This window comes from Citrobacter sp. Cpo040 (assembly GCF_030332915.1).
Taxonomy (GTDB): domain Bacteria; phylum Pseudomonadota; class Gammaproteobacteria; order Enterobacterales; family Enterobacteriaceae; genus Citrobacter; species Citrobacter portucalensis.
In genome coordinates, this window is the sequence record NZ_JAOWGX010000034.1 from 56,604 (window position 1) to 284,089 (window position 227,486).

General features: G+C 51.5%; 233 protein-coding genes, 3 tRNA genes, 6 pseudogenes and 1 other annotated feature (1 of these 243 only partly in view). Of the genes and pseudogenes, 155 read left to right on the forward strand and 87 right to left on the reverse strand.

What is annotated here, in order from left to right; all coding sequences use genetic code 11:
- The 10 genes from fabD to ptsG all read left to right on the forward strand — a co-directional run.
- A protein-coding gene (gene fabD / locus OGX86_RS04955) for an ACP S-malonyltransferase (RefSeq protein ID WP_286639448.1) crosses the window boundary here: on the forward strand, positions 1–199 show its 3' portion. 731 nt of this gene lie to the left of the window's left edge; the window shows 199 of its 930 coding nt (coding positions 732–930); its start codon lies off the left edge, out of view; its stop codon occupies positions 197–199.
- 12 nt (positions 200–211) lie between these two features.
- Entirely contained in the window at positions 212–946 is a 735-nt protein-coding gene (gene fabG / locus OGX86_RS04960; protein WP_003036255.1) for a 3-oxoacyl-ACP reductase FabG, read from the forward strand.
- Between the two features lie 154 nt (positions 947–1,100).
- A complete protein-coding gene (gene acpP / locus OGX86_RS04965; RefSeq protein ID WP_000103754.1) occupies positions 1,101–1,337 on the forward strand; it encodes an acyl carrier protein in 237 nt (78 codons plus the stop codon).
- A gap of 85 nt (positions 1,338–1,422) precedes the next feature.
- Positions 1,423–2,664 carry a beta-ketoacyl-ACP synthase II gene (gene fabF / locus OGX86_RS04970; protein ID WP_003036260.1) on the forward strand — a complete coding sequence of 414 codons (1,242 nt, stop codon included), beginning with the start codon at positions 1,423–1,425 and terminating at the stop codon, positions 2,662–2,664.
- A 135-nt stretch (positions 2,665–2,799) separates the two neighbouring features.
- The gene (gene pabC / locus OGX86_RS04975) at positions 2,800–3,609 is read left to right on the forward strand and encodes an aminodeoxychorismate lyase (protein WP_286639450.1); all 810 of its coding nucleotides are present in this window, start codon (positions 2,800–2,802) and stop codon (positions 3,607–3,609) included.
- A gap of 2 nt (positions 3,610–3,611) precedes the next feature.
- Positions 3,612–4,634 carry a cell division protein YceG gene (gene yceG, locus OGX86_RS04980; protein ID WP_008784373.1) on the forward strand — a complete coding sequence of 341 codons (1,023 nt, stop codon included), beginning with the start codon at positions 3,612–3,614 and terminating at the stop codon, positions 4,632–4,634.
- Entirely contained in the window at positions 4,624–5,265 is a 642-nt protein-coding gene (tmk, locus tag OGX86_RS04985) for a dTMP kinase (RefSeq protein WP_048214457.1), read from the forward strand. The genes yceG and tmk overlap by 11 nt, the downstream gene beginning before the upstream one ends.
- Positions 5,262–6,266, forward strand: a complete 1,005-nt coding sequence (gene holB, locus OGX86_RS04990; protein WP_286639453.1) for a DNA polymerase III subunit delta' — start codon at positions 5,262–5,264, stop codon at positions 6,264–6,266. Before tmk ends, holB begins: the two co-directional genes overlap by 4 nt.
- Before the next feature lie 10 nt (positions 6,267–6,276).
- Complete coding sequence (locus tag OGX86_RS04995) at positions 6,277–7,074, forward strand: metal-dependent hydrolase (protein WP_048214455.1); 798 nt, start codon at positions 6,277–6,279, stop codon at positions 7,072–7,074.
- 416 nt (positions 7,075–7,490) lie between these two features.
- Complete coding sequence (gene ptsG / locus OGX86_RS05000) at positions 7,491–8,924, forward strand: PTS glucose transporter subunit IIBC (protein ID WP_003836725.1); 1,434 nt, start codon at positions 7,491–7,493, stop codon at positions 8,922–8,924.
- Between the two features lie 55 nt (positions 8,925–8,979).
- Here the strand turns inward: ptsG and OGX86_RS05005 are convergent, their stop codons facing one another.
- From OGX86_RS05005 to OGX86_RS05020, 4 genes are all read right to left on the reverse strand, one after another.
- Positions 8,980–10,758, reverse strand: coding sequence for an aminopeptidase P family protein (locus OGX86_RS05005; protein WP_286639455.1), 1,779 nt, complete (start codon positions 10,756–10,758; stop codon positions 8,980–8,982).
- A 15-nt stretch (positions 10,759–10,773) separates the two neighbouring features.
- Positions 10,774–12,228 (reverse strand): AMP nucleosidase, encoded by a 1,455-nt coding sequence (locus tag OGX86_RS05010; RefSeq protein WP_032942969.1) that lies wholly within the window; start codon positions 12,226–12,228, stop codon positions 10,774–10,776.
- Between the two features lie 118 nt (positions 12,229–12,346).
- The gene (gene shiA / locus OGX86_RS05015; RefSeq protein WP_048226947.1) at positions 12,347–13,663 is read right to left on the reverse strand and encodes a shikimate transporter; all 1,317 of its coding nucleotides are present in this window, start codon (positions 13,661–13,663) and stop codon (positions 12,347–12,349) included.
- Positions 13,664–13,907: 244 nt separating this feature from the next.
- Positions 13,908–14,360, reverse strand: coding sequence for a GNAT family N-acetyltransferase (locus tag OGX86_RS05020; protein ID WP_286639457.1), 453 nt, complete (start codon positions 14,358–14,360; stop codon positions 13,908–13,910).
- Between the two features lie 313 nt (positions 14,361–14,673).
- Between OGX86_RS05020 and OGX86_RS05025 the strand changes: the two genes are divergently transcribed.
- A complete protein-coding gene (locus OGX86_RS05025; RefSeq protein ID WP_284105818.1) occupies positions 14,674–14,748 on the forward strand; it encodes a hypothetical protein in 75 nt (24 codons plus the stop codon).
- A gap of 90 nt (positions 14,749–14,838) precedes the next feature.
- Here OGX86_RS05025 and fecE read toward each other — a convergent pair whose 3' ends face one another.
- From fecE to OGX86_RS05070, 9 genes are all read right to left on the reverse strand, one after another.
- On the reverse strand, positions 14,839–15,606 hold the full coding sequence (gene fecE, locus OGX86_RS05030; protein ID WP_048226942.1) for a Fe(3+) dicitrate ABC transporter ATP-binding protein FecE: 768 nt from the start codon (positions 15,604–15,606) through the stop codon (positions 14,839–14,841).
- Complete coding sequence (fecD, locus tag OGX86_RS05035; RefSeq protein WP_275260554.1) at positions 15,607–16,563, reverse strand: Fe(3+) dicitrate ABC transporter permease subunit FecD; 957 nt, start codon at positions 16,561–16,563, stop codon at positions 15,607–15,609.
- The gene (gene fecC / locus OGX86_RS05040) at positions 16,560–17,558 is read right to left on the reverse strand and encodes an iron-dicitrate ABC transporter permease FecC (RefSeq protein ID WP_048226938.1); all 999 of its coding nucleotides are present in this window, start codon (positions 17,556–17,558) and stop codon (positions 16,560–16,562) included. The genes fecD and fecC overlap by 4 nt, the downstream gene beginning before the upstream one ends.
- Positions 17,555–18,454 (reverse strand): Fe(3+) dicitrate ABC transporter substrate-binding protein FecB, encoded by a 900-nt coding sequence (locus tag OGX86_RS05045; RefSeq protein WP_286639461.1) that lies wholly within the window; start codon positions 18,452–18,454, stop codon positions 17,555–17,557. Before OGX86_RS05045 ends, fecC begins: the two co-directional genes overlap by 4 nt.
- Positions 18,455–18,528: 74 nt before the next feature.
- Positions 18,529–20,853, reverse strand: coding sequence for a TonB-dependent Fe(3+) dicitrate receptor FecA (fecA, locus tag OGX86_RS05050; protein WP_286639464.1), 2,325 nt, complete (start codon positions 20,851–20,853; stop codon positions 18,529–18,531).
- 86 nt (positions 20,854–20,939) lie between these two features.
- On the reverse strand, positions 20,940–21,893 hold the full coding sequence (gene fecR, locus OGX86_RS05055) for a ferric citrate uptake sigma factor regulator FecR (protein ID WP_136391725.1): 954 nt from the start codon (positions 21,891–21,893) through the stop codon (positions 20,940–20,942).
- Positions 21,890–22,411: a ferric citrate uptake sigma factor FecI gene (gene fecI / locus OGX86_RS05060; RefSeq protein WP_008784388.1), complete on the reverse strand. Its 522-nt coding sequence runs from the start codon at positions 22,409–22,411 to the stop codon at positions 21,890–21,892. The genes fecR and fecI overlap by 4 nt, the downstream gene beginning before the upstream one ends.
- Before the next feature lie 289 nt (positions 22,412–22,700).
- Complete coding sequence (locus OGX86_RS05065) at positions 22,701–23,684, reverse strand: alpha/beta hydrolase (RefSeq protein WP_286639467.1); 984 nt, start codon at positions 23,682–23,684, stop codon at positions 22,701–22,703.
- Between the two features lie 345 nt (positions 23,685–24,029).
- Positions 24,030–24,105: transfer RNA gene (locus OGX86_RS05070), tRNA-Asn, on the reverse strand.
- Between the two features lie 326 nt (positions 24,106–24,431).
- Between OGX86_RS05070 and nac the strand changes: the two genes are divergently transcribed.
- The gene (gene nac / locus OGX86_RS05075; RefSeq protein WP_048226927.1) at positions 24,432–25,349 is read left to right on the forward strand and encodes a nitrogen assimilation transcriptional regulator NAC; all 918 of its coding nucleotides are present in this window, start codon (positions 24,432–24,434) and stop codon (positions 25,347–25,349) included.
- Positions 25,350–25,450: 101 nt separating this feature from the next.
- A complete protein-coding gene (cbl, locus tag OGX86_RS05080) occupies positions 25,451–26,401 on the forward strand; it encodes an HTH-type transcriptional regulator Cbl (protein WP_048226925.1) in 951 nt (316 codons plus the stop codon).
- Between the two features lie 617 nt (positions 26,402–27,018).
- Here cbl and OGX86_RS05085 read toward each other — a convergent pair.
- Together OGX86_RS05085 and OGX86_RS05090 are read right to left on the reverse strand one after the other, a co-directional pair.
- Positions 27,019–27,094 (reverse strand) — tRNA-Asn (locus OGX86_RS05085).
- Positions 27,095–27,193: 99 nt separating this feature from the next.
- Positions 27,194–28,681 (reverse strand): EmmdR/YeeO family multidrug/toxin efflux MATE transporter, encoded by a 1,488-nt coding sequence (locus tag OGX86_RS05090; RefSeq protein WP_286639470.1) that lies wholly within the window; start codon positions 28,679–28,681, stop codon positions 27,194–27,196.
- Positions 28,682–28,841: 160 nt separating this feature from the next.
- Between OGX86_RS05090 and OGX86_RS05095 the strand changes: the two genes are divergently transcribed.
- Positions 28,842–28,917: transfer RNA gene (locus OGX86_RS05095), tRNA-Asn, on the forward strand.
- An 82-nt stretch (positions 28,918–28,999) separates the two neighbouring features.
- Here OGX86_RS05095 and paaZ read toward each other — a convergent pair.
- A complete protein-coding gene (gene paaZ, locus OGX86_RS05100; RefSeq protein ID WP_258885641.1) occupies positions 29,000–31,045 on the reverse strand; it encodes a phenylacetic acid degradation bifunctional protein PaaZ in 2,046 nt (681 codons plus the stop codon).
- A gap of 285 nt (positions 31,046–31,330) precedes the next feature.
- Here paaZ and paaA point away from each other — a divergent pair, with 285 nt between their 5' ends.
- The 13 genes from paaA (at position 31,331) to paaY (ending at position 42,546) form a co-directional block, all read left to right on the forward strand.
- Entirely contained in the window at positions 31,331–32,260 is a 930-nt protein-coding gene (gene paaA, locus OGX86_RS05105; RefSeq protein WP_032942998.1) for a 1,2-phenylacetyl-CoA epoxidase subunit PaaA, read from the forward strand.
- Between the two features lie 10 nt (positions 32,261–32,270).
- Entirely contained in the window at positions 32,271–32,558 is a 288-nt protein-coding gene (paaB, locus tag OGX86_RS05110) for a 1,2-phenylacetyl-CoA epoxidase subunit PaaB (protein WP_032943000.1), read from the forward strand.
- A 7-nt stretch (positions 32,559–32,565) separates the two neighbouring features.
- Positions 32,566–33,321, forward strand: coding sequence for a 1,2-phenylacetyl-CoA epoxidase subunit PaaC (gene paaC / locus OGX86_RS05115; protein WP_071692449.1), 756 nt, complete (start codon positions 32,566–32,568; stop codon positions 33,319–33,321).
- Positions 33,322–33,333: 12 nt separating this feature from the next.
- A complete protein-coding gene (gene paaD, locus OGX86_RS05120; RefSeq protein ID WP_048226912.1) occupies positions 33,334–33,831 on the forward strand; it encodes a 1,2-phenylacetyl-CoA epoxidase subunit PaaD in 498 nt (165 codons plus the stop codon).
- Between the two features lie 7 nt (positions 33,832–33,838).
- Positions 33,839–34,909 carry a 1,2-phenylacetyl-CoA epoxidase subunit PaaE gene (gene paaE, locus OGX86_RS05125; protein ID WP_128317058.1) on the forward strand — a complete coding sequence of 357 codons (1,071 nt, stop codon included), beginning with the start codon at positions 33,839–33,841 and terminating at the stop codon, positions 34,907–34,909.
- Positions 34,906–35,673 (forward strand): 2,3-dehydroadipyl-CoA hydratase PaaF, encoded by a 768-nt coding sequence (gene paaF, locus OGX86_RS05130; RefSeq protein WP_286639476.1) that lies wholly within the window; start codon positions 34,906–34,908, stop codon positions 35,671–35,673. The genes paaE and paaF overlap by 4 nt, the downstream gene beginning before the upstream one ends.
- Positions 35,674–35,675: 2 nt before the next feature.
- Positions 35,676–36,464: a 2-(1,2-epoxy-1,2-dihydrophenyl)acetyl-CoA isomerase PaaG gene (gene paaG, locus OGX86_RS05135; RefSeq protein WP_071444749.1), complete on the forward strand. Its 789-nt coding sequence runs from the start codon at positions 35,676–35,678 to the stop codon at positions 36,462–36,464.
- A gap of 3 nt (positions 36,465–36,467) precedes the next feature.
- A complete protein-coding gene (locus OGX86_RS05140) occupies positions 36,468–37,886 on the forward strand; it encodes a 3-hydroxyacyl-CoA dehydrogenase (RefSeq protein WP_286639478.1) in 1,419 nt (472 codons plus the stop codon).
- Complete coding sequence (gene paaI / locus OGX86_RS05145; protein ID WP_003832239.1) at positions 37,879–38,301, forward strand: hydroxyphenylacetyl-CoA thioesterase PaaI; 423 nt, start codon at positions 37,879–37,881, stop codon at positions 38,299–38,301. Before OGX86_RS05140 ends, paaI begins: the two co-directional genes overlap by 8 nt.
- A complete protein-coding gene (gene pcaF / locus OGX86_RS05150; protein ID WP_048214430.1) occupies positions 38,301–39,506 on the forward strand; it encodes a 3-oxoadipyl-CoA thiolase in 1,206 nt (401 codons plus the stop codon). The genes paaI and pcaF overlap by 1 nt, the downstream gene beginning before the upstream one ends.
- A gap of 28 nt (positions 39,507–39,534) precedes the next feature.
- Positions 39,535–40,854: a phenylacetate--CoA ligase PaaK gene (paaK, locus tag OGX86_RS05155; protein WP_003832244.1), complete on the forward strand. Its 1,320-nt coding sequence runs from the start codon at positions 39,535–39,537 to the stop codon at positions 40,852–40,854.
- Positions 40,855–41,011: 157 nt separating this feature from the next.
- Entirely contained in the window at positions 41,012–41,938 is a 927-nt protein-coding gene (gene paaX / locus OGX86_RS05160; RefSeq protein ID WP_286640170.1) for a phenylacetic acid degradation operon negative regulatory protein PaaX, read from the forward strand.
- 11 nt (positions 41,939–41,949) lie between these two features.
- The gene (paaY, locus tag OGX86_RS05165) at positions 41,950–42,546 is read left to right on the forward strand and encodes a phenylacetic acid degradation protein PaaY (RefSeq protein ID WP_286639480.1); all 597 of its coding nucleotides are present in this window, start codon (positions 41,950–41,952) and stop codon (positions 42,544–42,546) included.
- 22 nt (positions 42,547–42,568) lie between these two features.
- Here paaY and fhuE read toward each other — a convergent pair whose 3' ends face one another.
- Complete coding sequence (gene fhuE / locus OGX86_RS05170; protein WP_286639482.1) at positions 42,569–44,755, reverse strand: ferric-rhodotorulic acid/ferric-coprogen receptor FhuE; 2,187 nt, start codon at positions 44,753–44,755, stop codon at positions 42,569–42,571.
- A gap of 349 nt (positions 44,756–45,104) precedes the next feature.
- On the opposite strand from fhuE, the gene hinT reads away from it, so the two are divergent.
- The 8 genes from hinT (at position 45,105) to OGX86_RS05210 (ending at position 51,149) form a co-directional block, all read left to right on the forward strand.
- Positions 45,105–45,464, forward strand: coding sequence for a purine nucleoside phosphoramidase (hinT, locus tag OGX86_RS05175; RefSeq protein WP_003030826.1), 360 nt, complete (start codon positions 45,105–45,107; stop codon positions 45,462–45,464).
- A gap of 2 nt (positions 45,465–45,466) precedes the next feature.
- On the forward strand, positions 45,467–45,841 hold the full coding sequence (locus OGX86_RS05180; RefSeq protein WP_048214425.1) for a YcfL family putative periplasmic lipoprotein: 375 nt from the start codon (positions 45,467–45,469) through the stop codon (positions 45,839–45,841).
- 13 nt (positions 45,842–45,854) lie between these two features.
- Positions 45,855–46,496, forward strand: coding sequence for a penicillin-binding protein activator LpoB (gene lpoB / locus OGX86_RS05185; protein WP_008784426.1), 642 nt, complete (start codon positions 45,855–45,857; stop codon positions 46,494–46,496).
- A complete protein-coding gene (thiK, locus tag OGX86_RS05190) occupies positions 46,477–47,301 on the forward strand; it encodes a thiamine kinase (RefSeq protein WP_048226900.1) in 825 nt (274 codons plus the stop codon). Before lpoB ends, thiK begins: the two co-directional genes overlap by 20 nt.
- Before the next feature lie 10 nt (positions 47,302–47,311).
- Entirely contained in the window at positions 47,312–48,337 is a 1,026-nt protein-coding gene (nagZ, locus tag OGX86_RS05195; protein ID WP_286639484.1) for a beta-N-acetylhexosaminidase, read from the forward strand.
- A gap of 21 nt (positions 48,338–48,358) precedes the next feature.
- Positions 48,359–48,901: an alpha/beta hydrolase YcfP gene (ycfP, locus tag OGX86_RS05200; protein WP_003030817.1), complete on the forward strand. Its 543-nt coding sequence runs from the start codon at positions 48,359–48,361 to the stop codon at positions 48,899–48,901.
- 235 nt (positions 48,902–49,136) lie between these two features.
- Positions 49,137–50,441 carry an NADH-quinone dehydrogenase gene (gene ndh, locus OGX86_RS05205; RefSeq protein WP_003832263.1) on the forward strand — a complete coding sequence of 435 codons (1,305 nt, stop codon included), beginning with the start codon at positions 49,137–49,139 and terminating at the stop codon, positions 50,439–50,441.
- A gap of 168 nt (positions 50,442–50,609) precedes the next feature.
- Entirely contained in the window at positions 50,610–51,149 is a 540-nt protein-coding gene (locus OGX86_RS05210; RefSeq protein WP_003030814.1) for a glycine zipper 2TM domain-containing protein, read from the forward strand.
- A 57-nt stretch (positions 51,150–51,206) separates the two neighbouring features.
- On the opposite strand, the gene OGX86_RS05215 is transcribed toward OGX86_RS05210, so the two are convergent.
- Positions 51,207–53,387 carry a TonB-dependent siderophore receptor gene (locus OGX86_RS05215; protein WP_286639486.1) on the reverse strand — a complete coding sequence of 727 codons (2,181 nt, stop codon included), beginning with the start codon at positions 53,385–53,387 and terminating at the stop codon, positions 51,207–51,209.
- A 254-nt stretch (positions 53,388–53,641) separates the two neighbouring features.
- Positions 53,642–54,277, reverse strand: coding sequence for a TetR family copper-responsive transcriptional repressor ComR (comR, locus tag OGX86_RS05220; protein WP_008784432.1), 636 nt, complete (start codon positions 54,275–54,277; stop codon positions 53,642–53,644).
- 243 nt (positions 54,278–54,520) lie between these two features.
- Here comR and bhsA point away from each other — a divergent pair, with 243 nt between their 5' ends.
- The gene (bhsA, locus tag OGX86_RS05225; protein ID WP_003030810.1) at positions 54,521–54,778 is read left to right on the forward strand and encodes a multiple stress resistance protein BhsA; all 258 of its coding nucleotides are present in this window, start codon (positions 54,521–54,523) and stop codon (positions 54,776–54,778) included.
- An 86-nt stretch (positions 54,779–54,864) separates the two neighbouring features.
- Here bhsA and ldtC read toward each other — a convergent pair whose 3' ends face one another.
- From ldtC to OGX86_RS05240, 3 genes are all read right to left on the reverse strand, one after another.
- Positions 54,865–55,830, reverse strand: coding sequence for a L,D-transpeptidase LdtC (ldtC, locus tag OGX86_RS05230; RefSeq protein ID WP_032944376.1), 966 nt, complete (start codon positions 55,828–55,830; stop codon positions 54,865–54,867).
- Positions 55,831–55,985: 155 nt separating this feature from the next.
- The gene (gene mfd, locus OGX86_RS05235; protein ID WP_286639488.1) at positions 55,986–59,432 is read right to left on the reverse strand and encodes a transcription-repair coupling factor; all 3,447 of its coding nucleotides are present in this window, start codon (positions 59,430–59,432) and stop codon (positions 55,986–55,988) included.
- A 118-nt stretch (positions 59,433–59,550) separates the two neighbouring features.
- A complete protein-coding gene (locus OGX86_RS05240; RefSeq protein ID WP_286639490.1) occupies positions 59,551–60,615 on the reverse strand; it encodes an acyltransferase family protein in 1,065 nt (354 codons plus the stop codon).
- A 261-nt stretch (positions 60,616–60,876) separates the two neighbouring features.
- On the opposite strand from OGX86_RS05240, the gene lolC reads away from it, so the two are divergent.
- The 5 genes and pseudogenes from lolC to cobB all read left to right on the forward strand — a co-directional run bounded on the left by lolC (position 60,877) and on the right by cobB (position 65,869).
- Entirely contained in the window at positions 60,877–62,076 is a 1,200-nt protein-coding gene (gene lolC, locus OGX86_RS05245; protein WP_032934420.1) for a lipoprotein-releasing ABC transporter permease subunit LolC, read from the forward strand.
- The gene (lolD, locus tag OGX86_RS05250; protein WP_003832278.1) at positions 62,069–62,770 is read left to right on the forward strand and encodes a lipoprotein-releasing ABC transporter ATP-binding protein LolD; all 702 of its coding nucleotides are present in this window, start codon (positions 62,069–62,071) and stop codon (positions 62,768–62,770) included. Before lolC ends, lolD begins: the two co-directional genes overlap by 8 nt.
- Entirely contained in the window at positions 62,770–64,014 is a 1,245-nt protein-coding gene (lolE, locus tag OGX86_RS05255) for a lipoprotein-releasing ABC transporter permease subunit LolE (protein WP_286639493.1), read from the forward strand. The genes lolD and lolE overlap by 1 nt, the downstream gene beginning before the upstream one ends.
- Before the next feature lie 89 nt (positions 64,015–64,103).
- Entirely contained in the window at positions 64,104–65,015 is a 912-nt protein-coding gene (gene nagK / locus OGX86_RS05260; protein ID WP_020996481.1) for an N-acetylglucosamine kinase, read from the forward strand.
- A gap of 15 nt (positions 65,016–65,030) precedes the next feature.
- Positions 65,031–65,869 (forward strand): annotated as a pseudogene (cobB, locus tag OGX86_RS05265) (Sir2 family NAD+-dependent deacetylase).
- A gap of 21 nt (positions 65,870–65,890) precedes the next feature.
- Here the strand turns inward: cobB and OGX86_RS05270 are convergent.
- The 5 genes from OGX86_RS05270 to potA form a co-directional block, all read right to left on the reverse strand.
- Positions 65,891–66,397 (reverse strand): methyltransferase family protein, encoded by a 507-nt coding sequence (locus OGX86_RS05270; protein ID WP_286639495.1) that lies wholly within the window; start codon positions 66,395–66,397, stop codon positions 65,891–65,893.
- Positions 66,398–66,534: 137 nt separating this feature from the next.
- Positions 66,535–67,581, reverse strand: coding sequence for a spermidine/putrescine ABC transporter substrate-binding protein PotD (potD, locus tag OGX86_RS05275; protein WP_003030797.1), 1,047 nt, complete (start codon positions 67,579–67,581; stop codon positions 66,535–66,537).
- 27 nt (positions 67,582–67,608) lie between these two features.
- The gene (gene potC / locus OGX86_RS05280) at positions 67,609–68,388 is read right to left on the reverse strand and encodes a spermidine/putrescine ABC transporter permease PotC (RefSeq protein WP_006684943.1); all 780 of its coding nucleotides are present in this window, start codon (positions 68,386–68,388) and stop codon (positions 67,609–67,611) included.
- The gene (potB, locus tag OGX86_RS05285; RefSeq protein WP_008784439.1) at positions 68,385–69,242 is read right to left on the reverse strand and encodes a spermidine/putrescine ABC transporter permease PotB; all 858 of its coding nucleotides are present in this window, start codon (positions 69,240–69,242) and stop codon (positions 68,385–68,387) included. Before potB ends, potC begins: the two co-directional genes overlap by 4 nt.
- Positions 69,226–70,362 carry a spermidine/putrescine ABC transporter ATP-binding protein PotA gene (potA, locus tag OGX86_RS05290; RefSeq protein ID WP_003832287.1) on the reverse strand — a complete coding sequence of 379 codons (1,137 nt, stop codon included), beginning with the start codon at positions 70,360–70,362 and terminating at the stop codon, positions 69,226–69,228. The genes potB and potA overlap by 17 nt, the downstream gene beginning before the upstream one ends.
- A 250-nt stretch (positions 70,363–70,612) precedes the next feature.
- Here potA and pepT point away from each other — a divergent pair, with 250 nt between their 5' ends.
- Positions 70,613–71,839 (forward strand): peptidase T, encoded by a 1,227-nt coding sequence (pepT, locus tag OGX86_RS05295; RefSeq protein WP_128317071.1) that lies wholly within the window; start codon positions 70,613–70,615, stop codon positions 71,837–71,839.
- A 102-nt stretch (positions 71,840–71,941) separates the two neighbouring features.
- Here the strand turns inward: pepT and roxA are convergent, their stop codons facing one another.
- The 8 genes and pseudogenes from roxA to OGX86_RS05335 form a co-directional block, all read right to left on the reverse strand.
- Positions 71,942–73,063, reverse strand: a complete 1,122-nt coding sequence (roxA, locus tag OGX86_RS05300) for a [50S ribosomal protein L16]-arginine 3-hydroxylase (protein WP_003030786.1) — start codon at positions 73,061–73,063, stop codon at positions 71,942–71,944.
- A 92-nt stretch (positions 73,064–73,155) separates the two neighbouring features.
- Positions 73,156–74,619, reverse strand: coding sequence for a two-component system sensor histidine kinase PhoQ (gene phoQ, locus OGX86_RS05305; RefSeq protein ID WP_048226883.1), 1,464 nt, complete (start codon positions 74,617–74,619; stop codon positions 73,156–73,158).
- Positions 74,619–75,290 carry a two-component system response regulator PhoP gene (gene phoP / locus OGX86_RS05310; protein ID WP_003846709.1) on the reverse strand — a complete coding sequence of 224 codons (672 nt, stop codon included), beginning with the start codon at positions 75,288–75,290 and terminating at the stop codon, positions 74,619–74,621. The genes phoQ and phoP overlap by 1 nt, the downstream gene beginning before the upstream one ends.
- Positions 75,291–75,363: 73 nt before the next feature.
- Positions 75,364–76,650, reverse strand: coding sequence for a site-specific integrase (locus tag OGX86_RS05315; protein WP_044700610.1), 1,287 nt, complete (start codon positions 76,648–76,650; stop codon positions 75,364–75,366).
- Positions 76,650–76,865: an excisionase family protein gene (gene xisR, locus OGX86_RS05320; protein WP_032943036.1), complete on the reverse strand. Its 216-nt coding sequence runs from the start codon at positions 76,863–76,865 to the stop codon at positions 76,650–76,652. Before xisR ends, OGX86_RS05315 begins: the two co-directional genes overlap by 1 nt.
- A gap of 66 nt (positions 76,866–76,931) precedes the next feature.
- Positions 76,932–79,403: a 3'-5' exonuclease gene (locus tag OGX86_RS05325; protein WP_052946585.1), complete on the reverse strand. Its 2,472-nt coding sequence runs from the start codon at positions 79,401–79,403 to the stop codon at positions 76,932–76,934.
- Between the two features lie 141 nt (positions 79,404–79,544).
- Positions 79,545–79,883: an RrF2 family transcriptional regulator gene (locus OGX86_RS05330; RefSeq protein ID WP_224776500.1), complete on the reverse strand. Its 339-nt coding sequence runs from the start codon at positions 79,881–79,883 to the stop codon at positions 79,545–79,547.
- Between the two features lie 45 nt (positions 79,884–79,928).
- Positions 79,929–80,072 (reverse strand): annotated as a pseudogene (locus OGX86_RS05335) (hypothetical protein); the annotation flags it as partial.
- A 334-nt stretch (positions 80,073–80,406) separates the two neighbouring features.
- Between OGX86_RS05335 and OGX86_RS05340 the strand changes: the two are divergent.
- The 8 genes from OGX86_RS05340 (at position 80,407) to arsC (ending at position 87,012) form a co-directional block, all read left to right on the forward strand.
- Positions 80,407–80,961, forward strand: a complete 555-nt coding sequence (locus OGX86_RS05340; protein ID WP_044700607.1) for a toxin YdaT family protein — start codon at positions 80,407–80,409, stop codon at positions 80,959–80,961.
- 48 nt (positions 80,962–81,009) lie between these two features.
- The gene (locus OGX86_RS05345; RefSeq protein WP_286639500.1) at positions 81,010–82,125 is read left to right on the forward strand and encodes a DnaT-like ssDNA-binding domain-containing protein; all 1,116 of its coding nucleotides are present in this window, start codon (positions 81,010–81,012) and stop codon (positions 82,123–82,125) included.
- Entirely contained in the window at positions 82,037–82,582 is a 546-nt protein-coding gene (locus tag OGX86_RS05350) for a replication protein P (RefSeq protein WP_122984015.1), read from the forward strand. The genes OGX86_RS05345 and OGX86_RS05350 overlap by 89 nt, the downstream gene beginning before the upstream one ends.
- A 123-nt stretch (positions 82,583–82,705) precedes the next feature.
- Positions 82,706–83,059, forward strand: coding sequence for an As(III)-sensing metalloregulatory transcriptional repressor ArsR (gene arsR / locus OGX86_RS05355; RefSeq protein ID WP_044700602.1), 354 nt, complete (start codon positions 82,706–82,708; stop codon positions 83,057–83,059).
- Positions 83,060–83,106: 47 nt separating this feature from the next.
- Positions 83,107–83,469: an arsenite efflux transporter metallochaperone ArsD gene (gene arsD / locus OGX86_RS05360; protein ID WP_038641374.1), complete on the forward strand. Its 363-nt coding sequence runs from the start codon at positions 83,107–83,109 to the stop codon at positions 83,467–83,469.
- Positions 83,470–83,486: 17 nt separating this feature from the next.
- Positions 83,487–85,238, forward strand: coding sequence for an arsenite efflux transporter ATPase subunit ArsA (gene arsA / locus OGX86_RS05365; protein WP_044700601.1), 1,752 nt, complete (start codon positions 83,487–83,489; stop codon positions 85,236–85,238).
- Between the two features lie 46 nt (positions 85,239–85,284).
- Positions 85,285–86,574 carry an arsenite efflux transporter membrane subunit ArsB gene (gene arsB / locus OGX86_RS05370; protein ID WP_038641369.1) on the forward strand — a complete coding sequence of 430 codons (1,290 nt, stop codon included), beginning with the start codon at positions 85,285–85,287 and terminating at the stop codon, positions 86,572–86,574.
- Between the two features lie 12 nt (positions 86,575–86,586).
- A complete protein-coding gene (gene arsC / locus OGX86_RS05375) occupies positions 86,587–87,012 on the forward strand; it encodes a glutaredoxin-dependent arsenate reductase (RefSeq protein ID WP_038641366.1) in 426 nt (141 codons plus the stop codon).
- Positions 87,013–87,079: 67 nt separating this feature from the next.
- Here arsC and OGX86_RS05380 read toward each other — a convergent pair whose 3' ends face one another.
- Positions 87,080–87,376 (reverse strand): ArsR/SmtB family transcription factor, encoded by a 297-nt coding sequence (locus OGX86_RS05380; RefSeq protein ID WP_038641364.1) that lies wholly within the window; start codon positions 87,374–87,376, stop codon positions 87,080–87,082.
- Positions 87,377–87,476: 100 nt separating this feature from the next.
- On the opposite strand from OGX86_RS05380, the gene OGX86_RS05385 reads away from it, so the two are divergent.
- From OGX86_RS05385 to OGX86_RS05415, 7 genes are all read left to right on the forward strand, one after another.
- Positions 87,477–88,568 (forward strand): permease, encoded by a 1,092-nt coding sequence (locus tag OGX86_RS05385; protein ID WP_044700597.1) that lies wholly within the window; start codon positions 87,477–87,479, stop codon positions 88,566–88,568.
- A 286-nt stretch (positions 88,569–88,854) separates the two neighbouring features.
- Complete coding sequence (locus OGX86_RS05390; RefSeq protein ID WP_044700595.1) at positions 88,855–89,088, forward strand: DinI family protein; 234 nt, start codon at positions 88,855–88,857, stop codon at positions 89,086–89,088.
- 45 nt (positions 89,089–89,133) lie between these two features.
- Positions 89,134–89,379, forward strand: coding sequence for a hypothetical protein (locus OGX86_RS05395; RefSeq protein WP_071681812.1), 246 nt, complete (start codon positions 89,134–89,136; stop codon positions 89,377–89,379).
- Between the two features lie 129 nt (positions 89,380–89,508).
- Positions 89,509–89,709, forward strand: a complete 201-nt coding sequence (locus tag OGX86_RS05400; RefSeq protein ID WP_044700593.1) for a hypothetical protein — start codon at positions 89,509–89,511, stop codon at positions 89,707–89,709.
- Positions 89,710–89,711: 2 nt separating this feature from the next.
- Positions 89,712–90,071, forward strand: a complete 360-nt coding sequence (locus OGX86_RS05405; RefSeq protein ID WP_044700591.1) for a RusA family crossover junction endodeoxyribonuclease — start codon at positions 89,712–89,714, stop codon at positions 90,069–90,071.
- Complete coding sequence (locus OGX86_RS05410; RefSeq protein ID WP_286639501.1) at positions 90,068–91,108, forward strand: DUF968 domain-containing protein; 1,041 nt, start codon at positions 90,068–90,070, stop codon at positions 91,106–91,108. Before OGX86_RS05405 ends, OGX86_RS05410 begins: the two co-directional genes overlap by 4 nt.
- A 13-nt stretch (positions 91,109–91,121) precedes the next feature.
- Positions 91,122–91,736, forward strand: a complete 615-nt coding sequence (locus tag OGX86_RS05415; protein WP_044700635.1) for a hypothetical protein — start codon at positions 91,122–91,124, stop codon at positions 91,734–91,736.
- Between the two features lie 752 nt (positions 91,737–92,488).
- Here OGX86_RS05415 and OGX86_RS05420 read toward each other — a convergent pair.
- Positions 92,489–92,863, reverse strand: a complete 375-nt coding sequence (locus tag OGX86_RS05420) for a FlxA-like family protein (RefSeq protein ID WP_044700589.1) — start codon at positions 92,861–92,863, stop codon at positions 92,489–92,491.
- Positions 92,864–93,007: 144 nt separating this feature from the next.
- On the opposite strand from OGX86_RS05420, the gene OGX86_RS05425 reads away from it, so the two are divergent.
- The 5 genes from OGX86_RS05425 to OGX86_RS05445 all read left to right on the forward strand — a co-directional run bounded on the left by OGX86_RS05425 (position 93,008) and on the right by OGX86_RS05445 (position 94,887).
- Positions 93,008–93,196 carry a hypothetical protein gene (locus OGX86_RS05425; RefSeq protein ID WP_044700587.1) on the forward strand — a complete coding sequence of 63 codons (189 nt, stop codon included), beginning with the start codon at positions 93,008–93,010 and terminating at the stop codon, positions 93,194–93,196.
- Positions 93,197–93,349: 153 nt separating this feature from the next.
- Positions 93,350–93,628, forward strand: a complete 279-nt coding sequence (locus OGX86_RS05430; RefSeq protein ID WP_003832349.1) for a phage holin — start codon at positions 93,350–93,352, stop codon at positions 93,626–93,628.
- The gene (locus OGX86_RS05435) at positions 93,600–94,148 is read left to right on the forward strand and encodes a lysozyme (protein ID WP_046670524.1); all 549 of its coding nucleotides are present in this window, start codon (positions 93,600–93,602) and stop codon (positions 94,146–94,148) included. The genes OGX86_RS05430 and OGX86_RS05435 overlap by 29 nt, the downstream gene beginning before the upstream one ends.
- Positions 94,145–94,660, forward strand: coding sequence for a DUF2514 domain-containing protein (locus tag OGX86_RS05440; protein ID WP_286639503.1), 516 nt, complete (start codon positions 94,145–94,147; stop codon positions 94,658–94,660). The genes OGX86_RS05435 and OGX86_RS05440 overlap by 4 nt, the downstream gene beginning before the upstream one ends.
- The gene (locus OGX86_RS05445; protein WP_000990801.1) at positions 94,657–94,887 is read left to right on the forward strand and encodes a hypothetical protein; all 231 of its coding nucleotides are present in this window, start codon (positions 94,657–94,659) and stop codon (positions 94,885–94,887) included. The genes OGX86_RS05440 and OGX86_RS05445 overlap by 4 nt, the downstream gene beginning before the upstream one ends.
- Positions 94,888–94,962: 75 nt before the next feature.
- Here the strand turns inward: OGX86_RS05445 and OGX86_RS05450 are convergent, their stop codons facing one another.
- On the reverse strand, positions 94,963–95,136 hold the full coding sequence (locus OGX86_RS05450; RefSeq protein ID WP_213083834.1) for a YnfU family zinc-binding protein: 174 nt from the start codon (positions 95,134–95,136) through the stop codon (positions 94,963–94,965).
- A 141-nt stretch (positions 95,137–95,277) separates the two neighbouring features.
- On the opposite strand from OGX86_RS05450, the gene OGX86_RS05455 reads away from it, so the two are divergent.
- The 6 genes and pseudogenes from OGX86_RS05455 to OGX86_RS05480 all read left to right on the forward strand — a co-directional run bounded on the left by OGX86_RS05455 (position 95,278) and on the right by OGX86_RS05480 (position 97,140).
- Positions 95,278–95,475, forward strand: coding sequence for a hypothetical protein (locus tag OGX86_RS05455; RefSeq protein WP_044700634.1), 198 nt, complete (start codon positions 95,278–95,280; stop codon positions 95,473–95,475).
- 28 nt (positions 95,476–95,503) lie between these two features.
- Positions 95,504–95,668 (forward strand): annotated as a pseudogene (locus OGX86_RS05460) (DUF2514 family protein); the annotation flags it as partial.
- Between the two features lie 378 nt (positions 95,669–96,046).
- Positions 96,047–96,259: a cold shock protein CspG gene (cspG, locus tag OGX86_RS05465; RefSeq protein WP_000066494.1), complete on the forward strand. Its 213-nt coding sequence runs from the start codon at positions 96,047–96,049 to the stop codon at positions 96,257–96,259.
- A 10-nt stretch (positions 96,260–96,269) separates the two neighbouring features.
- Positions 96,270–96,458, forward strand: a complete 189-nt coding sequence (gene ymcF / locus OGX86_RS05470; RefSeq protein ID WP_057069020.1) for a cold shock small protein YmcF — start codon at positions 96,270–96,272, stop codon at positions 96,456–96,458.
- A 73-nt stretch (positions 96,459–96,531) separates the two neighbouring features.
- The gene (locus OGX86_RS05475) at positions 96,532–96,762 is read left to right on the forward strand and encodes a hypothetical protein (protein WP_000756041.1); all 231 of its coding nucleotides are present in this window, start codon (positions 96,532–96,534) and stop codon (positions 96,760–96,762) included.
- 204 nt (positions 96,763–96,966) lie between these two features.
- Positions 96,967–97,140 (forward strand): GnsA/GnsB family addiction module toxin, encoded by a 174-nt coding sequence (locus OGX86_RS05480; protein WP_044700578.1) that lies wholly within the window; start codon positions 96,967–96,969, stop codon positions 97,138–97,140.
- Between the two features lie 372 nt (positions 97,141–97,512).
- On the opposite strand, the gene OGX86_RS05485 is transcribed toward OGX86_RS05480, so the two are convergent.
- Positions 97,513–98,052: a cytochrome b gene (locus OGX86_RS05485; RefSeq protein ID WP_044700576.1), complete on the reverse strand. Its 540-nt coding sequence runs from the start codon at positions 98,050–98,052 to the stop codon at positions 97,513–97,515.
- A gap of 1,056 nt (positions 98,053–99,108) precedes the next feature.
- On the opposite strand from OGX86_RS05485, the pseudogene OGX86_RS05490 reads away from it, so the two are divergent.
- The 14 genes and pseudogenes from OGX86_RS05490 to OGX86_RS05555 form a co-directional block, all read left to right on the forward strand.
- Positions 99,109–100,662 (forward strand): annotated as a pseudogene (locus OGX86_RS05490) (phage tail tip domain-containing protein); the annotation flags it as partial.
- A gap of 41 nt (positions 100,663–100,703) precedes the next feature.
- Positions 100,704–102,647, forward strand: a complete 1,944-nt coding sequence (locus tag OGX86_RS05495) for a prophage tail fiber N-terminal domain-containing protein (RefSeq protein WP_048214397.1) — start codon at positions 100,704–100,706, stop codon at positions 102,645–102,647.
- An 11-nt stretch (positions 102,648–102,658) separates the two neighbouring features.
- Entirely contained in the window at positions 102,659–103,243 is a 585-nt protein-coding gene (locus OGX86_RS05500) for a DUF4376 domain-containing protein (protein WP_044700540.1), read from the forward strand.
- 235 nt (positions 103,244–103,478) lie between these two features.
- Entirely contained in the window at positions 103,479–104,207 is a 729-nt protein-coding gene (locus tag OGX86_RS05505) for a MerR family transcriptional regulator (RefSeq protein ID WP_044700539.1), read from the forward strand.
- A gap of 203 nt (positions 104,208–104,410) precedes the next feature.
- On the forward strand, positions 104,411–104,845 hold the full coding sequence (locus OGX86_RS05510) for a nuclear transport factor 2 family protein (RefSeq protein WP_044700535.1): 435 nt from the start codon (positions 104,411–104,413) through the stop codon (positions 104,843–104,845).
- Positions 104,842–105,561 (forward strand): SDR family NAD(P)-dependent oxidoreductase, encoded by a 720-nt coding sequence (locus tag OGX86_RS05515; protein ID WP_044700533.1) that lies wholly within the window; start codon positions 104,842–104,844, stop codon positions 105,559–105,561. Before OGX86_RS05510 ends, OGX86_RS05515 begins: the two co-directional genes overlap by 4 nt.
- The gene (locus OGX86_RS22795) at positions 105,558–106,814 is read left to right on the forward strand and encodes an NAD(P)/FAD-dependent oxidoreductase (protein WP_044700531.1); all 1,257 of its coding nucleotides are present in this window, start codon (positions 105,558–105,560) and stop codon (positions 106,812–106,814) included. Before OGX86_RS05515 ends, OGX86_RS22795 begins: the two co-directional genes overlap by 4 nt.
- Position 106,815: 1 nt before the next feature.
- Positions 106,816–107,538 (forward strand): DUF1365 domain-containing protein, encoded by a 723-nt coding sequence (locus OGX86_RS05525; protein WP_044700528.1) that lies wholly within the window; start codon positions 106,816–106,818, stop codon positions 107,536–107,538.
- Positions 107,535–108,755, forward strand: a complete 1,221-nt coding sequence (locus tag OGX86_RS05530; RefSeq protein WP_044700526.1) for an SAM-dependent methyltransferase — start codon at positions 107,535–107,537, stop codon at positions 108,753–108,755. Before OGX86_RS05525 ends, OGX86_RS05530 begins: the two co-directional genes overlap by 4 nt.
- A complete protein-coding gene (locus tag OGX86_RS05535; protein WP_044700524.1) occupies positions 108,752–109,237 on the forward strand; it encodes a DUF2878 domain-containing protein in 486 nt (161 codons plus the stop codon). Before OGX86_RS05530 ends, OGX86_RS05535 begins: the two co-directional genes overlap by 4 nt.
- Positions 109,234–109,761 (forward strand): chalcone isomerase family protein, encoded by a 528-nt coding sequence (locus OGX86_RS05540; RefSeq protein ID WP_044700522.1) that lies wholly within the window; start codon positions 109,234–109,236, stop codon positions 109,759–109,761. Before OGX86_RS05535 ends, OGX86_RS05540 begins: the two co-directional genes overlap by 4 nt.
- Complete coding sequence (locus OGX86_RS05545; RefSeq protein WP_044700520.1) at positions 109,758–110,288, forward strand: DUF3833 domain-containing protein; 531 nt, start codon at positions 109,758–109,760, stop codon at positions 110,286–110,288. The genes OGX86_RS05540 and OGX86_RS05545 overlap by 4 nt, the downstream gene beginning before the upstream one ends.
- Before the next feature lie 13 nt (positions 110,289–110,301).
- Positions 110,302–111,261 carry a YbgA family protein gene (locus OGX86_RS05550; protein ID WP_046670535.1) on the forward strand — a complete coding sequence of 320 codons (960 nt, stop codon included), beginning with the start codon at positions 110,302–110,304 and terminating at the stop codon, positions 111,259–111,261.
- 182 nt (positions 111,262–111,443) lie between these two features.
- Positions 111,444–111,680 (forward strand): hypothetical protein, encoded by a 237-nt coding sequence (locus OGX86_RS05555; protein WP_044702835.1) that lies wholly within the window; start codon positions 111,444–111,446, stop codon positions 111,678–111,680.
- 304 nt (positions 111,681–111,984) lie between these two features.
- Here the strand turns inward: OGX86_RS05555 and OGX86_RS05560 are convergent, their stop codons facing one another.
- From OGX86_RS05560 to rluE, 7 genes are all read right to left on the reverse strand, one after another.
- Entirely contained in the window at positions 111,985–112,653 is a 669-nt protein-coding gene (locus tag OGX86_RS05560) for an SOS response-associated peptidase (RefSeq protein ID WP_044702837.1), read from the reverse strand.
- A gap of 467 nt (positions 112,654–113,120) precedes the next feature.
- Positions 113,121–114,491 (reverse strand): adenylosuccinate lyase, encoded by a 1,371-nt coding sequence (gene purB, locus OGX86_RS05565; RefSeq protein WP_003832400.1) that lies wholly within the window; start codon positions 114,489–114,491, stop codon positions 113,121–113,123.
- Between the two features lie 3 nt (positions 114,492–114,494).
- A complete protein-coding gene (hflD, locus tag OGX86_RS05570) occupies positions 114,495–115,136 on the reverse strand; it encodes a high frequency lysogenization protein HflD (RefSeq protein WP_003832401.1) in 642 nt (213 codons plus the stop codon).
- 34 nt (positions 115,137–115,170) lie between these two features.
- Positions 115,171–116,277 (reverse strand): tRNA 2-thiouridine(34) synthase MnmA, encoded by a 1,107-nt coding sequence (mnmA, locus tag OGX86_RS05575; RefSeq protein WP_003832402.1) that lies wholly within the window; start codon positions 116,275–116,277, stop codon positions 115,171–115,173.
- A 53-nt stretch (positions 116,278–116,330) separates the two neighbouring features.
- Positions 116,331–116,792 (reverse strand): NUDIX hydrolase, encoded by a 462-nt coding sequence (locus tag OGX86_RS05580; RefSeq protein WP_220395277.1) that lies wholly within the window; start codon positions 116,790–116,792, stop codon positions 116,331–116,333.
- A gap of 9 nt (positions 116,793–116,801) precedes the next feature.
- Positions 116,802–117,731 (reverse strand): hypothetical protein, encoded by a 930-nt coding sequence (locus tag OGX86_RS05585; RefSeq protein WP_286639508.1) that lies wholly within the window; start codon positions 117,729–117,731, stop codon positions 116,802–116,804.
- Between the two features lie 44 nt (positions 117,732–117,775).
- Positions 117,776–118,399, reverse strand: a complete 624-nt coding sequence (gene rluE, locus OGX86_RS05590) for a 23S rRNA pseudouridine(2457) synthase RluE (RefSeq protein WP_286639510.1) — start codon at positions 118,397–118,399, stop codon at positions 117,776–117,778.
- Between the two features lie 202 nt (positions 118,400–118,601).
- Between rluE and icd the strand changes: the two genes are divergently transcribed.
- The 3 genes from icd (at position 118,602) to OGX86_RS05605 (ending at position 121,126) form a co-directional block, all read left to right on the forward strand.
- Entirely contained in the window at positions 118,602–119,852 is a 1,251-nt protein-coding gene (icd, locus tag OGX86_RS05595) for an NADP-dependent isocitrate dehydrogenase (protein WP_003841892.1), read from the forward strand.
- Positions 119,853–120,387: 535 nt separating this feature from the next.
- A complete protein-coding gene (locus tag OGX86_RS05600; protein ID WP_244298689.1) occupies positions 120,388–120,861 on the forward strand; it encodes an Ail/Lom family outer membrane beta-barrel protein in 474 nt (157 codons plus the stop codon).
- Between the two features lie 10 nt (positions 120,862–120,871).
- Positions 120,872–121,126: a hypothetical protein gene (locus OGX86_RS05605; RefSeq protein WP_286639514.1), complete on the forward strand. Its 255-nt coding sequence runs from the start codon at positions 120,872–120,874 to the stop codon at positions 121,124–121,126.
- 60 nt (positions 121,127–121,186) lie between these two features.
- On the opposite strand, the pseudogene OGX86_RS05610 reads toward OGX86_RS05605, so the two are convergent.
- Both OGX86_RS05610 and OGX86_RS05615 read right to left on the reverse strand, forming a co-directional pair.
- A pseudogene (locus OGX86_RS05610) lies at positions 121,187–121,309 on the reverse strand (hypothetical protein); the annotation flags it as partial.
- A gap of 85 nt (positions 121,310–121,394) precedes the next feature.
- Positions 121,395–121,667 (reverse strand): hypothetical protein, encoded by a 273-nt coding sequence (locus tag OGX86_RS05615; RefSeq protein ID WP_048214392.1) that lies wholly within the window; start codon positions 121,665–121,667, stop codon positions 121,395–121,397.
- A 241-nt stretch (positions 121,668–121,908) separates the two neighbouring features.
- Between OGX86_RS05615 and pdeG the strand changes: the two genes are divergently transcribed.
- Together pdeG and OGX86_RS05625 are read left to right on the forward strand one after the other, a co-directional pair.
- Positions 121,909–123,432 carry a cyclic di-3',5'-guanosine monophosphate phosphodiesterase PdeG gene (gene pdeG / locus OGX86_RS05620; RefSeq protein ID WP_286639516.1) on the forward strand — a complete coding sequence of 508 codons (1,524 nt, stop codon included), beginning with the start codon at positions 121,909–121,911 and terminating at the stop codon, positions 123,430–123,432.
- 169 nt (positions 123,433–123,601) lie between these two features.
- Positions 123,602–123,799, forward strand: coding sequence for a hypothetical protein (locus OGX86_RS05625; protein WP_048214390.1), 198 nt, complete (start codon positions 123,602–123,604; stop codon positions 123,797–123,799).
- Positions 123,800–123,830: 31 nt separating this feature from the next.
- Here the strand turns inward: OGX86_RS05625 and waaZ are convergent, their stop codons facing one another.
- Positions 123,831–124,607, reverse strand: a complete 777-nt coding sequence (waaZ, locus tag OGX86_RS05630; protein ID WP_286639518.1) for a 3-deoxy-D-manno-oct-2-ulosonate III transferase WaaZ — start codon at positions 124,605–124,607, stop codon at positions 123,831–123,833.
- A gap of 359 nt (positions 124,608–124,966) precedes the next feature.
- On the reverse strand, positions 124,967–127,054 hold the full coding sequence (locus OGX86_RS05635) for a TonB-dependent receptor (protein ID WP_286639520.1): 2,088 nt from the start codon (positions 127,052–127,054) through the stop codon (positions 124,967–124,969).
- Between the two features lie 396 nt (positions 127,055–127,450).
- Here OGX86_RS05635 and OGX86_RS05640 point away from each other — a divergent pair, with 396 nt between their 5' ends.
- The 11 genes from OGX86_RS05640 to OGX86_RS05690 all read left to right on the forward strand — a co-directional run bounded on the left by OGX86_RS05640 (position 127,451) and on the right by OGX86_RS05690 (position 135,846).
- A complete protein-coding gene (locus OGX86_RS05640) occupies positions 127,451–129,073 on the forward strand; it encodes an ABC transporter substrate-binding protein (protein WP_167819834.1) in 1,623 nt (540 codons plus the stop codon).
- Positions 129,073–130,047, forward strand: a complete 975-nt coding sequence (locus OGX86_RS05645) for an ABC transporter permease (RefSeq protein ID WP_286639522.1) — start codon at positions 129,073–129,075, stop codon at positions 130,045–130,047. Before OGX86_RS05640 ends, OGX86_RS05645 begins: the two co-directional genes overlap by 1 nt.
- Positions 130,037–130,849, forward strand: a complete 813-nt coding sequence (locus tag OGX86_RS05650) for an ABC transporter permease (RefSeq protein ID WP_048214386.1) — start codon at positions 130,037–130,039, stop codon at positions 130,847–130,849. Before OGX86_RS05645 ends, OGX86_RS05650 begins: the two co-directional genes overlap by 11 nt.
- Positions 130,843–131,637: an ATP-binding cassette domain-containing protein gene (locus OGX86_RS05655; protein WP_048226838.1), complete on the forward strand. Its 795-nt coding sequence runs from the start codon at positions 130,843–130,845 to the stop codon at positions 131,635–131,637. The genes OGX86_RS05650 and OGX86_RS05655 overlap by 7 nt, the downstream gene beginning before the upstream one ends.
- Positions 131,621–132,208, forward strand: a complete 588-nt coding sequence (locus tag OGX86_RS05660; RefSeq protein WP_048226836.1) for an ATP-binding cassette domain-containing protein — start codon at positions 131,621–131,623, stop codon at positions 132,206–132,208. Before OGX86_RS05655 ends, OGX86_RS05660 begins: the two co-directional genes overlap by 17 nt.
- Positions 132,209–132,239: 31 nt before the next feature.
- Complete coding sequence (locus tag OGX86_RS05665; RefSeq protein WP_286639524.1) at positions 132,240–132,755, forward strand: phospholipase D family nuclease; 516 nt, start codon at positions 132,240–132,242, stop codon at positions 132,753–132,755.
- Between the two features lie 77 nt (positions 132,756–132,832).
- The gene (gene zinT, locus OGX86_RS05670; RefSeq protein WP_286639526.1) at positions 132,833–133,483 is read left to right on the forward strand and encodes a metal-binding protein ZinT; all 651 of its coding nucleotides are present in this window, start codon (positions 132,833–132,835) and stop codon (positions 133,481–133,483) included.
- A 139-nt stretch (positions 133,484–133,622) separates the two neighbouring features.
- Entirely contained in the window at positions 133,623–134,261 is a 639-nt protein-coding gene (gene leuE / locus OGX86_RS05675; protein ID WP_003832429.1) for a leucine efflux protein LeuE, read from the forward strand.
- A 173-nt stretch (positions 134,262–134,434) separates the two neighbouring features.
- Entirely contained in the window at positions 134,435–134,797 is a 363-nt protein-coding gene (gene yeaR, locus OGX86_RS05680; protein WP_003030735.1) for a DUF1971 domain-containing protein YeaR, read from the forward strand.
- 3 nt (positions 134,798–134,800) lie between these two features.
- A complete protein-coding gene (locus OGX86_RS05685) occupies positions 134,801–134,983 on the forward strand; it encodes a DUF1869 domain-containing protein (protein WP_003832433.1) in 183 nt (60 codons plus the stop codon).
- A 218-nt stretch (positions 134,984–135,201) separates the two neighbouring features.
- Positions 135,202–135,846: a hypothetical protein gene (locus OGX86_RS05690; protein ID WP_286639528.1), complete on the forward strand. Its 645-nt coding sequence runs from the start codon at positions 135,202–135,204 to the stop codon at positions 135,844–135,846.
- Between the two features lie 52 nt (positions 135,847–135,898).
- Here the strand turns inward: OGX86_RS05690 and fdhF are convergent, their stop codons facing one another.
- The gene (fdhF, locus tag OGX86_RS05695; protein ID WP_286639530.1) at positions 135,899–138,046 is read right to left on the reverse strand and encodes a formate dehydrogenase subunit alpha; all 2,148 of its coding nucleotides are present in this window, start codon (positions 138,044–138,046) and stop codon (positions 135,899–135,901) included.
- Positions 138,047–138,407: 361 nt separating this feature from the next.
- Between fdhF and OGX86_RS05700 the strand changes: the two genes are divergently transcribed.
- Positions 138,408–138,656, forward strand: coding sequence for a GlsB/YeaQ/YmgE family stress response membrane protein (locus tag OGX86_RS05700; RefSeq protein WP_003832440.1), 249 nt, complete (start codon positions 138,408–138,410; stop codon positions 138,654–138,656).
- Between the two features lie 48 nt (positions 138,657–138,704).
- On the opposite strand, the gene yoaJ is transcribed toward OGX86_RS05700, so the two are convergent.
- The 3 genes from yoaJ to OGX86_RS05715 are packed head-to-tail and all read right to left on the reverse strand — an operon-like array spanning position 138,705 to position 139,953.
- On the reverse strand, positions 138,705–138,779 hold the full coding sequence (gene yoaJ / locus OGX86_RS05705; RefSeq protein WP_095533175.1) for a protein YoaJ: 75 nt from the start codon (positions 138,777–138,779) through the stop codon (positions 138,705–138,707).
- Between the two features lie 2 nt (positions 138,780–138,781).
- Positions 138,782–138,880 carry a YoaK family small membrane protein gene (locus OGX86_RS05710; protein ID WP_032941789.1) on the reverse strand — a complete coding sequence of 33 codons (99 nt, stop codon included), beginning with the start codon at positions 138,878–138,880 and terminating at the stop codon, positions 138,782–138,784.
- Positions 138,881–138,927: 47 nt separating this feature from the next.
- Positions 138,928–139,953 (reverse strand): sensor domain-containing diguanylate cyclase, encoded by a 1,026-nt coding sequence (locus OGX86_RS05715; RefSeq protein WP_136391771.1) that lies wholly within the window; start codon positions 139,951–139,953, stop codon positions 138,928–138,930.
- A gap of 186 nt (positions 139,954–140,139) precedes the next feature.
- Between OGX86_RS05715 and OGX86_RS05720 the strand changes: the two genes are divergently transcribed.
- Positions 140,140–140,388 (forward strand): putative hemolysin, encoded by a 249-nt coding sequence (locus OGX86_RS05720; RefSeq protein ID WP_048214378.1) that lies wholly within the window; start codon positions 140,140–140,142, stop codon positions 140,386–140,388.
- Positions 140,389–140,395: 7 nt separating this feature from the next.
- Here OGX86_RS05720 and OGX86_RS05725 read toward each other — a convergent pair whose 3' ends face one another.
- Positions 140,396–140,743 (reverse strand): DUF488 domain-containing protein, encoded by a 348-nt coding sequence (locus tag OGX86_RS05725; protein WP_008784512.1) that lies wholly within the window; start codon positions 140,741–140,743, stop codon positions 140,396–140,398.
- A 198-nt stretch (positions 140,744–140,941) separates the two neighbouring features.
- Between OGX86_RS05725 and OGX86_RS05730 the strand changes: the two genes are divergently transcribed.
- Positions 140,942–141,649, forward strand: a complete 708-nt coding sequence (locus tag OGX86_RS05730) for a CTP synthase C-terminal region-related (seleno)protein (protein ID WP_128316707.1) — start codon at positions 140,942–140,944, stop codon at positions 141,647–141,649.
- Between the two features lie 37 nt (positions 141,650–141,686).
- Here OGX86_RS05730 and OGX86_RS05735 read toward each other — a convergent pair whose 3' ends face one another.
- Positions 141,687–142,874 (reverse strand): CynX/NimT family MFS transporter, encoded by a 1,188-nt coding sequence (locus OGX86_RS05735; protein WP_286639534.1) that lies wholly within the window; start codon positions 142,872–142,874, stop codon positions 141,687–141,689.
- 99 nt (positions 142,875–142,973) lie between these two features.
- Here OGX86_RS05735 and OGX86_RS05740 point away from each other — a divergent pair.
- Positions 142,974–143,766: pseudogene (locus OGX86_RS05740) on the forward strand (AraC family transcriptional regulator); the annotation flags it as partial.
- On the opposite strand, the gene OGX86_RS05745 reads toward OGX86_RS05740, so the two are convergent.
- The 3 genes from OGX86_RS05745 to dgcJ form a co-directional block, all read right to left on the reverse strand.
- Positions 143,749–144,195: a DUF441 domain-containing protein gene (locus tag OGX86_RS05745; RefSeq protein WP_016152803.1), complete on the reverse strand. Its 447-nt coding sequence runs from the start codon at positions 144,193–144,195 to the stop codon at positions 143,749–143,751. The pseudogene OGX86_RS05740 and the gene OGX86_RS05745 overlap by 18 nt on opposite strands.
- Before the next feature lie 138 nt (positions 144,196–144,333).
- Complete coding sequence (locus OGX86_RS05750; protein WP_286639536.1) at positions 144,334–144,837, reverse strand: YbaK/prolyl-tRNA synthetase associated domain-containing protein; 504 nt, start codon at positions 144,835–144,837, stop codon at positions 144,334–144,336.
- A gap of 44 nt (positions 144,838–144,881) precedes the next feature.
- Complete coding sequence (gene dgcJ, locus OGX86_RS05755; protein ID WP_286639538.1) at positions 144,882–146,372, reverse strand: diguanylate cyclase DgcJ; 1,491 nt, start codon at positions 146,370–146,372, stop codon at positions 144,882–144,884.
- A gap of 164 nt (positions 146,373–146,536) precedes the next feature.
- Here dgcJ and OGX86_RS05760 point away from each other — a divergent pair, with 164 nt between their 5' ends.
- Both OGX86_RS05760 and OGX86_RS05765 read left to right on the forward strand, forming a co-directional pair.
- Positions 146,537–147,307: a class I SAM-dependent methyltransferase gene (locus OGX86_RS05760; RefSeq protein WP_128316703.1), complete on the forward strand. Its 771-nt coding sequence runs from the start codon at positions 146,537–146,539 to the stop codon at positions 147,305–147,307.
- A 13-nt stretch (positions 147,308–147,320) separates the two neighbouring features.
- The gene (locus tag OGX86_RS05765; protein WP_128316702.1) at positions 147,321–147,731 is read left to right on the forward strand and encodes a hemerythrin domain-containing protein; all 411 of its coding nucleotides are present in this window, start codon (positions 147,321–147,323) and stop codon (positions 147,729–147,731) included.
- Positions 147,732–147,816: 85 nt separating this feature from the next.
- On the opposite strand, the gene OGX86_RS05770 is transcribed toward OGX86_RS05765, so the two are convergent.
- Together OGX86_RS05770 and yeaG are read right to left on the reverse strand one after the other, a co-directional pair.
- Positions 147,817–149,100, reverse strand: coding sequence for a YeaH/YhbH family protein (locus OGX86_RS05770; protein WP_008784519.1), 1,284 nt, complete (start codon positions 149,098–149,100; stop codon positions 147,817–147,819).
- Between the two features lie 121 nt (positions 149,101–149,221).
- Entirely contained in the window at positions 149,222–151,156 is a 1,935-nt protein-coding gene (yeaG, locus tag OGX86_RS05775; RefSeq protein ID WP_003030707.1) for a protein kinase YeaG, read from the reverse strand.
- Between the two features lie 433 nt (positions 151,157–151,589).
- On the opposite strand from yeaG, the gene OGX86_RS05780 reads away from it, so the two are divergent.
- From OGX86_RS05780 to OGX86_RS05795, 4 genes are all read left to right on the forward strand, one after another.
- On the forward strand, positions 151,590–152,336 hold the full coding sequence (locus OGX86_RS05780; protein WP_286639541.1) for a MipA/OmpV family protein: 747 nt from the start codon (positions 151,590–151,592) through the stop codon (positions 152,334–152,336).
- 572 nt (positions 152,337–152,908) lie between these two features.
- The gene (locus tag OGX86_RS05785) at positions 152,909–153,151 is read left to right on the forward strand and encodes a hypothetical protein (RefSeq protein ID WP_048214371.1); all 243 of its coding nucleotides are present in this window, start codon (positions 152,909–152,911) and stop codon (positions 153,149–153,151) included.
- Positions 153,152–153,161: 10 nt separating this feature from the next.
- The gene (locus OGX86_RS05790; RefSeq protein WP_048226808.1) at positions 153,162–153,512 is read left to right on the forward strand and encodes a hypothetical protein; all 351 of its coding nucleotides are present in this window, start codon (positions 153,162–153,164) and stop codon (positions 153,510–153,512) included.
- 179 nt (positions 153,513–153,691) lie between these two features.
- A complete protein-coding gene (locus OGX86_RS05795) occupies positions 153,692–154,546 on the forward strand; it encodes an aldo/keto reductase (RefSeq protein WP_128316700.1) in 855 nt (284 codons plus the stop codon).
- 931 nt (positions 154,547–155,477) lie between these two features.
- Here the strand turns inward: OGX86_RS05795 and OGX86_RS05800 are convergent.
- Together OGX86_RS05800 and gapA are read right to left on the reverse strand one after the other, a co-directional pair.
- The gene (locus tag OGX86_RS05800; RefSeq protein WP_048226806.1) at positions 155,478–156,362 is read right to left on the reverse strand and encodes a D-hexose-6-phosphate mutarotase; all 885 of its coding nucleotides are present in this window, start codon (positions 156,360–156,362) and stop codon (positions 155,478–155,480) included.
- 72 nt (positions 156,363–156,434) lie between these two features.
- Positions 156,435–157,430 carry a glyceraldehyde-3-phosphate dehydrogenase gene (gapA, locus tag OGX86_RS05805; protein WP_003030697.1) on the reverse strand — a complete coding sequence of 332 codons (996 nt, stop codon included), beginning with the start codon at positions 157,428–157,430 and terminating at the stop codon, positions 156,435–156,437.
- 341 nt (positions 157,431–157,771) lie between these two features.
- On the opposite strand from gapA, the gene msrB reads away from it, so the two are divergent.
- Both msrB and OGX86_RS05815 read left to right on the forward strand, forming a co-directional pair.
- On the forward strand, positions 157,772–158,185 hold the full coding sequence (gene msrB / locus OGX86_RS05810; RefSeq protein ID WP_003832475.1) for a peptide-methionine (R)-S-oxide reductase MsrB: 414 nt from the start codon (positions 157,772–157,774) through the stop codon (positions 158,183–158,185).
- 42 nt (positions 158,186–158,227) lie between these two features.
- Positions 158,228–158,503, forward strand: a complete 276-nt coding sequence (locus tag OGX86_RS05815; RefSeq protein WP_286639544.1) for a YeaC family protein — start codon at positions 158,228–158,230, stop codon at positions 158,501–158,503.
- Between the two features lie 44 nt (positions 158,504–158,547).
- Here the strand turns inward: OGX86_RS05815 and yajD are convergent, their stop codons facing one another.
- Both yajD and chiD read right to left on the reverse strand, forming a co-directional pair.
- The gene (gene yajD / locus OGX86_RS05820; RefSeq protein WP_003832478.1) at positions 158,548–158,892 is read right to left on the reverse strand and encodes an HNH nuclease YajD; all 345 of its coding nucleotides are present in this window, start codon (positions 158,890–158,892) and stop codon (positions 158,548–158,550) included.
- Between the two features lie 92 nt (positions 158,893–158,984).
- Positions 158,985–160,238, reverse strand: coding sequence for a chitinase ChiD (chiD, locus tag OGX86_RS05825; protein WP_136391776.1), 1,254 nt, complete (start codon positions 160,236–160,238; stop codon positions 158,985–158,987).
- 296 nt (positions 160,239–160,534) lie between these two features.
- On the opposite strand from chiD, the gene OGX86_RS05830 reads away from it, so the two are divergent.
- The 8 genes from OGX86_RS05830 to OGX86_RS05865 all read left to right on the forward strand — a co-directional run bounded on the left by OGX86_RS05830 (position 160,535) and on the right by OGX86_RS05865 (position 169,280).
- Entirely contained in the window at positions 160,535–161,611 is a 1,077-nt protein-coding gene (locus OGX86_RS05830; protein ID WP_286639547.1) for a zinc-binding dehydrogenase, read from the forward strand.
- A gap of 27 nt (positions 161,612–161,638) precedes the next feature.
- Positions 161,639–163,018: an MFS transporter gene (locus OGX86_RS05835; RefSeq protein ID WP_286639550.1), complete on the forward strand. Its 1,380-nt coding sequence runs from the start codon at positions 161,639–161,641 to the stop codon at positions 163,016–163,018.
- Positions 163,019–163,036: 18 nt separating this feature from the next.
- Positions 163,037–164,080 (forward strand): NAD(P)-dependent alcohol dehydrogenase, encoded by a 1,044-nt coding sequence (locus OGX86_RS05840; RefSeq protein WP_149608243.1) that lies wholly within the window; start codon positions 163,037–163,039, stop codon positions 164,078–164,080.
- A 24-nt stretch (positions 164,081–164,104) separates the two neighbouring features.
- Positions 164,105–164,941 (forward strand): ketose-bisphosphate aldolase, encoded by an 837-nt coding sequence (locus tag OGX86_RS05845; protein WP_003832486.1) that lies wholly within the window; start codon positions 164,105–164,107, stop codon positions 164,939–164,941.
- Positions 164,942–164,945: 4 nt separating this feature from the next.
- Positions 164,946–165,893 carry a carbohydrate kinase family protein gene (locus OGX86_RS05850; protein WP_008784533.1) on the forward strand — a complete coding sequence of 316 codons (948 nt, stop codon included), beginning with the start codon at positions 164,946–164,948 and terminating at the stop codon, positions 165,891–165,893.
- A gap of 9 nt (positions 165,894–165,902) precedes the next feature.
- Positions 165,903–166,886, forward strand: coding sequence for an NADH-dependent methylglyoxal reductase (gene ydjG, locus OGX86_RS05855; protein ID WP_195994587.1), 984 nt, complete (start codon positions 165,903–165,905; stop codon positions 166,884–166,886).
- Between the two features lie 136 nt (positions 166,887–167,022).
- Entirely contained in the window at positions 167,023–167,781 is a 759-nt protein-coding gene (locus OGX86_RS05860; protein WP_032943120.1) for a DeoR/GlpR family DNA-binding transcription regulator, read from the forward strand.
- A gap of 140 nt (positions 167,782–167,921) precedes the next feature.
- Positions 167,922–169,280, forward strand: coding sequence for an MFS transporter (locus tag OGX86_RS05865; protein ID WP_048226795.1), 1,359 nt, complete (start codon positions 167,922–167,924; stop codon positions 169,278–169,280).
- A gap of 37 nt (positions 169,281–169,317) precedes the next feature.
- Here the strand turns inward: OGX86_RS05865 and pncA are convergent, their stop codons facing one another.
- Entirely contained in the window at positions 169,318–169,956 is a 639-nt protein-coding gene (gene pncA / locus OGX86_RS05870; protein ID WP_048214360.1) for a bifunctional nicotinamidase/pyrazinamidase, read from the reverse strand.
- A gap of 14 nt (positions 169,957–169,970) precedes the next feature.
- Positions 169,971–170,987, reverse strand: coding sequence for an asparaginase (ansA, locus tag OGX86_RS05875; protein WP_003832492.1), 1,017 nt, complete (start codon positions 170,985–170,987; stop codon positions 169,971–169,973).
- A 201-nt stretch (positions 170,988–171,188) separates the two neighbouring features.
- Between ansA and OGX86_RS05880 the strand changes: the two genes are divergently transcribed.
- Both OGX86_RS05880 and OGX86_RS05885 read left to right on the forward strand, forming a co-directional pair.
- Complete coding sequence (locus OGX86_RS05880; protein ID WP_286639553.1) at positions 171,189–172,109, forward strand: DMT family transporter; 921 nt, start codon at positions 171,189–171,191, stop codon at positions 172,107–172,109.
- Positions 172,110–172,121: 12 nt separating this feature from the next.
- Positions 172,122–173,189, forward strand: coding sequence for a GlxA family transcriptional regulator (locus tag OGX86_RS05885; protein ID WP_008784538.1), 1,068 nt, complete (start codon positions 172,122–172,124; stop codon positions 173,187–173,189).
- Between the two features lie 36 nt (positions 173,190–173,225).
- On the opposite strand, the gene sppA is transcribed toward OGX86_RS05885, so the two are convergent.
- Entirely contained in the window at positions 173,226–175,082 is a 1,857-nt protein-coding gene (gene sppA / locus OGX86_RS05890) for a signal peptide peptidase SppA (protein WP_008784539.1), read from the reverse strand.
- Positions 175,083–175,257: 175 nt separating this feature from the next.
- Here sppA and OGX86_RS05895 point away from each other — a divergent pair, with 175 nt between their 5' ends.
- The 3 genes from OGX86_RS05895 to topB all read left to right on the forward strand — a co-directional run bounded on the left by OGX86_RS05895 (position 175,258) and on the right by topB (position 178,920).
- Positions 175,258–175,809, forward strand: coding sequence for an NAD(P)H nitroreductase (locus OGX86_RS05895; RefSeq protein WP_048226791.1), 552 nt, complete (start codon positions 175,258–175,260; stop codon positions 175,807–175,809).
- 116 nt (positions 175,810–175,925) lie between these two features.
- Complete coding sequence (selD, locus tag OGX86_RS05900) at positions 175,926–176,969, forward strand: selenide, water dikinase SelD (RefSeq protein WP_003832497.1); 1,044 nt, start codon at positions 175,926–175,928, stop codon at positions 176,967–176,969.
- Between the two features lie 4 nt (positions 176,970–176,973).
- Positions 176,974–178,920, forward strand: coding sequence for a DNA topoisomerase III (topB, locus tag OGX86_RS05905; RefSeq protein WP_032934436.1), 1,947 nt, complete (start codon positions 176,974–176,976; stop codon positions 178,918–178,920).
- Between the two features lie 80 nt (positions 178,921–179,000).
- Here topB and gdhA read toward each other — a convergent pair whose 3' ends face one another.
- Entirely contained in the window at positions 179,001–180,344 is a 1,344-nt protein-coding gene (gdhA, locus tag OGX86_RS05910; protein ID WP_003832501.1) for an NADP-specific glutamate dehydrogenase, read from the reverse strand.
- A gap of 252 nt (positions 180,345–180,596) precedes the next feature.
- Here gdhA and OGX86_RS05915 point away from each other — a divergent pair, with 252 nt between their 5' ends.
- Positions 180,597–180,857, forward strand: a complete 261-nt coding sequence (locus OGX86_RS05915) for a YnjH family protein (RefSeq protein ID WP_171846094.1) — start codon at positions 180,597–180,599, stop codon at positions 180,855–180,857.
- Here OGX86_RS05915 and OGX86_RS05920 read toward each other — a convergent pair.
- On the reverse strand, positions 180,817–181,230 hold the full coding sequence (locus tag OGX86_RS05920; RefSeq protein WP_103285981.1) for a pyrimidine (deoxy)nucleoside triphosphate diphosphatase: 414 nt from the start codon (positions 181,228–181,230) through the stop codon (positions 180,817–180,819). The genes OGX86_RS05915 and OGX86_RS05920 overlap by 41 nt on opposite strands.
- A gap of 79 nt (positions 181,231–181,309) precedes the next feature.
- On the opposite strand from OGX86_RS05920, the gene OGX86_RS05925 reads away from it, so the two are divergent.
- Both OGX86_RS05925 and OGX86_RS05930 read left to right on the forward strand, forming a co-directional pair.
- Positions 181,310–181,879, forward strand: a complete 570-nt coding sequence (locus tag OGX86_RS05925) for a carboxymuconolactone decarboxylase family protein (protein ID WP_020996450.1) — start codon at positions 181,310–181,312, stop codon at positions 181,877–181,879.
- Positions 181,872–182,495, forward strand: coding sequence for a CDP-alcohol phosphatidyltransferase family protein (locus OGX86_RS05930; protein WP_008784544.1), 624 nt, complete (start codon positions 181,872–181,874; stop codon positions 182,493–182,495). The genes OGX86_RS05925 and OGX86_RS05930 overlap by 8 nt, the downstream gene beginning before the upstream one ends.
- A gap of 100 nt (positions 182,496–182,595) precedes the next feature.
- Here OGX86_RS05930 and OGX86_RS05935 read toward each other — a convergent pair whose 3' ends face one another.
- The 7 genes from OGX86_RS05935 to xthA all read right to left on the reverse strand — a co-directional run bounded on the left by OGX86_RS05935 (position 182,596) and on the right by xthA (position 189,727).
- Positions 182,596–183,903 (reverse strand): sulfurtransferase, encoded by a 1,308-nt coding sequence (locus OGX86_RS05935; protein ID WP_048226783.1) that lies wholly within the window; start codon positions 183,901–183,903, stop codon positions 182,596–182,598.
- Between the two features lie 88 nt (positions 183,904–183,991).
- Complete coding sequence (locus tag OGX86_RS05940; protein WP_191238590.1) at positions 183,992–184,624, reverse strand: ATP-binding cassette domain-containing protein; 633 nt, start codon at positions 184,622–184,624, stop codon at positions 183,992–183,994.
- Complete coding sequence (locus OGX86_RS05945) at positions 184,624–186,159, reverse strand: ABC transporter permease family protein (RefSeq protein ID WP_286639556.1); 1,536 nt, start codon at positions 186,157–186,159, stop codon at positions 184,624–184,626. The genes OGX86_RS05940 and OGX86_RS05945 overlap by 1 nt, the downstream gene beginning before the upstream one ends.
- Positions 186,132–187,301 carry an ABC transporter substrate-binding protein gene (locus OGX86_RS05950; RefSeq protein ID WP_008784548.1) on the reverse strand — a complete coding sequence of 390 codons (1,170 nt, stop codon included), beginning with the start codon at positions 187,299–187,301 and terminating at the stop codon, positions 186,132–186,134. Before OGX86_RS05950 ends, OGX86_RS05945 begins: the two co-directional genes overlap by 28 nt.
- 32 nt (positions 187,302–187,333) lie before the next feature.
- Entirely contained in the window at positions 187,334–188,044 is a 711-nt protein-coding gene (locus tag OGX86_RS05955; RefSeq protein ID WP_136391781.1) for a TVP38/TMEM64 family protein, read from the reverse strand.
- Positions 188,041–188,697: a TVP38/TMEM64 family protein gene (locus OGX86_RS05960; RefSeq protein ID WP_167493796.1), complete on the reverse strand. Its 657-nt coding sequence runs from the start codon at positions 188,695–188,697 to the stop codon at positions 188,041–188,043. Before OGX86_RS05960 ends, OGX86_RS05955 begins: the two co-directional genes overlap by 4 nt.
- A gap of 223 nt (positions 188,698–188,920) precedes the next feature.
- The gene (xthA, locus tag OGX86_RS05965; protein ID WP_003030642.1) at positions 188,921–189,727 is read right to left on the reverse strand and encodes an exodeoxyribonuclease III; all 807 of its coding nucleotides are present in this window, start codon (positions 189,725–189,727) and stop codon (positions 188,921–188,923) included.
- Between the two features lie 444 nt (positions 189,728–190,171).
- Here xthA and astC point away from each other — a divergent pair, with 444 nt between their 5' ends.
- The 7 genes from astC (at position 190,172) to ves (ending at position 197,960) form a co-directional block, all read left to right on the forward strand.
- Positions 190,172–191,392 (forward strand): succinylornithine/acetylornithine transaminase, encoded by a 1,221-nt coding sequence (gene astC / locus OGX86_RS05970; protein ID WP_286639558.1) that lies wholly within the window; start codon positions 190,172–190,174, stop codon positions 191,390–191,392.
- The gene (gene astA, locus OGX86_RS05975; protein WP_048214344.1) at positions 191,389–192,423 is read left to right on the forward strand and encodes an arginine N-succinyltransferase; all 1,035 of its coding nucleotides are present in this window, start codon (positions 191,389–191,391) and stop codon (positions 192,421–192,423) included. The genes astC and astA overlap by 4 nt, the downstream gene beginning before the upstream one ends.
- Complete coding sequence (astD, locus tag OGX86_RS05980) at positions 192,420–193,898, forward strand: succinylglutamate-semialdehyde dehydrogenase (RefSeq protein WP_136391782.1); 1,479 nt, start codon at positions 192,420–192,422, stop codon at positions 193,896–193,898. Before astA ends, astD begins: the two co-directional genes overlap by 4 nt.
- Entirely contained in the window at positions 193,895–195,238 is a 1,344-nt protein-coding gene (astB, locus tag OGX86_RS05985) for an N-succinylarginine dihydrolase (protein WP_168978340.1), read from the forward strand. Before astD ends, astB begins: the two co-directional genes overlap by 4 nt.
- Complete coding sequence (gene astE, locus OGX86_RS05990; RefSeq protein ID WP_286639560.1) at positions 195,231–196,196, forward strand: succinylglutamate desuccinylase; 966 nt, start codon at positions 195,231–195,233, stop codon at positions 196,194–196,196. The genes astB and astE overlap by 8 nt, the downstream gene beginning before the upstream one ends.
- Positions 196,197–196,545: 349 nt before the next feature.
- On the forward strand, positions 196,546–197,031 hold the full coding sequence (gene spy / locus OGX86_RS05995; RefSeq protein WP_286639561.1) for an ATP-independent periplasmic protein-refolding chaperone Spy: 486 nt from the start codon (positions 196,546–196,548) through the stop codon (positions 197,029–197,031).
- A gap of 353 nt (positions 197,032–197,384) precedes the next feature.
- On the forward strand, positions 197,385–197,960 hold the full coding sequence (gene ves, locus OGX86_RS06000; RefSeq protein WP_032943147.1) for an environmental stress-induced protein Ves: 576 nt from the start codon (positions 197,385–197,387) through the stop codon (positions 197,958–197,960).
- Here ves and cho read toward each other — a convergent pair.
- The gene (gene cho, locus OGX86_RS06005; protein ID WP_048226765.1) at positions 197,920–198,807 is read right to left on the reverse strand and encodes an excinuclease Cho; all 888 of its coding nucleotides are present in this window, start codon (positions 198,805–198,807) and stop codon (positions 197,920–197,922) included. The two genes, ves and cho, sit on opposite strands and share 41 nt — an antisense overlap.
- Before the next feature lie 131 nt (positions 198,808–198,938).
- Positions 198,939–199,769 (reverse strand): NAD(+) synthase, encoded by an 831-nt coding sequence (gene nadE / locus OGX86_RS06010; RefSeq protein ID WP_032943150.1) that lies wholly within the window; start codon positions 199,767–199,769, stop codon positions 198,939–198,941.
- A gap of 211 nt (positions 199,770–199,980) precedes the next feature.
- Here nadE and osmE point away from each other — a divergent pair, with 211 nt between their 5' ends.
- The 7 genes from osmE (at position 199,981) to chbG (ending at position 205,893) form a co-directional block, all read left to right on the forward strand.
- Positions 199,981–200,322 (forward strand): osmotically-inducible lipoprotein OsmE, encoded by a 342-nt coding sequence (gene osmE / locus OGX86_RS06015; RefSeq protein ID WP_003030621.1) that lies wholly within the window; start codon positions 199,981–199,983, stop codon positions 200,320–200,322.
- A gap of 298 nt (positions 200,323–200,620) precedes the next feature.
- A complete protein-coding gene (gene chbB / locus OGX86_RS06020) occupies positions 200,621–200,941 on the forward strand; it encodes a PTS N,N'-diacetylchitobiose transporter subunit IIB (RefSeq protein ID WP_003832547.1) in 321 nt (106 codons plus the stop codon).
- A gap of 87 nt (positions 200,942–201,028) precedes the next feature.
- The gene (gene chbC, locus OGX86_RS06025) at positions 201,029–202,387 is read left to right on the forward strand and encodes a PTS N,N'-diacetylchitobiose transporter subunit IIC (protein WP_003030619.1); all 1,359 of its coding nucleotides are present in this window, start codon (positions 201,029–201,031) and stop codon (positions 202,385–202,387) included.
- Between the two features lie 54 nt (positions 202,388–202,441).
- Positions 202,442–202,789 carry a PTS N,N'-diacetylchitobiose transporter subunit IIA gene (chbA, locus tag OGX86_RS06030; protein WP_048214339.1) on the forward strand — a complete coding sequence of 116 codons (348 nt, stop codon included), beginning with the start codon at positions 202,442–202,444 and terminating at the stop codon, positions 202,787–202,789.
- A gap of 10 nt (positions 202,790–202,799) precedes the next feature.
- Positions 202,800–203,642: a transcriptional regulator ChbR gene (gene chbR, locus OGX86_RS06035; protein ID WP_085951046.1), complete on the forward strand. Its 843-nt coding sequence runs from the start codon at positions 202,800–202,802 to the stop codon at positions 203,640–203,642.
- Positions 203,643–203,766: 124 nt separating this feature from the next.
- Positions 203,767–205,122 (forward strand): 6-phospho-beta-glucosidase, encoded by a 1,356-nt coding sequence (locus tag OGX86_RS06040; protein WP_032943151.1) that lies wholly within the window; start codon positions 203,767–203,769, stop codon positions 205,120–205,122.
- A 12-nt stretch (positions 205,123–205,134) separates the two neighbouring features.
- The gene (chbG, locus tag OGX86_RS06045; RefSeq protein ID WP_168978337.1) at positions 205,135–205,893 is read left to right on the forward strand and encodes a chitin disaccharide deacetylase; all 759 of its coding nucleotides are present in this window, start codon (positions 205,135–205,137) and stop codon (positions 205,891–205,893) included.
- Positions 205,894–205,930: 37 nt separating this feature from the next.
- On the opposite strand, the gene katE is transcribed toward chbG, so the two are convergent.
- Positions 205,931–208,189: a catalase HPII gene (gene katE, locus OGX86_RS06050; protein ID WP_168978336.1), complete on the reverse strand. Its 2,259-nt coding sequence runs from the start codon at positions 208,187–208,189 to the stop codon at positions 205,931–205,933.
- A gap of 192 nt (positions 208,190–208,381) precedes the next feature.
- Here katE and cedA point away from each other — a divergent pair, with 192 nt between their 5' ends.
- Positions 208,382–208,645, forward strand: coding sequence for a cell division activator CedA (gene cedA, locus OGX86_RS06055; protein ID WP_071692181.1), 264 nt, complete (start codon positions 208,382–208,384; stop codon positions 208,643–208,645).
- Between the two features lie 63 nt (positions 208,646–208,708).
- On the opposite strand, the gene tcyP is transcribed toward cedA, so the two are convergent.
- The 4 genes from tcyP to hxpB form a co-directional block, all read right to left on the reverse strand.
- Entirely contained in the window at positions 208,709–210,100 is a 1,392-nt protein-coding gene (tcyP, locus tag OGX86_RS06060) for a cystine/sulfocysteine:cation symporter (protein WP_006684833.1), read from the reverse strand.
- 135 nt (positions 210,101–210,235) lie between these two features.
- Positions 210,236–210,835 carry a metal-dependent hydrolase gene (locus OGX86_RS06065; protein ID WP_128316686.1) on the reverse strand — a complete coding sequence of 200 codons (600 nt, stop codon included), beginning with the start codon at positions 210,833–210,835 and terminating at the stop codon, positions 210,236–210,238.
- An 83-nt stretch (positions 210,836–210,918) separates the two neighbouring features.
- The gene (gene kduD, locus OGX86_RS06070; RefSeq protein WP_048226754.1) at positions 210,919–211,680 is read right to left on the reverse strand and encodes a 2-dehydro-3-deoxy-D-gluconate 5-dehydrogenase KduD; all 762 of its coding nucleotides are present in this window, start codon (positions 211,678–211,680) and stop codon (positions 210,919–210,921) included.
- 146 nt (positions 211,681–211,826) lie between these two features.
- On the reverse strand, positions 211,827–212,495 hold the full coding sequence (hxpB, locus tag OGX86_RS06075; protein ID WP_197385035.1) for a hexitol phosphatase HxpB: 669 nt from the start codon (positions 212,493–212,495) through the stop codon (positions 211,827–211,829).
- 166 nt (positions 212,496–212,661) lie between these two features.
- Here hxpB and OGX86_RS06080 point away from each other — a divergent pair, with 166 nt between their 5' ends.
- Positions 212,662–213,198 (forward strand): YniB family protein, encoded by a 537-nt coding sequence (locus OGX86_RS06080; protein ID WP_008784573.1) that lies wholly within the window; start codon positions 212,662–212,664, stop codon positions 213,196–213,198.
- A 64-nt stretch (positions 213,199–213,262) separates the two neighbouring features.
- On the opposite strand, the gene OGX86_RS06085 is transcribed toward OGX86_RS06080, so the two are convergent.
- Positions 213,263–214,123, reverse strand: a complete 861-nt coding sequence (locus OGX86_RS06085) for a fructosamine kinase family protein (RefSeq protein ID WP_003030598.1) — start codon at positions 214,121–214,123, stop codon at positions 213,263–213,265.
- Positions 214,124–214,391: 268 nt separating this feature from the next.
- The gene (pfkB, locus tag OGX86_RS06090; protein ID WP_048226753.1) at positions 214,392–215,321 is read right to left on the reverse strand and encodes a 6-phosphofructokinase II; all 930 of its coding nucleotides are present in this window, start codon (positions 215,319–215,321) and stop codon (positions 214,392–214,394) included.
- A gap of 287 nt (positions 215,322–215,608) precedes the next feature.
- On the opposite strand from pfkB, the gene OGX86_RS06095 reads away from it, so the two are divergent.
- Entirely contained in the window at positions 215,609–216,367 is a 759-nt protein-coding gene (locus OGX86_RS06095; RefSeq protein WP_003832568.1) for a DUF481 domain-containing protein, read from the forward strand.
- Positions 216,368–216,531: 164 nt separating this feature from the next.
- Here the strand turns inward: OGX86_RS06095 and yniD are convergent, their stop codons facing one another.
- A complete protein-coding gene (gene yniD / locus OGX86_RS06100; protein WP_003030590.1) occupies positions 216,532–216,639 on the reverse strand; it encodes a small membrane protein YniD in 108 nt (35 codons plus the stop codon).
- Positions 216,640–216,943: 304 nt separating this feature from the next.
- On the opposite strand from yniD, the gene thrS reads away from it, so the two are divergent.
- The 12 genes from thrS (at position 216,944) to OGX86_RS06160 (ending at position 227,189) form a co-directional block, all read left to right on the forward strand.
- Complete coding sequence (gene thrS / locus OGX86_RS06105) at positions 216,944–218,872, forward strand: threonine--tRNA ligase (protein ID WP_003832572.1); 1,929 nt, start codon at positions 216,944–216,946, stop codon at positions 218,870–218,872.
- A gap of 3 nt (positions 218,873–218,875) precedes the next feature.
- On the forward strand, positions 218,876–219,418 hold the full coding sequence (infC, locus tag OGX86_RS06110; RefSeq protein WP_048997935.1) for a translation initiation factor IF-3: 543 nt from the start codon (positions 218,876–218,878) through the stop codon (positions 219,416–219,418).
- A gap of 96 nt (positions 219,419–219,514) precedes the next feature.
- Positions 219,515–219,712 (forward strand): 50S ribosomal protein L35, encoded by a 198-nt coding sequence (gene rpmI, locus OGX86_RS06115; protein ID WP_003030583.1) that lies wholly within the window; start codon positions 219,515–219,517, stop codon positions 219,710–219,712.
- A gap of 55 nt (positions 219,713–219,767) precedes the next feature.
- Positions 219,768–220,124 (forward strand): 50S ribosomal protein L20, encoded by a 357-nt coding sequence (rplT, locus tag OGX86_RS06120; protein WP_003030578.1) that lies wholly within the window; start codon positions 219,768–219,770, stop codon positions 220,122–220,124.
- Between the two features lie 120 nt (positions 220,125–220,244).
- Positions 220,245–220,369 (forward strand) — a sequence feature (Phe leader region).
- On the forward strand, positions 220,250–220,294 hold the full coding sequence (pheM, locus tag OGX86_RS06125) for a pheST operon leader peptide PheM (RefSeq protein WP_001386830.1): 45 nt from the start codon (positions 220,250–220,252) through the stop codon (positions 220,292–220,294). It overlaps the preceding feature by 45 nt.
- Before the next feature lie 124 nt (positions 220,370–220,493).
- On the forward strand, positions 220,494–221,477 hold the full coding sequence (gene pheS, locus OGX86_RS06130) for a phenylalanine--tRNA ligase subunit alpha (RefSeq protein WP_003832580.1): 984 nt from the start codon (positions 220,494–220,496) through the stop codon (positions 221,475–221,477).
- Positions 221,478–221,492: 15 nt separating this feature from the next.
- Positions 221,493–223,880: a phenylalanine--tRNA ligase subunit beta gene (gene pheT, locus OGX86_RS06135; RefSeq protein ID WP_032943162.1), complete on the forward strand. Its 2,388-nt coding sequence runs from the start codon at positions 221,493–221,495 to the stop codon at positions 223,878–223,880.
- A gap of 4 nt (positions 223,881–223,884) precedes the next feature.
- The gene (gene ihfA / locus OGX86_RS06140) at positions 223,885–224,184 is read left to right on the forward strand and encodes an integration host factor subunit alpha (RefSeq protein ID WP_003030571.1); all 300 of its coding nucleotides are present in this window, start codon (positions 223,885–223,887) and stop codon (positions 224,182–224,184) included.
- A gap of 121 nt (positions 224,185–224,305) precedes the next feature.
- Positions 224,306–225,286, forward strand: a complete 981-nt coding sequence (gene btuC, locus OGX86_RS06145) for a vitamin B12 ABC transporter permease BtuC (RefSeq protein ID WP_048214330.1) — start codon at positions 224,306–224,308, stop codon at positions 225,284–225,286.
- Positions 225,287–225,346: 60 nt separating this feature from the next.
- On the forward strand, positions 225,347–225,898 hold the full coding sequence (locus OGX86_RS06150; RefSeq protein WP_048226751.1) for a glutathione peroxidase: 552 nt from the start codon (positions 225,347–225,349) through the stop codon (positions 225,896–225,898).
- Complete coding sequence (gene btuD, locus OGX86_RS06155) at positions 225,898–226,647, forward strand: vitamin B12 ABC transporter ATP-binding protein BtuD (protein WP_128316683.1); 750 nt, start codon at positions 225,898–225,900, stop codon at positions 226,645–226,647. The genes OGX86_RS06150 and btuD overlap by 1 nt, the downstream gene beginning before the upstream one ends.
- 77 nt (positions 226,648–226,724) lie before the next feature.
- Positions 226,725–227,189 (forward strand): NlpC/P60 family protein, encoded by a 465-nt coding sequence (locus OGX86_RS06160; RefSeq protein WP_003836644.1) that lies wholly within the window; start codon positions 226,725–226,727, stop codon positions 227,187–227,189.
- Positions 227,190–227,486: the final 297 nt, after the last annotated feature.

Genomic DNA, 227,486 nt, shown 5'->3' on the forward strand with positions numbered 1-227,486 from the left:
CGATGCGCTGGTTCGTCAGCTGTATAGCCCGGTTCAGTGGACTAAAACCGTTGAATTTATGGCATCCCAGGGCGTAGAGCACCTGTATGAAGTTGGTCCGGGTAAAGTTCTGACCGGTCTGACGAAACGTATTGTTGACACCCTGACTGCTTCGGCACTGAATGAGCCGGCGGCACTGTCTGCGGCGCTAGAGCAATAAAAGAGGAAGACCATGAGTTTTGAAGGAAAAATCGCGCTGGTTACCGGTGCAAGCCGTGGCATTGGCCGCGCAATTGCTGAGACACTTGTTGCCCGTGGCGCGAAAGTTATCGGTACTGCTACCAGCGAAAGCGGCGCGCAGGCCATTAGCGATTACTTAGGTGCAAATGGTAAAGGTCTGATGTTGAATGTGACCGATCCGGCATCTATCGAATCTGTTCTGGAAAATATTCGCGCAGAATTTGGTGAAGTCGATATCCTGGTCAATAATGCCGGGATTACTCGTGATAACCTGTTAATGCGCATGAAAGATGACGAGTGGAACGATATCATCGAAACCAACCTGTCATCTGTTTTCCGTCTGTCAAAAGCGGTAATGCGAGCTATGATGAAAAAGCGTCATGGGCGTATTATCACTATCGGTTCTGTGGTTGGTACCATGGGAAATGCGGGTCAGGCTAACTACGCTGCGGCGAAAGCGGGTCTGATCGGCTTCAGTAAATCACTGGCGCGCGAAGTTGCGTCTCGTGGCATTACTGTAAACGTTGTTGCTCCGGGCTTTATTGAAACGGACATGACGCGTGCGCTGTCTGATGATCAGCGTGCGGGTATTCTGGCGCAGGTTCCTGCGGGTCGCCTTGGCGGCGCTCAGGAAATCGCCAGTGCGGTTGCATTTTTAGCTTCTGACGAAGCAAGTTACATCACAGGTGAGACTTTGCACGTCAACGGCGGGATGTACATGGTTTAACCACGATGAAAAATATTTGCGTTATTGTAGGTCTTGGCCTCAAAATAACGTAAAATCGTGGTAAGACCTGCCGGGATTTAGTTGCAAATTTTTCAACATTTTATACACTACGAAAACCATCGCGAAAGCGAGTTTTGATAGGAAATTTAAGAGTATGAGCACTATCGAAGAACGCGTTAAGAAAATTATCGGCGAACAGCTGGGCGTTAAGCAGGAAGAAGTAACCAACAATGCTTCCTTCGTTGAAGACCTGGGCGCAGATTCTCTTGACACCGTTGAGCTGGTAATGGCTCTGGAAGAAGAGTTTGATACTGAGATTCCGGACGAAGAAGCTGAGAAAATCACTACCGTTCAGGCTGCCATTGATTACATCAACGGCCACCAGGCGTAAGTGAACATCTCCAGGCGGTCATTCGACCGCCTGAGTTTTATCTTTTTATCCCACTTGAATTATTTTCCCTCCCTGGAGGACAACCGTGTCTAAGCGTCGTGTAGTTGTGACCGGACTGGGCATGTTGTCTCCTGTCGGCAATACCGTAGAGTCTACCTGGAAAGCTCTCCTTGCCGGTCAGAGTGGCATCAGCCTGATCGACCATTTCGATACTAGCGCCTATGCAACGAAATTTGCTGGCTTAGTAAAGGATTTTAACTGTGAAGACATTATCTCGCGCAAAGAACAGCGCAAGATGGATGCCTTCATTCAATATGGAATTGTCGCTGGCGTTCAGGCCATGCAGGATTCTGGCCTCGAAATTACGGAAGAGAACGCTCATCGTATTGGCGCCGCTATCGGCTCTGGTATTGGCGGTCTCGGTCTTATCGAAGAAAACCATACCTCACTGGTAAACGGTGGACCGCGTAAGATCAGCCCGTTCTTCGTTCCGTCGACGATTGTTAACATGGTGGCTGGTCACCTGACCATCATGTACGGCCTGCAAGGGCCAAGCATCTCCATCGCGACAGCCTGTACTTCAGGCGTGCATAACATCGGTCATGCCGCACGTATCATTGCATACGGCGACGCAGACGCGATGGTTGCGGGTGGTGCTGAAAAAGCCAGTACGCCGTTGGGAGTGGGTGGCTTTGGCGCGGCACGTGCACTGTCTACGCGTAATGATAATCCGCAAGCGGCAAGCCGCCCATGGGACAAAGAGCGTGACGGTTTTGTGCTGGGCGACGGCGCTGGCATGGTGGTACTGGAAGAGTACGAGCATGCGAAAGCGCGCGGTGCAAAAATCTATGCTGAAGTCGTTGGCTTCGGTATGAGCAGCGATGCTTACCACATGACGTCGCCACCGGAAAACGGTGCAGGCGCTGCGCTGGCAATGGTCAACGCACTGCGCGATGCGGCTATCGAAGCGGGTCAGATTGGCTATGTCAACGCACATGGTACGTCCACCCCAGCGGGCGATAAAGCGGAAACCCAGGCAGTGAAATCTGTCTTTGGCGATGCGGCAAGCCGTGTAATGGTAAGCTCCACTAAATCCATGACCGGACACCTGTTGGGTGCGGCGGGCGCGGTAGAGTCAATTTTCTCTATCCTGGCGTTGCGCGATCAGGCTATTCCGCCAACCATCAACCTGGATAACCCGGATGAAGGTTGTGACCTGGACTTCGTACCTCACGAAGCGCGTCAGGTTAGTGGTCTGGAGTATGCGCTGTGTAACTCCTTTGGCTTCGGTGGTACCAACGGCTCTTTGATCTTTAAAAAGATTTAAGTCCGTCAGGTGATGCGCTAGCATCGATAGCAAATTGAAAAGGTCCGCTTGTCGGGCCTTTTTTTATTCGGTTTTCCGCCCTTGTCCTGTGTTACTCATCCTGCCAAACTAGCGGACCAGATATAAGGAGCCACCATGTTCTTAATTAATGGCTGCGAGCAAGATATGCTGGCCGCAAGCGATCGAGCGACCCAGTTTGGTGATGGCTGTTTTACCACTGCCTGTATTATCGACGGTGAAATCCCTCTCTTTGCAGCGCATCTTGAGCGTTTACAAGACGCTTGCCAAAAACTGCTGATCTCTTTTGAAGAATGGTCCGAGCTGCAAAATGAAATGAAAATGCTGGCGAAAGGGCACGTACGCGGTGTGTTGAAGGTGATTATCAGCCGTGGCAGTGGAGGCCGGGGTTACAGTGGCAAAAATTGTCATAGTGCCACACGCATCCTCTCCGTTTCAGCCTGGCCCGATCATTACGATCGTTGGCGGCAAGAAGGCATTACGCTGGCGCTAAGCCCTGTTCGGCTGGGACGTAATCCACTGCTTGCCGGGCTTAAACACCTGAATCGACTGGAGCAGGTGTTGATTCGCTCTCATCTTGAACAGACGGACGCCGATGAAGCGCTGGTTCTTGACAGCGAGGGATGGGTTACGGAATGCTGTGCGGCTAATTTGTTCTGGCGTAAAGGCGATGTGGTTTACACGCCCCGGCTGGACCAGGCCGGAGTGAACGGTATTATGCGACAATTCTGTATCCGGATGCTGGCACAATCGCCATTCAGTATTGTCGAAGTGTATGCCGGGTTGGAGGAGATAATGCAGGCTGATGAAATCGTCGTCTGTAACGCGTTAATGCCCATTATTCCCGTGCGTGCCTGTGGCGACACATTGTTGTCTTCACGTTTGTTATTCGATTATTTAGCCCCACTTTGTGAGCACCCGAATTAGTCATGAAAAAACTGTTACTTGTTGTCCTGTTATTGCTGGTTGTGCTGGGCATTGCCGCTGGAGTGGGAATGTGGAAAGTTCGCCATCTGGCGGACAGCAAATTATTGATTAAAGAAGAAACGATTTTTACGCTGAAAGCGGGGACGGGCCGTCTGGCTCTCGGCGAACAGCTGTATGCAGACAAAGTTATCAATCGTCCGCGCGTGTTCCAGTGGCTGCTGCGTGTGGAGCCCGAGCTGTCGCATTTTAAGGCCGGAACATATCGCTTCACGCCTGACATGACGGTGCGGGACATGCTGCAACTGCTGGAAAGCGGCAAAGAGGCGCAGTTCCCGTTACGTCTGGTTGAAGGGATGCGCCTGAGCGATTACCTCAAACAGCTGCGTGATGCCCCGTATATCAAACATACGTTAAGCGACGATAGCTATGAGACCGTGGCCGAGGCACTTAAGCTGGAAAACCCGCAATGGGTAGAAGGCTGGTTCTGGCCAGATACCTGGATGTATACCGCCAATACTACTGACGTAGCGTTGCTAAAACGCGCGCATCAGAAAATGGTTAAAGCGGTGGATACTGTCTGGGAGGGGCGCGCTGATGGTCTGCCTTATCAGGACAAAAATCAGCTGGTAACCATGGCTTCTATTATTGAAAAAGAAACTGCGGTTGCCAGCGAGCGCGACCAGGTGGCTTCGGTCTTTATTAACCGCTTACGTATCGGTATGCGTTTACAAACCGATCCGACCGTGATTTACGGGATGGGTACACGGTATAATGGCAAATTGTCGCGTGTGGATTTAGACACCCCGACCGCCTATAACACCTATACCATTACGGGACTGCCACCTGGCCCGATTGCCATGCCGGGAGAGGCTTCATTGCAGGCCGCGGCGCATCCGGCAAAAACGCCGTATCTCTATTTTGTGGCTGACGGTAAAGGCGGCCACACGTTTAACACCAATCTTGCCAGCCATAACCGGTCCGTGCAGGATTACCTGAAAGTGCTTAAGGAAAAAAATGGGCAGTAACTATATCGTCATTGAAGGCCTGGAAGGCGCCGGAAAAACCACCGCGCGTAACGTGGTGGTGGAGACACTTGAGCAACTCGGTATTCGTGACATGGTTTTCACCCGCGAACCTGGTGGAACGCAGCTGGCTGAGAAACTAAGAAGTCTGGTGCTGGATATTAAATCGGTCGGTGACGAGGTCATTACCGATAAAGCCGAAGTTCTGATGTTTTACGCGGCGCGTGTACAGTTGGTCGAAACCGTTATTAAACCTGCACTGGCGAAAGGCGCGTGGGTAATTGGCGATCGTCACGATCTGTCGACCCAGGCGTATCAGGGCGGCGGACGCGGTATCGATCAAAATATGCTGGCAACCTTGCGCGATGCGGTGCTTGGTGATTTTCGCCCGGACCTGACGATTTATCTGGATGTGACACCAGAAGTCGGGTTGAAGCGTGCCCGTGCCCGCGGCGAGCTGGATCGTATTGAGCAGGAATCTTTCGACTTCTTTAATCGTACCCGCGCGCGCTATCTTGAGCTGGCTGCCAAAGACGCCAGTATTCGTACTATAGATGCTACGCAGCCGTTGGAGGCTGTGATGGCTGATATCCGTCATACCATCACCCAATGGGTGAAGGAGCAGGGCGCATGAAATGGTACCCATGGTTACGACCGGATTTTGAAAAACTGGTAGCCAGCTACCAGACGGGTCGTGGTCACCATGCGTTACTGATTCAGGCGTTACCCGGAATGGGCGACGACGCGCTGATTTACGCCCTCAGCCGCTATTTAATGTGCCAGCAGCCGGAAGGGCATAAAAGCTGCGGACAGTGCCGCGGCTGTCAGCTAATGCAGGCGGGGACGCACCCTGACTACTATTCGTTGCTGCCGGAAAAAGGCAAAAGCACGCTGGGGGTTGATGCGGTACGCGAAGTCAGTGAAAAGCTGTACGAGCATTCGCGTCTCGGCGGTGCGAAGGTCGTGTGGATCCCGGATGCCGCCCAGTTAACCGATGCCGCCGCCAACGCCTTGCTGAAAACGTTGGAAGAACCCCCGGCACAAACCTGGTTTTTCCTCGCCAGCACAGAGCCAGCTCGCTTGCTGGCGACATTACGCAGTCGTTGCCGGTTACATCATCTTGCGCCACCTCCGGAGTCGTATGCGATCTCCTGGCTTGCTCGTGAGGTGACTGCGTCGTCAGAAGCGCTGCTTAGCGCGTTGCGCCTGAGCGCAGGTTCGCCTGGCGCGGCACTTACGTTGTTACAGGCTGAAAGCTGGGCGCACCGCACAGATTTTTGTGCGGCACTGGGGAACACATTAAACGAAGGCGACTGGTATATCTTGCTCGCGGCGTTAAACCACGATCAGGCTGCCACCCGTTTACACTGGCTGGCAACGTTGTTGACCGATGCGTTGAAACGTCCGTATGGCGTTTCCCATTTAACGAATCCTGATGCGCTGGACCTGATATCTTCTATCGCAGAACGGTTATCCGTTGCCCAGATACAGGCGATACTCGGTGACGTTTGTCATTGTCGTCAGCAACTGCTGAACGTAACAGGCGTAAACCGTGAGCTGGTGTTAACCGATCTTATTCTTCGTATTGAGCATTACCTGCAACCAGGCACCGTACTGCCTGTTCCCCATCTTTGAGAGAGACATTATGTTTTTAGTCGACTCACACTGCCATCTTGATGGCCTGGATTATCAATCTCTGCATAAGGACGTGGATGACGTGCTGGCAAAAGCGGCCGCACGTGATGTGAAATTCTGTCTTGCCGTTGCGACCACTCTGCCAGGATATCGCAGTATGCGCGAACTGGTCGGTGAGCGTGATAATGTGGTTTTCTCCTGCGGCGTGCATCCGTTAAATCAGGATGAAACCTATGATGTTGAGGACCTGCGTCGTTTTGCCGCCGAAGAGGGGGTTGTGGCGATGGGAGAAACCGGGCTGGACTATTTTTACACGCCGGAAACAAAGGTGCGCCAGCAGGAATCTTTTATCCACCATATTCAGATCGGCCGTGAGTTACAGAAGCCGGTTATCGTGCATACCCGCGATGCGCGAGCCGATACGCTGTCTATTCTGCGCGAAGAAAAAGTGACGGATTGTGGCGGCGTACTACACTGTTTTACAGAGGACAGAGAAACGGCGGGCAAATTGCTGGACCTTGGATTCTATATCTCGTTTTCCGGCATCGTCACGTTCCGAAATGCAGAGCAGCTCCGTGATGCCGCCCGCTATGTTCCTCTGGACCGGTTATTGGTCGAGACGGATTCTCCCTACCTTGCGCCTGTACCGCATCGTGGAAAAGAGAACCAGCCCGCCATGACTCGTGACGTTGCAGAGTACTTGGCCGTAGTGAAAGGTGTTGCCGTTGAAGAACTGGCGCAGGCAACCACTGATAACTTTGCCCGCCTGTTTCACATCGACGCTTCTCGCCTGCAATCTGTTCGTTAACTGACTTTTTTTAAAGCTCGTAATTAATCACTAATGCGAGTAAAGTTCACCGCCACAAAATGGGCGGTGAATAACCAGTTTGACACATTCAGAAACTCATTTTATCGGAATGTGCGGATTTTGCGGCCATTCACGACTGAACTGTGATAGCCGTCAAACAAAAACAAACTGAATTATTTTACTCTGTGTAATAAATAAAGGGTACTTAGATGCCCTGTATACGGCGAGGTTCTCCCCCCTCGCCAATGCGTGAGAACGTAGAATACACAAAGTCATTCAAGCTGCATCAAGGCGGCAAGTGAGTGAATTGCAGGAGCTTACCAGAGTAAGTGACTGGGATGAACGAGCGCAGCCCACGCTGAGGCGGTTTGAAGGATGAAGTGTATAAGCACAAATACTCAGGAGCACTCCTAATTATGTTTAAGAATGCATTTGCTAACCTGCAAAAGGTCGGTAAATCGCTGATGCTGCCGGTATCCGTACTCCCGATTGCAGGTATCCTGCTGGGTGTCGGTTCCGCTAACTTCAGCTGGCTGCCAGCCGTTGTATCGCACGTAATGGCAGAAGCAGGCGGTTCTGTTTTTGCGAACATGCCGCTGATTTTTGCTATCGGTGTTGCGTTAGGCTTCACTAATAATGACGGTGTATCTGCACTGGCATCCGTTGTTGCTTACGGCATCATGGTTAAGACCATGGCTGTTGTTGCGCCGCTGGTTCTGCATTTACCTGCTGAAGAGATCGCCGCTAAACACCTTGCTGATACGGGTGTTCTCGGGGGGATTATCTCCGGTGCGATTGCAGCGTATATGTTCAACCGTTTCTACCGTATCAAATTGCCTGAGTATCTTGGCTTCTTTGCGGGTAAGCGTTTCGTTCCTATCATTTCTGGTCTGGCTGCCATCTTCACAGGTGTGGTTCTGTCCTTCATTTGGCCGCCGATTGGTACTGCTATTCAGACGTTCTCTCAGTGGGCTGCATACCAGAACCCGGTCGTGGCGTTCGGTATCTATGGCTTCATTGAACGCTGCCTGGTACCGTTTGGTCTGCACCATATCTGGAACGTTCCATTCCAGATGCAGATCGGTGAGTACACCAACGCTGCGGGCCAGGTGTTCCACGGTGATATTCCTCGCTATATGGCGGGTGACCCGACTGCGGGCAAACTGTCCGGTGGCTTCCTGTTCAAAATGTACGGTCTGCCGGCTGCTGCTATCGCTATCTGGCACTCTGCTAAACCAGAAAACCGCGCGAAAGTGGGCGGTATCATGATCTCCGCGGCGCTGACCTCGTTCCTGACCGGTATTACCGAGCCGATCGAGTTCTCCTTCATGTTCGTGGCACCGATCCTGTACATCATCCACGCGATTCTGGCTGGTCTGGCATTCCCGATCTGTATCCTGCTGGGTATGCGCGACGGTACGTCGTTCTCCCACGGTCTGATCGACTTTATCGTTCTGTCCGGTAACAGCAGCAAGCTGTGGCTGTTCCCGATTGTCGGTATCGGTTATGCGATTGTTTACTACACCATCTTCCGTGTGCTGATCAAAGCGCTGGACCTGAAAACGCCAGGTCGTGAAGATGCTACCGAAGACAGCAAAGCAGGTGCGACCGGTGAAATGGCTCCGGCTCTGGTTGCTGCATTCGGCGGTAAAGAAAACATCACTAACCTCGATGCGTGCATCACTCGTCTGCGTGTCAGCGTGGCTGACGTTGCTAAAGTGGATCAGGCTGGCCTGAAGAAACTGGGTGCGGCAGGCGTTGTGGTAGCTGGTTCCGGTGTTCAGGCTATCTTCGGGACTAAGTCCGATAACCTGAAAACTGAAATGGATGAGTACATCCGTAACAGCTAAGCAGTAAGAAGTTGGGGAGAACTAAGGCAGCCTGCGGGCTGCCTTTTTTATTGCATTAATTAGCCTGAACGCGAATCGGTGCGGTGGCAGCGAACAGCCAGGGACGAGCCTCTGCGTTCACGCGCGGGGATAGCGTCTCTCTGACCTGCTGGTGGTAATCATCAATCCACTGTTTCTCAGCATCACTCAGCAGATGCAGTTCGACCAGATTCAAATCAATCGGTACCAGCGTCAGCGTTGAGAAACGACAGAAACCAGGACGACTGTTGATAATCTCCACTTGATTCTCAATACGGATCCCATATTGTCCGGCCAGATAATAACCCGGCTCGATGGTGATGATGTTGCCTGCGACCAGTGGCCACGGGTTTACTTTTTTGGCGATGCGATGGGGTTGCTCATGAATAAGCAACTGGTGACCCACGCCGTGTCCCGTGCCATGATCAAAATCCAGTCCCAGCTCCCACAACGCCCGGCGGCTAAAAGCATCCAGTTGATGGCCCTGAGTCCCGCTGGGAAACTGCAGCGAAATAAGCGACAAAAAGCCTTTCAACACGGCGGTGTAATGCAGGCGACGTTGCGGATCCTGTGGGCCAAATGCGAGGGTACGCGTCGTATCCGTCGTACCATTGTGGTACTGGCCACCGGAATCATTCAGATACATGGCCTGCGAGGTAATTGGCGTATTGGTCTTTTCACTGGAGTGGTAATGACACATTGCGGCATTGCTGGCAGAGGCCGAAATCGTGCTGAAACTTTGCTCGATAAATCCCGGCTGCTGCTGGCGAAATTCCAGTTGCTTGGCCTGCGCTTCCAGCTCGGTGACCGGATTGCCTGCGGCTTCGCGCAAAGGAACTTCATGGGCCAGCCAGGCAAGGAAGTTTACCCAGGCTGTGCCATCTTGTTCATGGCATTCACGATAGCCTGCCAGTTCAACGTCATTTTTGTGGGATTTCATCAGAGTGATGGGATCGGGCGCCCAAAGAACGTTGCCACCGTGTTCTTCAATGGCAAAACGCAATGCGACCGGGGCGTAGTCTTTATCGACCAGGAAACGCTTCCCATTAGCTAATTGCTGGCAGCGAGTCAGAAAATTCTCTTGCGGGGCCAGAGTAAGCGTATCCAGCAGTGATGAGGGGAGCTGTTGCGTTTTATTGCTATCCACAAACCATTCCAGCTCACCGCTGCGATGGAGCAGGGCAAACGAAAACGGCACTGGTACCATGGCCAGATCCGAACCACGCACATTCAATAACCAGGCAATGTTATCCGGCAGGGTAATTGCCAGCACGTCAGCCTGGTGTTGAGCGAGTTGTTCCACGACGCGGGCACGCTTTTGCGTGCTGCTTTCCCCGCTGATTTCAATGGGCATTTCACGAATGATGCCGCAGGGTGCTGCCGGACGGTCTAGCCATACCTGGTCAAAAGGATCTTGCTCAAGAGGCACCAGCTCGCAGTGGGTTGCCGACAGTGCTTCAAACTGACTATTGACCATCAGCATTGGTTCAAAGCCGATACGTTTACCTGCTGCAACATGAGACTGCAAATAGTCGGCCAGCGGCTCATCGTGTAAATGATGAATTTCAAAATCATCCAGCGAGACTTCATTGCGTACCTGGACCTGATAGCGTCCATCGACAAACATTAACGCGCGATCCCGAAGGACCAACGCGAGGCCAGCAGAGCCGCTAAAACCGGTCAGCCAGGCTAGTTTATTGTCATGCGGCGTACAATCTTCACTTTGATGAGCATCGGCGCGCGGAACAATCATGCCATCCAGCCCCTGCGCTATCAGCAGGTTGCGCAGGGCGGAAAGAGGAGTTGAGTTGTGCATAGTTACCTTCAGGTCTTAACGGAACGGCGGTTCGTTGAATGTACGTAATTTACGGGAGTGCAGTCGGTCGCCTTCAGCACGCAAACGATCGATAGCCCGGATACCTATTTGCAGATGCTCAGAAATGGCACCTTCATAAAAACGGTTGGCCTGCCCAGGCAGTTTGATCTCACCGTGCAGCGGCTTGTCGGAAACGCACAGCAGCGTGCCGTACGGAACGCGGAAACGGTATCCCTGGGCGGCGATGGTGGCGCTTTCCATATCGATAGCCACCGCGCGGCTGAGGTTAAAGCGTAGCGCAGAAGCGGAATAGCGTAGCTCCCAGTTGCGATCGTCAGTGGTGACGACGGTACCGGTACGCAGGCGCTGTTTAACCTCTTCGCCGGGCATACCGCTGACTTCTTTGGTGGCGTCATACAGTGCGCGCTGCACTTCCGCGATGCTCGGAATCGGGATATCCGGTGGGAGAACGGCATCCAGTACGTGGTCATCACGCAGATAAGCGTGGGCCAGAACATAGTCGCCAATCGCCTGGCTTTCACGCAGCCCGCCACAGTGACCAATCATCAACCAGACGTCAGGACGCAGTACGGCCAAATGATCGCAAATGGTTTTGGCGTTAGACGGGCCAACGCCGATATTAACCAGCGTGATCCCCTGACCGTCGGCGGTGATTAAATGCCAGGCGGGCATCTGGTGTTTCTTCCAGGCGAGATCGGAGATGGCTTCTTCAGGCGCTTCAGTTTCAGCGGTGATCCAGATCCCGCCCGCGCAAGAAAGCGCGATATACGGGCTGTCCGGGTCGAGGATCTGGCTGCAACCCCAACGCACAAACTCATCGACGTAGCGGGTGTAGTTGGTGAACAGCACAAACGGCTGAAAATGTTCAACCGGTGTTCCCGTGTAGTGGCGCAGTCGCGCCAGCGAAAAATCTACTCGTCGGGCGTCGAAGTGCGACAACGGGGAGAATTCCGCCGGATGATAGGTACCGTCGGCTGTTTCATCGCCAATCTGTGACAGCTCGGTTGTGGGGAAATGGCGCGTTAGGCCGGCACTCATCGAGCGGTCGAGCGTCAGTTCAGAACCGTCAATGACATACGGATAGGGGATTTCATGCTGCGACGGCTCAACGGAGATATGCGCATCATAATCCTGATACAGCAGCGTGAGTTGTTCTTCAAGATACGGACGAAAAAGCGACGGACGGGTAATCGTAGTGGTGTAGCAGCCCGCATGGGTAAAACGACCATAGGCGCGGGTTTTCGGGGGATTGGTGGCGCTGCCATCCCAGGTGACACACAGTGATGGGTAAACAAAAAGACCGTTATGGCGGGCGATTACGTCAGGGAGCGTCCCTGTTTCAATATACTTACCAATGGCGCTACGCAGTGCTTTAACCGACTGCTCGTACAGCGCGTCCAGTTTATCCAGTGCCTGAGCCGGGGTCAGGCTGGAGCCCTTATTGTTCATGTCTGTCTCCTTGTTCCACAGATGTACTGCTCTCCCGATAGTATGTCACAGGAATGTGAAACAAAAGTCAGACGTTGAGGAAGATTGTGCGAAGACCGGACGGCCTCCGCACCCGGGCTTAACCGTGCTGCTTATCCCGCATCAGCAATGCTGTAGTGGCGGAAATAAGACAACCCGCCATCAGATAAATGGCCACACTGTGCCAGTCTCCGCCGGAGAATGTTACCAGCGCAGCAGCAATGAAGGGGGTAAAACCGCCGCCAACCACACTTGCTACCTGATAACCAACGCCAGCGCCGCTGTAGCGGTAGCTTGCGCCAAACAAACCGGTAAACATAGGTTGCTGCACGCAGACCACCATATCGTGTGCAATGTTGGCCAACATAATCGCGAAGAACACGATCCAGAAAATGGATTGCGCTTCTAACGCCATAAAGAACGGGAATGCGCTGAGCGTCCCGACCAGTGCGCCGGTAATGTAAACGCGCCGGCGACCAAAGCGGTCGGCGAGCCAGGCAAAGCAGGGAATGGTCAGACAGCTCAGTCCACCTACCAATAAGCCGATATTCAGAAACAGTTCGCGAGGTAAGCCCAGATTCTGCGTGGAGTAATTTAGGGCAAACGCGGTGACGATATACATCGTCAGCAGTTCACACAGGCGCAGAGCGATAATTTTCAAAAAGGCACCTGGATGACGGATTAACGCCTCGACTACCGGTAGTCTCTTTTTCTCTGGTTGCGCTGCCTGCTGCTGCTGTTCGAATTCGGCTGATTCATCCATTCGGTTACGCATCCACAACGCGCCCAATACCAGCACGATGCTGAACAGGAATGGAATACGCCAGCCCCAACTCAGGAACTGCTCATCGGTGGTTTGCGAGCTAATCAGCGAGACCAGACCGGTAGAAAGCAGTAGCCCGACGCCATAACCGACTTGAACACCGCTGCTGTAGAAGGCTTTTTTATTTTTCGGCGCGCTTTCGACCGAGAGCAACGCCGCGCCGCCCCATTCACCGCCAACGGCGAATCCCTGAATAGCACGCAGCGTCACCAGCAGAACGGGAGCCCACCAGCCAATGGTGTCAAAGGAAGGAATAATCCCTATCAGTGCAGTGGCGATCCCCATCATCCAGACGGTGAGCATCAGCATACGTTTACGCCCCAGGCGATCGCCGAAGTGGCCGAAGATCACCCCGCCTAACGGGCGGAACAAAAATCCGACGCCAAAGGTAGCAAATGCGGCAAGTGTCCCCATTGCCGGGCTGACTTGCGGGAAGAACTCGCGGTTAAAGACCAGTGCGGCAGTGATGCCGTAAAGCAGAAAATCATACCAGTCGACCACGGCACCCGCGAAGCTACCAAGCGCAGCGCGTCGGGCGCGGTTAAGTGAAGAGGCGTCCTGTTGGGGACCCGTGGAGGTGAGGGAGGAATCCATAGTTATCCTGTCTGTACTGTTTTTTAGTTATTAGTATTTGAGTTGGGTTACACACATTGCAGTCGCAATATTAACGACCGTTATGAGATTACCGCGACAGACGGGAAGTGAAAACGATTATCTCCCTCATCTGAGGGCAACATGAAAAATAAGATGAATGAGAAATCTGAACCTGGTGGAATCGTGGCCTGTCAGGAGTGTTCTGATTTCAGGTGGAGCATTAGGAGCGCTGTATTTGGGGAAGTTATAAACCCACTTTCATAATGGTATACGGAGATTCGGTGAAACCACATCGCTCATAAGCACGAATCGCACGCCCGTTATCTCCGTGGACATATAAGCGAAGCTCCAGTGCCTTTTCTGATTTAGCTTCTTTTGTAAGATGTTTGATGAGCTTATCAGCTAATCCCATCCCACGATGCTCCGGGGCGATATAAAAGCTTTGGATCCACCAGTAGTCATTTCCATGAAAATCACTCCATTCTTTTACGACAGAGGTATTGGCGATCACTGTTGCTGAAGAATCTTCCATGACCCAATATTTTGAACGTGGGTTTTCACAAAACGCCGACGAAACGCCACGCTCCACAGCAACAAGGTCAATCACTGACCCCTCAGATTCTTGTGCTTCCTGAGTGGTGAATTCAATGATTTTATTGATATCGTCAGGCGTAGCTGGTCGAATAAAGTAGTTCATAAGTCTGGCTCTCATTAGCGTTGCGGCTATACGAATCGCGCAATACCCTACATCAAATCTTGTTCAATGTCCGCTCCTGGCACACTGCGGACGTTGGTATGAAGCAACCCAGCGCCCGTTAATATTAAGCGGAAAGATGAATTAACGTGTCTCCCCCGTTTCGTCATCCTCTTCGCATTTTACTTAATCTTGCCTCTGTTGCTGTGCATACAGCGACGTGTTATCACTCGGTAAACTGCATTTCACGGGTTGCTATGGTGCAGAGAGTAATCCCTGAACACCGTTGTCTGCGGTTTATGAACCGATGATTAATATGGTTTTGACTGGTCCTAAACGCATGATGGTTGATGACAGAACGCTGCAATATGATCCAGCTCAGAACCGTTGAAATGTTACCTGGGCAGAGTGAAGTCATCGCAGCGTGAGTGATATGACAGGCGACCTGTTGAGGCCATGGTACCATTACAGACTGTATCATCTACCTCACTACACACATTGGCCTGCCAGATACTGGTTCGGGGTGTATCTCCGTATCCACGCTGAATATGGTTCTCAGCAATCCAGGGTTCATCACCTCTTCTGGTGTGCCTTGCGCCATAACATGTCCGTTCGCCATTACCACCAGATGGTCGCAGTACCGGCTGGCTTGATTAAGGTCGTGCAGCACGGCGACCACCGTTTTCCCCTGAGCCCGGAGTTCGCCCATCAGCCGCATCAGTTCCACCTGGTGATTGATATCGAGATAGGTGGTTGGCTCATCGAGTAGTACAACGGGCGTATCCTGCGCCAGGACCATCGCCAGAAATGCGCGCTGTCGCTGACCGCCAGAAAGATCGGTTAACCGTCGGTCGGCAAGATGTTGGATCTGCGTCTGGCTCATAGCATCATGGACTCGCGTATTGTCTTCAACGGAGAGACGTCCCCAGAGTGACAACCACGGGTTGCGACCGTACGAAACAAGCTCCTGGACGGTGATCCCCTCGGGAGTTAAATGGTGCTGGGGCAGCAGCGCCAGCCTGCGGGCTAGCTGGCGTGATGAGAGCGTATTGATGGCTCTATCGCCGAGAAATACGCCGCCGGACTGCGGTGTTAACAGTCGTGAAAAACAGTTTAACAACGTTGACTTCCCGCAGCCGTTAGGGCCGAGCAGGGCGGTTGTCTTCCCCGCTGGTAGGGCGAGTGAAACGCCATCAAGCACCTTGTTTGTACCGTAACAGACCGTCAGATTTTCAGTTCGTAATGTCATTTATCGCATTCTCACAAGCAGCCAGACAAACCATGGTGCACCGATAATGGCGGTCAGCACGCCAGCCGGAAGTTCCAGAGGAGGATGAATAATTCGCGCCAGCAGGTCGGCAACCACCAGCAGCAACGCACCTGTCATGGCTGAAACGGGCAGCAGCCAGCGATGACGTCCACCGGTAATGCTGCGCACCATATGCGGCACCACAAGACCAATAAAGCTAATTGGGCCGCAGACGGCCACGCCGGTCGATGTCATGGCGACGGCCAGTAGTAAAGCCTGGAGCCGAATACGCGGCACCGACACACCGAGCGTGGTGGCGCGCGCATCGCCCAATGCCAGGAGGTCGAGATCGCGGCAAAAACGCAGACTCAGCGGCAGAAACAAAATCAGCAGTGGGGCGGCTATTTTCACAAAGCTCCAGTCACGGCCCCATAAGCTGCCGGTCAGCCACAGCAGGGCGCTGTTCACATCCTGCGGGTGCGAAAGCATCAGATAATCCGTCAGGCTGGCCCAGCAGGCAGAGAGCGCAACACCCGTGAGCGCAAGCTTCATCGGCTGGCTGGTGTTCGCCAGTATTCTCAGCAGGATCAGGCCCGCCATGCCACCGGCAAAGGCCAGCAGCGGCAGAGTAATCACCGGTAGTGACGGTAAAAGAAGCAGTGCGCCTACAGAGGCAAGACTGGCGGCATGGTTTACGCCGAGGATATCCGGTGATGCCAGAGGGTTACGCACGATCCCTTGCACCAGCGCGCCTGCCACCGCGAGGGCTGCACCGACAAGCAGCGCCAGCAGCAGTCGCGGCAGGCGGTACGCCGTTAATACGTAATGATATTCACGCCCGGTCTGCCAGTCGCTCAGCAGAGCACGCCAGGGAACGGCGATCACCCCCATTTGTAGTGACAAAGCCGAAAGTCCTGCCAGCGCGAGGGCGATGAAAATGACGAACGCAATTTTCATCCACGCCTCCTGACCAGCCAGACAAAACAGGGTGCACCAATCAGCGCCACTACTGCCCCCGCGGGCAATTCGCCAGGGAAGGCCAGCGCTCGGGCCAGAACATCAGCCAGCAGCAGCAGCGTGGCGCCCATAAGCATGCTCATCGGCAGGACCTTGCGCTGATCGAATCCCACCCAGAAGCGAGCCAGATGCGGCATCAGCAGGCCGATAAAGGCTACCGGGCCCGCCACGCTAACGCAGGCGCCCACCAAAATGAGCACCAGAAGATTGAGCGCCAGGCGCAGCCGGGTCAAATTCACCCCCAGCGTTTGCGCAGTGCTGTCGCTCACGTTAAGCAAGTTCAGTTGATTAGCCAGCAGCAATACCACCGGTACAGCAACCACTACCATTGGGAAAAGCTGCCAGAACTCCTGCCAACGTGCGTGGGATACGCCTCCCGCAAGCCAGTAAAAAATGCCGTAGGCGTGATCTTCCGTCAGCAGCAGAGTGATGCGGGTAAGGGCCATGCAGAAAGCCGAGAACGCGATGCCCGCGAGGATCAATTTGTTTCTGTCCTGGGTGTGGCGAAATCCACCACCTGCGGTCATCACCATCAGCCAGCTTACGCCGCCACCGCAGGCGGCGATAAAGGCGATGGAGTAACCCGTAACGGGCGCAGGGCTGATAGCGCTGGTAAGCGCCATCGCCAGCGCTGCGCCACTGTTAATACCGAGTAGTGAAGGGGAGGCCATTGCATTATGCGTCAGGGTCTGCAGCAGCGTTCCTGCCAGAGCCAGGCTTGCGCCGATCAAAATGGCGACCAGGCTTCTCGGCAAACGAAGGTTTTGCACCAGCGCTTGTGGAAGCGTCGGCGTATGGCCTGGCAGCAGGGCGTGAATGGCATCAACGCCAGAAACAGGAATGGCCGAGTAGCAAAACAGACTCAGCCAGAAGATAGCGATAAGCGCGACAAGGGGAAGCCCCCACTGTAGCGCTGGATGTTTGAAAATTGTCATTTCACATCGGATAAAGGCTGGCGGTGAAAGATTTTTACCGTGTCGCTGGCAATGCGTTCGGCTGCGAAAATGCCGCGCATCCGCGCCCAGGCGTTACTGTCGACCGACGCCGTCTGCTGTTTTTGCGCCGCAGTTAACATCTGCCACAGCGGGTCTTGTTGCCAGCGTTTCACGATGCTCTCTTCACGATAGTGCGCGACCAGCAGCCATGCCGGATTGAGCGCCAGTAGCTGTTCCAGACCGATGGACGGCATAGACGAACCCGCCATAGCCGCAGGCACCGTCAGCCCCAGAGAGGTCAGGACGCCCCCGGTCCAGGTCTCCTGAGTATGCAGGTTGAACTGCTGCTCCCGGGACGTACCAAACACCACCATCGTGTCTTTTGGCAGTTGGCTGGCCCACGCAGACATCTGTTGTTGGTGCTGCGCCAGACGTGACTGCATCTGTGCCTTTTTACCCACGATTGCACCGATGATGGCCGCAGATTGCAGATTTTCAGCGTAAGTTTCATTGCGGGACTTGAGCAGCAGCACAGGTGCGATTTGCTGTAAGGCGCTGTAAATACCCGCATGGCGGCTGCTGTCGGCAATGATCAGATCCGGTTTCAGCGCGCTGATGGCTTCTAAACTCGGCTGCGCGCGCGTGCCAACGGACTGCCACGGCTTCAGATGCGCACGAACCTCTGGAAGAATGCGCGTGGCATCGTTATCGTCGGCAATGCCGACCGGACTGACATCGACGGCGGCCAGTGCGTCCGCAAACGACAGTTCCAGCACCACTATCCGTTGTGGCGTTTTATCAAGCGTAAAGGTGCCATGTTCGTCATGAACCGTGGCGGCAAAAGCATGGCCGGTGAACAGCAGAGCGGCGAATAGCGTACGTAATAGTGTGAACATGTAAATTGCCTGCGTCGGGTGGCGTTTCGTTTGCCCGACCTACAAAAGCATCATGCAGGCCGGTCAACCGGGATTTAGAACTTCAACGAACCCTGCATATACAGCGTGCGCGGCTGGCCTGCGTAGATGCCTTTGTTGTTGTCGTCGTAAGAGCGGGTGAAATACTCTTGGTCGAAGATATTTTTCACGCCAAACGCCAGGTTCAGGTCTGCCATCTGCGGACCAAAGTCATAGGCCATGCGTGCGCCCCAGAGCATAAAGCCAGGGATGCGACCGGTACTGCCGTCAGCGCTCTCTTTAACGGTGTTGGTGTTGTCCGCAAACTGGCTGGACTGGAAATCGCTGTTCAGGTTGAAGGTCCAGCTACCCGGCTTATAGTCCACGCCCAACGTGCCTTTGTGTTTTGGTGAGAAGGGCACCTGATTGCCGTAGGTATCGCCTTTCTCGCGGATCTCAGCGTTCACATACGCATAGCTTGCGTAGACTGAAACGTTGTCGAGCGTTGGCGTCAATGTGCCGAGATCATAGCGAGTCTGAGTTTCCAGTCCGGTATGGCGCGTTTTACCGCGTGCGGTAACGGTGTCGTTGGTTTGGTTGGAGTCGTACTGATTATTAAAGTTAATCAGGAATAGCCCCATTTCCGCCGTCAGCGCGCCATCGTCGTACCGGGTTCCGAGCTCCCAGGTTCGCGCTTTTTCCGGTTCCACATTGCCGCTTTGCACAGCCTTGCCAATTTGGCTGTACTGTACGGTGCCGAATGAGCCTTCAGTGTTTGCATAAAGATTCCAGCTATCAGTCAGGTGATAAAGTACGTTTAGCGCCGGAAGTGGGGCGTTGTAGCTTACTTCCTCATGTGTGCCTTTGATGGCGTTGTTCTGGTATGACTCGATATGTTCAAAGCGCATACCCGGTGTGATAGTCCAGTTGCCAATGTCTATTTTGTCATCCAGATACCAGGCGTGCGCTTCGGTGCCGGAACGAGTGTCGCGATCGTAAGGGCTGGCGCTGGACGGCAGTTGTCCACTGCTGGTGGCCGTGTAGTAACGCATTTCATGCGTCGACTCGCTCACATAGCGGTATCCCACGCCCACTTCGTGCGCGGAAGGACCCACCATAAAGCTCTGACTGTAGCGTGGTTCAATGCCGCGTACCCAGTAGTTACGCGGTGAAAGGGTGAGGCGTTTTCCCTGTTCCAGGTAGCCGCTGCGCAGGGTTTCCGTGTAGAAGCCCTGAATATTGAATTTATGCTGGCTGTCCGGCTGGAACTGATAGCCGAGGCTTGCCAGCTTGCGGCGCCCCCAGAAGCGATCGTAAGGGCGCGTGGATTGCCAGCGGTCGGCGTCGTAATCCGCGCGAGACAGGCCGCCGGGCATGTCGGCTTCACCGTCGTAGTATTGCAACAGACTGTTGAAGGTATGCACTTCGTTTGGCGCATATTTGCTTTTCAGCATCAGGTCGTCGATGCGGGTCGCGCTGTGTTCGCGCCAGTCGCTTCCACGTGTACCGGAGTAAAGCAGGGCGGTACCAAAACCGTTATCCGCCGTGCCGCCCACCATCAGGTTGTGCGTTTCTTTTGGGTTATTTTGTGAAGATGTTGGGCTGAGCTGGCCTTCCACGCCGGCTTCGATGCCGAAGTCTTGCGGAATAGCGCGGGTAACAAAGTTCACCACACCGCCCACGCTCTGTGGCCCGTAACGCACCGCGCCACCGCCGCGAACCACGTCGATGGCGTCCATATTTCCGAGTGAGACGGGCGCCAGTGAAAGCTGCGGCTGGCCGTAAGGGGCAAACGGCACGGGAATACCGTCCATCAGCACCGTTGAACGGCTGGCCAGGCGCGGATTCAGGCCGCGAATACCAAAGTTCATTGCCAGATCGTGGCTACCGGTGCCGTTGTTTTCTGGGGCGGTAACGCCAGGAATGCGGTTCAGTACCTCGCGCATGGATGTTGCGCCGGTTTTGGCGAAATCCTCGCGGCGGATAACGTCACGTGCGCCAGCATGTTCGAAAACGTCGTTTTCGCGCGCATCCCCCAGCCAGTCGCCCACCACGGTCAGGGCATCTTCTTGCGGTGTTGGTGCGGGCTCCAGCGTCCAGCTATTATTACCCAGCGATTTCACCTGCAGGCCGCTACCGTTCAGCAGGTGTTGCAGGTCGGTTTCGACGTCGTAGTCACCGTGAAGACCGTTACTCTGTTTGCCGCGCGTCAGGCTGGCGTCAACCGACAGGGTAATTCCGCTGAGCGCGGCATACTGATTAAGGGCTTTGTCGAGCGAACCCGGTGCAATATCAACCTGCGCTGCGAAGGCGGATAACGACAGCCCGGCCAGCGGCAGCAGGCTCAGGCGAACGGCGTTAACCAAAGGTGTTGTTTTGCGAAAAACGCATAAAGGCGTCATACCTTCTCCATCATCATTTTTGTTGTGTTCATCTATGAGTCGAATGAGAAGGGGAAAAAGGACAATCGAAATGAGAATTATTTTTCTTACAATGCAGAAATATTTACCCAGTATCGCGTAACTGACTGAATTTTCACTGGAAGAGTCTTGGCAATAACATCCAGGATTGCATCAGTATTTTTCAGCGGGAAAGTGCCACTCAGGCGTAATCCGGCCACAGCCGGATCGCAGCGCAGCACGCCGTTGCGATAACGGCTCAGCGTGGCAATCACTTCACCCAAAGGTTTATCGCTGAAGCTCAGAATGCCCTGCGTCCAAGTGGCGCTTTCATCATCCGCTGAGGCTATTGCACCAAATTCAGACGCGCTAAACTGCAGGCTCTCGCCAGCGCTGACGATGCGTTTTTCCTGCGGACGATTTGCCAGTAAGACTTCTACAGCATGTTGTTGAACGACAACGCGTGTGACGTTGTCCTGCTGGTAGACGGTAAATTCTGTGCCTAATGCGGTGAGCTGGCCCTGGCGGGTCACAACGCGGAAAGGTCTCTGCTGCGCGTCTTTTGCGGTGGTAATAGCAATTTCGCCGTACCAGAGATGGACAGCGCGTTGACGCGTATCAAAACGAACATCCGCGGCGCTTTGTGTGTTGAGCGTCAGCAGAGAACCATCTTCCAGCCGCTGATGGCTCACCGCGCCTTTGGCGGTGCGGTAATCCGCGCGCAGACCTTCACCGGCTTCAGACTGCCAGAGCTGCCAGCCGCCGCCCACGCCGAGCAGCAGCAGTAGCCCTTTCATGACATGACGACGGGTAAGGCGCGTATCGTGCAGCGCCCGGCTGGCAACATCGCCCGGTACGCGGCTGAGCTGGCTGCGCAGGTTTTCAACCTGTTGCCAGGCCCACTGATGATCTTTGTCCTCATCGTACCATTGTTGCCAGCGCGCTTCTTGCCGTGGGCTGACACGCTCGCCGCTCAATACAGCATACCAGTGCGATGCCGAGCGCAATGCCTGGCGGCGAGAATCGGTGATAGAAGCATTCACAGGCCGTGCTCCAGACGAAACAGCAGACAATGTTCGATAGCCTTTGCCATATACTTTTTCACCGAGCTGACGGAGATACCGAGCTTCAGCGCGATCTCGCTGTATGTCAGACCATCCAGTTGCGAAAGCAGAAACGCTTCTCGTGTTTTCCCGTTCAGCCCGTCAAGCATGCTGTCGATGAGTTGCAGGGTTTCGAGCTGGCTCTCGCGTTCCTCGGGGGAAGGCGCGAGCGCCTCCGGCATAAGCGCCAGCATCTCCAGATAGGCTTTTTCCAGCGCGTTTCGGCGAAACAGGTCGACCATCACCCGTTTGGCGAGAGTGCACAGAAAGGAGCGCGGATCGCGGATCGTCGAGAGCGAGTCGCTGCCCATTACCCGTAGAAAAGTGTCCTGGGCAATGTCATCTGCATCAAAGGCGGACTGGAGTTTGCGCGTCAGCCAACTTTTCAGCCAGCCGTGATGTGCGCCATAAAGCGACTCGAGCGTAAAGGAAGCAGTGGTAGTGGCGTGGTCAGACATGCGGAATGTATCAAAAGTTAATTATCACGCGATTATAGTAATATGAGAATGGTTATCATTACAATTGGAAATATAATTGTATTACGTTGAACTTCTTAATGCGTTGTTATTTATAAAAATGTAATGAGGTGGATATCGGATGGGGAAGGGGAGTCTGCTCCCGGCATGTGACAGTTGGAATGACATCTGGCCATGTCTGCTGTGAGCATGGAGCAGACGAATGCTTTAAAGCATACTGAATTCTTTAAAAGTAAACCGTTTTGGGAGGACACTGAGAGCAGAGCAGCTGTTACTTTTCGGGAAAAGGTGAGTTGCGGATCAGGAAATGCTCAATCGAGTCGATTAAACCGGGAGCTAAGGGGAGCGCGGGTTCAGCGTATGTCGCGATATTCGCTTTGCGATCGTCCGAAGTCACCTCTTTCATAACATGGTTCATATTGGGCAGTATAATCAGGGACGCTTGAGGATTCGCGGCCTTAAGCAGTCTTGCATCCGTTTCTTCCACCTGGAGATCGCGTTGCCCTTGTAGCACTAACACGGGTTTGGAAATACTCGAAATGAGTTGACCCGGATTATATGAAAACGCATTGATCAAAAACCCCTGAACAGCAGGATTAAAGATACTTTGCAGTGCTGGGTGAATATTCGTAATATCGACTCGCTGCTGATGCTCCAGAGCATCAATTATCGGCAGCGCCTGCTTTAATAGAATTTCATTTTCCGGATTAGCGTTAAGTTGCCCCCTCAACACCTCGCCCATCGGCCTCCCAGGCGTTGCGATAAGAACCACACCGCACACATTCTCTTCTTGAGCCGAGGCAAGTGCGACTACGCCCCCTTCGCTGTGTCCTAAAACCCAAACACAGGGAGTGTGCATGTGACGTCTAAGCACGTCTACCCAGGATCGAATGTCGTCAACATAGTCAGCAATCGTCACCGTATTGGCATCGTCTACGGCCATTGCGCTAGCGAACATTCCACGTTTGTCGATACGAAGCGTCGCAAAACCTTTGGCAGCCAGGCCTTCAGCAAGAAGTCGGTAAGGCGATGCATTCACACCAAGCGGGTTGTTTCCATCCCGATCGGTTGGCCCGGAGCCAGGAACGATAAGAACAACGGCTGTTGGTTTTGAATTCGGGGTGAGTAACGTGCCTTTCAAAGGGCCTTTTGGCCCTGCGGCATCCAGGACAGTTTCGGAAAAGGTCACCGGTACTGCCGCCAGACTCACAAATGGGCAAGCGCCCAAAAGGGCAATTGAGGCGGCAATATTCATTGGAGATGTTCCTGTAAAATTCAGCGTATCCGTCAATTTATATTATAAATATGGCCTGCTCTCCATTGATTACTATATCAGCGGCGATAGAAAACGCCGCTGCTGGCACAGAACGGAGGTACTGGGTGAGTTTAAAGTCTGCAGTGAGCGAAGAGCGGACATCTCAACTCATTGTCGGTCCTGTCTATTGATATGGAAGCCCGGAACGGCAAGCGTCTGGAACAAATACCTGCGGCTATTATGAATGAAGTGTTGGCCAAACTAAGTTGAGGTTTTGATATGCGCAATGAGCAATGGCATAAAAGCAAAAAGCCTGCTTAGTTTCCTAAGCAGGCTTCTTAAATATGGCTCCTCTGACTGGACTCGAACCAGTGACATACGGATTAACAGTCCGCCGTTCTACCGACTGAACTACAGAGGAATCGTTTGAACGAGGCGCATATTAGCGAGGGTGGTGAGGCTTGTCAAAGGGGTAAATACATTTGTGTGTTCGTTTGCTGACAAAATCAGCAAAGAGGCGATCTTTCCGTCTTTTTATGCTTTTGCCCCATTCTGGTGCGTGTCTACCTCTTCCAGGGCAGACTGAATGAGATACTTAGGTGTGCAGAATGATCTTCCTTCGCTTTTACTCCTGAATTTATGCGGCTTTAACCGTAAAACACCGTTTTAGAAGAAAGTGGCAAGCATCTTGCAATCCTGAATTCAATGACTGCCAGCACGGGTTCTGGTATTCCGACAGGAGGCAAAATGAACTTCAGACGACTGAAATATTTCGTGAAAATCGTCGATATTGGTAGCCTGACCCAGGCAGCGGAAGTGTTGCACATTGCGCAACCCGCGCTGAGCCAGCAGGTCGCTACGCTGGAAGGTGAGCTGGATCAGCAATTGCTGATTCGTACCAAGCGTGGCGTCACGCCGACGGAAGCAGGAAAAGTGCTATATACCCACGCCCGGACGATTTTACGTCAGTGCGAACAGGCGCAACTTGCGGTTAATAACGTGGGCCAGACCTTGAGTGGACAGGTCTCTATCGGCCTTGCGCCGGGGACAGTCGCGTCATCCATTACCATGCCGTTATTACAGACGCTACGTGCCGAATTGCCTGATGTGCTGGTCTATTTGCATGAAAACAGTGGGGCAGTGCTGAATGACAAGCTGCTCAGCGGGCAATTAGATATGGCTGTGCTCTATGAGCGTTCTCCTGTGGCGGGCATCAGCAGTCAACCGTTGCTTAAAGAGGATCTGTACCTGGTCGGCACGCGTGAGTGTCCTGGCCAAAGCGTCGATTTAGCCGCAGTGGCGCAGATGAATTTGTTCTTGCCACGGGATTACAGCGCGGTTCGCCTGCGCGTGGATGAAGCTTTTTCGCTACGTCGCTTAACGGCTAAAGTGATTGGCGAAATTGAGTCTATCTCCACCCTAACGGCCGCCATTGCCAGTGGTATGGGTGTCACAGTGTTGCCTGAGTCGGCCGCCCGTTCATTATGCAATACGGCTAACGGCTGGATGGCGCGTATTACAACACCGTCGATGAATCTGCCATTATCGTTGAACGTATCCGCCAGAGGGAGCTTATCGCCCCAGGCGCAGGCCGTGAAGGAGATCCTGTTGTCGCTGGTCAGCCGTCCGGCGCTGGAAAATCGCGAGCTGCAGCTGGTCAGCTAAACCTTATTCCCGCAAGGAATAAGATGCAGGTTTTTATTATTTGTTATGCCGGGCATCAGACTTTAACAATAGCGTAATGTCTGATGTGCCCGGAGCGAAACGTGAATTTCCAGCAACTTAAAATAATCCGCGAGGCGGCCCGTCAGGATTACAACCTGACAGAGGTCGCGAATATACTGTACACCTCGCAGTCGGGCGTCAGCCGACACATTCGTGAACTTGAAGATGAACTTGGCATCGAGATTTTTATCCGTCGCGGTAAACGCCTGTTGGGCATGACCGAACCGGGTAAAGCCTTGCTGGTTATTGCCGAGCGTATTCTGAATGAGGCCAGTAATGTTCGTCGACTGGCGGATCTGTTTACCAATGACACGACCGGCGTTCTGACGATTGCCACCACGCATACCCAGGCACGCTATAGCTTGCCTGCGGTGATAAAAGCCTTTCGTGAGCTGTTCCCTGAGGTGCGTCTGGAACTTATTCAGGGCACGCCACAGGAGATTGATGTCCTGCTACAAAATGGCGGGGCAGATATCGGAATTGCCAGTGAGCGGCTGAGCAGCGATCCATTGTTGGTGGCTTTTCCCTGGTTTCGTTGGCACCACAGCCTGCTTGTTCCTCACGACCATCCATTAGTGAAAGCCTCTCCGCTCACGCTGGAGTCTATTGCTCACTGGCCGTTAATTACCTATCGTCAGGGGATTACAGGGCGTTCCCGCATCGATGAAGCATTTGCTCGCAAAGGGCTGATACCGGATATTATTCTCAGCGCCCAGGACTCGGATGTGATTAAAACTTACGTGTCGCTGGGGTTGGGGATTGGGCTGGTGGCAGAGCAATCCAGCGGCGAGCAGGAAGAGGGGACCTTAACCCGTCTGGATACCCGGCATTTGTTTGATGCAAATACCGTTTGGCTGGGGCTTAAACGCGGACAGCTGCAGCGCAACTACGTCTGGCGATTCATCGAGCTATGCAATGCAGGGTTATCCGTCGATGAAATTAAGCGTCAGGCGATGGAGCCAGATGAGGCGGTGATTGATTATCAGATTTAACTACAAAAGCCCGTGAGTAAACGGGCTTCCCTGACGTCGCTGAATAGCGGGTAGAAAGCTGCGTTACCTCAAGGTCTCCAGCCTCAGATCCTGCGTCGGCACCCGCGACAATATCGAACAAGACACCGCCCGTCCCGAATCCGCATAAATAAACTGAAATCCATTCTTCACCGAAAGAACATCTCGATTGGTAAACGTATAGAATTTATTACTCTGACTACGCCGGGCATCGGAAACATAAAAACTATTGTTTTCCCACAGCACGCTAACGTGCTGGAACAAATGAAATGTCACCTCCGCCCAGCCTCTGTCCGGGCAACGTAGCGTGACTTTCTCACCGGCTATTGTACTCAGTGGAATTACTAATAAAGCGGTTAGCGCTGCTTTCAGCAGTATCGGCATGGGCAAGTATGGGTCTCATTCTGATGTCGTTGCACGATAAGATACTTAACCATGACGTTAACGAATTGGATCACAGAGACATTTTGCATAAGCAGACGGACATTCTCCCGTCGGTAGTATGGAAAACCTGGTGTGGAATGAAGCGGTCTACCTGGCAAATGGGATCGCAGAAAAGCAAAAAGCCTGCTTAGTTTCCTAAGCAGGCTTCTTAAATATGGCTCCTCTGACTGGACTCGAACCAGTGACATACGGATTAACAGTCCGCCGTTCTACCGACTGAACTACAGAGGAATCGTTTGAACGAGGCGAATATTAGCGATGCCGCTCAGCGTTGTCAAAGCCTGAATGGATAAATGCGATCGTTTGCTGAAATATTCCCCATTTCGCCGCTTATTCAGACGCAACCGGTTGTTTTATGCACTTTTCGCGTTCGGGGCGCGGGTATTTCCACAGCCAGCGGCCGGTGACCATACGCCAGTAAAATAACGCGGCGCGTACGGCCCAGTCGAAGAACATGCCTAACCAAACGCCGACAACTCCCCATCCTAATACGATACCCAGGGTGTAACCCGCGACTACGCGGCAGCCCCACATGCCCAGCATCGATACCCACATAGCAAAACGTGCATCTCGCGCACCTTTAAAGCCTGCTGGTAACACCCAGGAGGCTGCCCATATCGGCATAAATGCTGCGTTGAGCCAAATCAGGATGACTATGACCTCTTTTACATCCTGAGCGTGGGTATAAAATGAGGCCATCACCCCGGCGAAAGGAGCGGTCAACCAGGCAATTGCCGTCAGGCCGATCGTCGACAGCCAGAATACATGCCGTAGCTGGATTTCAGCCTGGGCAATCTGGCCATTTCCCAGACGCCTGCCGGTAATGATCGTCGACGCGGAACCTAAAGCATTCCCCGGTAAGTTGATAAGCGCGGCGATAGAAAATGCAATAAAGTTCCCGGCGATAACGCTGGTTCCCATGCCTGAAACAAACATCTGCGTCAAAAGTTTACCGCCATTGAACAGCACTGACTCGATACTTGCCGGAATGCCGATCCCCATCACCTCCCAGATAATGGCGAGATTGAGTGGCTTAAAATAGCTTTTGAAGGGAATTCGCAGCGCGGGGTTAAAACCAATCATCAGTACCCAGATGATGGCAATCGCCCCGATGTAGCGCGAAATGGTCAGTCCCAGGCCTGCTCCCACAAATCCCAGACCTTGCCAGGAAAAGATCCCGTAAATCAGGATGCTACTGATGATGATATTCAGGATGTTCATGCCGCCGTTAATCAACAACGGTATTTTTGTATTTCCGGCTCCACGTAGTGCGCCACTGCCGATCAGCGCAATGGCTGCCGCCGGGTAGCTGAGCACCGTCAGCTCCAGATAGGTGAGTGCCAAAGCTTTAACGTCTGGCGTTGCTTCACCTGCGACAACGTCAATAATCTGTTGACCAAAATAGTGAATGACCGCTGCCAGCACGGTAGCAAAAATTGTCATGATCACCAGTGATTGTCTGGCCGCGGCTCTGGCCCGTCGACGATCTCGTTTACCGAGGCTAAATGCTACAACCACGGTGGTACCCAGATCGATGGCGGCGAAAAATGCCATGATGACCATATTAAAGCTGTCGGCGAGTCCAACCCCGGCCATCGCTTCTTTTCCCAACCAGCTGACCAGGAAGGTACTGAGAACACCCATCAATAGCACACAGGTGTTTTCCAGAAAAATGGGGACAGCCAGCGGAGTGATTTCGCGCCAAAAGAGAACCTTATAACACTTGCGTTTGGCATACCAGGGCGTGCGGGAAGCGACCTGGCGTAAGGCAGCGGAGACGTTCAAAGTGGACCTTAACGAAGAAAGTTGAAACCTCATTTCAAATGATGAGGGAGAATCAAAAAAGCTGCAAAGTTTTTTCTATTTAAAATGTCTGTAAATGCAACAAACTGTTGAGAGAAGCATCAATTGATTCGCATTCGAGGAAATGGGGTTTGACAAAATTTTTTTCGCCGCTAAGATAAGCCTCCACAACAATTCCTCTGTAGTTCAGTCGGTAGAACGGCGGACTGTTAATCCGTATGTCACTGGTTCGAGTCCAGTCAGAGGAGCCATATTTAAGAAGCCTGCTTAGGAAACTAAGCAGGCTTTTTGCTTTTTGTTTCAAGCCTAATCGAGCGAAGCTACACCGAAATCTTACGCCGGGAAATCCCCATGCTGACGCGCAACCAACGTCAGAATGGAATACAGCGCCACCGCCTGCTGGTGCTGATTAAAGATCTCCACCGACCACTCCACCACGCCGGTCGCTTTTTCTTCGGCATTGCGCTGACGTTTCACCGTTTTGCGTTTGCAGGTTAAACGCACCTGGATAGTGTCGCCCGGCTTAACCGGCTCGATAAAGCGCAGGTTTTCCATGCCATAGTTGGCAATCACCGGACCGACGCCCGCGTCAACAAACAGACCGGCTGCGGCGGAAATCAGGAAGTAACCGTGCACCACGCGCTCGCCGAAAATGGAATCGGCTGCTGCAATCTTGTCCATATGGGCGTAGAAGTGGTCACCGCTGAGGCAGGCAAAGTTAACGATATCCGCTTCGGTCAGTGTACGACGTGGCGTCAGCAGGCTGTCGCCCGGCTGGATCTCTTCGAAGTATTTACGGAACGGGTGAATACGATCTTCCTCCACCCGAGCGCCACGCACCCACTGTTGGCTTACCGCCGCGAGCATGGTTGGGCTGCCCTGAATGGCGGTGCGTTGCATGTAGTGTTTCACCGCGCGCAGACCGCCCAGCTCTTCACCGCCGCCTGCACGTCCAGGCCCGCCGTGGACCAACTGTGGCAGCGGAGAGCCGTGACCGGTCGATTCCGCCGAGGACTCTTCGTTCAGCACCTGAATACGCCCGTGGGCGCGGGCCGCACCGAGGACAAACTCTCGCGCCAGTTCGCCGCTCGCCGTCACCAGCGTTCCTGCCAGACTGCCTTCACCGGCGCGCGCCAGCGTCATGGCATGCCCGGTATTTTGATACGGCATCAGCGTGGCGACCGGACCAAAGGCTTCAATTGCATGTACCGCGGCAATTTCATCCGGCTGCGGACAAAACAGCAGCGTTGGCGGGAAGAAAGCCCCAGCCGTGCTCAGATCTGCTTTTCCGCCCAGCAGCACCTCACACCCGGCTTCAACCAGACGATTCACATTATCCTGTACGTCCTGACGCTGATCGTTATTCACCAGCGACCCCATCTTCACGCCTTCCTGCGCCGGATCGCCCACTACCACTTTTTGCAGACGGGTAATCAGCGCCTCGCTGACTGCTTTCACCTGCGACTGTGGCACGATAATGCGGCGGATAGCGGTACATTTCTGCCCGGCTTTGGTCGTCATCTCGCGCACTACTTCACGTACAAACAATGCAAACTCAGGCTGTTCTGGGGTGACGTCATCACCCAGCACGCAGCAGTTGAGTGAATCCGCTTCCATGGTGAATGGAACCGATTTAGCCACCAGGTTGGGGTGCACGCGCAACTGCTGCCCGGTATGAGCAGAACCGGTAAAGGTCACCACATCCTGGCTGTCGAGGTGATCGAGCAGGTCGCCCGCGCCGCCACAGATAAGGCTAATTGCGCCGTTCGGTACCAGGCCACTGTCGATAATCGCTTTCACCATTGCCTGAGTGAGCTGCGCGGTGGCGGTTGCAGGTTTGATAATGGCTGGCATCCCGGCAAGCCAGGTTGGCGCCAGCTTCTCTAGCATACCCCAGCAGGGGAAGTTAAAGGCGTTGATATGCACCGCAACACCGGATTTGGAGGTCAGCACGTGGCGTGCGGCAAAACCGCCCTGTTTGGACAGCGGGATCAGTTCGTCTTCCGGCCACAGCGTATCGTCCGGCAGCTCGCGGCCACCGAGACTGGCATAAGTGAAAAGCGTGCCAATGCCGCCTTCGATATCGACCCAGCTGTCACCGCGCGTTGCTCCGGTTTGCGCGGATATGGCATAGAAATCGGCTTTCAGTTCCATTAAATGCTTCGCCACCGCTTTTAGCATCGCGCTGCGCTCAATAAAACTCATTGCCTGTAACGCTTTGCCGCCGTGCTCAATAGCAAAGCGGCGCGCCTGCGCCATATCCAGTCCAACGCTTGTCACTTCCCAAAGCGCTTCACCGGTAAGGGCGTGGTGGATGGTGCGGGTGCGGCCCCGGCCTGTCTGCCAGGCACCGGATAAATAACTGGCTAACTGCTGCATCGTTAATCTCCAGATGTGTTCCGTAATGTCTCTTTAAATAGTTCTTTTATGAATCACAAAATGCAAGCGAGATTTTAATAATTTATTAACAATGAGATCGCGAACACTTTACCTTAATTGGTTATCTATCTGTTATTAATGGATAAACAAAAACCATTTGCGACAAGTATCGCAAAACCAGCAAACAAAATTTGTGGTTTTATTTAACCAAGATGTAACTTTTATAAAACAAAATGATTCACAAATATTGATTTGTTGAAATTATCGGAATCATAAGGTGATGACGTGACAGAAGAACAACGCTTTGACCAGCGCATCGCGCAGGAAACGGCCATCGAGCCGCAGGACTGGATGCCGGACGCATACCGTAAGACGCTGATCCGCCAGATTGGCCAGCATGCGCACTCGGAAATTGTCGGCATGTTACCGGAAGGCAACTGGATAACCCGCGCACCCACGCTGCGGCGTAAGGCCATTCTGCTCGCAAAAGTACAGGACGAGGCCGGACACGGCCTGTACCTCTACAGCGCGGCGGAAACACTGGGCTGCGCGCGTGAAGATCTGTACCAGAAGATGCTCGACGGCCAGATGAAATACTCCTCCATCTTCAACTACCCAACCCTCAGCTGGGCGGATATCGGTGTGATCGGCTGGCTGGTCGATGGCGCGGCGATTGTTAACCAGGTGGCGCTGTGTCGTACCTCCTACGGCCCGTATGCCAGGGCGATGGTCAAAATCTGCAAAGAAGAGAGCTTCCATCAGCGTCAGGGCTTCGAAGCGTGTATGGCGCTGGCTACTGGTAGCGAGGAACAGCGTCAGATGCTGCAGGACGCCATCAACCGTTTCTGGTGGCCTGCGTTGATGATGTTTGGCCCGAACGACGACAACTCACCGAACAGTGCCCGCAGTATGGCGTGGAAAATCAAACTGCACTCCAACGACGAACTGCGTCAGCGCTTTGTTGATAACACGGTCCCGCAGGTAGAAATTCTCGGTATGACCGTGCCGGACGCCGACCTACAGCTTGATGAAGCGACGGGGAAATATCGATTCGGTGAGATCGACTGGCAGGAATTTAATGAGGTCATCAACGGTCGTGGTGTCTGCAACCACGAACGTCTGGGCGCAAAGCGTAAGGCCTGGGAAGAAGGGGCATGGGTGCGCGAGGCCGCACTGGCGCACGCCGAAAAGCAACAGGCCCGCGACGCGGCGTAAGGAGAGAGTCATGAGCAAAACATACTGGCCGTTATACGAAGTTTTTGTCCGCAGCAAACAAGGGTTATCGCACCGTCACGTTGGCAGTCTGCATGCCGCCGATGACCAGATGGCGCTGGAAAATGCCCGCGATGCCTATACACGCCGCAGCGAAGGCTGCTCCATCTGGGTGGTGAAAGCCAGCGAAATTGTTGCGTCACAGCCGGAAGAACGCGGTGAGTTTTTTGACCCGGCGGAGAGCAAAGTCTATCGCCATCCCACGTTCTACACCGTGCCGGACGGCATGGAACATATGTGAGGCAACGATGAATAACCTGAATCCCGTTGCAACCTATGCCCTGCGTCTGGGCGATAACGGCCTGGTGCTGGCTCAGCGTCTGGGTGCCTGGTGCGGTCATGCGCCGGAGCTGGAGATTGATCTGGCGCTGGCTAACATCGGCCTCGACCTGCTGGGGCAGGCGCGCAACTTCCTCAGCTACGCCGCCGAACTGGCGGGTAGCGGCGACGAAGACACACTGGCTTTTGGTCGTGACGAGCGTCAGTTCCGCAATCTGTTGCTGGTGGAACAGCCTAACGGCAACTTTGCCGACACGATCGCTCGCCAGTTCTTTATCGACGTCTGGCATGTGGCGCTATTCACTCGTTTGGTTAACAGCCGCGATAAGCAGATTGCCGCTATCGCTGCCAAAGGACTGAAAGAAGTTCGTTATCACCTGCGCTTCAGCCGCGGCTGGCTGGAGCGGCTGGGGAATGGTACTGACTACTCCGCGCAACTGATGCAGCAGGCGGTCAACAACCTGTGGCGCTTCACCGGTGAACTGTTTATGGCCGACGAGCTGGACATCAGCCTGAGCGAGCAGGGCATCGCCGTTGACCCGCGCGAATTAGAAGCTGAATGGCAGACCACGGTGCACACCGCGCTGCTCGATGCGGGTCTGCAAATCCCTGAAGAAGCGGCGTTCCGTCGCGGCGGCAAGCAGGGGCTGCACAGCGAACATCTCGGCCCGATGCTGGCAGAGATGCAGTATTTACCGCGGTCGTATCCCGGCCAGCAGTGGTAACAGGAGGTGGCTATGCAACGTCTCGCCGCAATCGCACCCCCGGAGGTGCGTACCGTCTGGGGATTGCTAAGCGCCATTCCAGACCCGGAAGTCCCGGTGTTGACCATTACCGACCTCGGCATGGTGCGCCGCGTTGAGCGTCACGGCGACGGCTGGGTGATTGGCTTTACGCCAACCTACTCGGGTTGCCCGGCCACCGAGCATCTGCTGGGGGACATTCGGGCGGTGATGGCGGAGCACGGCTATACGCCAGTACATATCGTCCTGCAGCTTGACCCACCGTGGACCACTGACTGGATGAGCCCGGACGCCCGCGAACGCCTGCGCCAGTATGGTATCAGCCCGCCGCAGGCCCACGCCTGCCATGCCGAAATGCCAACTGACGTACAGTGCCCGCGCTGCGCCAGCACCCATACCTCGCTGATTAGCGAATTCGGATCCACGGCCTGTAAAGCGTTGTATCGCTGCGACAGCTGCCGTGAACCCTTTGATTACTTTAAATGTATTTGAGGTTGCGATGACAACATTTCATTCGCTTACCGTGGTCAACGTCGAAGCGGAAACGCACGATGCGGTGACCATCACTTTCACCATTCCCGACGAGCTGCGTAATGATTACGCCTTCCGACCGGGCCAGCATTTGACGCTGAAAGCTCACCTCGGTGGAGAAGAGCTGCGTCGTTGTTACTCCATTTGTCGCAGCCGCTCGCCGTCGGAAATTAGCGTCGCGGTTAAAGCTATCGACGGTGGGCGTTTCTCCCGCTATGCCCAGCAGGATATCCAGCAGGGTATGGCGCTGGAGGTGATGGTGCCGCAAGGGCACTTCGGCTACCAGCCGCAGGCCGAGCGCGAAGCCCAATATCTGGCGATTGCCGCCGGGTCCGGCATTACGCCGATGATGGCGATTATTGAAGCGACGCTGACGATCGAACCGGCCAGCCAGTTCACGCTGATCTACGGCAACCGCAGCAGCCACAGCATGATGTTCCGTCAGGCGCTGGCCGATCTGAAAGACCGCTATCCGCAGCGTTTACAGGTGGTGCACTTGTTCAGTCAGGAGGCGATGGACAGCGATCTGCTACAGGGTCGTATTGACGGCGACAAACTGCGTGCGCTGGGCAAAAACCTGCTCGATTTCAGCCGCTTTGACGACGCCTTTATCTGTGGCCCATCGGCAATGATGGATGAAGCTGAAGTGGCACTGCGCGAACTGGGCATAGCGGAAAAATCTATTCACCTTGAGCGTTTCAATACGCCGGGGACCAGCGTGAAACGCGCCACCGGCGTGCAGGCGGAAGGCCGCACGGTCACCCTTCGTCAGGATGGGCGCGATCGCCTGATTTCACTGAATGCGGAAGATGACAGCATTCTCGACGCTGCGCTGCGCCAGGGCGCTGACCTGCCGTTCGCCTGTAAAGGCGGCGTGTGCGCCACCTGCAAATGCAAGGTGGTCAGCGGCGAGGTGGCGATGGCCGCCAACTACAGCCTTGAAGCCGATGAACTGGCGGCGGGCTATGTGCTGAGCTGCCAGGCGCTGCCAACCAGCGGTGACGTAGTGGTCGACTTCGATGCGCGGGGGATGGCATGAGCGAACTGCTGATTTCCCGTCACGACCGTGTACTGCAACTGACCCTGAACCGTCCGCAGGCGCGTAACGCCCTGAACAATGCGCTGCTAACGCAGATTGCTGACGCGCTGGAAAGCGCGGCGGCGGACGCCAGCATCAGCGTTTGCGTGATTGGCGGCAACCCGCGCTATTTCGCCGCCGGGGCCGATCTTAATGAAATGGCGGAAAAAGATCTGCCCGCCACTTTCGACGATATTCGCCCACGCCTGTGGGCACGTATTGATGCCTTCAACAAGCCGCTGATCGCGGTGGTTAACGGTTACGCGCTGGGCGCGGGCTGCGAGCTGGCGCTGCTGTGCGACCTGGTGATTGCCGGGGATAACGCGCGTTTTGGTCTGCCGGAGATTACTCTCGGCACCATGCCGGGTGCGGGCGGTACGCAGCGGCTTATCCGTTGTGTTGGCAAAGCGCTGGCCAGCCGAATGGTGCTGAGCGGTGAAAGCATTGATGCAGAACGAGCGCAACAGGCCGGGCTGGTGAGTGACATTCACCCGGCGAACCTCTCCGATGAATACGCGCTCAAGCTGGCGGCGACCATCGCCCGTCACTCACCGCTGGCGCTGCGGGCGGCAAAACAGTCTCTACGCGCTTCGCAAGAAGTGGGTCTCCAGGCCGGTCTGGTGCAGGAACGTCAGCTGTTTACGCTGCTGAGCGGCACCGAAGATCGTTGTGAAGGCGTCAGAGCCTTTTTAGAAAAACGCACACCGGAATTTAAAGGACGCTAATCGTGGACGCATTTATTCTCAGCGAAGTGGAGCAGGGCGTGATGACTATCACCCTGAACCGCCCGGACCGACTCAACAGCTTTAACGACGTGATGCACCAGCAGCTTGCCGACTGCCTGAAACAGGCCGAGCGCGACGACACCATTCGTTGCCTGCTGATCACCGGCGCCGGACGCGGATTTTGCGCCGGACAGGATCTGAACGACCGTAACGTTGACCCGAGCGGCCCCGCGCCGGATCTGGGCATGTCGGTGGAACGCTTCTACAACCCGCTGGTGCGCCGCTTAGCCGCGCTGCCGAAGCCGGTTATCTGCGCCGTCAACGGCGTTGCCGCTGGTGCCGGTGCCACACTGGCCTTGGGCTGCGACATCGTCCTCGCCGCGCGCTCGGCGAAGTTTGTCATGGCCTTCAGCAAGCTCGGTCTGGTGCCGGACTGCGGCGGAAGCTGGGTGCTGCCGCGCGTAGCCGGTCGCGCTCGTGCTGTGGGTTTGCTGATGCTTGGCGATAACCTCAGCGCCGAACAGGCCGCGCAGTGGGGCATGATCTGGCAAGTGGTCGACGATGCCGAGTTGAAAGATACCGCGTTGACCATGGCGCGCCATTTCGCGACGCAGCCGACCTATGGCCTGGGGCTGATTAAGAAAGCCTTGCAGCTTTCCGAAACCAACACGCTGGATCAGCAGCTTGAGCTTGAGCGCGACTACCAGCGCATGGCCGGTCGCAGCGACGACTATCGCGAAGGGGTCAGCGCCTTTCTCGGCAAACGCCCACCACAGTTCAGCGGGAAATAAGCCATGACGCAAACTCTTCATCGCGTTGCCGTGATCGGTGGCGGAACAATGGGTGCAGGCATTGCCGAAGTGGCTGCCAGCGCCGGACATTCGGTCCTGCTGTATGACATTTCCACTGAGGCGATTACTCGCGCCATTGAGGGTATTCGCCAGCGACTCGACGTTCGTGTTGGTCGTGGAAAAATCAGCGCGGAACAGGCCAGTGAATTACTGGCACGGATCGCCCCCGCGACTGAACTGAATCAGCTTGCCGATGCACAACTGGTGATTGAAGCCGCTTCCGAGCAGCTGGAAATTAAAAAAGCGCTGTTCAGTCAGTTGGCGGAGATCTGTTTGCCGTCAACGCTGCTGACCAGTAATACCTCGTCGATCTCAATTACCGCAATTGCGGCGGGAGTGAAGCATCCGGAACGTGTGGCGGGGCTGCATTTCTTTAACCCTGCACCGGTGATGAAACTGGTGGAAGTGGTGAGCGGCCTTGCCACCTCAACTGAGGTAGTCGAGCTGCTTTGCCAGTGCGTAATCGCCTGGAGCAAGCAGCCGGTGCGCTGCCGCTCAACGCCGGGTTTTATCGTCAACCGCGTGGCGCGTCCGTACTACGCTGAAGCCTGGCGCGCGCTGGAAGAACAGGTTGCGCCAGCGGAAGTGATTGATGCGGCGCTGCGTGATGGCGGCGGCTTCCCGATGGGACCGCTGGCGCTGACCGACTTGATTGGTCAGGACGTCAACTTTGCCGTGACCTGTTCGGTGTTTAACGCCTTCTGGCAGGACCGCCGTTTTCTACCGTCTTTGCTGCAACAGGAGCTCGCTCTGGCGGGGCGTCTGGGAAAGAAGAGCGGCCACGGCGTCTATCGCTGGCCTGCTGAAGTATCGCCTGAACTGGCTGTTGCAGCGGTAGCGCCTGAAAATGCAGCAAAAAATATCAAGAGTGACGTTGTCACTGAACTGGATGATGTGCTGCTCCTTGAAACTACCGGTGAAACCGCGCTGGCCTTAAGCGTGCAGCACCAGCGCCCGGTGGTGGTGTATGACCATGCTGCGGGCGACACCGTCGTGCTGGCAAGCGCACCAACCAACCCGGCTTTAGCCACCGACAAAGCGGTGTACTACTTCCAGCAGCAGGGCAAAAAAGTGCTGCGTATTGCCGACTACCCAGGGCTGCTGGTATGGCGCACGGTAGCGATGCTGGCGAACGAAGCGCTGGATACGCTACAAAAAGGAGTCGCCAGCGCCGAGGATATCGATGCCGCCATGCGCTTGGGGGTCAACTACCCGCACGGGCCGCTGGCCTGGGGCGAATCGCTCGGCTGGGGACGTGTGCTTCGTCTGCTGGAAAATCTACAACAGCACTACGGCGAAGAACGCTATCGCCCGAGTGCGCTGCTGCGCCAGAAAGCGCTGATGGAGATGCGTCATGAGTAACGAAGCCTGGCGCAACGCCCGCGCCATGTATGTGAAAGACACCTGCGCGCAGGCGCTGGGGATTGAAATTATTGAGATGGACGACGGTTATTCGCAGATGACTATGACCGTGTCGCCGTCGCAACTGAATGGCCATCAGACCTGTCACGGCGGGCAACTGTTTTCACTGGCGGATACTGCCTTTGCTTACGCCTGCAACAGTCAGGGACTGGCGGCAGTAGCCTCAGCGGCCAGTATCGACTTTCTGCGTCCGGCCTTTGCAGGTGACAAACTGACCGCCACCGCGCGGGTCAAGCAGCAAGGCAAACTCACTGGCGTTTACGACATTGAAATTGTCAATCAGCAACACAAAACCGTGGCTCTGTTTCGCGGCAAATCCCACCGCATCGGTGGCACGATTACAGGAGAAGTCTAATGCGTGACGCATTTATTTGTGACGGTATTCGTACCCCGATTGGTCGCTACGGCGGGGCGCTGGCAGGCGTGCGTGCCGACGATCTGGCGGCCATCCCGTTGCGTGAATTACTCAACCGCAACCCACGCCTGGATCCTAGCGCTATTGACGATGTGATCTTCGGTTGCGCCAACCAGGCGGGCGAGGATAACCGCAACGTGGCGCATATGGCGACCCTGCTGGCGGGTTATCCGCACAGCGTTGCCGGCACGACCATCAACCGTCTGTGCGGCTCAGGGCTTGATGCAATCGGCTTCGCTGCTCGCACGATCAAAGCCGGTGATGCCGACCTGCTGATCGCTGGTGGTGTTGAGTCAATGTCACGCGCGCCGTTTGTAATGGGCAAAGCCACCGCGCCGTTTCAGCGTCAGGCCGAGATGTTTGATACCACCATTGGCTGGCGTTTTGTGAACCCGCTCATGCAGCAACAATTCGGAACTGACAGCATGCCGGAAACGGCGGAGAATGTAGCTGAATTGTTAAATATAAGCCGAGAGGACCAGGACGCCTTTGCGTATCGCAGCCAGCAGCGCACGGCGAAAGCCCAGCGTGACGGCATTCTGGCGCAGGAAATTGTGCCGGTACAAATCATTGGCAAGAAAGGGGCAGTTAGCGCAGTACGTGAAGATGAACATCCGCGTGCAGAAACCACGCTGGAGCAACTCGCACAACTGAAAACACCGTTTCGTAAGAACGGCGTGGTTACCGCAGGCAATGCCTCTGGGGTGAACGACGGCGCGGCAGCAATGATCGTAGCCAGCGAGCAACACATAAAGGCCCAGGGACTAACGCCGCGTGCACGCATTGTCGCGATGGCGACGGCGGGCGTGGAGCCGAAGTTTATGGGGCTTGGGCCAGTTCCTGCGGTACGAAAAGTGCTGGAGCGCGCCGGGCTGAATATCAACGATATGGATGTGATTGAGCTGAATGAAGCCTTTGCCGCCCAGGCGTTGGGGGTGATGAGACAGCTTGGACTGGCAGATGACGCAGAACACGTGAATCCCAATGGGGGGGCTATCGCTTTAGGTCACCCGCTGGGGATGAGCGGTGTGCGGTTAGCGCTGGCCGCAACGCTGGAGCTGGAACGACGCAATGGACGTTATGCGCTGTGTACGATGTGTATTGGCGTGGGTCAGGGCATTGCCATGATCCTTGAGCGAGTGTGAGCTAATTGACCTGCGAGTGCCCTACAAAATGACAACGACAACAACAAAATTAGATCCGATTGAAACCGCATCGCGTGACGAATTACAGGCTTTGCAAACCGAGCGCCTGAAATGGACGTTAAAACACGCCTATGAAAATGTCCCGATGTACCGCCGTAAGTTCGACGCGGCGGGGGTTCACCCGGATGATTTCCGTGAGCTGAGCGATCTGAGCAAGTTTCCCTGCACCACCAAGCAGGACCTGCGTGACAACTATCCCTTCGACACCTTCGCGGTACCGATGGAGCAGGTGGTGCGTATCCATGCATCATCCGGCACCACGGGTAAACCGACGGTGGTGGGCTATACGCAAAATGATATCGATACCTGGGCTAACATCGTCGCCCGCTCGCTGCGTGCCGCAGGCGGTACCGCGAAAGATAAAATCCACGTCGCTTATGGCTATGGCCTTTTCACCGGCGGACTGGGCGCGCACTACGGCGCGGAACGCCTGGGGGCAACGGTTATCCCGATGTCCGGCGGTCAAACCGAGAAACAGGCGCAGCTGATTCGCGATTTCAAACCTGACATGATTATGGTCACGCCATCCTACTGTCTGAACCTGATTGAAGAGCTGGAGCGCCAGATGGGCGGTGACGCGCGGGGTTGTTCGCTGCGTACCGGTGTCTTTGGCGCAGAGCCGTGGACAACGGGGATGCGCGCGGAGATCGAACGTCGCCTGGGTATTACGGCGCTGGATATTTATGGCCTCTCGGAAGTGATGGGGCCGGGCGTGGCGATGGAGTGCATCGAAACGGGTGATGGTCCGACAATATGGGAGGATCATTTCTTCCCGGAAGTGGTCAATCCGGATGACGGTACGCCACTGGCCGACGGCGAGCACGGCGAACTGCTGTTCACCACGCTGACGAAAGAAGCGCTACCGGTCATTCGTTATCGTACCCGCGACCTGACGCGCCTGCTGCCGGGTACCGCGCGCACGATGCGTCGTATGGATCGCATTAGCGGGCGCAGCGACGATATGCTGATTATTCGCGGCGTCAACGTCTTCCCATCGCAGGTGGAAGAAGAGATCCTCAAGATTGAACATCTGGCTCCGCATTACCAGTTGGAAGTGGATCGCCGAGGACATCTTGATTCGCTTTCGGTACGCGTGGAGCTTAAAGAGAGTAGCCTGGTGCTAAGCCATGAGCAGCGCTGCCAGATTTGCCATCATTTGCGTCATCGTATTAAGTCGATGGTCGGTATTTCAACGGACGTAAGCATTGTTAACTGCGGCAGCATCCCGCGCTCAGAAGGAAAGGCGTGTCGGGTGTTCGACCTGCGCAAAGTTGCCGCCAACGGCTAAGCCTCGTAGGCCTGATAAGCGCAGCGCCATCAGGCGAGAGCGCACAAGTTGCCGGATGGCGGCGTTGCCTTATCCGGCCTACAAATTCCTGCCATACCGCGGAAATTTTCCTGTGCTATGATTCAAAAAGGACAAAAAAGACAACAGTATGAATCATATGGAAAAACTCGGTAGTTTTATTCAGCAGGCGGTAACCGCAATGCCGGTCAGCGGCACCTCGCTTATCGCCTCGCTTTACGGGGACTGTTTATCGCAACGCGGTGGAGAAGTCTGGCTCGGTAGCGTTGCCGCGCTGCTGGAAGGGCTTGGCTTCGGTGAACGTTTTGTACGTACCGCGCTGTTTCGCCTTAATAAAGAAGAATGGCTGGACGTAGTACGTATCGGCCGTCGCAGTTTCTACCGCCTGAGTGATAAAGGGCTACGCTTGACGCGCCGCGCCGAGAGCAAAATCTACCGTGCCAACGCCCCTGAGTGGGACGGTACCTGGCTGCTGCTGCTGTCGGAGGGGCTGGAGAAAAATACCCTGGCCGAAGTTAAAAAGCAGCTGTTATGGCAAGGTTTTGGCGTACTGGCGCCGAGTCTGCTGGCGTCGCCATCGCAAAAGCTGGCGGACGTACAGTCGCTGCTCCATGAAGCTGGGGTGGCGGAAAACGTCATCGTTTTTGAGGCGCATTCGCCGTTGGCACTCTCCCGCGCTGCGCTGCGTGAGCGGGTAGAAGGGTGCTGGCACTTAACCGAACAAAATGCCATGTACGAGGCGTTTATCACGCTGTTCCGTCCGTTGTTACCGCTACTGCGTGACGCCGGGCCGGACGAACTTACGCCAGAGCGCTGCTTCCAGATCCGCCTGTTGCTCATTCACTTCTATCGTCGGGTTGTGCTCAAAGATCCGCTGCTGCCGGAAGAATTGTTGCCTGCTCACTGGCTGGGTCAGACGGCGCGTCAGCTGTGCATTAATATTTATCAACGTGTTGCGCCCGGCGCCCAGGTTTTCGTCAGTGAAAAAGGCGAAAGCTCGGTAGGCGAACTCCCTGCGCCGGGGCCGCTCTATTATCAGCGTTTTGGGGGATTGCCCGAAGCGTAACAGGAGAAGCCATGCCGATTTACCAGATAGACGGGATGACCCCGGTTGTTCCGACGGAAAGCTACGTTCACCCCACCGCCGTGCTGATTGGCGATGTGATCCTCGGTAAAGGGGTTTACGTCGGGCCGAACGCCAGCCTGCGCGGCGATTTTGGCCGTATCGTGGTGAAAGATGGGGCCAACATTCAGGATAACTGCGTGATGCACGGTTTTCCCGGTCAGGACACCGTCGTGGAAGAAGACGGGCATATCGGCCACGGGGCGATCCTGCACGGCTGCGTGATTGGCCGTAATGCGCTGGTTGGCATGAGCGCGGTGATTATCGACGGCGCGACCATTGGTGAAAACAGTATTGTTGGCGCATGCGCGTTCGTGAAGGCGCGTGCCGAAATGCCTGCCAATCATTTGATTATCGGCAGCCCGGCAAAGGCGATTCGTACCTTAACCGAGCAGGAGCTTGAGTGGAAAAAGCAGGGCACTCGCGAGTATCAGGTGCTGGTGGGGCGCTGTCAGCAGACGCTTGCAGAAGTGGAGCCGCTGACTGCGGTAGAACCCGACAGAAAGCGGCTGGAGTTTGATGAGAATTTGCAACCTAAGTCAGCGAGTTAGCGATTCTACGCAATACCCGGTGTCAGAACTGGTAGCTGGCGGTAACGCTGACGTTGCGCGGCTCACCATAAACGATAGAACCGTCGATATTCGTGTCGTAGGTTTTATCGAATAGGTTATTAAGGTTACCCTGCACTGAGAAGTTTTTTGTTACCTGGTAGCGGGTAAACAAATCTACCAGGGCGTAGCTTCCCTGTTCCGCGCGGAATGTGCCATAAGGCGTGACCGTATCGCTGTAAACACGATTCTGCCAGTTAACTCCACCGCCAACGGTCAGTTCCGGCATGGCTGTCAGGCGATAACGGGTAAACAGTTTGACCGTGGTCCGCGGCAGGTTTGGGTTTACTGCATTGCCTTCGTTGTCTTCTGCAACATAGCGTGTCGCACCAAACGTCATCTGCCAGTTATCGGTGATCGCACCGTTAATCTCGAATTCGACCCCTTTACTGACCGTACCATCCATCGCTTTAAAGGCCGTGTCGCCATTGCTACCGGCGATTGGCACGCCGGTTGATTGCGCTACGTTATCCTGTTCGATGCGGAACACCGCGAGCGTGGTGGTTAAACGGCTGTTCATCCAGTCGGACTTCAGACCAAGCTCATAGTTGTTGCCGGTGATCGGAGAGAGATATTTACCGGAACTGTCGTGCTTGTTCTGCGGCTGGAAGATTGAGGTATAGCTGGCGTAGGTAGACCAGTTATCGTCAATGTCATAGACCAGACCCGCATACGGCGTGGTGTGGTTTTGCTCCATGCTGTAGGTCAGGGTGTCGATACGCCAGTTGGTGTAACGTGCGCCAACAATCAAATGCAGTGGGTCGGCCAGCGAAATACGCGTTGCGGCGTACAGCGATTTCATGTGCGTGGTATCGTCCTGAGCCAATGACTGCGGGTTCCAGTTGGTTTCAGGGAAGTTACCATCATAGGTATAGAAGCTGCCGATTTCGTTGGGGAAAACGTTCGCCCACGAGCTTTCATAACGGTTATTCTGTTTACTGTAGCTGCCGCCCAGCATCAGATTATGCTGACGACCAAACAGATCGTAACCGCCGTCGGCAAATAGATCGACAGCATCCACTTTACGTTTGCCGCTGTTCCAGCCAGTTCCTCCGACGTAGTCATATCCCGGACCATAGTTGCCATATGGGCCAATCAGCGTGCCGTCGGCCTTATTAACATAGGCATCGACGTACATCATTTTACTGTCGAACTTGACCTCGGAGTGGGTGGCGTTCATGGTCGCCTGCCAGGTATCGGCAAAACGCTGTTTGATGGTGACAAACACTTTGTTGAAGTCTTTATCGTTGTAAGCCCAGTCCGGCGCAGTGCTGCGCGAACGGTCGTAGCTGTTTTTACTGCCATCGGTATTCCAGCGCGGCAATCCACCCCAGGTTGGGCTGTTGATATCAATGCGCTGATATTCATAGCCCGCAGACAGGCTGGTGGTGTCACCCAAATCGGCATCGACAATCCCGGAGAAGAACATTTTTTCGCTATTGTAGCGATCAAGCCAGGAGTCGTTATTCTGGTAACCCGCCACGATGCGACCGCGCACGTTGCCGTCTGCCGTAAGCGGGCTTTGCAGATCGGTCACATAGCGTTGTTTGTTCCAACTGCCATATTCCGCTGAAACATTACCGGTGAACTCGCGGCTGGTGGCATGCTTACGGATCATGTTAATGGAGGCTGAAGGGTTACCCGTCCCGGTCATTAGCCCGTTTGCGCCACGGACCACTTCGACACGCTCAAAAAGGGCGGTGTCAGAAAGGGCGTCACCGAGATTCCAGCGGGATTCAAAATAGGTCGGGATCCCATCGACCATATAGTTATCAATCTGAAATCCGCGCGAGTAATAGCTGCTGCGATCTGAATCCGCCTGGCTTTTGCTTATCCCCAACGTGTTGTCCATCACATCACCCAGCGTTTGCAATTGCTGATCTTCCATGCGTTGCTGGCTGACAATGCTGACCGATTGCGGAATATCGCGCTGTGTCATTTGCATTTTTGTGCCAGCGGTCGTTGATTTAACGCTGTAATCTTGCTCCTCACTGGATGCCGAAGGAGCAGAACCTTCCACGATCACTGTCTCTTCTGCAGGGGCTGCGAGGCTGGTGGAAGGTAAAATGGCTAGCGTGATGCATGCTGCCAGCAAAGAAGGGGCAAGCCCCGGTTGGCGTTGAACATTCCCGTTGAGTGTTGTGAAAGACATCGAAAAGTCCTTGATAATTATTAATATTAAGTTCGAATCACCGGTAGTTGTTATGAACCCTTTGGTTGTAAACTATTAAATGCGTATGTAAATACAAATGCGAAATATACGCATTAGCAATTAATGTGTAAACAGATGCTACGACATAAATGAAATATTGTTTCAGTACTATGCTTGAGCAATAGCGCAGGAAAATGGTTATAAGAGCAGCACTGACTGAGGTTTTCGCTTAAAAAATCGAGGGTTAAAGTTGAAAGAGCGTGAGGAACTCGCTCATACTCTATACTCGCAGAGTTACCCGGCGTAGCATGGCAAAACGCTTGGGCTGTTAATGAAAAAGGAAAACGTCGTGGCAGAAGAAACTATATTCAGCAAAATTATTCGTCGTGAGATTCCGTCGGATATCGTATACCAGGATGAACTGGTCACTGCGTTTCGTGATATTTCCCCTCAGGCACCAACGCATATCCTGATCATTCCTAACATTCTGATCCCAACTGTCAACGATGTGACGGCGGAACATGAACAGGCATTGGGCCGCATGATCACCGTTGCGGCGAAAATTGCTGAGCAGGAAGGCATTGCTGCAGATGGGTACCGCTTAATCATGAACACCAACCGCCACGGGGGGCAGGAGGTGTATCACATTCATATGCACCTGCTGGGTGGACGTGCGCTTGGCCCAATGCTTGCGCATAAAGGTCTGTAAGCATGACCAGAGGATGCATTGCGCTTTCACTGGGCTTGTTGTTGCTGGCGGGTTGTCGTTCACACCCTGAAATCCCAGTAAGTGATGAACAGTCGCTGGTGATGGAATCAACAATTCTGGCGGCGGGTATTACAGCAGAGCAGCCCACGTTAACAACGTCTGATATTCAGGCTTCGGCATCCTCGCGACTCTATAACGAAAGACAAGAACCCGTTACCGTTCATTATCGGTTTTACTGGTATGACGCCAGAGGGCTGGAAATGCACCCTCTGGAAGCGCCACGCAGTGTGACTATTCCGGCTCATTCGTCGGTGACGCTGTACGGCAGCGCCAATTTTCTGGGGGCGCACAAGGTTAGACTTTATCTTTATTTGTAAGGGGTGAATCTTGATGAACAAAATGAATCGCTACGCACTGATTGCCGCGCTGGCGATGTTTCTCTCTGGCTGTGTGGCGCAACGTGAGCCCGCGCCGGTAGAGGAAGTGAAGCCGGTACCGGAACAGCCTGCGCAGCCGCAACAGCCGGTTCCGGTTGTGCCAACGGTGCCAAGCATACCGCAGCAGCCGGGCCCAATTGAGCATGAGGACCAAACGGCGCAGCCGACGCCACGTCAACGTCACTATGACTGGAACGGGGCTATGCAGCCGATGGTCGGCAAAATGCTGCAGGCCGACGGCGTCAAAGCGGGCGGCGTTCTGCTGGTTGATAGCGTGAATAACCGCACCAATGGCTCGTTGAACGCGGGTGAAGCCACCGAAACCTTACGTAACGCGCTGGCGAATAATGGTAAGTTTACGCTGATTTCTGCCCAACAGCTGGCTGTCGCCAAACAGCAGTTAGGTCTGTCTCCGAATGACAGTCTGGGAACGCGCAGTAAAGCGATTGGTATCGCCCGTAACGTTGGCGCGCAGTATGTGCTTTATTCCAGCGCATCCGGCAACGTCAATTCGCCTGCGCTGCAAATGCAATTAATGCTGGTACAAACTGGCGAGATAATCTGGTCAGGTAAAGGTGCCGTTCAGCAACAATAGCAGACTCACGCGCGGCGAAGTGTTGTCGCGCTATTTCCCGCAGTATCATCCCGTCGCAACCAGCCAAACCGGCCTGAGCGGCGGGAGCTGCATCATTGAACACCGTTCCCACCGGCTGGTACTGCGCTGCCATCACGATCCTGACGCGCCGGAATCTCATTTCTTACGCCAATATCATGCGTTAAAACACCTGCCAGAAAGCCTTGCGCCACGTCCTCATTTTTATACGCGTGGGTGGATGGCAGTCGAGTTTTTTCACGGTAAGGTAGAATCCAGATTACCGGACGCCGACGAACTCGCAGGCTTACTGTATCATCTGCACCAGCAACCCCGGTTGGGCTGGCGAATCAGCCTGCTTCCGCTACTTGAACAGTACTGGCAGTGTGGCGATCCGGCGCGTCGTACACCATGCTGGCTGCGCGCGCTGAAGCGGCTAAGGAAACGAGGTGAGCCTCGACCTTTGCGCCTGGGGCCGCTGCATATGGATGTTCACGGTGACAACATCGTACGTACGGCATCAGGGCTGCGGCTGATTGACTGGGAATACGCCGGAGACGGTGATATTGCCCTGGAGCTGGCGGCAGTATGGGTTAGCGATGAATCCCAGCACCAACAGTTGGTTAGCACCTACGCCCAACGAGCGCACATTGAGCCAGACGTTTTGTGGCGACAGGTCAGACAATGGCAACCCTGGATAATGATGCTGAAGGCGGGGTGGTTTGAGTATCGCTGGCGGCAAACCGGCGATCGACAATTTATCAGGCTGGCCGATGAAACCTGGCGGCAGCTAACAATTAAAGGATAAGGAGAGCAGTGTGGGCCCAGTAATGTTGGATGTCGAAGGGTATGAGCTGGACGCTGAAGAGCGTGAGATTCTGGCACATCCGCTGGTAGGTGGGTTGATCCTCTTTACCCGAAATTATCATGACCCGGAACAGCTGCGTGAATTAGTGCGTCAGATCCGGGCTGCGTCACGTAACCATCTGGTGGTGGCGGTAGATCAGGAAGGCGGACGCGTACAGCGTTTTCGTGAGGGCTTTACCCGCCTGCCTGCAGCTCAATCCTTTGCTGCGTTGCACGGTCTGGAAGAAGGCGGCAAACTGGCTCAGGACGCAGGGTGGTTGATGGCAAGCGAAATGATCGCGATGGACATTGATATCAGCTTTGCACCCGTGCTGGATGTGGGCCATATCAGCGCGGCAATCGGCGAGCGTTCTTACCATGCCGATCCGCTAAAAGCGCTGGCGATGGCGACCCGCTTCATTGACGGGATGCATGCTGCTGGCATGAAAACGACCGGTAAACATTTCCCAGGACATGGGGCGGTGACGGCGGATTCACACAAAGAAACCCCAACCGATCCACGCCCAGAAGCCGAGATTCGTGCGAAAGATATGTCCGTGTTCCAGACGTTGATTACGGAAAACAAACTGGATGCCATTATGCCTGCGCATGTCATCTACAGTGATGTCGATCCGCGTCCGGCGAGTGGCTCACCTCACTGGTTGAAAACGGTGCTACGCCGGGAGCTTGGCTTCGATGGTGTCATTTTCTCCGACGATTTGTCGATGGAAGGGGCGGCGATTATGGGAAGCTATGCGGAGCGTGGACAGGCATCGCTGGATGCAGGTTGCGATATGATCCTGGTCTGCAATAATCGTAAGGGAGCGGTCAGTGTGTTAGATAATCTGTCGCCGATCAATGCAGAACGTGTTACACGTTTGTATCATAAAGGTTCATTTTCACGTCAGGAACTGATGGACTCGGCACGCTGGAAGACGGTAAGCACTCAGCTTAACCAACTTCATGAACGCTGGCAGGAAGAGAAAGCAGGTCATTAACGCAAGTTTGGCGAGGATGCGATGATTATCTATTTACACGGTTTTGACTCTAACAGCCCGGGCAACCATGAGAAGGTGTTGCAGCTGCAATTCATCGACCCGGATGTCAGGCTGATTAGCTACAGTACGCGGCATCCTAAACATGATATGCAGCATCTGCTGAAAGAAGTGGACAAAATGCTGCAGCTGAATGTGGATGACCGTCCGCTGATTTGTGGTGTGGGGCTCGGGGGATATTGGGCTGAACGGATTGGTTTCCTGTGTGATATTCGTCAGGTAGTGTTTAATCCCAACCTGTTCCCGTATGAGAACATGGAAGGCAAAATCGACAGACCTGAGGAGTATGCAGACATCGCAACAAAATGCGTGACCAATTTCCGTGAGAAGAATCGCGATCGCTGCCTGGTGATCCTGTCACGTCATGATGAAGCGCTTAACAGTCAGCGTTCGTCGGAAGAGCTGCATCATTTTTACGAGATAGTCTGGGACGAAGAGCAGACGCATAAGTTTAAAAATATCTCTCCGCATTTGCAGCGCATTAAGGCGTTCAAGACGTTAGGTTAAGCCTGATGAGTGTCTAAAAAACCAGCTTTCGGGCTGGTTTTTTTGTCTTTAACCTTCGGGTTGTCTATCTTTTCAGCATCAAAACTTGATGCACATCAATTTTGGTATGACCAATGCACCGTTCGTGTTATTCTCACTCTCGAAGGACATTTTCATTATCGTAACTTGTTGTTAATTAAAGGCTATGTTAATAACTTTTAATTAACAATTGGTTAATAAATTTGAGGGGGTCACGTTGACTACACCATTGAAAAGGATCGTGATTGTCGGCGGCGGTGCTGGCGGACTGGAAATGGCGACGCAGCTGGGTAAAAAACTCGGGCGTAAGAAAAAGGCCAAAATCACACTGGTAGACAGAAACCACAGTCACTTGTGGAAACCGTTACTGCATGAAGTGGCGACGGGTTCACTGGACGAAGGTGTGGATGCGCTGAGTTATTTGGCTCATGCCCGTAACCATGGCTTCCAGTTCCAGTTAGGCTCGGTGGTGGATATCGATCGTGAAGCGAAGACCATTACTCTCGCTGAGCTGCGCGATGAGAAGGGTGAGCTACTGGTTCCTGAGCGTAAAGTGCCGTATGACACGCTGGTGATGGCGTTGGGCAGTACGTCCAACGATTTCAACACCCCTGGCGTGAAAGAAAACTGCATTTTCCTCGATAACCCGCATCAGGCGCGTCGTTTCCACCAGGAGATGCTGAATCTGTTCCTGAAGTATTCCGCGAATCTGGGCGCTAACGGAAAAGTGAATATCGCCATTGTGGGCGGCGGTGCGACGGGTGTTGAACTCTCCGCTGAGCTGCACAATGCGGTAAAACAACTGCACAGCTATGGTTACAAAGGGCTGACCAATGACGCGCTGAACGTTACGCTGGTCGAAGCCGGTGAGCGTATTCTGCCTGCGTTGCCGCCGCGTATTTCCGGTGCTGCGCATAATGAGTTAACCAAACTGGGCGTACGCGTACTGACCCAGACGATGGTAACCAGCGCTGATGAAGGCGGACTGCACACCAAAGATGGCGAATACATTAAAGCCGATCTGATGGTGTGGGCGGCGGGTATCAAAGCGCCAGACTTTATGAAAGACATTGGCGGTCTGGAAACGAACCGTATTAACCAACTGGTGGTTGAGCCAACTCTGCAGAGCACGCGCGATCCTGACGTGTACGCGATTGGCGACTGCGCTTCCTGCGCTCGCCCGGAAGGCGGTTTTGTGCCTCCGCGCGCTCAGGCAGCACACCAGATGGCGACCTGCGCGATGAACAATATTCTGGCACAGATGAACGGTAAGCCGCTGAAAGCGTATCAGTACAAAGATCACGGCTCTCTGGTCTCGCTCTCTAACTTCTCTACCGTGGGTAGCCTGATGGGCAACCTGACCCGTGGTTCGATGATGGTGGAAGGACGAATTGCGCGCTTTGTGTACATCTCACTGTACCGCATGCACCAGATTGCTTTGCACGGCTACTTCAAAACCGGCCTGATGATGCTGGTCGGCAGTATCAACCGGGTGATTCGCCCGCGTCTGAAACTGCATTAATATCGACCTGTGGCGTCGGATGATTTTACGCATCCGACGCCTTCCTTCAGAGTTGTCTGAATCATTCCGCTTTCGCTCCACCTCCCGCTATTTTCATCCGTAATCTGATTGGCATTCCTCACCTTCTGTTGCAAAGTTGTTGCTAATAGCAAAAAAGGAGGAAGTCCCGTGAATAAATCAATGTTGGCGGGTATAGGGATTGGCGTAGCTGCTGCGCTGGGTGTTGCAGCGGTGGCCAGTCTGAACGTTTTCGAGCGTGGCCCACAGTATGCGCAAGTTGTCTCTGCAACACCGATTAAAGAGTCGGTAAAAACACCGCGTCAGGAGTGCCGGAACGTAACGGTCACCCACCGCAAGCCGGTACAAGATGAAAACCGTATCGCGGGTTCCGTACTGGGCGCGGTTGCGGGTGGTGTTATTGGGCATCAGTTTGGCGGTGGACGTGGTAAAGATATTGCCACCGTGGCCGGTGCTTTAGGCGGCGGCTATGCAGGTAACCAGATTCAGGGTTCGATGCAGGAAAACGATACTTACACCACCACGCAGCAGCGTTGTAAAACGGTGTATGACAAATCTGAAAAGATGCTGGGCTACGACGTGACGTACAAAATTGGCGATCAGCAGGGGAAAATCCGTATGGATAAGGACCCCGGCGCGCAAATTCCGTTGGATAACAACGGACAGTTGGTACTGAATAACAAAGCGTAAAATAGCATTATCCTGAACATTAGCCCCCCATTCGCTCAGGCTGGGGGGCTTTTTTTATCAGAAGGTTAAGGCGTAGTTCAGACCAAAAGTACGACCCCGGCCCTTGTATTCATACAGTGACGGGCTGCCGTAGGTTGGGCTATACAGCAGTGGCGCACGTTGTCCCCACAGTGTGGTGTACTCTTCATTCAGCAGGTTTTCCACGCTGAAGGTCAGCTTACCCAACGGGAGCTGATAGCTGCCGATAAAGTCCATCGTGTTATAGCCATCTAGCTTGTTACCGCTGGCGTCGGTCAGATCAAATGTTTGCTGGCTCTGTACGCGCAAGGTCCACGGTTCTGGTGCCCAGCCGACCCACGCGGTTGCTTTGGACGGTGAGGCCAGCGTGACATCCCATTTTTGCCATTTACCGTTCTGTTTCACTTCCGATTTAATGACGTTGAAGTTGCCACCCAGGCTCCAGTCCGTGTCCGCAATGAAATAATCCACCGCACCTTCAAGGCCATAAATGCGGCGATCGTCGGGCTGAACGTTAATGGTCATATCGCTGCGGTTGATAACGATCGATTTATCTGAAGTCGAGTAGTAAGCGGCCAGTTGCGTGCGCAGACTATCGCCGGTATAGCGCCACCCCAGTTCGTACGAGTTAACTTTAATCCCTTCCAGACGTGAATCCGCCACGTTGACGCTGCGCTGGAGCTGGTAATGATCGCCAACCAGCGAATAGGTACCGTTACCGTAATATTTCCCTGGGTCCGGAAGCTCCACGCCCTGAGAAAAGTTAAACCACGTTTGCTGACGGTCGGTCAGGTGGGCAAGGATACCGGCGTTGAACAGGAAATTATCGTAATCGGTTTTGCCGCCTGGAATGGTATCGGCAGAGTTCGCAAGCCCGGTCGCGATTCCCTGCTGTTGAGCATAGCCAACGAAATCATCAACCCTGTTTTCGGTCCACTGATAGCGCACGCCGGCGCTGAGGGTAAAGATATCGTTAATGTCATAGCTGTTTTGCAGGAAAGGCGCGAAGTTGGTGATGCTGTAACCGGGGTAACGCCCGGTGGTATAAGCGGTACGGTTATCCATACCGCCGGAGGGCAGGGACCAGGCCAGATCGAAGAATTTCTGATTGGAGTCGAAGGTTTCGTGATCGGCATCGACACCCCACGTCAGCTCCCAGTTATCCATCAACTGGCTGTTGAGGGTAATTTTGGCACCAAACTGGTCGGTGTCCTGTTGTGATGCGGAGAAACTGGTGACTTTGCCTTTGCTGAGCGTAGGGAAGGGGTAGAATTTCAGCGATTCGTCACGGTAATAGATTTGGCTGACCAGGTTCTGGCCAAAAAAATCCGCATCTGAATATTGCAGACTAATAAGATGACGTTCGGTGCCGGGAATACGATCGGAATTCAGTCCGCTGCTGGTATATGCTTTGCCGTTTCCGGTCACGGAGGACATGTTCTCGCCGAGATCCAGCCCATAATCGTCATCCCCCTGACTTTTATAGTACTGCGTAACCAGTTGCAACTGACGGTTGTCGTCAAGTTCAATCGTCCCTGTGCCCATGACGTCCAGACGATCGGAGTGCTGTAACCCGGTTTGGGTGTTATCGAGCAGCAGGGCATCGTGATTACCGTCATACCAGCCGCCAAATCGTTGATACGCGACGGACATACGCCCGGAAGCGCGATCGGTTCCGCCACTTACCGCCACGGCAACGCGTTCATCATGATCGTTGCTATTGTTGAAGCCGCTTTTGCTCCCCAGTTCGAGTTCTACTTCACGCTCCGGCTGGCCTTTTTTGGTGACAATGTTGATTAATCCGCCGGTACTGCCACCGCCATAAAGTGAGGTTGCGCCTGAAATGACTTCAATGTGCGCAATGTTAAATGGGTCAATGGAGTCAAGCTGACGGCTGTCGGTTCGCGAGGAATTCAGACGGACGCCGTCAATTAGCACGACAATGGCGCGACCACGCATGTTCATGCCGTAGTTGGTTCGTCCCTGACTGCTGACATCAATTCCGGGGATTAACTGAGCAAGAACATCCTTGAACTCTTTACCACCCTGAACTTGCTGTTCAATTTCGCTTCCTTCAATAACCCAGGTCGTTTGCGCCATTTCTGCCACTGTGCGCTGGCTACGGTTGGCGCTGACGATGAGGTTCTCTTCCTCAGCCGCAACGGCGGGTAGAGTTAAAGATAACAGAAGAGGATTGAGCACCCAGAGACGCTTATGCATTTGTATTCCTTTTAAAAAAGTCGGTCTGTTTTTGTTATAGCGGTAGAGAAACCGATGGTTACATTGTGAAACAGGCATTAAAACAAATGCGAATATTGCTGATAATAATTGTCGTTATCAATACCTTTTACAAAAAATGATCGGGTAACACGATGAAAACAATGAGAAATGTAGGGTCAATAGAACGGGAATCTAACCGGGGGCTTTATCAGCTCCCGGTGGTGTGAGTACAGCGGGGGAATTGCGGGAAAGGGTTAAGCTTTGACGAGTTCGGGCCACAGTCGCAGGGTTGTGTGTGCGATCTGCATCAGTTTTTCAAACGTTGCGCCTTCACGGGCGCTGATCGACATACCTTGTAAAATACAGTTCAGATATTCGGCCAGTTTTTGCACGTCGCAATGGGCCGGAATTTCGCCTCGTTGCTGGCGCTGGTGAAGGAACTGGGTAAGCGTCTGTTCCTGCATTGCATGGCGGGATTTCACCGTGTGTGCAATATCGCGGGAAGAGGCTGCCAGCGTCGCAGAAGTATTAATCATGAAACATCCCGCCGGGGTGTCCTTGCTGGTAAAGCAGGTCGCTATAGCAGTGAAATAGTCTTCCAGTGCGGACTCAAGGCTTTTTTCTTCACAAAACAGCTGGGCTTCGTGTTTCGCCGCAAAGCGGGTGATGTAGCGGTCCAGTACGGCACGGAACAACCCTTCTTTATTGGTGAACTCCGCATACAGCGTAGGCGCTTTTGCGCCGGTGGCTTCCACGAGATCGGCGAGTGAGGTCGCTTCATATCCGTGCTGCCAGAAGAGTGTCATGGCCTTATCAAGCGCGGCTTCCCTGTCGAACACTTTTGGTCGGCCACGGCTTTTTTTTGCACAACCTGTCGTTTCAGTTGTCATGGTGCCGATGTACCTTTGTTGGGTTTATTGAATAACCATTATAAAAATATTCGACTGCACACTCCAGCGGATTCACGATAAAAATAATTTATAGCTATTAGCATGAAAAATAAGACCTTTATATTTTATATAACGATCATTATAAAAAAATGTTGACGTGTGACCTGGATCGCATCTATGATTTACCTATCGATCGTTAAGTTAATCTTTTCGACACCCATTCATCTGCTAAAGGTCACTATCATGAAAAACGTAAAAACACTGTTTGTCGCTGCTGTTCTTAGCTCACTGTCATTTGCAAGCTTTGCCGCTGTTGAAGTTCAGTCCACCCCTGCGGGTCAAGAGAAAGTCGGTACTATTTCTGCGAATGCGGGGACTAACTTAGGTTCTCTGGAAGATCAACTGGCGCAGAAAGCCGATGAGATGGGTGCGAAGTCTTTCCGTATTACTTCCGTTACCGGTCCTAACACTCTTCACGGAACTGCTGTTATCTACAAATAAGATTTAACCCATCGCAATGCCACTGCGAGTTAAATAAAAAACCCCCGCGGAATAAAATCCAGCGGGGGTTTTTTTATACGCTACGTTTACAGCGGTTGTTGAGCAACGTCATGATGACGGGTCACATCGACCGGCATGCCTGAGCGAATCTCCATCGCATGATCCATGACGGCGGTATCTGTTTGCGCCGCATTTTTAAATGTCTGCATGGACGCGTTCAGCACGATCGGCAGCAGTTGCGGGTCGTCATTGATTTTTTCGGACAGCGGTTGGTGTACTTCCACCAGGCGCACGCCGTTAGGCTCAACGGATGCTTTGATCGGCGTATTGATAATATTGACCTTAGTTCCGGGCGTTACCTGACGGAACAGGGTTTCGATATCACCGTCGCGCAGACGAATACAGCCGGAACTGACGCGCATTCCGATGCCAAAATCAGCATTTGTACCGTGCAACAGGTACACGCCGCCGTATGCCGCTAAGCGAATCGCATGATGGCCCATCGGGTTATCCGGACCGGCAGGCACAACGGCAGGCAGGTCAATCCCGTTTGCTTTGTATCGCGCGCGGATATTTGCCGTCGGCGTCCAGGTGGGGTTGGCGCGTTTATCAGAGATGGTGGTTACCATCGTAGGCGTCAGCGTGTCACCACCTAACTGGCCAATACCAATAGGATACACGGTCACCGAATTGGTCCCCGGCTGGTAATAATAAAGACGCAGTTCGGCGAGGTTGATAACAATACCTTCGCGCGGGGCGTCAGGTAGCAGAGTTTGTAACGGGATCGTCAAAACGCTGCCCGGACGTGGTACGTAAGGGTCAACGCCAGGGTTGGCCTGCAGTAGCGCGAGAAAGCCGACATTGTACTTTTTCGCAATCGCTTCCAGAGAACCGCCATTGTCTTCAACAACGTGAACGGCATTCTGACCCACCAGACGGCTTCCCGGTGGCGGCAGCGGCCAGGTGTTTGCCTGAGCCGGAAGTGCTAACGCGAATGTCGCTGCAAGCGTAAAAAACGCGAGCCAGCGAGAGAGTCGTTTATTGTTTAACATCACCATAAATCCATTGTTTTTACGTGGTTTTTATTATGTAAAAGTAAACGAGAATTATGGCTGTTTGCTGTGTCGGGAAGTGCAGGGAAGTGCAAAGAGTTTGTAAATTCATCAGGCCGGGTGAGTGGTGTGCTCACCCGGCCTGTTCACTATGCTTATGCTACGGCGTTTTCTTCAAGCTGACGCATAAACTGGCGGACCCAGTCGATCCGCGTTTTACGCTCGCTCAACTCCTGCATGAATTTCAGCCGGGTTGGACCGTCCAGACGGAAGTGCTGCGGCTGCTTTTGAAGTAAACCAATCAGCCAGACCGGGTTGACGTGGTTTTTCTCGGCAAATTCAATGGTACCGCCTTTTTCATTGCCTTCGAGCTTTCTGATCCCCAGTTTCTGCGCCTGCTGGCGTAAACGGGCGATATCCAGCAGCGTACGAGCCGGGTCGGGCAGCAAGCCAAAACGGTCTATCAGCTCAACCTTAATTTCTTCCAGCTCGTTTTCGCCTTTCGCACTGGCAATACGCTTGTAGAACGACAGTCGCGTGTTGACATCGGGAATATAGTCATCCGGCAGCAGTGATGGCATGCGCAGTTCAACTTCGGTTTGCTGGCTGGTGAGATCTTCCAGCGACGGTTCGCGTCCCTCTTTGAGCGCATCGACCGCGTTTTCCAGCAGTTCCATATACAGTGAGAAGCCGATGCTTTCCATGGAACCACTCTGATCTTCACCCAGTAATTCCCCGGCGCCGCGAATTTCGAGGTCGTGGGTCGCCAGCGCAAAACCTGCGCCCAAATCTTCCAGCGAGGCGATGGCTTCCAGACGTTTTTGCGCGTCGGTGGTCATTGCTTTCGGATGCGGCGTCAGCAGCCAGGCGTAAGCCTGGTGGTGAGAACGTCCCACACGACCGCGCAGCTGGTGTAATTGCGCTAAACCGAAGTGATCCGCTCGTTCGATGATGATGGTGTTAGCGGTGGGGATGTCGATCCCGGTTTCGATTATGGTGGTACACACCAGCACGTTAAAACGCTGATGGTGGAAATCGTTCATCACGCGTTCCAGTTCGCGCTCGCGCATTTGTCCGTGACCGATACCAATACGCGCTTCCGGCACCAGTTCTGCTAATCTGTCAGCGGTTTTCTGGATGTTTTCGACGTCGTTAAACAGATAATAAACTTGTCCCCCGCGCAGAACTTCACGCAGGATCGCCTCGCGTACCACCAGGTTGTCGTATTCGCGCACGAAGGTTTTGACCGCCAGACGACGAGCGGGCGGCGTGGCGATAATCGACAGATCGCGCATGCCGCTCATTGCCATATTGAGCGTACGCGGAATAGGCGTTGCCGTCAGCGTCAGGATATCGACATCTGCGCGCATCGCTTTGATGCGCTCTTTATGGCGAACGCCAAAACGGTGCTCTTCATCGACAATCAACAGACCCAGATCTTTTAGCTTCACATCCGCTTGCAGCAGCTTGTGGGTGCCGATAAGAATATCGATTTTACCCTCGGCAACCTGCTCCAGAATTTGCGCTTGCTCTTTGGCGCTACGAAAACGGGACAGCATCTCAATGCGTACCGGCCAGTTGGCAAAGCGGTCGCGGAAGTTGTCGAAGTGCTGCTGTGCGAGCAGGGTGGTCGGCACCAGTACGGCAACCTGCTTGTGGTTCTCTACGGCGAGAAAGGCCGCGCGCATTGCGACTTCGGTTTTACCAAAGCCGACGTCACCGCACACCAGGCGGTCCATGGCCAGCGGTTGACACATATCGCTGAGTACCGCGTTAATCGCCTGCGCCTGGTCAGGCGTGGTTTCAAACGGGAAGCTGTCGCAAAACAGCTGGTACTGTTCACGGTCATGCTTAAAGGCAAAGCCTTCTTTCGCCGCGCGCTGGGCATAAATATCCAGCAGCTCTGCCGCAACATCGCGCACCTTCTCAGCGGCTTTCTGTCGGGCACGTGACCAGGCATCGCCGCCAAGTTTATGCAGCGGCGCATTCTCTTCCGCGCCGCCGGCATAGCGGCTGATCAGATGCAGTGACGACACCGGCACGTACAGTTTGGCGTCGTTGGCATAGGTGAGCATCAGATATTCACCGGTGATGCCGCCCGCTTCCAGCGTGGTCATACCGGCATAACGACCCACGCCATGCTCCAGATGCACCACCGGCTGACCGGGATGCAGCTCTGCGAGGTTACGAATTAACGTATCCGGGTTGATGGTGCGACGAGAATCCTGGCGGCGGCGCGCCACGCGTTCCCCAAGCAGATCGCTTTCACAAATCAGCGCCAGATTGCGTTTGCTATCGATGAAGCCGTGCTCAGCTGCGCCAATCATCAGATAACGACCGTTATCTACGGCTTCATCGAGTCGCAATATCCGCTTCGGTGCCACTTTGATACGGGCGAGCAGTTCGCCAAGTGCTTCACGGCGGCCTTCACTTTCCACCGAGAAAATCACCGGACCGGTGAAGCCTTCAAGGAATTTACGTAACGCATCTAACGGCGCTTGTTGCTGCGCCTGAACGGCGATATCCGGCAGCTTCTGGAACCCGAGGTTAGTATTCGCTGCTTTGTTCGCCAGACTCTCGGTTTTCAGTTGAACGCGCGGCCAGCGTTTAAGTTCAGAAAACAGCTCATCAACCCGTAGCCACAGCGATTCCGGCGGCAGAAGCGGGCGCATCGGATCAACACCGCGATTCTCAAAGCGTGACAGGGTATCGGCCTGGAAGCGTTCTGCGCTGGTCTCGATATCACCGGTATTGACCAATAACGTATTGGCGGGGAAGTAGCTGAACAGCGGCGGCAGCGGCTCGCTGAAAAACAGCGGTTGCCAGTATTCAATACCCGCAGGTAACGTGCCTTTGCTGACCTGCTGGTAAATATGTTCGGCGTCGCGTTTCACCTCAAAGGTATCTCGCCACTGGCTACGGAACAGCTCAATGGCCGTTTTGTCAGTCGGGAATTCGTGTGCGGGTAGCAAATTAATGGCATCGACTTCTTCCAGCGTGCGCTGGGTGTCGGTATCAAACAGACGCAGACTGTCGATTTCGTCATCAAAGAACTCCAGGCGATAAGGCAACTCGCTGCCCATCGGGAACAGATCCAGCAGTGCGCCGCGGGTGGCGTATTCGCCGTGTTCCATGACCTGATCAACATGGCGATAGCCAGCGCTATCCAGCTGTTCGCGCAGGGCGTCGCGAGAAAGCCTCTGACCTTTTTTCATTACCAGCGCATGGCCGTGCAGATAGCTGTGCGGACAGACACGCTGCATCAGGGTATTTACCGGAACGATCAGCACGCCGCGCTGCATGGCAGGCAGCTGATACAGCGTGGAGAGACGCGAGGAGATAATCTCCTGATGAGGAGAAAAGCTGTCGTAGGGAAGCGTTTCCCAGTCGGCCAGGTTCATTACCATCTGGTCGGTAAACTGACGAATTTCATCATGCAAACGCAGCGCATTTTGCATGTCCGGCGCGATCAGGACCACTGGACCGGCATGATGTTCGGCGATTTCGGCAACCAGCGTTGCGCAGGCCGCGCCGGTAAGCTCACCCAACTGGCGCTGATCGCCTGCTTTCGCTGGGAGCGTGTAACGATGTTGTTCAGGCATTCGGTTGTCAGGATCTCGTTTAGATATACATCTGATAAGCAATGTTCTTTATTATCCGTGATCGTTTCTCATAAGCAAATTGATTCGCCCCCGAATGGGGGCAAAAAGCGCGTAGGGGTTAGCGCGAGGCAGCCGATAAAGAAGGCGGGGAAAAGAGCAGGTCGGCCACTGTTTTTTGTGAAATTTTACGTACCAACAGGCCAAACAAGGTGCACAGTAGCAGGCAGGCAAACGGATACACCAGCAGCAGGGCCAGCTCCGCATATGCAGGCCAGGCGGTATGATTGATTTTAGGGATTAGCGTTAAGCTGAACAGCTCAACCAAAATACGGTGGGTGGTGTAGATGGCGATGGTATTGGATCCAATCACGCTTAACGGGCCGGACTCACGCATACCAAAGCGCAACTCAAATTGATAAAACAGCTTCATGATCAGCACAATGGAAAGCAGAGAAAGTAATAGTGAGACATTTGCCAGCCACGCGACGACGGCGGCAATTGCGCTAACCAGAACAATGACCGCATGGCGGCGCAGGGGCACCTCCTTGATCCATACCATCAGCGTTGCGCCAAACCATGCACCGAGGCTGTACCAGGGCAGATTGCGAATCACGCTGTTCATTCCCCACCACGGCGTCGGGACAAAATTGATCGCCACGCTCAGCACCACAAATAACGCCAACAGCGGCACCGCCCAGCGGCTAAAAATCTTACACAGAACAAAATAGACAATCAGCGCGTACAGATACCACAAGCTGGTGCTGGCGGTCAGCATTCCGTGGGTAAAACCTGTGATCGAATCGGCATAAGCGGCGTTGGCGGCATGGCTCAGATCGCGCTGTGGGGCCAGCCAGTTATTGAGCGCGACTAACGCCAGCCATTGCACCACTCCCCAAAGCACCAGCACCCAGGCAATGCTCCAGATCCGCTTATCCACGCAGGTGGTCCACGGGACGCTATCAATGTAGCGACGGATCAGATACCCCGAAATAAAGAAAAAGACCGGCATGCGAAACGGCGCCAGGTACAAATTGAGGTAAATCCAGCATTTGCTCAGCAGCTCTGAAAGCGGATGCTGAAAAGTAGTGAGGTGCGGGTAAAACGTGATTACCGAGTGGTAAATGACCACCAGACAAATACATAACCCTTTGATTTGATTAATCCATGGTTCTTTTTTCTTCATCGAGACGGCGTGTCCATATTGTTGGCTATAGCCTGCCATCCTGCGCAACCCGCTGTGCGCTGTAATGCGTAACTGTCTGCATTTTGTTTTTTTAAGATAAAGATCAGGGACCCGGGCTGAAGGAAAGAGGGACAACTTTAGCGAATTGATTTATTTATACTTTTAGGAATAGTGCTGACGAACACTTACGGTTCAGTCATTTACCCATTCCGCTTTCGCTTATATACTCGTGACTTTGCTAACAGCAACCAGACGGATTTCATGTACCAACCTGTCGCTCTATTCATCGGCCTGCGTTATATGCGTGGGCGTGCAGCAGATCGCTTCGGTCGCTTCGTTTCCTGGCTCTCCACCATAGGCATTACTCTCGGGGTAATGGCGCTGGTCACGGTGTTGTCGGTGATGAACGGTTTCGAGCGCGAGCTGCAAAACAATATTCTTGGCCTGATGCCTCAGGCCGTACTCTCGTCTGAACAGGGTTCCCTCAACCCGCAACAACTACCGGAAAAAGCGGTGGTGTTGAACGGCGTCAACCGCGTTGCGCCTATAACTACGGGAGATGTGGTGCTGCAAAGTGCGCGTAGCGTGGCGGTCGGCGTGATGCTCGGTATCGATCCGGCGCAAAAAGATCCGTTAACGCCGTATCTGGTCAATGTGAAGCAAACAGATCTGCAACCGGGTAAGTATAATGTCATCCTCGGCGAGCAGCTTGCCGGGCAGTTGGGCGTGAACCGTGGCGATCAAATCCGTGTGATGGTGCCCTCGGCCAGCCAGTTTACGCCGATGGGGCGTTTGCCGAGCCAGCGTTTGTTTACAGTGATTGGCACTTTCGCCGCCAACAGCGAAGTCGATGGCTACCAGATGCTGACCAACATTCAGGATGCCTCGCGTCTGATGCGTTATCCGGTGGGTAATATCACTGGCTGGCGTCTGTGGCTTAACGAACCGTTAAAAGTTGACACGCTGAGCCAGCAAACGCTGCCGCAAGGCACCAAATGGCAGGACTGGCGCGAGCGCAAAGGGGAACTGTTCCAGGCCGTGCGCATGGAAAAGAACATGATGGGGCTGCTGCTTAGCCTGATCGTGGCGGTGGCGGCTTTTAATATTATTACCTCGCTGGGTCTGATGGTAATGGAGAAGCAAGGGGAAGTGGCGATTTTACAAACGCAGGGGCTAACGCCGCGGCAGATAATGATGGTGTTTATGGTTCAGGGGGCCAGTGCCGGGGTGATTGGCGCGCTGCTGGGCGCTGTGCTGGGGGCATTGCTCGCCAGCCAACTGAACAATCTGATGCCAATTATTGGTGTGCTGCTGGATGGCGCTGCGCTGCCGGTCGCCATTGAGCCGCTGCAGGTTATCGTCATTGCTCTGGTGGCGATGGCCATCGCGCTGCTGTCTACGCTTTATCCTTCCTGGCGCGCTGCCGCCACTCAACCCGCTGAGGCTTTACGTTATGAATAAGATCCTGTTGCAATGCGACAACCTGTGCAAACGCTATCAGGAAGGCACTGTGCAGACCGATGTACTGCACGATGTCAGTTTTTGCGTCGGCGAAGGTGAGATGATGGCGATTGTCGGCAGCTCCGGCTCCGGCAAGAGTACGCTGCTGCATCTGTTAGGCGGGCTGGATACCCCGACTTCCGGCGACGTCATTTTTAGCGGTCAGCCAATGAGCAAGCTCTCGTCGGCGGCGAAAGCGGAACTGCGTAATCAGAAGCTGGGCTTTATTTACCAGTTCCACCATTTGCTGCCGGATTTTACCGCACTGGAAAACGTAGCGATGCCGCTGTTGATCGGCAAGAAAAAACCGGCTGAAATCACCGAGCGCGCACGGGATATGCTGAAAGCGGTAGGGCTGGATCATCGTGCCAGTCATCGCCCGTCTGAACTGTCTGGCGGCGAACGTCAGCGTGTGGCCATCGCGCGTGCGCTGGTGAATAACCCGCGCCTGGTCCTGGCAGATGAGCCAACGGGTAACCTGGATGCGCGTAACGCGGACAGCATTTTCGAGCTTCTGGGCGAGCTGAACCGCTCTCAGGGCACGGCATTTCTGGTGGTGACGCACGATCTGCAACTGGCGAAGCGGATGAGTCGCCAGCTTGAAATGCGCGATGGTCGCCTGACGGCTGAACTGAGCCTGATGGGAGCTGAGTAATGGCTTCGCCTTTATCGTTATTGATTGGTCTGCGCTTTAGCCGTGGTCGGCGGCGCGGCGGTATGGTTTCGTTGATTTCGGTGATATCTACCGTTGGCATCGCGTTGGGTGTGGCGGTGTTGATCGTCGGTTTAAGTGCCATGAACGGATTTGAGCGTGAGCTGAACAACCGTATTCTGGCCGTAGTCCCACACGGAGAGATTGAAGCCGTAAATCAGCCGTGGAATAACTGGCAGGAAGCGCTCGACAAGGTACAAAAAGTGCCGGGTATTGTCGCCGCGGCGCCTTATATCAACTTTACCGGACTGGTGGAGAGCGGGGCGAACTTACGCGCGGTGCAGGTGAAGGGCGTTGACCCGAAACAGGAACAGCGTTTAAGCGCGCTGCCATCCTTCGTGCAAAACCACGCCTGGGATAATTTTAAAGCCGGTGAACAACAAATCATCATTGGTAAGGGTATTGCCGATGCGCTGAAGGTGAAGCAGGGCGACTGGGTGTCGATTATGATCCCTAACGCCAGCGCGGATCATAAGCTACAGCAGCCTAAACGCGTGCGTTTGCACGTGACGGGAATCCTGCAACTGAGCGGTCAGCTCGATCACAGCTTTGCCATGATCCCAATGGAAGATGCCCAGCAATATCTGGATATGGGAACCAGCGTTTCCGGGATCGCGCTTAAGGTTAACGACGTGTTTAACGCCAATAAGCTGGTGCGAGACGCGGGTGAAGTCACCAATAACTATGTTTACATAAAGAGCTGGATTGGCACCTACGGCTATATGTACCGCGATATTCAGATGATCCGCGCCATTATGTATCTGGCTATGGTGCTGGTGATTGGCGTGGCCTGTTTTAATATCGTTTCCACGTTAGTGATGGCGGTAAAAGACAAAAGCGGCGATATTGCGGTATTAAGAACACTCGGGGCGAAAGATGGGTTGATCCGTGCCATTTTTGTCTGGTACGGCCTGCTGGCGGGTCTGTTCGGTAGCCTGATAGGCGTCGTCATCGGGATGGTTGTGTCGTTGCAACTGACGCCGATCATAAACGGGATTGAGGCGCTTATCGGCCATCAGTTCCTGTCCGGCGATATCTATTTCATTGACTTCCTGCCATCGGAATTACACTGGCTGGATGTGATTTACGTGCTGGTGACAGCACTCGTGCTGAGTCTTTTGGCAAGTTGGTATCCGGCGCGTCGCGCCAGCAATATTGATCCTGCGAGAGTACTTAGCGGCCAATAACAACAATAATACACGACAGCATTCATGCTGCATCAAGGCGTAGCCAACGCAGAGGCATCTTGAAGGATGACGTGTATCAAGGAGCGGTGATGTATTACGGATTTGACATCGGCGGGACCAAAATTGCGCTGGGCGTGTTTGATAAGCAACGTCGTCTGCAATGGGAAACTCGCGTTCCTACGCCTCGCGACAGCTACGACGCTTTCCTTGATGCGGTCTGCAATCTGGTGACGGAAGCGGATCAGCGGTTCGGCATCAAAGGTTCGGTAGGCATCGGCATTCCGGGCATGCCGGAAACCGAAGACGGCACGCTGTACGCGGCCAATGTTCCTGCCGCCAGTGGCAAACCGCTCCGCGCCGATCTCAGCGCTCGTCTTGACCGCGATGTGCGTCTGGATAACGATGCGAACTGTTTTGCTCTCTCCGAAGCCTGGGATGACGAGTTCACCCAATATCCGCTGGTAATGGGGTTGATCCTCGGTACGGGCGTCGGCGGCGGCCTGGTGCTTAACGGGAAATCCATCACCGGACGCAGCTATATCACCGGTGAGTTTGGTCATATTCGTTTGCCGGTCGATGCGCTGACGCTGATGGGCTTTGATTTCCCGCTGCGCCGCTGCGGATGCGGTCAACTGGGATGCATCGAAAGCTATCTTTCCGGCGGTGGATTTGCGTGGTTGTATCAGCATTACTACCATCAACCGCTGGATGCCCGCGAAATTATTGCGCTGTGGGAGCAGGGTGATGAACACGCGCGTGCCCACGTTGAACGCTATCTGGATTTGCTGGCGGTGTGTCTTGGGAATATCCTGACTATCGTCGATCCTGATTTGGTAGTGATTGGCGGAGGCTTGTCGAATTTTACCGCTATTACGACGCAACTGGCGGATCGACTGCCACGTCATCTGCTGCCGGTTGCTCGGGTGCCGCGTATTGAGCAGGCACGGCACGGTGATGCCGGCGGGATGCGCGGGGCCGCTTTCCTACATCTTACCGATTAATACAAAGAGGTTGTTATGCTGTCGCGTCGGGGTCATCGGTTAAGCCGCTTTCGTAAAAATAAACGCCATTTGCGCGATCGCCTGCGTCAACGAATCTTTTTCAGAGACAGAGTGGTGCCTGAATTGATGGAAAAACCAAGAGTGCTGGTACTGACTGGAGCGGGAATCTCCGCTGAGTCAGGAATTCGAACATTCCGCGCGGCGGATGGTCTCTGGGAAGAACATCGGGTAGAGGACGTTGCGACTCCGGAAGGATTTAGTCGAAATCCGGAACTGGTTCAGTCGTTTTATAACGCCCGTCGCCATCAGTTGCAACAGCCGGAAATCCAACCCAACGCGGCGCATATCGCACTGGCAAAACTCGAAGCCGAGCTGGGCGATCGTTTTTTACTGGTGACACAGAACATTGATAACTTGCATGAGCGTGCGGGCAGCCAGAACGTTATCCATATGCACGGCGAGTTGCTCAAAGTTCGCTGTTCGCAAAGCGGGCAGATTCTGGAATGGACGGGCGATGTGACCCCGGAAGATAAATGTCATTGCTGCCAGTTTCCGGCACCGCTGCGGCCACACGTAGTGTGCGGCCACACGTAGTGTGGTTTGGTGAAATGCCGCTGGGTATGGATGAAATTTATATGGCACTGGCAATGGCGGATGTGTTCATTGCGATTGGCACATCGGGACATGTTTATCCGGCAGCGGGTTTTGTGCATGAGGCGCGGCTGCATGGGGCACATACGGTAGAACTAAATCTCGAACCGAGCCAGGTAGGCAGCGAGTTTGAAGAGAAGTATTACGGTCCGGCAAGCCAGGTGGTGCCTGAGTTCGTTGAGAAGTTATTGAAAGGGCTGTAACGGCTATCCGGATAATACTGTTTAAGCCTGTACAAGCTGGCGGTCCTCACGCAGGGCCGCCATAATCAAAAACCCTACGATGTAAAAACAACAGATCAGCCCCAGTGCGCTTAGCCATATGGGTAGTCGGGTAATGTAAACCAGGCTGCACGAGATAATCACCAGAATAATTCCGGTATACATGGGGTGCGCAATCCAGGCAAAAATGCCGCGCGTGACCCTTTTTGCACGGGGTAAATAGTAGCCTGTCCATGTATGGCTCTCCCCCAAATCCCATTTTCCTTTGATGACCAGCGCGTTACCTACGATCGCCAAAATCAGACATCCCCACTCCACCGGGCCAATCTGATGACTGAAAAACAGGCTATAACCAAAAACCAGGATCGGTATTAAAAAGGTGAGCCGTAGCAGGTGGGTTGCGGTGATCGGCAGCAAAGGACGAACGTTTACCGGCTGCTTACGAGGGAGAATCACCAGCGTAAATACGATCAGATTAGCCAACTCAAGTAGCAGCCAGAGCGTTGTCATTGGAAGCCTCAGAAGCCGGCCTGGAATACTGTAAGCATAGCCAGAAACTGGGGAGAGGGAATCAGTCGAAAGGCGTAAAAAGTAGGGATTGGCAGGTAGCAACCCGGCGCAGCGACGCCTGCCGGGTTGCACGAGTATTAACGTCCTGCTTTCAGCTTCTGATAATACTCTTCATAGATAGCGCTGGCGGAACCGACATCGTTCTGCCATTCCCCTTTGTTGATGGTTTCCGCGTCAGGGTAGAGCGTTTTGTCGTTCGCGACCTCAGGACTTAACAGCTTGCGTGCTGCCAGGTTTGGCGTCGGGTAACCGATAGTTTCTGCGACTTCTTTCGCGACGTCCGGGCGCAGCAGGAAGTTAATCAGCTTCAGCGCACCTTCTTTGTTTTTCGCGTTAGCCGGAATAGACAGGCTGTCCATCCAGAAAATGCCACCTTCTTTCGGCCATACCACTTCCAACGGTGTGCCCGCCTGACGCGCAACATACGCGGAGCCGTTCCACACCATTCCCAGATTGACTTCGCCTTCCATATACGGATTGGCCGGGTTGTCAGAGTTAAATGCCGCAACGTTAGGCATCAGCTTCTTCAACTCGTTATAGGCGGCTTCAATCTCTTTGGGATCGGTGGTATTGCCGGAATATCCCAGCTTGCGCAGCGCCATCTGGAACACTTCTCGCGCATCATCCGTTAACAGCAGACTGCCTTTGTACTCCGGCTTCCACAGATCGGCCCAACTGGTGACGGTTTTCGGATCGATAGCATCGCTGTTGACGCCAATGGCCGTCGCACCCCAGATATACGGGATGGAGTAGTCATTGTTCGGGTCAAACGGCTTGTTGAGCATTTCCGGATCGAGGTTGTGGAAGTTGGTCAACGTCGACTTGTCGATCTTCTGGATCATGCCTTCTTTACGCATTTTATCGACGTAATAGGTGGACGGAACCACCAAATCGTATGCGCCGTCTTTATAGGTTTTGAGCTTGGCGTACATGGTTTCATTCGACTCGTAGGTCGAATAGATAACTTTAATGCCGGTTTCTTTGGTGAACTGTTCCAGCAGCCCTGGCGGGACATACTCGGTCCAGTTATAGAAATAGAGCGTGTTGTTGTCATTCGCGTGAGCGGCGCTCATGCCCAGTGCCAGAGCACCCGCCGCGAGCAGGTGGCGTGACCATTTTTTCATCATTTAACGTCCCCTGAATAAAGGGCCTTAGCGGCCCTTGGTTTTATCACGTGCAATAAGCTGGCTGGCAATCACCATAACCAGCGACAGAACCAACAAAATGGTCGCCAGCGCGTTCACCTCAGGTGATACGCCGACTTTAACCATTGAGTAGATTTTTAATGGCAAAATTTCATAACCCGGTCCGGTGACGAAAGATGAAACAACAACATCATCCATCGACAGCGTAAAACTCAGCAACCAACCCGCAGCCACCGCAGGCATAGCCAGTGGCAGTATTATCTTGCGCAGAATAGTTACTTCGCTGGCACCCAAATCTTTAGCCGCCTCAAGCATGCGGACATCAAAACCTTTCAGGCGAGAGTAAACCGTCACCACCACAAAAGGCAGACAAAAAGTGATATGCGAGAACAGCAGCGACCAGAAGCCCAGTTGAATGCCGATCAGCATAAACAGCACCAGCAGAGATATTGCCATTACAATATCCGGCGACATCATCACCACGAACAGCATGCCACTGACGAACGGCTTACCGCGAAAACGGTAACGATAAAGCGCGACCGCAGTGAGTGAGCCGATCAAGGTGGCAAACGTGGCGGATAGCACCGCCATCGTCAGCGAGTGCTGCGCCGCCTGCAGCAGGCTGTCGTTGTTCACCAGCAGACCGTACCACTTGGTCGTAAAACCTTGCCAGTTGATGCCAAAGCGCGAGCTGTTAAAGGAGTTCACAATCAAAATAATGATTGGAATGTACAGATACGCGTAGATAGCGGTCATAAAACCGCCGCGAAGCAGTCGACCGATCATTCGAGTTCTACCCTCTTATTCAGCAGGCGGGAGGCGCGCCAGTAGACCAGCAGCATCAGCCCCATCACGATAGTCAGCGTAATGCTGGTGGCTGCACCAAACGGCCAGTCGCGGATGTTCAGGAACTGAACTTTAATTACGTTACCAATCAGCAGGTTTTTCGCGCCGCCCATTAAGTCGGAAACGTAAAACAGCCCCATTGCGGGCAGCATGACCAGCAGGCATCCGGCGATAATCCCCGGCATCGTCAACGGAATAATGATGCGGGTGAAGGTCTGAAGCTTACTGGCGCCTAAATCGCGTGCGGCTTCCAGCAGCGGTTTATCGAGCTTTTCAATGCTGGAATAGAGCGGCATCACCATAAACGGCAGCAGGATGTATACCAGCCCGATAATCACCGCGCTGGGGGTAAACATAATGCGAATGGGTGTATCGATAACGCCGAGCCATAACAGAAACTCGTTGAGATAGCCTTTGGTACTGAGGAAAATTTTGAGTCCGTAGATGCGAATCAGAGAATTGGTCCAGAACGGAACAATCAGCAGGAACAGCAGCAGCGGGCGTACTTTTTCCGGCAGTTTCACCAAAAACCAGGCAAACGGGTAGCCGAGTACCAGACAGGCGAGCGTGGCAATCAGCGCCATATTGAGGGAGTGAACTAGTACCTCAAAATAGAGCGGATCGAGCAGGCGCGTATAGTTCTCCAGCGTAAAGACCATTTTGACGAAATTGGCGTCGTCACGGGTCAAAAAGCTGGTGCCGATGATCATCAGGTTGGGCAGAAAGACAAATAACACAAGCCAACCGACAATGGTGAAGATCACCACACTCTGGAATTTACTTGTGCTCTTCATCAGCCAGTACGACCTCCCAGCTTTCTACCCAGTTAATTGCCATTTTCTGGTCGAGCGAGTGGTCAAAGTCAGGATCGTCTTCGTTGAAGAATTCGCTGACCATCACCATTTTGCCATTTTCCAGTTCCACAACCGATTCCAGCGTCATGCCTTTGTAGTTGCGTTCACGCACGTAGCCGATCAGGCCTTCGATATGATTATCATCATTGATTTCATCAACGCGCAAATCTTCAGGGCGTAACAGGACGTGCAGCTTTTGTCCGGGAACTACCGCGAAGTTGACATAAATATTGCACTCGCGGCCTTCAACGTTAGCACGAACACGCTGTTCATCCAGACGTTCAATCACCGTGGCGTTAAACATATTGATCTCGCCGATAAACCCGGCGACAAACAGATTCTTTGGCTCTTCGTAGATTTCGCGCGGCGTACCGTCCTGCTCAATCTTACCATCGCGCATCACCACGATGCGGTCGGACATGGTTAGCGCTTCTTCCTGATCGTGTGTGACAAAGACAAAAGTGATACCAAGCTTACGCTGCAGTGCTTTCAGTTCATTCTGCATCTGCTTACGCAGTTTGTAGTCCAGCGCAGAGAGGGATTCATCTAACAAGAGTAAGCGGGGTTTGTTGACCACTGCTCGGGCAATCGCTACGCGCTGCTGCTGTCCGCCGGAAAGTTGATGCGGTTTTCTCTGGGCGAACTCTTCCAGTTGCACCATGCGCAGGGCTTCGGTAACGCGGGGAGAAATGTCGGCTGCGGGCGTTTTTTGCATGCGCAAACCAAAGGCCACATTTTCAAACACAGTCATGTGGGGGAATAGCGCATAGCTTTGGAAGACGGTATTCACGTAGCGATTTTCCGCTGGAACGTGAGTGATGTCCTCGTTGTCCAACAAAATATGACCGGAATCAACCGTTTCCAGACCGGCAATCAGGCGAAGAACGGTTGTTTTACCGCAGCCAGAGGGGCCAAGCAGCGTAAGAAACTCGCCATTATTGATGGTCAAATCCAGGCTGGAAATCACCTCTTTGCCATCGAAACTTTTGCGAATTCCCGCTAATTGCACCAGTGGAGAAAGCGAACGCGGTTGTTTATTCAATTTTTTACTCTGTCCCATGTAAACGCAACGGATGGCTGACCGATGCGGGGTTTGTGGTTAACCACCTTGATGACTCTTAATGAGGGCCGTTATTCTACGGCAAACCATTGTAATCGCCAATCCTTGTTGCGAATTACTGACTTAGCCCTATAGTCAGAGGGGATGTCAGGGCGAAATATTCTCACTTGCGGGGATAAAAGTGACCTGACGCAATATTTGTCTTTTGTTGCTTATTGATAATGTTGTCACAAAAAGTGAGGGTGACTGCATGGATAAACTACTTGAGCGTTTTTTACACTACGTGTCGCTGGACACCCAATCAAAATCGGGCGTGCGGCAGGTACCCAGCACCGAAGGACAGTGGAAATTATTACAACTGCTCAAACAACAGCTCGAAGAGATGGGGCTGGTTAATATTTCACTGAGCGAAAAAGGCACGCTGATGGCAACGTTACCCGCGAACGTTGCTGGCAATATTCCTGCGATCGGCTTTATTTCCCATGTGGATACCTCACCGGATTTCAGCGGTAAAAATGTCAATCCGCAAATCGTTGAAAACTATCGCGGTGGCGATATTGCGTTAGGCATTGGTGATGAAGTTTTATCGCCGGTGATGTTCCCGGTGCTGCATCAACTTCTGGGTCAGACGCTGATCACCACAGACGGTAAAACGTTGCTGGGCGCGGATGATAAAGCAGGCGTGGCGGAAATCATGACCGCACTGGCTGTGCTTATCCAAAAAAATATTCCGCACGGTGATATCCGCGTGGCCTTTACGCCGGACGAAGAAGTGGGTAAAGGGGCGAAGCATTTTGATGTTCCGGCATTTGATGCGCAGTGGGCCTATACCGTTGACGGTGGTGGCGTAGGTGAGTTGGAGTTTGAGAACTTCAACGCCGCGTCGGTTAATATCAAAATTGTTGGCAACAATGTGCATCCCGGCACCGCAAAAGGGGTGATGGTGAATGCGCTGTCGCTGGCAGCGCGTATTCATGCAGAGGTTCCGGCAGATGAAAGCCCGGAAAAGACGGAAGGCTACGAAGGCTTTTATCATCTGGCGAGCATGAAAGGGACGGTCGATCGGGCGGATATGCACTACATTATTCGTGATTTTGATCGTAAGCAGTTTGAAGCGCGTAAACGTAAGATCATGGATATCGCCAAGAAGGTCGGCAAAGGGTTACACCCGGACTGTTATATCGAATTGGTGATTGAAGACAGTTACTACAATATGCGCGAAAAAGTGATTGAGCATCCGCACGTGCTGGATATCGCCCAGCAGGCGATGCGCGATTGTGATATTGAGCCTGTGCTGAAACCGATCCGTGGCGGCACTGACGGCGCACAGCTGTCATTTATGGGATTACCGTGTCCGAATCTGTTCACCGGCGGCTACAACTATCATGGCAAGCATGAGTTTGTAACCCTGGAAGGAATGGAAAAAGCGGTGCAGGTGATTGTGCGTATTGCTGAATTGGCCACGAAACAAAAGTAAAGCATGTGTAGTTGCCGGATGGCGCTTTGCTTATCCGGCCTACAATATTTCACTCCAGTAGGCCTGATAAGACGCATAGCGTCGTATCAGGCACAGTCCGCATTACCCTTCGAAGAACCAGTACCCGCTGTTGACCAGCGCGGCAAGCATGGCAAGGAAAGAAGGATCTTCCAGCGCATCCTCAAAGTTCTCAGCCGTCAGCACAATATGACTGGCCAGCGCTTCCAGCGCAGGACGATGCGGCGAATCAATTTTCTCACCGTTAGCGTAGACGTCATCGCCAATGCGCAATACGCGCAACCCGCCCAGACGCACTAACACATCACCTTGTTTCAGGGCATCATAAATTTCGTCTGGCTGATACGGTGGCTCCGGCGGGGCAATATCCAGCTCATGACGAGACTGAGAGATAAATTCGCCAAACCACTGCTGGAAATGTTCTGGCTGATTAATCAGGCCCAGCATCATTTCGCGCAGCTTATCCATCTCCTGCGGCAGAACATCTGCCGGATGATCGCGCGGTGGCAGGTCCGGATCGCTGTAATAGGTGCTGCCCAGTTCGCGTTGTAAAACGTAATCGGCGAACCCGCTGATCAGCTCGCGAGTGTTTGGCGCGCGGAAACCAACCGAATAGTTCATCGCGTTTTCTAACGCATAGCCTTCGTGCGGGAATCCCGGTGGAATGTACAGGATATCGCCGGGTTCCAGCTCTTCATCAATGATGGCTTCGAACGGGTCGACCTGAAGAAGATCCGGGTGAGGGCAGTGCTGCTTCAACTGCAGCTTTTCGCCTACGCGCCAGCGACGACGACCGGTTCCCTGAATGATAAATACATCGTACTGATCCAGGTGCGGGCCAACGCCGCCGCCGGGTACAGAGAAAGAAATCATTAGATCGTCGATACGCCAGTCCGGTAATTCACGGAACGGGCGCATCAGCGCGGCGGTAGGTTCGTGCCAGTGGTTGACCGCCTGCACCAGCAGAGACCAGTTGTTCTCGCCAAGATGGTCGTAGCTTTCGAAGGGACCGTGGCTAACCTGCCATTTACCATCCTGATGGCTGACGAGTCGGCTGTCGACTTCGCTTTCCATTGCCAGTCCAGCCAGTTCGTCAGGAGAAAGAGGATCAATAAAGTTATTAAACCCGCGTTTTAAGACCACTGGGCGTTTCTGCCAGTGGCGTTCAAGAAAATCGGGCCAATTAAGTGTGAGTTGGTATTCCATAGTGAGCATCCCGCAGGCTGGTATCTGCAACCGATTATAACGGATACTTAACCTCAAGCGTGAAGTCAGTACATATTTATTACATGCGACGATTACTCGTCTTTCTGGCCCGGCTGCTGGCGACCAAAAATAACTTCCATGCGCGCACCACCCAGCAGGCTATCACCAGCAATAATCTGCCCGTCATACTGTTCGGTGATTTCTCGCGCCACCGCCAGACCGACGCCTTGTCCGGGACGTAGTGTATCTACGCGCTGTCCGCGGTCAAACACCACTTCCCGTTTGCTTTGCGGAATACCAGGACCATCGTCTTCAACCAGAATATGCAGCTGATCCTCAGACAGTTGCGCCGAAATCTCGACAAACTCCAGACAATATTTACAGGCGTTATCCAAGACGTTGCCCAACACCTCGACAAAGTCATTCTGTTCGCCCACAAAGCTGATCTCAGGTGAGATATCGAGATTAATGTTGACCCCTTTACGCTGATACACCTTATTCAGCGCCGAGATGAGCTTATCCAGCAACGGCGCGACCGGGTGCAGCTCGCGGCTGAGTAGGGCACTGCTGCCACGCATACTGGCGCGATGCAGGTAATAGCCTATCTGTTGGGAAATACGGCTGATTTGTTCCAGCATGATAGGCTCTGCGTCGCTGACGTTCATCTTTTCGTTACGCATTGAGCGCAACGTACTTTGCAGTACCGCCAGTGGCGTTTTCAGGCTATGGGTGAGATCGGTTAACGTGGTGCGGTATTTATCGTAGCGCTCACGTTCGCTTTTTAAAAGTCGATTGAGATTACGAACCAGGCTGGTCAATTCGCGTGTGGTGGCGGGATTTAGCATCTCACGATGATGTTCCTCAAGCTCACGGACTTCACGCGCCAGCGACTCAATCGGCCGCAAGCTCCACCAGGCGGCCGCCCATAACAGCGGAATGACCAGCAACAGATTGGCGACCAGGACATAAATAAACCAGCTCCAGACCATATACGAGCGCTTTAGCTCTATAGGAATGGTGTCGACAACCACAATGGTCAGTTGCGGCATTCTGGCTGTGGCGGGGTAGACGTTCACCGCCACGGAGTGGGTCATTTCGGCGTCGTCATCATCTTCTCTGACTTCTTTTAACTGCTGCTGAGCGGAGTGATCTTCGCCCAGTAAAGTGCTGGTGGCGTCTACATTGGCTTCAATTTCATGAAAACCGTTCGTTTTTAGCCAGTCCGGTTGGATACTTTTCGTCAGCCAGGGAACATTGCGCTGAGCCCACAACAACTCACCGCTTTCGTTATAGATCAGCGACATTGTTGGGCTTTGCATATCGAGATTTTCAGGCAACTCGACGTTTATCTTGCCGTTTTCCCACTTTGCCAGGGTATAAAACAGATTACTTTCACCCCGCAGCAGGCGAAACGTTGTCTTATCAAAGCTGACGCTGTAGCCCACCAGAGCAACCATGCCGTAGGCCAGCGAGAGCACCAACACCACGCCCGCAGTTGCCAGTAAAAAGCGCAACCGCAGCGATAGCGGGAAAAAATGACGCAATAGTTTATTCATTAGCGCAGTTCAAAAAGATATCCCTGACCACGCACGGTGGTGATGACGTCGTCCGGATATTGCGCCTGAATTTTCTTACGCAGACGTCCCATTAGAACATCAATGGTGTGACTTTCGCGCAGCTCGGCATCCGGGTAAAGCTGCAGCATGAGCGAATCTTTACTGACCACTTTGCCATTATTACGGATGAGCGTTTCCATAATGGTGTATTCAAACGCAGTGAGCTTGATAACTTCATCATTGACGGATAACTCGCGTCGAGAGAGGTCCACCTGAAAAGGCGGAAGGGAGATAATTTGCGATGCCAGACCGCTGTTGCGGCGCATCAGTGCCTGCATGCGCGCAGCCACTTCTTCGATGTGAAACGGTTTGGTGACGTAATCGTCAGCACCGGCGCTGAGGACTTCCACTTTATCCTGCCAGCCTTCGCGTGCGGTTAATACCAGAATCGGCAGCGAAACCTCATTACTGCGCCAGCGGCGGATCAGCGACAAACCATCTTCATCGGGGAGTCCTAAATCAACGATCGCGATATCCGGCAGATGTTCATTCAGATAATAGTCCGCTTCCTTCGCATCTTCTGCATCATCCACCTGATGCCCTAGATCCTGCAACTGAACCTTGAGGTGGTGGCGTAATAAAGCATTATCCTCGACAACCAGTACGCGCATCATCGTTTCTCCCTAAAATAATGGTATGAATAGTTTAACGCTGATTATGTGGATTGAAAGCAGCGCTATGAAATTAAATAACTTTTCTCATGCTCCCCTGCCCGTGGGGGCGCCCTGGGGGCAGTGCCGTTGGCATCTGATTGTTCAGCATGTTGACCTGATCCTGGTTCATGTCGCCAATCCACTTGGAGTAAACCTCGTACACCATGCGCGCATCTTCATGTCCCATCTGACTCGCTATGAATGACGGGTTCGCTCCGGCCATCAACGTCCAGCATGCGTAGGTATGCCGTGACTGATAAGGATTCCTTTCGCGGATATTTGCAAGTTTAGTGCCTCGCTTCCAGCCATAGGCAATCGAGTTCTTGGAGAAGTAACTGCCTTTTTTTGACGAATATGCTGTTGGTGAAAAAACGAAGCGAAGAGATTGCTGCTCAGTTTTTCCGATCTCCCGATGGTGAAATCGAATTTCTTGCTTCGGATTAGCGCCGGTGACTTCGTATTGTTCCTTCAGTGCATCCAGAGCAGGTTTAAGCAACGTTATCGTCCTTATTCCGGCATCTGTCTTAGGGGGTACAAATACTCGCTTATTCGTCAAACTTCTGGATACGTGGATTTCACCTTTTACCAAATCAATGTCTTCCCATGCCAGGGCGCATATCTCGCCCGGCCTCATCCCCGTATGTACGGCAACAATAATGATTAATGCCTGGCTACGGGGAAGGGCGGCTATCAGTGCCTGGTACTCATGAAGTAAAAGTGGGTCGGGATCATTTTTAGATAACTTGAGTCGCGACACTCCTTCATAAGGAGCATGCAATATAAACTGGCTTCGGTTTGCGAGCTTAAGCATTTCTGATAAAACTGCCATCTGTTTATTGACTGTTGAGGGCGCGCGGCCCTGCCTGGTCAGATTCGGCATTGCCGGGTTAATAATTGTCCCGGTCAATAACTCCTTTCGGTAATGCAAAATATCGGCATGCTCAATATCTACCAGACGGGTATTTTCTCCGACTACACGCAGTAACGTATTTACGACCGAAGTAAGCGATAGCAGTGTTGCACCAGATACCTCTAAGGCTTTGGTGTCTGTAAAAAAATCACTTAGTTCTTTAAACGTGGTAATTTTTTTGGTTGTGATGAACTTCTTAAGCGCTTTGGATTCCGGGAAACGTTCCGCATAGTCGAACTTACCGAGCTGTATTTCACTTGTTATGAGCGCACGAAGATTTCCAGCTTTTTTGATGTTGCTGCTGTTCACCGTCCAGCCGCGAAGGACTTCGCGGCAACGTTTGCCGCGATAGGTAAATGTGATCCGTATTTTTCCATTATGCAGCTCAACGCCGGTTGGAAAGTCCATCATGCATCCTGTACTAATTGGTTAATCTTTGGATAGTTGTACCAAAGCAGACCTTTAGAATTGTCAGTTTCCCCGAGAGCTGTCAGATGTTTGAAATGCACGCCTTCGATCCACAAATTCAACCGATAACTTTTAATTTGTCTTTCCGACAAGCCGGTCTTTTCTGTTAGTCGCGCTTCAACCATCCACTCTTCGCTGAAAATGAGTTGCGACATACATAACTCCGATGCCGCCAGCTACAACAGTACATGCTGTAGCTGGCTGTAAGTGAAAACCTAAAATCAGTTTTTTGTCAGGCGCTGCCAGATTGCAGATACGTATTTGACCTGATGCCGGGCGTCAGAAAGCGCATTGTGCATGCCGCCTTCAAATGGGATGTCGAAGCGCGGGTTGATACCGACAGATTTACCCAGTTCAACCATGGTCCTTACGTCCCTGTCATTCCAGAACGGAACAGCGAAGGGAGTCTCTGTTAATGCATATGCGCGGCGGAGAATGACGTTATCAAACGAGCATCCATTACCCCACAGCTGAACAGTGTGACTACCGTTAGCAGCATTTTCAGCAATGAAGTCAGCCAGTAGTTCAAGGGTTTCACGCAGCCCCATGGCCTCATCAACCAGAATTGCAGAGCGGGCTTCAGATGATTGTTTCAACCACCACTGAATTGTTGACGCATCCGGTTTCATGCCAAACGACATCGATGATTCAAGACTGACAACCTGGTAAAATTCGGCACCAGTGTTACCAGTTGAAGGATCAAAATATACGGCGCCGATAGAGACTATTGGTGCATCAGGACCGCTGCCCATAGTTTCCAAATCAACCATCAGGTGAGTATAAAAAGCGTTCAGGTGATCCGTATCTATATGGTGAACGGGTTCATTATTCAGGGACGCTTGAGGCTCACCAGTTGCATCAGTGCTTTCAACTGGCAAAGCTGCTGCTTCGCCCTGAGGCACATCAGGATTGGCTTTGATTTCGCTGTTGTCAGTTTTTTCCATCTGCACATCGTTGGTGGTTTCCTCGGTATTGGCTTGATGTAATTTTTCTTCGACGGCGCGCTGGCGTACCTGGTCTACGACAGAAAGCGCTGGCGCCGGCTGGTTACCCATCAGGCCATCAATGGAGAAAACACCGTTGCCCATGTTGGCGATTTCTGGTTGCTCGGCTATTGCCTTCTGTTCAGCTGTGGACTTCTCTTTAATCTCGTTTTCCCAGCTTTTTTCTGGTACGTGACCGGCTGCCGCCAGGGTTTCTTCAGTTGGGTGCTGGTGGTCGGTTTCAGTCAGGTTTTTGTTGATGTAACGGCTCAGCAGTTCCGGGAAATGGTGAGTGTTTTCTTCTGCACTACGAATAAGCGCGAAAATAGCTGCGCGGGAATAATCCAGGATGCCAGCGCGTTTGCGCAGGGCGGCGGACCACTCTTTGAACGGACTTTCGTTTTTAGAAATGATCTCTTTTGCACGACGGAAAACGCCACCAGGAATATCGTAGATGTTGAAATCCATTGGAAGTGTGGCCAGCGCAATATCAATGTCCAGAGTATCCAGCGTGTGGACAAGTTGCGGGTTGCGATCGGTCTTATTGCCTCCACCAGCGTTGGTTCCGGAGTCAGTGCGCTGAATCTGCGACACACGATTGCCCTTACACCACTCTTTAACCAGCAGCCCACGGTCAATGTGTTCAGTGTTGAACCAGGCCTTAAAGAACTGAATGACGGTGACCAGTTCAACTCGTTTTCCATCAACCGGAAAAACGGTTTTCAGCGCGCTGACAATCTTCCAGATATCGATCTCTGGCGCTTTCCTGAATGGTTCTACATTCTCGGCGGCAAGCAGCAGGTTCTGCACATAGCTGTTATCCACATCCAGTTCGAGTTCCTGAATAGTTTTCTTCTGCTCAGTATCAATATGGTAAGCATATTCTTCAGAAATAAACTGAGCTAAGAGGCGCTGGCGTAGCGGCAGAGTCGCAACGGTAATAAGCTCTGGCGTTACAGGTGGAGTGTCATGTTCATCACCCGCAACTCGTGCTTTCTTATTATTAACCCACTCCTGAACGATAAGATCCCGCTTTTCTGGTTCTTCAATCCATTCGGTAATAAATTGCTCAAATGAAGCAACGGTATAGACCTGCTCACGGTCAAAAACTTCTTTTATTGCATTTGCCAGCTTCCACTCAACATGAGCAGAAAGCTCTTTCACCGCCGGCACATTCGCAACGGCCAGTAACAGGTTTTGTACATAGAGATCATTTTCGTCCAGTACCATTTGTCCGATCTGGATGTGCTGCGCTTCACTGATTTCCTTCTCTTCAGTGTCATTGACCAGGTGCGCAATCAGTCGCTGAGACAGGCGCAGGCGAGATATGGGGCGGAGCAACGTTGGTGCATCGCTGGTGGGTACATTGGCACTGGTAGTTTCAGGTTTTTGCTGGCAGGAAGTCTCCTGATTCTCATGATCAGGCTTCTGTTTCAGTTGCCACGTTTGCTGATCTTCTGCCAGTTCGTAACGATCGCACCATGTGTCATCAAGTGTGCTTTCCTCAGGAAGATCGTCAACAACAAACCAGTTGGTGCGGACAGGTAATTGATAGTCGGCGCCACGACCGACGGCAATATCGTTGTCTTCGAGAATATTGAGGATTTCGCGTTCTGCACGGGAATCTGATTTCGCAGAGAACCAGCAAAACAGGTTTTTTGCCTCAGTTGCTTTCGCTTTGGCTTTAATAAGATACGCATACGTTAACATTGCGTTCGGGCTCCATTGGATTGTAAGATACCCGGCAACTGATGATCGCCGCCTAAGGTAGTGGTTATTGGTCAAAACTCGTTCCGGAAAGCTTTGGTCGGCTGACCGGGTACTTAACCCGCCTTGCGCGGGTTTTGTGCTTTATGGGGTAGGGGATTTTCCCTGCACCAACTGTGCGACGGGGACCCACTCCAGAGCATTCAGCACGGGCTCAAATGAATCAGGCGTGTGAGTAACGGCGCGAACGACGTCAGCCACGCTGGGGTTTGCTTTGCTAAGGTGGTACCCGCCACCAGCGCCACGCTGGCTGGTGACGATTTCACTTCTGCGCAGCTTCGAGAAAATCTGCTCGAGGTAAGACACAGACAGCTTTGATTCTTTACTGATAGATGCGACGGAAACAGGGCTGCCGTTGTAAATCCTGTTGAGGATGGCAACCACCTGAACAGATGCCACCACACGTTTCATTCCAAATTCCATAGTCACTTCCTTACTGATGCTGGCAACAGCCATTGGTCAAACTCGTTATGAACGAACTGCAGTCTGTTGGTCGGCAGACGGGTCGCCCTTCTGGGCGAGCATGTAGCAAATCAGTCGAATGATTACTTCAATGCGATTTAGATGTACGGCCTGACACCGCACTGGTTTACGCGCAAAATCAATCATTTTGGTTTCCTTGTTTTACCGGTCATTTCTCCATTTCAGGCTCGGTGATAAGCTGGTATTTCCCATCTAGCCAGCAAGGACATAAAACTGGCCGCTCGACCAATAAGTGTTTTTTGGTTCAAGAACCGCGCACAGTATGATTCCTGTAAAGAAGTTCTGACCGATTCGTGGGTATTACCTGATGACTATCGGGACTGGCTCATCCGTTTCAATCAAATGATTGAGCGTTACGAACGTAGCGGTACCGGAATGCAGATTGATTGTGGAGAAGCTTAACGAGTTAGGGCGCACCTGCTCTCTTGATAGTGTATTTCCGCCACAAAGCGAGGTCTGAAAGATGCAATCAGTAGCTTATTCCCATAATAAACCACGAGTAGCCGCTGCGGTGAAATCGCAAAATCAATTTAAACCCCAGCGACGTGACAGTATCCAGCACCGTGCCATATTGGCCGCCGTTCGTGAATGGGAATCGACATTACCAGGACAGGCACAGGAACGGATCGCTCAGCTGGTGGCTGAAGAGTGGGCCAAAGCAGATGGCCGCGGAATCGCTGTTAATAAACAGAATTTATTCCGATATCTGAAAAATGAAGGGGGGTCAGAAAAGTACACGGCTTACGTTATGCAGCTGTCAGACTCAATCATTGCTGCTATGCCAGTTCAGATTGCCAGGAAGCACGGGTTAAGTAATGCGAGCACAGAAGCGGAGCTGGTGGCGAACGCTATCAAAGAGTGCAGTGAGGCACACCATGCGAAATTAATTGGCGCTCCATTACAAAAGCTCGAGAAGGAAATTCGTGAGGCGGCAATCGCATTGTTCAACATGCTACCTGCTGACGCGGCGGGACCACTACTGGCGAGTATAAGCGCCGTAGCGCCGCAATTGTTTTAATCGAGTTTTGACCTATGACCATTATTACTGCAACTCGCGGGGTGAAGTATGCCTAATCCTTTGGCTAAGGCCATGCCTAAGAGTAAGGCTAGTAACGAGCCTTACCGTAAGGTGAAGATCACCATGTGGGATGATCCTAAGTTTCGAGCCTTATCACCACTCCCGCCAAGTGGGCAGAGTCTGTTTATTTACCTGCTTACAGGTCCATTCACAGGGATTATTCCCGGGCTTTATAAGGCGGGAAGGGCGGCTATGGCCGAAGAATTAAACTGGGATGTCGAAGCCTTCGACTTAGCCTTAGGTGAAGCCATAGCGTTAGGTATGGTGGAAGCCGATCTTAAAGCCAGAGTTTTTTGGTTGCCTAATGCGGTGAAACATAATCCGCCAGCATCAGTAAACGTGATCAAATCCTGGGCAAGATCGTTTGAATTACTGCCCGAATGTTCACTGAAAGATAAAGCTTATGAAGCTCTCAAAGTCGCCTGCTACGGGGTTTCTGACGCTATGGGGATGGCTTTTGATAAGGCTTTCGCCTTGCCTAAGGATAAGGCTAAGTCTTTGGCTAAACCTTTGCCATCAGGTATCCAGAAAGCAGTTAGCAGTAAACAGATCTTAACCCCCTCTCTTAACGCGGGCGCGATGAAAAATCCGAATGGGGAGGAACTGCCATCCCCGTCCATGCCCCGGTACCTGGACGGTGTTGATGAACCGATCGGGAAATTCAGCATGGCAGATAGCTGGCTTCCCTCCAGAGACTTCCGACAGCGCGCCGCATCGTGGGGTATCTCCCTGCCTGAACCAGATTACCTTCTGACTGAACTCGCAGAATTCACCGCGTATTGGGAGTCGGAAGGGAAAGTTTTTACTCAAATCCAGTGGGAACAAAAATTTGCCCGACATGTAGCCCGGGTGAGAACGCAGGTAAAACCAGAAACCGGAGGTAACAGTCATGTGGGAGCAGGATCAGAACCAACAGCATCCCGGGCAGTTCAGCAAATTCAGTCAGCACACGCAGAGTGGCGCCGCAGGAATGGACTTGATGGCGACGGAAACAGCCTGGCGACTGTGGCAGGTCATGGGGGAGGTGTATTCGAACCGATGGACCCAGAAGAACGGGGCGGAGCCTTCGCCTATCTGGATAGCCCAGATAGGTTCGATGACTGAACAGCAAATTCGGCTGGTCTGTCAGCAATGCATGGAGCGCTGCGCGATGGGAAATACATGGCCGCCTGACCTGGCTGAGTTTGTTTCTCTGGTTTCAGAGAGTGGTGCGAATCCATTCGGACTGAAATCGGAGCAGGTTATGACGGAATACCGGCGCTGGCGCAATGAGTCATATCGGTATTCAGGAAGCGATAAATATCCATGGCCTCAGCCCGTGCTGTATCACATCTGCATTGAAATGCGGAGAACGGGCGTAGAACGACAAATGACAGAGGGGGAGCTGAAACGACTGGCAGAAAAGTTACTCACGAAGTGGTCGAAGCATGTTGGTAATGGACTAAGTGTCCCACCAATTCGACGTCAACTGGAAGCGCCGCGCCATCCGGCAGGACCAACGCCAGCACAATTACTGATAGATGAATACAGGCGTCGAAAAGCGGCAGGATTAACAAATTGAATAATGAACAATCAGTAAATCTGATATTAAAACCACATAGCCATCATATTCGAATTTTCGAATGTGATGGTTGACGACACTCAACTATTGCAGGAAACTACGGAGAGAATTCAGGAGACTAAAATGGCTGAACTAACTTCTCTACAACTCTTCAAAAACCTTTCCGATGAAACTCGGCTGGGCATCGTATTGCTGCTTAGAGAAATGGGAGAGCTATGCGTGTGCGATCTCTGTACGGCGCTGGATCAGTCGCAGCCCAAGATCTCCCGTCATCTGGCAATGCTCCGGGAAAGTGGATTATTACTGGATCGCAAGCAGGGCAAGTGGGTTCACTACCGCTTATCTCCGCATATTCCGTCATGGGCTGCTCAGGTAATTGAGCAGGCTTGGTTAAGCCAACAGGACGACGTACAGGCCATCGCCCGTAAGCTGGCATCGGCAAACTGCTCTGGTAGCGGTAAGGCTGTTTGCATCTAAAAAATTTGCCTGAACATATATGATTTTTCGAATGTGAGGTATTCAGAATGAAGACGTTAACGGTGTTTGACCCGGCAATGTGCTGCAGTACCGGCGTATGTGGCTCAGATGTCGATCAGGTTCTGGTTGATTTCTCTGCTGATGTGCAGTGGCTGAAAGGACGTGGCGTACAGGTTGAACGTTATAACCTGGCGCAGCAGCCCATGAGCTTTGTTCATAATGAGAAAGCGAAAGTATTCCTCGAAGCATCTGGAGCAGAAGGGCTTCCGCTACTGCTGTTGGACGGTGAAACGGTGATGGCTGGGCGATACCCAAAACGCGCTGAGCTGGCTCGCTGGTTCGGTATTCCGCTGGAGAAGGTAGGGTTAGCTCCCACCAGCTGCTGTGGTGGTAATACTTCCTGTTGCTGAATATGTCAGGAGGACATATGAAATTCTTAGAGAATATCCCGCCTTACCTGTTTTTTACTGGCAAGGGTGGCGTAGGAAAAACGTCCATTTCCTGCGCGACGGCTATCCGCCTTGCCGAACAAGGTAAGCGGGTTTTGCTGGTCAGTACAGATCCAGCCTCCAATGTCGGTCAGGTATTCGACCAGGCTATCGGTAACACCATTCGCTCTGTGACAGCAGTTACTGAACTTTCCGCTCTGGAGATTGACCCTCAGGAAGCCGCCCAACAATACCGCTCCAGAATCGTTGATCCTATCAAAGGTCTTCTGCCTGAAGACGTTGTTAACAGTATCAGCGAGCAGCTTTCAGGAGCCTGTACGACTGAGATTGCGGCGTTTGATGAGTTCACCGGCTTATTGACAGACGCTTCCCTGCTGACCCGCTTCGATCACATCATTTTTGATACAGCGCCGACGGGCCACACGATTCGCCTTCTCCAGCTTCCCGGTGCCTGGAGTAGTTTCATTGAAAGTAATCCGGATGGTGCTTCCTGTCTTGGCCCAATGGCCGGGCTGGAAAAGCAGCGTGAGCAGTATGCTCATGCGGTAGAGGCGTTGTCCGATCCTGAACGTACCCGCCTGGTTCTGGTTGCACGACTGCAAAAATCTACGCTGCAGGAAGTAGCCCGCACCCATGAAGAACTGGCCGCAATTGGCCTGAAAAACCAGTACCTGGTTATTAATGGTGTGCTGCCTAAAGCCGAAGCTGAACATGACGCGCTGGCTGCTGCGATATGGCAACGGGAGCAGGAAGCACTGGCAAATCTTCCTGCTGGTTTATCTGAGCTACCGAGAGATACCTTATTACTCCAGCCAGTAAATATGGTTGGTGTGTCTGCGTTGAAGGGGCTGCTGGATACCCGTTTTGATGCATTACCGCTCCCGGTACCGAACGTCCTGTACACGCCTGAAAACTTATCGCTCTCTGACCTGGTCGATGATATCGCCCGCAGTGAACATGGCCTGATTATGTTGATGGGCAAAGGTGGTGTAGGGAAAACCACGATGGCTGCTGCTATCGCCGTAAGGCTGGCAGACATGGGATATGACGTGCATCTCACCACCTCTGATCCCGCTGCGCACCTGAGTACAACGCTGAACGGCAGCCTCAAAAACCTGCAGGTCAGCCGCATCAACCCTCACGATGAAACCGAACGCTATCGCCAGCATGTTCTTGAGACGAAGGGAAAAGATCTGGACGAAGCAGGGAAACGGCTATTGGAAGAAGATTTACGTTCTCCCTGTACTGAAGAAATTGCCGTGTTCCAGGCTTTTTCCCGAGTGATTCGTGAAGCAGGTAAGCGGTTTGTTGTCATGGATACAGCTCCCACTGGGCACACGCTGTTGTTGCTGGATGCTACCGGGGCTTACCACCGAGAGATTGCCAAAAAAATGGGGGAGAAAGGTCATTTTACTACCCCAATGATGCAGCTTCAGGACCCGGAACGAACCAAAGTTCTGCTGGTCACTCTGCCTGAAACCACACCGGTACTGGAAGCGGCAAGCCTACAGGCTGACCTTGAAAGAGCGGGGATTCATCCATGGGGCTGGATTATCAATAACAGCCTTTCCATCGCGGATACGCGTTCTCCGTTGCTTTGCCAGCGCGCTCAGCAGGAACAGCCTCAGATTGAGGCTGTTAAGAATCAGCACGCTGACCATATAGCGCTCGTTCCGGTACTGGCTTCTGAGCCAACAGGTATTGAAAAACTCAGAGAGTTGGCGAGTTAATTTTTTGTTTATACAGGGCGGCAGATCCGCCCTGTCAGGAGGGTGTATGTTACTGGCAGGCGCTATTTTTGTCCTGACCATTGTCTTGGTTATCTGTCAACCGAAAGGATTAGGGATCGGCTGGAGTGCAACGCTGGGCGCGGGCCTGGCTTTGATTTCTGGCGTTGTGCATATAGGCGATATTCCGGTGGTGTGGAATATCGTCTGGAACGCGACAGCGACCTTTATTGCGGTGATTATCATCAGCCTGCTGCTCGATGAATCAGGCTTTTTCGAATGGGCGGCATTGCATGTTTCACGCTGGGGTAACGGTCGTGGCCGTTTGCTCTTTACCTATATCGTCCTGCTCGGCGCAGCGGTGGCGGCACTGTTTGCCAACGATGGTGCGGCACTTATTTTGACACCAATCGTTATTGCTATGCTGCTGGCATTAGGATTCAGCAAAGGTACCACGCTGGCATTCGTCATGGCAGCCGGGTTTATTGCCGATACTGCCAGCCTGCCGCTTATCGTGTCGAACCTGGTGAATATTGTTTCGGCGGACTTCTTTGGTCTGGGATTCACCGAATATGCATCGGTGATGGTACCGGTCGATATCGCCGCCATTATTGCCACACTAATTATGCTGCATCTGTTTTTCCGCAAGGACATCCCGCCAACTTACGATCTGGCCCTCCTAAAGAAACCAACAGAGGCAATAAAAGATACGGCTACATTCCGCACTGGCTGGATAGTTCTGATTCTCCTGCTTGTTGGTTTCTTCGTCCTCGAGCCGCTCGGTATTCCCGTTAGTGCGATTGCAGCGGTTGGGGCGATAATTCTGTTTGCAGTGGCGAAACGAGGCCATGCCATTAACACTGGTAAAGTGCTACATGGTGCACCCTGGCAGATCGTCATCTTCTCATTGGGGATGTACCTGGTAGTTTACGGTCTGCGCAACGCAGGGCTAACCGAATATCTTTCAGGTGTTCTGAACGTGCTGGCTGATAAAGGACTCTGGGCCGCGACGCTGGGTACTGGCTTCCTGACGGCTTTCCTGTCTTCCATCATGAACAACATGCCTACCGTGCTGGTTGGCGCTCTTTCTATTGATGGCAGTACCGCAACCGGCGTCATCAAAGAGGCGATGATTTATGCCAACGTGATTGGCTGCGATCTGGGGCCGAAAATCACACCTATTGGTAGCCTGGCAACGCTGCTCTGGCTACATGTACTTTCACAGAAGAATATGACCATCACGTGGGGATACTATTTCCGCACCGGGATTATCATGACTCTGCCTGTGCTGTTTGTAACGCTGGCAGCGCTGGCGCTACGTCTCTCTTTCACTTTGTAATGAGATACTGATATGAGCAACATCACCATTTATCACAATCCTGCCTGCGGCACGTCGCGTAACACGCTTGAGATGATCCGCAACAGCGGTAATGAGCCGACCGTTATTCTTTACCTTGAGACTCCACCTTCACGCGATGAGCTGGTCAAACTCATTGCTGATATGGGCATTTCCGTCCGGGCGTTACTACGTAAGAACGTCGAGCCATATGAGGAACTGGGTCTTGCCGAAGATAAATTTACTGACGACCAGTTAATTAACTTTATGTTGCAGCATCCGATCCTGATTAATCGCCCCATCGTTGTAACACCGCTGGGAACCAAACTGTGCCGTCCTTCTGAAGTTGTTCTGGATATCCTTCCTGATGCTCAGAAAGGGGCTTTCGCCAAGGAAGATGGCGAGAAAGTCGTTGATGATGCAGGCAAAAAATTGAAATAAGCGACAGGAGAGCCGCCTGTTATTTAGGCGGCTCCTTTATCAAATAAAAACAATGGATTGCCTCGATTTAAATCTTTGGACTGTTGATGCAACATTCTTCGCGTAGAAAATCAATAATCGACTCTAACTTGTCATATTGAGAAACGCAGATTAAGGAGCGGCTTTCGCGATTTTGTTTGACCAGACCTACGGAAACAAGAGCGGATATATGATGACTCAGTGTTGAAGATGGAATCGCAAGTTGTTTTTGTAGATCACCTACAGGTAAACCTTGTTCACCGGCTTTAACAAGGTGTTTGAAAATAAACAAACGTGTTGGATGTCCTAATTCTTTCATAGCTTTAGCTACTTCTTCTAGTTGCATGGTACCTTCCTCATCTATTGATATTTCGATAATACCAGAAATATGTTGATCTAACCTCAATAATTCGATTATTCTAGAAATATGGTTTATAGGGGGGTTCATGAATAGCTGGATTTCTATGTTTACTAACGCGGCAGAGATGTTCTTGTTTCTTGCTGTCGAGTTGTCTGCGCTTTTTTTTCTGATTAGTGCGGGTGTTAGCCTTATCAGGCAAAAAATTCCGGACCAAAAGATTCAAAGAATGTTAGGGGCGAGAAAGGGGAGAGGTTACATACTTGCATCGCTGTTAGGAGCTGTAACACCGTTTTGCAGCTGCTCTACAATTCCCATGTTACGCGGACTGTTATCAGCAAAAGCAGGCTTCGGTCCAACACTTACATTCTTGTTTGTTTCACCTCTGCTTAACCCGATAATCATTGGTCTGATGTGGGTTACTTTTGGTTGGAAAGTTACCCTGCTATACGCTGTTATAGCTGCAACAGTTTCCGTACTGGCAAGTATTTTGTTAGATGTGCTTGGTTTTGACCGACATATTGTCGAAACATCAAAACCGCTGGCTAGCTGTTGTGGTGTTAGCAGTGGAAAAACTCCTGAAACTAAACTACAGAGTGTTTCAGCTTGCTGTTCTGTATCAAATCAACAGGACATAGGGGCTAATAGTTGTTCTAAACCACAAGAAACGTTTAAGAGTTTCTCAGCATTTCGGGGCACAAATTGTGAATTGAGCTGCGAGACGGGCCAAACAAATAAACAATTCTTCCCGAAAAGTGTAGTAAGAGAGCCTGGTGCGATACGACTGGCATTTCAGGATGCCTGGACTCAATTTAAAGATGTATTACCTTATCTGATGTTAGGTATTGTTATAGGGTCGTTTATCTACGGTTTTATACCTGCAGAGTGGATTGCTGCTCATGCTGGGAATGATAATCCGTTTGCGATTCCACTAAGTGCAATTATTGGAATACCGTTGTATATACGTGCTGAGGCAGTAATTCCGTTGGCATCAGTCTTGATGGATAAAGGCATGGGAACGGGAGCAGTAATGGCTCTGATTATTGGTAGCGCAGGAGCTAGTCTGACGGAAGTAATACTGCTTAAATCAATGTTCAAAACACCCTTGATTGCTGCATTTCTGACCGTTATTTTGGGCATGGCGATTATTATGGGATACCTGACACAGTTGTTATTTTGATTGGGTATGTTAGACAGAACCTGAAAAAGTTGCAGGGGGAGACGAGCATATGAAAGTTGCGCAATCAATCCCAATCAAAGCAGTTATCCAAATTTAAGGACGTTGATATCTCAATACTTACAATGGTGTCAAAACAACAAGTCCTCATTGGATTGAACCCGCTTCGGCGGGTTTTTTTTGCATCTCATTTATAGGCTAAGGTTAACAATTTGTGCTCTTAAGTCATTGATCATTTCAATGTATCGGTGTACTGTACAAATATACAGTATATGCAGTGGAGGCTAATATGAAAGTTGAACTCACCATTGATCGTACTAAAGAACTTCCAAAGGGAGCAGTGCCGGCGCTGGAGAAAGAGTTACTTAAAAGGTTGGGTAATCAGTATGAGAACTGCAGCCTGAGCATACGTCGTACAGGCTCTGATGGCTTAAGTGTTCTTGGTGGTGACAAGGAAGATAAAAAGAAAATAGAGACTATCCTCCAGGAAACCTGGGAAAGTGCTGACGACTGGTTTTATTAATTATTTTGGGTGTTACTTTTATCCCGTTTGCATGGGGGAGTTTAAGTGAAAGAAAAATTAGGATTGCCCAAAAAAGGCTACGCAGTCATCAGATGTCACGATGGAGTCATCGTTGCCAGGCTGCAATCATTTCCTGAGTGTGAGCGCGCCCTGATGTACCGTCGCGGTAGCATGGTGTCTTTCATGCCTCTTCAGGATAATGAAATTATTGGTACACCTACGTTGTTTACCCAGATGCTGGAAAGGGCTGGTTATCGCGTTACCCAAAAATCTGTTACACTCCCGTCATAGGCCTGAACAACCTATACCTGCTGCGCCACAGGAGAAAAGCCCCATGGCGCAAGATCAATTCAAGCAATCCCTCATACTGACGTTAACCAACGCCAGCGATTTTCTTTTTGCCGCATCCAGAGGTGCGTTATGAAGAAAAGCTGGTTTCAACATACACAACTCACCACTGAGCAGGCTGACGAACTGGAAGCCAGCTATAAAGCAAAGCAGATTAAGACCGAGCGTAGTCTGGATAATGACTTTATTCACTGGACGATCAGCGCGTTCTTGCCGGAAGCATCTAAGCCTCCTCGCCAGGACAGAACCTGGCAACAGCGGATCTGGAGGTGAATGTGAAAGTCTACGATATCACCCCAATGGGCAAGCCCCGAATGACGCGCGCTGACAAATGGAAAAAGCGTCCTGAGGTTCTGCGTTACCGGGCTTTCTGTGATGAAGTTCGTCTGCAGGGTGTTGAGCTGCCGGAAAGCGGTTCGCATGTCACCTTCATGCTTCCGATGCCAGCGAGCTGGAGCAAAAAGAAACGGGCTGAGTTAAACGGTAAACCACACCAGGCTAAACCCGATTTCGACAACATGATGAAAGCGCTGATGGATGCCATTTACGAAGATGACGCTCACATCTGGGATTCACGCGTCACTAAATTATGGGGAGAGAAGGGACAAATAATTATCGGGGAGATAGCAGAATGAGGGCGCTGCTGAAGCCGGTGGTTGCGCGTGAGCTTGGAATTGTGCTGCTCAAACCGGGCAGTGAGCTGATGTCATTATTCAGTTGTGAACGTGTGCTGGTGGAAAGCCAGCCGGCAAGCATGGAAAGGTTGCCTGCTGGCCGTGTTCCTGACGTTCGCCAGCCACTTGCCAGTGACGACTCCCTGAAGCCGTTCTTCCTGGATGAAAAAGTTATTAAGGCTGCTGGTGATTTGAGTGGCCTTGATTACTGGCTTCTGCGTTATGGCGGTAGCTGCTGCCAGTGGCCACACAGCGATTACCATTATCACGAGCTAACCACTCTGCGTCATGAACCTGGATCGGTTCTCCTGTGTGGACATTGTGATAACCATTTGCGTGACCACTACAGCGAACAACTTTCAGAGCTGGCGAGACGTAATGTTGTTAACTGGATTATTAACAGCATCATGGTGGCGCTGAATATGGATTCTTCCAGAGAGTTGTCGCTAGCGGAGCTTTGCTGGTGGGCTGTTCGTATGGGGATTACCGACGTAATTCCCGAATCAGTAGCCAGCCGGGCGCTCCGTATTCCTTCGGAAGAACATCAGTCAGTCATGCGTGAATGCGATATCAAACCGGGTGTAACCGCCACCAGCATCATTACAGCTAAAGCCAGCACAATACCCGTGAACTTGCCACCAGCGCAGGTACCTGCGGTTAAGCCCATAGTTGGTGTTCTGGTCGATCCTGAGTCCCCGCAAACCTATATGAAACGTCCAAAGCGGGTCCGCTGGACGGCCCCCAGGTATCTGGAATGGATTAAAACACAACCCTGCGAATGCTGCGGTAAACCATCAGATGACCCACTCCATTTAATTGGCTGGGGGCAGGGAGGAATGGCAACAAAGGCGCATGATATTTTTGCGATCCCCCTGTGCCGCCAGTGCCATACAGAACTACATAACGACCCGGTGAAGTTTGAGCAAAAAAATGTTCCTCAGCCGGTAATGATAATCAGAGTGCTGGATCGGGCTTATGGGCTCGGCGTTCTGGCGTAAGGAGATGAACAGGATGACACCACGTCAACGCCGCAATCATTTTGAAGCACTTGGTAAAGCCGCATCAGCGCCGCGTAAAAGCTGGCTGGGTAAATGTATCCTTCTTACGGGGATCCAGTCCGGATGGATTAAATCCTTGCTCACTACCTGGGGGGAAGGGGTGGGAGGAAAAACAGCACCACGTATGCCGCGAGGACACGCGTGCTGGAATGTGCTTAAGGGACGGAACTGGTCAGATAAGGCGTTAGAACGCTTCACCGCAGCGTTGAACCAGGCTCGTGAAGAGGGATTCCGTGGACAGCAGGCGATGAACAGGGCACATAGCATTCTCTGGCCACAGTCAACTGCCAGTGTGATTGATGAAGCTCTGCATAATGATGATGTCGATTTTGTTGAACAATGCGTATTGCAGGCGCTGGATATAAACGATCCGGTTTATGTTGTTGGTCTTCAGTATTACACCACCCGAAAAAAAATATCAGACATAACCCGGGAGCTGCAGGCGATTGCGCCATGGTTAACCGACGGGGAGGCGAGAAAGCGTGTGCGATGGTGCCTGGAAATATTCAGAGCAAAAACATTCCTTGCGGTTCGTAACCAGATGAGAGCTGGGTTAGAGGATGGTTAGTCATACCAAAAGAGGAGCTGACCGGGAGACTAATGAGTCTGTAATTCGAAACAAAAACCCCGGTCAGTAGCCGGGGGAACTGGCTATTACTGACGATTCTGTTTAAACCGCTCATAAATCTTAATACAGATAATAGCAACGGCGTAGAAGGGCCACAGAATGGAGGTTATCACCGTATCAGCCAGGTCAAATTCGAGGCCGTGTACTCTATCCCCACGAACTAACAAAGCAAACATTGCGATGAAACCCGCGATATATATGGCCAAGTAGTGATAAAGGCTCATGATAATTCCATTTATTAGGTTTTGCCCTGAGTCTACGTGCGATAACCACACAATTAAAATTGGTATTACAGATCAATTTTCATTTATCGATCGTTCAAAACGATCGTTTTGCAACAAGTAGCTCATTGATTGAACGATATTTGTACAAAATGGCAGCGGGAATTAGCTATAAGTGCTTTATGACGTAAAAACGTTTGAAAACGGGCCAACAAAGTGAATAATTAATTCATGCTTGGCAGAGCTGCGCCACGATGGCAGCGACGAAAAGCGAACAATTTGAATATAACGAGAACCCCGCCAGCGCGGGGTTTTTGCTTTCCGGCGATACGACAGGGGTATTCGCGAGGTGTATTACACCAGTACCCCTGTCATATCGCCGAGCTGAAATCGTTAACTTGAAAACAAGTTCTCACAATGCTCAATGCTTTGTCGTTTCTAGCTCAGAGGAAAAATGAGAGGGGGCAACTGCTAAACGTAGACATCAATATTTTTAGTATTATTCCCTGCAACGTTCGAACTTGATTTGTCACTTACCGTAGGTAATGCTTCCGATACCATTTGGTTTTTTTCTGCTTCTTGTTTTTGTAATTGAGCAATTTTTGCGTATATAGACTCGATTTGCCTTTGAATCATCTCCATCTGCTGTTTAAGCAGTTTTGCCTCATCTTCGGAGGTTACTTCATTTATTTTTGAACCCATGGCGCTGAGTTCTTTTGTCAACTCTCCAATTTGTTTTTTCAGGTTTTGAATTTGTTGTGAAACAGAGTTGCCAGTACTTGAAGATGTTTGTTTTACTGTGCTTTGCAGTATGTCCTGACCCAAAGTGCTAACGGTCATGCTCATGGTGGTTCCTCCGGCCTTACATTTATTACCCATTATCGTCATCTTTCGAAATTACTTTATTAGCAAAGGTTAAGTTGTGGTTTCCTGCACCACAGCATTATTTGTGCCGCTCTATACTATCTGCTGAGTATCGCGGAGGAGCTTATGAAAGAGGGCTATTACTGGATTCAGCATGTTGGCATTGTACAGGTGGCGTACTACACGAATGACACTGTTGATGATCTGGAGACGGGTAAAACAATCACAGGTGTCTGGCATCTGACCAGAGGCGATGACATTTGCCATAACGGTGAAGCAGAGGTGTTAGAAGGTCCTCTCTCTCCACCATTGTAAACAACTGTACTTACTTCGAGGCTGCCGCATGGCGGCCTTTTTCATTTCAGGCTCACGGGAATCATCCGCTACGTGCTTTGTTGATAAATCCAGCCCGTGAAGCCTGACCCTTTAATCACACACAGCGCCATCCGAAGAATCGGAGGTGAGGCTATGACCAGAATGAGCACCATTTACAGCAGACTTTCATATGGAACAGGAACCACGCTGACCGGTTGCGGTGTATCAGCGAAGGCATATGCCGAAACAGCTAAAACAGCAAAAGAGGTGTCCTGGATGTTGGCCGACAGAATTGCAGGGTTAAGCCTGAGTGACTGGGCAATTATTGTCGGTATTGCATGCACCGTTATCACCTGTGCTGTGAACTGGTATTACAGGAAAAAGGAAAGGGAGGACCGGCTTAATGGCAATGTCACCAAAGCTGAAGAATAAACTGAGCGCAGCGGTCGTTGGTCTGATTCTTGCGGGAGCCTCCGCGCCAGTTATTCTCGATCAGTTTCTGGATGAGAAAGAGGGTAATAGTCTGACGGCGTATCGCGACGGCGGAGGGCTCTGGACGATTTGCCGTGGCGCCACGATGGTTGATGGTAAGCCAGTAGTTCAGGACATGAGGCTTTCTGCTGAGAAATGTGCCCAGGTAAACGCCATAGAACGCGACAAGGCGCTGGCATGGGTTGAACGAAATATAAAAGTTCCGTTGAGTGAGCAGCAGAAGGCAGGTATCGCTTCTTTCTGTCCTTACAACATTGGTCCAGGCAAATGCTTCCCGTCAACGTTCTACCAGCGTATCAACGCCGGAGATACAAAAGGGGCATGTGAGGCGATCCGCTGGTGGATTAAAGACGGTGGCCGCGATTGTCGTCTGACCAAAGGCCAGAAGAATGGTTGCTATGGACAGGTTGAACGACGAGACCAGGAAAGTGCACTGGCGTGCTGGGGGATAGACCAGTGAGCCTGCGCTATCAGTTTATTGCCATTTCTCTGCTGGTGGCCATCGCATTCATCGCGGGTAGTGTATGGAGCAGCCGCGGCTGGGAAAAAAAGTGGGCGGAACGTGACAGCGCGGAATCATCGCGAACAGCGAACGCGCAGACCGCCGCCCGCATGATTGAGCAAGGGCGCATAATTGCCCTTGATGAGGCTGTAAAAGATGCACAAGCACAAGCCGCTAAATCTGCTGCCACTGCTGCTGGCCTGTCTGCCACTGTTAACCAGCTGCGTACCGAAGCAACAAAGCTTGCCACCCGCCTGGACGCCGCAAAGCACACCGCAGATCTTGCCACTGCCGTCAGAAGCAAAACAGCCGGAGCCGACGCCGCAGTGCTCGCCGACATGCTCGGACGCCTTGCAGAAGAAGCTCGATATTATGCTGAGCGATCTGACGAAAGCTACCGGGCAGGAATGACGTGTGAGCGCATTTACGACTCAGTGAGGCAGTCAAACAACAACAGGGTTAGAAGATGAACGCAGAAAACCTAAGTGAAGCGTATTACCTCAATAACGATATAAAAGAACTACAACTTCAGAAAAGCATACTGGAAAGTGGTGCCGGACTTGGTGTGACAATCCAGTCTACCTATCAGGATAACGCCTTTCTTGATGCCATACGCCCGCATGCAGTGGCTGAACTTGATCGCCGTATTGTGGAGAAGAAAAAAAACCTCTCCACTCTGGGTGTTACATTCTCTTAAATGAGAACAACAATAAAAGGTTATGTCTGCTTTGCCACATTCTGAGAGTATGAGTTTTATTTGGTAGTCAATCAGTTACTTTATTGGTTTGCTTTCCGATGGAAGATAGATGTTTCCACAGAAGGGGCAAATTAACGTTATATTGTTTTTTATTCTCGACAGACTGTGCTTTGACTGGCGGGAGCAATGAGGACAAGTACTTTTCACATGGCGTAAAGTACGCATCTTGATATCTTTGAGTATCGACATGTTTATTGTCCTGGTGGGCGGTTAACAACCATACACCACATGTTGGCTAATAGCTTCTTTTATAACCGTTACGATGTAGTCGTTAGCCATAATCAATCAAGCCTCGCAATAGCGGGGCTTTTTAACAACTGAGGAATGAGCATTACAGTAGTTCTTACAGCTAAGCAGATTGAAGACCTGGCTGCCTTCGCAAAAGAAGATGGCCAGCCACAATACACCATCACTACCGGAACAATCCCTGAGTTCGAAGCGGATGATGGCGAGGTTATCCCTGAGTACACCGGGCTGATTGCCTATTCCAAGTCGCTAGAGCATAGCGTTCTACAGCTCGATAACTAACGAATCAACAAAACTTTCCATCCGCCATGACACCACAATGCTCGTAGACATGCCAGGAAGCCTGACAGAAGAAGCTCGATACCATGCTGAACGCGCTGATGAAAACTACCGGGCAGGAATGACATGTGAGCGGATTTATGAGTCCGTAAAAATACTAACAATGAACCGTAGAGGAAAAATAATAGCTCTATAAATTAAGATGTTGACGGTTTTCGTGGATAAAATTGTGAATTTTTACTATGAAGGAAATACGACTCTTCCTTGAGTCAAAATCCCTGACAACTTAGGGTGATAGATAAAGGTCTTACGCAGCATGACATAATTTTCGATTTAAGCTATTTAAATTAATTTTTATGATCAAAACCCACTGAGATTTACTTACAAAACTAAACCTTGCTATGTTTGGTTAATCATGCGTTAATGAATGTCTGGTTTGTAACGAATTTATCTGAAGCAGTCTCTGTAATAATTTTATTCCTTGTTCCTGTTGAGATTTCCTTGTTAGCTTTTCTCTCTGATAATTTTTTTCGGACCATTCTGCCCAAGGGCTTACTCAATAAAGGTAATGTTTATGTCTAATAAAATGACTGGTTTAGTTAAATGGTTTAATCCTGAAAAAGGTTTTGGTTTTATCACTCCAAAAGATGGTAGTAAAGATGTGTTTGTTCACTTCTCTGCTATCCAGAGTAATGATTTCAAGACGCTGAATGAGAATCAGGAAGTTGAATTTAGTGTTGAACAGGGACCTAAAGGCCCCACGGCAGTTAATGTCGTGGCTGTATAAGGTAACTGTTATTACTAATAATATTCACTTCAGATGTCCGTGTTGCCACGGATCTCAGTACCGAACGTCAAACTTTGATGTTACTGAAAAAAATCCTTTCGGAGCAAAATGTATTTTTTGCAAATCAACAATGATTACATTTGATAATATTGCACTGTACATTCGTTCTGGTCAGTCTTCGTTAGAATTCAGAAAATAAATTTCAGGCTCCTTATGGAGCCTTTTTTGTATGCTGAACCGACAATCTCTGTAAGAGACATCACGGTAAAATTATGAAAAAAGTCATCGTTTTTTTTAATGCAGAACCTGCAGTTGTTGTAACCGTAATGAAAGGTATTACTACGATAATGCGTGAGTTTCCCAATGGGGAAAAAGCACACCTACCCGTGATGTCAGCGGGATTTCCATCTCTGACAGGAGACCATAAAATAGTTTATGTAGCCTCTGATCGTGATGTCAGTTCAGAAGAGATCCTCGAGGCAGCATCGAAGCTTTTGAAATGAGATCTGGTTGTTTCGTGACCGACCCGGATTTTAGTACAGTGGTTTGTGTGGTCGCGAGCTCTTTTGTATGAAGATTGTACTGCAAACTATTGATAATTGAGTCTTTCTATTCTATCTTTTAAACATATCAGCGCTTATACAAGTGCTCTACGGGGAATGTAACATGCTTGGCGTTGATACGTTAGAGATCAAGAGAGGTGAACAATGAACGTCGAAGATTTAAAAAGAAAAATTGAAGCGGATATTTCTGAATTCATCACAAAAAAAATTATTGAACTCAAAAAAAAGACAGGAAAAGAAGTTTCCGATATCCAGTTTAATGCTCGTGAAAAAATGACTGGGCTTGAAAGCTATGATATTAAAATCACATTAATCTAATTGTTATAAGATTCAGTTCGAGTGAAAAAGCATTATCTTGAAAGGTAATGCTTTTTTATTTCTGTCATAAAATTTAGAACGTTGTCAAAGCCTTCACTTCTAACCACAGATTTTCTGCTTACCTTTTAACGGGTCCTCCTTGACGATTCTGACCATCGAGGGGCAGCAGCGGCGCGGGATTTGGAGCATTTTTGATTCTTCACGCAACCATTTCAGCATTTGATGCTGATGACGGAACACTATCCCCGAATACACTGGGTTTGTTGCATTCTCTGATTCAAAAGAACACGGTGTGCTTCAACTTGGCTGAGCAGGCATTACAGCAGACATTCACTGAGTGCCTGCTGTAATGTTAAACATTAAAATTTGTATTTATTTCTTATCGTTACAATCAGGGATCATCCTCAAAAGAGTGTTATCTTTCTGGACGTAGTGATGGAATAACGCTGCACCAGCATGCGCTGCGATTAAAAAATATCCGATGTTTGCCAGTGTTTCGTGAGTATCTTTGATAAGTGATTTTGTTTCCCCGTCAGGAGTAACGAACGATGCAACGTTAAAACCTAATAAACTCCAGTCCTTTCCACCGTAAGCCATAATTGCAATACCTAATAATGGTAGAGCCAAAAAAGAAATGTACAGCAGGATATGCATTATTTTAGCAGCCATCATCTGCCAGGCTGGTGGGGGGGGAGTGATAGCTGGATCATGATACTTATGTTTAATAATTAATCGTATTATCATTAAAAACCAGACAAACACCCCAACATTGTAATGTGTTTCTTTCATGAGAAGGTAGGTGTTACTGCCTTTGGGAAACCAGCCACGAAGCTCCATAGCTGCATAGGTTATCGCTATTAATATCAGGGTTAGCCAGTGTAAGCGAATCTGAAGTTTTGAGAATTTGACCATTATTCTTGCCTCAAACGGTGTATTACATCGACCATAAATCATGAAGCTTAACAAATCCTTATTTTTGTTGAGAGATTAAGAGTTTGTTATTCCAGCGATCTCACTTGAATGTTTTGATAATAATTCTCATTTTTATTTCTTTCTGATAATCCTTGATGTTACGGGGCAAGAACCACGCTGATTCTCGCTATTTATGAGAACTTTCAATCAACTACTGGTTCATTTTTACTTTCCGCCTATTACACAATTTGTATCCAACAAACAGGACTATGCCGATGCCAGCACGTGCTAAACGCCCATGCCGACATAAAGGGTGAACCAGGGAATGAAACAGGGAGTGATAAACCTGATACCCCCTGGACCGGGGAAGGCGGGGATACTGGTAAGGGGCAAAAGTCGAAGGTTAACCAGTATGAGCAACTGCGGCGTGAAATCGAAGCGGCGCATGCCTCCAGTCTCGGACGTATCAACCTGCAGGAGCAGGAAAGCGCCAGAAAACTTCTTGAAGCCGCCCGCGCTGACGGAGCCAGCGAGGCTGATATTCAGAAGACTTTGCTGCTGAATGCTGAAAACTATCAGAAACAGCGCCTCGAACTGGCAGAACAGTATGCGCCAGCCAGAGCAACTCTTACGAAAGAGCGTGAAGCGAGCCAGGAGCTGAAGTCGCTCCTGAATGCCCGTATTCTGGATGAAAAGGAATACCAGACGGCCAGAATCACGCTGGCACAAAGTACGGCCCGCGAACTGTTACAGGCACAGGCAGCGGCAATGTCTGCCCCTCTGATTGATATCGCCGGGACGGTTGATCCGCTGGCAGAACTGCGCAATCAACTGGCCGAGCGTCAGTCACTGCTGCAGGCGTTTTACCAGAACGATGCGATCAACAAAGAGCAGTACGAACTGTTGAAGCAAAAGGCGGATAAAGATTCCGCTGATGCGCAGTACCAGACGGCGGTGGAGCTTTATAAGTCGCAGGGAAACCTGAACAGCCTCGCCATTGGCCTGATGGAAACCACCCAGGAGCGAACCTCCAACATGCTGACCGGCATGCTGAATGGTACTGCCGTGCAGCACCTGACCACAGAGATTCTGGCAGAGGAGGGGCAGTATCAGGCGCGGGCGCGATGGGATACCCCGCGTGTGGTTAAGGGGGTTAACTTCTCCCTGCGCCTGACGGTGAAAGCGGAAGATAACAGCGACCGGCTGGCCAGCAGCCTGATCCTGACAAAAACGGAGCATACTTTCCGTAACCTGACGCCGGGACGTTACACCCTGACGGTGCGGGCGGTGAACAGCCAGGGCCAGCAGGGCGATCCGGCCAGCACGGATTTCAGCATCGCCGCGCCGGCAGTACCGTCTTATGTTGAGCTGACTCCCGGCTATTTTCAGATAACCGCCACCCCGCGCCAGGCGGTATATGACCCCACGGTGCAGTATGAATTCTGGTTTACAGATACGCAGATTGCCGATACCCGCCAGGTGGAAACCGATGCGCGTTATCTCGGCACCGCGCTGTACTGGATTGCGGCCAGCAGCAGTATCAAACCCGGCAAGGATTATTACTTCTATATCCGGGCCGTGAACCAGGTCGGGAAATCGGCGTTCGTGGAGGCTAAAGGGCAGGCCAGCAACGATGCGGCGGGCTACCTGGATTTCTTCAAAGGGAAAATCACCGAAAGCCACCTGGGGAAAGAGCTGCTGGAGAAGGTGGAGCTGACGGAAGACAACGCCAGCAGGCTGGATCAGTTTTCGGAAGAATGGCAGGACGCGAACGGCAAATGGAATGCCATGTGGGGTGTGAAGATAGAGCAGACCAAAGACGGGAAGCACTATGTGGCTGGTCTGGGCCTGAGCATGGAAGACACGGAAGAAGGGAAGGTAAGCCAGTTCCTGGTGGCAGCAAACCGTATCGCGTTTATCGACCCGGCAAACGGCAATGAGACCCCGATGTTTGTGGCTCAGGGTAATCAGATATTTATGAACGAGGTGTTCCTCAAATATCTGACGGCTCCCACTATCACCAGTGGCGGGAACCCGCCGACCTTTATGCTGACACCTGACGGAAAACTGACTGCCCGTAATGCGGATATCAGCGGCCATATTAGTGCGAATTCTGGTGCTCTCAACAATGTGACGATTGAGGAAAACTGCACCATAAAGGGGACGCTCCGGGCCGAGCGTATTCTTGGGGATATTGTTAAGGCAGCGGGCAGGGAGTTCCCTTACTTCATAACCAGTAACGGTGAAAAACGGTACGCCAACGGGACACTGACAGTCGTGATTGAAGATGACCAGTCTTTTGACCGACAGGTTTCCATTCCTGGGATTACCTTTCAGGGTGCAGCGTATGACAGCCAGACCAGTAATGACGTATGGGATGACTGTACGCTGACTGTCAGGAAAAACGGGGTGGAGATATACAACCAGACAAGCAGAGGTGTACCGGCCGTTTTTACGCGGACACTGGATATGCCTGCCGGGAGCGGACGGATGACGCTGAGTTTCAGTGTCAATACACATGGTAACAGCAGCGGCTGGCCATATTCCCGAATCAGTGACCTGCTGGTTATTGTGACGAAAAAGTCATCAGCCGGGATAACAATCAGTTAATGACAGAAACCGCCTTCGGGCGGTTTTTTTATGGAGGAATTATGGCAGTACTTATCTCTGGAGTGCTCAGAGACGGGGCCGGCAAACCGGTTCAGAGCTGCACTATTCAGCTGAGTGCCAGGAAAACCAGCCCGACCGTTGTGGTTGAGGTGACTTCATACTCTATTACAGGAGCGGACGGTCACTACAGCATTGAGGCTGAGCCGGGTTATTACAGTGTGTCACTGTTGCGGGAAGGTTTTCCTCCCTCAGTGGCCGGCGATATTTATGTGGCCCCGACCGATGCGCCGGATACCCTGAATGCGTTTCTCGATGCGCCAAAGGATGCAGACCTGCGTCCGGAGGTGATGAAACGTTTTGAGGAAATGGTAAACCGCGTTGTGGATTTGAGCGGTGCAACAGAGAAGGATCGGAAACTCGCTGAACAGGCCGCACAGTCAGCAGCGCAGAGCAATGATGCGGCAGCATTGTCTGCAATGGCTGCAACAGAGTCACAGCGCCAGGCGGCACTCTCTGCGGATGCTGCTGATGATTCTGCCCGGTCTGCTGCAGATAATGCCCGACAGACAGCGCAGAACGTTCTGGCCAGCAGTGTAGATGCTGACAGTGCGGCAAAGTCGGCACAGACAGCGACGGAACAGACCGGAAAGGCAAAGATCGCCGCTGATGCGGCACAGAAAGCGCAGCAGGAGGCAGGCGCTTCGGCACAGTCTGCAGCGGGGAGTGCCGGAAGTGCATCTGCGTCAGCACAAACAGCGGGTGAGCATGCCGGTAATGCAGCCGCATCTGAAACCTCAGTGCGTGAAAACGTCCTCACGGCTATACAGGCTGCAGAACAGGGGGATAACAGCGCTGCAGCTGCAGCGCTAAGTGAACAGCATGCCAGGGAGTTCTGTGAAAAGGCTGCTAAATCAGAGACTGAGGCAGCAGGCAGTGCACAATCGGCTTCCTTAAGTGAAGCATCAGCATTGCAGGCTGCGAAAACTGCTGAGAATCAACAAAATGCAGCCACTGAGAGTGCCACTCGCGCAGAGCAGGCCAGAGATGAGGCCCTGACGCTGCGCGATGAAGCTCAGGAAGACGCCCTGAATGCCCGGAACAGCGCACAGGCTGCTGCTGCCAGTGAGAAAGAAAGTGGACAGGCAAGGGATGAAGCACAGCTCCTTGCTGAACAGGCAAGGAGTGCAGCCTCAAAAGCCGCCGCTGAGACCATTAAAGAGATACAGGAAAGTGAAGACCTCAGTGGTCCGCCAGGCCCGCAGGGGCCAGAAGGTGCAAAAGGTGAAAAGGGTGATACCGGATTAACGGGGGCAACAGGACCAACTGGCCCTGTGGGTCCGCAGGGACCGGCAGGCGCAAAAGGCGAAAAAGGGGACAAGGGTGATTCCGGGTTAACGGGGGCAACAGGACCAACTGGCCCTGTAGGTCCGCAGGGGCCGGCAGGGGCAAAAGGTGACAAGGGTGATACCGGATTAACGGGACCCACAGGACCAACTGGCCCTGTGGGTCCGCAGGGACTGGCAGGCGCAAAAGGCGAAAAAGGGGACAAGGGAGATATCGGATTAACGGGGGCAACAGGACCAACTGGACCTGTAGGTCCACAGGGGCCGGCGGGTGCAAAAGGTGACAAGGGTGATATCGGGTTAACGGGAGCAACAGGACCAACTGGCCCTGTAGGGCCTCAGGGACCAGCAGGCGTACCAGCAGGTGCTCTTCATGCTGTAGGTACGTTTGCGCTGGCATATATGCCAGCGCCTGGAGGGAGAGGTACTAATCCAGGTACAAGTTATTCGGGGGGAAGTTTAATAGCGTGTGGAATTATCAGCAACAGCGACGCTAAAGCGTCGTTTTGTATTACGGGTAGTAGTGGCAAATATACTTTGCCGGGTACATGGCGTTCGTGTGGAATTGCATCGAGTTCTTCTGAAGGTCTGGCTGGGACTAATTTGGGTTACTATGCAGGCATTTTTCAGCGAATCTCATAAAAGGAGATTGTATGAACATTGAGGTCATTCAGGCTCCTGAGTGGGCGAATAAAGAACATACAGCGATTAATTGTAGTGTTAAATTTGCAGAGTTTGATGAGTTTCTGCCGTTCACTGCATGCCCGAATGATTTTGAGGAGCATGGGCGCCGTATCTACAGCGAGCTTGAATCAGGAAAGTATGGACCTGTCGCCCCTTTTATTGTGACTGACAAGATGGTGGAGGATTTACGAAATCAGAAACTGGCTGAAATCAGCAACTGGCGGGACGTTCAGGAAAACGCCAACATTATTTTTGAACTGGACAATCGCCGGTGGGATGGAGGCAAAGTATCGCAGGAGCGTCTTGCACCCGTGGTTATGGCTGGTAGAACAGGAAAGTTACCTGAGGGATTTTTCTGGACCGATGCGGATAACCACGACGTTCCCGTAAATTTTGCGTTCCTGCAACAACTGGAGGCAGCGATGATGCAGGCAATGGTAGTGCACGGCTTCAGTATTCACGAACGGCAGAGGCAGATGAAATCGGAGGTAGCGTTACTTACAGATGTTAATGCCATTGCTGAATATCCAGTTGGCTGGAGTGAGAGGAAGTAATGTGCTGGTTCACCTTTCTAAATGTCTAAATTGTATTAACTTAGATCTGACATGACACAGCTATGGCACAGACCTGAACCTAGTCTGATAGGCAGGTCTGTGCCAGAAGCGGACCTGTCGTGGTTTGAAAAGCCTCCTCGTGAAGTGGCCAGCTTTTATCGACCATTTCAGTTAGAGTTTATTCCGGCGTAGTTCGTAGTATATTGAGAGTATTCTTTGTTATCAGGTGTTCTGTATGTCCTATTCCATCGGTGAATTTGCGCGGGTTTGCGGAATAACCCCCACGACGCTGCGTGCCTGGCAACGTCGTTATGGACTTCTCAAACCACAGCGTACAGATGGTGGGCACCGGCTGTATAGCGATGACGATATCCAGCTGGCGCTTAAAATTCTCGACTGGGTGAAAAAAGGTGTACCGATAAGCCAGGTAAAACCGCTGCTGGCCCGCCCTGATGCGCGGCGAACGAATAACTGGCTATCTCTGCAAGAGAGTATGCTGCAGCGCCTGAACGAAGGGAAAATTGAATCTCTGCGCCAGCTTATTTATGACGCTGGCCGCGAGTATCCTCGCCCTGAACTGGTGAGTGAGGTATTGCGCCCTCTGCGAAGCCAGGTCTCGGCCAACGTGCCGGCTATCATGACGCTGCGTGAAATCCTCGATGGTATTATCATCTCTTACACCTCGTTTTGCCTGGAAAGGGATAAGCGTGCGCCGGGTGATAACTACCTGATTACAGGCTGGCATCTTACCGACCCCTGCGAGATCTGGCTTGAAGCGCTTGGTCGCACTGGACAAGGACATCGCATTGATGTGCTTCCTGTAGCGCCCGCGATGCTCGCGCCTGAAATTTTCCCCGAGCGAAAATGGCTGTTGGTTACGTCCGGCAAACTCACCGCAGCACGTAAAAAACAGATAGACCTCTGGCAACAACAGGTCAACTTCCTCGAAGTGATCCCGCTTTAATCTTCAGTCATTACCGTTCCTGTGAGTCGATTAGCCACTGCCTTAGTGGATCCCAGATAATCTCGCTCAAAAAAATAAAACTTAATTCATTGAATTAAATGTGTTTATAAAAATTACCCAGCCAAAACTTGGACAAAACAAAGTGTTTGTGTAAGTTTTAATTATGCCACATACGTGTTGTGGTCCACATAAGGGTAAGAGCTATGCGCGCGCAGCCATCCGTTATTAACAGGTTTGTGGATTACTACGCCAGTCTGGATCGCCAGCCCGCCGCCGCACTTGCCGGGTTGTACGACGAGCACGCGGTACTTGTCGATCCCTTCGGGGAACATAACGGGCTGTTTGCCATCCAGCGCTATTTCTCGCATCTGCTGGGGAATGTGAACACCTGCCGTTTTGCCATTGGTCCTCCGCTGTGTGAGAGCGGACGGTTTGCCGTGACGTGGACCATGTACTGGTCGCATCCGCGTATTGCTGGCGGAGAATTACGATCCTTGCCGGGATGTTCAATGGTCGGGACGCATAACGAGAAGATTGTTCGCCAGCGTGATTATTACGATGCCGGAGAGATGCTTTATGAGCATCTGCCGCTGTTGGGCTGGGCCGTCCGCGGCGTTAAAAGGAGGGTGCGCGCATGATGACAGTCCTCATTACTGGCGCAAGTTCCGGGATTGGTGCCGGGCTCGCAAAGTCATGGGCCGATGACGGCTGTCACGTGATTGCCTGTGGCCGCAATCCAGAAAGGCTGGAACAGCTGCGCCAATCCCACGCCAATGTCACAGTACGCCTGTTCGATATGACAGACAAAGACGCCTGTCGCCAGGAGCTGGCGGACTGCAAACCCGAACTGGTTATTCTCTGCGCCGGAACCTGCGAATATCTCGACCACGGCTGGATAGATGCCGAGAAGGTTGAACGGGTGATGGCGACGAATTATCTGGGCCCCATCAACTGCCTGGAAGCGCTTCAGACGCAGCTAACCTCCGGTAGCCGCGTGGTGCTGGTCAGTTCGATGGCCCACTGGATGCCGTTTCCTCGGGCTGAAGCCTATGGCGCGTCTAAAGCGGCGCTAACCTGGTTTGCTAACAGTTTGCGTCTGGACTGGGAGCCGAAAGGTGTCGCCGTGACTGTCGTTTCGCCAGGATTTGTCGATACCCCGCTTACCCGTAAAAACGATTTTCCTATGCCCGGTCAGGTAAGTGTAGAGCAGGCGGTGAAGGCGATTCGTCATGGCCTGGCGAAAGGGAAAAACCATATTGCCTTTCCGTCGGGTTTTGGCGTGTTGCTGCGTGTGTTGGGCGGGCTACCTGAGCGTCTCCAGCGCGCGTTACTGCGCAGGATGGTGCGTTCATGAAAATAGCTATCATTGGCAGTGGGATTGCCGGATTAACCTGCGCCTGGCGTCTGGCCGGACACCATCAGGTGACGCTTTTTGAAGCGGCGTCGACCCCTGGCGGCCATACTGCGACAGTGGATGTGGCGACTCCGCACGGGAGTTTCGCGATTGATAGCGGCTTTATCGTCTATAACGACCGAACCTATCCGCGTTTTATGGGCTTGCTGAGCGAACTCGGCATTCAGGGGCAAAAAACGCAGATGAGCTTCTCGGTGCATAATCCGCAAAGCGGTATGGAGTATAGCGGTCATACGCTGACTTCATTGTTTGCCCAACGTCGAAACCTGGTCAACCCCGCATATTGGGGAATGCTGAAAGAGATTGTCCGTTTTAATCGTCTGGCGAAACAGGCATTAAATGAGACCGATGTGAACGCGACGCTTCAGACTTTCCTCGACCAGCACCACTTCAGTGTGTTCTTTGCGCGGCATTATATTTTGCCGATGGGCGCGGCCATATGGTCATCTTCACTTCAGGAGATGCGCCGTTTTCCACTGGCGCTGTTCTTACGGTTCTTTGAGCACCATGGCTTGTTGGATATCTGGCATCGACCGCAATGGTATGTGGTGCCGGGCGGATCGCGCGAATACATTCGTGTCATGCTGGCGAAGCTGGGCGATCGTCTGAAATTGCACCTCAATTCACCTGTTCAGCAGGTTATTCGCTACGACAGCGGCGTCAAAATACAATTGGCAGGATCAATACAGACATTTGATCAGGTGATCTTCGCCTGCCATTCCTCGCAGGCTCTGGCTGTACTTGAGGATGCGACCCCTGCAGAACGCGACGTGCTGGGCGCAATTGACTGGCAACGTAACGAGGTTGTGTTGCACTGCGATCGCCGCTGGTTACCGGTATGCGAACGCGCTTGGGCAAGCTGGAATTACCGCCTGAGTGAGCAAGATAGGGCCCGCGCTTGCGTCACCTATAACATGAATATTCTCCAGGGATTACCTGAAGGAAGCCCGCTATTTTGCGTGACCCTCAATCCGGACATCCCCATCGACGACCGCTTCGTCTGGCGACGCTTTGTTTACGAGCATCCGTTGTTTAACCCTGAAAGCTGGCGGGCGCAGGCGCGTCGCGCTGAGATCAACGGTCAGCATCGGAGCTGGTTCTGCGGTGCTTACTGGTACAACGGTTTTCACGAAGATGGCGTACGCAGTGCGCTGGATGTGGTACACGGCATTGCTGCAGGAGAGGGGAGCTAAGATGAACAGCTGCCTGTACCACGGCGTATTACGCCACCGACGCCTTCAGCCGACCACGCACCAGTTTACTTATCAGGTGTTTATGGCTTGGCTCGATCTGGACGAGCTCGCTCAGCTTCCGGGCGTGGGCGTGAAACGTAATCGCTTCGCTGCAACTACTTTTCATGATGCCGATTACCCGCTGGGAACCCCGTTAAAAGAGAACGTACTGAATCAGCTTGCCAGCCTGACAGGCGAGCGTCCTGAAGGTCGCGTGATGCTCCTGACGCAGTTGCGCTATTTCGGTTTTCATTTTAATCCGGTCAATTTTTACTACTGCTATGACCGCGCGCAGATCCTGCGCTGGGTGCTGGCGGAGGTCCGCAATACGCCGTGGAATGAGCGTCATTACTACGCCGTAGATGCGCAGGAAAAGCGACCACTGGAAAAAGCGTTCCATGTATCGCCGTTTAATCCGATGGATATGGTCTATCACTGGCGATTTAACTCGCCGGGTAAAACGCTGCATATGCATATCGAAAACCATCAGGCAGAGAAAATTTCTGATGCCACCCTGATGCTCAAACGCGAGCCGTTGACGCCGGCAAGTTTACGCACGTTGCTGCGACGACTGCCGATGATGACGCTGAAAACGGTGTCAGCGATTTATTGGCAGGCGCTACGACTGTGGCTCAAGCGAGTCCCTCTCTACAATCATCCCGTGAGCAGGAGTGAACGATCATGATCGATCCCACCTTTGCGCTTGAACCCGATATTCCGCGCAACCTGCGTGTTGCGCGTTGGTTCCTTTTTCGTATGCTGAGCGGCCTTCGTCAGGGTTCAGTCACGGTGCGGGAAGGGGCCCAGGTCTTTCATTTTGGTGATGTTTCGGCTGAATTACGCGCCGACGTACATATTGTTTCGCCCACGGTGTATTGGCGGGTGTTGACGGGGGGAAGTCTTGCAGCGGCAGAGTCCTGGATGGATGGAGAGTGGGAAACGCAGCAGCTCACTACGTTATTGCAAATATTTGCGCTCAACAGCACCCTGCTGGGGCGGCTGGAAAGTGGATTTCGCCTGCTTGGCCGACCCGTTGAGCGTTTACGTCATTGGACGCGCCGCAACCATCGGCAACAGGCAAAAGAAAACATTGCCGCGCATTACGATCTCGGCAATGCCTTTTACGCGCACTTTCTGGATGAGGATTTACTCTATTCCAGCGCCTTGTTCACCTGCCCCGAGCAGTCGTTAGCGCAGGCTCAGCAGGCCAAAATGGCGCGACTTTGCGAACAGCTGGCGCTGACCGCGAATGATCATCTGTTGGAAATTGGGACCGGCTGGGGAGCGATGGCGGAATACGCCGCGCGTCATTACGGATGTCGGGTGACCACCACGACCCTGTCGCAGGAGCAGTTTGCCTGGGCGAAAGCGCGCATTGCCCGCGCTGGTTTACAGGAGAGAGTCACCGTATTGCTCTGCGACTACCGCGACCTGACCGGGGAATTCGACAAACTGGTATCAGTTGAAATGATCGAAGCGGTGGGGCAGCGCTATCTGCCGACGTTTTTCCGTACGTGTCAGGCGCGCCTGCGCCCTGGGGGCAAAATGGCGCTTCAGGCGATTACCATTCAGGATCAGCGCTTTCGCGATTACAGCAAAAGCGTCGATTTTATTCAGCGCTATATCTTTCCGGGAGGTTTTTTACCCAGCATCACCGCGATGAGTGGGCTGATGACAAAGCACACTGACTTTGTGGTTCGCAACCTGTTCGATATGGGGCCCGACTACGCCCGGACCCTTGCGCACTGGCGGCAAGGATTTGTTCACTGTTGGCATGAAATTGAAAAGCTGGGCTTTGATGAGCGTTTTCGCCGTATGTGGTTGTACTACTTCGGTTACTGCGAAGCAGGTTTTAACGCCCGTACAATCAGTGTGGTGCAACTGACGGCGGAGCGTCCATGAACCGCCATTTACAGGTCTTTCTCCTGGCTGTCGGGTTCGATTTGTACTGGTTCATGGTGGTGTTATTTCGTGAGCGCGGTCTGGTGTTATGGCTTGGTCTGGCTATTCTGGCCTGCTTCATGTTGCCTGCTGCGCAACGACTGTGCGCGTTAATGCTGACAGCTGCGGGCAGTGGTCTGGATGCGTTGTGGGCGCTGACCGGGTTGATCGATTTTCGCGGCGAAGCATTGTTGCCGTTATGGATGCTTGCGCTCTGGCTCATGTTCGCCGTCATGTGGACGCACCTCACCTGCTCGACCTCTTTGCCAGGATGGCTGCTGGTAATAATGGCCACCGGTGGAGGACCGATCGCTTATCTGATAGGAGAGCGTTTGGGTGCCATTACTTTTCTGGAGCCGACATTTATCGTGCTCGGTTTAATGGCGACGGGCTGGCTGGTGTTGATGCTGTTTTTTCATATTTTTATGGGGAAACACCAATGAAACTTGCCTTACTGATACTGCTGGGAGTAATGGCGATTGCGCCGTTTGCAGGTGCCACAGACTGGTTAAGCTGGCGGAAAGTCGGTGATGCTACGCTCACCTGGGGGCCATTCACGATCTATAACTCACAATTACGCACCCCGGATGGGCGCTATCGTGGGTTGAAAGAGGATCAGGCACTGATTATCACCTATCAGCGCAATATTGAACGGCAAGAACTGGTGGATGCTACCCGCGAACAGTGGCGAGCGCAGGGTATTTTGGCACGGGAGGCGCAGAGTGAGTCCTGGCTTCGCATGTTGGGTGAGCTATGGCCTGACGTTGCGCCGGGTACGCAACTGGTTTTTGTCTTCCAGGATAAGCAGGGGCAATTTTGGTATCGCTTGTCAGTGGCACAAAGGCATTTCATCCCGCTTGGCCCACCACAGTCGGCGGCGTTCAGCGAAAACTTTCTCGCTATCTGGCTGGGTTCCCGTACGCAATATCCTGAGCTGCGGCAGCAGCTCACTGGAGGTAATAAATGAAACGTTTATTAGCCCTAAGCTTACCGCTGATGATGCAACTTTCTGGCTGTAGCGCCGAAATTACCGAGTATCGCCAGCAGCAGCCGACGCTGGATATCTTTCAGTATTTTCAGGGAGAAACGCAAGCATGGGGGATGGTTCAGGATCGCAGCGGTAAACAGCTTCGTCGTTTCCATGTCGATATTAACGGCGATGTGGTGGGGGACACATTGACCCTCAATGAACGCTTTGTGTACGACGATGGAGAGAAGCAGCAGCGTGTGTGGCATATCCGTAAAATCAGCGCCGATCGTTACGAAGGTACTGCTGGCGATATTGAAGGCGTGGCGAAGGGGCAAACAGCGGGCAACGCGTTCAACTGGCATTACAGTATGAATGTGAAAGCCAGCGGCAGAACCTGGTTGCTGAATTTTGATGACTGGATGTACCTGCAGGATGCTAACCATTTGTTTAATAAAACTGAGATGAAGAAATTTGGCCTCACCGTCGGCACGGTGACGCTCTTCTTCTCCCGTAAAACGCACTAGCGAGGAAGACGCCATGAAAACGCAACCCATCGTTGGGATCAGCGGCTGTTTAACGGGGTCTGCCGTCCGATTTGACGGCGGGCATAAGCGGGCAGAGTTTGCGATGGTGAAACTGGCCCGTTGGGTGACTTTCCAGCCTGTTTGTCCGGAGATGGCGATAGGCTTGCCTGTCCCACGACCGGCGTTGCGCCTCGTACAAACAACTATCGGGGATATTCGCATGCGTTTTAGCCACGCACCTCACGAAGACGTTACCGACAAAATGGCTGACTTTTGTCTGAGCTATCTGTCAGGGTTGGACACACTGTCGGGTTTTATCGTCTGTGCCAAATCCCCCAGCTGTGGCATGGAACGAGTGCGTTTATATGATGAAAAAGGTAATCGCGGGCGCAAAGACGGGGTGGGAGTTTTTACAGCCGCGCTGATGGAGAAATATCCGTGGCTGCCGGTTGAAGAGGATGGACGGCTGCACGATCCGGTTCTGCGTGAAAACTTCGTCGAACGGGTTTTCGCGCTACATGAGCTCCATACGCTGTGCAAAAATGGCCTGACGCGGCGGGCGCTACTGAATTTTCATAGCCGTTATAAACTGCAATTGCTGGCTCACCATCAGGCCGGATACCGGGAAATTGGCCCATTTGTCGCATCACTGCATGAATGGGACGATCTGGAGGCTTTCTTTGCGGTCTACCGAGATAAATTAATGACAATCCTGAAGAAACCTGCCTCACGTAAAAACCACACTAACGTGCTGATGCACATTCAGGGGTACTTCCGTAATCAATTAACAATGCGCCAGCGCGGCGAGTTGCGCGAGGTTATCCTCAATTATCGCGCAGGGATACTGCCTATCCTGGCCCCGATGACGCTGCTTAAACATTATCTGGTGGAATACCCGGACGACTACCTGCTGACGCAGAATTACTTTGATCCCTATCCGCAGGATTTAGCATTGCGACTGAATGTTAATTAATCATGCCTGATAAGCTGAACCGAGCAGCATGATAATTAATGTCGTGTTCGCCCCCTTTAATTTCCGTTTAACGCTCACAGCGGACCTTCAGCTCAGTGACCTGGTCCGCTTCGTGCCAGGAGCGGACGTTGCTAACATCGTGATATATTAATTCATGGATGGCAGTCCATGGGGATAAAATTATGAAGCACGAGCTGTGGACAAATGAAGCTGGTTTAGATTTGTTTTGTCTTGCCGGTCCACTGGGAGACTCTGCTCGGAAATTGCTGGATCTGGACTACAGATTAGTGTGGACATGTGATGCAGACTCGCACCTTGAAGCAATGAAAAAATATTATACGTTCCGTAATTGGGGTGAATATCAAACTGATTTCCCTGAACAGGATAGTAAGACCTACAAAGAAATGGGATGGGAGTAAAAAGCACAAAATCCACAACCTAGCCGCTCTTATTCTCATGTCTCTACGACGTCCGCTCCTCGCTCATAGCGGACCTCATCGGCAGTAAAAGCTTTATCATCGAGGTTTGCCAGTAGTGGTAGCGTGTTGAATGTGCCGGCGGCAAAACTTGGATTTTTGGCGAAAACGCTTCTCTAAAACTAAAATCAAAATTTAGATAATCAATGAGTTGTAAAAGATAACCACTAAATGTTATTGAAAGTAAAAGCGTGATAATTTCAATTATATCAAATGGTTGCTATGATATTGGCGATATAATGCTGCGTCATATTTGCTGGATTAACTGTGAGCCCTGATTTTTCACATTCCCAACGGCACGTGTCACGGCGTGCCATATAAATTTATCAGCCGGCATGGAACCGTCGGTCGCAATTTCCGCAGCTTCTTTCCCTCCAATGTCCTGCCTCATCCACTCGCGAGCAGCATCTGGTGACAGTACCAACGGTCGCCTGTCGTGAATATCTACCAGTCCTTTATCGGCAGTAGCCGTCACTATCAGAAAACCTTCTGCTTCATCTCCACGTTCAAATGGTGTGCTGCCAATTGCCGCCATGAATATTGGCTGACCATCGGCTTGATGAATGAAGTAGGGTTGCTTCTTGTCACCTACCTTTTTCCACTCAAACCAGCCATCGGCAAAGCAAATTGCGCGACCATGTTGCCAGAGTGGTTTAAACATTCTGCTGTTAGCCGCAGTTTCAGAGCGTGCGTTAATTAGCGGTGGTTTATCCCACCACCCGGGGGCGTATCCCCAGATAACTGGATCAAGATGAAGTTTCTCGTCACGTTCGCTCAGCAGCAGAACTTTGGTGCCTGGCGCCACGTTGAATCGCCCGATCGGTTCAGGGTCATATGGGATATCACGTTCAGCTTCTTCAGCGAGCAGGGCGAGATAGTCCTCACGTGTCATTGACTGTGAAAAGCGTCCACACATAGAAACCTCCAGCCAACTGTCAGACTGAAAGTATAGGATATTGAGTAGAACGATAGGATTTGAAGCTCCACACCACCAATATTCCATTATGGCTTTTAGCTTCTCGAGGTTGCTAAATGGCAGATAGACCACTACCCATTTTTACTTTTTTGGGGCAAATTTGGGGGCAAAAATTAGCTTGGGGCATGATTTGGGGCGATGAAATGACTCATATTGCCCGCAATTGTCTAAGATGGTTTTTTATTAACTAATTGATTTTATGATAATTAACTGTATTTGCTAATTTTACAAAATCAATTTTATAGTCTAACGCTGATTATGTGGCTGTGGGGATAAACATTTAATAAACCGGGCAAAGGGATAATCTCGTGGGCAATAAAAAAGCCGGAAACGCTGATGTATTCCGGCTTACTACGATATGAACGAAATACCGGAACAGGTGCAAGCGCGCTCCGGCATCAAACAGATTACTTCAGTTCATCAACCATGGTGATGGCACGACCAATATAATTGGCAGGCGTCATTGCTTTCAGGCGAGTTTTCTCTTCTTCCGGCAGCGCCAGACCGTCGATAAACTGCTTCATACCTTCGGCGTCAACACGCTTACCGCGGGTCAGTTCTTTCAGCTTCTCGTACGGCTTTTCAATACCGTAGCGACGCATCACGGTCTGAATCGGCTCTGCCAGAACTTCCCAGTTATGATCCAGTTCATCCAGCAGATGATCGCGGTTCACTTCCAGTTTGCTCACGCCTTTCAGCGTGGACTGATACGCGATCAGCGCATAGCCAATGCCTACGCCCAGGTTACGCAGAACGGTAGAGTCAGTCAGGTCACGCTGCCAACGGGAGACCGGCAGTTTGCTTGCCAGATGCTGCAGTACCGCGTTAGACAGACCCAGGTTACCCTCGGAGTTTTCGAAATCAATAGGGTTAACTTTGTGCGGCATGGTGGAAGAGCCGATTTCACCCGCGATGGTTTTCTGTTTGAAATGGTTAAGCGCCACGTAACCCCATACATCGCGGTCAAAGTCGATCAGGATAGTGTTGAAACGGGCGATGCAGTCAAACAGCTCGGCAATGTAGTCGTGCGGCTCAATCTGCGTGGTGTACGGGTTCCACTGGATGCCCAGCGAGGTGACAAACTCTTCGCTGAACTGATGCCAGTCAACTTCCGGGTAAGCGGCGATGTGGGCGTTATAGTTACCGACTGCACCATTGATCTTACCAAGAATTTCAACCTGGTTGAGCTGACGATACTGACGCTCCATACGGTAAGCCACGTTAGCCATTTCTTTGCCTAGCGTAGACGGGGTGGCTGGCTGACCGTGGGTACGGGAGAGCAGAGGAATATCGCGATACTGTACAGACAGATCTTTCACCGCGTCGATAAGCTTACGCCAGTACGGCAGAACCACTTCGTCGCGTGCGGTTTTCAGCATCAGCGCGTGAGACAGGTTGTTGATGTCTTCTGAGGTACACGCAAAGTGGATAAATTCGGAAACAGCGTGCAGTTCCGGGATATCCGCCACTTTCTCTTTCAGGAAATACTCAACTGCCTTCACATCATGGTTGGTCGTACGCTCAATGGTTTTGATGCGCGCAGCATCTTCTTCATTGAAGTTAGCGACGATCGCATCAAGGAAACCGATTGCGTCGGCAGCAAAAGCAGGAACTTCCTTGATCGCTGCGTGCGCGGCCAGTTTTTGCAGCCAGCGTACTTCAACCTGTACACGGAATTTCAGCAAACCGTATTCGCTGAAAATCCCGCGCAGCGCGCTGACTTTATCGCCGTAGCGTCCATCGACAGGGGAAACGGCGGTCAGTGAGGATAATTCCATAGATCACAACTCCGGGGTTAAATGAGCAAGAATTTGTTTTGCCTGAGTCGTCAGGCGATTACGAGAAAACATGAGTTGCAGACGGCCTCCACCAACCTGATGCCAGAGCACGGCAGCACGGATGCCAGCCAGCAGCGAAGCGCGTACTTTAGCCTGTACCTGTGGACTCTGAAGGATGGCCGGGGAACCCGTGACCTGAATACGCGGGCCGAGTGGACTGATGACGTCAACATAAATGCCAGCCATCGCACTCATCAACGTTTCTGACTGCAAATCAAAATGGTCCAGTTGGCGCTGCAAGCCGCTAATACGGTCTCCCAGCGTGTCCATAGCGCCCTTGGCCGCTGACAGCTTACGCTCCAGCACCATCAGGCTTAGCGTATAGCGGGTGAGTTCCGCGTTCAGTCCCTGACGACTGCTGGCGTTCAGCACGCCAAGCAGCGTTTCAAGGCCAAGACGCAGGTTGGCTTCACTGCCGCCAAACACGCCCAGCGTAGAGCTGGGATTCATGTCGATGACACTGTTCAGTGAAACGTGTAATGCATCGGCATCACAATGCCCCTGGTGCGCCAGTTCCTGCACCAGGCGTGCCGACTGACAAATGCCTGCCAGGGCGAGGGTGATGTCATAATAATTCTTTGCCACGTTCACTGCTTCCTTGTATCAAATGTGTAAGTAATTATACCGGCAGAGGCAATCGTTGTTCGATAATGCCGCCGCCGAGGCACACTTCGCCATTGTAAAAGACAGCCGACTGACCCGGCGTGACCGCCGCGACTGGCTCATCGAAAATGACTTCAATACGCTCTGCATCCAGTGCCTTAACGGTGCACGGAATGTCGGTCTGACGATAGCGGGTTTTCACCGTACAGCGCATGGTGCCGGTGAACGGTTCGCGATCGACCCAATGCAGCTGTTGCGCCACCAGGCCAACGGACATCAGACGTGGATGTTCATGACCCTGAGCGACAACCAGAATGTTGTTCTCAACGTCTTTATCCACCACATACCATGGATCTTCCGTCCCTTCTTTCGTACCGCCAATGCCCAGACCTTTACGTTGGCCCAGAGTGTGGTACATCAGTCCCTGGTGCTGGCCAATCTCTTCGCCGTCAACGGTGATGATTTTGCCAGGCTGAGCGGGCAGGTAGCGACCAAGAAATTCACGGAACTTACGTTCGCCGATGAAGCAGATACCCGTGGAGTCTTTTTTCTTGGCCGTAATCAGACCGAGATCTTCGGCAATTTTACGCACCTGTGGTTTTTCCAGTTCGCCGACCGGGAACAGGCTTTGTGCGATTTGCTCATGGCCGAGCGTATAGAGGAAATAACTCTGGTCTTTATTGCCATCGAGCCCACGCAGCAGGCGGCTTTTGCCGTCGACATCCGCGCGACGCACGTAGTGACCGGTGGCGATGTAATCGGCACCTAAATCTTCGGCGGCAAACTCAAGGAAGGCTTTAAACTTAATTTCTTTATTGCACAGAATATCCGGGTTTGGCGTACGGCCCGCTTTGTACTCTTCAAGGAAAAGTTCAAAGACGTTGTCCCAGTATTCTGCGGCAAAGTTGACGGTATGCAGTTCAATGCCGAGTTTGTCACAGACAGCCTGCGCATCCGCAAGATCGGCGGCCGCTGTGCAGTATTCCTCGCCATCGTCCTCTTCCCAGTTCTTCATGAACAGGCCTTCTACCTGATAGCCCTGTTGTTGTAACAGCCAGGCAGAAACGGAGGAATCGACACCGCCGGACATGCCGACGATCACTTTTTTTGGGCTTTCAGACATAGGAATACTCACGACATTGAACTTCAAGGCGGCATATTCTAGCACGCAGCCCTTTACTTGACACCCTCTGTAAACGGCCAGTTAAATTCGCCGATCATGGCCAGTGGGTAGCGCTGTCCGCTCTGATAACAGCGAATACTCTCTGCAACCAACGGCGAACGCAGGTTTGGCGCAGAGAAAATCTCTTCTGCGCTGACCCAACGACAGCAATCTATATCGCTGTCATGAGGTTCTGTAGCGCACATATTGGCAAGCTTAATAGAGAAAAGAAAACGCAAAAAGGGCGTTCTGTCCGGTGCAATCCATTGATGCATACGAATGAAATGCTGCGGCTGCGCTTTAATGCCCGTTTCTTCCCACAGTTCGCGTGCTGCGGCTTGCACCAACGTTTCATCGGCTTCCAGGTGTCCTGCAGGCTGATTCCACAAGGCTTTGCCATTGATCGTTTCTTCAACGACTAAGAATTTATCTTCTGCATGCACAATGCAGGCGACCGTGACGTGCGGTTTGAACATATTTTCCCCTTATTCCTCAGCAAATCCTTCGGCAACATCTGGCCAGCTAATTTCGCCGCTGGCCTTGTCGATACTAATATAAGCCACAGGAGGCGATGTTTGCGGGTCGGCCCCTCCACGGCACAATGCGGTTTGATGATCCTCGCGCACGATAATCTCAATGGCCTTTTTAGCATTCCAGCTTTCATAAAAAATACATTGGTGGTCGTGACGTAGCCCAAGGGTGGCGACTCTCGTTGCTTTGTCTGTCGACAGCGGGTTGATGTCGTCGCGATAGTGGTCACCGCTGTTTATAGCCTGTAACTGAGACTTTTTTAACCAGCCGCGTATGATTTGGCGATCGGTGGTGTAATAGACCGCTTCCATAAAATCATCGTTGGATTGTTCTTGTACAGAGACGAGGTCGCCGGGCACTAAAAATACGGACGGGCTGCGACACTGTTCGGTTGGCATCGCATAGAACCATGCGCGGGTGTCTCCTGTTACCTGATAGTGGTTTGCGGAGGAGGAGGGTAAGAACCCGCGCTGCGACATCGCTTTATTTGCCCATGTCTGGCAAGACGCGCTTACTGCAAGCGGACTGGATAACGGCGTTAATCCATCTACCGAGACCCAGCCGGTGGCGAAGGTTCCTTTAGCGTCCCGATAACGTACGTAACGATAAGGCTCATCTTTGGAAAGCATGCCCGTGCTTTTGTAGCGCTGTGAACTCCTGAGCACCTCGACGGTGTCGCCATTGACCATGAACGCGGGGAGTTGACACTCTGTTGCTGGTGCAGAATAGAAATGCAGGCGTGAGTCGGTTTTTACTTTGGCAGACTCATAAAGGTAGTTTGCCTCTCCTGCTGCTGTTCCGGCAATCGTCTCACAGTCCAGTTTTGCTGAACAAAACGGTGACACGCCGAGCAGGATGAATGCTGCAAAAAGCTGCTTATCCATTTTATTTCATTCTTCCCTGTTAACACTCACGTTAAACCGTACAGTTACGATTTCAGTTCCCGCCACTCGCCGTTAGCAAGATTTTCCAGCGTGTAATCCCCCATGGCATAGCGGATGAGGCGCAGCGTAGGAAATCCAACATGCGCTGTCATACGACGTACCTGACGGTTGCGACCTTCATATAAGGTAACTTTCAACCAGCTGGTGGGAATGTTTTTCCGTTCCCGAATCGGCGGATTTCTCGGCCACAGCCATACGGGTTCCTCTACTACTTCAATGCCTGCGGGTAGCGTGGGGCCATCATTGAGCGTTACTCCGTTACGCAGGGCGTCCAGCGCTTCTGCTGTCGGCTCACCTTCAACCTGGACGTAATAAATTTTCCCGGTACGCTTACCGGGTTGCGTTAACCGCGCCTGCAGCGCGCCGTCATTGGTCAGCACCAAAAGCCCTTCGCTGTCCCGGTCGAGTCGGCCCGCCGCATAAATTCCCGGCACGGGAATAAAATCTTTTAACGTGCTTCTGCCAGCCTCGTCAGTAAATTGTGGCAAAACATCGTAGGGTTTATTGAACAAAACCACGCGTTTTGGCTGGTTTTCTTTACGCTGCTTAGTGACTTGTCGTGAGCTGAATCGCTCAACCCGGTGATTTCTAATAGAAGTTTTTTGCATGGTATTTTCAGATTATATCAATTGCCGCATTATAGCCTAAGAACGAGTGTCTTTCATGGCGGCGAACAATAGGGTAGTATTGACACGCTCATTACAAATCATTAACAAAAAGTTGCTCTAACGCATCCGTGTAGCAGGACGCAAACGCACATGCAGCGTGATGACAGACGAGCAGAACCAGAAGCGCTCGAAGGAGAGGTGAATGGAAAGCAAAGTAGTTGTTCCGGCGGAAGGTAAGAAGATCACCCTGCAAAACGGCAAACTCAACGTTCCTGAAAATCCGATTATCCCGTTCATTGAAGGCGACGGTATCGGCGTTGATGTAACCCCACCGATGATCAAAGTTGTCGATGCTGCTGTCGAGAAAGCCTATAAAGGCGAGCGTAAAATCTCCTGGATGGAAATCTACACCGGCGAGAAATCCACTCAGGTTTATGGCCAGGACGTCTGGCTGCCTGCTGAAACCTTAGATCTGATTCGTGAATATCGTGTTGCCATTAAAGGCCCTCTGACCACCCCTGTTGGCGGCGGTATTCGCTCTCTGAACGTAGCTCTGCGTCAGGAACTTGACCTGTATGTCTGCCTGCGTCCGGTGCGTTATTATCAGGGCACACCAAGCCCGGTTAAACACCCTGAACTGACCGACATGGTCATCTTCCGCGAAAACTCCGAAGACATCTACGCGGGTATCGAGTGGAAAGCTGACTCTGCCGATGCTGAGAAAGTGATTAAATTCCTGCGCGAAGAGATGGGCGTGAAGAAAATCCGCTTCCCGGAACATTGCGGTATTGGTATCAAACCGTGTTCTGAAGAAGGGACTAAACGTCTGGTACGTGCAGCGATTGAATACGCCATCGCCAACGATCGTGATTCAGTTACCCTGGTACACAAAGGCAACATCATGAAGTTCACCGAAGGCGCGTTCAAAGACTGGGGTTACCAGTTAGCGCGTGAAGAATTCGGTGGTGAACTGATCGACGGCGGTCCATGGGTGAAAATCAAGAACCCGAAAACCGGTAAAGAGATCGTGGTTAAGGACGTTATCGCCGATGCGTTCCTGCAACAGATCCTGCTACGCCCGGCTGAGTATGACGTGATTGCCTGTATGAACCTGAACGGTGACTACATCTCCGATGCGTTGGCCGCACAGGTTGGTGGTATTGGTATCGCGCCGGGTGCAAACATCGGTGACGAATGCGCTCTGTTCGAAGCAACCCACGGTACTGCACCGAAGTATGCAGGTCAGGATAAAGTGAACCCAGGCTCCATCATTCTGTCTGCTGAAATGATGCTGCGCCACATGGGTTGGACTGAAGCGGCTGATTTAATTGTTAAAGGTATGGAAGGCGCGATCAACGCCAAGACCGTAACTTACGATTTCGAACGTCTGATGGACGGCGCTAAGCTGCTGAAATGTTCAGAGTTTGGTGACGCGATTATCGAAAACATGTAATCCAGACCTTGGGTTGTATGAGAACGGGAGCCGAGAGGTTCCCGTTTTTTTTACCTGCAAAATGCTTTCATGGCGCTCATACTATTAAACTCATTTAAATAGCACTGAAGATCAAATTTTTATCTTTTCCATTACAATTTTATTTTTTGATAAAAAATATCCATGGCTGTCAATATTTCTTTATTTAACTCTATTCGGGTATGAGAACTAACTATAATTGAGTGGTGTTTGTATCTTATTGATTATTAGATGGAAAACAATTGTTTTAAAAATAAGAAAAATATCGGAAATATTTACAAGGAAGAAGCGTTTTAAGATTCTTTTACTCTAATTTTAAATCCATTTTTATCAGAGTGTTATGACAGTTGATTATTCTGAATATTAGTAATGTCCAAAAAAGAACATTTTCTCCAATTGATGTTTTTTTACCTTTCTGTTTTTCTGTTGGCAACATGCTTGAGAAATAAAACTCAAAGCATGATTCCTTGTTATGCGTGTTACTTACTATTAGTTGATGATGAAAATGGTTATTAAAATGCTAAGTTTAAAAACAGGTTTAGTGGCTGTTACATTATGTTTTGCTATGACAGTTTATGCAGGAGAAAGCGTAGTCACCGGCGGTTATGTACATACCCGGACAGATGGACAGAACCTTAATGGTTTTAACGCTAAATATGGTTATACCCCAGATGAGAGTGATTTTGGTGTTATGACATCCTTAACCATTTCAGCAAATGACGATAATGATATAGATCGTGGTTATGGTTCTGCATTAGTCGGCGCAAGTTATAAAGTAAATGATGTGGTAAAACCTTATGTAATGGCGGGTATTGGGAGAGGTGCGATCAAAGCTAATGGTGAAACTGACACTTCTACAGGTTTTGCCTATGGCGCAGGTATTCAGTTTATCCCCATTGCAGGTTTCACTGTTGATGCAGGTTATGAAGGTTCTAAGGTCTTTGGCGCACAAGCTAATAGTATTGTAGTCGGCGCCGGCTGGAAATTCTAAGGTTATTTATATGAATAAAATAATGATAATATTGGGTGCGTTTTCTGCTGTTTCTTTGATGTCTGGTTGTGTATCAGAAGAACAACGCTTAGCAAAGTGCGAAGCGAAGGGAATTAGCCGTGATGTTTGTTATCACGAAGAAAAAGAATATTGGAATAATTACAGTGCTAATATGAGTCGACTGCAGGCCGCTAATACACAAGCGGATGCTTTCAAAGAGGCTATGAGTGATCACAAGAAACATAAGCATCATGATGACAATTAATATTTAAGAACACGCACATACGGTCTTGAGTGCTTATGTTCTTGATATTTTAATCATCTATTAATTATTCAAATGGTTATGCTCAGGTATCACTCTTAAAAGTGTATTATCCTTCGGTATATAGTGATGAAATAATGCAGCGCCGGCATGGGCTGCAATTAGAAAGTAGCAGCTATCGGCGAACTGACTTCCCACCAAAGCCAGAGTTTTTTATGATAACCATGGCCTTACTTTGGTTTGAGAAAAACGCTTCGTCTGCTGTGTGCGTTCATTCTTTTGCTGAAAGTTTGTACGGAAATACATGCAGAGCGTTAGCTGCTATGGGGTAAACGCCCAGGCCTTCTGTTCTGGCTTTGATTTCCTCGAAAGAGAGTGAAGGGGAGGGTTCTCGTCCGCCCCACAGATTAATGCCTTCAGGAACATCATCCCGCCTGTACTCCTCGGCGATCTCGATGGTTCCGCCACTATTCAATTCGACGACAACGCTTTTTCCGTCAACAGGAATCAGGTTCCCGTCATTGTCAGTGATAAAGATTTTCATTTGATTACCTCTTATTAGTGCATTCCTATGATAGCAAAATTGGATGAGGTGCAACGCCGGTTTTGTACTGCAAATTTCAGTAATGATTTTATCGATGAATTAGTAAGTTACGTTGTTATTGAGGAAATGTGACTGGACGCATGGCGACTTTTGTTTCTGTCTACCATGCTCTGTAGAGATAAATTAGAACACGTCAATGCTCATCGCAACGACTGATCAGTTTTCGCTACAGGACATGAGAATGCGCAAAGTACTTTTACCGGTAACCGCTGCGGTGTGTCTTTTTTTGATCGGTGTTTTTATTCTTAATATGCAGCTTTGGTATTCATCTTCGACAGAAACCCTTGGAGGAGCCCGATATGCCGTTAAAAATATGGATAATATACTTGATGAAGCTTTCCAGGCAACCCGCACCGCCAGGCATATTGCTGAAAAAAAATGCGATCTGGAGGGACAATACCAACTTGGAACCGAAGCTGCACTTCGCCCTCATTTGCGAACGCTGATCATTATCCGGCAGGGGAAGGTTTGGTGTACGTCATTGCCGGGGAATAGGATTTTACTTAAGCAAATCCCCGTAATTGCTGATACAAATCTGTTGCTGACTCCCGCAAGAAATACGGAAAACGAGATACCTGTTCTGCTGTATCAAACTCGTTTTCAAACCAGTCGTATTATTGTCACTATTAGTGGGGTGCATATTCGAGGGGCTCTGAAAGTTCCGTTAAAGGGAGTAGCATACTCATTGCTGGTGGGTGACAACGTACTTGGTTTATTGGGCGATGTGAAAACCGTTACAACAAGCGCACGTGCGTCTGGTCAACTTAATTCCGCAAAGTATCCGTTCAGTATTATTTATAATAAACCGCCACTGTTTAGTGCAAAAAGACTGGTTACACAGGGTTCAGGGATTCTGGGTTTTATCCTGTTAATGTCTTTTGCAGCCGCTTATGCCATTGATAAGTATCTGAACAAGAACGATACCCCTGAAGAAACGTTGCGTAAGGCGATAGTAAAAGGAGAGATCGTGCCTTTTTATCAACCTATCGTAAATGGTCGCGAGGGGACGTTACGCGGAGTTGAAGTGCTGGCCCGATGGAAACATCCTAAGGCCGGGTATATCTCTCCTGCTTCCTTCATTCCCGTCGCTGAAAAATCAGGCCTGATAGTGCCACTAACTCAAAGCCTGATGAGGCAGGTCGCGGAAAACATGAACGCCATTGCCAGCAAACTGCCATCCGGCTTCCATGTCGGCATTAACTTCAGCGCATCCCATATCACATCCCCTACATTCGTGCAGGAATGCCTGCATTACAGGGATAGTTTTAACCGAGATGACCTCAATCTGGTAATCGAAGTTACTGAGCGCGAGCCGTTAGATGTGGATGAAGATCTTGTGCAGAGGCTCAATATCCTGCATGAGAATGGCTTTGTGATTGCGCTGGATGATTTTGGTACGGGCTATTCTGGGCTTTCTTATTTGCATGACCTGCACATTGATTACATTAAAATCGATCAGAGCTTTGTGGGGAGGGTAAATGAGCTTCCCGATTCAACCCGAATTTTGGATTGTGTCCTCGATCTGGCTCGTAAACTATCTTTAAGCATCGTTGCAGAAGGGGTTGAAACGAAGGCCCAGCTTGATTATCTAAACAAAAACAACATTGTTTTCCTACAAGGGTACTATTTCTATAAACCAGTAACCTTCACTGAGTTCGTCATGATTCTGCTGTCAAAGCCTAAAGTGAAGGTTTTTGTCGAATAAATACAAGATAACCTTATTGATGAAAAGGGAGCATAAAATCTGTTTCGGTAGTAAAAATCCGACGATTATCTTTATCGTGAGACAAATCTCAGATTCTGTTATTTAAAATCTATACCCTTATCGATATGGTGGTTATTTATGTTTTCAAATACAGCAACTGGATAATGGTATGGCAGATATAACATTCGCGATGGAGCGTGATTCAAGTCACAGAGCGGCGAAAAATAAGTTGGATGTTCGAAGCAAAGCGAAGTACACAAATCGCAACCAGCTTGCGATTGCCGCAGTACTATTTTTAGGCGGTATCGTCGGGGTTATTGTTTTGGCATTGTACCTAATGGTGCAGGAAGGGGTGTTTTTGTATTGATTGTTTAAATATTCTTATCATTGCTGTATTGCTAGTCGGAGCTGGAACAAGCTACTTCTTCTGTCTTGATGAACGGAATAACATCGTAGGGAATAGCAGTTTGTGGGGAAAGATTGTAGATCTTACCGTCATAGTGGCTATTTACATAAGAAAATGACCTTAATATAAAGCTAAGATCAGCGGGGAGAGTCGTGGGTTGGGCGTTAACTTCATTGTAAAACCGTTTACAGCTACCTTTCAAATCTAAACCGGAAAAAATTATTCTTTCAAACTTTAGACTAATGGCTATTTGTAACGCGCTAAATGCGACCGTAGCACTACCAAAATGGCCATGTGTTACATTAGTTGAAAATGCAATTGTTTTCACTTTTCTGAATGCAGAACATTTAATTCGAAGATTCCTGTTAGTCATTGTTTTTATTTTATAGCGAATCTTTCTACCGATACCACCTCTGGATTTGCAAATGTCCTTTAACAGAAAACATGTGTTGAGCAAGTACTCTGCCTCTGTTGAATCAGCTCTTTTAATAACATCTTCACTAATAAAGGTATGCTGAGCATAGGAGGAATACTTATGAAATAAGTCTTTATTGTTTTCATAAAATGAGCCATCACAAACAACATAGATAAAAATAGGGATATTGTTGTCGATTAAATGACCGGCACTTCCGTTTACGCAAATAAAATGTTTATCGCGCATTCTACTTAATGGAGTGTCCAATGATGATGGTCCGGACAGGTAAATAATGCAATCATCGGAAATTCTATTTTCCATTATCTTATTTAATATATTGTGTGTGATAATCATTGCTTTTACCATGAATATTATTTTTGCAAATGTTACCACTTTCTTTATGGGCTTTCAAATCAGTAATAATGTTGACTTTTATTATATAAATTTGATGAATGAATTCATAAAAATACGAAAGGTAATTATGACTCATGGTAATTATTCTGAATGAATATAATTCATGGCGTTTATGAATGTACCGTGCTATGGACAAGGCGATTAGGTTTATGTTGGGATAAATGAATTAGGGATGCAGTTAGAAGAAGATGTGAGTCGCCTTTGTAAGGCGACTCTATGAAATCATTCAGGATATTATTCTGAATGATACCGGCTGGATGGGATGCACGTGATAGCTCGACCAACAGGATCTTATAAAATTAGAACTGATAATTTAAAGATACCCAGTAGTTACGACCAGGGTTTACGTATCCGGTAGTGGATTGCGCCGTTTGATAATAATCACCTGCGTAGGTACTATTACGCCCCACCTGGTACAATTTGACCTCACTAAAGTCTTTATCCAGCACGTTATTAACCGCCGTATTAAGTGTCAGATCTTTGGTCAGCTTATAAGACATCCCCATGTCGACAACGGTCCAGGCTTTTAAATCAGCGCCTTTATCGTTATAGACGGCCTTTTGTACCGCGCTAAGGTTGTCGTAATTTTCGGTAAAGCGTGGGGCTTTGCCGCGATAACGTGCGCTGAGCCAGGCGTTCATATCTTCCGTTGCCTGCCAGTTCAGACGGGCGTTAGCCATATGTTTTGGGGTGTAACTTAATGGCGCGCCTTTATTTTCACCATCTTTTTGCTTGCTCTGAGTGTAGGTGTAGTTGAGAGATAAGGTCAGCACATCCGACCATAGAGGGAAGGTGCTGGCAAATTCAACGCCATCGGTCCTTGCCTTGCCGCTGTTGGTATAGCTGTTGGTATTATCATCGATAGAATATGAGACAATTTTATTTTTGTATTCGGTATAGAAGCCGGTAATGTTGGCGTTAAGCCCGGCGTCGTTCTCGTAATACAGCCCGGTTTCGTAGCTGATACTTTCCTCAGGTTTGAGGTCCGGGTTACCGACCGTATTCACCGTTCCCTGTGCGGTTACACCGCTGATCCCGTTATGCAACTGGCTTAGTGATGGTGCTTTATAACCTGTCGTTACACCGCCTTTGAGGGTCCATTCGTCGGATGCGTCCCAGACCATATAGGCACGCGGGCTGAGATGACCGCCAAAGACATCGTTATGCTCATAGCGTGTTCCTACGGTTAAGGCCAGAGAGTCGAGAATATGCCATTCATCTTCCGCATAGGCTGCCCACGTTTTTTGATGGAACGTCTCGCCGGTATTGGCCAGCACCACACCATCTTTCATCCGTGCATCCCAGTATTCTCCGCCAAGGGTTAAGAGGTGTGAATCACCTAATGGCGTCAGCAGCACTGAGTCAAGAATGACGTTGGTGTTCTTCAGTTCACGCGCGTCACCGGCCCGGCCTGCGTTCTCTGGCGTGAGTGCGGAAGATACCAATTGCCGGCCTTTGTTTTCAGTTTCATTCCAGCCGAGGGAGGATTTCCAGGTGCCGAACGTTAAGGCTGTATCGTGGCCGAGGGTCACTTTGTTACGCTCATAGCGTAGCGTTTTATCATACCCCCCTGTCAGGTTGCCCAACTGCCCGTCATCGTTGTCATAGCGCTGTCTGGCGGAATCGAGATCTAACCACAGCGTATTGTTCTCATTGGTTTTCCAGTCGAGGCGCGTACCTATATTGTAGTTTTCCGACTCGGTAGGATAAGGTACGCGAGTCGAGGCGGTATCGCTGAGGGAGGTGACGCTGGAACCCTGACGCTGGGTTGTACTTCCCCGAACCTGCATATCCAGTACTCCCGCGATTAACGGGCCACTTGACCAGAAGTTGGCGACCGTACTGTTACCCCATTTATTACTCTCTTGCAGGTTAACGCCGGTATTGATGGAAGTACTCCATTTATCGGTGCTTTTTTTGGTGATGATATTCACCACGCCACCGATTGCGTCGGACCCATAAAGCGTCGACATCGGGCCGCGGATCACCTCAATATGATCGATTGCCGCCAGCGGGGGCATAAAGCTGGTATTCATGGCAGAGAAGCCGTTTGGCGTTACGTCGCTGCTGCCGTTTTGACGAATACCGTCAATCAGGATCAAGGTATAGCTGGCGGGCATACCGCGGATACTAACCTCCAGACCGCCGGTTTTACCGGTGCTGCTTTCAACATCTACCCCTTCAACAGAACGCAGGGCTTCACCTAAGTCATTATATTTATTGGTTTGTAACTCTTGCTGTGAAATAACAGAGACGCTGGCTGCGGCATTGGTGATTTTCTTTTCATAACCGGAAGCGGTTACCACCATGACATCTTCAGCAAACACCAGGGGGCTGGAAAATCCTAAACAGGACAGAACGACAGAGGCAACAGGTTTTAAACGCATAGTCAAACTTCCTTTGTTAAAAATTCAAAGGCAGTAAGATAATTGATGGAAATGATAATACAAATAATTATCATTACAAATTTACATAACTTGTCACTTCTGGTGTTTTTCTTGAATAAATATACATAAATTGTCATGAGTTTTAGATAAGGAATTAGCAGGAAGGGTCAATAGTCCGCATGGGCAATTATTAGAAAGTGATTAATATCCCTGTGAATAAATGGCGAGGGATTAATCTATTTTCTGAGATTCACATCGTACTCATAACGGAGTATCAGAAAAAAGTATGATAATTTTAGAAAATCGTCATACTTTTCTGCGCCGCATCATTTTTTTCGTCATTTCTGTCCGCCATAATCCCTTCCCCAGGAGACTGCTTAACGACGGTAAATCGTTATGCGGCATAAAAATAACGTAAATCTGGATAACATAATGATCAAAGGCAAGCTGGCACTGCTTACGTGCGCATTGACTCTCGCATTAACCTCACCACTTCTTGCCGCGCAAAATGCGAGCGAAGGGCAGACGTTAAAACTGGCAATTGGACCAGAACCAACGGAAGGGTTTGACCCGATGCTGGGCTGGAGTCATGGCAGCTATTTGCTTTTGCATGCACCATTATTAAAACAAAATGCAGATATGAGCTGGGGAAACCTGCTGACGGAAAAAGTAGAGACCAGCGCAGACGGCAAAACCTGGACGTTGACGTTAAAACCTGACCTTAAATTCTCTGATGGTTCCCCGCTAACCGCTGAAGATGTGGTGTTCACCTATAACAAAGCAGCAAAAAGCGGCGGCAAAATCGACATGGGAAACTTCACCCATGCCAGCCTGAAAGATAACCGCACGGTAGAAATTACGCTGAATAGCCCACAGAGCACCTTTGTGAATGTGCTGGGTTCTTTGGGTATTGTTCCGGCGAAACGGTATGACGAAAAAACATTTGCCAAAAATCCGATTGGCGCGGGTCCTTATCGGCTGGTGAGTTTTCAGCCGGGACAGCAGTTGATCGTGGAGGCTAACCCCTGGTATGCCGGTAAGAAAAATGATTTCAGTAAGCTGGTGTTTGTCTTCCTTGATGAAGATAACGCTTATGCCGCAGCGCGCAGTGGCCAACTGGGACTCGTACGTATCGCGCCGTCGATGGCGGTCGCTCCTCAGCAGAAAAACTTGAAACTTTGGGTACGCGATAGCGTGGAAAACCGGGGCATTGTGTTCCCGATGGTTCCTGCAGGTAAAAAAGACGCCAATGGCTATCCAATTGGGAACGATATCACTGCTGATGTTGCCATCAGGCGCGCCATCAACTATGCCATCGACCGTAAGCAGCTTGCCGATCAGGTCATGGAAGGTCATGCGATTCCTGCGTATAGCGCAGTGCAGGGGCTGCCATGGCAGGGGCAATCCGTTGCGTTCAAAGATGGTGATAGCGAAAAAGCACGTACGATTCTGGAAGAAGCCGGCTGGAAGGTAGGTAAAGATGGCGTGCGAGTGAAAGACGGCAAAGAGGCTCGACTGACTTTATGGTACGCCAGCGGTGACAGTACGCGCCGGGATTTAGCTGAGGCCGTACGTGCAATGCTGGAGCCGGTGGGTATTCAGATCTCGCTGCAATCAGGAAGCTGGGAAACCGTTGAGCGTCACATGCATGCGAACCCAACACTATTTGGTTGGGGAAGCCTGGATCCGATGGAGCTTTTCCATCATTACAGTAATCAGGCCGCGGGCGTGGAATATTACAATCCAGGCTATTACAGCAACCCTGTTGTTGAACAGCACCTTAAACAGGCTATCGACGCCCCAGACTGGCAAAAAGCGTTACCTTTCTGGCAACAGGTGGAGTGGGATGGTAAGCAAGGGGCTGGCGTGCAGGGCGATGCTGCCTGGGCATGGCTGTTGAATATTCAGCACACCTACCTGGCAAATCCGTGTATTGATTTAGGCAAAGGCGCACCGGAGATTCACGGTAGCTGGTCACTGCTCAATAATTTGGACGAATGGACCTGGACCTGCCGTTGATGAAGTCTGTTGTGGGCCATTTTATACGGCTGATAGTGTTATTAGTGCTGGTTGCGGCTGGCACTTTTGTGCTGCTCAGCTTTTCTCCAGTCGATCCGATTCGCGCTTATATCGGCAACGATCTCCTGCATGTGCCGCCGGAGCAATATGCACGCATTGCTGCTCGCTGGGGATTGGACCAGCCGCTATGGGAGCGTTTTGGTCACTGGTTTGTTCGTGTATTGCAGGGCGATCTCGGCTATTCCATGTTGTTTAATGCGCCGGTTGCCAGCGTGATCAAGGAACGCTTTTCCACCTCGTTTGCGCTGCTTGGTGGCGCGTGGCTACTCTCCGGCATATTGGGAACGGCAATGGGGTTTGTCGCGGGTCGCTACCTGAATCGCTGGCCGGACAAAGCAATCTGTCGCCTCAGCTATCTGCTCTCCTCGTTGCCGACCTTCTGGATTGGCATGTTGCTGCTGGCGTTATTTGCCGTGCGCTGGCCGGTATTTCCGGTCTGCTGCGCGTGGGAGCCGGGCAACAGCAGCGATATGGCGACGCTGACTGAGCGTCTGCGCCATCTGGTGCTTCCCGTTTGCGCGCTCAGTTTGCTGGGACTGGGACAAATTACGCTGCATACACGGGAAAGCATCGCCAGCGTGATGAAAAGTGATTTTGTCCGTTTTGCGCGTTCCCAGGGAGATAAAGGCTGGTCACTGTTACGCCATCAGGTTCTGCGTCATGCAATTACGCCTGCGCTGTGTTTGCAGTTTGCCTCACTGGGAGAACTGTTGGGAGGTGCACTATTGGCCGAAAAAGTCTTTGCTTATCCAGGACTGGGGCAGGCCACCATTGATGCCGGGTTACGCGGCGATCTGCCGTTACTGATGGGGATTGTGTTGTTCAGTACCGTACTGGTGTTCATTGGCAACTCGCTGTCTACCTGGCTTGTCCGTATGTTGAACCGTGCTCTGGAGCGACCTGATGCTCTATAACCCGACGCCGACGCTAATTCGTCTTTTGTTCTCTTTTAGCTGCCTGTTATTCATTGCAGTGTATGGTGCCGCAATGCTGGATAACCCGTTGAGCGTTAATCTGCTTGCCCGTCATCTTCCACCTGATGCGATGTACTGGTTTGGCACCGATAACCTCGGTCGCGATCTGTGGGTCCGTTGTTTTCAGGGTGCACTAACCAGTCTGCAAATTGGTATTGGTGCGGCGTTGTGCAGCGGTTTCATTGCGTTAATGATGGCGGCGGTTTCGCGCATACATCCGCGTCTGGATGTACTTATGCGTCTGATTACTGATGCCATGCTATCGATGCCGCATCTGCTGTTGCTTATTTTGATCTGTTTTACGTTGGGCGGCGGGAAAAACGGGGTAATCATGGCGGTTGCACTAACGCACTGGCCGCGTCTGGCGCTGATCCTGCGTGCTGAAGCGCAGCGCGTGGCCCACAGTGACTATCTGACGTTGACCTGGCGTCTGGGACACGGCCATTTTTACTGCTGGCGGCATCACTATCTACCAGCGTTGTTACCCCAGTGGTTAACCGGGACATTGCTGATGTTTCCCCATGCGGTGTTACACAGCGCGGCGTTAAGCTTCCTCGGTTTTGGACTGGCACCGCATGAACCGTCGCTGGGCCTGCTGCTGGCGGATGCGCTGAGGTTTATCAGTCATGGTGATTGGTGGTTAGTGCTGTTTCCAGGACTGATGCTGTTCAGTCTGGTGATGTTATTCGATCAGCTCGCAAGGGCGGTGCATCGTTTATGGTTACGAGGTGACGCATGTTGAGTTTAAGGCAGGTCTCGCTGGACGTGGCGCGTTATCGTTGGTACGGCGCGAAAAACTGGTCTTCGCTGTTGCAGGATATCTCTTTCGACGTAGCGCCTGGTCAGATGGTGGCGCTAGTTGGAGGAAGTGGAGAAGGTAAAAGCCTGTTGCTGCAATGTCTGCTCGATCTCTTACCAGACAATTTGCGTTTCAACGGCGTTATTACCCTGGAAGGTAAAACGCTGGACAGTGATGACATTCGCAAATGTCGTGGCAATACCTTCAGCTACGTCCCGCAAGGTATTCAGGCACTTAACCCGCTGCTTTCGATTGAAAAGCATCTGCGCAGGGCATGCCAGCTTTCTGGCCAGCAATGGAATGCCGGAAAAATTGAACGATTGCTCCAGCGTAGCCGACTGGAAAGTCGCGTATTAGATACTTTTCCGCGCCAGCTTTCAGGCGGTATGGCGAAACGTGTTCTGGCATGTCACGCGTCTCTGAGTCAGGCTCGCTATATTCTGGCGGATGAAATTACCGCCTGGCTTGATGCACCACTGGCTAATCAACTGCTTGAACAGTTGCGTGAGCAATGTGAGCAAGGGGCTGGCGTTTTATGGGTAACGCATGACCTCACGCTGGCGGCCCGCCATGCGGATCGTATTGTCGCGCTGCATCAGGGAAGGGTGTCGGATAACGTCAGCCGGGAACAGTTGTTACGCGGAGAGATTAGCGAACACCTGCAACGACAATGGCGGGCGCTGCCTGAAAGAAATCAACTTTTTGGAGAGCGCGATGCTGTGCTGTCGTGATGTAACAATCTGTCAGGGGGAAAAGGTTCTGTGGCAAAATCTGACCTTTTCTCTACGCCCTGGAGAACGTATTGGGATTTGTTCGCCCAGCGGAACCGGCAAAACGACGTTGGGACGTGTGCTGGCGGGCTGGCAAAAGCCGACCTCGGGCGACATTCTGATTGATGATCAACCTTTGCCGATGCACCAGTATTGCCCGGTGCAACTGGTGCCACAGCATCCGGAATTAACTTTTAACCCCCGACGCAGCACCGGCGATGCGGTGCATGACGCCTGGCGGCCTGGCGCAGAAATCCTTACCCGCCTGCATATCAAACCGGAATGGTTAACCCGTCGCCCTGGACAGCTTTCTGGTGGTGAACTGGCGCGAATCGCCATACTTCGTGCGCTGGACCCGCGTACCCGTTTTCTTATTGCCGATGAGATTACCGCCCAGCTCGACCCTTCCATTCAAAGAGATATCTGGGTACTGCTGCTCGAAGAATGCCAGCGTCGACCATTAGGCATGCTGATTATCAGCCATCAGCAGGCGCTGCTTGATCAGATCTGCACGCGGACGCTACTCTCTTAGGTCTCTTTCGCATTTCAGGCAAATAACTAACGTGATCGTAAAAACTATCGCTGTGGCTGCGCTAATGTACGGGGCGGGGGCTTTTGCAGCACATGCTTCCATTCAGGTGGGTTTTTCACCGGAAGGGTCGGCTCGGGCTTTAGTGCTGGATTCAATTAACCATGCGCAGTACAGCATTGATATGATGGCTTATTCATTTCAGTCTGCAGATATTGTTCAGGCCCTGGTAAACGCTGAAAAGAGAGGCGTTGTGGTCCGGGCTGTTATCGATAAGAAACGTAACCAGGGCAAGGTTAGCCAGAAGGCCATCGCGTTTGCTGCCGCGAATGGGGTTGATGTGCAACTGGATGGTCACTACCACATCCAGCATGACAAGGTAATGATTATTGATGGCGACACGCTGGAAACCGGTTCGTTCAACTTTGCCAAATCCGCAGAATTTGCCAACTCTGAAAATGTGTTAGTTGTTCGTGATGAACCTGCCGTTGTTGCGCAGTATCAGGCCCATTTTGACAGCCGTTGGAAAATCGCGCACCAGAGCGGTTAAATACTTCATAACGTCGTTGATTTAAATGTGATGTTATATTATAACACTTCACTCGCAAATGATTTGAGGGTGAAATTTTGACTATTCGTTTTAAGAAACTGACAATCGCTCTGGGGATACTTTTAGTCAGTGGTTCGGTTCTGGCGCATGGTCATCATTCCCATGGTGCGCCAATGAGTGAAGCAGAACAAAAGGCGTCGGAAGGGGTATTTGATGACAACCAGGTGCAGAACAGGGCGCTGACCGACTGGGATGGCATGTGGCAATCTGTCTATCCGTATCTGGTCAGCGGCGAACTTGATCCGGTGTTCAAAAAGAAAGCGGAGAAAGATAAAAATAAAACAGCAGAACAAATTAAAGCGTATTACCGTACAGGCTATGCAACCAACGTAGACACTATCGGCATTGAAAATGGTGTGATGGAGTTTCATACCGGTAATCAGGTTGCATCATGTAAATACGACTATGCCGGATATAAAATCCTGCACTATAAATCAGGCAAGAAAGGTGTACGGTATCTGTTTGAGTGTAAAGCTGCTGACAGTAAAGCGCCTAAATATGTGCAATTTAGCGATCATATTATCGCACCGCGTAAATCGAGCCACTTCCATATCTTTATGGGAAATACCTCGCAGGCAGCCTTGCTTGAAGAGATGGAAAACTGGCCTACCTATTACCCTTATCAGTTGAAGGGAGAAGAGGTTGTGGATGAGATGCTGCACCATTAATCCGGGCTAACCTTATCTGTACACACCCGTCACCAGTGGCGGGTTTTTTAATTCATAACCTTCTCTTTCCATCACCCGATGCATTCGTTAGCATATTGTATCGCAGCAAGTGCATGTGTTTTTTCAGGAAGAGGTTAACGTGTTCGCAGAGTATGGAGTTCTGAATTACTGGACGTATCTGGTGGGGGCTATTTTTATCGTGCTGGTACCGGGGCCAAATACGATATTTGTGTTAAAGAACAGCGTTGGTCGGGGAGTGAAGGGCGGTTATCTCGCCGCAAGCGGTGTGTTTATCGGTGATGCCGTGTTGATGTTTTTGGCCTATGCCGGTGTTGCCGCATTGATCAAAACAACGCCCGTTTTGTTCAACATCGTTCGCTATCTTGGCGCGTTTTATCTGTTGTACCTCGGTGCGAAGATCCTGTATGCGACACTGAAATCGAAAGCAAGCGACGCCGCGCCTGAGGAAGTCCCGTTTGGCGCTATTTTTAAGCGAGCATTAATTCTGAGCCTGACGAATCCAAAAGCTATTTTGTTTTATGTTTCGTTCTTCGTGCAGTTTATTGATGTCAATGCACCGCACTCAGGGCTGTCATTCTTTATTTTGGCCATTACGCTTGAGGTAGTGAGCTTTTTCTATCTGAGCTTCCTTATTTTCTCCGGCGCATTCGTGACGCAGTATATTCGCACGAAGAAAAAACTGGCCAAAGTGGGTAATTCCCTTATCGGCCTGATTTTCGTTGGTTTTGCCGCTCGTCTGGCCACGCTTCAGTCGTGATGCCATTGGCCCGCTGGTTGCGGCGGGCCTTCAATATGACGCTTTGCTTTTCATTTATAATTGTAGGGTTATAACCAATAAATGGTATTTTAAATGTATATTTGGAGGCGTACCCTGTGTACAGCAGCGGTTCAATAAGACTCGCTGGTTGTCGACTGGAAAAGGGAAGAAAAATGCTTCAAATTCCACAGAATCACATCCATACACGCTCTACTCCATTCTGGAACAAAGAAACTGCGCCTGCCGGAATTTTCGAACGCCACCTTGATAAAGGAACTCGTGCCGGGGTTTATCCACGACTTTCTGTTATGCAGGGGGCGGTCAAATATCTCGGATACGCCGATGAACACAGCCCGGAACCAGTAGAAGTGATGGTTATTGAAGCCGGTCAGTTTGGCGTTTTTCCGCCTGAAAAATGGCATAACATCGAAGTGATGACCGACGACACTTACTTTAATATCGATTTTTTCGTTGCCCCGGAAGTTCTGATGGAGAGTGCAAATCAACGAAAAGTCGTGCGCACCGGCAAGGAGTAAATCATGGGCAAAGCAACCTATACCGTAACCGTGACTAATAACAGCAACGGTGTTTCTGTTGATTATGAAACAGAAGCGCCGATGACATTACTGGTGCCGGATGTGGCAGCAGAAGTTGTTAAAGATCTGGTCAATACCGTACGTTCATACGATACCGAGAATGAGCATGAAGTGTGCGGATGGTAGGCGTTAATTACTCCTACTGATTGAATACACTGAATTTTAATCTACTAACCGCACTTCGTTTTGACGGCGTTGTGCGGTTTTTTTGTTTATGTTGAATGGGGGAATGTCCGAAAAAAGATTCCTTAAGAATACCTTAAGAAATCAGCATTGAATGCTAATTGTCTATCATTCACAGGGGTTATGATCGCAAAACAGTAACAATACAGAACATCGCGTTTATGAAACTGAATACCCGACTTACATTACCCACAATCATTCTTGGACTGGTCATCGTGGCGATCCCGTTCACCGCGAACTGGAATCTTCCGCTGCTCAACGGCACTGTCGTCAGATGGATCGAAAATGGGCAGGCGCTATGGCTACTGTTTGGTGCGGTATTTACGCTTTGCTACATCCGGCCTTTATCTCGTCCTGAAGGTGGGAAACAATTTTGGCTTTGGGCGGCTGTGTGGTGGCTGGTCTTGCTGGGCCGAAGCACCAGTTGGGGGCGTGATTACTTCCCTGAACATCCTAAACTCCTGTTCAGAGCTATCTCCGTCGTATTAATTGCCATGATTATTCTGCCGGTGCTGTTGTCGAAGCGCTTACGCCAGGATATTGTCCGACGCGTGCGTAATGAACCGTTACCGGTCTGGATGCTGGCGATTACTGCCTGTGCATTTTTGATTTCCGATACGGTAGAGCATCATCGTCTGCTGGCTCCCATCTTCCTGCACAATGCCCATTACGGCGATCTGATTGAAGAACTGTATGAACTACCGTTTATGGCGGGATTGTTTCTGATGAACCTCGGTTTTATGCAGCGGGATAAGAAGGAGGAATCTGCCTCCATCCGCTTCAGCGAACCACACCTGGCGAAGTAATGAGATAAAACCTGAGTCTGGATATCCAGACTCAGGCGGCAAGGGGGGGGACTTATGCAATCGCCTCACACAAGCGTGATTTCATATCGCTATACGATTGAGCGGCATACTTTTCAGCCCATATCTGATCGGTAATGTGCTCTATATTTACGGCACAATATTTGGTTTCCGGCGTTTTCGAGATTGGATCGAGGTTATCCTGGGTTAACTCGTTGCATGCACCAATCCACCATTGATAGGTCATATATACCGTTCCGGAATTGATACGCTCGGATACATCCGCACGGCTGATGACCTTACCCCGACGCGAGCTGACCCACACCAGATCACGATGACGGATACCGAATTTTTCGGCATCATGGGTATTGATTTGCACATATCCTGGTTCATCAGCCAACGCTTGTAACGCTGCGCAGTTACCGGTCATCGAGCGACAGGAGTAATGCCCAACTTCACGCACGGTACACAACACCAGCGGATAATTGTCATCCGGAACTTCTGCGGGCGCTCGCCACGGTGCGGCAAACAGTTTGCCTTTACCGTTGGCGGTATCAAACTGGCTGTGTGCGTAAAGGTATGGCGTACCAGGACTATCGAGATCCGGGCATGGCCACTGAACATGCCCCATTTCCCCCATCTTCTCATAGGTCACGCCGTAGAACAGCGGGCACAGCTTGCGCATCTCATCCCAGATTTGCTGGTTATTTTGATACTGCATTGGATAGCCCATTTCGCTGGCCAGCAGACTGATAATCTCCCAGTCACGCTTTACGTCAGCGGTGGGTTCAATCGCTTTCTCAAAACGCTGGAAGCCCCGATCGGCACAGGTGAAGACGCCGCCATGTTCGCCCCATGAGGTGGCCGGCAGGAGGACGTCGGCCATTTCCGCTGTCTTAGTCATGAAGATGTCTTGCACGACGATAAAATCGAGCGCGTTAAACCCTTCGCGGACCAGTCCCAGGTCCGCCTCGGTTTGCAGCGGATCTTCTCCCATGATGTAGTAGGCTTTTATTTTGCCTTCGAGAGCCAGATGAGGAACTTCGGTGATGCGCGTTCCAACCTTGTCATCCATCTGATTAACGTCAATGCCCCATGCGCTGGCGAATTTTTCCCTGACGGCGGAATCGGTCACGTCCTGATACCCCGGGAACTGGTTAGGTAGTACCCCCATATCGCACGCTCCCTGCACGTTATTTTGCCCGCGAACGGGGCCAACGCCGACGTTAGGGCGACCCAGATTCCCGGTCAACAACGCCAGGCTCGACAAACCGCGAACCACATCAACGGCCTGACCAAACTGGGTGACGCCCATCCCCCACATTACGGTTGCCGATGGTGCTGCGGCAAATGTACGCATTGCCTGACGAACCTGCTGTGCGGGAATGCCGGTCAAATATTCAACGGCTTCAGGCGCATAGTCCTTAACGGTTTCCCAGTATGTTTCCAACCCTTCCGCATGCTTTTGCACATACTCGCGATCGTAGAGTTGCTCTTCGATAAGAACATGACCAAAGGCATTAACCAGCGCCATGTTGCAACCGTTTTTCAACTGCAAATGTTGGTCAGCAATACGGGCGGTTTCAATACGACGTGGGTCGCAGACAATGATTTTTGCGCCATTCTGGCGAGCTTTAATCACTCGTCGGGCCACGATTGGGTGCGAGTCGGCGCAGTTATAACCAAAGATCAGCAGGCATTTTGAGTTTTCAATGTCGCTGATGGAATTGCTCATGGCGCCATTGCCTAACGTTTCCTGTAATCCGGCAACGGAAGGGCCATGACAGACGCGGGCACAACAATCGACATTATTGGTATGAAGTACGCCACGTGCGAATTTTTGCATCACGTAGTTAGTTTCATTTCCGGTTCCACGGGAAGAGCCGGTAGTCATAATGGCGCGAGGGCCATAGGTATTTTTGATTTCAGACAGGCGTTTTGCGGTGTAACGAATGGCTTCATCCCAGCTAACGGGCGTGAATTTGCCACCTTTTTCATAACGGATCATCGGGCGAGTCAGACGGGGAGTCAGAAGGCGTGTGTCGTTAAGAAAGTCCCAACCATAATAGCCTTTCAGGCATAACTGATTTTGGTTCGTTACACCCTCTGCGGCTTCGGCGCGGATGATTTTGTTATTTTCGACAACAAGCTTGAGCTTGCACCCGGCCCCACAGTATGGGCAAACACTGGTGATTTTTTTCATCAATAACAGACCTGTTAAATGCTGAAATAGCGCGAATTGTAGACGCAGCCACGCGATAAGCACCGCGGACTACGATTTGTCGTATCGACGGGTTGTTTAAGCATAAAGTGTGCCAGAAGTGAAAACCCAGCAATAACGGGGCTGACGGCAAAAGTGTTAAGCATAATGACTGACGATTCGACATTAATGACGAGGAGCGGCAAAAATTTAGCCTGCCGGTCAGCAGTCATAACCTTATGAAACATCAGAAAAAGATGAAAATATGAAGTGATGACGATCACAAATTTTAATTTTTCAGCGCTATGCTATGCTTTTATACAACGAGTGAATCGTTAATTTAAAAACATAAGTGAGGAAAATTATGGGCATTATTTCATGGGTGGTTTTCGGTCTTATCGCTGGGATTTTGGCAAAATGGATTATGCCGGGTAAAGATGGCGGCGGATTCTTTATGACCATTATCTTAGGGGTTGTCGGTGCGGTAGTGGGTGGCTGGATCAGTACCTTCTTTGGTTTTGGTAAAGTTGATGGTTTCAACTTCGGCAGTTTCGTCGTAGCGGTTATCGGTGCGATTGTGGTGTTGTTTATCTACAGAAAAATCAAAAGCTAAGTAAACATACAGACAATAGGGGCCACTGATAAGTGGCCTTTATTTTGGTTACCACCACCCCAGTTCCGTGCCCAGAACCACGATGATCGCCACGCCAATCATAATAATCGTTGTTTTTTTCATCGTTATGCTCCCGGCGCAGCGTAGCCGCCAATAAAAAACCAGGATAAGAAAACGACAGCGGAAATGAAAATAATGACAGGGAAAATAATACCGAGTCGCATACGATTATCTACCAGAGTTATTTAAAGACGAGCCAGCATAGCAGGGCTTAATGTACGACAAAAGGGGTTTTATCCTGACGCTTTTTATCCTGATACATTGCGCTGTCTGCAAGATGAAGCGCACAGTTTACATCAGTCTCCAGCGGATCAATTTCCACCACACCCAGGCTGGCACCAGGATAAAACAGATGAATGTCACCCAGGTGGTAGTCACCGCAAATCTGCTGTTGCAGCTGATTTTTCACCTGCTGCAGACGCATAAGCTGATCAAGTTCATCTTCCGCTGACAGGCGAACGACTAAAAATTCGTCGCCGCCCAGTCGACCGAGAATGTCATTATCACTACATTCACGGAGCAGGCGCTGCCCAATCTGGATCAGGAACTGGTCACCAACCTCGTGGCCAAAGCGGTCATTGATCAATTTGAAATCATCCAAATCGATATAGGCGACAACTATCTTCTGCCTGAGGTGACGGGCAAGCGAAAAAAGGGTCTCCACATTTTCAAAAATTGCGCGCCGATTCGGTAACCCTGTCAGGGCATCAGTGTAGGAGTGAGCAATCAGCGCGGCGTTCGCTTCACGCAACTGAGCAACCAGCGACTCTTTTTGAATCGACTGGGCGATCAGACCGGCAAACAGATGTAATACTTGTTCTCCACGTTGGCTCAATGCCTGCTGCTGGCGACTGGTAGCGCAGAGCGTTCCGTAAAACGTTCCGTCGGGAAGATGAACGGGAGTGCTCAGAAAGGTGGTGATGTCCAGTGCGCGAGCGGCGGTACATTCCGGCCAGCGTGCGGGCACGTTGTCACTGTACAGACAGTTTTCCTCAATAGCACGTTTGCACAGCGTTTCATCCCACGGCACGGATAGCCCTTCGGGGATCTGCATTTGGCGGCTATTACGCGCATACAGAATATGCTGCAGACGGGCATCCAGATCGACCTTGGTCAGGTAGGTCGATTCCATCTCAGTCACCATCTCCAGCATCTCCAGAAGTTGCCGAACCAGACTTTCAACAGACTGCTCCGTGGCTAAGGATTGTGAGACTCTGGCAAGGATCATGTCCGACATGAGATGTAAATGCTCCTGAGTAATGACTGGGCTGACGTTGCCCGCATGATAGAACATCAAGGTGAAAGATGAAACACGCCATCCAGCTCAGAATGTAAACATAAAATGGATAGCTGGCAGGAAAACATGGAGATAGATGGAAAGTCGGGGTAACCTGCCAGGATAAAGTTTTTAACAGGAGTAAATATGAAACTGGCATCTATTGTTTTGCCCGGCTTGCTGGTGCTGGCGGGGTGTACCACGGAACCGGAAGCGCCTGTGCCACCGAAAGTTGGCATGGCGAATCCAGCATCGGTGTATTGCGAACAAAAGGGCGGCTCGTTGATTGCGGTGCAGACTCCGCAAGGTGTTAAGTCTGACTGCAAACTACCCAACGGGGAAGTGATTGATGAATGGTCACTCTGGCGTAGAGATCATCCGGCAACGGCCAAGTAATACGCGGTCAGCATTGACGTAGCCACTCAGCGAGCACCAGCGCGTGGTTTTGCTGGGTATTCTTCGCCGCATACAGTAGCGTTAAGGTTTGCTGCTGGGCAATCTCTGCGAGGCGCTTTCCTTCCTGCTGCTGTTGGGCCAGCTCTGCGCGATATTGCTCGGAAAAGTGTGAAAAATCGATCAGTTCTGCGTGGAATGCTTTGCGCAATTCAGAAGATGGCGTCAGCGTTTTATTCCATTCGTTGAAAGCAAGGTCAGTCTTTTTTATCCCGCGTGGCCACAACCGGTCGACTAACACGCGATAACCATCGCTTTTTTCTGCCGGGTCATACACACGTTTACACTGAATCTTCATCTCTTCATCCGCTCCTTTCAGCTACCGCTCAGGTATTGCTCATCGATTTTATTATGGTTAAATAAGATCGTAAAACGTGACCATTATAGCATTTTGCCCACCCTGACTCCCAATTTAAGGGATTGTGATACCACTAAAAAGTCGGTAGGCTGAGGCTCCTTATGCTGTCCCTTATTGTCAGGACACAAGGAAAGCTTAATGGAAATTTCCCCAATTAAAGATACGCTTCGCATTGCGCTGGTGGGTGATTACAGCCCCGATATTGTGGCGCACCAGGCTATTCCCCTTGCTATCGATGATGCTGCCGCCGTCCTGGAATTGGTGGCTGATTATGACTGGCTAACTACATCTGATATCAACAGCAGTGAGGACTTGATTGGCTATGATGCCATCTGGGTCGTTCCAGGCAGTCCATATCGCCATCTTGAAGGGGCGCTGATAGCGATACGCTACGCGCGTGAAAACAGCATCCCATTCCTGGGTACCTGCGGCGGCTTTCAACATGCAATTCTGGAGTACGCCCGCAACGTGCTGGGTTGGAGCGACGCCGCCCACGCGGAGACGGACAGCACGGGTCGGATGGTGATAGCACCATTGACCTGCTCGCTGGTAGAAAAAACGGATGATATTGAGCTGCGGGCCAATACGCTGATTGCCAAAGCCTACGGGCGGGATGTTATCACCGAGGGATATCACTGCAACTATGGCGTATCGGAGGATTTTGCCGCCGAGCTTGAAAGGGGCGATCTTCGGGTGACCGGTTGGGATGAGGCTGGTGATATTCGTGCCATTGAGCTGGTGACGCATCCATTTTATGTTGGCACGCTCTTTCAGCATGAACGTGGCGCGCTGGCGGGTAAACCCGTGCCGTTAGTTCAGGCGATGCTGCGCGCCGCGCGCGGATAAAAAAACGGGCAGGTTGTCCACGGACCTGCCCTGTGCATTATGCGCTCGCGATCTCCCGATTACGCCCCGCGCACAGACCAAATACCACCATCAGCATCGCTAACACGGCGACACCCGCTAATGGAATCAGCCAGCTATCGTTGAGGTCGTGAATTTTCCCCATCAGCGGTGGTCCGCAGGCCGCCAGTAAATATCCGACAGACTGTGCCATGCCGGAGAGGGCAGCAGCCTGATGCGCTGAGCTTGCGCGCAGGCCAATAAAGGTTAAGCCGAGGATCATCGTCGCGCCTGAGCCAAAGCCAAACAGGATGGTCCATAGCAATGCCTGGTCGGGCATTATGGCGAATCCCGCCGCGCCGACGGCGCACATTAATGAAACCAGAGCGGCGATGGCGCGCTGATCCTTAAATCTGTTCAGGACGAGAGGAATCAATAATCCCGGCGCGGCGGTCGCCAGCTGTAGTAAACCATGCAATGAACCGGCCTGCGCCTCGCTGTAGCCGTGGCTGATTAAAATAGCCGGTAGCCAGCCGATGATCACATAGTAGATAAGAGAATTGATCCCCAGAAACAGCGTTACCTGCCAGGCGAGGCTGGAACGCCAGATCGCGCGGGAATGCAGAGCGCGCGAGTTGCTCAAACTGGCATTGGCCGTCTGGCGACATTGGGGTAACCAGATAATCAGCGCCAGCAGCGGAAAGGCCATCAGTACCATCAGCGCGCCGCGCCAGCCAAACCCGTTCAACGCCAGCGGTACCACAATGGCGGAACCCAGTGCTGCTGCCGCGCCCATGGTCAGCGAGTATGCGCCAGTGAGTTTCGCCACATGCTGAGCAAAATCGCGCTTAATCAGACCGGGTAACAGCACATTTCCCAACGCGATTCCGCAACCAATGATGGCGGTGCCGCTAAACAGGAACCCTGGTGAGGGCAGCGAACGTAACGCAATACCCGCGCAAATCAGTAGCATAGCGACAAACAGGCTACGTTCTATACCCCAACGGCGCGCAACGGCGGCAGCCAGAGGTGAAACCAGTGCGAAAGCCAGCAGTGGCAGGGTGGTCAGAAGCCCCGTCTGGGCGGTACTCAGACCGTAGTCGGCGCGAATTGCATCCAGCAACGGGGCTGCACCGGTAAAGGTGACGCGCAATGTGGTGGCAATCATCAGGATCCCCGCGATCAGCAACGCTGCGCTCTTGCCACGGGAGGAAGGTGTATTTGTCATTTTTTTCTCATATCGTCAGGCGAGGCGATACCTTAGCGTTTTTACTCAATGGATGAATCAAGCTAAAATGACAGTTTATCGCTTAAATCGGACATTTTTATGTTAGGACTGAGACTGGATGGATACGAACCCGATCTTCACCACGATGCGGCGGTGGCGTTTTGTATTCAGGCCCGGGAAGATGAACTTTTCAGTCCGCTGCATCAGCACCGTAAAGGCCAGTTGATTCTGGCGCTGCATGGCGCGATCACCTGTGAGGTTGAGAATGCTATGTGGATGGTGCCTCCGCAATATGCGGTGTGGATCCCCGGTGAAATTCCACACAGCAACCACGTTACCGTTGGCGCGCAATTGTGCTTTTTGTTTATTGAGCCGCAGGCCGTCGTGATGCCCGATCGTTGCTGCACGCTGAAAATTGCTCCGTTGTGCCGGGAGCTTATTCTGGCGCTGGCATCCAAAACAGATGCTCAACGACTGGAGCCAGCAACCCAGCGGTTGACGCAGGTGTTGTTTGATGAACTGCCGCAGCAGCCCCAGGAGCAGATGCAGTTACCGGTTTCCGATCACCCGAAAATTCGCAGAATGGTCGCAACGATGGCGAGAGAGCCTGCACAATGGCAGACGTTGGGACAATGGGCCAGCGTATTTGCGATGAGTGAACGTAACCTTGCTCGTCTGGTCGTCAAAGAAACGGGGTTGAGTTTTCGCCGTTGGCGTCACCAGCTCCAGCTGATTCTGGCGCTGCAGGCGTTGATTGATGGCCGCAATGTACAGCAGGTTGCGCAAATGCTCGGGTATGATTCGACCACGGCATTTATCACTATGTTCAAAAAAGGCCTGGGGCAGACGCCAGGCCGTTATCTGAACGGGCTGGCTACTGCTTCCCAACAATCAACGAGACCAGACCTGCCGCAATAAGCGGCCCCACCGGCACACCGCGAAACAGTGCCACGCCCAGTACCGTGCCCACCAGTAATCCGGCAACAAGCTGGGGCTGGCTGCCCATTAGCGTAACACCGCGCCCGCCAAGCCAGGAGACAAATACCCCAATGGCAATAGCAACCAGTGATTTCCAGTTCACAAAGGAGTGGATAAGTGTGGAGGGCGGTAGCGTTCCGCTGGCGATCGGCGCCATGACACCAATGGTCAGAATGATAATCCCGACGGTCAGGCCCTGTTTTTCAATCCAGGGAAAGAAGGTATTCAGAGGGGTAACACGGACTATAATCAGCACCAGAATTGAAACAGCGACAGTGGTGTTGTGGCTGACAAAGCCCAGAGCTGCCAGTCCGAGCAGGATCAGCAGAGTGACATCAAACATCGTAGTTTCCTTGCCAAAAGAAAAAATAAGCCTGCTTACTGTACGCGTAAATGCGTGACGGAACAGGCTTTTTTTAATGATTATGATTTTTTTTGGACTAACGCACGAAGCGATGTTTTTTACTGCTAACTCGGACAGTTACTGCTCGCGGCGGAACGGGATTAATTCCGGTTGCGCGATGCGCAGGTAATCCGCGGTATCCATGATCACGGATTTTTCCAGCATCCCGGCATTGAACGCAATTTCATTAAAACGCTCAAACAATAGCGGATCGGCGACCAGCTTGAGATTCGGATGAAAACTGAACGGTGGGATAGCGCCAAATACGCAGCCTGTTAGTTCATCGACCTCCGCCGGGCTGGCAAGCGATGCTCTCAACCCGCCAATATGGCTGGCCAACAGGCTCAGGTCGGCCTGCTGATCGGCAGAGAGGATCGCCAGGACATGCTGATTGACGCCGTTGCCTTTTACTTTGCAGACCAGCGCTTTTGCACCCTGACCCAGTTCGGTACCGCGAATTTCAGAAACTGCTTCACATTTGCCTACGGCTTCATGGCTGACTACGCGGTAGGTCGCACCGTGTTCTGACAACAGGGAGATTAAACGCTGGTGCGTTGCGTTACCTTTGTTCACTTCTGTCATGACTTACTCCTGGTACAACAATGAAAATCCTGTCAGAAAAATGATTACGCATCGGTGCGTTTTTTCTGTTTGTTCAGGTAGAGCTGTGCATCAGATGCTTTGTAGGCATCATCAATGGTGTCGTTTGGCTGCATATTATAAATCCCGACAGAGAAGCTGATTGATATATCTTGCGCAATAATTTGTAAGTTATAGCGAATCCTCTCCAGCAGGCGAGGCGTTAATTCACTGGGGTGATCGATGAGGATAATGCAAAACTCATCGCCGCCGAGGCGGATGGCATAGTCGCTTTTGCGAATGGACGTTTGGATGGCTTTGGCCAGAATGGTGATAATGCGATCGCCTTCCTTATGCCCCAACGTATCATTAATAACTTTTAGTTTGTCGCAATCAATGGCGATAAAGGTCACGAGGGTGCCTGAGTTTACTAACTGCTGTAAACGTTGTTCGAGCGCAGGCGTTAAAATTTTACGGTTGTAGAGCCCTGTCATCGCATCACTGACATTTTCCCGCGTGACGTTGTGATACAGCCGAAAATGCGTTCTGACCATATTCAGCAGCAATATCGTTGCCAGTAAATAGAAGGCAAATATCTTCCAGGACGAGACAATAAAGTACATAACATCAAGTGAGAGGGTGATGCGTATACCGCCAGGAATGTCCTTCTCATAGTGAACATAGCGGAACAGATCGGTTTCACTTTTATGAACGAGAATCTCTTTACCTGAACTGGTGTCAGAGACCGTTACGTTAAGATAGCGCCAGACGAGAGGACGGTCGCTGGTATAGAAAATATTCTGTAAATTCTCTTTATTAATATCCACCATCACCACACCTTTTAACTTACCGGTGTAGTAGACCGGTGTTAAAAAGCTCATCACTTTTTTCTCAGTCAGGTTATCTTCATAAATACTGGAGATCACCGTGCGGCCGGTGAAAATACCATCAATATCATTCTGGTCGATTCCCAGCGTGCCCTTTTGCAAAAACGACCAGTTGTGTATCGCAAATTTCCGCGAGTCGATCTGGTCATAGAAATAGACGTAGTTATTTTTAAGATCGACGTAATATCGAAATTTATACTCCAGTGTCCCTAATCCCTGACCGTAATCTTTCTGCTGACGATTAACATTGACCGCCCGGTCAAAAGAAGGCAGCAGAAAGATGTCATCAAGCTGTTCGCTACATTTTGTTGAGGTGGTCTGCAGCGTACCGTGTAATGGCAGATAGTTGTGCTTAGTGAGGTTGAGCCCATGAGTGTTGTTAACGCTGTCGAAAGCGCTGCAAAGTGCTTTTTGCTGTTCGAGAGAGGCTGGCTCCTGAGGGGACGAAAATGTGCGCATCAGATGGGCTGCGATGCTCTGATTTGTGTACTTATCATAGAGAAACGATGAGTCGGCTTTCTCATTGATATAGCGCATGTACGCATTCATTGCTTTATCGCTGGCAATGAGCTCATAAACCAAAAAAGAAGACGTCAAAACAATTACGCTGACGGAGATAAAGAGCCTGAGCGCTTTATGATGCAATTTCATAATGATTTACAGCCCTGTAAGTCTGATACTTCAGTCTATCACAGGGCATACATCCGCTCTAACGCTACGGGCAAGGACATTTTGTAATAAAAATCATTCGCGCGCTTCACCTTTAACTCTTAATGTTGTATTTATAATGCAACTTATAGAAAGGAGACAGGCCAATGAGCGCGACTGAAAAAGCGGGTCATACATTTTTAGCCAGCCTGGGCAAAACCCGTCTGCGTCCGGGCGGTGTTGAAGCAACAGAATGGTTGTTTAGCCAGTCACAGCTGACGCCCGGCAGCCAGGTGCTTGAAGTGGCGTGCAACATGGCCACGACGGCGATAGAGTTAGTTCAACGCTATGGTTGCACGGTATACGCCATTGATATGGATAAAACCGCACTGTCAAATGCAAGGAATAACGTGGCGGCAAATGGTCTGGAAAATCACATTCATGTGATGGCTGCAAACGCCAACACGCTTCCTTTTGCGGATAACAGTTTCGATGTTGTGATTAACGAAGCCATGCTGACAATGTATGCCGATAAAGCGAAGGCGAAGTTAATTGCCGAATATTATCGCGTGTTGAAGCCCGGTGGGCGTCTGCTCACCCACGATATTATGTTCACCGCCCAAAAACTGGGTGCGGGCGATCAGGGCCAGCTTGTCGATGTGGTGAAATCAAACGTTAGCCCAATGACCAGACAAGGTTGGCGTGATTTGTTTCTTAACTGTGGGTTCGAACAGGTCCTGCAGCAGAATGGCGACATGTCGCTGATGTCGCCGCGCGGATTAATTCGTGATGAAGGGCTTACAGGAGCGGTTAAAATTGTGTTTAACGGCTTACGCACGAGCGAAAATCGTCGTCGGTTCCTGAAAATGTTTCGCTTCTTCCGTTCGCAACGTCATCGACTCAATTACATTGCCTGCTGCTCTGTAAAGGGAAAATAAAAAGGATAAACGGATGAATATTGATAAGATGAAAAATCAGCATGTTGAAATCTTTGAGAAAATTTCATTTTTACGTAAGTTGAGCCAGGCAGGTGTATCATCCAACGCGCAGGAAATTGCTATTGTGATCGTTAGCATGAGTGCGATTATAAAAACGCATTTGTCTGCTGAAGATCAGTTCCTTTATCCGCATATTGAGCAGGATGGAAATAGCGCACTCAGGCAGGTTAGCTCAAAATTTCAACGTGAAATGACGGATATCGTCAGCGATTATGACGTATTTTCCCGGCGCTGGAATATTGCCAGTAAATTAATAGGCAATGATGAAGCATTCAGGCGCGATGCCAACACTGTTCTACGCAAAGTGTTTGAGCGTATGCAAAAAGAAAATAAAGATTTCTATCCGCTGGTGGAAAGGATGTAGGGTCATTTTACGTGCTGAACGGAAGGCACCACACCCGGAATAAATCAGCCAGAGAAGATAACCTCTGGCTGATTTGTTTAGGTGGTTAACTATTGCTGGTCGTACTTTGTTTATGAAACAGTTCGCGGAATACCGGGTAAATATCATCCTGGTCGCGAATATGTTGCATCGCAAAGTTATCAAAGGTTGATTGCAGATGTTCGTATTCACGCCATAAGGTTTGGTGAGCACGGCGAGTGATTTCGATATAGCTGTAATAGCGGACCACTGGCAGCAGCTTTTTCGCCAAAATCTCATGACACAGCGGTGAATCATCAGCCCAGTTATCACCGTCCGATGCCTGTGCAGCATAGATGTTCCACTGGGCAGGGTTGTAGCGCTCTTTCACCACTTCATCCATTAACTTCAGCGCACTGGAGACAATGGTTCCCCCGGTTTCCTGAGAGTAGAAGAACTCGTGCTCATCCACTTCTTTCGCCTGGGTATGGTGGCGAATATAAACCACCTCCACGTTCTTATAGGTCCGGCTTAAGAACAGATACAGCAGGATATAAAAACGTTTAGCCATATCTTTGGTCGACTGATCCATTGAACCAGAGACGTCCATCAGGCAGAACATCACCGCCTGGCTGGAAGGATCGGGGCGTTTTTCATAATTCTTGTAGCGTAAATCAAAGGTGTCGATAAATGGCACGCGTTCGATTTTTGCCCGTAGTTCAGCAATCTCTTTGCGTAACCGTTCCTCTTCCAGCAACTGCGCTGGTTCGCTTTTCGCGATGGTTTCCAGATCCGCTTCGAGAGCATGCAGTTCGCGACGCTTACCCGCTGTCATCGCCGTGCGGCGCGCCAGTGAGTTTTGCAGGGATCGCACCACGCTGATGTTGGCAGGCACACCGTTAGAGGTAAAACCTGCCCGGTGCGTTTTGTACTCCGTTAACTGACGCTGCTGATTCTGCTTCAGGTTAGGAAGTGCTAAATCTTCGAACAACAGATCGAGATATTCATCTTTAGAGATCTGAAAGACGAACTCATCCTGACCCTCACCATCCTGGCTGGCCTGGCCTTGTCCGCTTCCTGAACCGCCACCGCCGCCCTGTGGGCGTTCAATGCGGTCATTCTGCACAAAATGGTCATTACCCGGATGCACGCGATGGCGCAGGCCACCACGTCCCTGATGAAACATTGGTTCGCTAATATCATCAGTCGGAATAGAGACAGATTCGCCGCTATCCACATCAGTCACCGAACGCTTGTTAATGGCCTCGGAGATCGACTGTTTAATTTGCGATTTATAACGGCGTAAGAAGCGCTGGCGGTTTACCGTGCTCTTGTTTTTGCCGTTAAGACGCCGGTCAATAAACCAGGTCATAAGCCCCCCGTACTGCCAACTGTTCGCCATGTCTGTAAGTGCCGGATGGCGCTGGCGCTATCCGGCCTACGGAACTTTGTTTTGCAAGCCCGGTAAGCGCATGCGCCACCGGGCACTTGTGTTAAGACGATTTACGTACGCGCAAATACCATTCGCACAGTAAACGCACCTGTTTACGCGTGTAGCCTTTTTCCATCATACGGTCGACGAAATCGTCGTGTTTTTTCTGCTCGTCAGTCGAGGTTTTAGCATTGAACGAAATGACCGGCAGCAGCTCCTCGGTATTGGAGAACATTTTCTTCTCAATAACCGTGCGCAGTTTTTCGTAACTGGTCCAGTTTGGATTGCGACCGCTGTTATTCGCTCTGGCACGCAGAACAAAGTTGACGATCTCGTTACGGAAATCTTTCGGGTTACTGATACCCGCCGGTTTTTCAATTTTCTCCAGTTCTGAGTTCAGTGACTCGCGGTCAAACAGCTGACCGGTATCCGGGTCGCGATACTCCTGATCCTGAATCCAGAAATCCGCATAAGTGACATAACGGTCGAAAATGTTCTGTCCGTATTCGGAATAGGATTCGAGATAAGCCGTCTGGATCTCTTTGCCGATGAATTCAGCATATTTCGGGATCAAATAGCCTTTCAGGAACTCAAGATAACGCTCAGCTTGCTCCTGCGGGAACTGTTCACGTTCGATTTGCTGCTCCAGTACGTAAAACAGATGTACCGGGTTAGCAGCCACTTCGGCATGGTCAAAGTTAAAGACGCGAGAGAGGATCTTAAACGCGAAACGCGTGGACAGACCGTTCATACCCTCATCGACCCCGGCGTAATCCCGATACTCCTGATAGGATTTCGCTTTTGGATCGGTATCTTTCAGACTTTCTCCATCGTAAACGCGCATCTTCGAGTAAATGCTTGAGTTCTCAGGTTCTTTCAGGCGAGAAAGAATGGTAAAGCGAGAGAGCGTTTCCAGCGTGCCCGGTGCGCAAGGCGCATGGGTCAGCTCACTGTGGTTAAGCAGTTTTTCGTAAATTTTGATCTCTTCAGAGATACGCAGGCAATAAGGCACTTTGACGATGTAAACACGGTCAAGGAACGCCTCATTATTTTTGTTATTACGGAATGTTACCCATTCGGACTCGTTCGAGTGGGCAAGAATAATCCCGTTAAACGGCAGGGCAGAGATACCTTCTGTCCCGTTGTAGTTTCCTTCCTGGGTGGCGGTCAGCAGAGGATGCAGCACTTTAATCGGTGCTTTAAACATCTCAACGAACTCCATAATCCCCTGGTTTGAGCGGCACAGTGCACCCGAATAACCGTAGGCATCAGGATCGTTCTGGGCGTGGTGTTCGAGTTTACGAATATCCACTTTCCCGACCAGCGCAGAAATATCCTGGTTGTTTTCATCACCAGGCTCCGTTTTGGCGATTGCGATCTGCTCCAGAATAGACGGCCAGACTTTGACGACGCGGAATTTTGTAATGTCCCCGCCAAAATCGTGCAGACGTTTCGCAGCCCAGGGCGACATGATCGTACCGAGATAGCGACGCGGGATCCCATACTCTTTTTCCAGGATCTGCGCGTCTTCCTGCGGATTAAACAGGCATAACGGATGATCGTTGACCGGGCTACGTTCGCCATTGGCACTCAGGACATAAATCGGTACTCTCTGCATCAGCGACTTCAGCCGCTCAGCAAGAGATGATTTCCCCCCTCCCACAGGCCCCAGCAGATACAGAATCTGCTTCTTCTCTTCCAGACCCTGAGCCGCATGTTTCAAATAAGAAACAATTTGCTCAATGGCGTCTTCCATGCCGTAAAACTCTTCAAAGGCGGGATAGCGTGCAATTACCCGATTCGAAAAGAGTCGAGATAGTCGAGGTTCGTGGGCAGTGTCGACCATGACAGGCTCACCAATAGCCATTAATAGCCGCTCTGCCGCGTTGGCATAAGCACTGCGATCTTGCCGACAAGTGGTAAGAAACTCCTGCAGCGTGAACTCTTCGTCCTTGGCAGCTTCATAACGCTGGCGATAGTGATCGAATATATTCATGGTATGCCGTCCTTTCGTTTTTTAGCACATGTTAAGAGCCGTTCATATGAATAGTAGAGGCCCCTGAAGAGGTAAACTGAACGACGTCGCTGCTGAAGAAATAAGCAACTCTCATGCCATTTTAGTGGTCAGGAGATCAACGTATTCGGTGATACACCTTCTAAAATTAAGCGTAGATGGCATTTGCAAAACTTGCCTGTGTGCGCAAATGAATTTCAATGGCATATCAATAACTCATCAGCAAAAAAAGCACATCTTATGTAAAGAATTGGAGCGGGATTCATGCGGTGTTCATCGTCCTGCAAGCAAAATGTCATCACTCGCTGAGAAATTAGGGGGTTACATTCTGGGGCGAATACGTAAAATAGTTGGGCTGAAGCGTATTGGCGGTTACACTTTGACCGCTACACATTTGAATAAGGAATTATGGATTGTGACCAAACTCAAACTTCTGGCACTTGGCGTCCTTGCCGCAACCGCAGTTAGCACCGCACAGGCGGAAAGTCAGTGGACTGTTGGCGCGGGTGTCGGCGTGATTAACAGCCCGTACAAACAGTATGACCGCGATGTTTACCCTGTTCCGGTTGTCACCTATGAAGGCGATAATGTCTGGTTCCACGGCTTGGGTGGCGGTTACTATTTGTGGAATGACACGACAGATAAGCTTTCCATCATGGCGTACTATGATCCGACACACTTCAAGCCGGGTGATAGCGATAGCCATGCTTTGCGCCAACTCGACAAGCGTAAAAGCAGCTTGATGGCTGGCCTCTCGTATGTACATAACACCCAGTATGGTTTCCTGCGTACTGCACTGGCGGGGGATACTCTGGATAACAGCAACGGCTTTATCTGGGATCTGGCCTGGCTCTACCGTTACACCAATGGTGGGCTGACTCTGACGCCGGGTATCGGTGTGCAGTACAGCAGCGAAAACTACAACGACTATTATTATGGCGTGTCCAATCACGAGTCTCGCCGCAGTGGTCTGAAAAGCTACAACGCTGACGATGGATGGGATCCGTACATGGAGTTGACCGCGAGCTATAACTTCCTTGGCAACTGGAACGTATACGGCACTGGCCGTTATGTGCGTTTGAGTGATGAAGTGAAAGACAGCCCGATGGTCGATAAGTCCTGGTCTGGCATCGTCTCGGTGGGTGTAACCTACAAGTTCTGATGCTACTGCGCGTCAAACACTAGCCCGCATCAGTGCGGGCTTTTTTGTGCGCTACTGATATGAATATTGATCTAAAACATGAGATTTCATCTTTTGTGCTGATTTGACATTCTGTCAGGCTACAACGAATTTTTAACGTATTATTCCTGTCGCTGTTACGAAAAATAAACCTCTCATTTTACTAGCCTGGTATCTATTATTTTTTTGCATGAGGTAATATCGCCATGCCTTAATGATTTATTGTTCTGGATTGTCGTTTTCTGGGGTCATAATTTATTGATAATACGGTATTTTATTGTGTCGCGATACGCGAGTTATTTATTCTCAAGTGGCGTAAAGATAACTGATAACTATTTTGGCTTATTTTGAATGTTAACTTTCAGGTGAAGAAAATAAAAATTAATCATTTGTTTTTATTTTACATCCTTTAGGTATTTGTCTGAAAAAATTAAAATTGACATTAAATATCCTATTGCCGATATTCATTAAACTTTAAAAGTAGTGATAGCAACTCTCGTGGTAAGGCCTTAAATATGCCATGGGGATATCTTGAGTAAAACCTGGTATAAATAATGAAAAAGTTAATCATGATAGCTGTGATGGGCGGGATCCTGGCTGGATGCACCAGCGAGGCTTCACGCATGAGTGCATGCGAAAGTAAAGGGATCAGCCGCGATGCCTGCTACATCGCCGAACAAAACCGTCAGGCGACAATCAATGCCGCGGCTGAAAAACAGGCCCTGGAAAACGCGCAAAATCTGTATAGCTCTGATGGCACCCATTCCGACCATCACCACAAACACGATAAATACTAAGGTTTAACTCATGAAGAAATTGATTATTATCGCTGCGCTGGTGGCTTCATCTGCTGCGCCTGCTTATGCTATCAGCGAAGCATATCGTCAGCAATTACAGCATGAACACAAAACTCAGGTCAGCGATGCTAATGCCCCGGTGCACGCCAGCAAAACCACACCCGTGCATGTGAATAAACTGGGCGTGGACTTTAAACGTGGTGCTGATGGTATTGCATATATTAATGGCAGCCCTGCGGCAAACGATGAAAACAATGCGGATGCACAATCCTACAGTGCGGGTTTGATTTCCGTCATCGTCTATAAAAATGGAAAAATTAACGCCATGAAAGAAGGTAAATATTTAGGTCGGTTGAAATAAGCGCTGTACAGCTATAATTATTCATTATTTCGGCCCGGGACTGCATCAGAGCCTGGGCCTTTTACTTTAATCGCATCAACGGGCGACACGCCAATCCATGATGGTGCAATTTGTGCACCCTAACAGGACACATGCACGTTGTTTTGCTTTACTGTGGTGCATTAACACAGGAGGGTGCGATGACAGCGAAACAGGTGACGTTTACAAACCAGGTATCGCTTCCTGCTATTGGGCAGGGAACATGGTACATGGGCGAGGATCCAAGCCGACGCCGGGATGAAGTGTCTGCGCTGCAGGCCGGACTGGATCTCGGCCTGCGATTGATTGATACCGCAGAAATGTACGCTGATGGTGCAGCGGAAGAGGTGGTGGGTGAAGCATTAACGGGACGGCGTGATAGCGCTTTTTTAGTCTCGAAAGTTTACCCATGGAATGCCGGTGGACAGAACGCCATTGCCGCCTGCGAAGCGAGCCTGCGTCGACTGAAAACTGATTATCTGGATCTCTATTTGCTGCACTGGATGGGCGATTTTTCATTTGCAGAGACCATCGATGCCATGGAAACACTGATTGCGCAGGGGAAAATCCGCCGTTGGGGCGTCTCAAATCTCGATTATGATGATATGCAGGCGTTATGGCAGGTTCCCGGTGGACGGGAGTGCGCAACTAACCAGGTGCTTTATCATTTAGCCTCGCGCGGTATTGAATATGATTTACTGCCGTGGTGCCAGCAGCAGCAGATGCCGGTCATGGCATACAGTCCGCTGGCCCAGGCGGGACGACTGCGTGGCGATTTGCTTTCTAACTCTGTGGTGAATGACATCGCGCACGCGCACAATGTTAGCGCTGCGCAGATTTTGCTGGCATGGGTGATTCATCAGTCGGGTGTAATAGCCATTCCGAAAGCCGCAAGCGTAGCGCATGTCGAACAAAATGCCGCCGCGCTGGATATAACGCTCTCTGTAGATGAGTTGAAGCAGTTAGATAAGACGTATCCGGCGCCAAACGGTAAAACCGCGCTGGATATGGCCTGATTTGCCAAATGCCGATGTTCCCGCAGCTTATCAGGCCTACGGCTGCGTGTAGTTTGTAGGCCGGATAAGGCGTTGGCAGCATCTAGGCATGGTGCGCGGAACTGCCTGATGCGCTGTGCTTATCAGGCCTACGGCTGTATGTAGTTTGTAGGCCGGATAAGGCATTAGCCGCATCCGGCATGGTGCGCGGAACTGCCTGATGCGCTGAGCTTATCAGGCCTGCGGCTGCGTGTAGTTTGTAGGCCGGATAAGGCGTCAGCCGCATCCGGCATGGTGCGCGGAACTGCCTGATGCGCTGAGCTTATCAGGCCTGCGGCTGTATGTAGTTTGTCGGCCGGATAAGGCGTTAGCCGCATCCGGCATGGTGCGCGGAACTGCCTGATGGCGCAGCGCTTATCAGACCTACGGCTGTATGTAGTTTGTAGGCCGGATAAGGCATTAGCCGCATCCGGCACGGTGCGCGGAACTGCCTGAGGGCGCAGTGCTTATCAGACCTGCGGCTGCGTGTAGTTTGTAGGCCGGATAAGGCGTCAGCCGCATCCGGCATGGTGCGCGGAACTGCCTGATGGCGCTGTGCTTATCAGGCCTGCGGCTGTATGTAGTTTGTAGGCCGGATAAGGCGTCAGCCGCATCCGACATGGTGCGTGGAACTGCCTGATGGCGCTGTGCTTATCAGGCCTGCGGCTGTATGTAGTTTGTAGGCCGGATAAGGCGTCAGCCGCATCCGACATGGTGCGTGGAACTGCCTGATGGCGCTGTGCTTATCAGGCCTGCGGCTGTATGTAGTTTGTAGGCCGGATAAGGCGTTAGCCGCATCCGGCATGGTGCGTGGAACTGCCTGAGGGCGCAGTGCTTATCAGACCTGCGGCTGCGTGTAGTTTGTAGGCCGGATAAGGCGTTAGCCGCATCCGGCATGGTGCGCAGAGCTGTGTTAGCGTTTAGCTACACGAATAGTCTGCGCGAGGCGAGATGGTTTTTCTTCGGTGGTTTTCTGCGGAGCGGTCGCGTAAGCCGTTTCTACACAAACAAACGTTTTGTAGCCATCATCCGGCATGTCGCCCATGCTGACGGACAGCGCCGGGCCAGGGTTCCAGCCCACGACATTCAGATGGTGGTGGTGGACAACATCTATATTGCGATTCAACGCATCATCATGAATCACGCTGCACGCTTCCGGATTCAGATAGACACGATCGGTGCGGTCCGGGAAGGTCTGGATACCATCAGCCAGCACATCTTCTTTAGCATCATTCACTTTATCGATCAGGCGATCGCCAAGACCACTGACTTTCACTGCCGCAATGTCACCAACGTTGAAATAGGTATGCAGTGCCGAGGTGGTTTCAAACTCACCATGAGCTTCCAGCTCCATTTCACAGGTGGCTCCCACTTTGAAGCGAGCCAGCAGACAGAACTCGTGCGACCAAAGCTGACGCGTTTCAGCGTTGCTCTGCAGTTCAAACGTCAGCACCACGCCATTGTCGTCTTCGTTGTGCGCTTTCAGCGTCCATGGCAGGTTGCGGGCAAAACCATGCGAGGGCAGGCCCTCCTTAGCAGCCGGACCAAACCACGGCCAGCAAATTGGTACGCCGCCACGCAGCGCTACGCCGGTTTTAAACGGGGTATTATTACTTAACCACAGGACTTCCTCTTCACCATTTGGTTTCCAGGAAAGAAGATGTGCGCCCTGCAGCGCGAAAGAAGCTTTAACCTGTGGGTGATCGACAACAAGAACCTCAAGCTCATCAAGCTGACGGCGGGAGAGGACAGGGGTAATTTGTTCGATTACCGGAAGTGCAAAAATTTTATTAATCATTACGCAATCCTTTCTTCAGGCAAAAAAAAGAGCGACCGGAGTCGCTCTTACAGATTACTGTTTCATCTCAACTTATTTGGAGATGTGAGCAATCAGGTCCAGAACTTTGTTGGAGTAGCCGGTTTCGTTGTCGTACCAGGATACCAGTTTCACGAAGTTGTCGTTCAGTGCGATACCAGCTTTAGCATCGAACACGGAAGTGCAAACTTCACCGTTGAAATCGGTAGATACTACGTCGTCTTCGGTGTAACCCAGAACGCCTTTCATCGGGCCTTCGGAAGCAGCTTTGATTGCTTTCTTAATTTCTTCGTAAGAAGCAGCTTTTTCCAGACGAACGGTCAGGTCAACAACGGATACGTTCGGGGTAGGAACGCGGAACGCCATACCAGTCAGTTTGCCGTTCAGTTCTGGCAGTACTTTACCTACAGCTTTAGCTGCACCGGTAGAGGACGGGATGATGTTCTGGGATGCGCCGCGGCCGCCGCGCCAGTCTTTGTGAGACGGGCCATCAACGGTTTTCTGAGTAGCGGTGGTCGCGTGAACAGTAGTCATCAGACCTTCGATGATGCCGAAGTTGTCGTTGATAACTTTAGCCAGCGGAGCCAGGCAGTTAGTGGTGCAGGAAGCGTTAGAAACGATGTCCTGACCTTCGTATTTGTCAAAGTTAGCGCCTTTAACAAACATCGGAGTGTTATCTTTGGACGGACCAGTCAGAACCACTTTTTTCGCGCCAGCAGTGATGTGCTTACGAGCGGTTTCATCTGTCAGGAACAGGCCAGTAGCTTCAGCTACTACGTCAACACCAACTTCGTCCCATTTCAGGTTAGCCGGATCACGTTCAGCGGTAACACGGATTTTTTTACCGTTTACGATCAGATGACCGTCTTTCACTTCAACGGTACCGTTGAAACGGCCGTGAGTGGAGTCATATTTCAGCATGTAAGCCATGTAGTCAGCGTCTAACAGGTCGTTGATTGCAACGATCTCGATGTCAGAGCGTTCTTGAGCAGCACGGAAAACAATGCGACCGATACGGCCAAAACCGTTGATACCTACTTTGATAGTCATATATTCCACCAGCTATTTGTTAGTGAATAAAAGGTTGCCTGTAAAATTACAAAAACCTTACGCAGCGTCAAGCGGAATCGTGTCAATCATTGCGACAAATCAATCTGCTGCCTAAGCTTTGCGCAACTGACTCGCCTCACTCTTCCATTGGGCTTGAAACCACATGGGGTCGGCGGCCCGAATTTTAAAGGGCAATCAAGATAAAAACGTGATTTTGATCACGAATTGCAGGCTGCCATTTCGCAAGGATCAAGTTTAGAACAAAAGTTCGCACTCCGGTGTTAATGTTTTGTTAGAATCTGTCTCGCGATGTGAGTTTAGATAAAGCGAGATGTGAGCAAATGGCTAATCAACCTTCTCCAGAAGAACTGAAAAAAAATTTAACCGAAATGCAGTTCTACGTAACGCAGAATCACGGGACAGAACCGCCATTTACCGGACGTTTGCTACATAACAAACGTGACGGCATCTACCACTGTTTGATCTGCGACAATCCGCTATTTCGTTCCGAGACAAAATATGACTCTGGCTGCGGCTGGCCCAGCTTTTACGAGCCTGTCAGCGATGAGGCTATCCGTTACATAAAAGATACGTCACACGGCATGCAGCGTATTGAAATCCGCTGCGGAAACTGTGATGCACACCTGGGACACGTCTTCCCGGATGGTCCGAAACCTACCGGTGAACGGTACTGCGTTAACTCAGCGTCTTTGAACTTCACCGATGGTGAAAACGGTGAGCAAACCAAGGGTTGAAGAAACGATTCAGCAAATTATTCTACGGAGAGTGGATTTAACATGAATCTTGATGAGATGATCAACAGCATGACGCCGGAAGTTTATCAGCGCTTATCGACTGCCGTTGAACTCGGAAAATGGCCGGATGGCGTAGCGCTAACGGTAGAACAAAAAGAGAATAGCTTACAGCTGGTGATGTTATGGCAGGCGCGAAACAATATTGACGCGCAGCATATGACGATTGATACCAACGGTGAGATGGTGATGAAGAACAAGCAGCAGTTGAAGGTTGAGTTTGGTATTACGCCAGAACCGATTGCGACGTTTAAATCCTGATTACCCAGGCCCGGCAAACATCTGTGTCGGGCCTGCAGTTGATGTTATTTCTTGTTCATCATCGCCTTCAGATCGGCGAACGGGTTGTATTTCGCTTCGCCTACGGCCTTTTGCGCATCTTCTCCTGCAACCACCGTTGAACCATACTGGTCCGCTTCCGTATATTTGGAATGCTCGTGATCGTGGCAGTACAGGCACAACATTTCCCAGTTGCTACCATCTTCCGGGTTATTCGAGTGATCGTGATCGATATGGTGTACCGTCAACTCGCGCAAATTTGAATACACGAACTCACGGGAACAGCGTCCGCAGACCCAGGGAAAGAGTTTAAGCGCCTTTTCCCGGTAACCGACTTCCAGACGGGCGTAATTTTTAGGGATAAAAGCCATAAAGCTCATGCCTCCAGTAGAAATGAAGAGCTGCGCCAAAAGCTGGCGCAGCAGAATGCGCTAATCATAACCTATTGTGTCAGGCGTTGGGATCAGTGTTTGATGCCTAATGAATCGGCTAACTGCTTCGCCAACTGATTATTGTCATCCGCGCCATACTCCCAGAACATAGCGCCTGCCAACCCTTTGCTTTTGATGTAGTCGGCTTTGATCGCCACCGAACGCGGGTTTTCATAGGAGAGGGCAAAGAGTTTTTTTCCATCCGCAGATTGTACCGACAGCCACGGCACTTTCGCTTCATCATCCCAATGTTGGCTAAAGCGTTTTTGCGGATCGTTGATCAACTTCGCCACGATATCGTTGTACTTCACGTAGGTGTCTTTGCTCAGGTCGACGCCCAGTGATTTGAACAACTCAATTTGAGCTGACTCGAAATAGGGCTGGGTAGCCGGGTTTTTCTGCGCGTCAGGTTTGCTCCAGTCAATACCTGGCTCAACGGCGCGTTTTGGTACCCGTCCATAAAAACCAATGCCCAGATTCATTTGACTCGGTTTCAGACCGGCGGCGAGATAGTTATTGACCACAAAATCGGCGCTGTACTTATCCGCCGCGGCGACCGTTGGCCATTGCGTCGAATCATACAGGTTCGAGTTGAAATACTGGGTGCCGTAAGCCATGTCGTAGGTCATCAGGTTGATGTAGTCGAGCGATGGTGCAATGGCTTTTACATCCACCCAGCTTTTCGGACTTTCTGCATTTGCGCCCACGGCGATGGTCAGCAGTTTTTTATGCCCCAATGCGGCGCGCAGTTCTGTTAGCAGCGCGGTGAAGTTAGCGCGGTCAGTCGGTTGGCTTTCGACCAGTCCCCAGGCACCGTTAACTGGATATTCCCAGTCGAGGTCGATGCCATCCAGACCATATTTCGCAATTATCTCCTGCGCAGACTGAATAAACACCGCACGCGTTTCTTTCGTTGCTGCCGCGCCAGAGAATCCACGCGCTCCCCAACCACCGACGGAAAGCAACACTTTCAGGTTTGGATTTTGTTTACGCAGCTGTGGAATTTTCAGCAAATCATCCTGCACTTTCTGTGAAAGCCAAATCTGATGCAGTTTGCTGGCGTCTTTTAAGGCGTCATTGGTCTCGTCTTTTTCGTTGTTATAGACAAGGCCAAACGAATAGTTGAGATGGGTTATCTGGCGAACATCCAGTTTATTGATGTCGCCACCGGGACCGGCAGTGACGTCGCCGCCGCCATTAAAGTAGCCAACTGACATCAGTGAACTGGCGGAAACAACGCTGGCGCAGAGCAGGGGTAATGCTGCCAACAAAGGCAATAGTTTCATCGGTGTTCCTCTTTGACATTTAAACAAGCAAACACGGCACGGAAATGGCGTGGCGAAAAAAACAGCACCCGCAGGTTAACAGTTTCATAACAGGAAAAATGCGAAGGGGTTCACGCCATTTTAGCGAAGCGGCAGCCACGTTCACTTGGGTTTCAGTTCATCTTTGCATTTATTTGTGATCTTGGTTGTGAAATACAGATCAAAATCTGTGTTTTAAAGATTTGGTGTTGACCTCAAAAATTATATGGATAAGTATGATGGTCACTGATGCAAAACTAAACACAAAGGAAAATTCCATGAAAGCACTGGCGAGATTTGGCAAGGCCTTTGGCGGCTACAAGATGATTGATGTTCCGGAACCGGTATGTGGTCCGGATGACGTTGTGATTGAAATTAAGGCTGCTGCTATCTGCGGCGCTGACATGAAACACTACAATGTCGACAGTGGATCCGACCAGTTTAATTCGATTCGTGGTCATGAATTTGCGGGTCAAATTGTGCAGGTTGGCGACAAGGTTAAGGACTGGAAGGTGGGACAGCGAGTTGTGTCTGACAACAGCGGGCACGTTTGCGGCGTTTGTCCGGCCTGTGAACAGGGCGATTTTCTTTGTTGTACAGAAAAGGTGAATTTAGGTCTGGACAACAATACTTGGGGCGGTGGGTTTTCTAAATATTGTCTGGTCCCTGGGGAAATCCTCAAAATTCACCGCCATGCTCTGTGGGAAATCCCGGCAGGGGTAGATTATGAAGAGGCGGCTGTACTGGATCCTATCTGCAATGCCTACAAATCTATCGCTCAGCAATCCAAATTTCTTCCAGGCCAGGATGTGGTGGTCTTTGGTACCGGTCCGTTAGGACTCTTTTCTGTTCAAATGGCGCGCATTATGGGGGCCGTTAATATTGTGATGGTCGGGCTGGAAGAGGATGTTGCCGTACGCTTCCCGATCGCCAAAGAGCTGGGCGCGACAGCTGTCGTTAACGGTTCGACCGAAGATGTGGTTGCACGCTGCCAGGAAATCTGCGGTAAAGACAATCTGGGGCTGGTCATCGAATGCTCTGGTGCCAATATCGCCCTTAAACAATCAATCGAAATGCTGCGCCCGAATGGTGAAGTCGTTCGCGTCGGTATGGGCTTTAAACCTCTCGATTTCTCCATCAACGACATCACCGCGTGGAATAAAAGCATCATTGGCCATATGGCCTACGATTCCACATCCTGGCGCAACGCTATACGCCTGCTGGCCAGCGGCGCGATCAAAGTTAAACCGATGATTACTCACCGTATCGGCTTGTCGCAATGGCGCGAAGGGTTTGACGCCATGGTCGATAAAACCGCGATTAAGGTCATTATGACCTATGACTTTGATGAATAATCCCATTTATTAAAGGAAGGTTCCCGGATGGAACAGATAGCAAAACCGCACTGCGGCGCCAGGCTGGACAGGCTGCCTGACTGTCGCTGGCACTCATCGATGTTTGCCATGGTCGCCTTTGGATTACTGGTCTGCTGGAGTAATGCCGTCGGCGGATTAATTCTCGCGCAGTTAAAAGAACTTGGCTGGACCGATAATTCCACCACCGCCACGTTTTCCGCCATTACGACGGCGGGAATGTTTCTCGGCGCGCTCGGCGGCGGAATCATAGGCGATAAAATCGGGCGTAAAAATGCGTTTATCCTGTATGAAGCGATTCATATTATTGCCATGGTCATTGGGGCATTCTCACCGAATATGACCTTCCTGATCGCCTGCCGTTTTGTCATGGGGGTTGGATTAGGCGCGCTGCTGGTGACTCTGTTTGCCGGGTTCACCGAATATATGCCCGGCAGGAATCGCGGCACCTGGTCAAGCCGGGTCTCGTTTATCGGTAACTGGTCTTATCCGCTCTGTTCGCTGATCGCGATGGGATTGACGCCGTTAATCAGCGCCGAATGGAACTGGCGCGTGCAGTTGCTGATCCCGGCCGTACTGTCGCTGGTGGCGACCGTTATTGCCTGGCGTAGTTTCCCGGAGTCGCCTCGTTGGCTGGAATCCCGCGGACGCTACGCCGAAGCTGAAAAGGTGATGCGGGCCATTGAAGAAGGGGTTGTTCAGCAGACCGGCAAGCCGCTGCCGCCTGTGGTAATTGAAGATGACGGCAAAGCCCCGCGCACGGTTCCTTATTCGGCCTTATTAACGGGTGTGTTACTGAAGCGCGTTATTTTAGGTTCCTTTGTCCTGATTGCCATGAACGTTGTGCAGTACACCTTAATTAACTGGCTGCCGACCATATTTATGACTCAGGGGATTAACCTGAAAGACTCGATTGTCTTAAATACCATGAGCATGTTCGGTGCGCCGTTTGGGATTTTTATCGCCATGCTGGTGATGGATAAAATTCCCAGAAAGACCATGGGGGTGGGCTTATTAGTATTAATCGCCGTGCTGGGATATATCTATTCACTGCAAACCAGCATGCTGCTGATTACGCTAATTGGCTTCTTCCTGATTACCTTTGTCTATATGTATGTTTGTTATGCCTCTGCGGTATATGTCCCGGAAATATGGCCGACCGAAGCAAAACTTCGCGGTTCTGGTCTGGCGAATGCGGTAGGGCGTATCAGCGGTATCGCCGCGCCTTATGCGGTGGCGGTGTTGCTTAACGGTTATGGCGTAACGGGGGTGTTTGTCCTGCTGGGTGCGGTCTCCATTATTGTCGCTGTCGCCATTGCTACCATCGGAATTGAAACCAAAGGCGTCTCTGTCGAAAGTCTCGGTATTGATGCAGTTACCAGCAAATAATATTGATGGGGAAATAAAATGAAAAATTCAAAAGCGATATTAAAAACGCCGGGCACGATGAAAATTATTGCCGCCGATATCCCGGTACCCAAAGAGCATGAAGTACTGATCAAAATTGAATACGTAGGAATTTGCGGTTCAGATGTTCACGGTTTCGAATCAGGTCCCTTTATTCCGCCAAAAGACCCAAACCAGGAAATTGGCCTCGGACATGAATGTGCCGGTACGGTGGTGGCGGTAGGAAATCGCGTCAGTAAATTTAAACCGGGCGATCGGGTGAACATTGAACCCGGCGTGCCGTGTGGTCACTGCCGCTACTGTCTGGAGGGCAAATACAACATCTGTCCTGATGTCGACTTTATGGCCACGCAGCCTAATTATCGCGGCGCGCTAACCCACTATCTGTGCCATCCGGAGAGCTTCACTTACAAGCTGCCCGATAACATGGACACCATGGAAGGCGCGCTGGTAGAGCCTGCGGCGGTAGGGATGCATGCCGCAATGCTGGCAGACGTTAAACCGGGCAAGAAAATCGTCATTCTGGGGGCGGGCTGTATTGGTTTAATGACCCTGCAAGCCTGTAAATGTTTGGGGGCTACCGACATCGCCGTTGTTGATGTTCTGGAAAAACGTCTGGCCATGGCCGAGCAGCTTGGTGCGACGACGGTGATCAACGGAGCGAAAGAGGACACCGTTGCCCGCTGTCAGCAGTTCTCCGGCGATATGGGAGCTGACATTGTTTTTGAAACTGCCGGCTCGGCGATCACCGTTAAGCAGGCTCCGTACCTGGTGATGCGCGGCGGGAAAATCATGATCGTTGGGACGGTTCCCGGTGATTCGGCGATTAATTTCCTCAAAATTAACCGTGAAGTCTCCATTCAGACCGTTTTCCGCTACGCCAACCGCTATCCGGTCACTATTGAAGCCATTTCCTCCGGGCGTTTCGATGTCAAGTCGATGGTGACGCATATTTATGATTATGAAGATGTTCAGCGCGCGTTTGATGAGTCAGTTAACAACAAATGCGAAATTATCAAAGGTGTTATTAAAGTTAACCATTAATTTATTGAAAAGGGAGAGACAACCATGCTGGCAGATATTAAATATTGGGAAAATGATGCCCAGAATAAACATTATGCGATTGCCCACTTTAACGTGTGGAATGCGGAAATGTTAATGGGGGTGATGGATGCGGCGGAAGAGTCTAAATCGCCGGTAATTATTTCATTCGGCACCGGCTTTGTGGGTAATACATCGTTTGAAGATTTTTCGCATATGATGGTTTCGATGGCGAAAAAAGCCTCAGTGCCGGTTATTACCCATTGGGACCACGGGCGCAGTATGGAAATTATCCATAACGCCTGGACTCACGGCATGAATTCACTGATGCGCGATGCCTCCGCTTTTGACTTCGAAGAGAATATTCGCCTGACTAAAGAGGCGGTGGACTTCTTCCATCCGTTGGGTATTCCGGTTGAGGCGGAGCTGGGCCACGTGGGGAATGAAACGGTTTATGAAGAAGCGCTGGCGGGCTATCACTATACCGACCCGAGCCAGGCGGCGGAATTTGTCGAGCGTACCGGCTGCGATTCTCTGGCGGTAGCGATTGGTAACCAGCACGGTGTCTATACTTCTGAGCCGAAACTGAATTTCGACGTGGTCAAACGCGTGCGCGAAGCGGTATCCGTTCCGCTGGTGCTGCACGGCGCGTCCGGCATTAGCGATGCGGATATCAAAAAAGCCATTTCATTAGGTATTTCGAAAATCAATATTCATACCGAACTGTGCCAGGCGGCAATGGCGGCGGTGCAGGAGAACCAGAATCAGCCGTTCCTGCACGTTGAGCGTGAAGTTCGCAAAGCGGTAAAAGAGCGCGCGCTGGAGAAAATCAAACTGTTTGGCTCTGACGGTAAAGCGGAATGACAATATGGATAATATCGAGGTTATTTGTATAGGGGCGGCAATTGTTGATATTCCCTTGCAACCAGTGAGTAAAAATATCTTTGATGTTGACTCTTATCCATTAGAACGAATAGCAATGACCACGGGAGGTGATGCTATTAATGAGGCGACGATTATTTCTCGCCTTGGCCATCGCACGGCGTTAATGAGTCGGATAGGTAATGATGCAGCCGGTTATTTTATTGTCGACCACTGCCATCGGGAGAATATTGATATTAAAAGCCTGAAGCAGGATGCTGATATTGATACTTCCATTAACGTAGGTTTAGTCACCGCTGATGGTGAACGCACCTTTGTGACTAACCGTAACGGCAGTTTATGGAAACTGAATATAAACGATGTTGATTTTGACCGATTCTCGCAGGCAAAGCTGCTGTCGCTGGCGAGTATTTTTAATAGTCCGCTGCTTGATGGCCAGGCGTTAACGGATATTTTCACTCAGGCCAAAGTGCATGGATTAATTATCTGCGCCGACATGATTAAACCACGGCTTAACGAAACGCTGGACGACATCCGTGAAGCGCTGAGCTACGTGGATTATCTGTTTCCCAATTTTGAAGAGGCAAAACTGCTCACCGGGAAAGATACGCTGGATGAGATTGCCGACAGTTTCCTGAACTGTGGTGTGAAAACCGTCGTGATTAAGACCGGCAAAAGAGGCTGCTTTATCAAACGTGTCGATATGAAAATGGTAGTCCCGGCCGTGTCGGGGATTACCGCCATCGACACCATCGGCGCGGGGGATAACTTTGCTTCAGGATTTATCTCCGCGCTGCTTGAAGGTAAGCCGCTTCGCGACTGCGCGCTGTTTGCTAATGCAACGGCGGCAATATCGGTACTGAGCGTGGGTGCGACGACGGGTGTGAAGAACAGAAAGCTGGTTGAACAACTTCTTGACGAATACGAAGGGTAATAGCGGCAGATGAAAATGATTCCTTTAGGCAGTACGGATATTACGCTTTCCCGCATGGGATTAGGTACATGGGCCATTGGCGGCGGTCCGGCATGGAATGGCGATCTCGATTTGCAGATTTGTATTGATACCATTGTTGAGGCGCATCGCTGCGGTATTAATCTGATTGATACCGCGCCAGGATACAACTTTGGCAACAGTGAAGTGATAGTCGGTCAGGCGCTGAAAAAGTTACCGCGCAGCGAGGTAGTGGTTGAAACCAAATGCGGCATCGTCTGGGAGCGAACAGGCAGCCTGTTTAACAAAGTGGGCGATCGCCAGCTGTATAAAAACCTCACGCCTGAGTCGATTCGTGAGGAGGTTGATGCCAGCCTGCAAAGATTGAGTATCGACAGTATTGATATTTATATGACCCACTGGCAGTCGGTTGAACCCTGTTTTACGCCGATTGCGGAAACCGTAGACACGCTGAACACACTGAAAAAAGAGGGAAAAATCCGTTCGATTGGTGCGGCGAACGTCGATGCCGGGCATATAAGGGAGTATCTCAAACACGGTGTGCTGGATATCATCCAGGCCAAGTACAGCATTCTTGACCGGGCGCTGGAAGCTGATCTGCTGCCGCTATGCCAGCAGAATGGCATCATCGTGCAGGTATATTCACCGCTTGAGCAGGGGTTGTTGACTGGTACTATCGCCCGAGATTATGTTCCTGGCGGCGCACGGGCTAACAAGGTTTGGTTTCAGCGGGAAAATATGCTGCGGGTGATTGATATGCTAGAGCAGTGGCAGCCACTGTGTGAAAAATACCGCTGCACAATCCCCGCATTAGCTCTGGCGTGGATTTTAAAGCAAAGCGATTTGATCACCTTACTGAGTGGTGCAACCGCACCTGAACAGGTTCGCGAGAACGTCGAGGCGTTAACCATTCCCCTGACAGATGATGATTCATTATTGATGAGGCGAATGGCGGAAGCGTTGGATATAAATTAAGTCGGATAGAATTGACCTCTGTTTCTGCGTAAAAAAGTATTGAAATCTGTGATTCAGACATGTTCTTTTGAAAATAAACATAGCCTGTGAGATACTAGGGTCTTATTATTACTTTGCAGGAAACAGAGGTGTCATCGTGGCGGCAAAAGACAGGATTCAAGCCATTAAGCAAATGGTGGCTAACGATAAGAAAGTGGCGGTATCTAATTTAAGTTCAATCTTTCAGGTGACTGAGGAAACGATTCGCCGCGATCTTGAAAAACTGGAAGATGAAGGTTTTTTGACCCGAACATATGGCGGTGCAGTGCTCAATACCACCGCGTTGTCCGACAATATTCATTTTTATAAGCGTGCAAAATCTTTCTTCGAAGAAAAGCAGATTATTGCCCGTAATGCATTACCGTTTATTAAAAATAAAACCACAATGGCTGCCGACTCCAGCAGTACCGCGATGGAATTATTAAAGCTGTTGAAGGAAAGAAACGATCTGACGTTGCTTACCAATTCGGCTGAAGCATTTCATGAGTTGGCGCAGTCAGAAATTAACGTGGTTTCTACCGGCGGTGAGTTGAATAAGAATACGCTGTCGCTGCAGGGAAGAATCACCAAGGAGATTATCAGCCGTTATCATGTTGATATCATGGTGATGAGCTGCAAAGGTTTGGATATGCAGAGTGGGGCGCTTGATTCTAATGAAGCGGAAGCGGAAATCAAAAAAACCATGATCCGCCAGGCGACTGAGGTGGCCCTGTTAGTTGATCACTCAAAGTTTGACCGTAAAGCTTTCGTTCAGCTCGTGGACTTTAGCCATATTAATTACCTAATAACCAATAAGGCACCGGGTGCAGAGTGGATTGCATTTTGCAAAGAGAATAATATTCAACTCGTTTATTAGCTATAACGAGGGTTGTGTCGATATTATTTTAAGTTTGCACCTGGTAAATGCCATAAGAATCTAATGATGATGGATGGCGCGGCAAAATTTTTCTGCCGCGATCGCCATACTTTCTATTTAGCTGAATTTGAGGCATCCAGATGGAACAATGTGACCCTATCGGCGCAAGATTAGATCGCTTACCTTTATCTCGATTTCATTTTCGTATTTTTGGAATTATTAGTGTTAGTTTGTTAATCACTGGTTTTCTCAGCTATTCCGGGAATGTGGTATTAGCAAAACTAGTCAGCACAGGCTGGTCAAACAATTATCTCAATGCCGCGTTTACCTCAGCGCTGATGTTCGGTTACTTTATCGGTTCGCTAGCCGGTGGCTTTATTGGTGATTATCTCGGTCGACGCAAAGCGTTCCGCGTCAATTTGTTAATCGTCGGGGTCTCAGCCTGCGCTGCAACGTTTGTGCCCAACATGTACTGGCTTATTTTCTTCCGCTGTCTGATGGGGATTGGAATGGGGGCGCTAATTATGGTGGGCTATGCCTCATTTACAGAATTCATTCCACCCGCGGTTCGTGGGAAATGGTCTGCCCGTCTGTCATTTGTCGGCAACTGGGCACCAATGCTATCTGCGGCAATTGGCGTCGTGATTATTGCACTTTTAAGCTGGCGGGTGATGTTTCTGCTCGGTGGCATGGCAATGCTGTTGGCCTGGTATCTGTCGGGAAAATACTATATTGAATCCCCGCGTTGGCTGGCTGGCAAAGGGCAGAGAAGCGAAGCTGAAAAACATCTTATGCAGGTGGAATCGCAAATTGAGAAAGAAAAAAACATCACTTTACCATCCTGCCGGAACGAATGCTCGTCGGCGGATTTAAGCACGATAAGTGGTTCATTTTGGCTCTTGTTTAAGGGGCCAATGTTGCGCTGTACACTGGTGGCGATCACGGTGCTTATTGCAATGAATATTTCGCTCTATACCATTACGGTATGGATCCCGACGATATTTGTTAATTCGGGAATCGATGTAACGAAATCCATATTTATGACCGCGATAATTATGATTGGCGCGCCGGTTGGGATATTTATTGCCGCGTTAATTATCGATCGCTTTCCTCGGCGATTGTTTGGCTCATTCTTGTTGATTATTATCGCCTTGCTTGGGTATTTCTATTCGCTTCAAACTGAAGAGTGGGCAATTCTGAGCTACGGACTGGTGATGATTTTTTTTCTGTATATGTATGTCTGCTTTGCCTCTGCAGTTTATGTCCCGGAACTATGGCCCACGCATCTTAGATTGAGAGGATCGGGTTTTGTGAATGCGGTGGGGAGGATTGTCGCTGTGTTTACGCCTTATGGCGTCGCTATTTTGTTGACCCGCTATGGCTCGGTTACGGTCTTTATCGTGCTAGGAGCAATGTTGATGCTATGCGCGCTGATTCTTTTTTGTTTTGGCATCGAAACACGCAAAGTATCGCTGGAAGAGATTTCAGCGCTGGCCTGAGATAACGCGCCGACAGGAGTGACCCTGTCGGCATCGCTTACGGCTGGGTTTCCAGCCAGTCGTCCAACGTATACAGCGTTGCGCCCGCAGCAGCCATTTCCATAAAGGCGTTTGCACTGTCCTGGGGTTGAATATTAACGCCACGGCAGCCGTCGGTTATAACGCTGACGGTGTAGCCAAGATCGAGCGCATCCAGAACGGTGAATTTAACGCAATAGTCGGTAGCCAGACCCATGATGATGAGCTCGGCAATGCGGTGTTCGAGTAGCCATGCATTCAGCGCGGTTGCCTGACGACGACCGTTATCAAAAAAAGCACTGTAGCTGTCGACCAGCGGGTTCTCACCTTTAGTGAACGTTTGAGTTATCGCACGCTGGTTCAGCAGCGGATGCAGGGCGGCGCCTTCGCTGTTTTGTACGCAATGATCGGGCCAGAACGTCTGCGCCAGACCATCAAGTTGTCCCTGGCTGTAGGGCTCGACCTGATGCTGGCTGGCAAAACTACCGTGATTCGCCGGGTGCCAGTCCAGACTGGCAACGACCGTGTCGCCGCGTATGGCACACCAGTCAATCAGGCGGTTGGCGATATCGATTGTGCTGTCACCTTGTGGGACCGCGAGGGCACCACCGGCACAAAAGTCGTTTTGTAAATCGACCAACAGTAAGGCTCGGGCCATGGGCATAGACTCCTTTAATCGTCAGGCGTGAGCTCACCACGCAGATTTTGCGTCATTGCTTCACGAATTGTCTGCGTATCCAGTCCCTGACTCAGCAAATAGTGCAGTTTGGTGAGAGTGGCTTCGACGGTCATATCCGCGCCGCCAATCACGCCAGCATGCGCCAGCGCATTCCCTGTCGCGTAGCCCCCCATGTTCACCTTGCCGGACATACACTGCGTAAGGTTCACCACCACAATGCCACGCGAGCTCGCATCTTCAAGTTCTTTCAGGAACTCTTTATTCTGCGGCGCATTGCCCACGCCGTAGGAGCGCAAAATTAATGCTTTTACCGGCTGGCGCAGGAAGTTGCGTACTACATCAGCGGAGATCCCTGGATAAATAGTGACCACGCCAATCGGTTGCGGAGTGATAGGATGGACAATCAACTCACCTGTGCCGTGAGGTGCGGGCGGTGTTCCCAGCCGACGAATGTGGATCCCGGCTTCCAGCAGTGGTGCAAGGTTGGGTGAGGCAAACGCGTCAAAACCATCAGCATGCGCTTTAGTGGTCCGGTTACCGCGAAACAGTCGGTTGTTGAAAAACAGGGTCACTTCATTGATCGGATAATTTGCTGCAACGTACAACGCATTCAGCAAATTGATTTGTCCGTCAGAACGTAGCTCTGCTAATGGGATTTGTGACCCTGTCACAATGACTGGCTTGCCCAGATTCTCCAGCATAAATGAGAGCGCCGAAGCCGTAAACGCCATGGTGTCAGTGCCGTGCAGAATGACAAAACCATCGTAATCGTCGTAGTGCGCTTTAATGTCTTCAGCAATATGCTGCCAGTCTTCTGGCGTCATGTCTGAGGAATCCATCAGCGGGACGTATTCGTGGATGGTGAAGTCTGGCATCTCTGGGCGGTGGAATTCAGGCATCAGTGCCAGCTGACGCTGGAGATGACCGGAAACAGGAATATAACCCTGTTCTGAGCGCTGCATACCAATGGTACCGCCGGTATAGGCAACGTAAATCGATTTCTTTTGCATGGGCGTCACAGGTTAAGTTGTGCATAAACAGGCGCAGTATAAAGTTCCCCCCGAAAAAATACAGTGCAAATGACGCATACCTGCCATCCGATCAATATGTCATTTATGTTCAGTGCCTTGTCCCGTTTGTTCAGTGTGGTTTTGCACCCTCGGCCCTACAGTAGCAGCCTTCTATGGTGTGTGTTGTTGTCGAGTGCAGAAATGATCAGAAAGAGAATTGATAATGCGGCTATTTTGCTGATGGTGGTGATTTGCGGTGTCTGGGGCAGTCAGCAGGTGGCAATTAAAGCGGCTGCTGCTGATATGTCACCTTTTTTGCAGGTCGGTTTGCGTTCCGCAATCGCCGCACTGTTTATTGGAGTGCTGTTTCAGCGACGAGATAATATTTTTGGCCGTCTGCGTGACCGTAATATTGCCAAAATGGGCGCAATCGTTGGATTACTATTTGCGCTTGAATTTGTGCTGGTTTCCGTAGGGATCACGTTAACGACGGCCTCCCATATGGCGCTTTATCTGTATACTGCGCCTTTGTTTTCGGCCATTGGATTACATTTTCTTTTACCTGAAGAGCGACTGAGTCGTCTGCAATGGTGTGGGCTTGCGATCGCCTTTTTGGGCATCGCCATCGCCGTTACGATGGTTCCTCAAAATGGCAACACACAATGGAGCCTGACGGGCGATCTGTGCGGGCTTTTCGCCGGTATGGCGTGGGGGGCGTCCAGTGTGTTGATCCGCTGTAGCCGACTCGCCACTATTCCCTCGTCCTGCACACTGTTTTATCAACTGGCGACTACCGCGCTGATTTTATTGCTTATCGGACTGATGCTGGGAGAAACGACGGTACAACTGACGACTGTGTTGGTGATGAGTCTGACTTTTCAGACGGTGATTGTCGCCTTTTTAAGTTACCTGATCTGGTTTACCCTGCTGCGTTATTATCATGTCGCATCTTTGGGAACCCTGATTTTAATGACGCCAGCGATGGGAATCATTGCCGGGGTACTCTTTCTTGGTGAATCCCTGCAGCCCGCGTTTATCGCAGGCGCTCTCTTGATATTGATTGGATTGCTTTGTGTTTCATTACCCCCCAGCGCGAATTTACGCCGCCTTTCACGTTTATAACGGGAGCCTGAAGTGAAGAAAGACCTGAGAATTTTTCAGCCAGGCGAGTGGGCGGATGGAGACATCATTACGGCTATCGATGCGAGTCAGACAGAGACACCACGCAGACCACAGTTGAATGTCGGCATTCTTCTGTGGCCGGAATTTCCTCTGCTGGCGCTGGCGGGGTTAACCGATGCGTTACGTCATGCAGCGGATATGGGGGATGATAGCCAGAAAATTCGCTGCTCCTGGCGTCTGATGAGCGCTACACCAGACCGACCAGTTCTAAGCAGTTCAGGAATGGCGATGATGCCGGATAGCGCATTCGTTGCACCGGAACAATTTGATTATGTGGTGGTGATTGGCGGCTTGCTGCGCAGTATGGCGAAAGCCGATCGGGCCGCGCGACGTTACCTGCATCTTGCGCATCAGCTCAACATTCCGCTGGTAGGTATCTGCACGGGGAGCTTTGTTCTGGCGCAAGAAGGTTTCCTCAATGGGCTGATGGCGGCGATCCATCCCTGGCATCTGAATGATTTTAAAACGCAATTTCCTCAGCTGGCTGCCCGTAGCGGTGTCGATTTTGTTGAGGAAAAAGGGATTCTGACTTGTCCGGGGGGCATTTCGACGATAGGGCTGGCAACAGAGCTTATTCGCCGCCACTGTGGTCCCGACAGGGCGACAAAAGCCATCTTCCAGATGTCCGTCCCCAACCGCATAGACAGCACGTCAGTGGCGGTCTCCAGAGCGATAGGTTTTACCCACGTGAGCGACAGTCGGTTACGCAAAGCGGTCTTTTTAATTGAGCAAGGACTGGTAAAGCCCATTTCGACCCGCTGGCTGGCCGCTGAAGTCAACCTGAGTCCGCGACAGCTTACCCGGTTGTTTAACGCCGAGTTCGCCCAGTCGCCGGGAGAGTTTATCCGACGTGCGCGTTTGCGTTATGCCCACTGGCTGCTGATGAATTCTGGAGAGAGTGTCACGGAGATTGCGCTGCGTCTGGGATTTAGCGACTGTGCGCACTTTATTCGTTTGTTTAGTCGGGAGTTTGGCTGTACGCCTGGAGATTTTCGCAGTACGCGACATCAGAATGTGTAAAAAAATGCTGCCCCGACTTGGGGCAGCATTGGCAGGTTAGCGAACGTTGGCGCAGGTCAGGCAAAACGCATAGCGGTTTTGCGGATCGTTAAATGCTGCCAGCTTATCGCTCTCCGCTTTAACCGTACTCGCCGCAGAAGCGAGCGGCGCCGGGAGCATCGCCTGGATCGCTTCAGGCAGCATGGCACGAACGGAACCGGACATGCTGTCCATCACCATATCAACGAATGTCGGTTCGTCCTGATAATACTCAATGTGCCATTGCTTCAGTTTGGCCAGCTCAGCCGCTTTCGCCACGGCGTCATCAAAATCACCCAGACTGTCTACCAGACCGTTGGCTTTCGCATCCTGGCCGGTCCAGACGTGGCCCTGCGCGATTTTGTCAATCTGCTCAGGCGTTGTCTTACGCGCATCTGCGACCAGCGTGATAAAGCGCTTATAGCCGTTCTCGATGCTCAGTTGCATCATTTGCTGCACTTCAGGTGGTAACGCTTTGGTGATGGAGATATCCGCCAGTGGGGATGTCGCCACACCGTCGGTGTGTACACCAATGGAATCCAGACTGTTTTCCACAGTGTTGATCACGCCAAAGATCCCGATTGAACCGGTCAGCGTGCTGGGGTTCGCCACAATGTAGCTTGCTGGGGTGGAGATCCAGTACCCGCCGGATGCCGCCATGCCGCCCATGGACACGACAACCGGCTTGCCTGCCGCTTTTGCCGCAGCCAGCTCAGCGCGAATGACTTCGGAAGCGCTGACGCTGCCGCCAGGGCTGTTCACGCGCAGGACAATTGCTTTCACTTTCGGATCAAGACGCGCTTCGCGGATCTGCGCGGCAGTCGTGTCACCGCCCACATTCCCAGGGGTTTCTTCACCGTCCATAATTGCGCCATTCGCGAAGACGACGCCAATGCTGTCCCCAGTATCCGCTGGCGTTTTCAGCGAGTAATCGTAATAGCTGACGGCGCGATAATTTTTATCCGCTTTGCTCCAGCCAAACTGTTTGGTCAGCATTTTTTCGACTTCGGCGCTGGAGGCCAGTGCATCCACCAGTTTGTTGTCGAGCGCATATTTCGCGGTATCACCATCGACTTTTGTCAAACCGTCCAGCATGGCCTGTGCGCCCGGGAACACCTGCTGAGCAGGGATCTGGCGGTTGGCAGCGACCGTGTCGAGATAGTTCTGCCACAGCTCGCCGATCCAGCGGCTGTCGGCCTCGCGCGCGGCAGGAGACATATCATCACGAATGAACGGTTCTACGGCAGACTTATAAGTCCCGACACGGAACACGTGCGTGGAAACTTTCAGCTTGTCGAGCAGGGACTTGTAGTACAAACCGTTGGTGGCAAAGCCGTGCAGATCAACGGAACCCTGCGGAGAGAGATAAATTTTATTGGCGAAACTGGCGAGGTAGTACTGCCCCTGGCTGAAGTTATCGCCCACGGCAAAGACCGGTTTGCCGCTGTCGCGGAATTCCCGCAGCGCTTTACCGATATACTGCATGGAAGGCTGGTCGGCCCCGGCAAAATTTTTCAGATCCATCACAATGCCGGTGATGTTGCGATCATCTTTTGCCTGGCGAATAGTATTCACGATATCGAACAGGGAGTTTTCCTGCAGACGATCGGAGCTGGCGCCAAACAGCTGACGACCAATAACGCTTAAGCGACTGGTGCTCGAAGGCTTATCGACAATCACCCCCGAGATATCCAGCAGCAGTGCGCCTCGCTCAGCGTGTTCACTGGTATTGCTGCTGCTGACCTGCATCCAGATGCCCACGCCCACCAGCACCAAGAAGATGAAGAACAGGTTAAGCACAAATTCACGGACGAAATTCAGTAATCGCCATGTCCATTTAAAAAATCCGGCAATAAATCGCCACAGGGTTCGCATGTATTCTCCCTACCGATTAACAACACGCCATCCCGAAATTCCGGAGAAAGGCGATAAGATGAGGCTATCGTAATGACCCGACAGGCACTTGTCAGCAGGAATCACCGCCTGTGCTGTAACAAAATCCGCTCACGTGTTAATTTTGTGAACAAATCTCATTGTTGGAGTTAAGCAAATGGATGCACTCGAATTACTGATTACCCGTCGTAGCGCCTCTCGTCTCGTCGAGCCGGCCCCGACAGGAGAGCAACTGCAAAACATTCTGCGGGCGGGTATGCGCGCGCCAGACCACAAAACGCTGCAACCGTGGCAATTCTTTGTCATTGAGGGCGAAGGGCGTGAGCGTTTTAGCGCGGTGCTTGAAAAAGGGGCGATTGCCGCAGGCAGTGACGCGAAAGCCCAGGAAAAAGCGCGCAGCGCACCGTTTCGCGCACCGCTGATTATTACCGTGGTGGCGAAATGTGAAGAAAACGACAAGGTTCCTCTGTGGGAACAAGAAATGTCTGCCGGTTGTGCGGTGATGGCTATGCAGATGGCCGCAATTGCCCAGGGCTTTGGCGGTATCTGGCGCAGTGGTGCATTAACCGAAAGTGCGGTCGTGCGCGAAGCATTCGACTGTCGCCCGCAAGATAAAATCGTCGGTTTCCTCTATCTGGGCACACCGCAGCTAAAAGCATCCACGACGATTAACCTTGCCGATCCGAGCGCATTCGTCCGTTATTTCTGATATCAACGGCAAAACTGTCTGGATTCTGAGCAAAGACACCCGAATTCAGACAGTCACTCTTACCACATCAAGGAATGAGCGCTACCATATCCGGATTGCAATGACAGGAGATGTCCATGAGCGAGCAAGCTATTCGTTTAACGCAATACAGCCACGGAGCCGGTTGCGGTTGTAAAATTTCCCCAAAAGTGCTGGAAACCATCCTGCACAGCGAGCAGGCGAAGTTTGTTGATCCGAACTTACTGGTGGGTAATGAAACCCGCGACGACGCGGCCGTATACGATCTTGGAAACGGCACCAGCGTTATCAGCACCACCGATTTCTTTATGCCGATTGTCGATAATCCGTTTGATTTTGGACGCATCGCCGCGACTAACGCCATCAGCGATATTTTCGCCATGGGCGGCAAACCGATTATGGCAATTGCTATTCTGGGCTGGCCGCTGGATAAACTGGCACCGGAAATCGCCCGCGAAGTCACCGAAGGCGGACGCTTTGCCTGCCGTCAGGCGGGTATTGCGCTGGCGGGCGGCCACTCTATCGATGCCCCAGAGCCTATCTTTGGCCTTGCGGTAACCGGCGTTGTGCCGACCGAACGCGTGAAGAAAAACAGTACCGCTGAAGCAGGGTGTAAGTTGTTCCTGACCAAGCCTCTGGGCATTGGTGTGCTGACAACCGCAGAGAAAAAATCCCTGCTGAAGGAAGAACATAAAGGACTGGCGACAGAAGTGATGTGCCGGATGAACATTGCTGGTGCGGCATTCGCCGATATTGACGGCGTGAAAGCCATGACCGATGTTACCGGTTTTGGTCTGCTGGGGCATCTGAGTGAGATGTGTCAGGGCGCAGGCGTTCAGGCGCAGATCGTCTACCAGGATATTCCTAAGCTGCCTGGCGTTGAAGAATACATCGCGCAGGGCGCGGTGCCGGGTGGTACCCAACGTAACTTTGCCAGCTACGGACACCTGATGGGTGAAATGCCGCAATCGGTACGCGATCTGCTGTGCGATCCGCAAACTTCAGGTGGCCTACTGCTGGCGGTAACGCCGGAAGCTGAAGCCGAAGTGAAAGCGGCAGCGGCGCAGTTCGGTATCGATCTCACCGCCATTGGTGAGTTAGTGGAAGCTCGTGGCGGTCGCGCCATGGTTGAGATTCGTTAACTCGATGCGGTTGTTTATTGCCGAAAAACCAAGTCTGGCACGTGCTATCGCCGATGTGCTGCCGAAGCCGCATCGCAAAGGCGATGGTTTTATTGAATGCGGAAATGGACAAGTGGTGACCTGGTGTATTGGTCACCTGCTTGAACAGGCGCAGCCGGATGCCTACGACAGTCGTTACGCTCGCTGGAGTCTGGTCGATCTGCCGATTGTCCCGGAAAAGTGGCAACTGCAACCGCGCCCCTCGGTGACCAAACAGCTCAACGTCATTAAGCGCTTTTTGCATGAAGCTAGCGAAGTTATTCACGCCGGTGACCCCGATCGTGAAGGGCAACTGCTGGTGGATGAAGTGCTGGATTACCTGCAACTGGCACCTGAAAAGCGCCAGAAGGTGCAGCGTTGCCTGATTAACGACCTCAACCCGCAGGCCGTTGAGCGGGCTATTGAGCGGCTGCGCGCCAACAGTGAGTTTATCCCGCTGTGCGTGTCGGCACTGGCGCGAGCGCGTGCGGACTGGTTGTACGGTATCAATATGACGCGCGCTTACACCATTCTTGGACGTAACGCGGGCTATCAGGGCGTACTTTCGGTCGGGCGCGTACAAACGCCGGTGCTCGGGCTGGTTGTGCGTCGCGATGAAGAGATAGAGAACTTCGTCGCCAAAGACTTCTTCGAAGTGAAAGCGCATATCGTAACGCCCGCCGATGAGCGGTTTACCGCTATCTGGCAGCCGAGCGAAGCGTGTGAGCCGTATCAGGATGAAGAAGGGCGCTTGCTGAATCGCACGCTGGCTGAACACGTGGTGAACCGCATTAACGGCCAACCGGCGATAGTCACCAGCTATAACGATAAACGGGAATCAGAATCCGCGCCGTTGCCGTTCTCGCTGTCTGCGTTGCAGATTGAAGCGGCGAAGCGCTTCGGTTTAAGTGCGCAAAACGTTCTGGATATCTGCCAGAAGCTGTATGAAACTCATAAGTTGATTACCTATCCGCGTTCGGATAGCCGTTATCTGCCGGAAGAACACTTTGCCGGACGTCACGCGGTACTGAACGCGATTAGCGTCCATGCGCCGGATCTGCTCCCGCAGCCGGCGGTCAATCCCGATACGCGAAATCGCTGTTGGGACGACAAAAAAGTGGATGCGCACCACGCCATCATTCCTACCGCGCGCAGTTCGTCCATCAATCTGAATGACAACGAAGCGAAAATTTACAACCTGATTGCCCGTCAGTATCTGATGCAATTTTGCGCAGATGCGGTATTCAGGAAGTGCGTTATTGAGCTGGACATCGCCAAAGGCAAGTTTGTCGCTAAAGCCCGTTTTCTGGCGGAAGCCGGATGGCGCACGCTGCTCGGCAACAAAGAGCGCGACGAAGATAATGACGGGACGCCGCTGCCGGTGGTGGCAAAAGATGACGAACTGCTGTGCGAAAAAGGCGAAGTAGTTGAACGTCAGACCCAGCCCCCGCGGCACTTTACTGATGCAACTCTGCTGTCAGCGATGACCGGGATTGCGCGATTCGTGCAGGATAAAGATCTGAAAAAGATCCTGCGCGCAACGGATGGTTTAGGTACGGAAGCGACGCGCGCCGGAATTATCGAGCTGCTGTTTAAGCGCGGGTTCCTGGTGAAAAAAGGACGTTATATCCATTCGACTGACGCGGGAAAAGCGCTGTTCCACTCGCTGCCAGAAATGGCGACGCGCCCGGACATGACCGCGCACTGGGAATCTATCCTGACCCAAATCAGCGAAAAGCAGTGTCGCTATCAGGATTTCATGCAGCCGCTGGTGGGGACGCTGTATCAGCTTATCGATCAGGCGCGCAGCACACCGGTACGACGCTTTCGTGGAATTGCTGCACCTGGCGGTAGTGGTAGCGATAAGAAAAAAAGCGCGCCGCGTAAACGTCCGGCAAAAAAAAGCCCGCCATCTGAAGAGGCGGGTCTGTAAGTTTGTAGGCCTGATAAGCATAGCGCATCAGGCTTAGCCGGATGCGGCACCCGTGCCTAATCCGGCCTGCAGAGACAATATTAAATCACGCCCTGACCCAGCATCGCGTCGGCAACCTTCACGAAGCCCGCGATGTTGGCACCACGTACGTAGTTGGTCTGCTTGCTTTCGCCGCCGTATTCAACGCAGGCATGGTGAATATCCAGCATGATGTGGTGCAGGCGCGCATCCACTTTCTCCGCTTTCCAGCCCAGACGAGCGGCGTTTTGCGCCATTTCCAGACCGGATGTCGCTACGCCACCGGCGTTGGCGGCTTTACCCGGTGCGAACAGTACGCCCGCTTCGAGGAACAGATCGGTGGCCTCGATAGTAGTCGGCATGTTTGCCCCTTCGGCGACAGCTTTCACGCCGTTGGCGATCAGTACGCGCGCTGCATCGACATCCAGTTCATTCTGAGTGGCGCACGGCAGGGCGATATCGACCGGAACTGACCACGGCTGTTTGCCTTCCAGATAGGTCAAGCCAAACTCACGGGCGTAATCCGCCACGCGACCGTCACGGCTGTCTTTGATCGCGCACAGACGCGCCAATTTTTCTTTGGTAAATCCGCTTTCGTCAACTACGGTACCACTGGAATCGGAGGCGGTAACTACTCGCGCGCCAAACTCCATGGCTTTCTCTATGGCGAATTGCGCTACGTTGCCGGAGCCAGAAACCGCCACGCGCATGCCTTCAAAGCCCAGACCATGGCGTTTGAGCATTGCTTCGGTGAAGTACACCAGACCGTAGCCGGTGGCTTCCGGGCGGATCAGGCTGCCGCCAAAAGAGAGACCTTTACCGGTAAAGACGCAGGCGCTGTTGTTGGACAGTTTTTTCATCATCCCGGCCATAAAGCCGACTTCACGACCACCCACGCCGATATCGCCCGCCGGGACGTCGGTATCAGGACCTAAATGGCGGAACAGTTCGGTCATCAGTGCCTGGCAGAAACGCATGATTTCGCCTTCGCTTTTACCTTTCGGATCGAAATCGCTCCCGCCTTTACCACCGCCCATTGGCAGCGTGGTGAGGGCGTTCTTAAAGGTCTGCTCGAAACCCAGGAATTTCAGGATCGACAGGTTCACGGAAGGGTGGAAACGCATACCGCCTTTGTACGGGCCAATGGCAGAGCTAAACTGTACGCGCCACGCGCGGTTGACCTGTACCTGATTGCGATCGTCCAGCCAAACTACGCGGAACTGGATCACGCGCTCCGGTTCAACCAGACGTTCCAGCAACGACATCTGACGATAACGCGGGTTTTGCTCGAGAAAGGGCCACAGCGTCGTCATTACCTCACGAACGGCTTGCGCGAACTCGGTCTGATTCGGATCGCGCTTTTGCACATGGTTAAGAAATGACTCCAGAGAACATGTCTGATCCATAGATATAAGAACCTCTTATGTATTGATATGGTTATATTTTTGATATTTATGTTATGTGTTGTGCAGTTTTTGACTATACCATCAGCAGTGTGACGGGACGCAAGAAAAAATTAACCCCGCTAAGTAAATTAATATCGCGCCGTGGGTCATAACCAAAAGCGATGATGGAAGGGACTAAAGTTTCTGCCGATTTATACCGTTATACTGAGCATAAATGTCAGTTAAAAAGGAAAGACAATGCGCCGTTTAATCATGGCAGGAGCGTTGGTACTGGTGTCCTGCGCGACGCTGGCAAATCAGCTTTATCGCCCGGACGTGCAGGTGAATGTACCGCCGGAAGTGTTCAGTTCCAGCGGTCAGCGGGCGCAGCCCTGTAGCCAGTGCTGTATTTATCAGGATCAAAACTACTCTGAAGGGGCGGTGATTAAAGCCGATGGCGTTCTGTTGCAGTGCCAGCGCGATGATAAAACGATCAGCACGAATCCGCTGGTCTGGCGGCGTGTAAAAGGATAAACGCCTCTAACAACGGGATATCGGCGGGTGCCAGCGGATAACGCAGCGCCTCTTCAGGTGAGCACCAGACGATATCCTGATGTTCAAATGCTCTCAATTCCCCCTGAAAAGACGGTACATGCCAGGCGTGTAGGTGAATCAATCGGCCTGAAACCTCGCGTTGATGGCTGGCAATGTAGCGCCCCACGACCGCCTCAATGCCCAACTCTTCACGCAGTTCACGGATCAGCGCCTCGGGCTGACTTTCGCCCGGCTCAACCTTACCCCCGGCAAACTCCCACATACCTGACTGATCCGCATGCAGCGGACGCTGAGCCAGTAAAATTTTGCCATCACGTTCAATGATAGCGGCGACCACGTCGAGGGTTTTCATCATATTCATCAAGATCTAACAGCAGAAAATGACATACTATCGTTATCTTTGTTTTATCTAAAGTATTCAGGAGCCACCGTTGAACGAACCTCAGTCGTGGGTAAAGCCGTTAACGCGTATCCCTTCCAGTTTAAAACCGCTCGTTGCCACGCAGAAAAAACATTATGGCGATGTGCTGCATCCCACGCGTTGGTGGGGGCGGATGCCGTTTCTGTTCTGGCTGGTGGCGCTCTTTGTCGGGTTTCTGGAGCGTAAAAAGGCGCGCTTAACGCCGGTGATGCGTGCGCTGTTGATGACCCGCGTTTCTCAGGTCTGCCATTGCGCTTTCTGTGTTGATGCGAATAGTTTACGGCTGGCAGAACGCTGTGGCGCGCTGGATAAAGTCATGCAGGTTGCCACCTGGCAAGATTCGACGCTGTTCAGTGCAGAAGAGCGCGTAGCGCTGGCCTATGCCGATGCGGTTACCGCAACGCCTCCACAGGTTGACGATGCGCTGAAAGTGCAGATGAAGCAGCATTTTACCGATGATGCCATTACGGAAATGACCGCGCTGATTGCGTTTCAAAATCTCTCGGCGCGTTTTAATGCCGCTCTCGATATTCCCTCGCAGGGACTGTGCGACAGTTTTAAAGGACGCCCGCATGCTTGACCGCCATCTTCATCCACGATTAAAACCGCTGTTGCATCGGTGCGTAGGTATTATCGATAAACCGGCGATTACCCCGGACGGACTTACACTGGTCGGATTTGCCATTGGCGTGCTGGCGTTGCCATTTCTGGCGTTAGGCTGGTATCTGGCGGCGCTGGTGGCCATTGTGCTCAATCGGTTGTTTGACGGACTGGATGGGGCGCTGGCACGGCGCAGAGGACTATCCGACGCGGGGGGATTTCTCGATATCTCGCTCGATTTTCTGTTTTACGCCCTTGTGCCGTTTGGTTTTATTCTTGCCGCTCCGGCGCAAAATGCGCTGGCAGGCAGTTGGCTGTTGTTCGCGTTTATTGGCACCGGTAGCAGCTTTCTGGCCTTCGCCGCACTGGCAGCGAAACATCAGATTGATAACCCCGGTTACGCGCATAAATCGTTTTATTATCTTGGCGGGCTGACCGAAGGAACTGAGACAATTTTGCTGTTTGTGTTGGGGTGTCTGTTCCCGGACTATTTTGCCGTGCTGGCGTGGGTCTTTGGCGCGCTGTGCTGGATGACAACGTTCACCCGGATCTGGAGCGGATATCTGACGCTGAAAACCGTTCAGCGTCAGGCGTAAGGTAATGCGTTGCCGGATGCGCTTCGCTTATCCGGCCTACAACAATGATATAGGTAGCCTGGGTCAAGCGTTCTCGCCGCATCCGGCAATAATGCCAGTCTTACTTGCTGGCGTCCGGACCCCGTTCACCGCTGGCGACCGGGTTTTTCGGATTGCTGCTCCACTCGTACCAGCCACCATCGTAAACAGAGACGTTTTTCCAGCCCATCGCGCGGGCATACATAAACGTTTCTGAAGCGCGCCAGCCGGTACCGCAATAGAAAGAGACCTGTTGATTCGGCAGGATATTCCATTGCTTCCACATGGCGGCGATGTCATCCGCGCTGCGCATGGTGCCATCCGGGTTATGGAAATCTTCCATATGGGTAGAGTCGCTGCCCGCGTGGCCCCAACGCGCGCCTGCGATCTCGCCTTTTGGCTTAATGTAGCTGTAGCCGCTGGTAGTACCGACAAATTCTGGCCATGAACGAATGCTTACCAAAGACGCATCCTGGCGATGCAGCAGACCGCGAGCCTGTTCCGTATTGAGCATCAGCTGCGGCTGGGCAGGGATTTTTACGCCGAAATCAGGTTCTGGTTTCACCGTTGGCGGAGTACCACGTTCGACCGGTAAACCTGAGTCGGACCAGGTTTGCCAGCCGCCGTCGAGCAGACGAACATCTTTCACGCCTGCGTACAGCATAATTTGCGCCACGCGCGCGGCGGCATAAACATCGCGGCCATATAAAATCACCGTGGTGTCGTGGCGGATACCGTGTTTCGCCAGCATCGCTTTGAGCTGCTCGTCGGAAACTTTATTCCACAGCGGTTCGCTTTCAACTTCATTGGTATCAATGTAGCCCGCGCCGGGGATGTGGCTGAGCAGATACAACTTCGGCGCGCCCCAGGCGGCTTCAATCACTTTCCAGTCACCCGCCGGTTTGGCAGTCACGTCTTTACCCTGCTGAAGATTGTGCAGCCACTGTGGGTAGACCAACTGTTCGAAGTGCGGCAGACGTTGCAGACGCGCAGGATCTGTCAGCGCATCGCTGAGGGTTGAAATCTGGTTAAAGCCAACTTTTTGCAGACGGGATTTAACGGCCTGCATGTCGTTATCACTGCCATACAGCGCCACCGGAGCGTCGGTCTTAAGTTGATGTGACTTAACCCAGGCGCTGAGTTGTTCATCATTCATCTTGTCGAGCCAGGCGGCAGACAGGTTCAGTGCGGAAGGTTCGTGTCCTGAAGGACCATTGAGCGATTGTGGCCAGCCGTTGTAAAAAGCGCTCTGACGGGTATCGATCGCCGCGCCTTGCTTTTGCTGTAACTGGTTGAGGGTGAGCGTCTGTGCTGTTTCAGCAGCCCAGGAAGAAGCGCAAGCGAGCCCTAAAGCCAGTGCCAGCGCGGTCATTTGAGAAACACGTTTCATCGAATAGCCCGACGTTGAAAAAAAGAAGACGACATTCTGTGCCGCCAGTTACGTAAAAACCTTGCGTTAACGCAGCATATCGCCACATTCACGCCCAGTTTTCCATCTGAAATACGCGGCCTGCAGGCGGTACGTCCTGCGCGTCATGTGTCACCTGTACCACCGGGATCCCCAATTTACGCACCTCGGTGAAGACCCATTGGCGAAAGTTATCGCGTAGCGACGCATCCAGCCTGCTAAAGGGTTCATCAAGTAACAGCGCCTGGGGCTGCGCCAGCAGCGCGCGGAGCAGGGCGACCCGCGAACGCTGCCCACCGGAGAGCGAAGCCGGATCGCGTGAATAAAATCCTGCCAGGTCCGCGCGTGCGAGGGCGCTTTCTACCTCATGACGCCTGGCAGGACCTTGCAGTCTGGCGGGTAAGGCCAGCAGTAAATTCTGCCCAACGCTGAAATGGTCAAACAGCAGCGCATCCTGGAACAAAATGCCAATCTGGCGCTGCGCGGTAGGTAACGTATCGATGCGTCGTTCATTAAGCCACAGTTCGCCTGAGGACTGGAACTGGGGAGATAACGCCCCGATCATCCATGAAAACAGCGAAGATTTCCCGCTGCCGGAAGGTCCCATAATTGTGACAATGTCACTTTTGTTAACCTGAAAATTAACGTCTTTCACCAGCGCTTTCGCGCCCTGGTACAACGAAACGCCTCGTACGGTAAGCATTAGCGGAGTCCTTGTCGAAAGCGGCCGATCCACGCGGCGAGAAAGGCTGCAAGTGCGAAAACGAGCAGTGGTAAAAGCAGCTGCCACAACGCTTGTGTTGCCAGAATCGCACTGCTACCGCCGCTGCTTAATGCCACCGCTTCGGTGGTTAACGTGGGATAGCGTCCGGCACCTAGCCACAGCGTTGGCATATACTGGGCGATACTAACCGAGAAGCCAACCGCGAAGGCAATCAATGCCGGGCGCGCCAGCTGCGGGCATTTCACCAGCCAGAATATCCGCCCCCGCGTCCAGCCCAGGGTTTGCGCAATCAAAATTAATCGTGGGTCAATGCGCTGCCACGCCGGTTTAAGCACAAATAGCATCCAGGGCATCACCCACAGCAGGTGGCCCCAGATAATGGTCGTCATCAGTCCATCTTGTTCGGCATATAACGCCAGCAGATATTGTCCGGTTACCAGCGGTAGCGCAGGCAAAATGAGCGGTAGCCAGACCCAGCGGTGTCCGGTTTGTGGACCCCATTCCAGCCAGGCAAAAAGTATCAGAAGCGCCAGCACGCTGGAAAGAAGCCCCAGTTGCAGGCTGTTGCTGAGCGCCTCGCTGTTTAGCGAGGAATAGCTGGCGATAAGCGCCAGTACCAGCGCGCATACCACACCGCTGACGGGCAAAATCTGTACCAGCGGGCGTGCGATTGTCATAGTTGAAAAATGCTGGCGTTCACCGTTTACTGCTGGAATAGTATGTCGCCAGGCACGCCAGAACAGATAACCCACCAGCGCGATAACAAGGAGCAACAGCACCAGCAACAGACTGGCAAGTGCGCCTTTCGCCTGCTGTTCGACGTCGCCCTGACTGAGCCACTGCCAACTCAATACGGCAAGCGTTGGCGGATTGCCGGGGCCAAGAACGATTGCCACATCAACAACGGAGAGTGACCAGGCCACGACTGCCAGCATAGCTTTACCTAATGCCGGGCCGATAGCGGGCAGAACCAGCCAGTTCAGGCATTGCAGTCGGCTGTAACCCAGCGAACCCAGCACGATAACCTGCTGCGAAAGTTGTTTTTCACTTAGCAGGGCCGAGAGGATCCATAACAAAAAGGCGCTCTCTTTCACCGCCAGCGTTACGCCAAGTCCAATGCCGTAGCGGTCCGGCTTTGGGCTGAAGAACGCAAGCCATTGCCAGAGCAGGCCGCCTTCAGCAAAAACCAACAGCACGCTCGTGGCGAAGGCAACGTGCGGAATTGCCAGCAGCCACGGAAGACGCGTATACAGACGTACCCAGCCTGCGCCGGGCCACAAGGCGAGGATCGCCAGCAGCGCGATAATCAGCGCGCCCCCAGCCGCGAGGCCGACGGAAACCAGCGTTGCCAGTAACGCCTGCGGGAGTTGAGGATCGGCAAAGAGCGCCAGCCAGTGTGTGGTACTAAGCGCCGGTGTTATCAGAGACCATGCCGCTGGCGCCAACGGCAGATAAACTGCCGCCATGATGGCCCAGAGTAGCAGAATTAATGCGTACCGTAGCGGCGTAGCCATTCTTGTTCCAGAGCGTTTACCCAGGCTGCATGCGGTTCTGGCAACACGGCAGGGAGCCCCTGTGGGATCCGCGCCAGCAGCGCATCACGCTGTTCGTCAGGCAATTTTTGTGGATCAAGCACCGAAGGATCTCCCCAGATAGCCGGGTCAGCTTTGCGCAGTTGTGCTTCAGGAGAAAGCAGGAAGTTTGCCACGACTTTTGCTCCGGCACTGGCGTGGGCATTCGCCGGAATGGCAACAAAGTGCACGTTGCCGAGCATGCCCTGTGAGAAACCAAAACTGTAGCTGCTTTTAGGCAATTCGCCGCTGGCTACTTTTTGCTGCGCGTGGGCAGGGTTAAAGGTCAATGATAAACGCAGGGTGCCGCTATTGAGCAGTGCATCCATTCGTGCTGGCGTGGGAGGAAAATCTTTGCCTTCACGCCAAAGTACAGGATGCAAGGTATCAAGATACTGCCACAATGGCGCGGTAACTTCGGCGAATGTCGCTGCATCTGGCGCAACTTTCAATGCCTGTGGTTTGGTGGTGAGCGAAATTAGCAACTGCTCAAGAAAAGCCGTTCCGGTAAAGTCTGGCGGGCGTGGATAGGTCACCGTGCCAGGGTGCGCCTGCGCGAATTTAAACAGTGCCTGCGGAGATTGCGGCGGCTGCGCGGTAAGATCGCGCCGGGCAATAAAGGTGAGTTGGGCACCGCCCCACGGTGATTCAGCCCCCTCTGTTGGAACGGAGAAATCTTCGGTCACCGGTTTTTGTGTATCAACATAGCGCCAGTTAGGCAGCGTTTGCGCCCACTGGGTTTGCAGTAGCCCGGCTTCTTTTAGCGTACGGAAGTTTTCGCCGTTAACCCACAGTAAATCGACAGAGCCGCCGGTTTTTCGCCCGGATGCCGCTTCCGTCTGGATGCGTTTTACGGCATCGGCGGCGTCCGCCAGGCGCACGATTTTCAGGTTAATGTCGTAGTGCGTTTTCATCTCGCCGCTAACCCAGTCGAGATACTGGTTAACTGCATTGTCGCCACCCCAGGCGTTGAACCACACCGTTTGACCACGGGCGTCATTTTTGATTTGTTGCCAGCTGGCGTCCTGGGCAAACGTCGCCAGCGGGCAGAGCAACAAACTCAGACACAATAAGCAGTAACGCATAATATCTCCATGGTTAAAAATAGGGGAAGGTCTCAGCTTTTTTTCCGTTGGCGCTCAAGATAAAGGCTTCTCGCTATCGATATCACCACGCTTAGGGCAAACAGGACAAACAGACCCGTCACAAACCAAAATGTGCCGCCGGTTAACAGGCTTCCCGCCCATGAGTAGACGATAGTGGCGGGTAACTGTCCGATGCCGGTGGCGATGAAAAAATGGCGAAAACGAATTGAGGTCAGGCCAGCCGCGTAGCTTACCGGGTCGAACGGCACAAAAGGTAACAGGCGGCAGACCAGAATAGTGTGCTTACCATAGCGCTCGAAAAAAGCGTCCATATTGTTCAGCACCGTTTTTCCGGTCAGCTTTTCTACCGCACCGCGACCTAAAATGCGGGCAATAAAAAAGCACAGCGCCGCACCTGCCATTGCGCTGCTCCAGGATAGTACGCCGCCCCAAAATGCGCCAAACAGCGAGGCATTGGCAAACGTGATCACAAACGCAGGAAGCGGTGCAACGATGGCCTGTAAGATCATCAGGAAGAACGACACCACTGCCGCCTGGGTTCCATAAGAACGAATAAAGTTCTCAAGAGCATGCTGATCGAGAGTGGTAAATGCTGCCAGGCTGCCGTGGAGAAAATCACTCACGCCAGGTATCCATGCCCATGCCATTAGCCCGAGCAGTAGCAGAGCAATCAAACCCGCCCAGTAATAGCGAGTCAGCCGCGCTTTATTCCGTTTTATCATTTACCCGTACACTCATGGTTGGCTGACGGATCGATATGCTTATATCGGGCCCAGGCTTTGGCTGCCTGAACGAGGGTGAATAACGCCAGCCCTGCCACGCTGAGCTTACCGATGAATACCAGGGTAATGCCTTCGCTGGCGAGTTCATGCGACATCAGCGTATAGATAAAGATGCCGGGTAAGGTGGTAAGTGCCGATATTACGGTAAATGACCAGAACGGAATGGCCGTCAGCCCATAGGCGTAATTTTGAATATTATAGGGGAACAGCGGCACGAGCCGGGTCAGGATTAGAAAGTCTACTCCGCTATGGGCAATGCCTTTTTCGATAGCCTGAAACGTTGCCGTGTGCCCAACGTATTTCAGTAGTAGATCCCGTCCAAGCCAGCGAGCCAGCAAAAACGACAGCGCTGAGGCCACGGTTGCTGCCACTAACGAGATAAGCGTCCCAGCCACGGGGCCAAACAGCACACCGCCGACGATCACCAGGATGCTGCCTGGGATCAGACACAGCGCAGCAACAATAAACAGCAGGATATAAAGCGTATAGCCGAACATACCGCTTTGGCGGATGACGTCTTGTAAATGATGGAAATTGGTTATCAGGTCGCTCAGACCATAATGATGGAAAACTCCCGCCAGAACGCAGAACAGGACCGCGACAATCAGCAGCCGGTATTCTGCTTTATGCGAACTTCTTTTTCATGGGGGTTCTCCTGTAAAACCGAGTGCAATGGAGCATTTTCGTCAGCGAAAAGCGCGCGCGAAGATATAATAAATTCCCGGCCGTAACAATGTATTACCGTCACTTTATTGATTTTGCACAGAATAAACAGACTCTCCAGGCCGGGCCCGGAGAGTAAAAAGGCGCAGAAGGTCAGACGCGGAATTTAGCCCATACAGGCGCATGGTCGGACGGTTTTTCCATGCTGCGAATTTCATAGTCGATGCCGGTTTCTTCGCAGCGTTCCGCCAATGGGTTGCTCGCCAGCAGCAGGTCGATACGCAGGCCACGGTTATCGTCAAAGCCTTTTGAGCGATAATCAAACCACGAGAACTGGTCATTCTTTTCAGGATTTGCGTGACGGTAAGTATCCACCAGACCCCAGCCCAGCAGGCGTTCCATCCACTCACGCTCCTCCGGCAGGAAGGAACATTTACCGGTACGCAGCCAGCGTTTACGGTTTTCTTCGCCAATGCCGATATCGAGATCGGTTGGGCTAATATTCATATCGCCCATGATCAATACCGGATTGTCGCGCTTCAGTTCAGTCTCCAGATAGTTTTGCAGGTTCTGATAAAACGCGGCTTTGGCCGGGAATTTGGTTTCATGGTCACGGCTTTCTCCTTGCGGGAAGTAGCCGTTGATCACCGTGATGCTGCCCAGAGGGGACGGAATTTCTGCCATGATGATCCGACGCTGCGCTTCTTCGTCATCGCCCGGGAAGCCACGACGTACCGCAATTGGCGTTTCTTTCGTTAACAACGCCACGCCGTAATGACCTTTCTGGCCGTGATAAAAGACGTTGTAACCGAGCTTTGCTACCTCTTCGAGAGGGAACATATCGTCGTGGACTTTTGTCTCCTGTAAGCCAATAACATCCGGTTGGTGTTTTTCGACAATGGCTGCCAGTTGATGGGGACGGGCACGCAGGCCGTTGATATTAAAAGAGACAAATTTCATAGTCGCTGCCACTTTGCAAGATGAATAGTGCAAGGATGGTAGCAGAATTTCTGCAGGCTGACTGCTTCTTGTCACCTGATTCCAACAATGATTGCTAATGGTGTTAACGATGGAGCAAAAACTGCACCGTTTTGGCGCGAAGCGCGTCGGAATGGAGCAATAATTTCCGAAAAATTTCGTATACGATCACAATTCCAGAATTATATTTGGCGACTGAATAAAACTGCGTTTTTTCCTCTGTTTAGTCGCCTGATGCGCAAACATATTCACTTTATATGCACATGCAGTGAATATCGCCACGTTGTAACCTGTTGATATTTCGTCATCGACCTCCGTTTATGCACTTTTTTCGCTGGCTGGCACGAACCCTGCAATCTACATTTACACCGCAAACACTATATTTATTAACATATAAATAACCTTTTATTTACCGTTGAGGTCGCTATGTCTCTGTCAATTATGCGTGAAAATTTTGATGAATGGATGATGCCCGTATATGCTCCGGCCCCTTTTATTCCGGTGCGGGGTGAAGGTTCACGTCTGTGGGATCAGCAGGGTAAAGAGTATATCGATTTCGCGGGAGGCATTGCGGTTAACGCGCTGGGTCACGCCCACCCGGCATTGCGCGAGGCATTAAACGACCAGGCGAGCAAATTCTGGCATACGGGAAATGGCTACACCAACGAGCCGGTACTGCGTCTGGCGAAAAAGCTGATTGACGCCACCTTCGCCGAGCGCATTTTCTTCTGTAACTCCGGTGCAGAAGCCAACGAAGCGGCACTAAAACTGGCGCGTAAATATGCCCACGATCGTTTTGGCAGTCAGAAGAGCGGGATTGTAGCGTTTAAAAATGCTTTCCATGGACGCACGTTGTTTACCGTCAGCGCCGGAGGACAGCCTGCCTACTCACAGGATTTCGCGCCGCTGCCGCCGGATATCCGTCATGCCGTATACAACGATCTCGATTCTGCCAGCCAACTGATTGATGACACCACCTGTGCGGTTATCGTGGAGCCTGTGCAGGGTGAAGGCGGTGTGGTACCGGCAACAAAAGCCTTTTTGCAGGGGCTACGTGAGTTATGCGATCGCCATAATGCGCTGCTGATTTTTGATGAAGTTCAGACCGGCGTTGGCCGTACCGGGGAACTGTATGCCTATATGCACTACGGCGTGACGCCGGATCTTCTGACGACAGCAAAAGCGCTGGGCGGTGGTTTCCCCATCGGCGCACTGCTGGCGACAGAGCGTTGCGCCAGCGTGATGACGGTTGGCACACACGGTACAACGTACGGCGGAAACCCGCTGGCTACGGCGGTGGCAGGTAAATTGCTGGAAATTGTGAATACACCGGAAGTGCTCAACGGAGTAAAACAGCGCCACGACTGGTTTGTGGAGTGTATAAACGCCATTAACGAACGTTTTGGACTGTTTAGTGAAATTCGTGGACTCGGGCTGCTGATCGGCTGCGTGCTGAACGCGGAATTTGCCGGGAAAGCGAAACTCATCTCGCAAGAAGCGGCTGTTGCCGGGGTGATGGTACTGATCGCTGGCGCTAACGTGGTGCGTTTTGCGCCAGCGCTCAACGTCAGCGAAGAAGAAGTCGCTACCGGACTGGATCGCTTTGCGCTGGCCTGCGAACGCATTAAAGCAGGAGGTTCATCATGATGGTGATTCGTCCCATTGAACGCGCGGATATCACCGCGTTGATGCAGCTTGCCAGTAAGACCGGCGGCGGATTGACCTCGCTACCGGCGAATGAAGCTACGCTGATGGCGCGTATCGAACGTTCACTCCAAACCTGGCGCGGTGAGTTGCCAAAAAGTGAGCAGGGATATGTGTTTGTGCTGGAAGACAGCGCCAGCGGAACCGTGGCGGGAATTTGCGCCATCGAGGTGGCGGTGGGGCTTAACGACCCCTGGTACAACTACCGGGTCGGTACTCTGGTGCACGCGTCGAAAGAGCTGAACGTGTACAACGCGCTGCCGACACTGTTTCTGAGTAACGATCACACGGGTAGCAGCGAGCTTTGCACTCTGTTTCTCGATCCGGACTGGCGAAAAGAAGGCAACGGCTATTTGCTGTCAAAATCGCGCTTTATGTTTATGGCGGCCTTTCGCGATCGATTCAATGAGAAGGTCGTGGCCGAGATGCGCGGCGTGATCGATGAGCATGGCTACTCTCCGTTCTGGCAAAGCCTCGGCAAACGATTTTTCTCGATGGAGTTTAGCCGGGCGGATTTTCTCTGCGGAACAGGACAGAAAGCCTTTATTGCTGAACTGATGCCCAAGCATCCTATTTATACCCATTTTCTGTCTGATGAAGCGCAAGGCGTGATTGGTCAGGTGCATCCGCAAACGGCCCCGGCGCGGGCGGTGCTGGAGAAAGAAGGATTTCGCTACCGCAACTATGTCGATATTTTCGACGGCGGGCCAACGCTGGAATGCGATATCGACCGGGTTCGGGCTATTCGTAAAAGCAGGCTGGTGGAAGTGGCGGAAGGTCAGCCAGCAACCGGCGATTATCCGGCCTGTCTGGTTGCCAATGAAAACTATCAAAATTTCCGCGTCATGCTGGTTCGCGCAGACCCGGATACCCAACGTCTGGTACTGACGGCGGCGCAACTGGATGCCCTGAAATGCCACGCGGGCGACCATGTACGTTTTGTACGTCTTTGTGCAGAGGAGAAAACAGCATGACACTATGGATAAACGGTGACTGGGTGACGGGTCTGGGCGAGCGTCGGGTGAAAACCAACCCGGTAAGCGGTGATGTGCTGTGGCACGGTAATGATGCTGACGCAACGCAGGTGACGCAAGCGTGCCAGGCCGCACGTGCGGCCTTTGTCGGTTGGGCTAAACAGCCTTTCAGCGCACGCCAGACTATTGTTGAAAAGTTTGCTTTATTGCTGGAAAGCAATAAAGCCGAGCTAACTCAGATTATCGCCAAGGAAACCGGAAAACCTCATTGGGAAGCCGCGACTGAACTGACGGCGATGATCAATAAAATCGCCATCTCCGTCAAAGCTTATCATGCCCGTACCGGTGAGCAGCACAGCGAACTACCGGATGGTGCGGCAACGTTGCGCCATCGCCCACACGGCGTGCTGGCGGTTTTTGGTCCGTATAACTTCCCCGGTCATTTACCCAATGGTCATATTGTTCCGGCATTGCTGGCAGGCAATACGTTGATTTTCAAACCCAGCGAGTTGACGCCGTGGACCGGTGAAGCAGTAACAAAACTGTGGGAGCAGGCGGGGTTGCCGCCGGGCGTGCTGAATCTGGTGCAGGGCGGACGTGAAACGGGGCAGGCGCTGAGTGCGCTGGAAGACCTCGATGGCCTGCTGTTTACCGGCAGTGCGAATACCGGTTATCAGCTGCATAAGCAGTTATCCGGCCAGCCGGAAAAAATCCTTGCCCTGGAGATGGGGGGCAACAACCCGCTGATTATTGAAAATCCGGAGGATATTGATGCCGCGGTGCATCTGACTATTCAATCCGCATTTGTCACCGCCGGACAGCGCTGTACCTGTGCCCGCCGCCTGCTCGTAAAAAAAGGCGCGCAGGGTGATGAGTTCCTGACGCGTCTGGTGGAGGTTAGTCAGCGTTTAGTGCCCGGCAACTGGGATGCACAACCGCAGCCATTTATGGGTGGACTGATTTCCGAACAGGCCGCGCAGCACGTCTATGATGCCTGGCAGCGTCTGGCGTCGTTGGGCGGCCGTACGTTGTTAGCGCCACGTCTGGTAAATGCCGGAACGTCACTGCTGACCCCTGGAATCATCGAACTGACCGGGGCGGGGAACGTACCTGATGAAGAGGTTTTCGGTCCGCTGCTCGGCGTCTGGCGTTATGACAGCTTTGATGATGCGATTCGTCTGGCGAACAACACCCGCTTTGGATTGTCGTGTGGGTTAGTTTCGCCCGATCGCGGCCAGTTTGAACAGCTACTGTTGGAGGCGCGGGCAGGGATCGTCAACTGGAATAAGCCGTTAACCGGCGCTGCGAGTACCGCACCGTTTGGCGGTGTAGGCGCTTCCGGGAACCATCGCGCCAGCGCGTGGTATGCCGCAGATTATTGCGCCTGGCCGATGGCAAGTCTGGAATCCCCGGCCTTAACGCTGCCATCGGCGCTTAGCCCCGGACTGGATTTTTCTCGCGAGGATAAGCTATGAAAGCCCGTGAGGTAAATTTTGATGGTCTGGTGGGGCTAACTCACCACTATGCTGGATTGTCATTTGGTAATGAGGCCTCAACCAAACATCGATTTCAGGTGTCGAACCCGCGTCTGGCGGCAAAGCAAGGTCTGCTAAAGATGAAAGCGCTGGCGGATGCGGGATTTCCTCAGGCGGTGATCCCGCCCCACGAGCGGCCTTATATTCCGGTTCTGCGTCAGTTGGGTTTTAGCGGCAGTGACGAACAGGTGCTGGATAAAGTGGCGCGTCAGGCGCCTCACTGGCTCTCCAGTGCCAGCTCCGCATCGCCTATGTGGGTAGCGAATGCGGCAACGGTGTGCCCTTCGGCAGACTCGCTGGACGGGAAAGTGCATCTGACGGTGGCGAATCTGAATAATAAGTTCCACCGTTCACTGGAAGCGCCTACTACCGAAGCATTGTTACGGGCGATTTTCCGTGATGAGAATAGCTTTGCAGTCCACGGTGCGTTACCCCAGGTTGCGCTTTTTGGCGATGAAGGGGCGGCAAACCATAACCGCCTCGGTGGAGATTACGGTGACCCCGGCGTACAGCTGTTTGTTTACGGTCGTGAAGAAGGCAATGCATCCCAACCGAAGCGCTATCCGGCAAGGCAATCCCGTGAGGCCAGCGAGGCGGTCGCGCGACTGAATCAGGTCAACCCGCATCAGCGCATTTTTGCTCAGCAAAACCCGGACGTTATCGATCTTGGCGTGTTCCATAACGATGTGATTGCGGTGTCGAATCGCCAGGTGCTGTTTTGTCATCAGCAGGCGTTTGTCAGACAGCAAGCATTGTTAGAGCAGTTGCGCAGCCAGGTGGCAGGTTTTACCCCGCTGGAAGTCCCGACAGCGGAAGTGTCGGTGCAGGATGCCGTGACCACTTATCTGTTTAACAGTCAGTTGCTGAGTTGTAGTGACGGTTCGATGATGCTGGTCCTGCCGCAGGAGTGTCGGGAGCATGCTGGCGTGTGGCGGTATTTGAACCGGCTTCTCGAGGAAGACAATCCGATCGATGACCTGCGGGTATTCGATCTACGTGAAAGTATGTCCAACGGCGGTGGTCCGGCATGCTTGCGCCTGAGAGTGGTGCTCACTCCGCAGGAACAGCAGGCGGTGAATCCGGCGGTTATCATGAACGACACGCTGTTTAACACGTTGAATAACTGGGTTGACCGTTACTATCGCGATCGTCTTACCGCTGCCGACCTTGCCGACCCACAGCTGTTGCGCGAGGGGCGTGAAGCGCTGGATACGCTGACGCAATTGCTCAAACTCGGCTCAGTGTATCCTTTCCAGCAGGAGGGGATGCACCATGGATAACTTTCTGGCTATTACGCTCGCAGGCGCCACTCCAGAGAAAACGCAAGGAACCACTCATGGTTTTGACTGGCAGTGGATCGGTCACGGAATTCTGGAACTGACGCCGCTTGCACCCGTTGAACATGCTCTGGTGCTGTCTGCGGGGATCCATGGCAATGAAACAGCGCCGGTAGAGATACTCGATTCATTGCTTTCCAAGCTGTTTAGCGGCGAGCTGACACTGACATGGCGGCTGCTGGTGATTCTGGGAAACCCGCAGGCGCTGGCTGCGGGAAAACGGTATTGTCATAGCGACCTGAATCGTATGTTTGGCGGTCGGTGGCAGATTTTTACCGCAAGTGAAGAAACGCACCGAGCCCATGAGCTTGAGCTGTGTCTGGAAGATTTTTATTCGCGGGCGAAAGAGCCAACACGCTGGCATCTGGATCTGCACACCGCGATCCGCGGTTCACAGCATCTGCGCTTTGGCGTATTGCCACAACGCAACGTTGCCTGGGACGAGGATTTTCTTGAATGGCTGGGAGATGCGGGACTGGAAGCGCTGGTTTTCCATCAGACGCCTGGCGGCACGTTCACCCATTTTAGTGGTGAATATTTTGGTGCGTTGGCCTGTACGTTGGAACTGGGTAAAGCGCTGCCGTTCGGGCAAAACGATCTCACCCAGTTTGCGCAAACGGCAGACGCACTGGAGAAACTGCTGCGGGGTGAGCGGGTGCCGACGAGAGAAATATCCCCGCTGCGTTATCGCGTGGTGTCGCAAATCACGCGTCGTAGCGACGATTTCATTCTCCACATGGATAACCAGACGCTAAATTTTACCCCCTTTAAAGAAGGCACCTTGCTGGCGCAGGACGGAGATGAACGTTTTATCGTCACCCATGATGTTGAATACGTTCTCTTTCCCAACCCTAACGTGGCCTGTGGTTTACGTGCCGGATTGATGCTCGAAAAGTTGTGATAAATATATTCGCCCTGCAGGTTTATCCTTTAGGGCTTATTTTTGCGTGCTGTTTTTATTTATTACGGATTATTCCTGGTGAATTGCTTTCTTAATAATCAGGGTTCAGGTATAGTTCTCCATAATTCTTTCAAAATCATCCGGTTGTAATTTTTTATTGCAACTCTGCGCAATTTATTCTTTTTTTCTTCATAATTGATGAAAGTTTGTTTTTTACACTTTCACTGTTTTACCGTTGCTCTGATTAATTGACGCTTAAGCCGGTAAAGTTAATCTCGTCAACACGACATCACATTGCATAAGAGTCGCATGAGTGTCGTAAAAATAACTGAAAGAAAGGATAAAAATTATGCGTAAACTGACTGCTCTGGTTGTTGCCTCTACTCTGGCGCTGGGTGCTGCGAACCTGGCTCATGCTGCTGACACTACAACAGCTTCACCAGCGGATGCCAAACCGATGATGCACCACAACGGCAAGTTCGCCCCGCATCACGACATGATGTTCAAAGACCTGAACCTGACCGACGCGCAGAAACAGCAGATTCGCGAAATCATGAAAGGCCAGCGCGATCAGATGAAACGTCCGCCGCTGGAAGAACGCCGTGCAATGCACGATATCATCGCCAGCGATAGCTTCGATAAAGCGAAAGCCGAAGCGCAGATTGCGAAGATGGAAGAACAGCGCAAAGCCAACATGCTGGCGCATATGGAAACTCAGAACAAAATTTACAACATTCTTACCCCGGAACAGAAAAAGCAGTTTAATGCCAATTTTGAGAAGCGTCTGACAGAACGTGCAGCGCAGAAAGGTAAAATGCCAGAAGCTGCCGAGTAATCGATCAGCGTCTACACTAAATCATTCACACTGTGTCGCGCAGAGTGCCGCACAGTGTGAAACCAAACTCAAGACCGCCGCTCTTGTCCACAACACGTATAACGATGTGGGCAGGATCGGCGGTTTTTTCATTTCTGCCTATTGCACCGGACGCACGACACGCTATTCTCCTGAAGCCCGCGAAAATTCTACCTGGATCAGCGCGTTATTCTTTTTTGCAAAATGCCGGGTTCATCGCTAAGGCAAATCAACTCTGCTGCCGATAACAATAATCTGCAGGGTGAACATAATAATGATGATTTATGGCTGTCTGTTTACGGCAGGCTGCCATGCTGCTCCTTTCTGGAGGGATGATGGAATACTTTGATATCCGCAAAATGCCGGTTAATCTCTGGCGGAATGGTGCGGGAGAAACGCGTGAGATTTGCTGTTTTCCGCCAGCAACACGAGATTTTCACTGGCGGGCGAGTATCGCCTCCATTGCAGCAAACGGTGAATTTTCACTTTTCCCGGGTGTAGAGCGCGTGATTACGCTGCTGGAGGGAGGGGAAGTCACTCTGGAAGAAGCGAACATCTTTACGCATACCCTGAAACAGCATCAACCTTTTACCTTTGCCGGTGACAAGGTGGTAAAAGCAAAGCTGACGGAAGGGCAGATGTCGATGGATTTTAATATCATGACCCGACGAGATGTTTGCCAGGCAAAAGTCAGAGTGGCCGATCGCACCTTTACGACCTTTGGTTCACGCGGCGGCGTGGTGTTTGTTATCAGTGGTGCATGGCAACTGGGCGATAAACTGCTAACGGCCGACCAGGGTGCGAGCTGGCATGACGGCAAACACACATTACGACTGCTGGAACGCGAGGGAAAATTGCTGTTCAGCGAGATTAACTGGATGCCGGGGCATTCTCCGGATGCAGTTCAATAATGTCATATTGACCAGACAGAACAGGCCGGCAGAGAATTTTGTAGCCATCATGGTCAAAGCCTGCTGGCATACGCGCCAGGGTAGTCGCTTCATCCAGCGTTGAAACGGCTCCCAGCCACAGCCAGTTGTTGATGATATGGTACTGTGTCATTTCGGCACCGGTTTCTTGCAAGGCAATGGCATTGCTCCATGGCCAGCAAATCACTTTCACTCTTTCCAGCGCCTCTAGCAGGCGCGAGTGATGCGCTTCATGACTCTCTTTCCCGCAGCACGCCCCGGCGCAGCGTTTAAGCGCGGAGCGAAAACAGGCACGCCCGCGACTCAGGGGTTCCAGCCCCAACAGGCCGTAGCACAGCTGCTGTTCATCCGCGAGGTTTTGCAACGCTTGTAGCGCTGCGCGACGATGGGCAAACAGGCCAAACAGATTGGGTGCATGGGAGAAATCAATATCTCGTGCGTAGACAACCTGAACAGTTCGGTCGGTAAGCTGCAAGGCGCAAAGCTGACGATTGCGCCGCAGTCGTTTATTAAACAACGGCTGTTGTTCTTTGATCAACCGCGCTTCCAGCAGCAGGGCACCAATTTCTCCCGCCGTACAAATCCAGCTAATGCGTTTGGCCTGACGCAGCATTGCCGCTTCGTCCGCGGTACGCAGGTGTGCCAGCACGCGGCTGCGAATATTGACGCTTTTACCAATGTAGAGAGGCATAGTGTCGCTTTCACTGTGAAACAGATAGACGCCTGGTGCGGTGGGAAGCGCACTCAAAAATGGACGCAGGTGTTCTGGATATTCATAGATTGCCGCTGCCTCAAATGTCAGGCGTGGGGCTGATTGACGCCGTACCACTTCTCACTCCGGACGCTGGTTATTCATCCAGTGTAGCAGTTTGAAACCGATTAAAAAAGCGGCATCAGACCAGGGGGAGGGGCCGGACAGCGGTGATCCCAGTGCTATCCGGCGATATGTGATTAAAAAAATTACGCTTTTTTCCAGAAGTCATCAAACACCGTGATCGGTGTGCGACGTTTGTGCTCGGTCTTCAGATACCAGCCTTCAATTTTTTTCGCGATGTCGGCAGCCAGCGTTTTTCCTTCCAGATAATCGTCGATGTTGTCATAGGTGACGCCTAATGCGGCTTCATCCGGCAGAGAAGGGCGATCGTCTTCGAGGTCGGCGGTTGGCGCTTTCTTATATAAATGTTCCGGGCAACCCAGCGCGGCAAGAAGCTGCTTACCCTGACGCTTGTTCAGGCGGAAAATAGGGTTAATGTCAGTACCGCCATCGCCGTATTTGGTGAAAAATCCGGTGATGGCTTCTGCTGCATGATCGGTACCCACGACAACACCGCTGGTCATTCCGGCGATACTGTACTGGGCCTTCATACGTTCACGGGCTTTTTCATTGCCACGGACAAAATCGCTCAGTTCAATACCCGCTTCACGCAGGGCCTGTTCACTGGCCAGTACCGCACCCTTAATATTTACTGTGAGCACGCGGTCAGGTTGGATAAAGGCGATGGCATCCTGACAGTCCTGTTCATCAGCCTGAACGCCATACGGCAGACGTACGGCAATAAACTGCAGCGCGTCATTCCCCGTTTCTTCGCGAAGCTCGGAAATAGCCATCTGGCAAAGTTTTCCCGCGAGCGTTGAGTCCTGTCCGCCGCTTATCCCTAATACCAGTGATTTCAGAAAAGGGTAGGTTTGCAGGTAGGATTTCAAGAAATCCACGCTGCGGCGAATTTCCTCTTCTGCATTAATTTGCGGTTTTGCGCCAAGCGCCTGGATTATCTCTTGCTGCAGAGTCATTTAACCTCCTCCGAAAAATGAAATGATCAAAAAAAATGATGTGTTAAAGCTAACGCGTTGGGACCCAAACGACAAGGGATGCAGGCCTGATCTAACATCATTTTGTTTTAATAGAATTTTCCGAAACGACCTAAGTATCATCTGATTGCTTGAAAAATGTGTTGTTGTGCTCCAGGCTTATATAACACGCTGAAATACAAGAGGACGGAATATGAACAAGAACCTAACAGGAATTCTAAGCGCAGCGGCTGTTTTGACTATGCTGGCAGGATGTACGGCCTACGATCGCACCAAAGACCAATTTGTTCAGCCCGTGGTGAAAGATGTGAAGAAAGGGATGAGCAGGGCGCAGGTGGCTCAGATTGCCGGTAAACCTTCTTCTGAAGTCAGTATGATTCATGCGCGCGGGACATGCCAGACCTACATCCTGGGTCAACGAGATGGTAAAGCTGAAACCTATTTTGTTGCTTTAGACGACACCGGACATGTGATTAACTCCGGTTACCAGACCTGCGCAGAGTACGACACTGACCCGCAGGCGGCGAAGAAGTAACAACTGCTTATTGCCTGAGCATTCAGAAGAACCGGCCTTCGCGCCGGTTTTTTTGTGCCGAACGATCTTATTTATTGCCGCGAATTATTTGCCTGAAATGTGAGGGGGGTCATAACGACAGGTCAAGGAGAGACAATTTAGTTGGTCAAGGAAATACCATCCGCCGGTGCAATCCCGTATACTCATTTCAGCCACCTAAAAAAGTAATTTAGCTGACGCAAGTTACCCAGAGCATGGATGCAGGTTATGGCTTGCGGAGTGTCTGGTTGACAGATAATCGCACATGAGGATCGTTTTAATGGAAAAGAAACACATTTATCTGTTTTGTTCTGCGGGCATGTCGACTTCATTGTTGGTTTCGAAGATGCGTGCTCAGGCCGAAAAATACGAAGTACCGGTTATTATTGAAGCATTTCCTGAAACGCTGGCCGGAGAAAAAGGTCCTGTCGCCGATGTCGTGTTATTAGGTCCACAAATTGCTTATATGTTGCCCGAAATTCAGCGTTTGTTACCCAACAAGCCTGTGGAAGTGATTGACTCGCTGCTGTATGGCAAAGTCGATGGTTTAGGCGTGCTTAAGGCTGCTGTTGCAGCAATTAAAAAAGCCGCAGCAAATTAATTATTTTATTTTAATTTTTCCCGTCAAAGAGTTATTTCATTAACATTCACCGCAATTTTTAATTGCGGTATTTAAGGGTATTTTTCTATGAGTAACGCTATTGCTTCACTTGAAAAGGTACTCCTTCCTTTTGCTGTAAAAATTGGAAAGCAGCCACACGTTAATGCAATCAAGAACGGCTTTATTCGTTTAATGCCGTTAACCCTCGCAGGGGCCATGTTTGTATTAATCAATAACGTTTTCCTGAGCTTTGGGGAGGGGTCGTTTTTTTATTCAATGGGCATTCGACTTGATGCTTCAACTATTGAAACTTTGAATAGCTTGAAAGGCATTGGTGGAAATGTCTATAACGGAACGCTGGGTATCATGTCATTGATGGCACCGTTCTTTATCGGCATGGCGCTGGCAGAAGAACGTAAAGTCGACTCACTGGCTGCCGGGCTGTTATCCGTCGCCGCGTTTATGACCGTAACACCTTATAGTGTGGGTGAAGCCTATGCCGTTGGCGCGAACTGGCTCGGCGGTGCCAATATTATTTCCGGTATTATTATCGGCCTTGCGGTCGCGGAAATGTTCACCTTTGTGGTTCGTCGCAATTGGGTCATTAAATTACCTGATAGCGTACCGACATCCGTTTCGCGCTCTTTCTCTGCGCTGATTCCTGGCTTCCTTATCCTCTCCATTATGGGGATCATCGCCTGGGCATTGAACACCTGGGGTACGAACTTCCACCAGATCATTATGGATTCCATTTCAACGCCGCTGGCATCGCTGGGCAGCGTGGTGGGCTGGGCCTACGTGATTTTTGTTCCGCTGCTGTGGTTCTTCGGTATTCACGGTTCACTGGCGCTGACTGCGCTGGACAGCGGTATCATGACGCCATGGGCGCTGGAAAACATCTCTATCTACCAACAGTTTGGTTCCGTAGATGCCGCGCTGGAAGCCGGTAAGACGTTCCACGTCTGGGCGAAACCGATGCTCGACTCCTATATTTTCCTTGGGGGTAGTGGGGCAACGCTGGGTCTGATTATCGCTATCTTCCTGGCATCGCGTCGTCCTGACTATCGTCAGGTTGCTAAACTGGCACTGCCGTCAGGTCTGTTCCAGATTAACGAACCTATCCTGTTCGGTCTGCCGATCATCATGAACCCGGTGATGTTTATCCCGTTCATTCTGGTGCAACCGATTCTGGCGGCGATTACGCTGGCAGCTTACTACTCAGGCATTATTCCACCGATTACCAACATTGCACCGTGGACTATGCCAACCGGTTTGGGCGCGTTCTTTAACACAAACGGTAGCGTCGCTGCTCTGCTGGTCGCGCTGTTCAACCTCGGTATCGCAACGCTGGTTTACCTGCCGTTCGTGGTGGTAGCCAACAAAGCGCAGAACGTTATTGACCAAGAAGAAAGCGAAGAAGATATCGCTAACGCATTAAAATTCTAAATTTAATCCGGCATGGCTTTACGGTCATGCCGGACTGAACCAGAGGAAAAAAGTATGTTGGATATCGAGAATATCGTCGATACGCAGTCAGAAGCAGAAGAACTTGAAGAAGTGGTGATGGGCCTCATCATCAACTCCGGTCAGGCGCGTAGCCTGGCGTACGGGGCACTCAAAATGGCCAAGCAAGGTGATTTTGAGTCGGCCAGGGCCATGATGGACCAGTCTCGTCTGGCGCTGAACGAAGCGCACCTCGTGCAAACGAAATTGATTGAAGGCGATCAGGGCGAAGGTAAAATGAAAGTTAGCCTGGTGCTGGTCCACGCGCAGGACCATCTGATGACATCAATGCTGGCGCGTGAGCTGGTGACTGAACTGATTGAGCTTCACGAAAAGCTGAAATAGCGAGGAGTGCATAATGCAGCTACAGATTAACGCACCGGAAATCAAAACCGTTTATGAACAGCAGCTGTTTAATGGCAAAAATTTCCATGTGTTCATCTATAACAAAACTGAGAGCATCAGTGGGCTGCATCAGCATGACTACTATGAGTTTACCCTGGTTTTAACCGGGCGCTATTATCAGGAAATCAACGGTAAACGCGTACTGCTAGAACGTGGAGACTTTGTCTTTATCCCGTTGGGCTCGCACCACCAGAGTTTTTATGATTTTGGTGCGACAAGGATCCTTAACGTCGGCATCAGTAAACGTTTTTTTGAACAGCACTATCACCCGCTGCTGCCATTTTGTTTCGTTGCATCGCAGGTCTACCGGGCGAATAACTCGTTTCTTACCTACATTGAAACGGTTATTGCATCACTGAACTTTCGTGAGAGCGGGCTGGATGAATTTGTAGAAGTGGTCACCTTCTATATTATTAATCGGTTACGCCATCATCGCGAAGAGCAGGTGCTGGATGATATTCCGCAGTGGCTTAAAACCACCGTCGAGACCATGCACGACAAACGGCAGTTTAGCGAGAATGCGCTGGAAAATATGGTACACCTGTCCGCGAAATCCCAGGAGTATCTGACCCGCGCTACCCAGCGTTATTACAGCAAAACGCCGATGCAGATTATTAATGAAATCCGCATTAACTTTGCTAAAAAACAGCTGGAAATGACGAACTATTCTGTAACGGATATTGCTTACGAGTCTGGCTACAGTAGTCCAAGCCTGTTTATTAAAACGTTTAAAAAGCTGACGTCGTTTACACCGAATAGCTACCGTAAGAAATTAACTGAATTTAATCAGTAGATATTATTTGCCAATAACCCATTTTTTATAGCTTGCCCAAAATAGCGTCGGGACAGCCACGCTATACCTGACAAACGGGTTGAGCATAATACACGTCAGTGTTTTGACACTGAAGGGAGAAAGTATGAGCCAGAAATTAAAAGTCGTCACTATCGGTGGCGGGAGCAGCTACACCCCTGAATTACTTGAAGGCTTTATTAAGCGCTATCATGAATTACCGGTTTCTGAGTTGTGGCTGGTTGATGTCGACGGTGGAAAAGAGAAGCTGGACATTATTTTTGACCTATGCCAACGCATGATCGACAAAGCCGGCGTACCGATGAAGTTGTTTAAAACGCTGGACCGCCGTGAAGCACTGAAAGATGCTGATTTCGTTACCACCCAACTGCGCGTAGGGCAACTGAAAGCCCGTGAAAAGGATGAACGCATTCCGCTGAGCCACGGTTATCTGGGACAGGAAACCAACGGTGCGGGTGGGCTGTTCAAAGGTCTGCGTACCATTCCGGTTATCTTTGACATTATTAAAGATGTGGAAGAACTGTGCCCGAATGCCTGGGTGATTAACTTTACTAACCCGGCAGGGATGGTGACTGAAGCGGTTTATCGCCACACGAATTTCAAGAAATTCATCGGCGTGTGTAATATTCCTGTCGGCATGAAAATGTTCATTAGCGATGTGCTGGCGCTGAAAGAGAGCGATGATTTATCCATCGATCTGTTCGGTCTGAACCACATGGTCTTTATTAAAGACGTGCTGGTGAACGGTACATCGCGCTTTGATGAACTGCTGGACGGCGTGGCTTCTGGACAACTGAAAGCTTCCACCGTGAAGAACATTTTCGACCTGCCGTTCAGCGAAGGGTTGATTCGTTCGCTGAAGCTGCTGCCGTGCTCGTATTTGCTGTACTACTTCAAGCCAAAAGAGATGCTGGCGATCGAAATGGGCGAGTACTATAAGGGCGGCGCACGTGCCCAGGTAGTACAAAAAGTAGAAAAACAACTGTTTGATCTCTACAAAAATCCTGAGTTAAACGTTAAGCCGAAAGAGCTGGAGCAGCGCGGTGGCGCGTATTACTCCGATGCGGCCTGTGAAGTGATCAACGCCATCTACAACGACAAACAGACCGAGCACTACGTCAACATTCCACATCATGGACATGTTGATAACATTCCTGCGGACTGGGCGGTTGAGATGACCTGCACGCTCGGACGTAACGGTGCTACGCCGCACCCACGTATTACCCATTTTGATGAGAAAGTACTTGGCCTTATCTACACCATTAAAGGCTTTGAGGTTGCGGCGAGCAATGCGGCATTGAGCGGCGAGCTGAATGATGTGCTGCTGGCGTTAAACCTGAGTCCGCTGGTGCATTCTGACAGCGATGCCGAGATTCTGGCGCGTGAGCTAATCCTGGCGCATGAAAAATGGTTGCCAAACTTCGCCGGGTGCATTGAGAAACTCAAAAGCGAACAACACTAACTGAGGTCGGCTATGGAACGCGTACTGATAGTGAATGCGGATGATTTTGGCCTGAGTAAAGGACAAAACTACGGCATTGTTGAAGCCTGTCGTAATGGCGTTGTCACCTCGACAACGGCACTGGTTAACGGTGCGGCGATTGACCATGCGGTACAGCTGAGTCGCGACATACCTGCACTTGCCGTCGGGATGCATTTTGTTCTGACGCTGGGTAGGCCGTTGACGGCAATGCCGGGCCTTACCCGTGACGGATTACTGGGGAAATGGATCTGGCAGATGGCAGAGGAGGACACTTTGCCGCTGGATGAAATTTCTCAGGAACTGGCCGCGCAGTATCAGCGTTTTATTGACCTGTTCGGGCGGGAGCCGACGCATCTGGATAGCCATCACCATGTGCATATGTTCTCGCAAATTTTCCCTATCGTAGCCGGGTTTGCTGCCGAGAAGGGGATTGCATTGCGTATCGATCGTCAGACCGTGTTTCAGGCGTCTGATTTTCCGGAAACGTTACGTACCTCCCAGGGATTCAGCAGCGAGTTTTACGGCGAAGCGATTTCCGAGGCTCTGTTTTTACAGACGCTGGATGCGTCAGCCGACCGGGGAGAGTCTTCGCTGGAAGTGATGTGTCATCCGGCCTTTATCGATGACATTATTCGTCAAAGTGCCTACTGTTACCCCCGCTTAACTGAGCTCGACGTGCTGACGTCTTCGTCACTGAAATATGCAATTGCGGAGCGCGGTTATCGTCTTGGCAGTTTTCTGAACGTGTAATTCCTGAGTTTGCGGCGCAATCGTGCGCCGCATTTTTTTAGGCGGGAATCGTTTCTATTTTTCCGGCACGTGACCAGACGCGGTGCGCGGTCATCAGCGTCAGCAGGGTATCCATAAACTGTGCGTCTGCACTGTCCGCTTCTACCACGCCTTCTTCTCCTTCATTTTTGATATTCAACGTTGCTTTAAACTGACGAGCATCGCCGGCCAGGGCGATAGGTTTTAAGTGCTTATACGCTTCGAGTAAATAATATCGGGCATCACCGTTCTTAATGATGTCCGCGAGATTACCGCATGGAACGATAACCGCATCTACCGTCAGGGATGGCGAACCCGCAAAAGTACCGGCGATCGTCAGAGCAGATCCATCATCGGCAACTACCTTACCCATTCGGGAATAGAGCAATTTGGCATGAACGCCTTTGGCCTGTAGGGCTTGCATGATGGCGAGCAGGTCGCTCGATTTCACCTGGTCATTAAGTAGGATGGCGACCACGCGGCCCTTAATCTCACCTTGCGCACCTGCATATAAACTGAGTGACGGTGCATTTTTCAAACCGTTGACGTTGGGCGGTGGCGCAATGCTGGCCTGTTCCTTGGTTAGCTTAAAACCGAGATTATCGGCAACCGCCTCGGCGAGGGCAGTATCAATATGAGCTAACTGTTCGACCACTCTTTCCCGAATATAGGGGCGCGTAACCTTACTGAGTTCGAAACTGAATCCGCCGATAATATGCTGCTGTTCAATTGGCGTCTGACTTAGCCAGAACAGGCGAGGGTGCGCATAGTATTCTCCAAAAGAGGGGCTACGTTCGCGGATTTTGTTTCCTTCAATCCGTTCCTGATACGACTCAAATCCACCGCGTTTTGGCCCCGGCGGCGTTTCACGCGGCCAGTTATCATTGATGGAATTCGGTTCATAGTTGGCTGGATTGGTATCGATGTCCATACGATGCATGCCGTCACGCTGGAAATTATGGTACGGACAGGTCGGGCGATTAATCGGGATTTCATGGAAATTGGGCCCGCCCAGGCGACTAATTTGGGTATCGGTATAGGAGAACAAGCGACCCTGCAGCAGGGGATCGTTAGTAAAATCGATACCAGGGACGATATGTCCGGGATGAAAAGCGACTTGTTCATTTTCGGCGAAGAAATTATCAGGATTGCGGTTCAGCACCATTTTACCGACGCGTTGCACCGGAACCAGCTCTTCCGGGATCAGCTTGGTCGGATCGAGCAGGTCAAAATCGAACTTAAATTCATCTTCTTCGGGAATCAGCTGTAGTCCCAGTTCATATTCCGGATAATCGCCCGCTTCGATAGCTTCCCACAGATCGCGGCGATGAAAGTCGGGATCCCGACCAGTAAGTTTTTGCGCTTCATCCCATACCAGCGAGGCTTTGCCTGCCAGCGGTTTCCAGTGGAAACGGACAAAGGTGGCTTTCCCTTGCGCATTAATCAACCGAAATGTGTGAATACCGAAGCCTTCCATCGTGCGATAGCTGCGCGGAATACCCCGATCGGACATTGCCCATATGACGTTGTGCAACGTTTCAGGCTGTAATGAGACATAATCCCAGAAGGTGTCATGGGCGCTTTGGCCCTGCGGGATAGCCCAATGCGGCTCCGGTTTAACCGCATGGACGAAATCCGGGAATTTATGGGCATCCTGAATAAAGAAGATGGGAGTATTGTTTCCCACCAGGTCGAAAATGCCCTCTTCAGTGTAAAACTTGGTCGCAAATCCCCGTATATCTCTGACCGTATCCGCAGAGCCTGCGCCGCCCTGAACGGTAGAGAATCGGACAAAAACCGGGGTGATTTTATTTTCATCACTTAGAAAGTCCGCTTTCGTCGTCGCACTCAGGTTGGCATAGGACTGAAAGTAACCATGAGCGGCAGAACCTCGGGCATGTACAATCCGCTCCGGGATGCGTTCATGATCAAAATGGGTAATCTTTTCCCGCAGGATAAAGTCTTCCAGCAGGGTTGGCCCGCGATTACCTGCACGCAGAGAGTTTTGATCGTCTGCGATTCGCACACCCTGATTAGTTGTCAGAGCAAAATCTTCGCTTCCTTTACGAAAACTGTCCAGTGCATTGAGTTTGTCACTTTTGATATCCGGCGCTTTTAAACTGCCGGACGTAGTGGGCTGCATACCTGGCGGCGTGGGTTCAGGTGTTGACCGATGTGAACCGTCTGTGGGTGCCAGTGAATCAAGTCCTGGCTGGGATTCGCTGGCATCATGAACCGGCGCTGAGTGATGGAGTGGATGCTTATCATTCTGTGACATTAAACTCGTCTCCTGGTTTCATTGCTGAAAGGGTCGTTGCTGCTGTCAAAAGCTTTAACTATAGACCACTCACTCAGCGGCGCAGGTACAGGCCGATGACGTAAAGCGCGATGAACCAGGCAAACAGCGCACGCAAGGCAGGACGCAAGGCGGCAAAATCGGCTAAGATAGCGGTTTTCTGATTTTTAGAATTTGTCTTTAGTGAAGCAACTGATTATGAAACCTCTTCGCCAACAAAATCGTCCGGTTATCAGCTATGTTCCTCGCGTGGAGCCCGCGCCACCAGAGCATGCGGTTAAAATGGATGCGTTTCGTGACGTATGGATACTACGCGGAAAATATGTCGCTTTTGTCTTAATGGGGGAGGCGTTTCAACGTTCGCCTGCATTTACGGTCCCGGAATCAGCACAGCGCTGGGCTAATCAGGTTCGCCAGGAAAATGAACTAAGGGATTAATGGATATAAAAAAACCGCCGGAGCATGATACTCCGGCGGTTTTTTGTTTTTTAGCTGACAGACTTAGCGATGCGCCAGTTCGGCGTTATCGTCGCTGTCCAGAATCGTTTTATCAGTCTGCTTGAGCCATTGGCTGGTCAGCGTACCGGCAGTCATGGAACCGCTTACGTTCAGCGCGGTACGACCCATATCGATCAGCGGCTCAACGGAGATCAGCAGCGCAACCAGCGTGACTGGCAGACCCATAGCGGGCAGGACGATCAGCGCGGCAAATGTTGCACCGCCACCGACACCCGCAACCCCTGCGGAGCTCACGGTCACGATACCAACCAGCGTGGCAATCCACATTGGGTCCAGTGGGTTGATACCGACTGTCGGTGCAACCATTACTGCCAGCATTGCCGGGTACAGGCCCGCACAACCGTTCTGACCAATCGTGGCACCAAACGAGGCGGCAAATGAGGCGATGGATTCAGGCACGCCCAGACGACGGGTCTGCGCTTCAACGTTCAGCGGAATTGAGGCTGCGCTGGAACGGCTGGTGAAGGCGAAAGTCAGCACCGGCCACACTTTGCGGAAGTATTTTAACGGGCTAACGCCGTTCACACCCAGCAGAATCCCGTGAACCACGAACATAATGCCCAGACCGAGATAAGAGGCCACGACGAAGCTACCCAGCTTGATGATGTCCTGCAGGTTGGAACCTGCAACCACTTTGGTCATCAGTGCCAGAACACCGTACGGCGTCAACTGCATCACCAGACGGACCAGTTTCATCACCCAGCTTTGCAGGGTATCGATAGCGACCAGAACGCGCTCGCCTTTTGGTGCATCATCTTTCAGCAGTTTTAGTGCGGCTACACCGAGGAATGCAGCGAAGATAACCACGCTGATAATCGACGTCGGGTTCGCGCCAGTCAGATCGGCAAACGGGTTTTTCGGAATAAACGACAGCACCAGTTGCGGAACGCTGAGGTCAGCTACTTTGCCAACATAGTTGGTTTCAATCGCGTTCAGACGTGCGGTTTCGGCACCACCTTGCACCAGACCTTCGGCGGTCAGGCCGAACAGGTTGGTCACCAGAACACCTACCAGCGCGGCAATCAGCGTAGTAAACAGCAGCGTTCCGATGGTCAGGAAACTGATTTTACCTAACTGAGAGGCGTTGTGCAGACGAGCAACGGCGCTGAGAATAGACGCAAATACCAGCGGCATAACAATCATCTGCAGCAGTTGGACATAACCGTTGCCGACAATGTTGAACCACTGTACTGAATCTTTAAGAACCTGGCTGTCGGAGCCATAAATGGTGTGCAGCGCAAGGCCGAACACGACACCCATGACCAGACCGACCAGTACTTTTTTGGCTAGACTCCACTGTTTGTGACGGGCTTGCGCCAGCACGAACAGCAGCACTACGAACACGATAATGTTCGCGATTAATGGAAAGTTCATCCCCGTTCTCCTGATCTTATTATGCGTATCACCGTTTAAAGGTGATTCTGTTGGCGCAAGATTAGCAGAACTGTGACTTGCCTCTTATATTCAAATGGAATTGTTTATACCGAAAATGACTTTTTGGCTGATTTATTAGTCAATCTGATGCGCTATGAAACGATTGAACTGCATTTGTAGCGTATTAATCATCTGCGAAGACCAGCGTACCGCGCTGTTCTCTTGTACGGTCTGCGGCATCCAGATTGCCCACGCGAACAGTGCCATGCACAGAAACCGCTCCAGTTGATTGCCTTTTTGCGGCACGAGGATGGGCAGACGAAAACGCCAGCGGCAGGGCCAAAGCAGGGGGACGCCTGCTGGAGTCAGCATGTCAGCCAGAATGTGACTAAGATAGCCGAGTACCATACCTTGTAAGGCATCGGCCGGTATTATCCAGGTATCAGGAACTTTCAGGTAAAACGTGGCCAGCAGGGCAAAGACTGCCAGCAGGCTATGCGTAAACCCGCGATGGCCAAATGCGCGGGCAATGGGTTTTGATATCCACTTAAGACGCTGGCCGAGCAGGGATTTGGGATGATCGATATCCGGTAGCAGACATGTCAAAATGGCTGAAGGGACAATATGCCACCAGTCACCCTGCGCAAGAACGGGCGTTAGCTCGGCATTTTTGGCAAATACCGCACAGGCAATAGAAAAAAGAAGGTGGCCTTCCGCCGTCATGATAAAACCCAATAAACTGTCGATTCATACAGTATAGGGGTTTTATACAGTAGGCGGAAGAGGTGACGTTGTAACCCTTTGTCACAAGTGCGCCTTTACCGCGCCAGCCAACCACCGTCCACGGCCAGCGTATAGCCATGAATATAGTCAGAGGCGGGACTTGCGAGGAACACGACCGGACCTTTTAGATCATCCGGCGTGCCCCAGCGCCCTGCGGGAATACGATCGATAATCTCCTTATTGCGCTCGCTGTCTGCGCGCAGTTGCTGGGTGTTGTTGGTCGCCATATAGCCGGGCGCGATAGCATTGACATTAATTCCTTTGGCCGCCCATTCATTGGCGAGCAGGCGAGTGATGCCCAGAACGCCGCTTTTTGATGCGGTATAGGAAGGTACACGGATACCCCCCTGAAAAGAGAGCATCGAGGCAATGTTAATGATTTTTCCACCATTGCCCTGCGCCACAAACTGGCGCGCCACGGCCTGCGACAGAAAGAAAACGGATTTGAGATTCAGATTCATCACGTCATCCCAATCTTTTTCACTGAAGTCCAGCGCATCCTGACGGCGTATAGTTCCTGCATTGTTGACCAGAATATCGACCCGGCCAAACGCCGACACCGTTTGTGTCACGATGCTGGTGAGAGCATCTTGTTGACTGAGGTCGGCCTGAATGGCCATAAAGCGTCGACCGAGGGCGTTAATTTTCTCTGCGGTTTCATGCGGTATTTTACGATTCACGCCGACTACATCGCAGCCCGCTTCAGCCAGCGCCACTGCCATACCCTGCCCGAGGCCGGTGTCACATCCAGTGACGATGGCGACTTTACCCTCGAGACGAAAAGCTTCATGAATCATGTTTACCTCAACTATTTATGTCATTAACGCTTGCGCTATAGGGCAAGGATAGGAGAGGTTAAACAGAAATACAATTAAAAATGAAACAGTGTTTTAAAAACGAAAGTCTGAAAAGACGGGCAATACGATCATTGCCCGTTACAGGATTAGCCGCGCAGATGAGCGGCTGTGAGTTCGGTGAGCGAGGTTAGTTTGACGTCGGCAAGAACGAAGCGAGGATCGTCCTGATTCTCATGTGCTGGTACGACGATGGAACGCATACGGGCAGCTTTCGAGGCAATCATGCCGTTCACTGAGTCTTCCAGTGCTACGCAGTTTAACGGGTCAATGCCCAGTTTCGCCGCACAATCGAGGTAAACTTGTGGGTGCGGTTTGCTGTAAGGCAGTTTTTCTGCAGAAGCCAGCGCGTCGAAGTCATCGCGCAGATCAAACATGGTCAGCACTTTTTCCAGCATATGTAGCGGCGAGGCGGATGCCAGTCCTACTTTGATTCCCTGAGATTTGCACAGTGCCACAGCTTCACGAACGCCTGGCAGCAGCGGTTTTGTCTCTTCAACCAACGCAATGGCCCGGGTAATGATGCTCTCGGTGACTTCCTGACGTGAGGGGCCGTTCCAGGGTTGCTGCGCAAACCACAAATCAACCACCATGTCGATGCGTAAGCCAAGGGTATCGGGAAGTTCATGGCGGCGGGAGATATCAACGCCTAAACTTGCTATCACATCCAGTTCAGCCTGATCCCAAAGCGGTTCAGAATCGACCAGTAACCCATCCATATCGAAAATTGCAGCAAGAATTTGACGCGGGGTTGACATTACAACCTCTCCTTTACGGTGATAAAAGGGATTAGAGCCAGCGTGGACGGACTCTGAGCGTTCATTATGGCTAATTCAGAAGTATACCGCCTTTAAAGATCAGGCGAAAACGGTAATCAACGGGTAAACTTAGGCCAAAATGACACGTCTTAATCAAGGGGAACTCATGACGTATCAACAAGCTGGACGCATTGCCATCTTGAAAAGGCTGGTGGGATGGGTGGTTTTCATTCCCGCGCTGATTTCAACGCTGGTTTCAGTACTGAAGTTTATGTACGCGCACAGCGAAAAGCAGGAAGGGATTAACGCGGTCATGCTCGATTTTGCCCATGTGATGATCGACATGATGCGGGTGAACACACCTTTTCTTAACGTGTTCTGGTATAACTCGCCAACGCCCGATTTTCAAAGTGGACTGAATCTCGTTTTTTGGCTGATATTCATTCTGATTTTTATCGGCCTGGCGTTGCAGGACTCAGGCGCCAGAATGAGCCGCCAGGCGCGTTTCTTACGCGAAGGCGTTGAGGATCAGCTAATTCTGGAACAAGCAAAGGGCAGTGAAGGATTATCCCGCGAGCAACTTGAGTCGCGAATTGTGGTACCGCACCATACGATCTTCTTACAAATTTTCCCGCTTTATATTCTGCCGGTGATCGTTATCGTGATCGGCTACTTCTTCTTCTCACTGCTGGGCTTTTTGTAAGTGCCACTCTATCGGGCCTGCCACGTTGCGAAACGGCAGGCCTGATAAGCAACACGGTACGTCGTTAAGCCGCCAGTAATCTATCCAGCGCTTTCTGCGCCACAACCAAATGCTGTCCCCCGAACAGAATTGCCCGATTCAGCAGCGTATAGAGCTGGTAGATTGGCTGCCTGTCGAGAAAATCCAGCGGTAGTGGCGAGACAGACTGGTAACCGTCATAAATTTGCGGCGGCTGATCGGTATGTAACGGCAGCATTGCCAGGTCACACTCTCTGTCCCCCCAGTAGCAGGCAGGGTCAAAGATGTACGGACCGTTCGGGCCGAGGGCGCAGTTCCCGGACCACAAATCACCGTGCAGGAGAGACGGCTGCGGCTGATGAGAAGAGAGACGTTGCTGGACATGTTCGACGATGGCATCAATATTGCCAAACGCAATGCCTTTTTCAGCGGCGAGTTCCAGCTGCCAGCCTATACGCTGCTCAGCGAAAAAGGTTGACCAGCGACGTTGCCAGGTATTTGGCTGCGGCGTGGTAGAGAGCGCGTTATCGAAGTCGAGACCAAACTGAGGCTGGTCGCTCCATTCGTGCAAATGCGCAAGCTGTTGACCGAGGATAAACGCGTTATGCGCATCAAGCGGACGGGGAGGGAGGAAATCCATCACCAGAAAGCTGTAATCTCTGTCTGCGCCTACTGCCCAGACTTTCGGTACAGATACAGTTTGACTGCGGGAAAGTAGCTCCAACTGATCGGCTTCTGCCGTAAAGCCGGTTAACAGCTCTCTTTCATCGCATTTGACGAAAAAATCTCGCCCCGCATAGCGTAAATGCCATGCGGCGTGGATCTCTCCGCCGGGCAGTTCATTACGCAGTTCGATTTCGCCTTCACCTAATTGCTCGCTTAAAAGACGACTGATAGCCTGCCACATGATGTCTCTCCCCATGTTGTCTGCCAGATCATAAGGTTAGCGCAAGAATGCGGTTAAAAAACACGAACTGACGCACACCACGGACGCGTCATCGCTGGAAAGGCACTTAATGTTTGTCGTTCTTCTTCACCCCGTACCGTTGTGGAGACACCTGACTGCACATGATTCACTTCTTTGTAATCACGTGATTTTTTAGCATAGACGTATAACCCCCATGCCGACAGTTTTACCGGAACATCCCCCTTCTGTTAAAAGGGGGACGGTGCCATTACTGCGCAAGGTATGCATATATTTTTTGCGTATCGTCCAAAGCGCACAGACGCGTACCCTGATTCAGGGTTGCTGCGCTACCGGCGGCGACACCGTAACGGACAATATCCTCAAAAGGCGCGTTCTCTGCCAGTTTAAGCGTCATGGCCCCGACCATACTGTCGCCCGCGCCTACGGTACTTTGACTTTTCACCGGTGGCGGAACCACCTGAACGCAGGTATCGCGATCTACACCCAGCGCCCCTTGCGGCCCAAGCGAGACCACAACGCGGTGCGCTTTTCCGCTTTGCACGATTTCCTGTGCGGCTTTGCGCACATCATCGGGCTGTGTCAGTTCGCGGTTAACCAGCGCACTCAGTTCTTTGAGGTTGGGTTTGACCAGTTCGATATTGCCGATGGCTAACGCCGCCGTCAGTGCTTCGCCTGAACTGTCGACAATACAGCGGATCCCCTGTTTTTGTGCGGTGGTAATGAGTCGGGTCAATTTCTCAAGCTGTACGCCGGGCGGCAAACTGCCGCTGATGACCAGCAGCGCGCCAGATTCAATTTCCAGCACCTGATCCTGAAGTTGGTAGAACTCTTCATCGGTCAGCGCAGCGCCTGGCATGACAAAACGATATTGTTCGCCGCTGGACTCCACGTGGACATGAAGATTTTGTCGGGTCCAGTCTTTGGCTTCGACGGTAGATACGGGAACATTTTCGTCGGCGAGCAATGCAACAAGATGTTCTCCGGTTGCTCCCCCCGCGGGGAAAATCGCTGTTGCGGTTCCCCCAAGATGGGCAATTGCGCGAGCGACGTTGATACCGCCGCCGCCGGGTTCAAAAACCGGCGAGGTACAACGAAGCTTACCTTCCGGGTAAATTTGCGGGGTGATTGTTGCGCTATCGAGAGAGGGCGCAAGTGTTAACGTATAGATACGTACCATCTTTACCTCCTGTTAGGCTGAACTCAGTCTGGCACTTAACCTCCCGAAAGTGAAGTAATTAACAACATGATTTTTCATATCTTTATTTAAAATTATCGTCATAAAGATATATAAATAAAATAAAGGTTTAGGAACGCTCTTATTCAAAAAATGAAATAAGAATTTATTGCTATGTTATTCGAGTCTTTTTATAATTTGTTACCTTTCAAGGGTCTTTTGTCATTGATCCATATGAAAGTTTCCGAGACCGTAATGGTCTCTTTTTTTGTTGTACGGACTCTTAATAAATGAAGCTTTTGAAGACAGTGCCCGCAGCATTACTGCTGACGGGAGGCCTGCTTGCGTCAATGCATGCTGTAGCCGATGATTCCGTTTTTACTGTCATGGATGACCCTTCCAGCGCGAAAAAACCCTTTGAAGGTAACCTGAACGCGGGATATCTCGCCCAGTCAGGCAACACAAAAAGTTCTTCTTTAACCGCAGATACCACGATGACCTGGTACGGCCAAACGACCGCATGGTCTCTGTGGGGAAATGCCAGCAATACCTCCTCAAATGATGAGCGTTCATCGGAGAAATATGCCGTAGGTGGCCGTAGTCGTTATAACATGACCGACTATGACTATCTCTTTGGGCAGGCAAGCTGGTTGACCGACCGTTACAACGGTTATCGCGAGCGTGACGTACTGACCGCAGGTTACGGTCGTCAGTTCCTCAACGGACCTGTGCACAGCTTCCGTTTCGAATTCGGTCCTGGCGTGCGCTATGACGAGCACACGGATGGCACCACCGAAACACAGCCGTTGGGCTATGCGTCCGGGGCCTATGCATGGCAGATGACGGACAATACCAAGTTTACTCAGGGTGTGTCGGTATTCGGCGCTGACGATACCACGCTCAACTCTGAAACTGCCCTCAACGTTGCCATCAATGAGCACTTTGGGTTAAAGGTGGCTTACAACGTGACCTGGAACTCTGAACCGCCGGCAACAGCGCCGGAGCATACCGATCGCCGCACGACAGTTTCCCTCGGCTATCGGATGTAATGACAAGCCGGGTCAAATAAATGACCTGGCTTTCCTAAATTAAAGTTAAGTTTATTTAATATTTAATTTGCGTTTTATTTTTTTATCTGGTCATAACGCACTATTTTCAGACAAATTCGATTAATCGATAAATAAACGAAAGCGGAACAGTGGGTGAGCGTCATTTAGCCCCAGATCATCGCAGCCCAGCGCAGCATCAACATGGCCGCACAAATAACGAGCAGAATCACAACCATCTTCCAGTGTTTCTTCGCAAAGCGATTTGTGGGCATTGTTTTTTTCCTGCTCAGGTTAGATGACTTTGTGCAAGTGTAACAAAGACGGTTGGGTGTCAGTGAATTGATTTACATCATAGAGCGCGCGTTGATTGTTGCTTTGATCGACCCGTAATGCCGTGTACACTGTCAAACGGTGTTATCAAAAAGCGGGTGTAGGTCCAGTGTGGTCTCTAAGGCGACCAGTGACATATTTCGCAGAGTGAAGCGGGAATCAGCCCAGACCTTTTTGATAATTTTAAATATTGAATCTTTGTATGTGCTCTTACGTGTGGGGCACCACTGCAAATAAGGATATAACATGCCTGTTATTACTCTTCCTGATGGCAGCCAACGCCATTACGACCACGCTGTAAGCCCCATGGATGTTGCGCTGGACATCGGTCCAGGTCTGGCGAAAGCCACTATTGCTGGCCGTGTTGACGGTGAGCTGGTAGATGCTTCCGATCTGATTGAGCATGATGCGAAGCTCTCCATCATCACCGCGAAGGATGAAGAAGGTCTGGAGATCATTCGTCACTCCTGTGCGCACCTGTTAGGGCACGCGATCAAACAACTCTGGCCGCACACCAAAATGGCGATCGGACCGGTTGTTGATAACGGTTTTTACTACGATATCGATCTTGACCGTACGTTAACCCAGGAAGACGTCGACGCGCTCGAGAAGCGGATGCACGAGCTCGCTGAGAAAAACTACGATGTCATTAAGAAGAAAGTCAGCTGGTACGAAGCGCGTGAAACCTTCGTGAAGCGTGGCGAGACCTATAAAGTCTCCATTCTTGATGAAAACATTGCCCATGATGACAAGCCTGGCTTGTACCATCATGAAGAATATGTCGATATGTGCCGTGGCCCGCACGTGCCGAACATGCGTTTCTGCCATCACTTCAAACTGATGAAGACCGCAGGGGCATACTGGCGTGGCGACAGCAATAACAAGATGCTGCAGCGTATTTATGGTACTGCATGGGCAGATAAAAAAGCCCTGAATGCCTACCTGCAACGTCTGGAAGAAGCGGCCAAACGCGATCACCGTAAAATCGGTAAACAGCTTGACCTGTATCATATGCAGGAAGAAGCACCGGGTATGGTGTTCTGGCACAACGATGGCTGGACTATCTTCCGTGAACTGGAAGTATTCGTTCGTTCAAAACTGAAAGAATACCAGTATCAGGAAGTGAAAGGTCCGTTCATGATGGACCGTGTGCTGTGGGAAAAAACAGGTCACTGGGACAACTACAAAGATGCAATGTTCACCACCTCTTCTGAGAACCGTGAATACTGCATTAAGCCAATGAACTGCCCAGGCCACGTGCAGATCTTTAATCAGGGTCTGAAATCCTATCGCGATCTGCCGCTGCGTATGGCTGAGTTTGGTAGCTGCCACCGTAATGAACCGTCAGGTGCGCTGCATGGCCTGATGCGTGTTCGTGGCTTCACTCAAGATGATGCACATATCTTCTGTACTGAAGAGCAGATTCGTGATGAAGTTAACGCGTGCATTCGTATGGTCTACGATATGTACAGCACCTTTGGCTTCGAGAAAATCGTCGTCAAACTGTCCACTCGCCCCGAAAAACGTATCGGTAGCGATGAAATGTGGGACCGTGCTGAAGCTGACCTAGCCGTTGCGCTGGAAGAAAACAACATCCCGTTTGAGTTCCAACTGGGTGAGGGCGCGTTCTACGGTCCGAAAATTGAATTTACCCTGTATGACTGCCTCGATCGTGCATGGCAGTGCGGTACTGTACAGCTGGACTTCTCTCTGCCGTCCCGTTTAAGCGCCTCTTACGTTGGCGAAAACAACGAGCGTCAGGTTCCGGTTATGATTCACCGTGCAATTCTTGGGTCGATGGAACGTTTCATCGGTATCCTGACCGAAGAGTTCGCGGGCTTCTTCCCGACCTGGCTCGCGCCGGTTCAGGTTGTGGTCATGAACATCACCGATTCTCAGTCTGAATACGTTAACGAATTAACGCAGAAACTACAAAATGCGGGTATTCGTGTAAAAGCAGACTTGAGAAATGAGAAGATTGGCTTTAAAATCCGCGAGCACACTTTACGTCGTGTCCCTTACATGTTGGTCTGTGGCGACAAAGAGGTAGAAGCAGGCAAAGTTGCCGTGCGCACCCGTCGTGGCAAAGACTTGGGCAGCCTGGACGTAAATGAAGTGATTGAGAAGCTGCAACAAGAGATTCGCAGCCGCAGTCTTCAACAACTGGAGGAATAAGGTATTAAAGGCGGAAAACGAGTTCAAACGGCACGTCCGAATCGTATCAATGGCGAGATTCGCGCCCTGGAAGTTCGCTTAACAGGTCTGGAAGGCGAAGCTTTGGGTATTGTGAGTCTGAGAGAAGCGATCGAAAAAGCTGAAGAAGCTGGAGTAGATTTAGTTGAAATCAGCCCTAACGCCGAACCGCCAGTTTGTCGTATTATGGACTACGGCAAGTTCCTTTATGAAAAGAGTAAGTCTTCTAAGGAACAGAAGAAAAAGCAAAAAGTTATCCAGGTTAAGGAAATTAAATTCCGTCCTGGCACCGACGATGGCGATTACCAGGTAAAACTCCGCAGCCTGGTACGCTTTCTGGAAGATGGCGATAAGGCTAAGATCACGCTCCGTTTTCGCGGTCGTGAGATGGCCCACCAACAGATCGGTATGGAAGTGCTCAACCGCGTCCGTGACGATCTGAGTGAACTGGCAGTAGTCGAATCCTTCCCTACGAAGATCGAAGGCCGCCAGATGATCATGGTGCTCGCTCCTAAGAAGAAACAGTAAGGCCTTCAAGTAGCAATGTCTGTGGAGCCTACGGGTTCCACAGCCGTTGTTCGCCTACGTTTCGTTTATTAACAATGCGAAGTGGAAGTTATTAAAATGCCAAAAATTAAGACCGTACGCGGTGCTGCTAAGCGTTTCAAAAAAACCGGTGGTGGTGGATTTAAGCGTAAGCACGCAAACCTGCGTCATATTCTGACCAAAAAATCTACTAAGCGTAAACGTCACCTGCGTCCAAAAGGCCTCGTGTCTAAAGGCGATCTGGGTCTGGTTATCGCGTGCCTGCCGTACGCATAAGCCGTTAACGTTTAATTCATTTTTTTACTAAGAATATAGATACAGGAGAGCACATATGGCTCGCGTAAAACGTGGTGTAGTTGCCCGTGCACGTCACAAGAAAATTTTGAAACAAGCTAAAGGCTACTACGGTGCGCGTTCTCGCGTATACCGCGTTGCCTTCCAGGCTGTTATCAAAGCTGGTCAGTACGCTTATCGTGACCGTCGTCAGAAAAAGCGTCAGTTCCGTCAACTGTGGATTGCGCGTATCAACGCAGCAGCACGTCAGAACGGTATTTCTTACAGCAAATTCATCAACGGCCTGAAAAAAGCCTCTGTTGAAATCGACCGTAAGATCCTGGCTGACATCGCAGTATTCGACAAAGTAGCGTTCACCGCTCTGGTCGAAAAAGCGAAAGCAGCTCTGGCATAAGCCGGTGAAAAGAGGGAGCCTGGCTCCCTCTCTTTTATTTGTAGTGCAATCAATTAGTTGACAATTTATCCGTAAGCCTTTTCAATAAAGGTTGTCCGGTTTTTACCACACAAGGTAACGCAAGCATGAATGCTGCTATTTTCCGCTTCTTCTTTTACTTTAGCACCTGAACTCAGGAGGCTTGCGCGTGAAAGAAGAAACGGAAAACAGCGCCTAAAAGCCTCCCTGGTGGAGGCTTTTTTTATACGCGTCATCCTTCAAGTTGTCTCTGTATTGGCTGCATTCGCTCTTTGGCCGCGTTGATACAACTTGAATGATTTTGCGTATATACGAGCGACTAGTGAATATCGCAACATAACGAGGAAAACCATGTCACATCTCGCAGAGCTGGTTGCCAGTGCAACGGCCGCCATTAACCAGGCTTCAGATGTTGCCGCGTTAGACAATGTCCGCGTCGAATATTTGGGCAAGAAAGGGCACCTGACCCTTCAGATGACAACCCTGCGCGAACTGCCGCCAGAAGAGCGCCCGGCAGCAGGTGCAGTGATTAACGAAGCCAAAGAGCAGGTACAGCAAGCGCTGAACGCGCGTAAGGCCGAATTAGAAAGTGCTGCGCTGAATGCTCGTCTGGCTGAAGAAACGATCGATATTTCCCTTCCTGGGCGTCGTATCGAAAACGGCGGTCTGCACCCGGTGACGCGTACAATCGACAGGATTGAAAGTTTCTTCGGTGAGCTGGGCTTTACCGTGGCGACCGGTCCGGAAATCGAAGATGACTATCATAACTTCGATGCGCTCAACATTCCTGGCCATCACCCGGCGCGCGCTGACCACGACACTTTCTGGTTTGACGCGACGCGTCTGCTGCGCACACAGACTTCTGGCGTGCAGATCCGCACCATGAAAGAAAAACAGCCGCCGATCCGTATTATCGCCCCGGGCCGTGTATATCGTAACGATTACGATCAGACGCACACCCCAATGTTCCACCAGATGGAAGGGCTAATTGTTGATACCAACATCAACTTCACCAACCTGAAAGGCACGCTGCACGATTTCCTGCGCAACTTCTTTGAAGAAGACCTGCAGGTTCGTTTCCGTCCTTCCTACTTCCCGTTCACTGAACCATCTGCGGAGGTTGACGTGATGGGCAAAAACGGCAAATGGCTGGAAGTGCTGGGCTGCGGGATGGTTCACCCGAACGTGTTGCGTAACGTTGGCATCGATCCGGAAATCTATTCCGGCTTTGCATTCGGTATGGGTATGGAGCGTCTTACTATGCTGCGTTACGGCGTTACCGATCTGCGTTCTTTCTTCGAAAACGATCTGCGTTTCCTCAAACAGTTTAAATAAAGGCAGGATAAAACAATGAAATTCAGTGAACTGTGGTTACGCGAATGGGTAAATCCGGCGATTGATAGCGATGCGCTGTCAAACCAAATCACGATGGCGGGTCTTGAAGTTGACGGTGTGGAACCTGTTTCCGGCGCGTTCAACGGCGTTGTAGTGGGTGAAGTGGTTGAGTGTGGCCAGCACCCGAACGCTGACAAACTGCGTGTCACCAAAGTGAATGTAGGCGGCGACCGCCTGCTGGATATCGTCTGCGGCGCGCCAAACTGCCGTCAGGGGTTGAAAGTGGCTGTGGCAACCGTTGGTGCCGTTCTGCCGGGCGATTTCAAAATTAAAGCCGCGAAACTGCGCGGTGAACCGTCTGAAGGTATGCTGTGCTCGTTCTCCGAGCTGGGTATTTCCGACGATCATAACGGGATTATCGAACTGCCTGCCGATGCGCCAATTGGCACCGATATCCGTGAATACTTGAAGCTTGACGACAACACCATCGAAATCAGCGTCACGCCGAACCGCGCCGACTGCTTAGGCATCATCGGTGTAGCGCGTGACGTTGCTGTACTGAACAAAGCCCCGCTGGTTGAGCCGGAAATCGCGCCAGTAGCCGCGACCATTAGCGACGTCCTGCCGATTCAGGTCGAAGCCGTGGAAGCCTGCCCACGCTATCTGGGCCGCGTGGTGAAAGGCATCAATGTTAAAGCGCCGACCCCGCTGTGGATGAAAGAAAAACTGCGCCGTTGCGGTATTCGTTCTATCGATGCCGTGGTTGACGTGACTAACTATGTGCTGCTCGAACTGGGTCAGCCGATGCACGCATTCGACAAAGACCGCATTGAAGGCGGAATTGTTGTCCGTATGGCAAAAGAGGGTGAGACCCTGGTATTGCTGGACGGCAGCGAAGCGAAGCTGAATGCAGATACGCTGGTGATTGCGGACCACAACAAAGCGCTGGCGATGGGCGGCATCTTTGGTGGCGAACATTCCGGCGTGAATGATGAAACACAAAACGTCCTGCTGGAATGTGCATTCTTCAGCCCGCTGTCTATTACCGGTCGCGCGCGTCGTCACGGTCTGCACACCGATGCATCTCACCGCTATGAGCGTGGTGTCGATCCTGCGCTGCAACATAAGGCCATGGAACGTGCAACGCGCCTGCTGATTGATATCTGCGGCGGTGAAGCTGGCCCAGTCATTGACGTGACGAATGAAGCCACGCTGCCAAAACGCGCAACCATTACGCTTCGTCGTAGCAAACTGGATCGTCTGATCGGACACCATATTGCCGATGAGCAGGTGAGTGACATTCTGCGTCGTCTGGGTTGTGACGTGACGGAAGGGCAGGATGAGTGGAAAGCGGTCGCGCCGAGCTGGCGTTTCGATATGGAAATCGAAGAAGACCTGGTCGAAGAAGTCGCCCGCGTATACGGTTATGACAATATCCCGAACACGCCGATTCAGGCGGGTCTTATCATGGGTACGCATCGCGAAGCGGATTTGTCGCTGAAACGTGTAAAAACCATGCTGAATGACAAAGGCTACCAGGAAGTCATTACCTATAGCTTCGTCGACCCGAAAGTCCAGTCGCTGCTGCACCCGGGTGAAGAAGCGCTGCTGCTGCCAAGCCCAATCTCTATTGATATGTCGGCAATGCGTTTGTCCCTGTGGACTGGCTTGCTGTCTACGGTAGTGTATAACCAGAATCGTCAGCAGAACCGCGTACGTATTTTCGAAACGGGTTTACGTTTCGTGCCAGATACGCAGGCCAACCTCGGGATCCGTCAGGATCTAATGCTGGCGGGCGTGATCTGCGGTAACCGTCATGATGAACACTGGAATCTGGCAAAAGAGACCGTTGATTTCTATGATCTGAAAGGCGATCTGGAAGCGGTTCTCGATCTGACCGGCAAACTGGCGGACATTCAGTTCAAAGCTGAAGCGAATCCAGCACTGCATCCGGGTCAGTCTGCGGCGATTTATCTGAAAGGTGAACGTATTGGTTTCATTGGGGTTGTTCATCCTGAACTGGAACGTAAACTGGATCTGAACGGTCGCACTCTGGTGTTTGAACTGGAGTGGAATAAGCTCGCAGACCGCGTGGTGCCTCAGGCGCGTGAAGTTTCTCGCTTCCCAGCGAACCGTCGCGATATCGCAGTCGTTGTCGCAGAAAACGTTCCCGCTGCGGATATTTTATCCGAGTGTAAGAAAGTTGGCGTAAATCAGGTAGTTGGCGTAAACTTATTTGACGTGTACCGCGGTAAGGGTGTTGCGGAGGGCTATAAGAGCCTCGCTATCAGCCTGATCCTTCAGGATACCAGCCGTACACTTGAAGAAGAGGAGATTGCCGCTACCGTCGCCAAATGTGTAGAGGCATTAAAAGAGCGATTCCAGGCATCATTGAGGGATTGAACCTATGGCGCTTACAAAAGCTGAAATGTCAGAATATCTGTTTGATAAGCTTGGGCTTAGCAAGCGGGATGCCAAAGAACTGGTCGAGCTGTTTTTCGAAGAGATCCGTCGTGCTCTGGAAAATGGTGAGCAGGTAAAACTCTCTGGTTTTGGTAACTTCGATCTGCGTGATAAGAATCAACGTCCGGGCCGTAACCCGAAAACGGGCGAAGATATTCCCATTACAGCACGGCGCGTGGTGACCTTCAGACCCGGACAGAAGTTAAAAAGCCGGGTTGAAAACGCAACGCCCAAAGAAGAGTGATTTAACGATACGCAGAGTATGACGCGTATAACTAAAAAGGCCGCTATGCGGCCTTTTTCCTTTTCACTACCGAATCAGCACCGTAGAATCACCTCCATCTCTTTTCAGCAGAATGGAAAACATGCTGACTTTCGCCCATCAACAACAGCGCCGAAACGTGCGCTGGATACTGTCACTGTCAGTACTGATGCTACTGGCAACGATTCTAAGCTTGTGCGCAGGAGAACAATGGATCGCTCCCGGCGACTGGTTCAGCGCCCGCGGCGATCTGTTCGTCTGGCAAATTCGACTTCCCCGTACCCTTGCCGTTTTGCTGGTAGGCGCTGCATTGGCCTTATCTGGCGCAGTGATGCAAGCTCTGTTTGAAAACCCGCTCGCAGAGCCTGGATTACTGGGCGTATCTAACGGCGCGGGAGTCGGGCTTATCGCGGCGGTGCTGCTGGGGCAGGGGCAACTCCCCGGCTGGGCGTTGGGCCTTTGCGCCATTGCCGGGGCGCTAGTTATCACGCTTATTCTGCTACGTTTCGCCCGTCGACATCTGTCTACCAGCCGTCTGCTGCTGGCGGGGGTGGCGCTGGGGATAATCTGTAGCGCGCTGATGACATGGGCTATCTACTTCTCTACCTCGTTTGACTTACGACAGCTGATGTACTGGATGATGGGGGGCTTCGGTGGCGTAGACTGGCATCAGGCCTGGCTCATGGTGGCGTTGATTCCGGTGCTGGTGTGGATCTGCTGTCAGTCGCAGCCGATGAATATGCTGGCGTTAGGAGAGACTTCTGCGCGTCAGCTGGGACTGCCATTATGGTTCTGGCGCAACCTGCTGGTGGTTGCCACAGGCTGGATGGTTGGCGTGAGCGTGGCTCTGGCAGGGGCGATTGGTTTTATTGGGCTTGTGATCCCGCATATTTTGCGACTGTGCGGCCTCACCGATCACCGTGTTTTACTGCCAGGTTGTGCGTTGGCTGGCGCAATCGCATTATTGTTTGCTGATGTTGTCGCGCGTTTGGTGCTGGCCTCGGCTGAGTTACCTATCGGCGTGGTAACGGCCACCATGGGTGCACCGGTATTTATCTGGCTATTGTTAAAAGCCGCGCGCTAGAACGCGTTGGTTCGGTCTATGATTAAAAACTGAAAATCCACCTGTTGTTCTGGAGATGCTATGCAAAACTCTATCCTCGATACAGAAGTGACGACCATTGACGGCGAGGTTACCTCACTGCAGCCGTATTCCGGGAATGTGCTGTTAATCGTCAACGTTGCTTCAAAATGTGGACTGACGCCGCAGTACGAGCAACTGGAGAATCTGCAGAAAGCCTGGCACCAACAGGGCTTCAGCGTTCTTGGTTTCCCTTGCAACCAGTTTCTGGGCCAGGAGCCGGGCAGCGAAGAGGAAATAAAAACGTACTGCAGTACCACATGGGGCGTAACTTTCCCGATGTTCAGCAAAATTGACGTCAACGGTGAGGGACGCCATCCGCTGTATCAGAAGCTGATTGATGCCGCACCAACGGCCGTTGCGCCTGCGGACAGTGGGTTCTACGAGCGAATGGCGAGCAAAGGTCGTGCGCCGCTTTACCCGGACGATATCCTGTGGAATTTCGAGAAGTTTTTAGTGGGTCGCGATGGAAAAGTGCTGCAACGATTCTCACCGGATATGACGCCTGAGGATCCCATCCTGGTGCAAACCATCAAGCAGGCGCTGGCAAACTAATGTCTCGATTGATGCAGCTACAGGACGTCGCGGAATCGACCCGTCTCGGCCCGCTTTCTGGTGAGATAAAAGCAGGAGAGATCCTGCATTTAGTGGGACCAAACGGTGCCGGAAAAAGTACGCTGTTGGCGCGTATGGCGGGTCTGACAAACGGAGAGGGCAGTATCACTTTTGGTGATATGCCGTTGGAGGAATGGCCGGCCGCCAGGCTGGCGCAATATCGCGCCTATCTTGCGCAACAGCAAAATCCGCCGTTTGCCATGCCGGTCTGGCATTTTCTGACGCTGCATCAACCCGACAAAGCACGCACCGATCTGTTACAGGAGATCGCCGATGCGCTCGGCCTGGGAGATAAACTGGGGCGCGGCGTGAACCAACTCTCCGGCGGTGAGTGGCAGCGTGTGCGCCTGGCTGCGGTTATCCTGCAGATTTGCCCACAAGCGAATCCATTAGGTCAGCTTTTACTGCTGGATGAGCCGATGAACAGTCTGGACGTCGCGCAACAAAACGCACTGGACCGACTGTTGAGTCAGCTGTGTTTGCAGGGCATAGCCATTGTGATGAGTAGCCACGACCTTAATCACACCTTACGCCATGCGCATAAAGCCTGGCTACTCAAACGCGGGAAACTGGTTGCCAGTGGTTCACGAGATGCGGTGCTGACGCCGGCCAATCTGTCTGCGGCCTATGGCGTCAACTTCCGACGTTTGGATATTGAAGGGCACAGAATGCTCATATCAACCACTTAAGTGAAATGGGTTCTTGAAAATCATATAATTTCCACGCTAAATTGGCATAAAAATAAAATTCAGAGGATTCGTACTGAATGCGCTTTTGGCTACTTTTAATCACAGCATTGTTTTTGGCGGGTTGCAGCAGCCATCGTGCACCTGCGCCAAATGCCCGCTTGTCGGATTCTATTGCCGTTATCGCCGGTCTTAATGATCAGCTACAAACCTGGCATGGCACACCCTATCGTTATGGCGGTATGAGTCGTAGTGGGGTGGATTGTTCTGGATTTGTTTTGATGACGATGCGCGATAAATTCGACCTGCAACTCCCGCGCGATACGCGTACGCAATCAAAGATTGGTACCGAAATTGATAAAGACGATTTGCTGCCCGGCGATCTGGTTTTCTTTAAAACCGGGTCTGGGGAAAGCGGTCTGCATGTTGGTATTTACGATACCAATAATCAATTTATTCATGCTTCAACCAGCCGTGGCGTGATGCGCTCGTCTCTGGATAACGTTTACTGGCGTAAAAACTTTTGGCAGGCGCGACGTATTTAATCCCCCGCAACTCCGAGGCTGCCATCGAGTGCGCAGCCCCAACATCACCATTTGAAAGTTAACTTTTATTTCTGCTTTTGGTTAGACAATACCCCTGAACATTAAGAGCGTATCTTGCTAAAAATATGATTTATTCCGAGATATTAAAAAGTGCAAAGCTGGATATTCGCTTATAATCAGGATAAGCTAAAAAAAAGGATTCGATTTACCGGCTAAAAAGGGAAAAATGAAAGGGCCTCTACTTGCATCAGCAGTAACGTATTTCTCCATCCTTTGCTACAGGATGCCGGATAACAC

Bases quoted from the DNA above. Each gene is read 5' to 3' on its own strand.
- fabG (WP_003036255.1), top strand. From the start codon at position 212: ATGAGTTTTGAAGGAAAAATCGCGCTGGTTACCGGTGCAAGCCGTGGC.
- acpP (WP_000103754.1), top strand. From the start codon at position 1,101: ATGAGCACTATCGAAGAACGCGTTAAGAAAATTATCGGCGAACAGCTG.
- pabC (WP_286639450.1), top strand. From the start codon at position 2,800: ATGTTCTTAATTAATGGCTGCGAGCAAGATATGCTGGCCGCAAGCGAT.
- yceG (WP_008784373.1), top strand. From the start codon at position 3,612: ATGAAAAAACTGTTACTTGTTGTCCTGTTATTGCTGGTTGTGCTGGGC.
- tmk (WP_048214457.1), top strand. From the start codon at position 4,624: ATGGGCAGTAACTATATCGTCATTGAAGGCCTGGAAGGCGCCGGAAAA.
- holB (WP_286639453.1), top strand. From the start codon at position 5,262: ATGAAATGGTACCCATGGTTACGACCGGATTTTGAAAAACTGGTAGCC.
- OGX86_RS04995 (WP_048214455.1), top strand. From the start codon at position 6,277: ATGTTTTTAGTCGACTCACACTGCCATCTTGATGGCCTGGATTATCAA.
- ptsG (WP_003836725.1), top strand. From the start codon at position 7,491: ATGTTTAAGAATGCATTTGCTAACCTGCAAAAGGTCGGTAAATCGCTG.
- OGX86_RS05005 (WP_286639455.1), bottom strand. From the start codon at position 10,758: ATGCACAACTCAACTCCTCTTTCCGCCCTGCGCAACCTGCTGATAGCG.
- OGX86_RS05010 (WP_032942969.1), bottom strand. From the start codon at position 12,228: ATGAACAATAAGGGCTCCAGCCTGACCCCGGCTCAGGCACTGGATAAA.
- shiA (WP_048226947.1), bottom strand. From the start codon at position 13,663: ATGGATTCCTCCCTCACCTCCACGGGTCCCCAACAGGACGCCTCTTCA.
- OGX86_RS05020 (WP_286639457.1), bottom strand. From the start codon at position 14,360: ATGAACTACTTTATTCGACCAGCTACGCCTGACGATATCAATAAAATC.
- fecE (WP_048226942.1), bottom strand. From the start codon at position 15,606: ATGACATTACGAACTGAAAATCTGACGGTCTGTTACGGTACAAACAAG.
- fecD (WP_275260554.1), bottom strand. From the start codon at position 16,563: ATGAAAATTGCGTTCGTCATTTTCATCGCCCTCGCGCTGGCAGGACTT.
- fecC (WP_048226938.1), bottom strand. From the start codon at position 17,558: ATGACAATTTTCAAACATCCAGCGCTACAGTGGGGGCTTCCCCTTGTC.
- OGX86_RS05045 (WP_286639461.1), bottom strand. From the start codon at position 18,454: ATGTTCACACTATTACGTACGCTATTCGCCGCTCTGCTGTTCACCGGC.
- fecA (WP_286639464.1), bottom strand. From the start codon at position 20,853: ATGACGCCTTTATGCGTTTTTCGCAAAACAACACCTTTGGTTAACGCC.
- fecI (WP_008784388.1), bottom strand. From the start codon at position 22,411: ATGTCTGACCACGCCACTACCACTGCTTCCTTTACGCTCGAGTCGCTT.
- OGX86_RS05065 (WP_286639467.1), bottom strand. From the start codon at position 23,684: ATGAATATTGCCGCCTCAATTGCCCTTTTGGGCGCTTGCCCATTTGTG.
- nac (WP_048226927.1), top strand. From the start codon at position 24,432: ATGAACTTCAGACGACTGAAATATTTCGTGAAAATCGTCGATATTGGT.
- OGX86_RS05090 (WP_286639470.1), bottom strand. From the start codon at position 28,681: ATGAGGTTTCAACTTTCTTCGTTAAGGTCCACTTTGAACGTCTCCGCT.
- paaZ (WP_258885641.1), bottom strand. From the start codon at position 31,045: ATGCAGCAGTTAGCCAGTTATTTATCCGGTGCCTGGCAGACAGGCCGG.
- paaB (WP_032943000.1), top strand. From the start codon at position 32,271: ATGAGCAAAACATACTGGCCGTTATACGAAGTTTTTGTCCGCAGCAAA.
- paaC (WP_071692449.1), top strand. From the start codon at position 32,566: ATGAATAACCTGAATCCCGTTGCAACCTATGCCCTGCGTCTGGGCGAT.
- paaD (WP_048226912.1), top strand. From the start codon at position 33,334: ATGCAACGTCTCGCCGCAATCGCACCCCCGGAGGTGCGTACCGTCTGG.
- paaE (WP_128317058.1), top strand. From the start codon at position 33,839: ATGACAACATTTCATTCGCTTACCGTGGTCAACGTCGAAGCGGAAACG.
- paaF (WP_286639476.1), top strand. From the start codon at position 34,906: ATGAGCGAACTGCTGATTTCCCGTCACGACCGTGTACTGCAACTGACC.
- OGX86_RS05140 (WP_286639478.1), top strand. From the start codon at position 36,468: ATGACGCAAACTCTTCATCGCGTTGCCGTGATCGGTGGCGGAACAATG.
- paaI (WP_003832239.1), top strand. From the start codon at position 37,879: ATGAGTAACGAAGCCTGGCGCAACGCCCGCGCCATGTATGTGAAAGAC.
- pcaF (WP_048214430.1), top strand. From the start codon at position 38,301: ATGCGTGACGCATTTATTTGTGACGGTATTCGTACCCCGATTGGTCGC.
- paaK (WP_003832244.1), top strand. From the start codon at position 39,535: ATGACAACGACAACAACAAAATTAGATCCGATTGAAACCGCATCGCGT.
- paaX (WP_286640170.1), top strand. From the start codon at position 41,012: ATGGAAAAACTCGGTAGTTTTATTCAGCAGGCGGTAACCGCAATGCCG.
- paaY (WP_286639480.1), top strand. From the start codon at position 41,950: ATGCCGATTTACCAGATAGACGGGATGACCCCGGTTGTTCCGACGGAA.
- fhuE (WP_286639482.1), bottom strand. From the start codon at position 44,755: ATGTCTTTCACAACACTCAACGGGAATGTTCAACGCCAACCGGGGCTT.
- OGX86_RS05180 (WP_048214425.1), top strand. From the start codon at position 45,467: ATGACCAGAGGATGCATTGCGCTTTCACTGGGCTTGTTGTTGCTGGCG.
- lpoB (WP_008784426.1), top strand. From the start codon at position 45,855: ATGAACAAAATGAATCGCTACGCACTGATTGCCGCGCTGGCGATGTTT.
- ycfP (WP_003030817.1), top strand. From the start codon at position 48,359: ATGATTATCTATTTACACGGTTTTGACTCTAACAGCCCGGGCAACCAT.
- OGX86_RS05215 (WP_286639486.1), bottom strand. From the start codon at position 53,387: ATGCATAAGCGTCTCTGGGTGCTCAATCCTCTTCTGTTATCTTTAACT.
- comR (WP_008784432.1), bottom strand. From the start codon at position 54,277: ATGACAACTGAAACGACAGGTTGTGCAAAAAAAAGCCGTGGCCGACCA.
- bhsA (WP_003030810.1), top strand. From the start codon at position 54,521: ATGAAAAACGTAAAAACACTGTTTGTCGCTGCTGTTCTTAGCTCACTG.
- ldtC (WP_032944376.1), bottom strand. From the start codon at position 55,830: ATGTTAAACAATAAACGACTCTCTCGCTGGCTCGCGTTTTTTACGCTT.
- mfd (WP_286639488.1), bottom strand. From the start codon at position 59,432: ATGCCTGAACAACATCGTTACACGCTCCCAGCGAAAGCAGGCGATCAG.
- OGX86_RS05240 (WP_286639490.1), bottom strand. From the start codon at position 60,615: ATGAAGAAAAAAGAACCATGGATTAATCAAATCAAAGGGTTATGTATT.
- lolC (WP_032934420.1), top strand. From the start codon at position 60,877: ATGTACCAACCTGTCGCTCTATTCATCGGCCTGCGTTATATGCGTGGG.
- lolD (WP_003832278.1), top strand. From the start codon at position 62,069: ATGAATAAGATCCTGTTGCAATGCGACAACCTGTGCAAACGCTATCAG.
- lolE (WP_286639493.1), top strand. From the start codon at position 62,770: ATGGCTTCGCCTTTATCGTTATTGATTGGTCTGCGCTTTAGCCGTGGT.
- nagK (WP_020996481.1), top strand. From the start codon at position 64,104: ATGTATTACGGATTTGACATCGGCGGGACCAAAATTGCGCTGGGCGTG.
- OGX86_RS05270 (WP_286639495.1), bottom strand. From the start codon at position 66,397: ATGACAACGCTCTGGCTGCTACTTGAGTTGGCTAATCTGATCGTATTT.
- potD (WP_003030797.1), bottom strand. From the start codon at position 67,581: ATGAAAAAATGGTCACGCCACCTGCTCGCGGCGGGTGCTCTGGCACTG.
- potC (WP_006684943.1), bottom strand. From the start codon at position 68,388: ATGATCGGTCGACTGCTTCGCGGCGGTTTTATGACCGCTATCTACGCG.
- potB (WP_008784439.1), bottom strand. From the start codon at position 69,242: ATGAAGAGCACAAGTAAATTCCAGAGTGTGGTGATCTTCACCATTGTC.
- potA (WP_003832287.1), bottom strand. From the start codon at position 70,362: ATGGGACAGAGTAAAAAATTGAATAAACAACCGCGTTCGCTTTCTCCA.
- pepT (WP_128317071.1), top strand. From the start codon at position 70,613: ATGGATAAACTACTTGAGCGTTTTTTACACTACGTGTCGCTGGACACC.
- roxA (WP_003030786.1), bottom strand. From the start codon at position 73,063: ATGGAATACCAACTCACACTTAATTGGCCCGATTTTCTTGAACGCCAC.
- phoQ (WP_048226883.1), bottom strand. From the start codon at position 74,619: ATGAATAAACTATTGCGTCATTTTTTCCCGCTATCGCTGCGGTTGCGC.
- phoP (WP_003846709.1), bottom strand. From the start codon at position 75,290: ATGCGCGTACTGGTTGTCGAGGATAATGCTTTATTACGCCACCACCTC.
- OGX86_RS05315 (WP_044700610.1), bottom strand. From the start codon at position 76,650: ATGGACTTTCCAACCGGCGTTGAGCTGCATAATGGAAAAATACGGATC.
- xisR (WP_032943036.1), bottom strand. From the start codon at position 76,865: ATGTCGCAACTCATTTTCAGCGAAGAGTGGATGGTTGAAGCGCGACTA.
- OGX86_RS05325 (WP_052946585.1), bottom strand. From the start codon at position 79,403: ATGTTAACGTATGCGTATCTTATTAAAGCCAAAGCGAAAGCAACTGAG.
- OGX86_RS05330 (WP_224776500.1), bottom strand. From the start codon at position 79,883: ATGGAATTTGGAATGAAACGTGTGGTGGCATCTGTTCAGGTGGTTGCC.
- OGX86_RS05340 (WP_044700607.1), top strand. From the start codon at position 80,407: ATGCAATCAGTAGCTTATTCCCATAATAAACCACGAGTAGCCGCTGCG.
- OGX86_RS05345 (WP_286639500.1), top strand. From the start codon at position 81,010: ATGCCTAATCCTTTGGCTAAGGCCATGCCTAAGAGTAAGGCTAGTAAC.
- OGX86_RS05350 (WP_122984015.1), top strand. From the start codon at position 82,037: ATGGGGGAGGTGTATTCGAACCGATGGACCCAGAAGAACGGGGCGGAG.
- arsR (WP_044700602.1), top strand. From the start codon at position 82,706: ATGGCTGAACTAACTTCTCTACAACTCTTCAAAAACCTTTCCGATGAA.
- arsD (WP_038641374.1), top strand. From the start codon at position 83,107: ATGAAGACGTTAACGGTGTTTGACCCGGCAATGTGCTGCAGTACCGGC.
- arsA (WP_044700601.1), top strand. From the start codon at position 83,487: ATGAAATTCTTAGAGAATATCCCGCCTTACCTGTTTTTTACTGGCAAG.
- arsB (WP_038641369.1), top strand. From the start codon at position 85,285: ATGTTACTGGCAGGCGCTATTTTTGTCCTGACCATTGTCTTGGTTATC.
- arsC (WP_038641366.1), top strand. From the start codon at position 86,587: ATGAGCAACATCACCATTTATCACAATCCTGCCTGCGGCACGTCGCGT.
- OGX86_RS05380 (WP_038641364.1), bottom strand. From the start codon at position 87,376: ATGCAACTAGAAGAAGTAGCTAAAGCTATGAAAGAATTAGGACATCCA.
- OGX86_RS05385 (WP_044700597.1), top strand. From the start codon at position 87,477: ATGAATAGCTGGATTTCTATGTTTACTAACGCGGCAGAGATGTTCTTG.
- OGX86_RS05390 (WP_044700595.1), top strand. From the start codon at position 88,855: ATGAAAGTTGAACTCACCATTGATCGTACTAAAGAACTTCCAAAGGGA.
- OGX86_RS05400 (WP_044700593.1), top strand. From the start codon at position 89,509: ATGAAGAAAAGCTGGTTTCAACATACACAACTCACCACTGAGCAGGCT.
- OGX86_RS05410 (WP_286639501.1), top strand. From the start codon at position 90,068: ATGAGGGCGCTGCTGAAGCCGGTGGTTGCGCGTGAGCTTGGAATTGTG.
- OGX86_RS05415 (WP_044700635.1), top strand. From the start codon at position 91,122: ATGACACCACGTCAACGCCGCAATCATTTTGAAGCACTTGGTAAAGCC.
- OGX86_RS05420 (WP_044700589.1), bottom strand. From the start codon at position 92,863: ATGAGCATGACCGTTAGCACTTTGGGTCAGGACATACTGCAAAGCACA.
- OGX86_RS05425 (WP_044700587.1), top strand. From the start codon at position 93,008: ATGAAAGAGGGCTATTACTGGATTCAGCATGTTGGCATTGTACAGGTG.
- OGX86_RS05430 (WP_003832349.1), top strand. From the start codon at position 93,350: ATGACCAGAATGAGCACCATTTACAGCAGACTTTCATATGGAACAGGA.
- OGX86_RS05435 (WP_046670524.1), top strand. From the start codon at position 93,600: ATGGCAATGTCACCAAAGCTGAAGAATAAACTGAGCGCAGCGGTCGTT.
- OGX86_RS05445 (WP_000990801.1), top strand. From the start codon at position 94,657: ATGAACGCAGAAAACCTAAGTGAAGCGTATTACCTCAATAACGATATA.
- OGX86_RS05450 (WP_213083834.1), bottom strand. From the start codon at position 95,136: ATGTCGATACTCAAAGATATCAAGATGCGTACTTTACGCCATGTGAAA.
- cspG (WP_000066494.1), top strand. From the start codon at position 96,047: ATGTCTAATAAAATGACTGGTTTAGTTAAATGGTTTAATCCTGAAAAA.
- OGX86_RS05475 (WP_000756041.1), top strand. From the start codon at position 96,532: ATGAAAAAAGTCATCGTTTTTTTTAATGCAGAACCTGCAGTTGTTGTA.
- OGX86_RS05480 (WP_044700578.1), top strand. From the start codon at position 96,967: ATGAACGTCGAAGATTTAAAAAGAAAAATTGAAGCGGATATTTCTGAA.
- OGX86_RS05485 (WP_044700576.1), bottom strand. From the start codon at position 98,052: ATGGTCAAATTCTCAAAACTTCAGATTCGCTTACACTGGCTAACCCTG.
- OGX86_RS05495 (WP_048214397.1), top strand. From the start codon at position 100,704: ATGGCAGTACTTATCTCTGGAGTGCTCAGAGACGGGGCCGGCAAACCG.
- OGX86_RS05500 (WP_044700540.1), top strand. From the start codon at position 102,659: ATGAACATTGAGGTCATTCAGGCTCCTGAGTGGGCGAATAAAGAACAT.
- OGX86_RS05505 (WP_044700539.1), top strand. From the start codon at position 103,479: ATGTCCTATTCCATCGGTGAATTTGCGCGGGTTTGCGGAATAACCCCC.
- OGX86_RS05510 (WP_044700535.1), top strand. From the start codon at position 104,411: ATGCGCGCGCAGCCATCCGTTATTAACAGGTTTGTGGATTACTACGCC.
- OGX86_RS05515 (WP_044700533.1), top strand. From the start codon at position 104,842: ATGATGACAGTCCTCATTACTGGCGCAAGTTCCGGGATTGGTGCCGGG.
- OGX86_RS22795 (WP_044700531.1), top strand. From the start codon at position 105,558: ATGAAAATAGCTATCATTGGCAGTGGGATTGCCGGATTAACCTGCGCC.
- OGX86_RS05525 (WP_044700528.1), top strand. From the start codon at position 106,816: ATGAACAGCTGCCTGTACCACGGCGTATTACGCCACCGACGCCTTCAG.
- OGX86_RS05530 (WP_044700526.1), top strand. From the start codon at position 107,535: ATGATCGATCCCACCTTTGCGCTTGAACCCGATATTCCGCGCAACCTG.
- OGX86_RS05535 (WP_044700524.1), top strand. From the start codon at position 108,752: ATGAACCGCCATTTACAGGTCTTTCTCCTGGCTGTCGGGTTCGATTTG.
- OGX86_RS05540 (WP_044700522.1), top strand. From the start codon at position 109,234: ATGAAACTTGCCTTACTGATACTGCTGGGAGTAATGGCGATTGCGCCG.
- OGX86_RS05545 (WP_044700520.1), top strand. From the start codon at position 109,758: ATGAAACGTTTATTAGCCCTAAGCTTACCGCTGATGATGCAACTTTCT.
- OGX86_RS05550 (WP_046670535.1), top strand. From the start codon at position 110,302: ATGAAAACGCAACCCATCGTTGGGATCAGCGGCTGTTTAACGGGGTCT.
- OGX86_RS05555 (WP_044702835.1), top strand. From the start codon at position 111,444: ATGAAGCACGAGCTGTGGACAAATGAAGCTGGTTTAGATTTGTTTTGT.
- OGX86_RS05560 (WP_044702837.1), bottom strand. From the start codon at position 112,653: ATGTGTGGACGCTTTTCACAGTCAATGACACGTGAGGACTATCTCGCC.
- purB (WP_003832400.1), bottom strand. From the start codon at position 114,491: ATGGAATTATCCTCACTGACCGCCGTTTCCCCTGTCGATGGACGCTAC.
- mnmA (WP_003832402.1), bottom strand. From the start codon at position 116,277: ATGTCTGAAAGCCCAAAAAAAGTGATCGTCGGCATGTCCGGCGGTGTC.
- OGX86_RS05580 (WP_220395277.1), bottom strand. From the start codon at position 116,792: ATGTTCAAACCGCACGTCACGGTCGCCTGCATTGTGCATGCAGAAGAT.
- OGX86_RS05585 (WP_286639508.1), bottom strand. From the start codon at position 117,731: ATGGATAAGCAGCTTTTTGCAGCATTCATCCTGCTCGGCGTGTCACCG.
- rluE (WP_286639510.1), bottom strand. From the start codon at position 118,399: ATGCAAAAAACTTCTATTAGAAATCACCGGGTTGAGCGATTCAGCTCA.
- icd (WP_003841892.1), top strand. From the start codon at position 118,602: ATGGAAAGCAAAGTAGTTGTTCCGGCGGAAGGTAAGAAGATCACCCTG.
- OGX86_RS05600 (WP_244298689.1), top strand. From the start codon at position 120,388: ATGCTAAGTTTAAAAACAGGTTTAGTGGCTGTTACATTATGTTTTGCT.
- OGX86_RS05605 (WP_286639514.1), top strand. From the start codon at position 120,872: ATGAATAAAATAATGATAATATTGGGTGCGTTTTCTGCTGTTTCTTTG.
- OGX86_RS05615 (WP_048214392.1), bottom strand. From the start codon at position 121,667: ATGAAAATCTTTATCACTGACAATGACGGGAACCTGATTCCTGTTGAC.
- pdeG (WP_286639516.1), top strand. From the start codon at position 121,909: ATGCGCAAAGTACTTTTACCGGTAACCGCTGCGGTGTGTCTTTTTTTG.
- OGX86_RS05625 (WP_048214390.1), top strand. From the start codon at position 123,602: ATGGCAGATATAACATTCGCGATGGAGCGTGATTCAAGTCACAGAGCG.
- waaZ (WP_286639518.1), bottom strand. From the start codon at position 124,607: ATGATTATCACACACAATATATTAAATAAGATAATGGAAAATAGAATT.
- OGX86_RS05635 (WP_286639520.1), bottom strand. From the start codon at position 127,054: ATGCGTTTAAAACCTGTTGCCTCTGTCGTTCTGTCCTGTTTAGGATTT.
- OGX86_RS05640 (WP_167819834.1), top strand. From the start codon at position 127,451: ATGCGGCATAAAAATAACGTAAATCTGGATAACATAATGATCAAAGGC.
- OGX86_RS05645 (WP_286639522.1), top strand. From the start codon at position 129,073: ATGAAGTCTGTTGTGGGCCATTTTATACGGCTGATAGTGTTATTAGTG.
- OGX86_RS05650 (WP_048214386.1), top strand. From the start codon at position 130,037: ATGCTCTATAACCCGACGCCGACGCTAATTCGTCTTTTGTTCTCTTTT.
- OGX86_RS05655 (WP_048226838.1), top strand. From the start codon at position 130,843: ATGTTGAGTTTAAGGCAGGTCTCGCTGGACGTGGCGCGTTATCGTTGG.
- OGX86_RS05660 (WP_048226836.1), top strand. From the start codon at position 131,621: ATGCTGTGCTGTCGTGATGTAACAATCTGTCAGGGGGAAAAGGTTCTG.
- yeaR (WP_003030735.1), top strand. From the start codon at position 134,435: ATGCTTCAAATTCCACAGAATCACATCCATACACGCTCTACTCCATTC.
- OGX86_RS05685 (WP_003832433.1), top strand. From the start codon at position 134,801: ATGGGCAAAGCAACCTATACCGTAACCGTGACTAATAACAGCAACGGT.
- OGX86_RS05690 (WP_286639528.1), top strand. From the start codon at position 135,202: ATGAAACTGAATACCCGACTTACATTACCCACAATCATTCTTGGACTG.
- fdhF (WP_286639530.1), bottom strand. From the start codon at position 138,046: ATGAAAAAAATCACCAGTGTTTGCCCATACTGTGGGGCCGGGTGCAAG.
- OGX86_RS05700 (WP_003832440.1), top strand. From the start codon at position 138,408: ATGGGCATTATTTCATGGGTGGTTTTCGGTCTTATCGCTGGGATTTTG.
- OGX86_RS05710 (WP_032941789.1), bottom strand. From the start codon at position 138,880: ATGCGACTCGGTATTATTTTCCCTGTCATTATTTTCATTTCCGCTGTC.
- OGX86_RS05715 (WP_136391771.1), bottom strand. From the start codon at position 139,953: ATGTCGGACATGATCCTTGCCAGAGTCTCACAATCCTTAGCCACGGAG.
- OGX86_RS05720 (WP_048214378.1), top strand. From the start codon at position 140,140: ATGAAACTGGCATCTATTGTTTTGCCCGGCTTGCTGGTGCTGGCGGGG.
- OGX86_RS05725 (WP_008784512.1), bottom strand. From the start codon at position 140,743: ATGAAGATTCAGTGTAAACGTGTGTATGACCCGGCAGAAAAAAGCGAT.
- OGX86_RS05730 (WP_128316707.1), top strand. From the start codon at position 140,942: ATGGAAATTTCCCCAATTAAAGATACGCTTCGCATTGCGCTGGTGGGT.
- OGX86_RS05735 (WP_286639534.1), bottom strand. From the start codon at position 142,874: ATGACAAATACACCTTCCTCCCGTGGCAAGAGCGCAGCGTTGCTGATC.
- OGX86_RS05745 (WP_016152803.1), bottom strand. From the start codon at position 144,195: ATGTTTGATGTCACTCTGCTGATCCTGCTCGGACTGGCAGCTCTGGGC.
- OGX86_RS05750 (WP_286639536.1), bottom strand. From the start codon at position 144,837: ATGACAGAAGTGAACAAAGGTAACGCAACGCACCAGCGTTTAATCTCC.
- dgcJ (WP_286639538.1), bottom strand. From the start codon at position 146,372: ATGAAATTGCATCATAAAGCGCTCAGGCTCTTTATCTCCGTCAGCGTA.
- OGX86_RS05760 (WP_128316703.1), top strand. From the start codon at position 146,537: ATGAGCGCGACTGAAAAAGCGGGTCATACATTTTTAGCCAGCCTGGGC.
- OGX86_RS05765 (WP_128316702.1), top strand. From the start codon at position 147,321: ATGAATATTGATAAGATGAAAAATCAGCATGTTGAAATCTTTGAGAAA.
- OGX86_RS05770 (WP_008784519.1), bottom strand. From the start codon at position 149,100: ATGACCTGGTTTATTGACCGGCGTCTTAACGGCAAAAACAAGAGCACG.
- yeaG (WP_003030707.1), bottom strand. From the start codon at position 151,156: ATGAATATATTCGATCACTATCGCCAGCGTTATGAAGCTGCCAAGGAC.
- OGX86_RS05785 (WP_048214371.1), top strand. From the start codon at position 152,909: ATGAAAAAGTTAATCATGATAGCTGTGATGGGCGGGATCCTGGCTGGA.
- OGX86_RS05790 (WP_048226808.1), top strand. From the start codon at position 153,162: ATGAAGAAATTGATTATTATCGCTGCGCTGGTGGCTTCATCTGCTGCG.
- OGX86_RS05795 (WP_128316700.1), top strand. From the start codon at position 153,692: ATGACAGCGAAACAGGTGACGTTTACAAACCAGGTATCGCTTCCTGCT.
- OGX86_RS05800 (WP_048226806.1), bottom strand. From the start codon at position 156,362: ATGATTAATAAAATTTTTGCACTTCCGGTAATCGAACAAATTACCCCT.
- gapA (WP_003030697.1), bottom strand. From the start codon at position 157,430: ATGACTATCAAAGTAGGTATCAACGGTTTTGGCCGTATCGGTCGCATT.
- msrB (WP_003832475.1), top strand. From the start codon at position 157,772: ATGGCTAATCAACCTTCTCCAGAAGAACTGAAAAAAAATTTAACCGAA.
- OGX86_RS05815 (WP_286639544.1), top strand. From the start codon at position 158,228: ATGAATCTTGATGAGATGATCAACAGCATGACGCCGGAAGTTTATCAG.
- yajD (WP_003832478.1), bottom strand. From the start codon at position 158,892: ATGGCTTTTATCCCTAAAAATTACGCCCGTCTGGAAGTCGGTTACCGG.
- chiD (WP_136391776.1), bottom strand. From the start codon at position 160,238: ATGAAACTATTGCCTTTGTTGGCAGCATTACCCCTGCTCTGCGCCAGC.
- OGX86_RS05830 (WP_286639547.1), top strand. From the start codon at position 160,535: ATGAAAGCACTGGCGAGATTTGGCAAGGCCTTTGGCGGCTACAAGATG.
- OGX86_RS05835 (WP_286639550.1), top strand. From the start codon at position 161,639: ATGGAACAGATAGCAAAACCGCACTGCGGCGCCAGGCTGGACAGGCTG.
- OGX86_RS05840 (WP_149608243.1), top strand. From the start codon at position 163,037: ATGAAAAATTCAAAAGCGATATTAAAAACGCCGGGCACGATGAAAATT.
- OGX86_RS05845 (WP_003832486.1), top strand. From the start codon at position 164,105: ATGCTGGCAGATATTAAATATTGGGAAAATGATGCCCAGAATAAACAT.
- OGX86_RS05850 (WP_008784533.1), top strand. From the start codon at position 164,946: ATGGATAATATCGAGGTTATTTGTATAGGGGCGGCAATTGTTGATATT.
- ydjG (WP_195994587.1), top strand. From the start codon at position 165,903: ATGAAAATGATTCCTTTAGGCAGTACGGATATTACGCTTTCCCGCATG.
- OGX86_RS05865 (WP_048226795.1), top strand. From the start codon at position 167,922: ATGGAACAATGTGACCCTATCGGCGCAAGATTAGATCGCTTACCTTTA.
- pncA (WP_048214360.1), bottom strand. From the start codon at position 169,956: ATGGCCCGAGCCTTACTGTTGGTCGATTTACAAAACGACTTTTGTGCC.
- ansA (WP_003832492.1), bottom strand. From the start codon at position 170,987: ATGCAAAAGAAATCGATTTACGTTGCCTATACCGGCGGTACCATTGGT.
- OGX86_RS05880 (WP_286639553.1), top strand. From the start codon at position 171,189: ATGATCAGAAAGAGAATTGATAATGCGGCTATTTTGCTGATGGTGGTG.
- sppA (WP_008784539.1), bottom strand. From the start codon at position 175,082: ATGCGAACCCTGTGGCGATTTATTGCCGGATTTTTTAAATGGACATGG.
- OGX86_RS05895 (WP_048226791.1), top strand. From the start codon at position 175,258: ATGGATGCACTCGAATTACTGATTACCCGTCGTAGCGCCTCTCGTCTC.
- selD (WP_003832497.1), top strand. From the start codon at position 175,926: ATGAGCGAGCAAGCTATTCGTTTAACGCAATACAGCCACGGAGCCGGT.
- topB (WP_032934436.1), top strand. From the start codon at position 176,974: ATGCGGTTGTTTATTGCCGAAAAACCAAGTCTGGCACGTGCTATCGCC.
- gdhA (WP_003832501.1), bottom strand. From the start codon at position 180,344: ATGGATCAGACATGTTCTCTGGAGTCATTTCTTAACCATGTGCAAAAG.
- OGX86_RS05915 (WP_171846094.1), top strand. From the start codon at position 180,597: ATGGCAGGAGCGTTGGTACTGGTGTCCTGCGCGACGCTGGCAAATCAG.
- OGX86_RS05920 (WP_103285981.1), bottom strand. From the start codon at position 181,230: ATGAAAACCCTCGACGTGGTCGCCGCTATCATTGAACGTGATGGCAAA.
- OGX86_RS05930 (WP_008784544.1), top strand. From the start codon at position 181,872: ATGCTTGACCGCCATCTTCATCCACGATTAAAACCGCTGTTGCATCGG.
- OGX86_RS05935 (WP_048226783.1), bottom strand. From the start codon at position 183,903: ATGAAACGTGTTTCTCAAATGACCGCGCTGGCACTGGCTTTAGGGCTC.
- OGX86_RS05940 (WP_191238590.1), bottom strand. From the start codon at position 184,624: ATGCTTACCGTACGAGGCGTTTCGTTGTACCAGGGCGCGAAAGCGCTG.
- OGX86_RS05945 (WP_286639556.1), bottom strand. From the start codon at position 186,159: ATGGCTACGCCGCTACGGTACGCATTAATTCTGCTACTCTGGGCCATC.
- OGX86_RS05950 (WP_008784548.1), bottom strand. From the start codon at position 187,301: ATGCGTTACTGCTTATTGTGTCTGAGTTTGTTGCTCTGCCCGCTGGCG.
- OGX86_RS05955 (WP_136391781.1), bottom strand. From the start codon at position 188,044: ATGATAAAACGGAATAAAGCGCGGCTGACTCGCTATTACTGGGCGGGT.
- xthA (WP_003030642.1), bottom strand. From the start codon at position 189,727: ATGAAATTTGTCTCTTTTAATATCAACGGCCTGCGTGCCCGTCCCCAT.
- astC (WP_286639558.1), top strand. From the start codon at position 190,172: ATGTCTCTGTCAATTATGCGTGAAAATTTTGATGAATGGATGATGCCC.
- astA (WP_048214344.1), top strand. From the start codon at position 191,389: ATGATGGTGATTCGTCCCATTGAACGCGCGGATATCACCGCGTTGATG.
- astD (WP_136391782.1), top strand. From the start codon at position 192,420: ATGACACTATGGATAAACGGTGACTGGGTGACGGGTCTGGGCGAGCGT.
- astB (WP_168978340.1), top strand. From the start codon at position 193,895: ATGAAAGCCCGTGAGGTAAATTTTGATGGTCTGGTGGGGCTAACTCAC.
- astE (WP_286639560.1), top strand. From the start codon at position 195,231: ATGGATAACTTTCTGGCTATTACGCTCGCAGGCGCCACTCCAGAGAAA.
- spy (WP_286639561.1), top strand. From the start codon at position 196,546: ATGCGTAAACTGACTGCTCTGGTTGTTGCCTCTACTCTGGCGCTGGGT.
- ves (WP_032943147.1), top strand. From the start codon at position 197,385: ATGGAATACTTTGATATCCGCAAAATGCCGGTTAATCTCTGGCGGAAT.
- nadE (WP_032943150.1), bottom strand. From the start codon at position 199,769: ATGACTCTGCAGCAAGAGATAATCCAGGCGCTTGGCGCAAAACCGCAA.
- osmE (WP_003030621.1), top strand. From the start codon at position 199,981: ATGAACAAGAACCTAACAGGAATTCTAAGCGCAGCGGCTGTTTTGACT.
- chbB (WP_003832547.1), top strand. From the start codon at position 200,621: ATGGAAAAGAAACACATTTATCTGTTTTGTTCTGCGGGCATGTCGACT.
- chbC (WP_003030619.1), top strand. From the start codon at position 201,029: ATGAGTAACGCTATTGCTTCACTTGAAAAGGTACTCCTTCCTTTTGCT.
- chbA (WP_048214339.1), top strand. From the start codon at position 202,442: ATGTTGGATATCGAGAATATCGTCGATACGCAGTCAGAAGCAGAAGAA.
- OGX86_RS06040 (WP_032943151.1), top strand. From the start codon at position 203,767: ATGAGCCAGAAATTAAAAGTCGTCACTATCGGTGGCGGGAGCAGCTAC.
- chbG (WP_168978337.1), top strand. From the start codon at position 205,135: ATGGAACGCGTACTGATAGTGAATGCGGATGATTTTGGCCTGAGTAAA.
- katE (WP_168978336.1), bottom strand. From the start codon at position 208,189: ATGTCACAGAATGATAAGCATCCACTCCATCACTCAGCGCCGGTTCAT.
- tcyP (WP_006684833.1), bottom strand. From the start codon at position 210,100: ATGAACTTTCCATTAATCGCGAACATTATCGTGTTCGTAGTGCTGCTG.
- kduD (WP_048226754.1), bottom strand. From the start codon at position 211,680: ATGATTCATGAAGCTTTTCGTCTCGAGGGTAAAGTCGCCATCGTCACT.
- hxpB (WP_197385035.1), bottom strand. From the start codon at position 212,495: ATGTCAACCCCGCGTCAAATTCTTGCTGCAATTTTCGATATGGATGGG.
- OGX86_RS06080 (WP_008784573.1), top strand. From the start codon at position 212,662: ATGACGTATCAACAAGCTGGACGCATTGCCATCTTGAAAAGGCTGGTG.
- OGX86_RS06085 (WP_003030598.1), bottom strand. From the start codon at position 214,123: ATGTGGCAGGCTATCAGTCGTCTTTTAAGCGAGCAATTAGGTGAAGGC.
- pfkB (WP_048226753.1), bottom strand. From the start codon at position 215,321: ATGGTACGTATCTATACGTTAACACTTGCGCCCTCTCTCGATAGCGCA.
- OGX86_RS06095 (WP_003832568.1), top strand. From the start codon at position 215,609: ATGAAGCTTTTGAAGACAGTGCCCGCAGCATTACTGCTGACGGGAGGC.
- yniD (WP_003030590.1), bottom strand. From the start codon at position 216,639: ATGCCCACAAATCGCTTTGCGAAGAAACACTGGAAGATGGTTGTGATT.
- thrS (WP_003832572.1), top strand. From the start codon at position 216,944: ATGCCTGTTATTACTCTTCCTGATGGCAGCCAACGCCATTACGACCAC.
- rpmI (WP_003030583.1), top strand. From the start codon at position 219,515: ATGCCAAAAATTAAGACCGTACGCGGTGCTGCTAAGCGTTTCAAAAAA.
- rplT (WP_003030578.1), top strand. From the start codon at position 219,768: ATGGCTCGCGTAAAACGTGGTGTAGTTGCCCGTGCACGTCACAAGAAA.
- pheS (WP_003832580.1), top strand. From the start codon at position 220,494: ATGTCACATCTCGCAGAGCTGGTTGCCAGTGCAACGGCCGCCATTAAC.
- pheT (WP_032943162.1), top strand. From the start codon at position 221,493: ATGAAATTCAGTGAACTGTGGTTACGCGAATGGGTAAATCCGGCGATT.
- ihfA (WP_003030571.1), top strand. From the start codon at position 223,885: ATGGCGCTTACAAAAGCTGAAATGTCAGAATATCTGTTTGATAAGCTT.
- btuC (WP_048214330.1), top strand. From the start codon at position 224,306: ATGCTGACTTTCGCCCATCAACAACAGCGCCGAAACGTGCGCTGGATA.
- OGX86_RS06150 (WP_048226751.1), top strand. From the start codon at position 225,347: ATGCAAAACTCTATCCTCGATACAGAAGTGACGACCATTGACGGCGAG.
- btuD (WP_128316683.1), top strand. From the start codon at position 225,898: ATGTCTCGATTGATGCAGCTACAGGACGTCGCGGAATCGACCCGTCTC.
- OGX86_RS06160 (WP_003836644.1), top strand. From the start codon at position 226,725: ATGCGCTTTTGGCTACTTTTAATCACAGCATTGTTTTTGGCGGGTTGC.